This window comes from Peribacillus sp. TH16 (assembly GCF_016651095.1).
Taxonomy (GTDB): Bacteria; Bacillota; Bacilli; order Bacillales; family DSM-1321; genus Peribacillus; species Peribacillus butanolivorans.
On sequence record NZ_JAEKEM010000009.1, the window covers coordinates 2306860 to 2537545 of the forward strand.

Here is a 230686-nt window from a genome sequence, read left to right on the forward strand (position 1 = left end):
CTGCTAAGCTCAAAAATTCATTGGCTAAAATTTCAATTTTCTCAACTTCACTTACAGTCATTTCAAGATAGTCCTTTTTATCAGGGCTTTCTCTCAATAGTTGTAAAAATCCTTTAACCGTTGTTAACGGATTCCTTATTTCATGTGCAATACCCGCAGCCATCTGCCCCACCGCAGATAGCATGTTAGATTTACAAAGTATTTCTTCTGTTTTCTTACGCTCGGTAATATCTCTGCAAAACACCTGTATGGCTGGACGGTCCTTATAAATAATCGGAAGTCCAAGTGTTTCTCCATAAAATTCTTGTCCATCAAGTCTAATGAACCTTTGCTCCAATAAATCAACTGCTTTATAATCGTCTCTCATTATCTTGATTCGTTTTTTTACAGTTTCTAGAGAATCAGGGTGAACGAACTGAAAAACGGACATGCCAATAATATCATCTACACTATCCATACCTAGCATTTTTGCCCCCATAGGATTCATATACTCAATGACCCCATTACGATGCACAAAAATCGCTTCAGGTGATACTTCCACTAAACTGCGATACCTTTCTTCACTTTCCTTCAAGGCAGCTTCAGCAAGCTTTTGATCCGTGATATCCCGATAAACGAAGGACAATGCACTCGGCTCATTTTTATTGTCTCGGATAGTAAAAAGGGAGATGCTCACATTGATTAACTGGCCATCTTTTCTTTGTCTAACCGTTTCAAAGCCTTTCTTTTGTTCCCCTTCCCTAACCTGGCTATGCAATTCATTTACTGACTCCTTCAAGAATTCAGGAATAATCGGAAACGGCTTACCTATTATTTCATCATTTTTCCAACCAAAAAAATCTTCAAAAGCAGAATTAACTTGAAGGGTTTTTCCTTCCAGATCAACGATAGAAATGGCGTCCGCATTATTCTCCATGAAAGACTTAAGTTGCTCTGTGATTTCCTCCGACTGTTCTCCCATTTGCCTTTGCCCATAATTAACAAGCCTTTTACTCATCAATTTTTTTATTCCTTTCTTATCCGGAAATTTACTGTCTCAATTTTACAGTATCAGTAAATCATTTGCTAGTTTTATCATATGATATTTTGATTACATACTTGACACACAAAGAGGCCAAACCTCCATATAAGGTTCAGCCTCTTTCCTAAAATGTATTATAAATATTCTCACATTCTTCAGCTGTGGGTTCATAAAAACAATGAAGCTTAAAACGCCCTACTAAAGGCTGGTTATACCAGGTTGCCGGACAATCTCCCGGTGGCCTGAAGTACCATAGGCTAAATTTTGAAGGCCATATCCTTTCACCATTTACACTACGACGCGCAAGTCTTTTTTCTCTCTCTCTTGCTCGTTGATAAAAATATCCTTTTTGAACAGCCTCGAAGGCATGTTCCTGATAGATCATATCCGGAATCGTCCTTAATCCTTTAAAATCGGAACAATTCGACCTTATCCGATTGACCCCTACATTACCGATCATCAGCATGCCTTGATCACCTTCACCCTCGCCTTCTGCTCTAAGCAATCTCGCCAGTAAGGCTAGATCGGCGTCAGTGTGCTTTACAACGGCCATCCTATCACCTCCACTTTTTTTATCCTATGCCTAGTAGGTAGAAAAATGACTTCTTGATTTAACAAAACCTACATACACACTACATGTCCTATCAACAATGCGGCACTATACTTATGTAAGGGTGGATAGCACGCGTGGCTATCATGGTATTTGGCGAAGGCGGGGCCAGTACTTTTCATACATATAAAAAAGACGACACCTAATGTGCCGTCTTTTCCATTTCCCCATCAATCCTGCGGATCAAAAGCTGCTTCGAACGCTAAGGATACCTTTTCGAACTCCTCGTCCGTTTCGATATCAATCAGCTCTCCTTCACCTTCGACTCTGAAAAAGAAAATATCGATATCTTCCTCTGTATCTTCTTCTATGTCTTCAAGCAAGCCCACAGCTACATATTCCGTTCCTTCTACATCTAATGATCCCAGAACTTCAACTTCATGGCCCTCGTCATTGTCATCAGTAAGGGTGAAAACTTCACCTTCTCGAATTTTTCCCATAATATCTCTCCTCTCATATCCATTAATAATGGCGTTGTTCCCATAGTATATCTACTATTTCATATAGAAACAAATTTTTGCTTACAAAAAGATAAATTCTTTTCTTTCTTTGAAATATGTCACTATAGCCTCAATATATTTTTCGTATTCCCCTGTCCTTAACAAATGACTTCTCCACTATACATGTGTAGACAATACTTTTTCTTCATTAAGTATTGTCTATTGATTTATCGATCACTTTTCACGATTTACCAGTCCATTCTTCCTTCATTAATCATTTTTTTAATAATCAGACAAACACTGCCTCAAATTGTAATTTTATTACGAATAATGTTATATATACTAGTATTAGCATATTGCACCTAAACAGAAGGAGGAAGTTCCTTGGCTATAAAAAGAGTCGATCATATTGGAGTTGTTGTTAGAGATCTTGAAAAATCCATAATCTTTTATCAGGATGTTTTAGATTTAAAATTGAAATCGCGGGTGCCACATACAGATGGGGTAATCCAACTAGCATTCCTTGGATACAATGATTCAAACGAAACAGAAATTGAATTAATTCAAGGTTATAGCGACACGCTGCCATCCGAAGCAACAATTCATCATTTTGCCATCAGTGTCGATGATATAGAAGAAGAATATGCTCGGATTCAAGGCTTTGAAAACGTCGAGCTAATTGATCAGGAAATTGTTACCCTGCCCAATGGTTATCGCTATTTCTACATATATGGACCAGAAAAAGAATGGATTGAATTTTTCCAAAGATAATTATTAATAAAAAAGCAGAGTTGCTAAAACTTCTGCTTTCTTTGCGTTGCATCATAAAACACCTCTCTTTTACAACAATGCTGAAATATATGGCTATATCATACCTACTAAAGGAATCCCCCTTCTCTTTAACCAAAATAAAAAGAACCTTACAGGTTCTTTCAGACTGTAGACAAACTCGATGAAAATCGAGTTTGTCTACAGTTTTTTTGAGGGGGTGTAAAAATTCGAACGTTGATTGGAACGTAGGGCACTCGCTTTCCGCGGGCGGTCAGGGAGCCTCCTCGGCGCCTTTGCGCCTGTGGGGTCTCCCTTGGACACGCTTTTCCCGCAGGAGTCTCGCACCTTCCGTTCCAATCAACTTTGTTTTAACAATTAGAAATAAACACTTTTTCCTACAGTCTTTTTTGTTTTAATATAGGAGTATTAAAACTTGAGGTGATGACGATGCTTTCGAAACATAATTCTATTCAGCGTTGAAATGATTACTTTGGATCAACTGGTGCCAGCGAACCATTTGGTTCGTAAAATTGAGGGGGCCATTGACTTCACTTTCATTTATGACTTGGTGAAAGAGATGTATTCAGAGATAGGCCGCCCAAGTATTGATCCAGTTATTTTAGTTAAATTGACATTCATTCAATATACCTTCGGTATTCGTTCGATGCGTAAAACGATTGAAGAAGTTGAAACGAATATGGCTTACCGTTGGTTTTTAGGTTACGGTTTCCATGATAAAGTACCTCACTTCTCAACGTTCGGGAAAAATTATGAGCGTCGCTTTAAAGATACAGACCTGTTTGAACAGATTTTTTATCGTATCTTAATGACAGCCTCAGAAAGAAAGTTAATTAGTGCAGAGCACGTATTCGTTGATTCAACACATGTGAAAGCCAGTGCGAATAAGCGGAAATTCGAAAAGAAAATCGTTCGTAAGGAAACACGAGCATATCAAGGACGCCTTCAAGAAGAAATAAATCAAGATCGTGAAAACAATGGAAAGAAGCCTTTTCCACCGGATAAATTTGATAAAGAAGAAACCAAAGAAATTAAAGAAAGTTCAACTGACCCTGAGAGTGGCTACTATGTAAAAGATGAACGAACAAAACAGTTTGCCTATTCATTTCATGCGGCTGCAGACCGCAACGGTTTTGTGCTGGGGACGATTGTAACACCAGGAAATACGCATGATAGTCATATCTTAGAGCCTCTTGTTGAACAAGTGATTGAGAAAGTTGGAAAACCTGAAGCTGTTGCCGCAGATGCAGCTTACAAAACACCAGCCATTACAAGCTACCTTTTTGGGAAAGAAATCACACCAGCTTTACCCTATACACGTCCACGAACAAAAGAAGGGTTCTTTCGCAAGCATGACTATGTTTACGATGAACATTTTAATTGTTATCTCTGCCCATCGGGCGAGATTTTAAAGTACTCAACAACAAATAAAGAGGGCTATCGCGAGTACAAATCACCCAAACACACTTGTGCGACATGCTCATTTTTATCACAGTGTACAGTAAGCAAAGACCATCAAAAAGTGGTGACACGCCATATCTGGCAAAATTATATGGAAGAAGCAGATCATCTGCGTCACCACAAGGATGTAAAACCTATATATGCGAAACGCAAAGAAACAATAGAGCGTGTATTCGCAGATGCAAAAGAAAAGCATGGTATGCGTTGGACTACTTTAAGGGGACTTAAAAAATTGTCGATGCAGGCGATGCTTACATTCGCTGCCATGAATTTAAAGAAGATTGCCAATTGGACATGGCAAGGTCCAATAATGGCTTAATAAAGTGGGCTCGTAGAGGCCCAATCTCTTAATCTTGATCAAAATTCAAAGGGAATTTCAAAAGGGGTCCAGAATTAAAACATTCTGGACCCCTTTTGTCTACAAACTGGAAAGAACCTTACAGGTTCTTTTTTGGTTTAGTTGTTAGAATGCATATTTGAATAACCCATAATATAACGGTCCAAGACAGACGACTAATGTGATTGCAGTCAATAATTTACTAATAGAATCAGGTAATTCTTCTGCTTTCTTATCACTATTGTAGTCTTTGCTCATAAAGCTGAAAATAATATCCCATAGCAAAGAACCAACAAATACGCATTTCCATACCAGAGGTGTAAGGATAGAGGTTTTCGTTATGTACCCAAATAACCCTACCCAAGTGATAATCGAAATGACAAAATCCATTTTTGCAAGAGAGGTTTTATAAGCACCTTTAATGAGAAAACCAATCGCGGCCGTTCCTAATATTCCTAAATAAATCATCCAAAATATATGTCCCATTTCTCATTCCTTCTTCCCTATGATTCTTCAATTATATGAAGAACCAAAGGAAAAGGAAATCTCTTAATAATTGAAGCCATTGTCCAAACGATGTAAGCAGAAGTTTTGCGTACAAGAACCACTACATCCACGAACATTCGATACAGGATTCAATGAAATAAAAAAGGAAGTGGTGTGAGGACTATTACGAATAAAGATGATTCAAGGGACCCTACCCCTGAATCACCTTTGCTTTTATCCCCGTTATTACCAGCTTGCCTTTTTGACACCAGGTAAATGTCCTTTATGAGCGAGGTCTCGAAAAACAATACGTGACATGTTAAATTTGCGCATATACCCACGCGGTCTTCCTGTTACTCCACAACGATTGTGAACACGTGTTGGTGAAGAGTCTCGTGGGAGTTTGGCCAATGCATCAAAGTCCCATTTCTCTTTCAATTCCCTACGGATTTCTGCATATTTTTCTACCATCGCCAACTGTTTTTGTGCTTTTACTACTTTAGATTTTTTGGCCATTTGAATCTCTCCTTTATTAAAATATAGAGAATATTTAGGTTATATAATTCTATAAACTGTTCACGATTCGTTCCGCTACCTATCTTTCTCTATAAAACGTAATCATCACGATTTAATATTCAAAATTACTTCGTTTCACGGTGAAGCGTGTGTTTCTTTAAACGCGGGCAGTACTTTTTCAATTCAATTCGATCCGGGTTATTCCGCTTGTTTTTCGTTGTGATATAATTTCGGTCCCCTGTTTCTGTGCATGCTAAAGTGATGTTTACTCTCATCTTTGTTTCCTCCTATTTAGTTTTTTAATGAACTATTTCCGTAAAAGCAGGTAATGGATCTTCATACTGAGACCAATCCTGCTGCAACTCTATTTCCGTCAATAAGCATTGATCTAATTCATTTTCGATTTCCTGTTGATTCATTTGAATGCCAATCATCACCAGTTCCGTCATCCGGTCTCCGTAAAGTTCATCCCAGCTTTTCAACAATTCAGGTTCATCCTGCAATATCTGCTGTTGTTCATCTTTAGGATAAGCTGCAATCCATTTACCTGCTCCCTGGATCATTAATGACGGTCCAGCCTGTGATAGCAGGCCTGCTGTATCGTTTCTCGATGCCAACCAAAGGAAGCCCTTTGCCCTCACCACTTCCACCGGCCAACTTTCTAACCACGTCATCAGCCGCGATGGATGAAATGGCTTTTTCCTTCTGTAAACGAAGGAGGCTATCCCAAATTCTTCGGTTTCTGGAATATGCTCTTCATTTAATTCCTTTATCCAGCCTGCTCCTTGGCTCGCCTTTTCAAAATCGAACAGATGGGTGTTCATGACTTCTTTTAGAGGCACCTGGGAATGACTCGTTTCAATGATCCGCGCATCAGGATTTATTTTTTGAAGAACCGCGTTCAATTCCGCAACTTCTTCTGCTTTCATTAAATCGATTTTATTTAAAAGAATCACATTAGCGAACTCTATTTGGTCAATCAATAGATCAACCACTTCCCTCTGATCGGCCTCATCGGTTGCCTGCATTCGATCAATAAGAGTTTCCCCTGAAGCGTAATCCTGCCAAAAGTTCTTCGCATCAACAACGGTAACCATCGTATCGAGCCGACAAAATTTTGATAAATCAATTCCCACGTTTTCATCAACATACGTGAAGGTTTGAGCGACTGGAACGGGTTCACTGATACCAGTCGATTCAATCACAATATAGTCGATATTACCTTTTGTGGACAGCTTTTCAACTTCAATCATTAAATCCTCACGAAGTGTACAGCATATGCAACCGTTCTGCATTTCCACCAACTTTTCATCTGTCCGAGTAAACCCTCCCTGTTTGACAAGGGACGCATCAATATTGACCTCGCTCATATCATTGACGATGACCGCAACCTTCAGATTCTCTCGATTTTCAAGGATATGATTCAGCAGCGTCGTCTTTCCCGCACCAAGGTATCCACTTAAAACCGTAACGGGGATTTTCTTATTTCTCATTCACAAACACTCCTTAAACATATCTGCATTTTAAATCCATTCACAAATCGAAATCATTACGATTTATAGCATAGGATTACTTTCTGTTTAAATCCACCCCCCTTATAATAAAACGTAATCATTACTATTTGCAAGTTTTTTTCGAAATTTTTATTGATTTCATTTTTCCTTCTATTACACCTTTTTTAATAGTATAAGAATCATAAAAATAAAAACAAAAATAAATGGAGGACCAATCACACATAACAGCATGTGTAAAGAACCTCCAGTGTTATTGTCATATTAACATTAAGCTACATCACCAATTTTAACCTTATTCCACCATTTCCAACTCTGAAGATTTTACTGTCTCTTGTTCAAAAGATTCAATCTCTCGTTGTTTCGCCAGTTTAGAAGCTTGTGACACGGACCACGTTAAATTCCCAAAGGCAATCACTGTCCCTACCGAGATAACTAACACCTTTTTACAAAGTATTTTCTTCAATAGCAACCTCCTGAAAATGTATTGGAATACTTCAAATATAAACCAACAATGTTAACCTAACATCAAGAAACTGTAAATGTACGGACTTATTTTTGTACTTTAGATGTAACAAAAAAAGCTGATTGCATAGGCAGTCAGCTTTTCATAGTTGATTCTTATTATTTATAAAACACTTTGTCGATATTGTATTTTGCATGAAGTTTGTTGATCATGTACGTTTCATAGATTTCACGTTCCATTGCGTCTTCTACAACAAGAATGTCAATTTTTTTGACTTCATTACGGTGTAACTTAATCGGAGAAACATTATCCTCGAAATGTTTTTTGACTCTTTGTCTTAATTTACGTGCTTTTCCGACAAAAATCAGCTCATCATTTTCGTTATAAAACATGATGATGCCGCCTTTATCACGGGGAATTAAATGAAAATCAATGAACCCGTAAATTTCTGGGATGATCGCTTCGTCTCCCTCTATTACTTGTTTCCTTTGTTTAATGCTTATATCCGCTGCAGGGATTTCAATATTTATCATTAAAAATCACGTCCTCTATTTGTGTAAGGTAAAACTTCCAACATTGGGCCTGTTTACCCTTTGATGGTTAATATGCACAAAACCAAAATTGCTGCGCCCTGTGTCAACGCCTGGCAACTTACGGCCCGGCCCGGCTCTGCTTTATTCCTAAAGGTAAATGTTATCATAATTATGAAGGAAAAGCCATGCATGCCTATTTGAGCGTTTATAAGCGATATAGATTGTAATCATGGAAATCAGTGAAAGAACACATATATTAAAAACCTATATCACGGTCCTATGTATATTTTACCCCAACATATAAAGAAGAAGACCCGTTAAGAGTCTCCTTCTTTATCAGAAATATCCGTTACCACTTGTGAGCCTTTGCATTACTTTTTAGTTTAATGTTTGTTTGCGATTCTTGCGTATGGCCATTTACTTGAGACTTGGAACGCTTAGGTCTTGTCCAGTTATGGTGAAACTTTTGAGAATGTGGATCTAATTGATCTTTATAACTCATTCTGTATCACCTCATCAATAGGATTTGGATATTCTGTACACGTGATAGGTCATCCCTATCACATGTCCTAGTATTTGATTTTTGCAAGGCATTCATACACCACTATTATTAAAAAGTAAATTCCATGGATTTACCTTTTGAAAGGACCTTCCCTTGACTATCAATCGCATCACTTGTCATAAAGGAAATTCCCTTCACATCTTTAGCACTTAGAATGAAACCAATGTTCCCCTGCTTTGAGCCATTTCCTTCTATTTCCCCGTTCAGCTCTTCTAAGTAGATGTCATCTTCCCATGTCATATGTTTCCCACTGTCAGTTTCCAGAAAAGCAACCGGGGAGAACATAACGTTTTTCTCTGAAGTATTTTTGATTTCAACATTCACTTTTACGATATCGAATTCGTCATCATGTGTGTATCCATGAAAGAAATCAATCATACTGTAATCCGGGAAGGCATGCATCACCTTTATATCTTTGATTACTACCTCAATCGGACCGACCTTCAGAGACTCATTTGCCTTATTATAGGCCTTTAATGTTAGTTCACCTTTTGCATCGGAGACCGTTTGGCCAATTTGTTTCAGGTTAATATCATCAGGAAGTTGTGGATTCGGAACATAGACATCCTTTTTCACCAATGGTTGTGCAACTTCCTCCGTTTTTTCTTTCCCTTTCTGTTCGTCAAAAGCTGGTTGAGTGTTTAGAGCACCAAATGTGGTTAATAAAAGGGCACCAATAATTAGTTTGTTCACGGAATCCCTCCCAGAATTCATTACCTTTTCTTTAATAGATCAAAGATGATCTTAGCCTGGTCCGTATTATCAACCTGGCCAGCAAAGCGCTCTTTATATGGACCGTATGCATAGACCGGTACATCTTCACCTGTATGACCGCCGGTTGTCCACGCGGTATTAGTCCGATTATCAAATATTGCTTCTATAGCATTATCGATGTTCGTCACATTTTTTGTTTTAGCTGCATCTGAAACCGTTTTGATTTCATCTTTAGTCAGCTTGACTTTATTTTGATCAATATATTGTTTTAAAGTCTTTTCTACATCCGCGCCTTTCACGATCGCATCAGCCATAAAGTCAGGTGTACGTTTTGCAGCCTTAATCGGTTCACCGAACCAGTTATAAATACCCTTTGCTCCAATTGAGAATCCTCCAGTAGAATGGTCAGCAGTCGCCACTACCAAGGTATGCTTGTCTTTCTTTGCAAATTCAATGGCCGCTTTGTATGCTTTTTCAAAGTCCTCCATTTCACTCATCGCACCTACAATGTCATTATCATGTCCAGCCCAATCGACTTGGCTTCCTTCAACCATCAAGAAGAACCCATCTTTATCTTTGTTCAAACGCTGAATGGCTGAATTTGTCATGTCTTTCAAAGAAGGAGTTTCGTTTGGACGATCAATCATTTTCGGTAGTCCTTCTGAAGCAAACAAACCAAGAACCTGTTTATTTTTATCCTTTAACATTTGATTTTTATCGGTTACATAACTATAGCCATCTTTTTTGAAGGCTTTCGTCAAATCAATATCCGGTCGGACAAAATTGGATTTCCCACCACCTAGCAGGACGTCAATCTTATGTTTGCCATTAATTAATTCCTTATAATAATCATCCGCAATAGCATTCATGTTTTTCCGGCTTTCATCATGTGCACCAAAGGAAGCTGGTGTAGCATGAGTGATTTCCGAAGTCGCAACAAGTCCAGTCGCTTTTCCTCTTTCCTTTGCGGCTTCCAACACCGTTTTGACATTAGATTTATCATTATCAACAGCGATTGCAGCGTTATAGGTTTTCACACCTGCAGACATCGCCGTTGCCGCTGAAGCTGAATCCGTTATGTTTTGTGCAGAATCCTCTGGGTATGTCATCTGCTGACCAACCAAGTATTTATCAAACTCTGTCCTTTCTGCCACTGAAGTAGCAGGATTATCTTTTAAATACCGGTAAGCGGAGGTATAGGAAACACCCATGCCGTCACCTATCAAGAAAATGACGTTTCTAATTTCTGGTGATTTTTGTGATTTTTCCTTTGCCAACGCATCTTCATTAGTTGTGGACCATGTTAAACTTCCAATTGCTAAGGCAGAAACGAGGGTAATAGGCAAAAATCTTTTACTCAATTTACTCTTCAAAAAAATGACCTCCCATAAATTAGTTCATATATTTAATTAAACTATAAGGGAAGAAGATGAACCTAGTGTCAAGGAAATGTAAAAATGCAGCGGTTTAATTGTTAAGACAGAGTAAATACAAATTAGGAAAAGACGGAGTCATCGTAATATAGTTCGAGGTGGACTGCTTCAACAAACGGATGCCAGTTCTGCTACTTCAGATGAGGTTTTCCAGATGATAATAGAAAGTACTCCACTCCAAAAAGTGACTGCCCCTGAAGAGGCAGCCGATGCTGTGTTATTCTTCACATCCCCCTGGAGCAGGGCTGTAACTAGTCGAACTTAGTTGTGGATTTTATGGATTAACCATGGAGATGGACAATCATGTCTAAAGTAAAAAAAGCGCTCTATTCCAGAGCGCTTTTTAATATTACTTCTCTACCTTCAAACATTCCAAAGCACGGGCTGCATTCACTCGCGCAATTTCGACTGAATCGGCGGAAGATAAAGCAACAGCTACCCTTCTACCAACCTTCGTGACCGGTTTTCCAAAGACGCGCACTTGTGTATTCGGCAAAGCCAAGGCTTGTTCAACACCAACTATAGAATATTCCGATAACTCAACTGGCGCTTTTAACGGACGGCTGGCTCCTGGAGTAATCAGCGTGATTTCTGGAATTGGAAACCCTAGAATTGCTCTTACATGCAGGGCAAACTCCGATAAATTTTGGGTAGCTAATGTCACTAGCCCTGTATCATGCGGGCGTGGAGAAACTTCACTGAAATAGACTTTATCTCCAGATAGGAAAAGTTCTACCCCAAATAATCCGTATCCTCCAAGTTCATCTGTAATGGCTTGGGCAATTCTTTTCGCCTCTACGATTTGTGCTTCTGTCATATTATGAGGTTGCCAAGATTCAATATAGTCCCCACCCTGCTGAATATGACCGATTGGAGCACAAAACATCGTTCCATTTACTGCACGAACAGTAAGGAGCGTGATTTCAGAATCAAAACGAATAAATTCTTCAATTATCACTCGTCCATTTTGAACCCGGCCGCCTTCCATCGCAATTTGCCAACATTCTTCAAGATCATCTTCCGTACGGCAGACACTTTGCCCTTTCCCTGAAGAACTCATTAGCGGTTTTACGACATTAGGAAACCCAATCTCTTTGGCAGCTAGGACAAATTCTTCATATGTATCAGCAAATTTGTAAGCAGCAGTTGGAAGCTCTAGTGTTTCAGAAGCCAACCTTCTAATTCCTTCACGATCCATTGTTAACTTAGCCGCTCTTGCTGTTGGAATGACATGAAAGCCCTCATCCTCTAATTTGATTAATTCAGATGTGGCAATAGCCTCAATTTCCGGCACAATTAAATCGGGTTGTTCTTTTTCAACAATTTCCCTAAGCTGATTCGCATCCAGCATATCGATGACATAACTTCGATGAGCAACTTGCATTGCAGGTGCCTGTTCATAGCGGTCTACGGCAACGGTCTCTACACCAAGACGCTGTGCTTCAAGAATGACCTCTTTACCTAATTCACCCGAACCTAATAATAAAATCTTTTTCGATTTATACATCCAGTCTCTCCCCCTCCATGTCTTCAAAACCATTATATACGAACTATAAATGAATAAACACAAAATTTTATTCGTCTTTTCATTTATTTTTCTCTATTAATAGCAAGTGAACGTAATAAATACAGGTTTTTTAACAAATAAAACGCTTAACACAAAAACCAATATTTAATTCACACTTGACAACTAAGATTAATATGTTTTATGCTGGTTTTATGTAATAAAATATATCGGCTGACTAGTTCACTAGAGGCTCTCTATTCAACAACATGAATAGGGGGCCTTTTCGTTATTATCAAATGAGGGAGGAATTTACTTTGCAAAAAGAATTACTAAGGCCTATGTTCCCTATTATGAAGGAGAAAAAAAATACCCGCTTAGAAGAGATGGAGTACCTACATCTGCCTGATAGAAAATTTTTTCAATGGTGCCAGCAGCAATATTCGCTGAATAAAGGAGTTTACAATACGATTGATAATTGGTTTTATGAATATGGTATCATCCATATCCTTAACCGTCGGATCAACCTTTTAGCCTTCTTGGAATTTGCTACTTCTCCAGAACAGGCAGCTGGAAAGACAAAGTTCATTAAATTTGGCAATGGCGGCCTAACAAAAAAACTTCAGGAATTCATCGCTCGTTAACATGGTTAACACTAAAGAATCCCACCTCAGTGAGAAGTCAAATTCCCTTCACTAAGGTGGGTATACAGGAGTAGATGTCGAAATTTGTTCTACGATTTTTTTGTAAATGTAAGCGCTTTCTATTATAATAAACTTAGGTTGGATGGCATGCGTGGCCGTCAATGTATCTGGCGTAGGTGGGGCCGATACTAGCGCTAAAGGAGTCAAGCTTCTTTACCGTAAAACTATTAGTATACCTTTTAGGTAAGGGCTGCAATTTAAGTAATACGAATGCTGGAGAAAAATCGTTACTTTTAGGCTTAAAAACGAGTTAATCATGCAATCAATAAGGAAATTCAAACTTTACCTTATTATTGAAGCAGCCCTCATCGTTTCCGGTCTAATAGTTTATAAGACTAAAAGCTCTTCCCCTAAAGACCCGGAGTTGAGCTTTTTCACATGGACAAATTCACATATACAAACCAGCTAAAAAAATCCCCAGCGTTTTCTGATAAATCTCATCAAATTGTGTTAAAGGAAGCGGGTTTTTTCCTTTGCCGAGTTCAACGGTAAACCCCGGCCTCCGCCAATCCTGAATAAACCAATCCTTATATCCTGCATAACTATTAGCGGATTTGACGGGCTCATAACCGCTGACCCTCGCAAATTCATTGACGATCGTTTTAGACTCGGGTGGTTCCAAATCTTCAAATCCCCAATAAATGACCTCCCCTTGGGTATGAAAAGCAAGCACTCTGTCAAAATCCCGTTTTCTTGTCAAATCAGCCATCGCAATTGCCTCTGGCTGCGTTAGCGGACCTTTTCCAGAATAATTTGCTGGTCCTGGCTTCGTTACCATATTGCGAGCTTGTTCTAGCTCCCATTTGGCGGGAAACTGATCATTCAGATCGACTCCATTGATATTAGCTTTCCAGCCGGAAAAATCCTCGCTATTATTATTCCATTCCACGAGCTGTGATTTCAATGAGGCATCAGCAGGTGGTCCTTTTAGAACCAGCTCCACTCCATCAGGATTCACCATCGGAACGAGAGATAGCATCGTCTGCTGATAATAAGGGAACAGAGATAGACTGCGGATCCCAGTTTGATTCGTGATTGCCATTAAATAATCATTTAAAAAAGTCATAATCACAGGGGTCGTAATCCACTCATTTGCATGAAATGAACCATCATAGTGCACTCGTTTGTCACCATTCCCAATCAGCACTTCAGGGATCTCCCTCCCGAGAACCGAATCTCCAATCGAGGATGTTTTAATAAAAGGATAAATGCTTTTCAGTCGTTTTACATCATTCATCATCATTTGATAATCATATTCCTGATTTCCTTGAACAAGCCTCCAAGTAATCCTTAATGGTACAGAAATCGTCTGGCCAATTTTCAAGGCATTCGCATTGAGACTAGGATTAACCAAAAATAGTGCATCCAATGGAAGATTGCGTGATTTGGCAATCGCCCATAAGGAATCCCCTTTCTTAATATGATGACCAGTCGTCGTAAAGCCCGGAATTTTGATCTTCTGTCCTATCTTGAGGGCAAGAGGATCAATCCCGCTATTGGAATCAATTATCAGTTGATAATTCACATTGAATAATTGGCTATAATGCCACAAGGAATCATTCTGCCGCACAAAAACGTCCATACTGCACCTCCACTTATCCAAATGTATGCTGGTTTGACCAAATTATTGCCAATTTTCATCCCAATAATGGGTTGTGCCAATACACAAATACAAACCGCTTTGGTTGGCATCACTGTCACATTGGTCAAATAGCCCAGCTCAATTTTCTCCACATCAAGCCGTTTAACCTTCAAATAAATACAGGCATCCATTTATAAATGGATGCCTGTTTGCTTTTAATTAAGATTAAGAATTCATTATTTTATGCTTCTTGCTTCTTCTGGTACTGCTAAGCCTAGACCTTCAGCAATGCGTGTTCCGTATTCTGGATCAGCTTTGTAGAAATGGCCAATTTGGCGAAGTTTGATTTCTTCTAATTCGACTGGTTTCATTGCTCCCACAATAGTCTCTACAAGTCTAGTTTTTTCTTCTTCACTCAATAGGCGGTATAAGTCACCTGCTTGAGTGTAGTGGTCATCACTGTTATGTCCTACTTGTGCAACTTGCCCAGTCACTTCAAATGGAGTGGTTTTATTTTCAGCTGTTTCAGCAGGGCCATCAAAACTATTAGGTTCATAATAAACTGAACCCTTGCCATTGTCATCCGCACGCATGAAGCCATCACGTTGATAGTTGTTTGCTTCCACTTTCGGACGGTTAACCGGAAGTTGGTTGTGGTTAGAACCAACACGGTAACGGTGTGCATCACCATATGCAAATAGACGTCCTTGAAGCATTTTGTCTGGAGAAGCTTCAATTCCTGGTACGAATGTTCCTGGTGAGAACGTAGCTTGCTCTACTTCTGCAAAATAGTTTTCAGGATTCCTATTCAATTCCATCCGGCCAAGTTCGATTAACGGGTAATCTTTTTGAGACCATACTTTTGTTACATCAAATGGATCGAAACGGTAGGTATCTGCATCTTCCAAAGGCATGATTTGTACGTATAATTTCCATGCAGGGAAGTCGCCTTTTTCAATTGCATTGAAAAGATCTTCCGTATGGTAATCAGGGTTTTCACCCGCAAGTTTTGCAGCAAGATTCACATCAAGATTTTTGATGCCTTGTTCTGTCTTAAAGTGATATTTCACCCAAACGCCTTGTCCTTCATCATTCACCCATTTAAATGTATGGCTTCCAAAACCATGTGTATGACGAAGTGTAGCCGGAATGCCTCGGTCAGACATTAGAATCGTTACTTGGTGTAAAGATTCTGGAGAATGTGACCAAAAATCCCAGACCGCAGTCGGGTTTTTCAAATGTGTTCTTGGATCTCTCTTTTGTGTATGGATGAAATCGGGGAATTTGATCGCATCGCGGATAAAGAATACAGGCGTATTGTTACCAACGATATCGTAGTTTCCTTCTTCCGTGTAGAATTTAACAGCAAATCCGCGTGGATCACGAACTGTATCAGCTGAGCCTAATTCGCCAGCTACTGTAGAAAAACGGATAAATAAATCTGTCTTCTTGCCAACACCATTGAAAAGCTTAGCTTTCGTATACTTAGAAAGGTCGTTCGTTACTTCGAAAGTACCGAATGCACCGGCACCTTTTGCATGAACTACACGTTCAGGCACACGCTCACGGTTAAAGTGCGCTAATTTTTCTAATAAGTGTACATCTTGAATGAGTACAGGGCCACGTTGTCCCGCAGTGATTGAATTTTGGTTATCTCCAACTGGTGCACCCCAGCTAGTTGTAAGGTTTTTCTTATTAGTCATAATTGAACCACCTTTTCATTATTATTTATGTATATAATGATAAGCCTTATCAGAAAAAAATCAATACTTATTTATAATAATTTTAATATAATAATTAATTCATTAAGGTTATAATTGTTTATACTTTTATTTTAAATCCAGTAAAAGGAAATATCAAATTTTACAAATCGCTTTACTACAAGTTTCTTCGATTTTTTCATCCCTTTTACTGGTATTTCACTTCAATGTCACTTTTCCTTCATACTGCATGATTTTATCATTTCTATATCTAATAAGTTATTAATCGAGAATGAAGAAAAGTCTAAATATTTTCCATGTTTTTCTTAAAAATTGGATAAATCTAGCTCACTCTCTCATTTTATAACAAAGCATAAGATTCGCATGTGACAATGTTCACTTCTATTTTCTTTTTTAAAATCACAAGCAAAAGAGCTGCCATCCTTATATAAGGAATGGCAGCTCTTTTTTTATGAACTAATACTTTTATTGCTTTTGTGTGATTCCGGTATCTGATCAAACACACTTTATGAAGGACCTAAAAAAACGCCACACCTAATCGATGGTAGCGCCACATTCGCTAAAGCTTAGTTTAGGAAAGCTATGAATCCACCTGTTATAAAGGTCGCTATCCACCCTATACAGCCGCCGTTTTATTGATGTTGAACTCTATTACTTTTTCTTCTATTAAACTTATCTTTCATTTTCCCTGACACCACTCCCTTCCCTGGAATTAAGCAATAAAACAATTGTGAAAATACTGGTTTGTGTTCGTATAGAAAATAAGATACTATTACGTTAAAATGACCGTCCAATAAGAGTAAGGGTGATTTATATGAATGAACGGAAACAACTTGTAGTTAAGTATGCACACCAGTTATTTATTGAAAAGGGTTATCAAGCAACATCTATTCAGGATATTTTGGACTATAGCGGTATTTCAAAAGGGACATTTTATAACTACTTTTCTTCTAAAAGTGAACTGCTTAAAGCTGTCTTTATCTCGACCCAAGAAAAATTCGAACATGAAAGTAATGAACTATTAATCGGTCAAAATGTTGCGGATATTGAAATATTCATCAAACAATCTGAATTACAAATACACTCCAATAGAAGTAATAAACTATTTTCCTTATTTGAAGAAATAATGATTTCAAATGATACCGAACTTAAAAACTTTATAACACATGCAAAATTCAAACATATACATTGGCTATCAAAACGGTTTCTAGAAATATTCGGCGAAGAGAAAAAACCTTATATATTAGATTGTGCCATACTTTATTCAGGGATGATGCACCAAACCATTCATTTTAATGCGTTAGCTAAAGAGCCTGATTTCAACCCTACTGAAATAATTCGTTATTGTGTTGATAGGCTTAAAACTCTTTTCGATGATGTGAGCCAATCAGGAGTACAGCTTCTCGATCCTGATTATATAAAGCAATGGTTGCCAGAATGTTTCGATACGAAACAGGATTTTCACACTGCTCTCCTTCACTCTACAGCCGAACTTAAAAAAGTCATCTTAAAACTTTTCCAAGATGAAGCAGAACGGGTAAAACACTTAAAATTAGTTCACTTTATCCAAGAAGAATTTCTGCAAAAAGGTGAGCCGCGCCACTTTCTCATCGAAAGTGCTCTGCTATCTTTAAACACAAATTTAAAGCTTAAAAACTCAAAAGAATTGAGTGATTTCGAAAAGATTATCGCTAGTAACTAAACTGGTTAAAGCCCCAATTATGGGGCTTTTTATTATCTGCAAGAAAACGTATCGAATCGTTATTTTTTTGTGACAATTCAGCAAACATATAACTGAAATTCATAAAATTTTAGTATAATGATTAGTGTAGAAAAGTGTCTTCAGGAGGAGTTTTTCATGAATATAATAATGCGATTTCTTATCAACGGGTTGATTTTACTCGTTATTGACTGGCTTCTCGACTCCATCACGATAAAATCTTATGGTACAGCTCTACTGGCGGTTTTTATATTATCAATCATGAACATGCTAGTTAAACCAATTCTTCAACTTATCGCTTTGCCGATCACTATCCTAACCTTCGGCTTGTTTTCGTTCATTATCAATGCCTTCACGTTCCAAATTACATCCTATGTTGTCAGTGGCTTTGAAATAGAATCTTTTTGGGGAGCCCTAATCGGTTCATTGTTATTAAGTTTCATCCAAAGTCTTATTATAAAAAAAGAGTAGAAAAACCGTCAGTAGAATGCTGACGGTTTTTCGTTTCCATGACTATTTCCATAACACCCTTCGATATTTCCCGGGCTATTCCCCTAAATTCCCCTATTATGTAATAGCTTTATTCGCTCATTTTTGACACCGGTTATGGTGACTTATTTTGCTTTTTATAATATCGACTATAGGAATCTGCTAAATTTTCCACCGATTTCTGTAAGGCAATACTGTCTACTTCTTTCAGGAAAGAATACTCTTTCTTTAAAGCCCGGAGTTCTTTGATTGTTGCGTATTTATCCAGAAAAGAACCTTTCCATTCATTAGAGAGTAATTGGCCGTTCTGCTTCATTTCTTCACAAATATACCAGTAGGCATCTTTCTCCTTTTGTTTGCCTAAAAAGAAGAGAAGTTAGAGACAAAACGGGAGCAGCCAATCGTTGTATTGATTAGAACTAGTTGTTCTTTAGTTGGATAGATTCGAAATTTATAAGCTTTGTTTACGACCATTGGTTTCACCCCCTTATAGTTATTATTAACTATCGAACGTATGTTTGTCAAAAAACTTTGGCTTATGCCAACCGCCATTCATCTCGCCCTTCACACGCTTGAAGAGGGAGTCTTCTGGCGGGAAATGATAAATAGATTCACTCCCATTTCCATCGAAATCGGTATGTACGGTTATACTTATGGGTAAAAGGCTCTTCTTCCTTGTTACTGAGTGGATATTTCACCCATCCCGGCTTAAAGGATGTATCTGCCATGGATTCAGTGGGTGACAGAACCGGGGTTGGCTCCTACCATGACTATGAAAATCAGGGTCTTCGCTAAAGAACACCCTGCACGAAATCATCGATGACCCTACAGAAATATCGAAAGGACTACTACAGTACGACCTTCGATAAGAGCTTAATTCACTATGTAGATTCACTTTTTTCGTGTTACTTTTTCCGCATCTTCAAATTACTTATCGGTGAAAACGGTAAATTTTACATTTACAAATCTATAAAAATAGATATAATGATTTATATGGAACCTACATTAATTTATAAAGCTTTATCAAACGATACACGTCGTCAAATTTTGCAATGGCTAAAAAATCCAGAGAAGTGCTTTAATGAAAAGCCTTATTTTCAACAAGGTTTAAATTTTAAAGTTGGTGTATGTGTGGGAGATATTCAGGTTAAATCAGGGCTTGCACAATCTGTCATCTCTAGTTATTTGTTAACAATGCAAAAAGCTGGGCTGTTGGAATCTGAGCGAATCGGAAAGTGGACCTATTATCGTCGGAATGAAAAAACAATACATGAATTTTCCGAGTACATTCAAAAAGAACTATAAAATAAACGTAAAGGAGGTCATTCTTTTTTTGTTTTTACATATCTAGATATACAGATATTTAATTTTATAAAAGATTTATATCTTTATATAAATTAAGAAATATACAATAGGAATGGAGATTTGTATTAATGAAAAAAGTTAACCCTTTGCTTATTATTATGTTGGCTCTAGGCGTATTCGGCATTATTACAACTGAAATGGGGATTGTGGGAGTTCTACCCCAGATAACTCAAAAATTTAATATAACAACTTCACAAGCCGGATTACTTGTAAGTATATTTGCTTTAATCGTTGCCATTTCAGGTCCATTCTTGACATTACTCACTTCTGGAATTAATCGTAAAATAATTCTATTAACCTCAGTGTTTATGTTCACGATTTCAAATATTATTTATGCATGTACAACGAAATTTGATATCATGCTAGTTTTCCGTATTCTACCTGCTATTTTTCATCCTCTCTTTTTTTCAATAGCTCTTGTGACTGCTGCCAAACTTGTTCCTCCGGAAAAAAGTAACCAAGCAGTTACAAAGGTTTTTGCCGGAATTACTTTCGGATTTGCATTTGGCGTACCTTTAACTTCTTATTTCGCGGAACAGTTTTCGTTAGAAACTGCTTTCCTATTTGGGGCTGTTGTAAATGCGATTGCTTTTGTAGGAATATTAATGTGGCTTCCTTCCATGCCTAATGAGGAAAAAATGTCTTATGGAAAGCAGCTTGGAATATTACGTAAACCGGGATTATGGTTAAACATCGCAGCCGTTATGTTTATCTTTGCAGCGATGTTTTCTGTGTACAGCTACTTTGCCGAATATTTCGGACAATTAACACATATGAATGGTTCTTTGATTAGTGTAATGTTGATGGCGTTTGGTCTAATCATGATTTTTGGGAACTTTTTGTTTGGTGGATTCTTGCAAAAAAGCATAACTAAGACCTTAATAATGTTTCCCCTTCTATATATAGTAATCTATTTATTCGCTTATTATTTGGGCTCTTATTTAATTCCGATGATTCTAATGGTTTTCATTTGGGGAATAGTGCATTCTGGTGGTCTAATTGTCAGTCAAACATGGTTGACAACTGAAGCGAAAGAAGCACCTGAATTCGGCAACAGCTTGTTTGTCTCATTTTCCAATCTTGGAATTACTTTGGGGGCATCTATTGGTGGTTGGTTTATTTCTCACTTGGGAATACATCAACTCATCTGGAGCGGAATTGTGTTTGCATTGCTAGCTTTCTTATTGATTATGATAAAAATTAATATTTTCAGTTCAAACGTAGAAGGAGTTAACGTAGCGTAGGTTCGTGAATTGAATGAACAGCGAAATTGCCCGAATACTGTTTTATATGGCCGTTCATTACGGTGATAGTGGTGAAATTAATTTAGATCTAAATAATCAAGTGAACAACCGCACCAATCCTTATCATAGAAAGTTGGAGGTCCTGCCGGAATGGAACGAACTGGCCCCAGTAGATACCTTTGAACGTAATCGAAATGCAACCATTTATAATAAATATCAGCATAATCGCAACCCATTCATTGATCATCAGGAGTGGGCCTCATCCATCTGGCAGTAAGAGGAAAGAGCTGTCCTGTTTTTCAGGGCAGCTCTTTCCTCTTGTAAAGTCTAAATTTTTAGAAAAATCACATAATTATACTTTCTTCAAATAGCAATCTATTTAAACATTATAAAAATTTAAACTTTTTTTATATAGCTAATACCTTTTATAGTAAGCGTTTTCATTTTTTTGCTTTACAAATTTTCTATTAAAATATATTATTTAGTTGTAATATTATGTGAAAAATCAATAAATAATATTGATTAGCCTCTACTAGTGATAAAATGCTAGAAAGACTAGAAAGAGAAAATTACACTCCAACAAAGAAAAGGGGAAAATTATGCAAAACTCCAAAGATTCTCAACTGCACAGAGGATTGGAAGAAAGACACATCGCATTAATGTCTCTTGGCGCAGCCATTGGAGTCGGTTTATTTCTCGGCTCGGCATCTGCGATTAAATTAGCCGGCCCAGCTATTATTATTTCGTATGCAATTGGCGGGCTTATGATCTATCTTATCATGCGGGCACTAGGGGAAATGGCGATAAAAAATCCAGTCGCAGGCTCTTTTAGTCGCTATGCAAGCGAATATGTCGGCCCTCTTGCCGGATATATAACCGGTTGGAATTACTGGTTCGTTTGGATTGCCACCTGTATGGCTGAAATTACAGCAGTCGGAATTTATATGCAGTTTTGGTTTCCAGGGACCCCACAATGGGCTTGGGCATTAGCGGCTCTTGCCATTATGACGACGATTAACTTTCTTGCTGTAAAGGCTTATGGTGAATTGGAGTTTTGGTTTGCCTTAATTAAAATTGTTACGATAATTCTAATGATTGTTCTTGGGTTTGGAATGATTCTCTTTGGACTCGGAAACGGTGGAATCGCAGTAGGATTCGGCAACCTTGTAGAAAATGGCGGTTTTTTCCCTAATGGAATTTCCGGTGTCATCCTCTCTTTCCAAATGGTCATGTTCGCTTATTTGGGAATTGAAATGCTCGGAGTAACCGCAGGTGAAGTCAAAAATCCTGAAAAATCTTTAAAAAGAGCAATCGATACAGTCTTTTATCGAATTTTACTTTTTTACGTTTTAGCTCTAACTGTTATTTTATCGATTACTCCATGGGATCAAATGAATGGAAAAGACAGCCCATTCGTTATGATGTTTGATAAAATCGGTATACCAGGTGCAGCAGGAATCATTCAGTTTGTCGTACTGACAGCCGCCCTTTCATCTTGTAACAGCGGAATCTTTAGTACAGGCAGAATGTTGTTTAACCTAGCACAGCAAGGGGAATCACCAAAAAGCTTCCAACGTACAACAAAGACAGGCGTTCCAGGTGTTGCCATTATTGTTTCGGCTGTCGTGCTTCTATTCGGTGTTTACCTTAACTATATGGAAGCGGATAAGGTCTTCGGTTACGTAACAAGTGTTGCTACATTCGGTGCCCTCTGGACATGGGGAACCATTCTTGTCACACAGATTATCTCAAGAAAGAAAATGAGTCCGGGAGAAAAACAAGGCTTAACGTATAAGATGCCGTTATTCCCACTCACTTCTTATTTCGCTCTTGCTTTTCTAGTATTTGTAATGGTCATACTCGGCTTTTCAGCAGATACCAGAATCGCCTTGATCGTCGGTCCGATTTGGATCATATTGCTTGTAGTCTTGTATTATGTATCCGGTTTGCATAAGAGAAAATAATAAATAGATACAGGGTGTCCTATCAACTTGGACACCCTTTTTTTATGATTTATATTTATCCTTTTCTCCTTCTTTTTAGCGTCCAATAAATTACAGCACCCACTACGCCTAAAATAATGAGGACCGGCAAGTTTCCTATAATAAAAACAATCAGTCCTGAAACTGCTTTAAGTAAAAAATTCGCACTCGTTGCGAATTGCTTCTTCGTTCTCTCCCATGTATTCAATTTTTTATTATCAATACCTGGCACAATAATATGGTCTTGCGATAAAGATATTGTTACCGTTGAAAACGAGGTTTGGTTTTCAAGATACTTTATTTGGCCAACTAGCTGCTCTATCTCCTCTTGGACAGTGTCAAGATCGGATGATATTTTCAGCAAATCTTCCGTTTTCTTAGCATCTTTCATGAATGCAAGTAACCTCTCTTCCACAGCCCGCTTTGATTTCAGTCTTGCCTTTAAATCTACATACTGCTCTGTTACATCCTGGCCTGTCACATTTCTTTCGACCACTTCTGAAGCCTGCCCCTCGGTATCAACGAGAAAATCCTGAAAACGAGCTTCCGGAATCCGTACTGTAATCGAACCTTCTACCATCTCTTCATCTTCCCTGTATACATTCGACTCTACAACATAGCCCCCGTATTCGTTCGCCTTTCTTTCAATCTTCATTTGTGTTTTTTCAAGATTTTTCACTTTCAACTGAAGCTGTGCTTGATGGATGACCATTCTTTCATTTGTTGCCGCTTCTTTTTCCGCCTGCTTATCAGAAGCCTGTTCTCCAGATAAGGAGGCGTCCATTTTACTTTCCACTTTTCCTTCCTGTGACTTCGATAAGGATTCTTCTTTATCATTACTACTGCATGCCCCCAATAAAAGAAACAAGCTGAAAATAAGTATCACTTTTTTTCGATTCATCGGTATTCCTCCTTTTCTTAACATTACCGACGAATAATTTGGAAGAAAGTTACACTTCAATGATAAAAGGTACTGGTATAAAAACATCTAAATTATGTATAAAGATGGTGGATAGTATATTGACTATAGAAAATTAGCTAAAAGTGTATTAGTTCCGATTTTCAGAGGCTCATTTGTGGGGGTATTAGCCACAAGAAATTCTAAAGAAATTTGAAAGCGTTGGTATATCAAAGCTTTCTATAAAGCAAGAGTTTATTCTAACAATACAAAGGTAACAATAGGAATATAATCAGCGATGGGAAGTCGGGATATAGTGGAAAATTTCAAAATTAGTGCTCGACAATTTGCAATTTTAGTTATTTTATTTTCTATAGGTACGACCATCTTGGTGATTCCTGGAGTTATGGCTCAAGAGGTAAAACAAGATGCTTGGATTGCAGCTGTAATCGGTACAGGCATAGGTTTATTGCTGGTGGCTTTATATATCGCTGTAGGCAGGATGTTCCCCACTAAGACGCTTGTTGAAATCAATGAGACACTTTTTGGCAAATGGTTAGGTAAGGCGGTCTCACTTACGTTTATTTTATTTACACTTTACTCCACGGTACAACTATTGTTTTATGTTGGGAGTTTCTTAACTACACAGATTATGCCTGATACACCAATTGAAGCGATCAATATTCTTTTCGCATGCATCCTAATAATGGGAGTTCGCCTTGGTCTTGAACCGTTGGCTCGTTCTGCAGAATTGTTATTTCCTATCTTTGTTTTTTTATTCCTAGTTCTAGTGGGCTCAATATTTTTACCTCCTGTTCAATTTAAGTTTGAAAATATACAACCCGTATTTGAAACAGGAATAAAACCGATGATTCATGCTGTTTTTCTTTTTTCAAGTATCTTTTCTTTGCCATTGATTGTTTTATTAATGATTTTTCCTGTTTCAGTGAATCAACCAAAAGCAGCGGAAAAAAATTTTTTTATCGGAATACTAATCGGCGGAACCTGTTTAATCATCATTATCACTTTAACTATTCTTGTTTTAGGCGCAGATAGTAGTGCCAGACAAACGTATCCAAGTTATCTTTTGGCCAGAAAACTAAACGTTGGCGATTTTCTTCAAAGGATTGAAGCAATAATGGCTATCATGTGGATTATCACGATTTATTTTAAAATGGCTTTTTACTTTTACGCTACAGTTATAGGTCTTGCACAAACATTGAATATGAAGGATTATCGGCCACTTACGGTACCTTTTGGGATGATCGTAGTTTCGCTTTCCATACTTATACATCCCAATGTGGTCCATTCAACCACATTTGATAAAGAAATTTGGCCCCTATACGCTTCGACGTACGGACTTGTACTTCCTATTCTCTTATTAGCAATCAATGTATTTCGAAAAAAAATACATCAAAAATAAAAAACGTTTCTTTGAATACTCCAGATTTTCAGAGTATAGATAATTTACATAAAATCTACTCTAAGAAAATTTATGTAAATGTCTTTTTATAGGATTTTGAATAGGAAGGGTTTAGGGACTAAAAGCATTCATTTTAGCCATCAATTTCGAACAATATGTCCCCCCAATGGTCGTTTATGGAACACCCTGATCAAATATACCAACGATTGGTAAACTGTATCGCTATGACCCATTTTTAAACGTATCTCGGCTGAACCCCTATAAATAAATAGTGCGAAAGGAGTCTCGTCTATGAAACGGAGCTACACCATGTTTATCATACTAATCGTATTCCTGTTATTCACTACTGGTTGCTGGAACCGTCGTGAATTAAATGAACTGGCTATTACGCTGGCCATAGGGCTAGATCGTACAAAGGATGGTCAATATCTTGTAACCGCCCAAGTGGTAAACCCAGGAGAATTAGCTACAGGACAAGGCGGTGGAGGTTCCGACGGATCACCGACAATCATCTATCAGGCGAAAGGGGAAACTGTTTTTGAGGCTATCCGAAAAATGACCAAGGAATCCCCAAGAAAAATATATCCCTCACATCTTCGAGTCCTCGTGATTGGTGAGTCATTAGCAAAAAAAGGAATTGGGAAACCGTTAGATCTTCTCTCAAGGGACTGGGAACTCCGATCCGATTTTTATATCGTCGTAGCTAAGGGAATGAAAGCAGAAGAGATCCTGAAGGTACCTACGACTTTAGAAAAAATACCTGCAAATCAAATATTTGATACCCTGAAAGTCTCAGCAACTGCATGGTCAGCGACAAGTTTCGAGAGTTTAGACGAACTGATTGCGGATATTGTAAGTGAAGGAAAACAACCGGTGTTAACAGGAATCCAAGCAGATATAAAAGGTGATGAAGAAACTTCTTTAAGCAAACAGAATGGAGAAATGATTGATCCCCCTGCTCGTTTGAGGTTTAAAGGACTAGCGGTATTTAATGATGATAAATTAGTTGGCTGGTTAAATGAGAAACAAAGCAAAACGTATACTGTCATTAAAAATAAGGAGAAAAGTACAGTTGTGAATATATCGTGTCCTAAAGGCGGAAAAGCTGCGTATGAAGTGAAAAAGTCAAACACGAAAATAAAGGGTAAGATAAAGAATGGAAAACCTGAGATAGATCTAAATATTCGTGTGGAAGGCAATTTAGGCGAAGTAGAATGCCATATCGATTTGACAAAACCAGAAACGATTGAAAAATTAGAGAAAATTTATGAAAAAGAAGCGAAGAAATTTTTCATGAATTCCATAAAACAGGTACAGAAAAATGAGAAAGTAGACATTTTTGGATTTGGTGAGGCGATTCATCGAGCTGATCCTGAAGCCTGGAAAAAACTCAAAAAAGATTGGGATAAAAATTTTGAGAACTTGCCTGTAAATATAGAGGTACAAGGAGAAATCCGAAACGTAGGTACAGTTGGTAATTCCTTTTTAGAAAAGATAAAGTAATTAGTTTGTTTTATCAAGAATCAAGAAATGGGGTTAGGCTGTGTTTCATGATATCCTTTTATTAAAACATGGCCCTCATTGCTGTACCCCTAATAAGGGATACCCGCACAATAACGAGTACTCTTTTAAATCTAATCAGATTTTCCAGTCATCATATTAGTAGATTTATTTCAAAAAGAAAAGAAACTGTCGCCAGCTCCTGATGTGAATGAAGGCCTCACTGCTGGCACACAACTAATTAACTTCTTTTAGCCATTCGTTATTAAATTGCCTCTCTTTTAATTCATGTCTTCGCTATGAGCGACATGAGAATCATTTTCCGCCAATGAGTGCGCTTCTTCAAATTTTACTGCAATATAGATAACTAAACCGCCTAAACTATCCGCGATAAGTCTGCTTTCAAAAACTTTCCCTTTTTGATCACGTTCGTCTAAATACTCGATATGAAGTGAACACACTTCCTTATTTTTCAACTATCAACCATATGTAAAAAATGCCCGTTTTAAGCATCCCTTCATATTCCATTTTCACTTTAATACTTTCTCAATCATGTCGGAAAGCGGTTTATAAATAGCTGTAATCCAGTCTAGTGGATTGGGAATCTTGATATTCAGTGCTTGGGCAATGCTTAACGCAGTTCCGAATAGTAGAAGAATGGAAAATATCCATAATTCCTTTTTTAATTTTTTCCTCAACAGACTAGGAGCCTCAATAGCGATAATCACAGCGACAATGACAAGGATTCCTGCAACAGCCAACAATTTCTACTACTCCTTTCTCTATTTGCTTTATAACAGAATGGGATACTGTACCGTCAAATCTTTGTATCTACCCAGACAAGTCAAAGTTGTTTATTCCAATCCTTCTTATACCTTTTTGGTATCTTAGAATCGCCATGATAAATGGCTTTATCCAACTAAATAGAAGCGTTTTTTGTGTATTTTGATACCATTTTGATAACTTTGTTGTCAATCTCACACTTTATCCCGCGGCGGTTTCGGTGCCGAGGTCTGCTCGCGTTTATTGTTTTTCTGGCTGATTAAACGGGGGCGAGCAAACATCCCCCATCTCGGTACCCGAATAAGCGTATCCTTCATGTCTTTACCGATAAAAGGAGCAAAAGGACTCATATAGGGAACCCCATAGGAACGCAAGCTGCACAAGTGAAGAACAAGTGCAATGACCCCAACGATTATCCCGAATAAGCCAAAAGTAGCGGCAAGCGCCATCATCGGGAAACGGAGCATTCTAATCGACATAGAAATGGTAAACGATGGAAGAACAAAACTTGAAATAGCCGTGATTGCAACAACGATTACCATGGCGGCCGATACGATTCCAGCCTCTACTGCCGCTGTTCCAATCACCAGTGTCCCTACAATAGATATAGCTTGTCCTATAGCTTTTGGCATTCGTAAACTAGCTTCCCGTAATATTTCAAACGCAACTTCCATCATAAGAGCTTCAAAGAATGCAGGAAAGGGAACCCCTTCACGTTGAGCAGCTAGACTGATCAGAAGTCTAGTTGGTAACATTTCCTGATGAAACGTGGTGATAGCGATATATAGGGATGGTCCTAGTAGAGCAATAAAAATAGTAAAAAAACGAAGCAAACGAATAAGGGTGGCAATGTCTGCACGCTGATAATAATCTTCCGCGGATTGTATAAAGGAGACGAACAGTGCCGGGACGACTAGAACAATCGGCGTTCCGTCCACTAGTATGGCGACTTTCCCTTCCAACAGCTCGGCGGCAATCACATCAGGGCGTTCAGAATAATACATAGTCGGAAAAGGGGTGTGCGTTTCATCTTGAATCAATTCCTCAATATAACCACTTTCTAGGATTCCATCGATATCGATTCGATCCAGACGATTATGCACTTCTTCGACGACTTTGTCATTCACAATTCCATCGATATACATGATCGCTACATCGGTTTTGGTCAAATTTCCAATTTTTTTCGTTTCTAACCAAAGTCGGGGGGTTTTTATTTTTCTGCGAATTAGCGCCGTATTTGTACGCAAGTTCTCCGTAAAACCTTCCTTTGGTCCCCGAACGACGGTTTCCGTGGTGGATTCCATTACACCACGGTCTTTTCCACCACGCATACCGATTGTAAAACCTTGTGCATATCCATCCAATAAAAGAATAACATCCCCTGATAACAGGGAAGTAAATAAAGAACTGAATTCCGTAACATCCTGTATGTCTCCAACCGCAAGGATGCGGCCTTTCAATACTTGTAAAACATTTTGTTGATACGATATCATTTGCTCCTGATCGGGATCGATATCTAACATAAGTGATTCCATGATAAAGTTCTGAATGGAACTAGTGTCCACCAACCCATCCGTATAAAAAATACAGGCTTTAAAGATTCCCTCTTTGCCAATTTGTATTTCTCTAATCACGATATCTCCGCTATTTCCAAGCTGCTGCTTTACATGTTGAATGTTTCCTTGGAGGCTTGTTTTTAACAAGTCTTTGTTCGTTTCCTTATTTTGATCGTCTTGTTTGAATGAGGAGAGGTTAATGCTGTTTTTTCTTTGTTTTTTAAATAAACTCATACATTTTATCCCCCTCTCAGTCTTTTTCTTTTTCAGAAGGTAGAGTTATTAGATTTCTTCCAAAATTCTTGAGAAAAGATTTGATAAGTTAACTTGGTTTTTAAAGCACTTGTCATTTCATATTTTATTCTCTACTATGTATTTGCTAATTCATTATGGTCAATTGCTTGTGAAGGTTGTATATATATAATTGGCCTAGTGACTGAGAATCCCCGATTTCAATGTTATTAATGCCACTCATAGGTCTTTCTAAAATAAAACTGCAAATGAGGTCTTTATTAGCTAACCCATTTATCTAAATAATCTGGACTGTTTTCAAATACAGGGTTTTCTCCCTTTTTTTTATTATCCGGTTGCATGAATTGGTCACTTTCTTTTAACACTCCAAGTTTATAGTGTTACCTAATGAAGTGTTCGATGTCTTAGCTATTATCATGCCTATTTTCCAATTTTTAATACTTTTAGAGAATAAATACTTTTCATGATACCCTGCACGGAACAACTTTACTGACACTCATTACTTTAATTGCTTTCGAGATGCGACCGTATAGCAGGAATAGTAATATTCCCGAACTTTTGTATGTTCAGAAAAATTAATAGAAAAGAGAGCGTTCCTTTGTATTACGGAACGCTCTCTTTTTTATATTTTTACGAGTAAATCCTGCAAATTCACGAGTAAATACATAAAACTTACGAGTAAACACACAAAATTCACGAGTAAGCTTTAATTTGACTGGTAATCTTCAATTAATTATTGATATTCGTAATTCTGCCTTCTAAACCTGCCGTGATCTTTCCACCTTTAAAGGTATCTTTCACATAGTTAACGAAAGCTTCTAGATCAGCATGTCCAAACACACGCTCTTTTCCTATTAAAACGGTATAATTATCGCCACCGCTTGCCATGAAGTCATTGACGGTCACTGTGTAAGTTTCTGTATCCTCAATTGGCGTTCCATCCGCTTTCTTCAATAAAGTGACACGTTCCGTTACAGGTTTACTGAAATCGGCCGTATAGCTCAATCCTGAAATTTGTAACGTTTTCGGAGAGCCTTCAACAATCCATTGCTGTTGAAGCAATGTTTTCACTTCAGCCCCAGTTAGTTCAAGTCGGACCAACACATTTCCGAACGGCTGGATTTTCGCTAAATCAGAAAAGGTAACTTCTCCTTTTGGAATATCTGCGCGAATTCCACCTGGATTCATGAAGGCAAAATCAGATTTCAAATCGGCCTTCATGGAGTCCGCAATTAAATTCCCAAGACCAGTTTCTTGTGTATAGGCATTGGTTTTTAAAATTTTCTCATCCGTTGTCCCTAGTGGGGTTTTCAATTCAGGGAACATGTCTAGATAACCGTTAATAAATTTAGTCGTCCCAGCATCTGGTGTGATGCCATCTTGTGTAACTGTAATAATTTCGGCTGACTTTTTAACAATATCCTTTGTGTTTGGATCGATTTCCAAATCAACATCTTCAAAAGCCGTTCCATAAGAATAAGCTTGTACAATCAATTTATTATCTACATAGTTATTGACCCTTGCATGATTATCTCCAGCTAAAATTACATCGACTTCATCATCTACCGCTTTGGCAAGATCAGCTACTTCACCAGTAATGACACCGTCTTTTTCAGTACCTGGGTCATGTGAGATGACGACAATTGATTTTACACCTTTTTTCTTCAACTCATTAACCGCCTTATTTACGGCAGGTGCCTGTTCTATAAATTCCACATTCTTAATGCCATCCGGACTGACTTTTTGAGGTGTGGCATTCGTGACTACACCTATGAAACCAATATCAACGCCGCCGACCTTTTTTATGACGTAAGGGTCCAAAATAGGTTTTTTCGTGTCTTTATATACGACATTGGCAACCACATACGGAAAGTTCAATTTATCAAATACTACATCCGATGTAGGCGACTTTCCGCCATTGATTTGAGCCATCAGGGTTTCTACCCCTTTATCGAACTCATGGTTCCCGACAGTTCCTACATCAAATTTCATATTATTTAAAAACTGAAGCGTCGGTTTGTCCTGGACCAAAGAGGAAACAGGAGCACTTGCCCCTACTGCATCCCCAGCTGATAGTAAAAGTGTATTTTCAGGGTTTTCAGCTTTACGCTGCTTTAAGTGCGCCGCTAAATAATCAGCGCGTCCTTGTTTGACCCCACTAAATTCAGAAGTAGTGTCCAACTGGCCATGAAGATCATTGATTCCGAGCAATTGCACTTTAATGTTTTCTTTCCCCAGATTGAATTTGTAAATACCAAAGCCTTTATCATCTTTTTTACCTGTATAAGAAATCGGGCTATCTTCATTTAAATATTCCGCACCCTTTGGTGATGAGGTGAACGTAACATTCACCTTGCCTGAAATCGGGGCAATCGACCAGTTATTATCAGCGGTTGGATTGATCTCCTTCTCTTGTGTAATGTAATCCATCAAGATCTGGCGATTTTCATCCGCAGAGTCAACTACGTATTCGCTTCCCTTGACTCCTGGGAAGTTTCCACCGCCCGAAGCACGGTAATTATTCGTCACGACGATGAAATCCTGATTAGGATTGACTACTTCACCATTATATTCTAAATCGGTAATCCTGCTTGAATCTGACACTTTTATTCCTTTTTCATCATAACGCGGAGCCTTAGTGACATCGATTTGATACGTAACACCGTCAATCACATCAAAATTATAGACGGCAAACTTCCCATTAAGCAATTCCTGTTCCTCAGTCTTAGCCGGATCAATTGTATTATATTTCCCCGCAGACATTTCAAGCCATTCTTTTACTACGGAACCTTTGATTTTGATCGCTTTCAAGGTATTATCGTATAAATATAAGTCGCCGGCGCTGCGAATTGTCAAACCACCTTTTTTTATTTCGGTGAATTCTTCGACTCCATTTCGTCCTGCTTTGAAAGGAGCTCCTACAGAGAGAATAGGCAAGTCTTTGTATTCAGGTCGGTTGCTTTGGATGTATTTTTCTACATACCATTTCTGTGCGCTTGTCACGACTTGTACAGAAGGATCATCTTGCACAAGGGCGAAGTAACTATGAATTGGAGCTGTAGTCGTTCCAATTGGTGTGTTAACATACTTGATCGTTCCTTCGTGCTCCTTTTTAACGGCTTTGACGACAGATGCATCTTCAGCTGCTTTTTTCCCTGTTATTTTGTCGTTGATTGCTCGTGTTGATGAATCTGAGTTAACGACTTTCCATTTCCCCTTGATATTCTGGATTTCAAGATCGATAATCCCTAGATTACTACCGCCATATCCTGCTTGAACGGCCGGTACACCATTGATTGTACCCTTTTTATTATCCACACCTTTAAGAACTTTTCCTTGGCTATCTTTAAATAAGCTGTCTAAAGAAGCTTCATCTTGTGCCGGAAAGACTTTATGTGTATGGGAGAACGTGATAGCATCGATATCAGACACTTTACTTAATGAATAGATGACATCCTCGGTGTTCTTTGTGTCGCCATTAAAACCAGAATGTGTAAGCGCCACGATGACATCTGCGCCCTTTTTCTTCATTTCAGGTACATATTTTTTTGCTGTTGTGACGATTTCTTTTGTAACGACCTTACCATCAAGGTTCGTTTTATCCCAATCCATGATTTGTGGCGGAGCAAATCCTATGTAGCCTACTTTTACGGATTTTTCAGCTCCATTAATATCTTTTACTTTCTTGGTGACAATTTTATAAGGGGTATATTTATTTTTGTCGTTTTTTGGATTTTTATCTTTATCCTTTTTATAAATATTTGCATTTACATAAGAGAAGTTCGCATCGTTGATGGCTTCATCTAAATAGGACAACCCATAGTTGAATTCGTGATTGCCAAATGTAGCTACATCATAATTAAGCAAATTCATTGCTTTATAGACAGGGTGGACTTCACCTTTCTTCAGTGGAACTACCTTCGCTTTGTATGTACCAAGCGGTGTACCTTGAATAAGGTCCCCATTATCTACTAAAACACTATTTTTCACTTCTTTTCTCGCCTGCTTGATTAAAGTTGCTGTGCGTGAAAAGCCGACTGAATCTGATACAGCATCTTTATAATAATCATAGCTTACTAGATTTGTGTGTATATCTGTCGTTTCCATAATCCTTAGTTCAAACGGGGCATCGGAAACGGAGGTTGCTAGGCTGGTGCCAAAATTGCTCGTATTGCCGTTATACTTGGAGACTACGGATATCTTAATCCAATAACCTGATTTGTACGAGTTGAAGTATGCGGAAAATTTCTGGGCTGATTTAATATCAGTCTCAACAGCTGACTGTGAAACAACCTTCTTTCCATTCATTAGCTGGAAGACAACAGTTTCCTTCCCCGTATTTCCTTTTTTCGGTGTGACCGTTACTGTAGCTTTTGCCCCATTTGTATAATTAACAGTAGGAGATGAGATGACAAACGGTTTAGTCGTGACAGGTTTCTTGGCAGCCTCTTTGGCGGATGCCTCCATCGGTACGGTAAATGAAGTCGTAATTAAACTCACAGCAAGAACCGGGGCTAGTATTTTTTTTACATTGGACTTAAACGACATACTTCACAACCCTTCTATATTTTTTGTAAAATTCTAGAATAATATAACATGATTTTGTCGAAAAAGTGTCACAATTTACCTCAATTTTAAGAAACTATAATAAAAAGTACTATTTTAGCTAATTCATTTTAAAACCTGTGACGCTATTGACTTTCAAATATATGTAATTATTAATAAATTTTACCGAATCATAGTAGGTAATCTCCCTTTAATACATGCAAAGAGGCATATGAGCCAGCCTACTAATTATAGATTAACTTGTAGTTTCTTCTTTCTCTGCAGCTCTTTTTCTAATTGGAACGGTTTTATGTGACAGTGTGTAATCCTTTTGAAGCGTCTTATAGAATGAAAGCATGATCAACAGATGCAGACTGCAATCCGGATAATCCGCTTACTAAAAGCAGGACTGATGTGTTTAAGAAAAATAAGTTTATTCCCTACTTTTCAATCCTTAATCCTCCATTATGAAAAAACGATAGGAATTAAATATCTAAAAAGCCGGTAAAGCAGGTTCCCTTACCGGTTTCTTTCATGCTTAAATAAGAACTTACAAAACTCGATCAATCACACTGGCAGATACCGGTTTGATTCCGATTTCCCTCGACCAGATAGACAGCTGGCCAATATGATGAATTTCATGGGCAATCAGATGGCGTAATATCCTGCCTATTTCATATGTCCCCTCCATCCAAGAAGGCTCAACTATCTCATTCTCCCAATCAGGTGAATACGAGTACAAAAAAACTTTCACTTCAGAATGATAACGTTCCGATAAGCCTTTTACCTTCTCGATTGTATTGTAAGAATCCATATCAATCTCTCTATCTGGCTTCCCTTGAATCGTCCGAATCCAACTGTATTCAACATCAATAATATGAACGAGTGTTTTTAAGATAGTGCCCATCCCACCACTCCGCTGCCGTAAAAGTTCAGCACTCGATACAGTCTGGCACCACTCAAACCACTCTCTTCTCACCTGCCAGTTATAGGTGAATAACGTTAGCATCCTATTCCCCCCTTATGTACCTTCACCCAAGCATCATCTTGCGAATTCCTCAATGCTTTTTGTTTCTATTTATTTACTCAGTCAGATATCTCACTTAGTTTTAACTGACATACCGTTTTTAAGTTGGACCATTGAATCCATTCATACAATTATGTCATTCAGCCTTCTAACTTTTTATACTGATAATAATCCTGGCGTTGAACGGTTTTGAATCCGCAAGATTCATAAAGTCTTAAAGCATGATCATTGGTTGCTTCTACTTCAAGAAAAATATCATACCCAAGTTGCCGTTGTTCGGCTACAATCCTTTTCAGCACCTTTCTGCCAAGCCCTTTTCCCTGGTATTCCGGAAAAATTGCAAATCCATAAATCCATGCTTCTCCGCCCGAATGATCAACACGGATTTTACCGACCGCTCGACCATCTTTTTCAATCATCATTGTTTTCAAAGTATCCTCGATTTGAACACGTTGATAATAATCTCGCGCTTCTTTTTCCGAAAACTTAAAACAATGAACATCCAGCTGAATTTCCGTTTCCGCATCATCTCTGTTTGAAGGACGAACGACCACATCCTCATAATTATCCAGCTCCATGTTTGACCATTTCATTTGATACTCAGAAAAGGAAAACTCACATGGCAGTTGCTTCATAAACCCCTGCCCTGAATGAGATTGGGCAGGGGTATTCAGGATAATTAGCTTATAGTCCCGCTGCAAAGCAGTCCTTAAAGCTTCGTCCATTAAATCTGTAAAAATCCCTTGCCTCCGGAAGTCTGGATGAACCATCCCACACATCTCTACTTTATTCCCGAAATCATAAAGACCAAGAAAACCGACAAGTTTGACTCCCACGTAATGAAAGAAATCATTCTTCATTACACCATTTCGGCTGCGAAGCGTCTCCCAATTTAGCTTTAAAGTAAAATCTTCCTGTTCACATCTCTGTTGCAGACTTTCGATATCATCGAGCTGTTTTTTGTTCAAAATTGTCACCCCTTTTCCATAATATCAGTTTATTACCAAAAAAATAAGAAAAGCAGCACCCTTTATTGGGATGCTGCAAGCTTTCTATAAGTTTATTTATTAAAGTTGTTTTTTTAAAAGTATTTTCACTTTAACCTATAAAACTAAAATCGTATGAGAGGAGGATTTCCTACCTAATTCTATTGTCGGATGAATTATAGTAGTAAAATGATTCAATTTGACGATTATTTATCACCCATTTTATGGTATATTCCAAATAATGGAGTATCATTATCCCTATCCGACTCAAAAGGAGGAATTTAATGGACTCACTTTCCATCGTCCCGAATTCTTTATACCCGAATTTCGGATCCTCTTTTGTATAGAATCCGAAATTCGGTTTTCACTACCTAGCGACGTAACGTCCTGAGGTTATCGTTTCGTTTTATGAGCGGACTTTTTTAAGTTCTCGACGTCCGTTGTCAGTTCTTTTAATTTTTTACCGAAGCGGAAGAGCAAAAACATAGAAACGACGAATGGATAGCCAAAATCGCTAACTAATGACACCCACATAGTAGCATCCTCAATCATCATCCTCTTCACCCCTTTTCTTGTATCTGATATCTAAAGTGAAACTTGTTTCAGAAAATCAATCTAGCACTATTGATTTATGGTAAAAAGAACGAATGTTCGTATATAATTGATTTATTCCCCTTGTCTATCACTTTAATAATTAAAGGAGGGATAGCAATGAACAAGTTAACTTCTCATTTCTTTTCTCATTCATTAGAATTTTTACAACAGCATTATTCGTCATTCTTCGAACAGCCAATCATTCAATTATTTTTACAGAATCCAGAGCATTTAAAAATTTTCACTGATACTTTAGATTCCCCTTCTACACACAACATTGGTCATCTCAACGAGACCTTTAAAATTTTCTATTATCGGGCAAGAGTATACAAATACATGTGCTCTTTAATTTACTTCTTCTCAGTTGATTTTGATAAAAGAGCACGAAAACAACGGGAACGCTATCGAATGGTACTTGATGCGACACCAAAGGATACCGGAAGAATGATTGACCGAATTGGCAACTTGGATGGACGACTTGAAAAGATGGGGGAAACCGATGAACTATCCTCCCACATAAGTGATGAAAAATTGATAGAAGCCTTGAAAAATTTAACAACCAAGCAAAACCTGGTACTAACCATGGCCTTTACCTATGGACTATCCAACAAAGAAATTGCGGCTTATTTTCATGAGTCACCTCAGAATATTTCAAGCATCCGTAAACAAGCTCTCAAAAAACTGCAAAAGTACTATATGAATGATGTTTATGATAGGAAGGAGAAAAGGTATTGTGGATAAAAAACTCTCAAAAGAAGAATTAATTGACCTAATTGATTCTTTGAATCCTAAAATAAAAAAATCATTAAAAAACACACATTATCAAGACAGAAATGACCTAGAGCAAGAGATCAAACTCAAAATCATTGAATCATACGAAAAAATAGCCGCTATCGAAGCACCAAATTTCGAAGAGTTCCTTGCAGAATTCTTAACTAAACAAAAACGTTAAAAGAGTACCAAGTTCAGCTCATGCTGGACTTGGCACTCTTTTTTACCGCTGCCATGTATTGTGTCAATTAAGCACTTAATCGCATCACTCCAGTATCATAAAAAGCCTTACTTCTATCAAAGCAAGTAAGGTTACGCTAATTCTTATGGGTTTAATATCAGTTTATCGCCTTTTGGATGATCTAATACGGTTTTATGATAGGTTCCGTCAGTCCAATCATCAAGCTGATCGTGGTACCATTTGCTTTTAACGTTACCTGATTGACCCGGACCAACGAGATGGTAGCCTTGATTCATATCAGATAAATCGATGACAAAGCGCCATGAGCCTCCATGATTGACGGTTCCATCATCTAGAAATGCTGCTGCCTGTACGGTGACACTGCTGCCGCCGACTGGAATTCCACCTTCGTTGTTAAACAAATAATTCAACGGAGCAACACTCGATAGAGGATGGTTAAAGCGGACTTGGTGATAATCCCCCCACTCCCAATCAGCTATGTCGTTACCCTGTGATTTCTCCAGATCCTTCAATGTCTGTTGTAATGACTTTGCGAGTACTTGCTCAAGTCCGCCAGCTTCTTCTATCCAAGGACCTGGCTTCCCGTCCAGTGCCCGCCGCAGCAGTTCATCAATGGCGGATCGCCTTCCATTAAAGAGGTTGAGAGTTTCCTCAGGTATTTCATCCATTAGCAGAACTTCCCCTATCTTTTTCATCCAGACATTAAAAATCATCGGCGCTGCTGCATCTATAGAATCAATGTTATTCCATTTCTTCAGAATTCTTAAAGCTTGGTCTTCCTGTTTACCAGATGAGCCTTTCAACACCTCTAAAAATTGAGGGACAAACTCCTTAGCCTGTAGGTTTAACTGATCCATCTGCAGACTTTGCATATCCTCTGTGGTGAGCTTTTTATTAGCATGTAAAAACTCCTGGATCCTCATCTGACGGTATGGCTGCGCCCAGTTATTGCTGATATGGTAAGGATAATCATCGGATATAACCTTATTATTTGCTGTCGAAATAAATCCTGATTCTGGATTGATCGTTTTTGGGAGTTCATCGAACGGGATATAGCCTTTCCATTCATATTCATCGGTCCAACCAGGGACAGGTAACATACTATCCCCTTTTTTCCGAATTGGGATTTTCCCGTTCGCCTTATAAGCAATAGTCCCATCGACCGAAGCAAAGACAAAATTCTGTGCCGGCGTTTCAAATTTCAAGAGGGCTTTTTCGAATTCTTTCCAGTCTTTCGCTTTATTCATATTCAATACCGCTTCCAGCTCGGCAGATGGATCAAGTGCTGTCCACCTTAACGCAAGGACAGTATCTTTTCCACTTTTACCAGCAAACTCAGAGACAACCGGCCCATGGCGGGTAACCGTCACTTTATAATCGAGCGTCTTACCGTCCTTCACCTTGATCGGTTCGTCCAAGATATCAGCTTTTTCCCAATCATCTTTGTAAGCAAACTCATTCTCGTTTGCTGGATTTCTCTTTTCGATATACAGGTCCTGAACATCCGGCCCCGTATTGGTCACACCCCAGGCAACCTTTTCATTATGACCGAGAATGATTCCCGGAATCCCGGCAAAAATAACACCGCTCACATTGACAGTCGGAGCCTCCAGGTGCATTTGATACCAAACAGACGGGGTGGCTAAGCCTAGATGGGGATCATCCGCCAAAAGCGGCTGACCTGAATCTGTTTTCTTCCCCGAAACGACCCAATTATTGCTGCCGTTGAATTCATAAGGAATAACTGCCCCAGCAAAGCTTTTTTCAATATCAAGTTCGTCCTTGCTGATAATATAAGGAGCATCCTCTGGATAATTCGGGAATAAATCATACGCTTTTTCCTTTGAAAAAGTTTGCAGCAAATACTGTCTAAACGCTTGGTCTTCCCAATTCCCGCCCAAATCAAAGGCCATATATTTTCCTATAGTGAGAGAATCAACAGGTGTCCAGGGTTCTGGCTCATAGCCAAGTAAAGTGAACTCTACCGGCCAATTTCCGTTCTCCTTCAATTCATCGATATAGAGATTTACCCCTTCGGCAAACACATCCAAGGCTTCTTTCCCTTCACTTGTATACTCTGCATAGGAGGATTCAGCAGCCCGCCTCAACCCCAGCGTTCGAAAATATTTATCATTTTTAACTGTCTTCTCACCAATCACTTCACTTAATCTACCTGAAGCCTGGCGCCTGCTTAAATCCATTTGAAATAAACGATCTTGGGCCTGAATATACCCTTGCGCTAAATATAAATCATGATTATTTTCTGCCTTGATATGCGGTACCCCACTGGAATCCCTCACTACTGTAACCGGTTGCAAAAGACCGGATAGCAATATTTCACCCTTGGTTTCCGGCAGTGAGCGCGATAGAAATACGTTTGCTACAATCAAGATAGACAGCAAAAGTAAAATCAGAATTCCTAAACTCCATAGGACGCGTTTTCTCCACTTCCGTTTTGGTTTTTGCTGAGGTACGACAGCTTCCATTGCTACATCTCCCTTTCCCTTTAAAGCTCTCTTTCTTTCTACTTTAGTTATTCGCGTTTCTATCCATCTTTCCTACTACCTTCCTGATTTTCTCTATTTTTCCTGTTATCTATCAAATATGAAAAGGAATCAAGCATCATGTCAATTGGTATCACGATTTTTTAATGAGGAAAAGGAAATTCTTTTTCACAGTGTCGAAAAAGTCGCCCTGGGAATAAACAATAAAAAAACACACCGAAACAGAGTATCGGCGTGTTCAACATTATTTTGTAAGATATTCAATCGCATTGTCTACATCATCCGTGTAATAAAGGGCCTTGTCAAAGTCGTGGGCCGCTTTTGTCTCTGCAACCATGTATTCAATCGGGGATAGAAGACCAAAAAGCCTCTTCCATTTATGGTTTTTCTCCAGAAGCTTCCTTTCTCTTTTTATATCCACTGATTTGAATTCATTAATAATAAAACAAGGATCAGAAAATGTCGGGTACCGAAATCGTTCGTTCAAGGTTTGCAGTTTTTCTTCATCCCACTCTACCCTGACCAAATCCGATATGATAACTACATTTTCGACCGAATCGTGAATGCGTTTTATTAAAGCATCATATTCTTCATCTTGTAGCCCATGATCCGTCATGATTCCTATACTGTACCATTTTTTATTTGGATCCAGTTCATCCCTTTTCTTAAAAAGCACTATTTATCCACCGTCCCTTTATTTTACAGGCAGCTCTTGTTTTTGCGCTTTACTTTATCCAATTTTTATTTTAACTCTTGCGCCCTGCTGCACTTCCAGTAGTACCCAACTCTCTTTGAATGTCCAATTATAAGGAAGAGAAGCAAGCACATGTAATCCGGCCATTTCATCTGGTCGATAAACTTCTATCCCCTTTGATCATTTACTAAATTCGTTTCATTTTTTACTATAACATGTTGAAATATTGCCATGATGATAAAAAAATTCATTTTCACTTCAATCAACACAGGTAAAGTAAACCTAATTAATGATGCAGCATACAGGAACGGTAAGCAAAGTCTGTCAGTTCTATACCTCTGTTTATGGAACTTTTTTAAGCAGTACCATAAAAAAGATACCCTCATTTTAAAAGGATACCTTCATTTCACCGGTTGAAGTGCCAGCCCTCTTTGCTTAAAGATATAATCCAGAGCCTGTCCGAATGATAGGAAGGATTTTACCTGATTAGCAAAATCAAGTTGGACAATTTGCCGAACCACATCCGGAGTAAAACCGACAAACATCGTTTCCGTTCCCATCAGCGACAGTGCTCCTACCAATTGATCAAGCAGCAAGAACATATTATTTTCCTTCGTAAAGGTAATGCCAGAGAAATCCAAGATCAAAACTTCTGCATGTAAATCTGCACATTTTTGGAGAACTGTCGATTGCATGGACTCCATTCTCCAATCATCCATACGGCCGATTAACGGTACGAGAAGCACGTCTTTGAAAATGGTCTGGACAATTGGTGTTGCCAATTCTTCCATAACTTCTTGATTTTCTTTAATTTTCTGCAATGATTCATTCGCCGCTGTCGCTATTTCTTTATAATAATTCACATAACTTATACTCACGCAATGAATGAACTGATCCAAGATTGCATCAATTATAGAACTTGCCTTTAATAAAATTTCAATGGAATAGTAGCGATTGCTTACTTCTTCTTCAATAAAACTCCAGAAAAGATTACGAACCAGCTGTATTTCCTCAATATGTTTATCCAAAGGAATACCCATATCCACGATTTGCTTTCCAATCTCCATACCCGTTTTTTTCATACTTTCCATTGCTTGAGCTTTTCCATGAATTAACGCATCTGCATGAATTTGAATAAGCTGAGCCCGTACCTCTTTACTGATTTCCAAATTATAAGGAGATTCCTCTTCTTCAAACAACTCAATATGTTCTGCTAAAATATATTTGAATTTTTCTATTTTCTCACCAATCAATTTTAGTTCTTCCATGTAGGCCTCCCACACAGGGCTTTTTTCACATTTTATCAAATTATAATTAAAAAAGAAATAAGATCCTAAAATTACCAATATGATAAAAGACGTTTACCTGAGTCTTCAAAAGGGTATTACGATATATGACATGGAGGGAATCCGATGAAAAAAAATCAACAAGACTATGAATCTGAGAACATGAGTGATTTAGTCGAACTCATAAATAGTAAAAACAACAAGCGTAGAATCTTAGATATACTTCAGCGCAATAAAAAGGACAAAAGTAAAAGTAAGAAAAAAAAATAAAAAACCCAGTCCATTATGGTCTGGGTTTTTAAATGGATTGGATAAAAAGCCAAACTTTAAACGTATGAATGATTGCATCTCATCCATTTCACCTTCTAATGTGCGTGGATGTTCAGCAAAAGCACTAATCTCTTCAATGGCCGCCGATTGTTCCCCTGTAGCAGTATAAGCGTTTCGCGTCGCTGCTTCTTCCCGAAATTGGTTCGAAAATCATCAAAGTAAAAAAAGCTGATTTTGTTATTTAAACAAAATCAGCTTTACCGTTATTTTATGTATTCTGTGTGATTGACGAGCACTACCTTTTTCTTCGAATTTCCTTTACTTGTTTCCCATCAGAAGTAATATAGACTGTTTCATCAATTTTGTATGTTAAATAACGGTCACAATCAATTTCCAACGTTTTCCCATTGTTGAATTTCATTGCGCAATTGGATCCCTCTTCGGTTTCCGTCACATCAATGACTTCGTTCGTCTTAAAACCGACCGCCTTGCCATCGGAAAAATGTGGGTAGTATTTTTCTACAATCTCTACCTTTTCCAAACGACTTGGACTTGTTAAGTATACAACGAATAATATAATTAAAACGGCTACTAAGCCAATGAGAATTACAACTTTTTGTTTCACTCTATCCACTAACCTCTTCTCTTATCAATCTATTATTCTTTATCCGTTTTCACTAGATTATATTCAGAAATTCGGCAAATATGATAGAAAAGATACTTTTATTGAGCGATTTTCACCTTTTCAACCATCATGGCACACACGGCAGCGAGAATGATTAAGATGGATACTGCTGAAATGACCCCGCTCCAGCCGAACTTCATCAGAAATAGGCCACCCGATGCCCCTACGACACTAGACCCTGCATAGTAAAACAAAAGGTATAAAGAGGAGGCTTGTGCCTTCTCACTTTTTTTAGCTAACCTTCCGACCCAACTGCTCGCAATTGAATGAGCTCCAAAAAAACCAAATGTAAAAAGTGCCAGACCCATTATTTTTAATAAAAGTGGTCCTAATAAGGTTAAAAGGGCACCCATTAGCATGATGGCTATTCCGGAAAGTAGAACGAGCCTTCGACTAAATTGATCCGCCAGCTTTCCCATCCACGTTGAACTAAATGTCCCAACGAGATAGATAATAAAAATGAAACCAATCAATGTCTGTGATAAATGATACGGCGGTCCCATTAATGGTATACCTACAAAGTTATAAACAGTCACAAACGAGCCCATTAATAAGAATGCCATGCCGAATAAGAGTACTAGTCTAGTATTCCTTAAGTTGTTAATAAGTGAATTTTTAATTCTCGACAACGATATTTTATTGCGAACAGCATGCTGTGAAGGAGGAAGCATCCACCAAAAGGCTAGACTAATAATCAAACTCAAAGCCCCAAGACTACCTATCGCTATATTCCATGAGAAATGATCAGTCAGCACTCCTACAATGAGCCTGCCCGCCAGTCCGCCGATACTCGAACCGCTCACGTAGATTCCCATCACATAGCCCAGACTTTTCGGATGAAATTCTTCACTGATATAGGCCATTGCTATCGCGGGGAAACCTGCAAGCACCGCTCCTTGAACCGCTCTGATTGCGATCAAGATGTATAGGTCGTCTTGAATAAAGCTGACACATATAGATAACAATGCAGACAATGTGAGCGCTGTACCCATTATCTTTTTCCTATCGATATTTTCAGAGAAAAAGGAAACAAGCAATAAACAAATGGCAAGCGTCCCTGTAGCGAAAGATAGTGTCAGGCTTGCCACCGCTGGAGAGACTCCGAATTGTTTTGCGAATACCGGAATGACTGGTTGAGTACTATATAAATCGGCAAATGTTACAAAGCTTCCAAGAAATAAAGCCAAGATTGTCTTTCTGAATGATTTACCAGCAGGCTCAATATAATTCACTGTTGTTCAAACCTTTCAAAATTAAACTTTCTCTTATGTTAATACTATCTGCCTGAGTTGTCTATTTCGCCATAAGTTGTTGAACGGAAAGATTTTAGATTCATAAGAAAAACCCTTCACCGCAAAAGCGAAGGGTTTTCTTAAATCATTAATTTGATTGCTTCTCATTCCGCTCATTTTTTGTAAGCAACCAGTATACCGGCATACCCACGATCACAATAATTACCGAGTAAAGAGCATCTAACGGTGTATCAATTAATGTGCTCACAACAATATAAACTGCACCAGCAATCGCTATAATAGGAACTAGCGGATAAAAAGGTACTTTATACGTTTTTGCATCCGGGTCTTTTTTGCGTAAGATGAAGACCGCAAAGAAGGCAAGCCCATAAAAACTAAAGACAGAGAATATTGCCATATTGGTAAGTTTGTCGGGATTTGTTACAACCATCAAGATAATCGCTATGACCACTTGTAAAATGGTTGCATTAATAGGTGTTTTAAACTTGGGAGATATTTTACTGATTTGTTTATGACCAGGCATCATTTTATTATCCGCCATTGCTAGTGTTATACGCGGAAAGGTTAGAAGTTTCCCGTTCAAACAACCGAAAATTGAAACCAATATTCCGATCGCTATTAATTTCCCACCCAATTCTCCAAAAAGAAGTGTGGCCGCAACGTTTGCTGCATTTGTTCCATTAGCTATAATTCCCTCTGCACCCAATACATGAAGCATAGCAAGGTTTACAGCTAAGTAAGCAACCATGACCACAAGAATTCCCGTAATAATCGCTCGTGGCAAATTTTTCTGTGGATTTTTCATTTCGCCTGCCATGAAGCCGACATTCATCCAGCCGTCATATGCCCAAAGTGTAGCCAAAATGGCACCGGCCATACTGATTTTCATTGAACTTTCACTATCTATATTGAATACAGGCATCTCACCTTGTGCAATTCCGAATACTGCAATGAAAATAATCGGAATCAATTTACCAACCGTTGATAATGCTTGTATCATACCGCCGTATTTCGTCCCTAGCAGATTCATACCGGCTAAAAATACAATCGTTAGAATTCCTATAAACAATGTATAATCCGTAGAGATATTAAATAGACCTACCACTAACAACCCAAAATATAAACTGAGTGCGCCCATAACTGCAGGACCATATACTAATGTTTGAACCCAGCCGCACAGAAATCCCCATACTTTTCCGTACACTTCCTCTAAATAGACATATAAACCACCCGTTTTAGGAATGCGTGTACTTACTTCAGCAATTGTCAATCCGCTAGCTAGTGTAATTAAACCACCAATCAACCAAGCTAATAAAGCCATTGTTGAATTACCACTTAACTCAAGCACGTCACCAGGCTTCATGAAAATACCAGAGCCGATAACTGTACCAACTACAATAGATGTTCCAACCCAAAAGCCAATCGTTTTCTTCAATTGGTCATTCCCCATGATGTCCTCCCGACGTGTACACATGTACTTATTTTATATTAAAATTATATCATAAAAATTATTTGGGAATAGTTTATGCAATAGTTTGAATATTACATCATCGTCTGAAACTGTTGGTATTCCTGCACTGAGAGCGTTTTATTAAAATTTATTTATTTTTTTCTAATTCTGAATTAGACACCTTAAAACCGAATATTTTTTTAACATTTAGGAATTAAACGATTATTTATCGACTAATTGCGAATTAAAAATTATTTTATTATAAAATCGTTCGCTATATTTAAGGAAAACTTTCTGCATTATTTTTAAAAAAATACAAAAAAACCACCCCTTATAAAAGGGATGGATGTGATATTCCTTAAGCATTAAGTTCGTATTACCAAAAAATAAACATAAGCACAACTGCCACGACAATCCGATAGATGGCAAAAGGAGTCAATTTAACTTTATTAATTAAAACCAAGAAAAAGCGGATACAGAATAACGCAAAAATAAATGCGCTGATAAAGCCTGCGATAAAAAATGGCAGAACTTCAGGTGTGAAAATATCCCAATATTTTATAATTTTCAACAAACTGGCACCAGCCATGATTGGAACTGCCATGATAAAAGTGAAATCAGAAGCCGCCCGGTAGCTCATACCTAATAGCACACCGCCTGATATCGTTGAACCTGAGCGGGAAAATCCCGGCCATAGGGACAAACATTGAATTAACCCGACCCCAAGGGCTTGTTTATAAGTAATTTGATCAACCGTTTCAGCAGTCACCTTCGGACGGAATTTATCCGCAGCAATCATCAAAAATGCGCCCAAGATTAATCCAACGATAACCGTCTTCATTGTAAATAAATTTTCATCAATATAATCTTCAAACAATAAACCTAATACGGCAGCAGGTAACAAACCGACGATTATCTGCAATAGGTTGAGCTTTTGCCCCCCTGGAGCAGATGGGTTTTTCATTTTCCTTAAACCAAGCAAGTCCATGAATCGACCCCAGAAGAGAACGACTACAGCAAGAATCGATCCAAGCTGGATTACAACTTTAAATGCATTGGCCACTTCACTTCCAAAAAGCTCGTTCGATTTCAGCCATATGTCATCAACAATAATCATATGCCCTGTAGATGATACAGGAGCAAATTCAGTTAATCCTTCTACTAGTCCAAGGATAACCGCTACAAAGATTTCCCACATATTCATTATTTTCACCTCATAATTCGCACACCTATTTATGGAAATACCATTAGTATTGTACTAGTTGTTTAATATATTGTCTATTAAACATTGCTGAAAGAAATTTGGGGTACATGTATGATAGGTATTAAGATAAATTCTAAAAGGAGTGATGAACTTGAAAAACATCCAAATTTTCGCCCATAGAGGGTCCAAAGGAACACATCCTGAAAATACTATGGCCGCTTTTAAAGAGGCAGCACGAATCGGGGCTGAGGGAATTGAGTTTGACGTCCATCTTAGTTCAGATGGAGAAATGATCGTTATCCATGACGAAACACTTGACCGAACTACTTCTCTTTTAGGTTATGTAAAAGATTGTTCAGCACAAAAATTGAAAACAGCAGATGCCGGGAGCAAATTTTCTGAGGAATTCCAAGGAGAACCGATTCCTTTTTTAAAAGAAATTTTCGACTGGGCTATAGATAATACAATGTTGATGAATATCGAAATCAAAACGGATAAGCTCCCATATGAAGGAATTGAACAGAAAATTGTTGATTTAATTCGTCAGTATCGATTGGAAAATCGGGTAATTCTATCCTCCTTCAATCATCAATCAATTGAAAAGGTGAAGAAGCTGGCTCCTGAAATCGAGCGGGCCTTATTGTTTGAGGGACTGCCTGAGAACATCGAAGAAATCTTAAGCGCAAAAAAAGAAGCTGGGTTCCACCCTGATAGAAACAGCCTGACTGAAACTATTAATCACTATGCGAAGAAACTTGGATACAAAGTCCGGCCATGGGTCGCTAATAATAAAGCTGACATTATCAGGCTCGCTGAAATGGATGTCGATGTGATAATGACGGACTTTCCTGAAAAGGCAATCAAGATCTTAAAAGCTTGGCAAACGAGCGACTAATATAATGCGAAAGAGAAGGAGGACGATGCTCCTTCTCTTCCTAATCCATTTTTATTCAGTTAATTAACGAGAATATCCGCCTAATTGTTGCTCAGCCATTTGCACTAAACGTTTTGTAATTTCTCCACCAACAGATCCGTTAGCACGAGCAGTAGTGTCGGCACCTAAGTTTACGCCAAATTCACTAGCGATTTCATTCTTCATTTGTTGTAGAGCTTGCTCTGCACCAGCTACTACTAGTTGATTGCTGCTATTGTTGTTTGCCATGTGTTTTTCACCTCCTACTAATATTAATTAGCATTTTAAGCTTAAATTATTATTGCCAATTTATTGAATTATTTTATCTTTACGTTCCCTTCAATCCAAAGCTCTTTATCATGAATTTCTTTTTAGGCTCATAAACTGTTAGGAAACTTTCAGTAGGAGGGAAAAGAATTGCAAATTCATGTGGTTAGGCCTGGCCAGACGTTATTTGGCATCGCCCAGACGTATAGCGTAAGCGTTGACCGGCTCGTGGAAACAAATAAGATCCCTAACCCAAATAATCTTGTTACGGGGCAGGCCCTTGTCATTCCAATTGTCGGCAGTTATTATTTCGTGCAATCCGGCGATAGTTTATCTTCGATATCTAAAAAAGTTGGTGTCCCTGTTCAAGAATTGGCAAATATAAATGGTATTTCCGAAAATCAATCTTTATCCGTTGGATACCGTCTCTACATTCCTGCACAAAAGAAAAGGACAGCTGAATTTAATGGCTATGTCGAGCCGCGGGGCACGACCGTCGCACCTGCCCTTGAGACAGCTGCAAGGGAAGCTGCGCCCTATTTAACCTATTTAGCTCCTTTCAGCTTTCAGGCGCTTCGTGACGGCTCCTTAAAGGAGCCATTGCTCAACAACTTTCCTACCATTGCCAAAGAAAATAAAAATGTATTAATGATGGTAATCACAAATCAGGAAAATGACCAATTCAGCGATGAGCTCGGGCAAATCATCTTAACGAATACTTCCGTTCAGAATAAGTTCCTGAACAACATCGTTGCAACTGCGAAGAAATATGGTTTCCGGGATATCCACTTTGACTTTGAGTTTTTACGGCCGTCTGATAAAGAAGCCTATAATCAATTTCTCCGAAAAGCCAAGGAACGTTTCAAAAAAGAAGGATGGTTCATATCAACTGCGCTAGCCCCGAAAACAAGTGCAGAGCAAAAAGGACGCTGGTATGAAGCGCATGACTATAAAGCACATGGTGAAATTGTCGACTTTGTTATCATCATGACATATGAATGGGGATATAGCGGCGGGCCCGCAATGGCTGTATCACCAATAGGCCCTGTCCGCGATGTTCTCGAATATGCCATCACGGATATTCCAGCCAACAAAATCCTGATGGGGCAAAATCTATATGGCTATGATTGGACATTGCCCTTTGTGCAGGGTTCCATTGCCAAGGCCATCAGTCCACAGCAGGCCATCCAGATTGCAGCAACCAATAACGTATCAATCGAGTATGATGAAAAAGCGCAGGCTCCTCATTTTAGATATACAGACGTTGAGGATAAACAGCATGAGGTCTGGTTTGAAGATGCACGATCTATTCAGGCAAAGTTTGATTTAATCAAAGAATTGAATCTAAGAGGTATGAGTTATTGGAAGCTCGGTCTAGCCTTCCCTCAAAACTGGCTTCTTATAAGCGATAACTTTAACGTACGAAGAAGGGTTTGAATCGCCAATCGTAAAACTTTCAGGAATATCGCGGAAAGTGTTGCATATAATCTAACATCGAGCATAAAGTCCAGTTCCAGGATACGTGACTCATCTATAAAAGCCTTCCGTCGTTTAACGGAAGGCTTTTATCATTTTTCCTCCTTAATCGCCTGCTGAAGCTTAGGCTTTTAACCTTTTTGATATCAGTCTCGACAAAATCAAGGAATCCATCAAGAAATTTTTCAGTTTGAATTATGAACCCTTGATCTAGAAGGTACTTTGGATCCGATGTCGACATATATAAATTAATTGGATACCTGTTCCATCCACATACACAATCGAATCATCCAGCTGTTACCTATCCATTAACCCTTTTTATTTACTATTATCAAAAAACTTCATAGTACCCAGGTTTTCACCCTCAGATTCTTCTATACTCCTTGTTACTATAATGACAAATTTTTTTCATGAGAGGGACTCATTCAAAATTTGTCCAGCCAAGCCTTATGAGCAAAACCTTTTTTGTCCATACTAAAAAGGACAGCTAGGGGGTGTGAAAAAACATGATTCGAATCAAACCATTCAATACCGTCTTTCCAAGGATTCCCCGTTTTATTAGATTGCTTTCTATCATCGCGCTATTTTTACTCTCATTTGGTATACTGATTCATCTAGTTGAGCCACGGAATTTCCCTACCCTACTTGATGGTATCTATTGGGCAATCGTAACTATGTCAACGGTAGGGTATGGAGATTACACTCCAATGACGGATATTGGAAAGATCATTGGAATATTCCTCATTTTGTCAGGTGCCGGCCTGGTCACTTCTTATTTTGCTCAAATTGCTAAAATGTCTATCTCCAATGAAAGGCAATATCTAACAGGAAAAAAGGAGTTCTCTAGTGGAGGACATATTATCATCGTTGGCTGGAATGGTCGTTCTAAAAGAATCATCAGTGACATTCATGATAGTAAGCACCATCAAGCTATTGTCCTGATAGATGATACGTTACAAAAGCACCCGCTTCCCAGAACAAATATCCACTTTATACAAGGAAAAGCAACCTTAGATTCCGTTTTGAAACAAGCTAATATAAAACAAGCCATACGAGTTCTTATCACTGCTGATCTAAAGCAAAATGAACTTCAAACCGACATGTTCTCGATTTTAACGTTACTAGCGGTCAAAGGACTAAATCCGAATGTGTATTGTCTAGTAGAAATTTTAACGCAGGAACAAAAGGAAAATGCTTTACGAGCTGGGGCAGACGGTATCGTAGAAACAAATAAGTTTGCAAGTGAATATATGCAGGATTGTTTATGGAAAGGGATGGCAGGAGAGTTTGAAGAGAAAATAGAAAAGTGGAGTTTGAACATTAAACAGCTGCCCACTCATATCGAATGGACAGGTTTGTCGTTCAAAGAATTGAGCGTTAAGTTATTTGATAAAAACATTTTATTAGTCGGTATCATTTCAGGAGGCGAGACAATTATCAAACCCCCTGCAGATATAATCATTCATCATAATGACACCCTACTAATCATTGAAGATTAATGTATTAAAAGCTTTTCCAAATCATGGACTAGTGATTTTCCGTATGAGATATAGTTCTCCGGAAACTCCGCATCTGGATTTTCCGGTTCAGCAAACTGATTGAAGGAGGCTGCAATGTTACCTATATTTCCTTCATCGTCAGTACCATCCTCGTACTTATGAGATAACAAAAACGGTTGTAAAAGTTCTACCATCACCCCATCCGTATCAAGAGACCCATCAACAGCCTTGAAAGGAATTCTTAAAAATTGATAACCATCACTGTCATCCATTTTATAATCAAAAGATCCATGGTCATAGTCCCAGCCTCCGCCTATCACATAGCCTTCTGGTTTTAACTTCGTCTCCAGATCAAATAAACCGAATGTTTTCCCTTCCAACTCAGAAGATATTTTAATCATTGTAAAAACCTCTTTCGCTAATTTTTTATTAGCATAACCAAAAAGGCTTTAAAAAAACCTGAGGATTACTACTATTCCTCCCTCGTTTGAGCATAGAGGAGATTAGCTTTGTCACTGATTTCCAAGCTATCCCCACTCTTTTTCGTAGTCTCTTCACCTTTATTGCTTCTTTTGTCTCGTCCATTTGCAATAGATGTATTTGTCTCAATTTGCTGCTTTTCTTGTTGCAGCTGCTGGACCTTCTGCTGCATTGCTTCAGCCATTTCATCCGATAGGTAAGCTTCCTGAATATCACCCTAGAGCTCACTCCTCTGTTTCTCAAGCACTTTGATGGCACTGAGAAGCTACCCATTGCAGAACTTGTAGAACCTAATATGTCGTCGATGATACTTGCATCATAATCCCTCACTTCTATTTTAATATTGTGATTACCATTATCAGGGATGTATTTTAACTTCCCCTTGATTTACATTTACTAAAATTAGATAAAAACAAAAAAGGTATCAAGCTTGGACAGTGTAATCCAGCTTGATACCTTTTTTAATAAATGCTTATAGGCGCTGTTCGAGCTCCTCTTTTTTCTTTTCATAACCTGGTTTACCTAGAAGGGCAAACATGTTCACCTTATACGCTTCCACTCCAGGCTGATCAAATGGATTGACCCCTAGTAGGTAACCGCTCATCGCACAAGCTTTCTCGAAGAAATATACGAGATAGCCAAATGTATACGCATCCAGCTGCGGCACCGATAAAATCAGATTTGGAACACCACCGTCTGTATGAGCTAACAGCGTACCTTCGAAAGCTTTATTATTGACAAATTGCACCGTTTCTCCCGCCAAATAATTCAAACCATCCAAGTCATTGTCCGCTTCCTCAATTAAAATTTCATGACGAGCTTTTTCCACTTTGATGACCGTTTCAAAAAGATCGCGGCGTCCTTCCTGAACATACTGTCCTAATGAATGCAGGTCAGTTGAAAAGTTGGCGGATGCAGGGAAAATTCCTTTTTGGTCTTTCCCTTCACTCTCTCCGAATAACTGCTTCCACCACTCGGAAAAGTACTGAAGTCCAGGCTCATAGTTTATCAGCATTTCAATAGTCTTACCTTTATTGTATAGAACGTTGCGGACCACTGCATACTGGTATGCCTGATTATCAGCTAGCTCAGAAGAACTGAAGTCCACTCTTGCATGTTCGGCACCCTCCATGATTTGGTCGATATCTGCACCGCTCACTGCAATTGGAAGCAACCCTACTGCTGTTAATACTGAATAACGGCCACCAACATCGTCAGGAATAACGAAGGTTTGGAAGCCCTCTTCAGTTGCTACCGTTTTTAAAGCGCCCTTTTCTTTATCAGTGGTCGCATAAATCCGGCCTTTCGCTTCTTCGACACCATATTTTTGTTCGAGCAGTTTCCGGAAAATTCGGAACGCAAGAGCAGGTTCAGTTGTCGTGCCCGATTTTGAAATTACATTGATGGAGAAATCCTTATCCGCCAATAAATCCATAACATCTTGCATATATGTAGAGCTGATATTGTTACCGACAAATATAATTTGTGGTGTATTTCTTTTGTCCGAAGGCAAAAGATTATAAAAACTATGTTGAAGCATCTCAATGGCAGCACGTGCCCCTAAGTAGGATCCGCCAATTCCGATAACCAATAACACATCTGAATCATCTTTTATTTTAGCGGCTGCTTTTTTAATCCTTGAGAATTCTTCCTTATCATAATTAGCAGGTAAATCAATCCAGCCAAGATACTCATTGCCTGCCCCTGTCTGTTCATGCAGAGAATGGTGTGCCACTTTTACAGCATCCTGTAAATAAGTCATTTCATGCTTTCCAAAAAACGGTAGAGCCTTTGAATAATCGAAATGTAAATGGGCCAAGCCAATTCCTCCTCTAATTTTAAGATTCTCTTTCACTTTATCTGATGTATTAATCATAATCAAGGAATCGATAAAGTAAACATCAGATTATACCCTTCGTTTAAGAATTTCTCCCAACATTTGTGATGGGAGAACTCAGCTTTATAACTCGAATTATAACGAAGCCCGTAAAATGGCAAGAACATCTTCGCGATTCAACACTTTAAATTGGCCAAAATCTCCTCTGCTCATGGCTTTATCGGCCATGATCTCTAACTGCGAGTCGTCGATACCATAATCCGCAAGACGTGTCGGCGCCCCTAAGCTGCTCCAAAATGTACGAAGTCGTTCAATGCCCTCAAGCGCAGCTTCCTCATCCGTTTTACCATTCGGATCTACATTAAATACGCGGACTGCAACCTGCTTGAAACGGTTGACATTTTCATGGAGCACATGTTTCATCCAATTTGGAAATAGGATAGCCAATCCTCCAGCATGGGGGATATCATATACCGCCGAAACTGCATGTTCAATATTATGTGTAGCCCAATCGCCGTTGTAACCAACCCCTAGAGATCCGTTTAAGGCAAGTGTTCCCGCATATAATACCGTAGACCGGTGCTCATAATTCTCCAGGTCTTCCAATAGCTTTGGAGCCGTTTCGATGACCGTCAACAAGAGAGATTCACAAAAGCGGTCCTGAAGAGGTGCATGGGTTTCTGGATGAAAATATGATTCAAACACATGTGACATCATATCAACCATTCCGTAGACCGTTTGATTTCTTGGAACCGAAAAAGTATTTACGGGATCTAAAATGGAGAATTGCGGATAAACTAAAGGACTTCCCCATCCGTATTTCTCTTTCGTTTCCCAATTTGTTATGACAGAACCTGGATTTGCTTCAGAACCAGTTGCGGCTATAGTCAGCACTGTGCCAAACGGAAGGGCTTCATTCACTGGTGCCTTTTTAATTACGAGATCCCATGGGTCTCCCTTATATTTCGCACCTGCAACAATGGCCTTTGTAGCGTCAATAACGCTTCCTCCGCCAACTGCAAGTACAAAGTCGATTTGATGCTCCTTACAAAGCTCCACACCTTTACGGACTGTAGAAATGCGTGGATTCGGTTCAACTCCGGCAAGTTCATGTACTTCCGCATTAATCTCCCTTAATGCTGTGATTACCTTATCATACAGACCATTTTTCTTTATACTTCCACCGCCGTATACAAGTAACACTTTATCACCAAAGGGTGGAATTTCTGTTTTTAGACTTTCAAGCTGATTTTTCCCAAAAATTAATTTAGTAGGATTTTTATAAGTAAAATTCTCCAATACATTCTCTCCTTTTATGACACATTGTCCTCTTTTTCAGGCCACAATATCCACCTCTTGGGCAATGGTGAGTTTTTGCTTTTCTTCATTATGCCGAAAGTTCCATATAAATACAAAGTATCCGTTCGGAAGTTTTGTCCGGATGTATATTTGCATGGTGAAAAAGCATGATAAATAAAGAACTACTTATTAAAAAAGGAGGCTGTACAATGAGTGGAATACAAAGAACTGCACTTGTTTTTACAATTATCGGTGCTGTGAATTGGGGATTAATCGGGTTTTTCCAATTCGATTTAGTTGCTTCTATCTTCGGCGGACAAGATGCTGCATTGGCTCGTATCGTTTATGGAATAGTAGGAATTGCCGGTCTTATTAACCTTGGTCTTCTCTTCAAACCAAGTCCTGAAGTTTCAAGAGAGCCTGAAGCTAAACCAACTCGTTGAAAGTCTTAGGTCTATAGATAATTTGTTTGTCCTATAAATAAAGCCGGTCCATGATAACCTCATGCCCCGGCTTTATTTTAATTAATACTTTTTTTCAATGCGTTCAAAGTCCTAATCAATTTCTGGCTTATCAATTACATCGGAGGTACAAATCGAATGATGTTTTCGCATTTTCTTACAGCTTTACAGAGTTTATATATCCGACTTCAATTCTTCTTCAATCACAAGCAAACATTTTCCACCTGACTTAATTTATCAGTAATAAAAACCAGTGGAATTCATCTCTATATTTCGTATTGGAGAGCGGCATGGCTGTCGTCGTCCGACCATGAAAGTTCCCGATAGAAGCAATTATTTTCACCGTTCAAACAGAGATAACCCGCACTTTGGCGAGTTGATGGTTTGAATATGAAGGGTCGAAATGCTATATGAAAATGCTAATAAGCACAAAAAAACCGACTGATCAAAGGATCTGTCGGTTAAAAAAATTATTTTTTGATTAGGTCTTCGCGTTGAGATTGCTCAATCCAAGCTTGAAGTTTGTCTTTCAAAGAGTTGAAGCCTTCAGTAGATTCGATGTGAGATGTTGCTTTAACAGATGCTTGGCGTTTTTTCGGAGCTTTTTTCGGAGCTTCAGTACGCTCAGGAGCTTCTTCTGTTGCGCGGATCGATAAGCCAATTTTTCCAGCAGCTGAATCGATAGAAAGCACTTTAACTTTTACTTCATCGCCCACTTTTAAATGTTCGTTAATATCTTTTACGAATCCGTGAGTAATTTCAGAAATATGAACTAAACCTTGAGTTGAATCATCTAGAGCAACAAATGCACCGTATGGTTGAATACCAGTTACTTTGCCAGTAACTACCGCACCAATTTCGAATTTTTCAGACATGGTAACACTCCTATTTTATATATATTTTTTCGTCTTTTCACGCAATAAAAAATTATATCACATAATTGGAAAATAATCAAAGTTAAGTATATCATACTTTTTAGGTTTTTACTCAATAAAAATGTTTGTTTTTTGGAAATACTTATTATTATAAGATTGTTATTTATAACTTAACCTAAAAATATGCAATTAAACATGATTTCCTTTAACATATTCACTTATTTTTCTAAAGATTGTAATTTTAAAACACTACCTAATGTTGAAGAGTTTGGTATTTCTTGATTCGCTCCATCGTACCAATCATGATTATCCCCGTGTTTCTCAAGTAGATAAATCTAATGTAACATCCCAAATACGCCGCTTCGATATTTTCTCGATGTGGCATTTTTTCACAAAACATACATATTCATTCACTTTACTTATACTATAATATGGTAAAATAATCATATAAAGAATATTTCCTGATAAAGGAGTGCTTGACAATGTCAAATATCGCGAAGAACATCCGTCAGTACCGAGAAGATCATAACCTCACTCAACAGGAACTGGCTTTAAAATTACGTATTGGCACCAAGAAAATTGAAATGTATGAATCAGGTGAGTCAGTCCCTGATACACAAACCATTTTGCGGCTTTCTACCGTTCTTGATATTCCAGCTTCAGAATTTTTAAAAGTTAGTCCAACAGTGAATGCCGCTGGTGTTGACGAGGAAATCGAAAAGCTAATTGAGGAGATTGGAACCGAAAAGGCAATACTTATCCTAAGAACAGCTAAAGATTTTAGTGAAGAGCAAATTCTGAATGTTATGAATAAATTATATAACACACAAACTTAATTAAAATAATGCTGGTTGTACATGTATTTTTTCCAAATTATCGGATATACTATGATTAACACTTTCTATGTTAATCCATTAGATTAACTCTTTTTTCTAATTCCCCCTATGGAAAAGGGATCCGTCGTAAGTAACGACAGGATCCCTATTTTTTTGCTTTTATTCAACAATGATTCTTCATGAAACGTTCCATTCTTTTCAGTGCTTCTTGAAGATGCTCCATGGAAGAAGCGTAAGAACAACGGATATGCCCTTCACCGCTTTCTCCAAATACATCTCCCGGCACAACAGCAACTAGTTCTTCCTTCAGAAGTCTTTCTGCAAATTCCATCGAAGTCATCCCTGTTTTTTCGATAGATGGAAAAGCATAAAAGGCCCCTCCTGGTTTATGACAGTCCAGACCGATGTCATTGAACGATTTCACTATATAATTCCTTCTTCTTCGATAACTCCTTCGCATCTCTTCCACATCTTGCATCCCGTGCTTTAATGCTTCCAATGCTGCATGCTGCGCCATAGTTGGGGCACACATCATCGCATATTGGTGAAGCTTCAGCATTGCTTCAGAAATTTCTTTAGGCGCACATACAAATCCTAGACGCCATCCAGTCATCGCAAAACCTTTAGAAAATCCATTGATTACGATTGTACGTTCCATCATGCCATCAATAGCTGCAAAAGAAGTGAATACCTCATCATAAGCAAGCTCCGCATAGATTTCATCGGAAATAACTAGTAAATCATGTTTTTTAACGATATCAGCAAGCATCACTAATTCTGCCTGCTCAAGTTGAGTACCTGTAGGGTTATTCGGCGAACAGATTAAAACGGCCTTCGTTTTAGGAGTAATCGCCGCTTCAAGTTGTTCGGGTGTTAACTTAAAGTCATCATCCTTAGAGGTTTGAACCGTGACTGGAATCCCCCCTGCCATGGTCACTAGGGGTGCATAGGCGACAAAACAAGGTTCGACGACGATAACTTCTTCACCTGGATTCAAAATAGTTCTCAGCGTAATATCGAGCGCCTGGCTTGCTCCAACCGTTACAATAATTTGATCCTCAGGTCTATACGAAACATGGAACTGCTTCTCCATATATTTGCTGATCTCTGACCTTAATTCAAATAATCCGGCATTAGCTGTATATGAGGTATATCCTTCCTCCAATGAGTTGATAGCTGCTTCCCTTACTGCCCATGATGTAACGAAATCTGGTTCACCTACACCAAGTGAGACGACACCCTCCAAATTGGCAGCCAAGTCGAAGAAGCGGCGAATTCCTGATGGTTTTAGCTCTGCAATTGTCCTTGAAACATAACTCGTTTTAATCATGGTGACACCACTATCCGCTTATCTTCTTCAGTTTGATCAAATATAGTGCCGTCATGCTTGTATTTTTTCATAATAAAGTGAGTCGTAGTAGATATAACAGAATCAAGTGTCGAAAGTTTTTCTGATACAAAGCTTGCCACTTCATTCATCGAACGTCCCTCGACGATGACGGAAAGATCATAGGCTCCAGACATTAAATAGACGGACTCTACTTCTTTAAACCGGTAAATTCGTTTTGCGACCTCATCGAAACCAACACCGCGTTTTGGTGTAACTTTTACATCAATCATCGCAGTGACACCATGGTATTCATCCACTTTTGCCCAGTTAATAACTGTTAAATAACGGACAATCACACGCATGTCTTCTAATTTTTTTAATGTTACTTCAATGTCCGCTTCTGATAACTCGGTCATTTTCGCCAAATCCTTCAGATCAATCCGGCTGTTATTTTCAATGATTCTCAAGACTTCCAATTCCTCTTCATTCAAGTGCATTGGAAAACCCCCCTTTTGGAATTCACTAATTTAGACGTGATGTTTGGCTGGCAGATAGTCTGATGAATTACCTTATTAGACTTTTATAGAATCAAGTACGACAATATAAATTAATAAGTCCTATTCTGTCAGGATAAACTTACACTATTATATCAAAATTGATTGAAAACCTGTTATAGTAATTGTCTTTTTTCATGGTTATTATTACAATTACTGTTATGCAACAGCGTTAAAGGACAGAATTTTTGGATTTTCAGGGAAAATCTGTGATTGAGACAATATCTCTTTTTATTTAGATGAGAAATAATAATAGAGAAGGAGCTTTATATGGAAGGTCACACAATTAAAGGCATCGAACAGGTGGGAAATATTGATATCTATTTTGAATATGATCAAATTAATGATTCCTTTCCGACCCTTGTATTACTGCATGGGTTTTTATCATCCAGCTTCAGCTTCCGTAAATTAGTACCTTATTTAATCCAAGATTTCAATGTAATCTCGATAGATCTTCCTCCATTCGGTCAAAGCGGGAAAGCTTATCGATATACATATTCTTTCCAGAATATCGTCAAATCCGTTGTCCAGTTTTTAGAAGGCAAAAACATCAGGAAATTTAGTATCATCGGGCACTCTATGGGTGGCCAGGTTTCCTTGCAACTCATTAAATCACATCCGGACCTGGTCGAACATGCCATTCTCCTTGCCGGTTCAGGCTATCAGCCTAGCTATTCAGAAAAAATGAAGATGATTAGCTATCTGCCTTTCTTTTCGTTCGGAATAAAACGGTATCTACAAAAGTCGGGGATAGAAAAGAACTTGAAAAACGTTGTTCATAATCAAGCCATGATTGATGATGAAATGCGGCAAGGCTATCTAGAACCATTCATTAAGAAGCATGATATATTTCGTGCGCTAGGAAGGATGCTACGCGATAAGGAAGTCGATTTATTAGAGGAGGACCTTTATTCGATTCAAACGCCTTGTCTGCTTGTTTGGGGTCGGCATGATAAAGTAGTACCCCTGAAGATTGGTGAAAGGTTACATAAAGACCTTCCTAATTCAAAACTTGCCGTCTTAGAAAATTCAGGACATCTGCTTCCAGAGGAGAATCCCGAAGAAGTGTATCACTTAATTAAGGAATTTTTAAGGACACCGACTATCCAAACATAAAAGAGGATGACCCTTATTTCGGGTCATCCTTCACAGTCTTTAGATCGAGCAGCTGGCATCATTCTTTATGATTAGCAGCTTCTTTGCAACATCCAGACATTTTTCCATCATAACGGGCGCATCAAATGCGAACTCATAGATAGATTTTATTTTTATCGCCAGTTCCTGTGGGTTATCTATATCTCGGATTGCAACAACTGTATCCGCAATTTCGGGCTCATATAGTTCCCCGCCAATCTGAAAAGGGTCCCATTCTTGCAAAATAGCAACCAACGCTAAATTCATTTGCTGTGTATCCATATAATCATCACCTGCTCAATATATTCAGAGAACATGATATCATAGTATCATAACAACACGCTTTTCGCGAAGACGACAAATTTTTAAATCGGTGGTGGATATTTTGAAAGAGTCAATTTTTGAAGAACACATTAACAGGGAAAATACCGGATCAGTAAAATGGGATAAAAACTCGCTTAAATCATTGTATGGAAGAGAAGATGTACTGCCAATGTGGGTTGCCGATATGGATTTCCCTTCTCCTGAGGGCATTCAAAAAGCGTTAATTGAACGCCTGAATCATCCGATTTTCGGTTATACCGTCCCTTCCGAAACGGTTTTCACCGAAATTCAAAGCTGGCTTAGAGACCAGCACTCCTGGCCCATCACAAAGGAATGGATCTCATTTAGCTCTGGCGTCGTTTCAGCCATCGGTACAACGATCCAAGCATTCACGAACCCGGGTGATAAAATATTGGTACAATCACCGGTCTATACACCATTTTTTGATATGGTCAAAAATAATGACCGGGAAGTGGTCAACAGTCCGCTTATCATAGAAGACGATCGCTTTAAGATTGATTTTACGGATTTTGAAGACAAGCTGAAAAGTGGAGTGAAACTATTCCTGTTTTGCAGTCCACATAATCCCGGCGGACGCGTTTGGACAAAAGACGAACTCCTGCGGATTGGCGAGCTCTGTGTAAAATATGATGTAATCATAGTCAGTGATGAGATTCACGCTGACTTATTCCATTCAACATCCAGACATTATCCCATCGCCTCACTTTCAGAACAATTATCGGATATAACAGTTACGTTAATGGCACCAAGTAAAACATTCAATATAGCCGGCATTCAGGCTTCATTCCTGATCACCAGTAATGAAAAACTGCAGAAGCAATTGCAAAAGGCTCAAACGAAACTGGCCTTTCATGGACTGAACATCCTAGCTTTAACAGCTATGGAAGCCGCGTATCGAGAGGGCTTACCCTGGCTGAAAGACATGATTGCTTACATCGAGGAGAATATAAAAGTGGCAGAGGAATTCATTGCTGCTGAAATTCCTGCACTGCACGTCATGCATCCGGATGCCTCTTACCTTTTATGGATTGACTGCCGTGATCTAGGATTGAACGACAAGGAAATTAAGGAACGACTGATCAATCAAGGGAAGCTCGCATTAGAGCCTGGTTCAAAATATGGCCCAGGCGGAGAAGGTTTCGTCCGGATGAATATTGGTTGTTCACGCAGTGTGCTGTTGGATGGGCTTAATCGATTAAAAGTGGCTTTTTCATAAGAAATAACAAAGAACCAGGTTTGAAGCCTGGTTCTTTGCTTTTTTCTATTAGTCCTTCTCTTCTTCTACATATGGATCATGCTCATAACGAGGCAGATCCCCAATCGATGTTTGTATATTTTCTTCAATAAGTGTTTCCTTCAATTCTTGATACTGGGAGTTAGGATAGACCGTTATCTCCTTACCGTATATATCCACGCCAACAAAATTTTCATAATCTTCAACATACCCAATATTTTCTTCAGACTCGACATACATATCTTCATAATCGTTAGGAGGATAAGCAAAATCAGAAGGCGTTTCAGATGTTCCATAGCTAGCAACTTCCTGCCATGAATCCTCCGCATCGAATGCAACCGATTCGTCCCGCCCATCATAATCAAACCTTCCAAATGGAGGTCCCAACACTTCCTCTTCTACCGGCCGATTGTCAGAAGTTTCTTGAGATGGCGAATGTTCAACACAAAAGGTAGTCGTCGGGATAATGCTCAAACGGTCAAGAGGAATTTCTTTTGAACAAACTTCACATTTCCCATACTCTCCTGCATCAATTGCTTGAAGGGCTCGATTAATATCCCTAATTTCATCTCGGACATGCTCACCCAGCGCCAAATCTTTTTCACGCTCATATAATTCTGTTCCTTGATCACCAGGATGATTATCATAGCTCGATAACTCACCAGTCGAATCATCTTGACTTCTTCTTAAACCAAAGTCACCCGAGTCATTTAATTGCTTTTCCAACTCCTGCTTTGTGTGCTGCAATTGCTGTTGAAAGCTTTTTATTTGCTGATTAGATAGCATGTGCAACATCCTTTCATAATCGTTTCTTCTCTCTAGTATTTCTATCTTTACTTCATTCCATAAAGGTACTTTTTACCTCAAGAATAAATCGGAAGAGAGAACAAAAACTAATAAAATTCAAAAAGATGGGCTTTTCGTGTGTTTTTCCAAAGAGGATTAATTAACATAATCGTTCCAGACAATTCGGTAAGATGCAGATGATGATGCAATATTCGTATCAAAGCGTAAACTTTCGTGTAAGTCTAAACAATAGGGGATCGCGGGGGATTATTAGATGCGACTTAAATAAAATAAGGCGGACACATCATTCTGTGTTCGCCTCTTTTTTAATTATTGATATATTTTTCAAAAACATAACCGAAATCTTTAATATGATACTTTTTCCGGCTGTCCATCAACCATTCAAAAGCAGCGGAATTAATATCCTTAAAACTCGCGGCCATTTGACTTCCTTCAGTCCGAACCTGGTTCAATGTGGAAGAAGCAAGGTTTACACTTTGCTGGGCATATTGAAGGGCATACTCATTTTCATGACAAATTTCCGATATTTTAACAAGTGATTTGAACAAGTCCTTTAATTCTTCGATGAATTTTTTATGAACATCAATGGAAAAAGTTTTTGCCCCAATCGAAAATTTAATTTCTGCATCCAAATCCACGGTGCCTGCCGTTTCAAGGGTCACGTTGGAAATATTATGCTGGCTATAGCTATACCTTGTAAGTGTACGCTTTTTACTAATGGCACTTGTACCATCCAAATGGATAAACGCCTGATTCGTAAAACAGTATTCATCGGTTTTCGATTTAATCAGGAAATAAATTTTTTCCTCATCTTCGTGCATGATGTAATCATCTGCATCCACCTTGTCATAGTCGGCAGGCTTAATCACACTTCCAATATCACTGAGACCAAGTGCATCAGCCGCAATTTTCTTAAACAAATTCCATTCCTCCTCTATTCATACTCAGTTAAATTCTACCATATTATAAATATTTCTCTAGTATTATCTCATCTCGTACCGGAATTCCATCAAAGCTGTAAAATGGGATTTCAGGCTTGATTTTTCTTGATTCTTCGACTGCATTTTTCACAATTTCTGAAATGACATAGCCACGCTTTTGGAAAAACTTCAATGCCTGTAAATTATCATTGGTTGTAATCGCTTTAATAGTATGGCAATTTTTTTCCTTTGCAATATTTTCTATCACATAAAGCAACGATGAGCCCACACCTTGCTTCTCATGCTCACTATTCAAAGAAATGATCTGACATACCTGATTGGCCATCTTGTATGTCCCTAATCCAGTAATTTTTTCATTCTCATCCATCACCCCAAATCCCTCAAGTTCTGCATAATGAAACAAGCCTCTAGAAAAAACGACTTGAGTCGTTTCCCAATGCTGCATGAAAAAACTCTTAACCGTATCTGCCGCAATCATTCTTTTAGCTACGATTTGCATAACAATTTACGCCCCCAAAAATTCTATCTATATCCTTATAGTATAAAATGCTTATGCTGATAAAGGAACAGTTTATTATGTATACAGGGACTTTACGACCTATTATCAAAATCGAATCCCATTCATAACAGGATAATTAATGTTCAAATTACCAATAGAATATAATAAAAAACTGCAATCTCTCATGAATGAGCTCGCAGCTTTTTTAGTTTAAGAAAGAGAATCATCCTTTATACGTTGATTTCTTTTAGTGACTTCATCTTCAAATTGTTTTGTTTTCATTTCTTCTTTTTTTGAATATTTTATGATGGCTCGCATCGTAAAAACAGCTGCAATTAAAAAGATGAAACATGTTATACCTGCCGAGATATATTCAGTCTTGTCTTCTGGAAAGTAAAGAAACAAACCTAATAAAGTATGATTAAGAAAGTCCATCCGATACATCCTTCCTGATAGAAAATAACTTCTTTATCTCATTATAACAATTACCAGAACAATCCACTAGTGGGCCAAATCCACTAAAACTTTATAAAACGAGAGGTATCAAACCCCTCGCTTACCTTTGACGATTATTAAAGGGTAATACCCTTGATGAATACGTCTACAGCTGGTGTATCTCCAGCCACTGTCTCAACGTTAGCGATCATGTCGACAAAATCCATTAAGTAAGGTGAAATAGAAGGATATTTTGACGTGGTTTGAGGAAGGGTAGAAGGAAAAAGTTCACTAATATTTGTGTATAAATCGTGAAAACCATTACTGTTAGAGAGTTAAAAATGCCTTGACTTATAAAATGTTATTTTGATATATTTAAAAATAGACCGGTTGGTATGGAGGGTGTTTATTATGGATACGAAATCGCGGATAATCGACATCGCGACAAGTCTTTTCCAGCAAAAAGGATATTTGGGAGTAGGATTAAACGAAATTTTAAAAGCATGTAACATTTCAAAAGGTTCGCTTTATCATCACTTTCCAAACGGAAAAGAAGAATTACTCATCGCTTGTCTTCATTCATTAAATGAAGCAATTACAACGCATATGGAAGAAATTTTTCAAAATTATCCATCTACTCAAGCAGCTACACAAGCAATGATTGATGAATTGATCGTTCAATATGATCGAGATGGGATGATTACTGGTTATACATTTAGCAGCATCGTTAGCGAAATGGGATTACTAAGTGAACCAGTCAGGAATGCCTGTGATCAATCCTTCACAAATATTCAAGAGATTTATTCGAACAAGTTAGTAGCAGATGGTTTTTCGAAAGAAACAACTGATTCAATTTCTCTAATGATGACAGCTTCTATTGAAGGTGCTATTATGCTTTGTTTAACAAAAAAAACAAGTGATCCACTAAAAATGATTTCACAGGTATTACCAAATTTATTAAATTCGTATTAATAAGTGAATAAACAAAACTAAACAGGGTCTATTATGGCTCTCTTTTAGTAACTGACTTGTTGGACTTTTTAGTGAATCCGTATTAAATATTGCCTTAGCATTTGTGATGCAAATGCTTTTAAAGCACTAAATCATGTATTGATACTATCTGAAATACTTTTTTTGAAAGGAAGAAAAACATGAAACTAGAAACAAGATTACCTAGAAACGGTAAAGAAGGAGCGTTATATGGCGGTATCATTTGTACGCTGACTGTTTTGTTGATGACGACGCTAAGTATCATTCTAATTTCAGAAAAATTAGATGGGAAATTTACAGAACCAGCAGATAGCTTTAATGCAAAGATTTTATTTAGGATCTTATTCACTGTATTGGGAATGTCAGCGTGTATGACGCTTATTGGGGATATCGTAGGAAACGGTATTAGTTCAGAAATATTTAGTAGATTTTTAACGAATTGGCCAAGAAATTTCTTGATCGTACTTATAGCTGAGAGTTTAGTGATTCAACCAATTGCAAGATTTGCGATGGTAAAATTACATGCTTATCAAGATAAAAAAAATTATGCATCGATGATGACAAAATAACATTGTTTAACGAAAGAAATTAATTTAATGAGCTATCATAGGAATGGATTTGTATTCAGGTAGAAACAATTATTTCGACCGCATCAGCTATCTTTGGAGTGAAAATAGGATTTGCAGCAGCTTTTTTAGCTCCAGCCATTGAAATTATTTTTATAATTATGCGGGTGTGGCCAACGCTAAGATTGGAACGCTAGTAAAAACGAGAGGCATCAAGCCCCTCGTTTCTTTTTGACGCTTATAAAATGGTAATACCCTTAATGACTACGTCAACAGCTGGTTTGTCTCCGGCAACTGTCTCTACGTTAGCAATCGTATCAACAACATCCATGCCTTCGATAACTTGTCCAAAGACAGAGTGTTTATGGTCAAGCCATGGTGTGCCGCCTTGTTCCATATAAGCGTTAATGATTTCTTCCGGATAACCGGCTTGCTTCATTTGTTCACCCATTCTGCTGTCTACGTGCTGTGCTTGAACAACGAAGAATTGGCTACCATTTGTTCCTGGTCCTGCATTCGCCATGGAAAGAGCTCCTCGCAGATTGAATAATTGCATAGAGAACTCGTCTTCAAATGGAGCACCCCAAATACTTTCACCACCCATTCCAGTTCCTGTAGGATCTCCGCCTTGAAGCATGAAATCTTTGATGACACGATGGAATATAATCCCTTCATAGTAACCGTTTTCAGCATGTGTTAAGAAGTTTTCTACTGTTTTTGGAGCCAGTTCGGGAAACAGTTTAATTTTAATATCGCCTTGCGTTGTTTGCATAATGACCGCTTTTTCATTTTCCAATACTTCGTTTGTTAATTGTGGAAAGTTTGTCATAGTTCATAACCTCTTTCTTTTTTAAATAAAATGGCTTGCATCTCCATTTTCAACCTACATTTGTACACTTTACACGATTTTTATAAAAAAAGCATCTTTGCGAAATTAAACAAATTCGCTGTGAAAAATCGTTGTTCTTATGTATCATGAAGGAAGCTAAAAGAAAGGTGGATGAAAAATGTCCGAACAGGAATTTAACATTGGCGACAAGGTTACTGCCATATATAAAACAGGGAAATACATCGGCGAAATCAATGATATCAGGCCTACTTCATATCTTGTAAAAGTGTTGGCAGTTGTGAAGCATCCAATGCAGGGAGATCTTCATAACCCGAAGCAAACAGAAGTTTCCATGTTTCATCAACGTCGTGCACTTGCATTCCGCGAGAGAACCAATGTACCGAAGAATATGGTCAGGGTCTTTGAAGAGGAAATTCCTGAGTATAAGGAATCATTAAGAGAAGCTGTTGAGAATATGGCACGAACTTTAAGCGAAGTCCACACAGAATGGAATAATAAAAGCTTACAGTTGCTTGAAGAGTTAGCAGCGGATTATTTCAAATAAAGCATGATAAAAGCCAAATCAGTAGTAATTGATTTGGCTTTTATAACGCTAAATGATTCAATACCTTCGATAAATCAATGCGATCGCCAATTGTCGTCGGTTCATGATTTTGCATATAACTCTTATCTTTCTCGACTAACTTAAAGATGTTATAGGTCGTAATCGCATCATCAAGGGCTCTGTGGTGCTTGCCTGTCCCTTCTTTACCATAGGCCTGTACAGCCTTCCATAATCCGGTTTGATTTTGATCTCCGAAAAAGCGTTTGTATTCCAAGCAAAGATCCACTTGTTTACCAGAAAAAGGAAACTTTAATCCTGATTTCTGACAGTTCTGCCGTAGTACCTTCATGTCCATATTTCCCCAAGTCACAATTGTCGATGGAGCTTGCTCATCTATTTTCTTCAATAAAGAAACCAACTCTTCAAATGAAATCCCCCGGTCCACCTGATTTTGGGTGATATTCAAGAATTTCTTACATCTTCCCGTTAAGACTGGAAATTTCAACGGGTTAACAAAGGAAGAGAACTGTTCTTGGATTGTCTCATTTATAACTGAGACTAAACCGACCTCAATAATTTCCGGATAAAACCCTACTGGATTCGCTTTTCCTTCAGGCATCGTAAATTCAAAATCAATGAATATATATTGCTGTTGTTCCTCCATTTTTATGACCCCCTTCTTATTCCTGACATCTTCATATCAACCAAAATTTGGTTTTCAATATTCTCATGAGAATATTATAACAGAAGATTTAGAAAAATTTTTATTGGATTTTACTCCCTAGATATTCAGTGTCATTGCGACTGACGATTCCCAATTTCTTTTAAAACTCTTTATTGTCTTCCTTAATTGGATTGTGATGGATTCATAAATCGAAAGTACCATTCTTTATTCCCAATACTTTTCCAGAAATATACTAAAAATATATTAGTTAGGAAGTTGAACTATGCGCACGTATCTTGGTTATATCACGATTTTCTTCTTGTTTCCTGTTTTATCCATTCTTATTTTTCTTTCCTATAAAGAGTGGTCTAAAACCCAATCTCCCAATCATGTTCTCGACGAGAGAATTCCCATTGAAACTATCGAACTGGCTCGGACAAGTTATATGACGGCCGCAAATGGAAAAGTAATAAGTGAAATTTCCAATGGTGAAAAACGAACTTACCTGAAACTTGAAGATATACCTTTGTTCCTAGAAGACTTGTTCATTGTTACAGAAGATCAAAATTTTTATGAACATGCAGGTGTTGACATAACCGGTATCAGCAGGGCGCTTTTAGTCAATTCACAAAACAATGATTTAGAAGCTTAGTGAACTCTTTTATGCCTATCAGTTAGAACGAAAAATATTGAAATCAGAAATCATTGAGTTATATATGAACGCTATTTATTTCCATAATGAAGATTACGGAATTGAAGCTGCTTCCCAGTTTTATTTCAGTAAACCAAATGCGGAGTTATCAAAAGCAGAATTGTCATTCCTAGCAGCGATTCCTAATAATCCCGAAATCTATAACCCTCTTAAACATTTTGATAAAACGAAAAAGCGTCAGGAACGGATTCTAAAGCAAATGGTCGCAGAAGGTAAATTAAAACAGAACGAGTATGAAAAGCTTGTCAAAGAAACAATTAAATTAGACTTGTCCACCACGATCGACTTATATCCCGATTATGTGACATATGTTCATCAAGAGTTGAAAAACCTGGAAGCATCCTCTGAAGGTCTCACAAAGTCTTTGCAAAGTTCTAATGAAGCTACACGTCAGCAGGCGGAAGTCGAGCTGAATAAAAGGGTCGAAAAGCTTTTGAATTCCGGTGTAACCATCCATACCGCACTAGATACTAAGCTGCAAACCCAGTCTAAGACTGCTGTGCAATCAAAATCGGCGTCAATGATATCGAGGGAGCTACAGTGGTTATACAGCATCATACGCACGAGCTTGTCTCTTTGATTGGGGGAAAAGATTATAAAAAAAATTCTTTCAATTGAGCTTACCAAAGCTATAGGCAGCCAGGATCAGCCATTAAACCACTTCTTGATTATGCACCCTATATCGAAGAAACAAATGCGGATATTACTCAACTTGTAAGCGGGGCCAGCTATTGCAGCAATAGCTATTGTCCGAAAAATTACAGCGGTGACAACTACGGGATTATGCATGATATTATTCAATTCGACAATGGATGGCATTTATTATTCCATTAAAATCACTTATAAATAAATTTTTTAGGTCGATTTTCTCTCCTTTTCTACCTATATATAAATCTTTATTTCGGCATGCCACCCCTGCTCCTAAAGCCATGCAAACCCTGAAAAATTACGTTATACTTTTAAGCAAGACAAACATTTATTAATAAAAAACACATTCAACGAAGATATCCTAACGTCTAGGATTGCTGAAAAAATGCATAATAAGACGAGTAACTTCGTTTAAAAGGGGGGGAGTTTATGTCTTTGCTTCATTGGGCGGTACTATCACCGTTTCTATTAGCAATTATAGTACCGTTCTTATACAAACTATTTCGACAAATACATACGGGATGGTTTGTATTAATTTTACCTGTTCTACTTTTCACCTATTTTTCACGATTCATTTCATTGACCAAACAAGGAGAAGTAATTACGGAAAGAGCTACATGGATTCCTTCTCTCGGAATTCATGTTGATTTCTATCTAGATGGACTTGGACTTTTATTTGCACTGCTCATTACAGGAATTGGTTCACTCGTAATTTTGTATTCGATTTTTTATTTATCAAAAGTGAAAGAAAAGCTGAATCAGTTTTACGTCTTCCTCTTGCTTTTCATGGGTGCGATGCTTGGTGTTGTACTTTCTGATAACTTAATCGTCCTTTATTCCTTTTGGGAATTTACGAGTTTATCATCCTTTTTATTGATTGGATATTGGAACGAAAGGGAGCGCTCACGTTATGGAGCACAAAAATCCCTGCTTATCACCGTGTTCGGGGGCTTAAGCCTGCTTGGAGGAATCATCCTCCTTTCCATTATGGGGAACACATTCAGCATACGTGAATTGATTTCACAAAGCGGAGAGTTGATGGACCACCCGCTCTTCACTCCCGCACTTTTGCTCGTGTTACTTGGTGCCTTCACTAAATCCGCACAGTTTCCATTCCATATCTGGCTTCCTGATGCGATGGAAGCTCCGACACCGGTCAGCGCTTACCTTCATTCCGCCACAATGGTCAAAGCGGGAATTTATCTGGTTGCCCGTTTAAGCCCAGTTTTCGCAGAATCTGGCGTTTGGTTCTGGTGCGTTTCGATTGCCGGCTTGATTACCCTATTCTGGGGTTCGTTCTCTGCAGTCAAGCAAACCGATTTAAAGGGGATTCTGGCATTCTCCACCATCAGTCAGCTCGGCTTGATCATGTCTCTATTGGGACTTGGAGCAGCCGCACTCCACTATGACACATTGGGTGAAAATATTTATTTGGCAGCCACAGTGGCAGCTGTTTTCCACTTAATCAATCATGCGACTTTTAAAGGCAGTCTATTCATGGTTGCTGGTATTATTGATCACGAAACTGGCACCCGGGATATCCGGAAGCTCGGCGGATTGATGCAGCTGATGCCAATCACATTTACCGTGGCCGTCATCGGTGCTTTTTCAATGGCAGGCCTTCCACCCTTCAATGGTTTCTTAAGTAAAGAAATGTTCTTGGCCAGTATGGTAAATGTATTAGAACTAGATATTTTTAATATGGAGACATGGGGAGTATTGTTCCCCGTTCTAGCTTGGGTTGCCAGCGTGTTCACATTTATTTACAGCATGATTGTCGTGCTCAAGCCCTTTACTGGCAAGCTTCAGCTCCATCTATTAGAAAAGAAGCCGCACGAGGCACCAATCGGCATGTTAATTTCTCCGATTATCCTTGCTACCTTGGTCATTGTTTTTGGGATTTTTCCAAATCTGCTGTCTTCGTCAATTATTAAACCGGCGGTAGCCAGCATACAGCCACACTTGGTAGATTCGGATTTCCAAGTTCATATCGCTTTCTGGCATGGATTCTCACCAGAATTATGGATGACGATTGGCATCATTGTAATAGGGATAATTTTATACAAAACGTTTCCGAAATGGAAAAGGATTTATCAGTGGTTGCCTGAACGTTTTTCCTTGAACGCTCTGTATGATAATGGACTAAAAGTGCTCGAGCGCTCAGCTTCCTCTGTCATGAAGTTTCTAATGACAGGCTCTATTCGGACCTATTTATTATCGATTTTCCTTTTCTTTATTCTATCATTGGGCTTTGCCCTCTATTGGAAGGATGCATTTAAATTAGATACAGGGAATTTTGCCCCGATTGGTTTATATGAAATGGTTTTAGCGGCGATTATCGTGATTGGCTCAATTTCCATTCTGTTTGCAAAATCCCGTTTAACATCCATTATCATCTTAGGAGCTGTCGGTTATACGATTTCACTATTTTTCGTCTTGTTCCGGGCACCGGATTTAGCATTAACGCAACTAGTCATCGAAACGATTTCAGTCGCGCTGTTTTTGCTCTGTTTCTTCCACTTACCATTACTGGCAAGCAGAAAGGAAGAGCGGATGACCTTCAGGTTGAATAACGCTTTGATTTCTATTGGCGTAGGCGTCGTCGTCACAATGATTGCTTTATCAGCTCATAGCAATAAACTATTTGATTCTATATCAAGTTATTACCTTGAAAATGCTTACAAGGAAGCAGGCGGGAAAAACGTAGTAAATGTCATTCTAGTTGACTTCCGCGGACTTGATACGATGTTCGAAATCAGTGTTCTTTCTATTGCCGCGCTCGGGATCTTCGCGATGATTAAATTGCGGCTGACAGGGAGGAAGAATTCATGAAACAAAATGACCTGATTCTTCAAACGGTGACGAAGGTAGCCGCCTTTGTTATCTTGCTTTTTGCGGTAGCCATCTTTTTAGGCGGCCATTATTCGCCAGGGGGAGGGTTTGTCGGCGGCTTAATGACTTCAGCAGCAATTGTCCTGCTTCTGCTCGCTTATGACATTAAAACCGTCACCAAGATCTTGCCGATTGACTATAAATTAATGATTGGTTCAGGCTTGTTCATCTCAAGTCTGACTGTTGCTGGCGGGTTAGTGTTCGGGGTTCCGCTCATGACCCATGCGTACCGATATATCGACCTACCTATTCTTGGGCACATCTCGCTTCATACGGCAGTACTTTTTGATTTAGGTGTTTATCTTGTGGTTGTTGGTGTAACGATGACCATTATTCAAACGATTGGGGAGAGTGAATAATGGAACTTTTAATGGCCATTGTCATTGGAATTTTATTTATGAGTGCGACCTATTTGATGCTTTCAAAAAGCATTTTACGAATCATAATAGGAACTGGTTTGCTCAGTCACGGTGCCCATCTTTTAATTTTGACGATGGGCGGTTTAAAAGGTGGCTCGGTTCCATTGCTTAGCGATAAAGTGGCATCCTATGTTGACCCGCTTCCGCAAGCACTTATCTTAACTGCGATTGTCATCAGTTTCGGTGTCACCTCATTTTTACTGGTGCTTGCTTACCGAACCTATCAGGAGCTTGGAACTGATGATATGGAAGAAATGAGAGGTACGGAAGCAAATGAATAATCTAACTTTTATGCCTGTTTTATGGCCGCTTTTTACAGGCATTATCCTCATCTTCTTTGCAAAAAAAATCAAGCTCCAACGAGGGATTTCTCTATTTTCCTCCCTAATTGGAATCGTAATATCCCTTTATTTAGTCCTTTCCGTTTATAATCAAGGAATTTTGACACTCGGGGTCGGTAGCTGGGATGCTCCATTTGGGATTGTGATTGTCGCTGACATGCTTTCCTCGCTGCTAGTTCTAACCACGAATATCATTGGATTAGCTATATTGATTTACTCGTTTTATTCCATTGGTAAAGAACGTGAAACACACTATTATTATCCTGTATTTCAATTTTTACTGATTGGTGTTAACGGAGCATTCCTCACGGGAGATCTCTTTAATTTATTCGTCTTCTTTGAAGTCATGCTGATGGCTTCTTACGTGCTTCTCGTTCTTGGAGGAACGAAAATCCAGCTGAGAGAATCATTGAAGTATATTATCGTCAATGTACTATCATCTGCCTTTTTCGTCATCATGGTCGCATACCTGTATTCAGTTCTCGGCACCTTGAACATGGCACACCTCAGCCAGCGGATATCAGAGGTTAACCAGCCTGGGATCATCTCGGTGATCGCCATTGGTTTCTTAATCGTATTCGGTTTGAAGGGAGCTATTTTCCCGTTATTCCAATGGCTCCCTGGGTCCTATTATGCCCCACCTATCCCAGTGATGGCTCTATTTGGAGCGTTGCTGACCAAGGTCGGGATTTACGCTATTTTCAGGACCTATACACTGATGTTTTATCATGACCAAAATTTCACCCATACTTTTTTAGCGGTACTTGGTATCTTAACCATCATCATCGGTGTCATTGGTGCGATCGCCTATTGGGATGTTAAAAAAATTATCATTTACAATATCATCATTGCAGTTGGGGTTATCATTTTCGGAATCTCCTTGATGAATGAACAGGCCTTATCTGGTTCCATTCTTTACATCATTCATGACATGCTGATTAAGGCAGCACTCTTTCTGTTGGTTGGTATCATGATTAAAATCAGTGGATCAGATAATTTACGGAATATGGGTGGACTGATCAAGCAATACCCTGCCCTTGCCTGGACCTTTTTTATTGCAGCCATATCATTGGCAGGGATTCCTCCCTTCAGCGGATTCGCTGGCAAGCTGCTGATTCTTCAGGGAGCTGCAGAAAAAGAGGCCTACTTTGGAATGGCTGCAGTCTTAATATCAAGCTTAATGGTTTTATACTCGGTGATGAAGATTTTCATAAATGGCTTCTGGGGTACTCCAAAAGCAGATTATACCCTAGCTAAAAATACGGTTAATAAGATGCTTGTTCCTGCTGTTCTCCTTGTTGTCCTTTCCGTTTTATACGGAGTTGGAACAGAATCAATTTATCCTTTTATTTCACAAGCTGTTGACACATTAATGAATCCCGATATTTATATCGATGCGGTTTTAAAGGAGTAGTGCCTGATGTCCTTTCAAATTTTACTGAATGTGTTCCTGGCGGTTATCTGGATGTTTTTTAAAAATGAATTTAACGGGAGCACCTTTATAATCGGCTATGTATTAGGGCTCGGTATCATGTTTGTCTTCCGTCATTTTTTCACTGAGCGTTTTTACCTGAATCGGGTGAAAGCTGTCATTCAATTAACCCTGATTTTCGCCAGGGAGCTCATATTATCAAACGTTAGCGTCCTTAAGGTCGTGCTTAAGCCCAAACTGGATATGAGGCCTGGCATATTTGCATTCCAGACCGTGCTTACAAAAGATTGGGAAATTACGATACTATCAAATTTAATTACACTGACCCCCGGAACACTTGTCGTTGAAGTTTCAGAAGATAATCGAATTCTTTATATTCATGCGATGGATATCGCCGACAAAGAAGAAGCCGTAGACAGCATTAAAAATACATTTGAAAAAGCGATTATGGAGGTGAGCAAATAATGTTTGATCTTTTACTTAAAATCGCGTTGCTCGGTGTCTCCCTTTCCATGATTGGTTTTTTATATCGTTTAATTAAAGGACCATCCGTGCCGGACCGGGTCGTTGCACTTGATGCGATGGGTATAAACCTTATTGCAATCGTAGCGCTTGCCTCCATCGTTATGGATACAAGCGCTTATCTTGAAGCCATTCTGCTGCTCGGAATCCTATCATTTATCGGAACGGTCGCTTTCGCTAAATTCCTTGAGAAAGGGGAGATTATCGAAAATGATCGAAATCGTTGAAATCCTATCAGCTGGATTCATTTTAATTGGGGTATTTCTCTTTTTAGTCTCAGCTTTCGGTGTCATTCGACTGCCTGATGTCTATACAAGAAATCATGCTGCATCCAAAAGTTCAACACTCGGAATCATGTTCATCCTAATCGGCACATTGTTATATTTTTATTATAAGCATAGCCACTTCGATTTCCGTGTCGTGCTTGCAATTTTCTTTATCTTCATGACAAGCCCCGTAGCCGGACATTTAATCAACCGCTCCGCTTACCATTCCGGTGTTAAAATGTGGGATAAAAGTGTCCAGGATGATTTGAAGAAAAGCCGATGATTCGTTATATCCAAACCAAAAGAGCTGCCCTGTTGAAAGGGGCAGCTCTTTTGTATGTCTTAATCCTTTAAAAATACTTGATCTCCCAAACTGATTTCACCAGTTCGAATTACCGAGGCATACACGCCAAAATGATTTTTTCTTTCTTTGACTACTGTTTTTAAAAGAGATGGATCTCTTTTTGAATCGGTTGGATCGACTGTTATAATCATACAGCGCTCACAATGCCTTTTAATTTCCAATTCAACACGATCTCCGATTTGAAGTCTCTTTCCGAACCACTTCTCTTCTAGAAAGGGTTTTTTGTTCATTAGTGACAGCACCAAATTGTGCCTAAATCTCCTGCCATCTACTTCTTTTCCCCAAAGCTCTGTCAATTTGGCAATCGAGGCGTCGCTCACAAGTAAGATGCTCTCTTCTTCAATTGCTCCCAATGGAATATGTGCCGGTGAATACTCAACGAATGATGCCTCCTGTTTTAACAGCTGATCCATTTCTTCTTGAAAGGCTGTATCTCCCCAGGTTAACACGTTTCCTGAAGGAGTCTTCACTTGAATTTCCGGATAATGGTCCAGAGCTTCCTCTCCAGAAAAAACGGCTTGATAACGGACCATTTCAGGAACTTGAGTAATCGTTAAAAACTTTCCATTCTTATCTTTAAAGGCATGGCTGCGATCTCCATATAATCCATATCCCATAACCTTAGTTTTTTGTACCTGTTCCCCTGTAAACGATTTTACCGGGTGACGGGTTATCTCTTGTACATGACCAACCAGCATAAGAGAAAACTCCTTTCTAAACAATAAAGGTCTACAACATTACTATACTTAACCCAAGAAATGTAGAATCAAGAAAAGGAACTAAATTACAAAAACACTGCGTTATTTCTAAAATCAATTTCATTCATTTTACTCACTTTTTGGTAAATCAATTATAGCTAATGTACAGCGTGAGATGCAGATAAGTTGATCTTTGTTATCCCTGATTTTCACATCCCATACCATTGTTGACTTCCCTCGATGGATTATGTTCCCTTCTGCGATAACATGACCAGAACGCACGCCTCTTACATGATTGGCATTGATTTCAAGACCAACTACCGCTTGTTTCGTACTATCAACAAGCTGTATTCCACCAACGCTTGCGACTGTTTCCGCAAGGGCTACAGATGCTCCTCCATGCAATAAACCAAGCGGCTGCCTTGTTCGTTCATCAACTGGCATCGTCGCAACGACTTTCCCATCACTTATTTCTTTCATTTCAATTCCAAGCGTACCGATCAGTGACTTTTCGATATTAATCTCCATCTCTATACCCCCACATTTTGTTTTTTTACTATCTAGATAATTTTACCTTTTCATTAAGTAATACAACAGGAAATTATTATATATAAAAAGGATGACTCAGTTTAATCAAGTCATCCTTCATCCTATACTGATAGTGCGTTACTTTGAAAGAATCTCTTTCAGTTCCAACCAACTTGTCAATCTTGGAATATCCATTTCTCTGTTATAGGAGTTGTCCATAGCATATACTTTCGTTGGAATATCCAATAATGTTTCCAAAACTGCCGGTTTATCATCAAAGTAATAATCCAATTCCAATTCGCGAATCGTTTCAATTTTTTCATGATCCTTCATACCGCAGTAAAAATGTTCGTCCTTAACTGGAAAGCCGTTTTCAATCAACCATTTTTTCGTCCGTTCACCATGCTCCGATTTTCTGGCGGTAATGTAGTATATTTCATGTCCTTCGCTTTCAAGCTCCTGTAACGTCTCTACTGCGCCCTCAAAGGCTGGACAGGATGAATAATAGACTTCTTCCGCAAGGCTGTTCCACATCTTTCCTCCTGCCTCTTTATCCAACCCGAAAGCTTCATGGATCTCTAGCGTTTTTAATGCCCTGAATTCCGTTAACTCTACATTCTTATTAAGCTTTTTATTATAGAGATGGAACGCAAACTCCCTCAAATTAATAAGAGTATCGTCTATATCAAAACCAAATTTCATATCCTTCACTCCTCATTCAAACATAAACGGCAAACTGTGATGCGAATGAAATTTCCTTGTCCACCTGAACGGCCTGTAATTTTTCAATCTCGGCTTTTCTTTTCGGCTCAGCCATTTTCAGACCAAAAAAGCTGGTATCCTGCTGCATGATGCATTCTTGAATAAGATCAGCTAATATATCTGCATCCTTCATTGCACAATTAAGGCCAAACGCGCCTGTAGGTGTCATCGTATGGGCCGCATCGCCCAATAAAGCAACCCCATCTTTTGTCCACGTTTCACAATAGCTACTGTGAACATCCAATAAAATAAAATCCTGCCAGGAATGAATATTTTCTCGCACCACACTCTTTAACTCTGGGAAGGCTAATATCAATTTTTCAATAAATGGCTCAAAGGGTTGTTTTCGCAGATGAGGATACGAACCATGTTCAATATTCCACCCAATTTGTATGAAACCTCCTGCCTGAGTGAAGAGAGCAAGCTGGGAATCATTGACCAAAGCCATCTTGATGGAAGGTTTCCATCCCTGTGGAGCAGGAATCTTAGCCCACAGCAAATCATAGCCATGGTTTTTAATAACCACAGGAATTTTCGCTTTCTTTCTAACAGTTGAAAATCTGCCGTCCGCCCCAATAATCAATGAGCTTTCCACTCTAATGTTGTTTTCTTCTTTTCGAGCTTCCACACCGGTAAATTGGCCCATTTCGTTCTGAATTAAGTCAGTCACCCTTGTGTTCATCATCAATTGAAAAGAATCGAGCTTTTCAGCTTCATTCAATATAGCCGAAAGCAGGTGATTCTGAGGGACATGGATGCCAAGGTTATCTTTAGTAACTTCGGGAAAAATCCGCTTAAATACTTGGCCGTCCTGCCAATATTCAATTTGCTCCATTCTAAGCAAGCCAAGCTCTTCCACATCCTCGAATAAGCCGTGCTTTTTAAGAATGCTTTCTCCTTCATCGTTTAAAAACTCACCCCGAAACTCTCTTGCTACTTCTGAATGCCTCTCAAGTAGGATGACTGATATGCCTTGTTTGGCCAATAGGTAGCCTAATAGCGCTCCTCCTGGTCCTGATCCGACAATACATACATCTGTTTTAACCACCATGCTTTTTCACCTGTTGTCTATTTTTTATTTAGGATAAGCAATGATACAGATATCCTCTCCAGACATGTCCACACTAGAGATGGAAACATCCATTGCTTCATCCATTGTATCTACATTGATTCCGCTAAATGGTGTAAGCGAGTTTCTCCCGCCTAATAGTTTAGGTGCGACATAGATCAAGTACTTATCGATGAGTCCTGCCCTTAGGAATGAGGCGTTTACTTCACTTCCGCCCTCAAGTAAGACATCCGTTATTCCTTTTTTATATAGTTCTTCCATCAGAATTCTCAAATCCAAACCTGCATCTGTTTTTGGAACAATAATGAATTCAATTCCTTTTTCACTTAAGGCAGCAATTTTATCTACAGATGCATTTTCCTGCGTCACAATCACGGTTTTAGCATCCGATACCTGAACAACATTGGCATCTAATGGAACACGGAGTTCACTGTCTAAAATAATTCGTATCGGGTTCTTCCCTCCGCCTTCTGGAAGCCGAGTCGTTAAGGATGGGTTATCAGCCAATACAGTCCCAATACCGATGAGAATAGCATCGACTTCATCACGAAGAAGATGAACGGAATGGCGAGACTCTTCTCCTGTAATCCACTTAGAATGGCCTGTATGGGTCGCAAGCTTGCCATCGAGTGTCATCGCATATTTAGAAATGACAAATGGACGATTTGTTATCATATTGTGAATAAAACGCTCATTCAATCTTTGGGCTTCCTTTTCCAAAACTCCGACTTCCACTTCAATTCCTGCATCCCGAAGAATTGAAATTCCTCTTCCTGCAACTTCAGGGTTTGGGTCTTGTGTAGCCACTACAACTCGACGTACACCTGATTCTTTTACTAAATTAGCACACGGAGGTGTCTTTCCATAATGAGAACATGGCTCAAGAGTGACGTAAAGAGTCGCATCTTTCGCATAATCCCCCGCCATTTTAAACGCATGAACCTCTGCATGCGGCTCACCCGCTTTACGATGGATCCCCGTTCCAGCGATGACACCGTCTTTAACTATAACTGCCCCAACTACTGGATTAGGATTCGTCTTTCCTTTAGCACTGGCCGCTAAATCAAGCGCCAATTTCATGTAATATTGATCATTATTCATAGCCACATTCTCCTTACACAATCAAAGTAGGCTTCTTTTGCGGAATATGCCCGGATTTCTTAACCTTTGTATTCAGATAGAAACTATTATCGTCTGTCAAACCGCCCCAAAGTGGGATATGGTCTTTAGCCGCAAGTCCATGCTTTTTAAGAGCGTTCAACTTTTTCGGGTTATTCGTAATCAAAGTTACTGGATTCTCACGCAGTTCTCTCAATACCCGAATGGCACCCTCATACGACCGTGTGTCGTCTTCAAATCCTAAAGCTTGATTCGCTTCAACAGTGTCATAACCTTCTTGTTGAAGCAAATATGCCAAGGATTTCGAGAACAAGCCTATCCCTCTTCCTTCATGGTCTGCAAGGTAAAAAATAGCGCCGCAACCATGCTCGGCTATCATCTTCATTGATTGGTGAAGCTGGTATCCGCAATCACAGCGTTTACTGCCAAAGATATCCCCTGTGTGACAGATGCTATGCATACGGACTAGTGCATCCTCCGACTTCTGGAAATCACCGTACACCAATACAGAAGATTGCTGACCAAAAGCCAGGTTGGCTTCTGAAAGCGACTCAAGTACTGTTTCCTTGTCGTTCTCAGTGCCATCTAACTGGAGCCATGTATACCATTGAAAAACAGTAGAGAAATCCCCTTGTTCAACTGGAAGATTCACCGGCCCCACAAGGCATAGATCATCTTTCCCTGGAGTTTTAATGATGTTCATTTTATCTATTAAAAGGTCTTTTGTTTGCTTGGTTATATTCATAATAACATCACCTATTTTATAATTTATAGTGAGCCTGCCCCTTACTTTAGGTAAGTAAGTATATTACTATACACTATACCTGTCAATGAATGAGTTTACAAATAATAGTGTGTGTTTGTTTCTAATATTCAAGTGGGTTTTTCTCAAACCGCTATCATATCGGCTATCTATAATACATATTTTAACGTATAAAGAAAACGTGTCTATAGATAGACTCAGGAAAGGAAGGCAAGATTTTGGAGGATTTCCCTTATTTTTTATACGACCCTGACCTTTTTCCGATTTGTGACAAGGCAGAGAATATGTATCGAAAATCCGAAGGACCAATGTTCCGCCCCTTCTCGGCCGCTAATCCAGATATGTTAGTTAAATCAGCAAAGTCTTCGCAATCTTTACTACTCGATGTAAAAAAAGTCGTGGATACTTTAGCCACATCCATGCCCTTCTCCACCAGGTTAATGACTGCTGCTCAAGAATCAAAAAAGACTGTCGTGATTGATATGATTCGAAAGACAGGCGTCAAAACCGTACCTGACATCATGTATAGCCCTGATGGAATACGCTTTGATTTCCATCAAATAACAGGTGATGAAACGCGTATCATCGTCAGCTTGAAATGGAGGGATATGTAGGTAATGACCAATCTTTTCAAAAAACCGAAGCCCTTTTTTCGGCTTCGGTTCATTAAGTTCATTTGTTTACGATTCGAAAGTTTCAACTAACAATGCGAGCGTACGTGCCATGACTCCAGTAGCCCCCGCTGTGCATAATTCGGAACTAATCGAGGTCGTGGATGTTCCGGCAATATCCAGATGCACCCATGGAGTTGCTTCGGCAAATTCACCTATAAAGGCACCGCCCATGATTGCATGTCCAGCTCCACCTGGTGAATTATTCAAATCCGCTATTTTACTGTTGCGCACCCGTTCTTTGTCTTTTTCGGTAATTGGCAGACGCCACATCGGCTCTCCCGCTTCCTCTGAGGCTTTAAGGACTTGCTCATAGAATTTCACGTTATTGGTCATTGCACCCGTCATATCCATACCTAGGGCCGTTATAACACCACCAGTTAAGGTTGCAACGTCAACAAGATATTCTGCACCATGATGTTTAGCGTACGTTATAGCATCCGCCAAAACAAGCCGTCCTTCCGCATCAGTATTCAATACCTCAATCGTTTTGCCGCTCATGGCAGTAATCACATCATCCGGCTTAAAGGCATCGCCGCTGATCATGTTATCAGTAGAAGGAATGACAGCTACGACATTTTGATCCGGTCCTAATTCACCTATAATTTCCATTGCACCTAAAACCGCTGCCGCTCCTCCCATATCCGTCTTCATTCCGACGATTCCAGCCTTCGTTTTCAATGAGTAGCCACCAGTATCAAAAGTGATACCTTTTCCCACCAACCCGATAACATCTGTCCATTCTTCTTTGCCTTGATACTTAAGGACAATCATTTTCGGAGGTTCGACCGACCCTTGATTAACTGCAAGAAGAGCACCCATACCTAGCTTGAGCATGTCTTCTTTCTCAAGGATTTCTACTTCAAAACCATAACGTTCACCTAAAGTAGATGAATAGTCAGCTAGATCCTTTGATGTCAACAAATTCCCTGGTGTGTTAACCAATGTTCTGGCTGAATTCGTTGCTCTTCCAAAAATACGGCCAACATGAAGGGCAGCTCCAACTTCTTCGTTATCAAATTCACTATAGACCGTAATTGATTCAATATTTTTTTCAGCCTGATTCGATTTTTGTTTGTAGCCCGCAAACTTATAGGAAGCCAGCTCGAAAGCCTCAGAAAAGGCGTGGGCAGCATCTAGTGCATCCAAGTTTTCAGTCGTAAATGTATCCAATGCTATCGAAAGCGTCGTAAGTTTTGATTTTGCAATTGTTTTACACGATTTACCCAGAGCTTCACGCAACGTTTCAAGGGTAAGCTCTTTATCCTTGCCCAACCCTACAAAGATCAATCTCTTTACACCTAATTTTCCTAATGTATGTATTTTTACAACTGATTTTTTCTTGAAAGAGATTTCACCTGCCTTCACTAATTCAGTAAGTTGACCGGATAATTTCTCATCGGCTTCTTTTCCTATACCGGCAAATTTTATGGGCCGGTCAAAAACGCCTATAATCAGGCATTCTTCGATTACATCTATATTCAAGGAATTTTTTACTGTAAACATTCTGATACCTCCTCCGTTCGATTATCTTTATTATAACGAAATCTTCCGAAATTTTCGAATAAGGACCAATGTTAATAATAATAAGAGATATAGTTTAGAATACCCACCTTTAGAGAAATAGTATAAGAAAGATCATATTTACTCTTACAAGCAGGTAATCGACAGGATTTGATGGAAAGTATAATAAGGGCCAAATCGTCCGATGAAAGAAGCAAGATTACTTATTCACCTTTATATAGATTTCAACGTTATTTTATAATCAGAAAGAAGGCTGATACTTTTGGAATTATTTTTTAACTTCCCTTTAATCGCAGCATTAATTGCCATTTTCTTTGCTCAATTCATTAAAGTACCCATTCATTTTATCGCTTTTCGTAAAGTTAACTGGTCACTTCTTAACTCGACTGGCGGTATGCCAAGCTCTCACTCAGCGGCCGTGTCCGCTCTTACCGTAGCCGTGGGGATAGAAACCGGAATGGACTCCCCGGTCTTTGCCGTTGCTACCATATTCGCCGTCATCACGATGTTTGATGCGACTGGAGTAAGACGGCAGGCAGGAGAACAGGCGGCTGTCTTAAATCAACTCGTAACAGACTTTAATACGTTTGTCGAGCAAGCAAAGAATTGGCAGAAAAAAGCGGAGAAACAGAAACAGCAACAATTAAAGGAACTGCTAGGCCATAAACCTATTGAGGTCTTTTTCGGTGCCTTAACAGGAGTATTCATTGCACTTATTCTTCACTTTTTTATCTTTCAAGGGTAGGTGGTTAACATGAAAATAATCTCTCTTTGCCCAAGCAATACAGAGCTTTGCACATATTTGGGTATTGAAGAACAGCTGATTGCAATTGATGACTATTCAGATTGGCCTGAATCCATTCAGCATCTGCCAAAAGTCGGTCCGGATTTGTCGATAAATATCGAACTCGTAGAATCATTAAAGCCTGATTTGGTGCTGGCTTCACTGAGTGTACCTGGCATGGAAAAAAATATTGAAGGACTAAAGGAAAGAAATCTCCCTTATATTATTTTCAACCCGCAATCGCTTGAAGATATCGCCCAGGACTTGCTGACACTTGGCAAGGCCATTCACGCTAAGGATATAGCAGAGGAACAGGCTGCCAAATTCCGGGCGACTATCTTGCAATATAAAACGATTGCCGACAAAATCGAAACAAAGCCATCCCTATATTGGGAATGGTGGCCTAATCCCCTATTCAGCCCTGGGGGGGTTAACTGGTTAACGGAGATCAGCCGACTGGCCGGTGGGTATAATCTTTTTGAAGAGATAGATATGGCAAGTATTCAGGTTCCTTCCGAAGAGGTCCAAACAAAGAATCCTGATCATATTTGTTTAGCCTGGGTCGGTGTTCCTTTACGAAAAGTAAAACCTGAGCTGGTCAAGAAACGGAAAGGGTGGGCAGAGATAAAGGCTGTCCGAGATAATAACATTCATATTATGGAGGAACCTTTATTCTGCAGGCCTTCTCCTCGTTTACTAGATGGATTGTCAAAGCTGGCTATGACTCTTCACCCTGAGGCCTACAGCGGCATTAGGTAAGTCAATAAAGCATCTGCTATAACAAAAATTACATCAAAAAAGGCTGACTCCCAAGTTGAGTCAACCTTTTTTTAAACTCCTGATTTCCGTCGATTGGAATTTTAATAGTCATCTAGTTAGCTTTTAAAAGGCAAAGGAAGAAACCTTTTTGTTTAATGCCTTTTCGGCAATTTTATGCTTAAAAACCTGCCTAACTTTGGTTTCATTCAACTTGTTTAATTGTGCTTCTGATAAATTTCCATTCCCTTTTTGCACAATATATACTTCTAGGGTTTTCTTTCCCCAGTTTTCATACACATCTTGTACCGTTTCGTAGTATAGATCGAGGTGATTTCCTTTAATCGCTCCACCCTTATCTGCTACTACTCCAAACCCATAACCAGGTATCCAAAGGATGGTGCCTAGCGGAAAAACAGTAAGATCAGCAGCAATGGTGGAAAACAAATCCCTCTTCACCTTCACCCCTGAATATGTAATCCCATAAGATGGGCTTTCCGGATACTTTCCTGTCGACTCATACCCTGCTGTATATCCTGTTGCCAAAACCTCATGCTTAGGATATTTAGAGAGCTCGATTGCCTCTTCAATAGTTGCTGGACTATTGCTCATTGAAGCGGAGGCCGCTAGTGTTGTGACATGGCTCCCTCTATGTACGGCTTTATATTCGAGACCAATCATTCGATTTTGTCTCATAGCATCCTCTAAAGGGTGAACTTCTGACGATGCTCCAAAAACATGATTTAAGGTTGATTCAATAGCTAAGATAAATAATATGATGATAGCAACCCTCAAAAATAATGTCTTTAAAATCTTCATGTATATTTGTTTCACTCCTCTCACAAGGATATTTGTTCCCTTTCCCTAGTGAAAGTATTCATAAAACATAAAAACAATTTTTTATTTTATATACAAAACATAAAAAAAGACTGCCGATAAATGACAGTCCTTCATATTTAAAACATTTGATATCCTTTATTTCTTAAAGTCTTAATAACGACTCCAGCTAAAACCGCTCCAAGTAATCCACTTGATAAAATTATAATATCCGCAGTATGCAAGGAAGTAAGGTTCGTCCCAAGCTGCGAAAAAGATATCCCCGGATTTCTGAAATATTCGATTAGCTTAGTTTCATTAACTATGATGATGAAAACGATTGGAAATAAGATGACCATGATCCATGAAGAACGAAAGAGCATATTAAGCAAAAAGCCTATACCAAAAAATAATATAAAAAATAAGAGTATTGAGATAATTAAAACAGGCAATGGCATGTTATTCTAGACCCTCCTTTAAAGCAACACTTTTAGTTTACTGAAAACATAATTGGTACGTCAACGACTTAATACCAAATAATACCGAACAAACGATAATTAACCAAATCACATAAATAATTTATACGATGTATATCCAAATTGATTTCCCGGGTTTAACCCGTCCAGCATAGTCTGCATTCTTTCCTTTTTAAAGGCTAATAGTTGTTCTAATAATAAAGATTGCTTGCCTTCCTGTATGAGTAAATCAGGATCATAAAATTTAGCTTCATACAATTCATCCAATTGAGCGGTCACTTCAAAACTAAGCGGCTTAAGTAAAAACACTAACATATTATCACTTATTTCCCCTTTAATGACCCCGCTTCTTACACCTACCATGCCTTCGATTTCTGTATGAATGCCTGTCTCCTCTAACACTTCTCTTATGACAGCTTCATCAACTGTTTCATCATTTTTGACAAAACCGGCAGGAAGAGACCACTGCCCCTTCAACCCGCCGTAACGTTTGTTGACGACCAGCCATTCACCCGTATCGGATATCACAAGACCAGACACAGCCAGCCAAACATTTTTGCAGCGTTCCACCAAATCCCACTTCCCTCTATTTAATTTCCACTATTAGTAGTGTAAACCCATTTTTCCCATAAAACCACAGAGAACGTACAATAGTGAGACAGATACTATCCGTTCATTCAAGGGTTTGACTTAATCAATTTATTAGCATCTATTTGGGATGAATTCAATAATATGTCTGTAACGTACAAAACTTTATCAATCTAATCTTATACCAATACTTATTTTTCATTGTGTTCCACATCTGAATGGCACATACTCCTCATCTCTCACAGAGTGAGTATCATTATTTCAAGAACACATACTTGCTAAAGATTGAGATGTTTCCATATAATAAAAAAAAAGCCATTCAGGAAAAATCCCCAAACGGCTTTCGGAATATATTTTAAAATTAAAGGACGTTGAATTTACCCTTTTTAGCAACTAGGGAGGCTCCACCAATCATTAATAACGCTCTATTATCAACCATTTTCTTCATAAATGAAGCGGTTTTCCCTGTAACTTTCTTGCCGAATACAACGCCAATCGCATTGTCATCACCAAGTGAACATACAGTTCCTTTGTTTTCGAATGTGAAAGTCTCAAGGTCACTTTGGTTACGTACTAATTTAGTGAGGTTTTTCGCAATAACTTCACCTTGTTGCATAGCGATCTGTGCAGTAGGAGGATATGGACGATTAATTTCTTCGTTGATGATTAATGCACAGTCACCTACAATGAAGATATCGTCATGACCTGGTGCACGCATATCAAGGTTTACTTTAATACGTCCGCGCATTGCTTCAAAGCCAGAAGCTTCAATAACTGAGCTACCACGTACGCCAGCTGCCCATACTACAGTTCCTGCTTTGATTTCTTCTACTTCATCTTCGCCTTTTGCAACGATAATACCTTCAGGAGTAGCACCTTTAATCGGAGTACCGATTTTGAATTCCACACCTTTTTTCTCAAGGTAAGACACAGCATAGTCCACTAATTCTGGATCGAAACCCGGAAGAACAGCTGGTGCTGCTTCTACACAGTACATACGAACTTTTTGGAAATCGATATCGTATTCTTTACAAAGTTCAGGGACACGGTTAGCTAATTCTCCAAGGAATTCGATACCCGTAAATCCTGCTCCACCAACAACGATTGTTAAGCGATCTTCATTTTTCTCAACTTCTGAGCTGTAAGTAGCAAATTGCAATTGAATATGATCACGGATTTCACGTGCAGTGTTTACGTTAGAGATAGAGAAAGCATATTCTTTTAACCCTTGAATTCCGAAAGTTTCAGATTCTGGTCCAAGTCCTACCACAAGGAAATCATAAGAAACTTCGCCGTTTTCAAGAATAACTTTTTTATCTTCTGTTTTAACTTCTAAAACAGAGTCTTGGATGAATTTAACTTTACTGCTGTTGATTACACTTTTGATTGGGTAACGCACACGATCGTGGTGAAGAGTTCCAGCGGATGCTTCATGTAGCCAGGTTGTTTCATAGTGGTAATCATTTTTGTTAACTAATACGATTTCTGCTTCATTTTGACCTAATGCTTTTTGTAAACGAGTAACGGTCATTAATCCACCATAACCTGCTCCTAAAACAACGATAGTTGGCTTTTTCAAAAGTATTCGTCCACCTTTACGATATTTTCTTGTGATGCTTCCCATAACTAAAATCTATTGACTATCCTATAATTTCCATTATAAAAAGCACTCTTATACATTTGTGACTTATTTCACGTACTATTTCAAAATTGTCATAAAAAGTTCATAAAAATTTTACAAAATGATGTCTAAGTAAATATTAGTCGTTTTCCTATCCTTTTTCAAGTAACAATCTGAATTTTTTCTTAATTAAAATACAGATAAAAAATGACACTAATTACTTAGTGGTTATGCAGTATTTTACTACTCTTTTTATAGCAGAAAGAGCACTTTTACCTACTTGACATAGGATAGCGAAGTACATTCTCATTCTATTTATTTAGCATGCCTCTCTTATTGTCGAAACTTTCTTACTTTTTGAATCTTTCTCCGTTTTTTAAAACTTTATCTATGGTAAAATAAGAGAATAAATTTTAGCAAACCTAGTATATCGGAGGGATAACGTTGGAAGTTAATGAAAAAGTTTATGATATTACCATCATTGGCGGAGGCCCAGTCGGACTATTTACTGCATTTTATGGTGGCATGAGACAAGCATCCGTGAAAATCATTGAGAGTCTCCCACAATTAGGCGGGCAATTATCAGCCCTTTATCCTGAGAAATACATTTATGATATCGCAGGTTTCCCTAAAGTACGCGCTCAGGAATTAGTCAATAATTTGAAAGAGCAAATGGCAAAATTTGAACAAACTGTAGTCTTAGAACAATCCGTTAAAGAAGTAGAAAAGCAAGCCGATGGCGTATTCAAGCTAACGACTGATAAAGAAATTCATTATTCTAAAACCATTATTATTACAGCTGGGAATGGAGCATTCCAACCGCGCCGCATCGAAATTGAAGATGCAAAAAAATACGAGAGCAACAACCTGCACTATTTCATCGATGACCTTAATCATTTTGAAGGCAAAAAAGTGGTGGTCTTCGGAGGCGGGGATTCAGCAGTCGACTGGGCACTAATGCTTGAGCCTATCGCTGAGAAGGTAAGTATCGTTCACAGAAGAGATAAGTTCCGTGCCCACGAACATAGTGTAGAAAATCTTAAAAATTCAAAAGTTGAAATAAAAACCCCTTACATACCTGCAGAATTGATTGGTATTGAAAATCAAATCCATACAGTGGTCCTTAAGGATACAAATGGTGAAGATACAGAAACTTTAGAAGTAGATGCAGTTATTGTCAACTACGGTTTCGTTTCTTCTCTGGGTCCCATTAAAGAATGGGGACTTGATATTCAGAAAAATAGCATCTTAGTGAACTCCAGAATGGAAACAAACATCCCCGGAATCTATGCTGCAGGAGATATTGCAACCTATGACGGCAAAGTCAAATTAATTGCAAGTGGTTTTGGCGAGGCTCCAACCGCTGTTAATCACGCTAAGCAATATATTGATCCAAAAGCAAAAGTCCAGCCTATGCACAGCTCCTCTATGTTTTAATAAACAAACTTTCAATACAACGCATGAACCGGCATAATCAAAGCCGGTTTTTTTATTGTCCCCATTTTCCTACTGTGGATAACTATTTTTTTTATGAATTATCCACAGTATTAACCATGTTTTATAACGGGTAGAGAATATTAGTAAAACAGAAAAAAAGAATGCACATATGAATATTTTAATTGCAGGAGCTGATGGAACAACTGGAAAGCATATATTATTGAAGAATTATTGAAGAATTTTCAAAAAATCCACAACTTACAGTGTATGGCATGATCCGGAAAGAAGAACAAGCTCGGACACCCTATACTTGCAGATTTAGGGGGTAATGTGGATAAAACAGTGGATAACATGAAAGCGATCATATTTTCAGCCGGACCCGGACCAAAAACAGGACCCGTTAAAACGACAGCTGTGGATAAGAATAGAGCAATTAAACTAATTGATGCTGCTAAGATGAACGGTATCGATCGTTTTGTAATGATAAGCTCTGATGGTTCTGATAATCCACAACAAGCTCAAGAAACACTTCGCCACTATCTCGAAGCAAAACATGATGCGGATGAACATTTAAAAGCAAGTGGAATGACTTACACCATTGTCCGTCAGTAGCATTGACCAATGACAAAGCTGTGGGCAAAATCACAGCTGAGGAAAAAGTCGACCATCCCCACAAATCAATTCCAAGAGCCGACGTTGCTACAGTTCTTGCTCATTCTGTCACATAGGAAAAAACATTTAATAACACATTTGAGATTTCCAGCGGCAGCCTTCCAATCAAGGAAGCTCTGCACAATATATAAAGTATCGCTTAATTAATAAGCATTAAAAAGGTGAGCACTTTAAAAAGTGCTCACCTTTTTTTCAACAATCAAGATTTTTTAGCAATTCTCCGGTGTACCAGCGTTCTTTGCTGTTTTGAAAGAAGACCCACAACCGCATGACGCGATAGCATTTGGGTTTTCAATTGTAAACCCTCCACCCATCATCGTTTGTTTATAATCAATCACTGTTCCATTCAATATATCTGCATCCTCGTTATCCACAAGGATCTTAATTTCAAACTGTTCCAGCTGGTCATCTTTCTCTCCGGGCTCTTGTTCGAAGCCCATTCCGTAGGATAATCCACTGCAGCCTCCGCCTTTAACAGCCACTCTTAAAAAGGAACCTTCTTCACCATTTTGCTTCATCATTTCTTTTATCTGAAAAGCAGCAGCTTCCGTTATTTGAACAACTTCACTCACAATAAATCCCTCCTTCTTCTGATATGTGAGATAGACTATTTCTCCTTATATTATATACCAAAGAATTTCACCCGCTCAATTTTCCAGCTCGAAAAAATTAATCTTCCATCTCCTATTGTACCAACATTTTATAAAAATTAGGTTATATTAAGGTGTATAGATATAATGAACCAAGCAAATAGTCTTACTCTTAAAAAGGGGGAATCTTTATCGAAGATTTAAGGCCTCTATATGACAAAAGCATGGAATGTCTTCTGTACCTATTTTATAACAAGCAAAAAGACTACCCCAAAAGGAACAGCCTTTTTGATTGTTATTGATGATTAAAACATTTGATACTCATCAATAAACTTATATATTTTTTCTACCAGTTCATCCGTTGTATCCCCAAAAATTACTTCACCATTTACAAGTGCGTATAAGTTACTGGAACATCTACCACAATGACCCAGACAACCATATTCAATAATATCTAAATTAGGATCGCGTTCTAATCTTTCCAAAGCCTCTTGAGCACCACTGGCTAGATTGCTTACACAAAATTCAATAATCGGATACATTGTTTCACCTCATCGTTATTAACAATACATCTTATTACATCTTCCATATACAGTCAATATTTACGCACAAAAAATAAGCCGATTTTAAGATACCAGTTGTGATTTCCCTTTATATTCGTTATACTTTTGTCGGGGTATGTAAAACAAGAAAATCATTTATTTATTTTTATTCTTATTAAATTGGGGCATATATATTTAATTAAATTTTAAAGGGATTCATTTGGGGGAATCCTATAGTAGGTCATTTACTTTTACAAGTGAAATAATTAACAAATTTTTCAAGAGATCAAATAAAGGGGAAAAAAACATATGAAGAATTTAGTCATACTTGGTGGTGGCTATGGTGGTATGCGCATGTTGCAAAGATTGCTGCCTAATCAGCTTCCTGAAAATGTGAGCATCACGCTTATCGACCGTAATCCTTATCACTGCTTAAAAACGGAATATTATGCTTTAGCAGCAGGTACCATTCCTGATCAGCACATCCGTGTTGCATTTCCAGAACATCCTCGCTTGAAGAACGTATACGGAGAAGTACTTTCCATCGATATGGAAAATAAACAAGTTATTTTAGAAAATCAAGAGCCTGTTGTTTATGATGATTTAGTTATTGGCCTTGGCTGCGAAGATAAATACCACAATATTCCTGGTGCAGACACACATACTTATAGTATCCAAACCATTGATAAATCACGTCGCACATATTCAGCATTGAATAATTTAGGTGCTGGTGCAACTGTATCAATAATTGGTGGAGGACTTAGCGGTGTTGAGTTAGCCAGCGAATTGATTGAGAGTCGTTCTGATTTAAATGTTAAGCTATTTGACCGTGGACCACATATTCTATCTGCATTCCCAGAAAGACTAAGTACCTTTGTCGAATCTTGGTTTGATAAACATACAATTGAAATTATTCATCATTCTAATATAACCAAAGTTGAACCAAACCTTCTTTATAATGGCGATGAAGCCGTTCAAAGTGACGTCATCGTCTGGACAGCTGGCATTCAGCCAAGTAAAATAATCCGCGATATGGATATTGAAAAAGACGGTCAAGGTAGAGCAGTACTGACGCCTCAGCATTTCCTTCCATCTAATGATAGCATCTTTGTAGTCGGCGACTGTGCTAGCCTGCCGCATGCACCAAGTGCCCAATTAGCGGAATCACAAGCTGAACAAATCGTCCAAGTCCTTGTAAAAAAATGGGCAAATGAACCACTTCCAGAAAGCTTCCCTACCATGAAATTAAAAGGGACATTGGGCTCTCTTGGGAAGAAACAAGGTTTCGGTCTTGTTGCAAATCGTCCTATTACTGGAAGAGTAGCACGCCTGATGAAATCAGGAATTCTATGGATGTATAAATACCATAACGGTTGATTCAAGATTTCATAAACTGACCCAAGAAGTTGCGACAAGCTTCCAAACGGGTCAGTTTTTTTATTTTCCTTCCATTATATATCACTTAAACTTTATATCCGTATTTCCCCATCACTTCCACCACTTTTTTAAGACGCACATTTCCTTCTGCAACGATTTCATCCTCAATGATGACAAGCGGATAAAATAAATCTTCTTCAATCATCTTTGCTGCAAAGCTTTTTTGCTTAATATTTTCTGGAGGATTAAACATATCGATATACGAAATTTTAAAGTTCTGCTCAGGAAACTTTCTCGTTAAAGCAGCTTCTAGCCACTCACACGTATCTTTCGAAGAGGGAAGATTTACACAACTTGCACAAATCTGTTCCGCCCCATATACTTCTATCTCAATTTCTTTCTTTACCATACTCTTCCTCCTTTATTTTAGTTTTTTAGCTTCATTTCGATAACTTTTTAAAACCATTCACCTGTTCCTAGCTTACTTGAATAAGATAGATTATTTTTCCGCAAGCTACAGTTGGATTTTTTACTATCTTCGCATTATAATATGATTAGGAAAGGAGTCGATTGCAATGTCTGACCAAACAATGGAAGCCCAAGTTCAAGATGTTCTAGATAAGCTTCGTCCGTTTCTTCTTCGTGATGGCGGTGACTGTGAACTAGTTGACGTAGAAGATGGAATTGTAAAATTACGATTACTAGGAGCTTGCGGAAGCTGTCCAAGTTCGACCATTACGCTAAAAGCTGGGATTGAGCGTGCTCTTCTTGAAGAAGTTCCCGGTGTAGTGGAAGTAGAACAAGTTTTCTAATAGCCTTTATAATAACGTATAACGTATATTAGCTAGAGTATCACTTCAGCTAATATACGTTCAACCATTTTAGATACACACAGCCAAGAACCTTTTTTGCCTGTTATAGAAATAAAGCTGACTCCTCTTTCGGTCCTATCAATTGAATTGATACGGCTTTTGAAGGGGTCAGCTTTTTTTATAATTAAAGAGTAAGTATATGAAGCAGATATGGCTCACGATTTAATAAAGTTCAATTCCTTCTTTTCTTCCTCTGATAAGATCGCTATATGGCTGCCATCGTTATCAATTTGCAACTCTTTCACTTGAAAGTCCGGAAAGATCTCTGTCAAACTTGAAATCACACTGCCTGCTTTTTCGGCAGATACCAAGCATAGAACAGTGGGACCTGCACCACTTAGTGCAGTACCATACGCACCTTCATTAAGGACAACCTCTTCTATTTGTGCTAAATGAGGCACTAGTCCAGCCCTATATGGTTGATGAAAACGATCATTTTGCATCATTTTACCGACAAGATTCCAATCATTCGACAAGATTCCAGCAAGCAAAACATTGGCTGCCGCACTTCCGTTTATCGCTTCTTTATAGGGAAGCGAATTTGGAAGGACATTTCTTGAATCCTCTGTAAGCAATTCAAAATTAGGAATGACTGCAATTACCTTAACGCCCTCAATTGGAAACGAAAGGACATCTGTACTCTCCTCTGTATGCAATCCTACAACCAATCCACCGTAAACAGAGGCCCCTGCATTATCAGGGTGCCCTTCAAAGAGAGAGGCATGTCTATTCTTTTCCTCATCGGATAAATGGAGTTCACCTACCAGGTTTGCTAATTCAATACCTGCTACAATGGCAGATGCACTGCTCCCGAGGCCCCTGGCAAGTGGGATTTCACTTGAAACATAAAGGCGACATGGGGAAAGTTCTTTTCCATAAGAAGCTGCCGTTTTCTTGGCAATTTGAACAATATAATTACTATCATCCCCAGGGAAAACAGACATTTCCTCAGACAGCGGGATGACTTCCCAATGGTCTGATAAAGATCCGTGTACTTCTAAGTAAAGTCCTAGGGCCAGGCCAATTGAATCGAACCCTGGTCCTAAATTGGCCGTACTCGCCGGTACACGGATCAAGAACATCTCAGAATCTGCACTCATGCCTGTTTCACACCTTGCAGATGTTCTAAAATAATCTCTTCATCCATTGGCAGCAACGTTGGTTGAATGGTACTTGTATCAACTGCCACATTCGGATCTTTCAAGCCATTCCCTGTTAGCACCGCTACAATCTTGCTTCCCTTTTTAATTTCACCGCTTTTTAATTGTTTATAAATACCTGCAATAGATGCACATGATGCTGGTTCAGCAAATACTCCTTCTTTTTTCGCAAGGAAATGATAAGCTTCCAGTATTTCTTCGTCGGTCACCTCATCAATTTTACCGTTAGATTCGCTTGCTGCTTCCACAGCGAATTTCCAGCTTGCAGGGTTACCAATACGGATAGCTGTTGCAATTGTTTCAGGATTTTCAATGATAGTGTCCCGAACAATCGCAGCGGCGCCTTCCGCCTCGAACCCTCTCATTTCAGGGAGACCCGTTTGTTTCGTCTCATTATATTCTTTAAACCCTTTCCAGTAAGCAGTAATATTCCCTGCATTTCCAACTGGAAGCGCCAAAATATCAGGTGCCGTGCCTAGGGCGTCACAGATTTCGAACGCGGCCGTCTTCTGGCCTTCAATCCTAAATGGGTTTACCGAGTTCACAAGAGTAATTGGTGAACTCTCACTAAGTGAACGAACGATATTTAATGCTTGGTCAAAATTCCCTTCAATTGAGATAATCTCAGCTCCGTACATAACAGCTTGAGCAAGCTTACCCATTGCAATTTTCCCCTCTGGAATAACGACGATACAGCGTAGGTTAGCACGCGCTGCATAAGCTGCTGCAGCTGCTGATGTATTTCCAGTAGACGCACAGATGATTGTGTCACTGCCCGCCTCGATTGCTTTGGCAACAGCCATGACCATTCCGCGGTCTTTAAACGAACCCGTCGGATTCGCTCCTTCATATTTTACATGCAGGTCGATTCCCCACTCTTCAGATAAACGGTTTAGTTTAATTAAAGGTGTGTTTCCTTCTAATAGGGAAAGTGCAGGTGTATTTTCATTTACAGGTAAAAATTCTTTATATTCACTAATTAGTCCTTGCCAGCTCATTTGATGTTCTCTCCTTCAACTCGGTATGTGCTTTTGACTTCTCTTACCATATTGTAATCATGTAATTTCTGCTTTATTTGTTCAAATGCTGCCAAAGAAGCTGTATGTGTAACCAGTACGATTTCGGAAGATTCTTTTTCATCCAGCGGCAGTTGAAGGATTTTGTCGAATCCAACCCCATGCTCAGCAAATAAATTCGTGATTCTAGCTAAAACGCCCACTTCATCCTGTACATGCAACCGGATAAAGAACTTAGCAAAAATCTCAGTAGCATCTTTTAATTGTTTCGGGTACTGCGGTGAAACAGCACTTCGCCCATTTACACCTAGTCTCATATTCTTGATGACCGTTACCATATCTGAAACAACAGCAGTCGCGGTCGGCAGGCTACCAGCCCCTGGTCCGTAAAACATCGTTTCTCCTACAGCTTCCCCATAAACATATACCGCATTATATTCATTATTTACCGATGCTAATGGATGTGCTTCCGGAAGCAAGGCTGGTTGGACGCTTACTTCAACCCTATCTCCAGCTCTAGAAGCCACTCCAATCAATTTCATTGTATAGCCCAGCTTTTTACTGTATCTCAAATCCTCTTCAGAAATCTCAGTAATCCCCTGTACCTCAACATCATGTAAGCCAATATTCATTGAGAAACCAAGAGTCGATAGAATCGCCATTTTTCGGGCCGCATCCAATCCCCCTACATCAGCTGTTGGATCAGATTCTGCAAATCCTAGCTCTTGTGCTTCCTTTAATACGTCTTCATAGGCTCTGCCTTCTTTGCTCATTTTCGTTAAAATGAAGTTCGTCGTTCCATTGACAATTCCCATCATTTTTGTGATTCGGTCAGAAGATAATCCATCAACAAGACCTCGCAAAATCGGTATTCCCCCTGCAACACTTGCTTCATAGAACAAATCACACTGATTCTCAGTGGCCAATTCCAGCAGTTCCGGACCATATAAGGCCATCAGATCTTTATTAGCCGTTACGATATGCTTTTTATTGTTCAACGCTTCTATTAAATAGCTGCGTGTTTCTTCAATTCCGCCCATAACTTCAATAACTACATCAATCTCAGGATTCGAAAGAATATCCTCTGGATTGGAAGTTAACATACTTTTATCAATATCAACAAGGCGCTCCTTCGTCGTATCCTTGACAAGTATCTTATTAATTGATATTGAACAACCTACTTGATGCATAAGCTTGTCCTGATGACTTTCGATAATTTGTACGACTCCTGATCCGACTGTACCTAACCCCAATAATCCGATCGAGATGGTTTTCATATTTGGTTCCCCCTTAAGAACTGTTTACCTGAAGAAAACATTTGTATTTGTATAGTAGACATTATATGTTTTTTTTATTTAATTATCAATAGTTAGAAAATACAGTCTTCAAGATTTTTTTCTTCTATCCCTTGAAAGAGTAAGATCGAATACCCCTAAATTTTTTATGGGAGAACCATTTTGATGGATATTACTTAACGGATTTCAAGGATTCATTCGTCCCCATAATTATATGTGGGTTTTGCTCGGGATCCATCCATTTCAACAAACTTAGTACATTCTTTTCAGCAGTAGCCGTGCATCCCGCTGTCGGCTTAGTTTCTCCTCTCCATATATGAAGAAAGATTGCACTGCCTTTTCCTTTTTTGATGGGATTCATATTATAATTGATGACCGCTCCATATTTATAGAGTTCATGGTTCATCCTTTCAAAAGACTTCCATTTATCAGCAGGATTTCCCGTGTAAGTCCTCCACTTGTTATAATCCTTCGAGGTCTGATCATCAATCCAGTAATCATTTTTGGTTGTTTTCTTATATTTCATTTTCATATTTGCCGGCTTCGTTTCACTTCCAAAAGCCGTACCAAATGAATATATTCCAATAGGTGATTTTCCGTCGCCCTCTTTTTTACTCTTAGTAAAGCCGTTCTTCCCAATGACGCCCTCCATCTTCTTTAACGCACGTCGCCATTCGCCTTTTTTCTTCTCATATGTTTGAATTGTCACCTTGGTATCACTCATAGATTTTCCTGTGACAGCTACAACTTGGTTAACATTCTTTCTCGTATCAAATTTCTTCAGAATGGCTTTTTCACTGGAACTGAATACCTCTTTGGCATCTGTCATACTGATATATGCGGTCTTTTTTGAATAGCAAACCTTATACCAGTTTCCAGTTCTCCCACTGACTGATAACTCTTTATTTTTCTTATATGTTTTTAAGGTTTTACTGCCAGCCGACGCCTTTTCTTTCAAATCAGTTGTGCTCTTAATGACAATCTTGAATTGCGTTGCTTCACAACTTGTTTTCGTTTCAGCCTTGGCAGGTATCGATGCTTGGAAGACTAGTAGGAATAAAAGGGTAGCCATCATAATTCTTTTCATGGATTCATCCTTCCTCATCTTGAAGTAAAGTAAATAAATATCAAACTATTCTAAAAAATCTTGTTTTTATCATAACATAGTAAGCAAGGATGAATCATATTTCTTTCCAGTTTTTATCTAAATCCAGTCAATTTGAGGCAAATTATATTGCTTGACCGGGACTTCCGCCAATTCATAAAAATGTTTGAGGAAAGACTCATATTGTTGGGATGATTTCGTAATTGAAGATATCTTATCTTCCAGTTCATTGGATCTTGATTCCGTTGTTTTGGAAAAATACTCTTCGACTGTTTCAAAATAATGAATCGGAAACAGCATTCTCGAATATAACAACCGAGCAGAGAAACTCGAAAACTGCTCTACATTCTGATATTCATGAAAAAAATGCGCAATGCCTCGCTGATAAGTATGTTTGTTTTGAAAATAGTGTTCCCTCACCCATTCTGCCACATCCCTTGTTCCATGGTCGAATACCCAATCAAACGGATTTTTCATCCAATTATTGCTTTTCCAGGTATCATGTAAAAATCGTTCATAGCATACCGTTCCACTGTCGACAAGTTGTGGGGTATCATCAATTTCCGTGTCGACTAAATATTGAATCGCATTTTCACCTAATACCATATAATAGGGAAAGGTTTCTACAAATAATTTTTCAAACTGGTTATCCGGATGGGCGTTCAGCTTATCCTTCCAGATCATTTCTAATTGATCAATCCTTTGTTCCCAGAGCTCTTTCCATTTACCAATTCTTGAACATGTTCGAATCGTTTCATTAATATCTCTCCCACGCTGATGAAATCTCGCTAAACGCCGGCCCGGGTTGAAATTTTTCGGACCTTCCAATGCCTCATTAGCAAGGAGGATAAATAATTGCTCATCCGCTTCCGAAACATAACTGCCATGATTTGCAAGGACAAAGGCTGAAACATGACGATCTCCCTGTGAAATCAGATGCTGAGACATTTTATGACGTTCCACTAATTCCTCTTGTTCCACATTTTCTATTGGAACAATGCTGTAAAACATATTTCCAGAACGAAAGCTAGGAAACCGGCTATTGGCTTCCTCTCGCTCTACTTGTATACCGTAATTATTAAAAATGATTTCTTCTATCATAAAATTGCCCCTTTCATCAAATGGATAAAAATAGAAATATTTGGACATTATATACTTATATATATGTGGAATAACCCGTTTTCTGAATGATTATCGAAACCTTATTAGGAAATAAAAGCATGTTTCAGGATTTTCATTTTTACCACAGTACTACTAGCGTTAGAACTATCCCTTAAAATATAGAGAAATGGGTGAAGACCATGGCTAATATTGAACAATCAATATCTGAACAAACGGCTCGAAGATGGCTAAGTGAACGGGGAGTGAAACTAGAGGATATTGCAGAGCTTGTCATGTATCTGCAAAAAAGCTACCATGAAAATCTTCAAATGTCTGATTGCCTTCACAATGTCGAACGGGTAATCTCTAAACGCGAGGTCCAAAATGCTATCTTAACCGGCATACAGTTGGATATTTTAGCTGAGAAAAAATTGCTTGAAGAGCCTCTACAAAGCATCATTGAAATAGATGAAGGACTATATGGAGTCGATGAGATATTAGCCTTATCGATTGTAAATGTGTATGGATCTATCGGTTTTACGAATTATGGATTTATCGACAAGCAAAAACCCGGTATCTTGAAATATTTAAACGATAAAAGCACAGGTAAGGTCCATACTTTTTTAGACGATATCGTCGGTGCTATTGCTGCTGCCGCATCAAGCCGACTTGCCCATCGAACTAAAAATGTTGAATAGTGGACACCACCTTTAAACAATCGGAGATAAATTTTTTCATCTCCACAAATCCCCCTTAATTTTGAATATATGCTGAAATTTTATGATACATCTAAATTCCAGTTCCATAAAAAAAATCCAGGGCTGCTTTCGCAGGCCTGGATTTTTTTATTCGAAGTGCCATAGGTCGAGCGTGTCCACCACATATGTAGGCTGCTTCTCATATTGCTCTAAGCGTTCTTTTGTTGTTACACCTGTATGTACAAGTAATGTATCGATACCTGCGTTAAGGCCAGCCAAAATATCCGTATCATAATTGTCGCCGACCATGATTGTTTCTTCTTTTGGTACACCCAATACTCTTAGCGCCTGCTCTACTATGACGGATTCAGGTTTTCCAATGAATATCGGCTGTACCTGAGTAGAAACAGATACAACGGACGTCAACGCGCCATTTCCCGGTAATAGACCCTGTTCAGTAGGGATGGCAATATCACCATTAGTTGAAATGAAAATGGCGCCATTTCTCACTGCAAGACAGGCTTTTGACAGTTTTTCGTAATTAACGCCACGGTCGATACCCATCACAAGAAAGTCAGGAGATTCATCAACAAGATTCATTCCCTTTTCCTTAAGAGCCTCGATTATGCCTTCTTCACCAACTACATAAACGGATGCATCTTCTTTTTGTTCAGCAATGTAATTCGCTGTAGCCATACTTGTCGTGAATACCTGGTCATCTTCAGTTGAAATACCAATGCTTCTTAATTTATCCGCTACCTGTGCCGGAGTCCGGGAAGAGTTATTGGTTACGAATAAATAAGGGATATCTCTTTTTCTTAGTTCATTAATAAAACCTGCTGCTTCTGCAATTTGTTCGGTTCCACGGTACATCGTGCCATCTAAATCAATTAAATATCCTTTGTACGATTTCATTTGAATTCCTAATTCCCCCTTACCTAACCAAACTAATTTTTAAAAGCTGAAACAGGACCCAATTCGTTTGTTAAATAGTTTCTTACCAAATCAGGGAATTGTTTAAATGCCTCTATGTTTTCCTCGAATACGGAAAGTAGTTCTTGATGGTTCACTTCAATGAAATCCTGAACTAGCATTTTTCTTAGCGGCAGCACCTTTTTAAATTGTATGGCGATAACTTCGGAAATGACTTTTTCATCATGAAGGATATCAATAATATCTTCGTAACTGCCTGGATCACGCATAATAAAACCATCAATTACTGCATTCCCTACATCCAACACAGAATCGATGGAAGTGTGTATGAGCCTTTCGACGATAAGCTCCGAAAGGTCTCCATCCCAATTATCTTGCCCTTCAAAAAGCCCAAGCTGTTTTTCAAGAAATCCTAAAATCTGTTCAATTTTTTGTCGGTCTACAAAGTACATTCTTTCCAGATCCTTTCTGATCTAAGATGACACATGAATTTTATCTACAGTTGAAGGTCTAGCCTAGTAATAGCCCAGTACCAAATCAACCTTATACCTTGATAATACCATAGCTTCTCCAATACTCTCAATTCCTTGGGCTACAACTACTGACCCATTCTCTTTGGCAATCATGTAATTTGGTCATTTCATCAGAAATTTCATACTAAATACTCTCTCTAAAAAAGTAGTACCTCCATAGTACTCCAAAAATGTCTGTTCCCCTATTGCAGTCACTTTGTTATGATGGAACTACCAAAATGCAGATATGAAGGGGATGATAATGTGGAAGAACGTTTTTATTTATACAATGACGTGGTTGACTCCAAAACCCGGTTTATAAGTTTTATGGGTGAGGAATCAAGATTTGATTTGGCCATTACGACTACCGACCGCTTTTATGGCAAGAAGCTTGTATTAAACATGCAGAGTAACCGTTTCGCGATTATTGGACCGGATGATTTAGAAGAGGAAGGCTATCTTGAACATGCATTTCAGTTAACAGAAGCGGAAGCAGAGGAACTAAGTCACTTTTTAATGGAAATCGTATAAATGCTAAAGTTTTTTTCTTTAACGGGAAAACCTACTGAATGTACGATTACATGAGGAGGGTTTACCTTGGAAAAAGAAGAGGAAACATACCACGATTTCTCCAATGTTGAAAAGCAGCGGGATTTTTTACTTCCTGAAGAATTTCCCGAAGGACCTTTTGGATCCACAATAGCACAAGATGCCCCTGTCGAGAATAAAAGTACACCATGGCAGGAAGGACAACGATCTCAAAGTGCCTTTAATTTTGAAAATAAATCATTGCACGAAGACTTACCGCGCAAATATCCTGGTGCTCATCCGACACATGATGATCCGGAAAAGCATGAACAGCCTCCTTATGAAGGATATGGAAGCTCTTAAAGTTAAAGGCCAGAATGCATTCTGGCCTTTTTTATTTCTTTATTTTTTTCACAACAAAATATGGACAGCCAAAATTGCAGTACTCATATAAATATTCGCTGAGCGTACTTATTTTTGTATCGAAGGTTGCTTTCTGATTAGAATCATCAAAAAATCCGCGCAGTCTCAATTGACCGTAACCCCAATCCCCTACGATAAAATCATACTTCGTTAAAATCTCACTATATCTGGCTTTAAACGCTTCTTCGTTATAACCTTCTCTTTCATCTTCGATTATTTCATAGGTCAGGTTATTGATGTTAATCATTCATTTCACCTCTCAAAAATACATTCCTTCTTTAAATTATAACTGATTCCCCATCAATTACTAAGCGAAAATTAGAGAAATATGTTCATCCTAAGGTTACAGGGGGTGTTTTTTAATGAAAAAAACAATAATAGCAGTAGGTTTAAGTTCAATTATTGCACTAACCGGCTGTGCTACCAATAAAGATAAAGATCAAGGTATGGGTCCCAACAATAATGCCGATAATCCTACAAATGTAAATAATCCAACTCAATATTATGACGAGGATTATCGTAATCATGACAACAAAAGTGATGATTTTGGTTTTACCCGCACCAACAAAACGACCATTAAGGGCCGTAACATTTCTAATAAAACAGCTACCGTTGACCGTGAACAATTGGCCGATATTATTTCAACACTAAGCGTTCAGCTTCCAAATGTCAATGATGCCGCTACCCTCGTAACTGATGAGGAAGTTCTTGTCGTATATGATACAAATACCAAGAATCGAACCGACACCGCGGACCAAGTGAAGCGTACGGCAATGTCTATCGTCCCTCGCTACTATCATGTTTATGTCAGTGATGATCCAACACTTGCCCAAAATGTCGAAAACTTCGCAACACTGCAGTCCGACAGCAAAGGTGTCGACTATACTATCGAAGAGACCATTAAACGCATGCTAAAGTCACCTCAAGGACACAAAATGAGTGATGTGGAAAACGAGAACGGTGAAATGGTTAACGATAAAGGGGATCATCATGATAACATCCAACAAAAAACGGACAATTTTTAATTATCTAATTTACTGATTAAGCAAATGATAAAATGAAAGGACCGAATATTTTCGGTCCTTATTTCTTTCTATTTCAATAATTCTTCACCTTTAATTTGCTTATGTTTTGCTGCGGCATTAACCTGTTCATCTGCATGATAAGAAGAACGGACAAGCGGACCGGATTCACAATGACTGAAGCCTTTTTCCAGTGCCCTCTCTTTCAATTCATTGAACTCTTCTGGTGTGTAGTATTTCAACACCTTTAAATGTTTTTTAGTCGGTTGTAGATACTGGCCGATCGTCATGATATCCACATTATTCGCCCTTAGGTCATCCATTGTTTCAAGGATTTCCTCCCTCGTTTCACCTAAGCCGACCATTAAACTCGACTTCGTTGGAATCTCAGGATACATCTCCTTGGCTCTTCTTAAAAGCTCCAAAGAACGTTCATATTTAGCTTGCGCTCGCACTCGGTCGGAAAGGCTTCTGACTGTCTCTATATTGTGGTTCAGAATGTCAGGTTTAGCATCCATCAATATCTTGATATTATCATACACTCCGCCCATATCTGATGGTAATACCTCAATCGATGTAAATGGATTTTTGCGTCGGATAGCACGAACCGTTTCAGCGAAAACTTCAGCGCCACCATCCTTTAAATCATCACGGGCAACAGCCGTAATTACAACATGTTTTAAATTCATCAATACAACGGAATCTGCAACGCGTTCAGGTTCAGCCCAATCTAATTCGTTTGGACGTCCAGTTGTAACAGCACAAAAGCGGCACGCTCTTGTACAGATTTCACCTAAAATCATAAATGTGGCTGTTCGTCTAACTGCCCAGCATTCATGAATATTCGGACATTTTGCTTCTTCACAAACAGTATGCAGATTTTTCTCCCGCATCATATTTTTTAAACCAATGTAATTTTCATTGGTATTAAGCTTTATTTTTAACCAATCTGGTTTACGAAGAATTTCTTTATTTGTAGCAGACATGAAAATGTCACTCCATTCTATAGAAATTAACACACCCTACTTTAACAATAATAATACATTTAGACAAGTTATAGTGAGTTTCCCATCATTTATTTTTCATGTTTAAAGCTAAATCAGTAAAACTTATAAAAGATAGACAAACTGATGTCTTTATAAATACGGATAGCAATATGAAAGGAGCCTGCCCCGTTGAAAAAAGTATTCCTTTTTACCTTAGCTTGTTTGTGTTTTTTGAATACTCAAAGCCTAGTTGCAAATGCTGCTGACACCCCTGATCCTTATCCAGGGAGAATGGAGCTTTATAAAAACATGGAAACAACTCTCCAAATTCCTTGGTATTATCTAGCAGCAGCTGATCAATATGAGCATAGCCTGAGACTTGCCCGCAGGGACCTAGAGCCGGCAAAGGGCCTAATAGGGATTAATATTGAACCTTCTAAGTGGAGAGGGGCTCTTAATCCCAACTTAAATGATGTTAATCCGCTTACAATCACATTTTTTGATGGCTTAGGTCAAGATGGGAATGGTGACGGGAAAGCTGATATTACCAATGATACCGATCGTTTATATGCCTTTGCAAAGCATCTTCTTAATTACGGAACTGACGAAGATAATATCCGGATCGGCCTCTGGAATTATTATAAACGAGATAAAACAGTTAGCATAATTATCGGCAACTCCATGATTTATAAAAAATATGACCGGCTGGATTTGCAGGAGAAAGCTTTCCCTGTTCCAGTAAGGACTCATTATACGTATTTAAATACATGGGGAAGTGCTCGTGGGTGGGGCGGCAGGAGAATCCATGAGGGAACTGATATTTTTGCAGACTATAGCCTTCCTGTACGGTCAACAAGCTATGGAATTGTTGAAATGAAAGGCTGGAATAAATTCGGAGGGTGGCGAATTGGTATTCGTGATTTAAATAATACGTATCATTACTTTGCCCATTTAAGTGGTTTTTCTGATGGATTAAAAGTCGGCCAAATCGTTGAGCCTGGCCAAATAATCGGTGGTGTCGGCAGTACGGGTTATGGTCCTCCAGGTACATCCGGTAAATTCCCCCCACATCTTCATTACGGAATGTACAAAGACAACGGAATAACAGAGTGGAGCTTCGACCCATACCCTTATTTAAAGATGTGGGAAAGGAAAGATTTAGCGAAAAAGCAAAAGTGAGCAGCGGGAAATTTTCCGCTGCTTTTTTTTGAAACGAACATAAACCCCTGAACTTTACGCATAAGTATTAGTAAAGGGGGCTAAAGCGTGTTCCGAAAAAGATTTCGCCCAAAAAAATTCCGAAAAAAGGGACCTCTTCCTACCCGAAAAGTATTTCTCTATTCTTTTATCCTTTTTATCATATCGAGCATCTCTACACTCTGGTATGTTGATAAAGCAATCGAACCCGTTATCATGAGCGTGGCTGAAAAAGAAATCACGCGTATTGCTACAGAAACGATTCATGAAGCTGTTGATGAGAATATATCAAAGGTTGATATGAAAGAAATGATCACTACCAGCAAAGGCGGTGAGGGGGCCCCTTCTTCTTACAGCTTCAATCCAACGATTTATAGTGAATTGAGATCCAACATTACTAAGGATATTCAAAATAAATTAGGAATCAAAAAAGGAAACCCTTTTACTGATACCAGCAAAGCGAAACTCAATGATGAACAATATAAAAGCGTTGTGTACTATATACCTCTTGGTGTAGTTACCGGAAATAACCTTCTTTCAAATTACGGACCTGAGATTCCTGTGAAAATGTCTGTCATTGGAAACGTTGAATCAGATTTAAAGACCAAACTGACCAACGCTGGTATCAATAACATTTATTATGAATTAACCGTTGATTTTAATGTCAATATTCAAATTGTCATCCCCTCACTATCTGAGGAAACTAAGGTGAGTCAGGAAGTAAAGGTTGGAGATATACTGATTAATGGTGACGTACCTAGTTATTACAGCAACGGAAGCGGCTCAGTCCCTCCGGCCATTATGAAGGATAGCAAGGAGTAAAAAAACAGCTTAACCAGTAACAGGTTAGGCTGTTTCTTGTATGTTTAGGCATTTCCTAATCAGCAAGTGCAGGTTTTTCTTCAAATTCACTTCATAGGGCTCTACTATCTGTTCACCATTTTCCTCAAGGATTCGTATCATGGGACGGTCTCCTATTCCCTCATTTTGAGCAGTCACGACCCCTTTTCTCCCATCATTCAATTCAATAAATAGTCCATTTGGGTATATAGCAACCGCCCGGCGGAAAGCCTCAATGATCGTATTATCAAACTTCTTTCCTGCTCCCGCATAAAGAATTTCCAAGCCCTCATGCGGCATCATAGCCTTGCGGTAAACCCGGTTAGACGTAACGGCATCAAACACATCAGCCACGGCAATAATCTTACCGAAATAATGGATTTCATCCCCTTTGATACCACGGGGATAACCAGATCCATCTAATCTTTCGTGATGCTGATAAGCACAATTCGCAACTAGGAGTGATACAGTGTGTACATTTTTTATAAGTTGGAACCCATACTCGGCGTGCTTCTTGATTTGCTCAAACTCTTCTTCTGTTAACTTACCGGTTTTTCGTAAAGTATCCACAGGGACAAGTATTTTCCCGACATCATGCAAGATCGCTCCAAGCCCAAGAGCTTCTAGATTCTTTTTATTTATCTTCAATTCCATCCCAATTGCCAGTGTATATAAGGTCACATTAAAGGAATGAGTAAAAATATAATCATCATATGTATAAACATCAGCCAATAGAGTCAGTAACTCTTTATTCCTGTTCAACTCTTCCATGATGTTTCGAACTATTTGAGTGAACTTAACGTTGGCCTTCTCTATCGTAAACGAACCATCCAGCTTCATATTTTTTTTCAAGTCCAGAAAAGTGCTTTCTATCGTTAGAATAGCGTCTCGCCTTAATCCCCCAGCGATTGTAGGCGCAGGAATAATGTCATCCGTCCTTGAGTCTTGAATGTAGACAAAGGGAATATTAAGGAAAATCAGTCGATTAATCATGTTCTGCGTTAATGTTAGGCCCTCAGCCAATAGGATATTACCCCGCTCATTATAGATGCTTTTACCGAGCTTGGCTCCTGGGGTGAGAGACTCTGTAATAGATAGCCTCATAATTATACTCCGTTTCCCCATTCAAGATTTGTAAATCCACGTTCATATTCCTTTATAAGGATTATCGGACAATATCTAGAAAAATCAATCTGTTATTGTACATATTTACAAAAAAAATATTGATTTATCTAGGTGAATTAAAAACAAGGCTCCCTCTAGATAAAGGAAAGCCCTCCTGATTAAATCATTTTCATCAATGCCTTTTTTCCAATCATCCCTGGATGAATGCCCTTTTCCGCGGCCTCCCAGGTAACCGATTCAAGTGGTGCATCTAAAAGCTCTTCAATCGACTTAACACCGGTTGCCCTTCCTGCAAGGATTTTACGATTTTTCAATTTATCATTTAGTAGTCCGATATCTAGAGCACCGCACATTATATACCCTTTCTCGGACGCGACAGCAATCAAATTGGTTTTGGGCAGTTGGACAGAAATAGCTAGGAATGTATGATTTTCAAGTATTATTGGCATCATGTTAATCAATTGGTTTCGCCCCTTTCTTCCCCATACTTTATGAAAAAAAGGGAGAAACCGTGTTTATAGCCTATTCATTCGGATATACTTTTTTCAACTTCCATAATAGGATATCCCGTAAAAATTCCGGCAATAAGTAATCTTTTCGATTAGAGCGCTGGATACTTGGAAAGAAGTGCCCAAACGTGAACATATCCGGTATCGCAAGTTTATAGGACTTATGAGGCTGAAGCTTTTCCCCATTTATAAGAATCTCTTTTACTATTCCATTTGTAACTTCTTTAAATTCTATTTGATCATAATGCATGACTCCCATGATTTTCCCACGGAAACCGAACCCCTTTATCTGAATATGAGGCCACTCCTCATTTCTCGATTGCATTAAGATTTCCTTTAATTCATTACCGTTAACCTCAACGATGCATGGATTAATCGGGTGTGGACAGATTCGGTGAATATCCCCTTTTGTGACAGGTCCCTTTGGCAAACCATCAAGTAGAAGGCCTGCATTCAAAAAGGTACAATCTGCCTCACTCCACTCCCTTAAAGCCTCCCCAAGGATTTCAGTAAGCGGACTAACTTTAAACCATTCATTTTCCAAAGACTCGGGTAAGTTTACTGCGACTTGTTGAAGAGTCTCTCCTCCGGCCTGGTACATCTCTTCAATCCAAGATCGTTCATCCTCTAATTCTGGAAGATCGTTTGTATCATAGAGAATAGCCCTCTTTTTACAGACTTTCATTTCTTCATTGACGGACATTTCTACCTGTCCAATAAAAAAGCCATATTTCCCAGCACCACAAAGAAGCGTATTATTGACTAATTTGCCTTGATGAAGTATGTGATGGGTATGTGCACCAAGAATTACATCAATCTCGGGAAAGTCCTCTGCCATTCTTTCGTCATCATGAATGCCTAGGTGGGAAAGTATAATGATTGCATCTGCTTCACCTTTAATCTTATGTAGCTGTGTCTTTAATTCCGTAAATGGTTCGGTTAGTTCCCAACCCATTGCTGAATAAAACTTTTGAAAATAAGCAGTCAATCCTATCATGGCAATCTTTGTACCTTTTGCCGTCGTATGTATCCAATAAGGCAGCGCCCATTCCGGTCTTTCATTATTCTGGTTATAGATATTGGCTGCCAGCACTTGGAACTTTGCATTCTCATATAAGGAGTCTAACGCTTCATGCGGCAAAGTGATTCCTTCATTATTGCCGATTGTTACATATTGATAACCCGCTTCATTCAGCAGTTCAATATTTCCTTTCCCTAAAGTACCTTCTGTATATGGGTGCCAGCGATCAACATGATCTCCTATATCTAGTATGATCGCTTCTTCTCCCGTTTCTTGATGAAGTTGTCTTCTTTCTTTAAGAAACTTATCAATACGAGGCCAGTTTTCAAAATGACTATGAAGATCATTGGTGTGATATATATGAATGATTTCTGACATTTTTTCCTCCTCGTTATCCTGTAATACCTTGGTATATAAGACGTAGACCAATGATTATCAGCACAATTTTCAACATATTTTCGAGCGATGTACTTTTTAAGCGTGTATTAATAAATGCACCCAATTTTGCGCCAAACCAGGCTCCGGGAATAAGGGCAAAAGCATATGGCCAATTTACATTACCAAGCGAAATATGTGCAATCGAATTAGTAATGGAAGACAGAAACACCATGAACATCGACGTCGCTACAGCCATATGCGGCGGGAAGAAGAACATCAGTATCATTACTGGAACCATTAAGGAACCTCCGCCAATCCCAAATAAACCGGAACTGAATCCAACGACGAAAGCAATTAATATCGCTACCAGAGGGTAATATCCATAAGAAGATACTTGTCCATTTTTATTTTTATACGTTTTTACGACCTTCCCTGTTCCAGGTTTGAATACCATAGGCTTCAGGCGGCCTTTTACTAATAAAACCAAAGCCATTAATACCATGAAGATTCCAAAGTACAACGAAAAGGCTTCCACATCAAGTTTTTTATTAACATAGGCTCCAATTATTCCTCCAGGAGCACTGCCTATAAAGAAAATTAAGCCCGCCTTATAATCGACTACTTTATGCTTCATATAGGATAAAGTAGAAGATAACCCGGTAAAAATCATAATAACAGTTGAAACACCGACGGCGACTTGAGGTGTTAGTTCATCGATAATATCTGTCGATGTACCTAGAAACAAAAGGGAAGGTACTATGATTATGCCGCCACCCAGGCCAACGAGAGAGCCGATTGAGCCTGCTAATAACCCGATACCCACTAATACTAACCATACCATGAAGAAATCCGCCTTTATCTGTTTGTGGGCCTCGCGATCCCTTACTAGTTTGTCACATCAGCTAATTTATTAATTATATAATGACGCTTAAAACAAACCAAGCTGCTTAGGGGCTAGCCCTTCATATTCTATACCAAGCATCTCAATCATCTGCTTCGCATTATCTGCGGCATCTCCTCCTGAGTTATTATTGAAAAGGACATATATATCCTTACTCTGTTTTTCTAATTTCCTGATTTTCTCCACCCATTCGGTCAATTCCAGATGATTGTATCGGTATAAATAACGAACTTCCCGCCAATTATCCCCCGAAGAAGGTTTTTGCCAACCATGGATATTGCGGCCATGAAGGCGAACTAAGGTTTTATCTGGATGTATAGACTCGAGCACAATAGGAATGGACCCTTCTCCTGCCTGCGGCTCATCACATACAGTATGAATCCAACCTTCCTTTTGGACAAACTCCAGGGTTTGCTGATACATGTTGGGTCTGTACCAGCTTTGATTCCGGAACTCAATAGCTACTGGAGTATCCCCCATCTCTGCTTTGCACCACCGTAAATAGTTTACATTCTCCCGCTTACAATCAAACCATGGTGGAAATTGAAACAGCACCATTGCTAGCTTGCCGGCTTTTTGATAGGCTTCAAGAGAGTCACGGAAAGCTTTAAACATTTCTTTTTTATTTTCAAAAGGAATTTCTCCACGCTGATGCCCTGTCATCCCTTGATAGGCTTTTACAACAAATTGAAAAGGAACCGGTGTCTCGGATACCCACTTTTCACTGTTCCTCTTAGGCTGGACCGCATAAAACGAAGCGTCCACCTCCACAACAGGAAAATGAGCCCCATACTCTTTCAGCTTATCACGTTGGGACACCCCGTCACGATACAAACTATCATGATCCCCCCAACCAGTCACCCCAACATAAATCATCTGCACCACTCCTTTTAGGGGTCAGACCCCATTTCCCGAATTATATCCCAAAAGAAAAAGCCTGCCGGATCTACCTGGCAGGCTTTTTATATGAATCGGTTATTCTAAAATGCACTACAGGCAAGTTAGTCGGTTATTATCCGATTGAGCCTTCCATTTCGAACTTGATCAGACGGTTCATTTCAACCGCATATTCCATTGGAAGTTCTTTTGTAAATGGTTCGATGAAGCCCATAACGATCATTTCTGTTGCTTCTTGCTCGGAGATTCCGCGACTCATCAGGTAGAACAATTGCTCTTCTGATACTTTGGATACCTTCGCTTCATGTTCAAGAGAAATGTTGTCATTCAGGATTTCATTGTAAGGGATTGTATCAGATGTAGACTGATTATCCATGATTAATGTATCACACTCAATGTTAGAACGAGCTCCATCCGCTTTACGTCCAAAGTGAACGATACCACGGTAGGTTACTTTTCCGCCTTGTTTTGAAATTGATTTTGATACAATAGTTGAAGATGTATTTGGCGCAAGATGAATCATTTTTGCTCCAGCATCTTGGTGTTGGCCTTTTCCAGCAATAGCAATAGATAATGTCATACCACGAGCACCTTCACCTTTTAAGATGACAGCAGGATATTTCATTGTCAATTTAGAACCGATGTTTCCATCAATCCATTCCATTGTTGCATTTGCATCACAGACCGCACGTTTCGTAACCAGGTTAAACACGTTATTTGCCCAGTTTTGAATCGTTGTGTAACGGCAGTAAGCATCTTTTTTAATGACGATTTCAACAACCGCACTATGAAGAGAGTTAGTTGTATAAACAGGTGCTGTACAACCTTCTACATAGTGAACAGATGCTCCTTCATCCACAATGATTAGCGTACGTTCGAATTGACCCATGTTTTCAGAGTTGATTCGGAAATAAGCTTGAAGCGGAGTATCTACTTTAACACCTTTTGGTACATAGATGAAAGATCCGCCTGACCATACAGCTGAATTCAATGCCGAAAACTTATTATCAGTAGGCGGGATTGTTTTACCGAAATGCTCACGGAAGATATCTTCATTTTCACGAAGTGCAGAGTCCGTATCTTTAAACACGATACCCAAATCTTCTAATTCTACTTTCATGCTGTGGTAAACTACTTCGGATTCATATTGAGCAGAAACACCTGCTAAATATTTTTGTTCTGCCTCAGGAATTCCTAATTTATCAAAAGTTTGTTTGATTTCATCAGGGACTTCATCCCAAGATTTCTCTGATTTCTCTGATGGTTTAACATAGTATGTGATTTCATCAAAGTTCAAGCTTTGCATGTCGCCGCCCCATTGAGGCATTGGCATATTGTAAAAATGCTCCAATGATTTCAAACGGAAATCAAGCATCCATTGCGGTTCATTCTTCATTCGAGAAATTTCTTCCACGATTTCTTTTGTCAGACCACGCTTTGAACGGAAGATGGAAACATCTTTATCCGCAAAGCCATATTTATAATCGCCGATTTCAGGCATTTTCTTAGCCATAGCTCGTATTCCTCCATTTCAAATGGCTGAATCTACAACAGCTCATTTTAATTTATTTATTCCTTTAATCCCTTTTCCATGGCTTTCCAAGCTAGAGTTGCACACTTGATACGGGCAGGAAATTTAGAAACTCCTTGAAGGGCTTCAATATCCCCAAGGTCGATCTCATCATCATACTCTTTCCCCTGTATCATTAAGGAAAATGTCTGGGACATTGCTAGAGCAGTATCAACGTCTTTGCCCTTAATGGCTTGAGTCATCATAGAAGCTGAACTCATGGATATTGAACAACCATCACCATCGAATTTAACATCGCTGACTTTGCCATCTTCAATCTTCATCGTTAAACGAATCCGATCGCCGCAAGTTGGATTATTCATATCGATTGTCATGCTACCATCTTCTAGCATACCCTTATTACGTGGTTTCTTATAATGATCCATAATGACTTGACGGTAAAGTGTATCTAAGTTATCAAAAGACATTACTAAAATACTCCTTCGTTTTAACAAGCCCGGACACAAGCTTATCAATATCTTCTTCCGTGTTGTAGAGATAGAAACTTGCTCTTGCTGTCGATGATACGTCAAGCCATTTCATTAATGGCTGTGCGCAGTGATGACCGGCACGGACAGCAATTCCATCTGCATCAAGAACGGTAGCGACGTCATGTGGATGAACGTCATTAATATTAAAGGTTATTACACCCGCACGCTTTTCTGCATCTTTAGGACCGTAAATCGTCAGCCCTTCAACTGCAGACATTTTCTCCATTGCATAAGCTGCAAGTTTATGTTCATGCCGTTCAATATTATCCAAGCCGATTTCTTCTAAGAAATCAATTGCAGCCCCAAGGCCAACGGCGCCGGCAATGATTGGGGTACCGCCTTCGAATTTCCACGGGAGTTCTTTCCATGTAGACTCATACAAACCTACAAAATCAATCATCTCTCCGCCAAATTCAATCGGCTCCATTTTTTCAAGAAGTTCTTTTTTACCATATAATACGCCGATACCTGTTGGACCGACCATTTTATGACCTGAGAAGGCAAAGAAATCACAATCCAAATCACGAACATCCACTTTTAGATGCGGCGTGCTTTGTGCCCCATCCACAACCATGACAGCATGGTGTTCATGGGCAATTTTTGCGATTTCCTTCACAGGGTTGATAACACCAAGCACATTGGAAACCTGCATAATGGAAACGATTTTCGTTGCATCTGTAATTGTAGCTCTCACATCATCAAGGGAAATCGTTCCATCCTCTTGAAGCGGAATATATTTCAGTACAGCACCTTTTTCTTTAGCCAACTGCTGCCACGGAATAATATTACTGTGATGCTCCATGTAAGAGATAACAATTTCGTCGCCCTCTTTTACATTTGCTCCACCGTAACTTCTTGCTACAGTATTTAAAGAAGTTGTTGTTCCTCTTGTAAAAATGATTTCTTCTGTAGAAGAAGCATTAATGAATTTACGCACCTTTTCACGTGCACCTTCATACGCATCCGTAGCTTTTGTTCCAAGTGTATGCACCCCGCGGTGAACATTCGAGTTGTATCCGCGGTAATATTGCTCAATCGCTTCAATCACTGCAGCCGGTTTTTGAGAGGTTGCAGCACTATCTAAATAAACTAATGGCTGACCATTGACTTCTTGATCTAATATCGGAAAAAGCTTACGAATTTCGTATGGGTTCATTACTGTACTTTCCTTTCAATGACCGCTACTAATTGTTTTTTAACTCCTTCAATTGGAAGCTGGTTAACAACAGGGGCCAAGAATCCGTGAATGACAAGTCTTTCTGCTTCTTTTTTAGTAATACCACGACTCATTAAATAATAAAGTTGAAGCGGGTCAACACGTCCGACAGAAGCGGCATGCCCAGCCGTTACATCATCTTCATCAATTAAAAGGATTGGATTGGCGTCTCCGCGTGCTTTTTCACTTAACATCAGTACGCGTGACTCTTGTTCAGCATTGGCCTTTGTAGCACCATACTCAATTTTCCCAATTCCATTAAAAATGGAGGATGCGCCGTCTTTCATAACACCGTGCTTAAGGATATAGCCCTCAGAGCGTTTGCCAAAATGAATAATGGCTGTCGTAAAGTTTTGTTTTTGTTCCCCGCGGCCGACTACAACGGTTTTAGTATCACCGTGAGAGCCATCGCCCATTAGATATGTTGTGTTATCTGAAATCGTATTTCCATCGTTCATTAGGCCAAGTGCCCACTCAATACGAGCGTCACGTGCTGCAACTCCACGGCGGTTAACATATGTCGTAAAACCTTTCGAAAGGGTATCAACAGCTCCATATTCCACTTTGGCATTCGCATTTGCAAATACTTCAGTTACGATATTAGCAATACCTTCGTTAGACTCAACGCTTGAGAAGTAGTTCTCTACATATGTTACAGAGCTATTATCTTCTGCCACGATTAAAACGTGGTTGAAAAGTGTAGTTTCAGGGTTATCCAACAAAAATACTGCTTGAATTGGATCTTTGATCTCTACATTTTTTGGAACATAAAGGAATGCACCACCGTTAACTAATGCAGCATGTAATGCTGTTAAACGGTGCTCATCTATTTTAACTCCGTCCTTCATGAAATATTTTTGTACGAGCTCAGCATGGTCACGAGCCGCTGTAAAAATATCAGTGAAAATAACGCCTTGTTCTTTTATTTTTGCTGACAAATTAATATGTGCCGGCGTATTATTGCGTTGAATGTATAAGTTTTCATTTCCTTCAATGATGGATTTAATTTCTTCCGGAACCTCATCTAAAGAGGCAAAAGTTTCACTTTCAACTGTATGAGTCTTGAAAGAAGTAAAATTCCATTTATCGATTTTTGTTTTATCCGGCTTTGGCATTGGGAGCTTTTCTAATTCAGAAAACGCTTGAATTCGAAGCTCAGATAGCCAAGCTGGCTCATTATTTTTAGTTGAATAAGAGCTTATGTCCTCTTGTTCAAACGGTAATTTCGTTTCTGTAGTCATTGCAAATCCTCCTACTTACGCTTCTTCGCCAACAGTTTCGTCTTCAATGCCCAATTCTTGTTTGATCCAATCATAACCTTCTGCTTCTAAACGTGCAGCTAGTTCAGGCCCGCCTGATTTTACAACACGGCCTTGCATCATTACATGTACGTAATCAGGAGTGATGTAATTTAATAGACGTTGGTAGTGAGTGATGATTAAACATCCAAAGTCTTCTCCGCGCATTTCGTTGATTCCTTTTGAAACGACTTTAAGAGCATCGATATCTAGCCCAGAGTCAATTTCATCTAAAATAGCGATTTTTGGCTGAATCATCATTAATTGAAGAATTTCGTTACGTTTTTTCTCTCCGCCTGAGAATCCTTCATTTAAATAACGTTGCGCCATATCTTCATCCATTTCAAGGAATGCCATTTTTTCGTCCATTTTACGGATGAATTTCATCAATGAAATTTCATCGCCTTCTTCACGACGTGCATTGATAGAAGAACGTAAGAAGTCAGCATTTGTAACACCACTGATTTCGCTTGGATATTGCATAGCAAGGAAAAGACCAACACGAGCGCGCTCGTCAACTTCCATTTCCAATACGTCTTCACCATCGAATGTGATGCTGCCGCTTGTTACTTCATATTTAGGGTGACCCATAATTGCTGAAGATAAAGTGGATTTACCAGTTCCATTTGGTCCCATGATTGCATGGATTTCTCCGCCTTTTACTTCAAGGTTAACCCCTTTTAAAATCTCTTTACCCTCAATTGATACGTGAAGATCTTTAACCGTTAATGTAGAAGCTGACATAATAATACCTCCGTGAACTAATTCCTATTTTATTACCAGAAAGTAAAAACTACTTTCTTTACTATTTATTTTTCATAAAAGCATTCTCACTTTATTCTCATTCCAATTTTATAACAAATCCAATTTGGAATCAACTAATATAGATAGGGGTTTCCACTTCTTTCATGATGAAAACCTGTCCTATTGTTACAAACCCTACTGTTATAGGCTATTTACAGCAAATAGAGCCTTATTTTAGCTTTTCTTATTTAAAACTTATTATTCAACAAACCTTCGTTCTTATTAATATATGTCTAAAAAATCTTAATTGGAAGGTACGTATTACCTTTGTTAAAGAAAAAAAGGTCTGCTAGGTGCTATGTAAGTTAATCTAATAAGGAAACCCTTATTTTCTAGACCACTTATCATTTTACCTCTACAGACCGATCTTTTAAAGACTCTTTTATATGCTTAACCGTGAATTTTACGTTGTAGGTCAATGACCATTTTGTTGCACTTTTCATGTTCCTTATCTCGTTCTTTCTCAACCTCGATACGGAGGTCTAAATTTCTGCTGTACTCATTATAGCCAATCCCATGTGATAACTGCATCGCTTTTTCCATTTCGCTTGTTACATTTAAATCTAAAGTATTGATAGTGAACCATCCTTTCAAATTTGTGAATCACTTTATTACTCTATTAACTCTATACCCTGTGTTTTCATCTTTAAACATAAAAAAACGACCTGAAGATTTCCAGGTCGTTCCTTACCATAAATTATTTAGTTGGTACGACTGCACCTTTGTATTCCTTTAGAATAAAATCTTGAATTTCTTTAGAATGTAATACTTCTACTAGCGTTTTGATTTCTTCTTTATTTTCATCACCTTTGTTAACAGCAATAACGTTCACATATGGTGATTCAGAGTCTTCAATAGCAATTGAATCTTTAAGCGGATTCAATCCAGCGTCAATCGCATAGTTAGAGTTGATTAGAACGGCATCCCCTTCGCCACTCTCATAAATTTTCGGAAGTAAAGCTGCTTCATAATTCGCATCAAATTTAAGTTTTTTCTTATTTTCAACAATGTCTTTTGTTGTAGCTGTCGTTTTATCGATGCCTTCTTTTAATGTAATCAGGCCATTTTTTTCTAATAGAGATAACGCACGTCCGTGGTCAGCAACAGAGCTGCTCATAATAATTGTTGCGCCTTCCGGAAGTTTATCAATGCTTTTATATTTTTGTGAATATAGAGCAATCGGCTCGATATGAATTCCACCAGCATTAACGAAGTCATATCCATTTTCTTTAATTTGCCCCTCTAAATATGGAATGTGTTGAAAGTAGTTAGCATCCAATTCTTTATCGTTTAAAGCCTTATTCGGTAAAACATAATCTTGGAACCGTTTAATTTCCAACTCAATTCCTTTTTCTTCAAGAAGAGGTTTAGCTTTTTCAAGAATCTCAGCATGCGGAACATTGGATGCACCTACAACTAATTTTTTCGTTTCCTTTTCTGTATCGCTGCCGCTGTTGTCCTTATCGGTTCCACAAGCAGCAAGAGCAATCGATAAAACAAGTAATAATGCAAATCCTAAAAACTTTTTCATCCTATTCATCTCCCTTTATCTTTTGTCTAATTTAGATGTAATCACATCTCCAATAATTTGAATAATGAAGACGATAATTAGTATAACAATCGTCGCTACAAGTGTAACGTCATTGTGAGTCCTTTGATAGCCGTCTAGATAGGCCAGATTACCAAGCCCGCCTGCACCGATAACCCCTGCCATTGCGGTATATCCAACCAATGCAATCGATGTTACCGTAATCCCTGAAATTAATGCTGGCATCGATTCTGGAAGAAGTACCTTCCAAATGATCGTGCTCGTTTTCGCTCCCATTGATTTAGCCGCTTCAATTACACCTTTATCGATTTCACGGAGGCCGATTTCAACCATACGTGCATAAAATGGTGCCGCCCCGATAATAAGGGCTGGTAAAGCAGCATCCTCACCGATCATAGAACCGACAAGCAATTTTGTGAAAGGTATGAGCAACACAATTAAAATAAGGAATGGAATGGAACGGAAAATATTAACGATAGCACTCATGGTCGTGTTAATTACCCGATTTTCCCACAAGTTACCTTTCCCTGTTAAAAACAGGACTAGCCCTAATAGTATGCCTATAAAAAAGGTTGCTAGTACTGAGATACTAGTCATATAAAGTGTTTCTTTTGTTGCTTCAATAATGTCTTCCCAATATACATTCGGTAATAATTCTTCAAGCATGAGTAATCACCTCCACGCCTACATGCTGTGCTTTAATGAATTCGATTGCGCGGAGCATTTCATCCTCATTGCCATCAAGGTGGATAAATAACGTTCCATATGAACCACTTCTAGTTTGAGATATTTTTCCTTGAACGATATTGACATCCAACTCAAAGTTACGTACCAGCCTAGTAATTAACGGACTCTCTGCATGATCTCCTACGAACGTCAATTGAATTACTTTTCCTGCTGGATAGCGTTCCAGCAAGTGTTCCATTGTTTCTTTTGTTTCTTCAGGCTCTGTTACCTGTTGAACGAAACGCTTCGTCATTTGTTCTTTCGGATTCTTGAAGACTTCCAGGACAGGTCCTTGTTCAACGACTTGACCACTTTCCATTACTGCAACGCGGTGACAAATTTTACGGATGACGTGCATTTCATGTGTAATCAAAACAATCGTTAGACCAAGACGCTTATTGATGTCCACAAGCAATTCAAGTATTGAATCGGTTGTCTGCGGGTCTAAAGCAGACGTCGCTTCATCGCACAGTAGCACTTTAGGATTGTTAGCAAGAGCCCTAGCAATCCCGACCCTTTGTTTTTGCCCTCCGCTTAATTGCGAAGGATATGCCTTTTCTCTTCCTTCAAGCCCAACTAACTTAATTAATTCATTCACACGCTTGATACGCTCATTTTTCGAAACCCCTGCAATTTCTAGAGGAAACGATATATTCTCCTGAACGGTTCTAGACCATAATAAATTAAAATGTTGAAAGATCATGCTGATTTCTTGTCGAGCTTTACGTAGCTTAGCACCTTTGATTTTGGAAATTTCTTTATCAGCCACCACAACGGATCCTTCTGTTGGTGTTTCCAATCCATTAAGCATCCTGATCAAAGTACTTTTCCCTGCTCCGCTGTAGCCAATAATACCGAAAATCTCGCCTTTATTTATTTCAACATTAACATTATTTACAGCCTTAATCGTGTCACTGCTTCCTTTTCCTGTTCGGAATAGCTTACTAACTTTTGTCAATGTAATCATTAATACTCACCTCTTTTATCCAATAAAACCTATGAACTTAGTTGATTTATCTTCATTATCAGCCTGTAAATATGATTTAAAACCGTTTTTCAATATTGCTATACATGTAAAGGTTTTCCCAAACTAAATAGAAAAAACCTTTCTGCATGAGCAGAAAGGCAGGTGAAAAAGCAGGCCTTTCTCTCATCTTCCAAAGCGATTAAACTTTGTGTGAATTGGCACCTTTCCAAGGAAATTTCCTTGTCGGTTGCCGGGTTTCATCGGGCACATCCCTCCACCTCTCTTGATAAGAGCTAATATATAGAATATTTGTACATCATTAAGTTCTTTAGTATGGAGAAATTTTATCATAGATAAAAAAGGAGCGCAATGTATAATATTTCTAGGAAAGAATGAACAGGTCTTTTTTATTAAACAGTTTTAGAAGTTAAGGAGACAATATTCGTCGCTTTTTCAATTGCCTGCTCTAAATCTTCTATTAAATCCTCTATGTTTTCAATACCAATCGATATGCGCACTTGATCAGCACTTACACCCGCTTTTGCTAAACCTACATCATTTAATTGTTGATGGGTCGTACTAGCAGGGTGGATAATTAAACTTTTAGCATCCCCTACGTTGGCTACATGCGACCATAACTCTACCGAATTGATAAGTTTTGCTCCAGCTTCGCGTCCACCTTGAATTCCAAAAGTCACAACAGATCCTGCTCCCTTAGGCAAATATTTATCCGCCAGCGCTTTATCAGGGTGACTTCCATTACTAGGGTGCGAAACCCAGTTCACAGCAGGATGATTTTCCAAATATTGAATAACAGACTTAGTATTCGAAAGATGCTCTTTCATTCTCACATGCAACGTTTCTAGCCCCAGCGTAAACTGGAACGCGCTTTGAGCACTTAACGTCGGCCCTAAATCACGAAGTAATTGCACACGAGCTTTTGTGATAAAGGCAGCAGGGCCGACTGCTTCAGAGTATACAATCCCATCGTAGCTTGGATCCGGTTCCGTAAAGCCAGGGTAGTTTGGTGAGTTCCAGTCGAATTTGCCCCCATCCACGATGATGCCTCCTAAGGTGGTTCCATTTCCCAAGAGCCATTTTGTAGCAGAGTGGATGACAATATCCGCTCCAAAATCAATTGGCCGGCAAAGGTATGGGGTAGCAAAGGTATTATCGATAATGAGTGGTATGCCCGCATTGTGAGCAATGTCCGCTACAGCCTCAATATCAAGAATCCTTAGACTTGGATTTCCAATTGTTTCCGCAAATATAGCCTTCGTTCTAGGCGTGATGGCTTTTTTGAAATTTTCAGGGTCATCAGGAGAGACGAACTTCACTTTTATCCCATATTTAGGAAGAGTATTTTCAAAAAGATTATACGTACCGCCATATAATGTAGAAGCGGACACTATTTCATCTCCTGCACCAGCAATATTTAGGATTGACAGTGTAATGGCAGCCATCCCACTTGCGGTTGCCAGTCCGCCGATACCACCTTCCAACAAGGCCATTCTTTCTTCGAAAACACTGACCGTAGGATTATGAAGTCGTGTATAAATATAGCCATTTTCCTTTAAGCCAAATAAATTTGCTGCATGGTCAGTATCTTTGAACAAGTATGCATTGCTTTGATAAATAGGCACTGCACGTGCACCCGTTTCATCTACTTGCAGACCCCCGTGAACACTCAATGTTTCGAAACGCAACTTTTTCTCTGCCATAAGATTTCTCCCCTTTTTCTATGGATTTAGTTGGATTTAAGAATCAGGCCTTCCTCTTTTAACAAGCAAAAAAACCACTTCATAAGAAGAGGCTTATATACTCTCCTCATCTTCCAGAGCCAATACTCTGTTGGAATTAGCACCGTATATAAATTTATACCGGTTGCCGGGCTTCGTCGGGCCAATCCCTCCGCCACTCTTGATAAGAACTATTAAATTTAGCAGTTACTTTCTTAATTCAAAATATAGCACTTTAGAATTATCCAGTCAATCAATTATTTGAATATTCTTATTTCAATTCCCCATCAACTATATCGTTTATTCACTACTTTTCTACAGCTAAAAAGCCAACCCATATTGGATTGGCTTTTTAGCTTATTTCCTTAAGCACTCCGTACAAATAAGGAACAGACTGAAAGGCATAAATTTTTTTCCGCAGCTGCCCTTCTTTAAATAGTAATAAACAAGGTACACTCTCAATTTCATATGATTCGGCGATTGTTTGGACATAGTTCATATTCATCTTTCCTGCCTTCAAGTCTGGAAAAAGCTCCAATGATATCGTAAGCATCCTAGAAGCCACCTGACAGGTCCCACACAAAGGTGTATATAAATATAAGCAAAAGGTTTCCCCTTCTTCAACAGCAAGCCTACAATCTTCTTCTTTCAATTCTTGCATCAATTAGTCGTTCACCCTTTGACTTAAAAATTTCATTTTCACATTCATATTGGCAGATAGGAGCACTGTAGCGATATGATGTTCGGGGGCACTTTCCACTTCTTTGTACATTTTATTGATATACAAGTGGCTTGCTTCTGGCATTTCCCTTCGGAATTGCTTCCGTAGCTTTTCTCCTGAATCATCTGCGTCAAAAAGGAGATAAACATCACGGTCCATCATTTCATCTACTAACTCATCCAGCTTAGTTAATGAAATGGTCCCATTTGTACATCTTATTTCCACATCTTCATTCAAAACGGAGGCAACTTTTCTTCTATCGGAACTGCCTTCTACAATGATAACTTTATCAAATTCGCCCCACTCCATGTCATCACTCCATCTCACGAATTGTGTGCATGCTGCCTTTTTATAAAGTGAAAAAGAGAGCAGGCCTATTTAGACCCTCTCTCCTTCATTTTAACCGTTTATCAGGCTATCATATTCTTCAGCGCTCATCAGGTTTTCAACGTCACTGATATTTGATGGTTCAATCACGATCATCCATGCTTTTTCAAAAGGAGATTCATTTACGAATTCAGGATTGTCATTCAACTCTTCATTTACTTCAACAACTTTACCACTGATAGGAGCATACAGCTCAGATACAGTTTTAACAGATTCAACACTGCCAAATGGCTCGTTCGATTTCAATTCAGCGCCAATCTCTGGAAGCTCAACAAAAACGATGTCCCCAAGTTCGGACTGAGCAAATGCTGTAATTCCGATGCGTACTGTTCCATCTTCTGTTTTGACCCATTCATGTTCCTTTGTGTAACGAAGTTCTTTTGGTGTTGTCATCATTAATTCCCTCCATAGTACATCTTATTTTATCTATTACATTATAAGGTAGATTTTTTTAAAAGTAAGGAATTAACCAAATATTTCGTATTATTTTAGTTCCAAGTCTGTTCGAATTGTTCTTCTTTGAAACCAACTGTCACTTTTGTGCCGTCCGTAACAATCGGCCTTTTAAGAAGCATACCATCAGTAGACAATATATCTAGCATTTCTGCTTCAGAAGCTTCTTTCAGTTTGTCCTTTAAACCCAGCTCCCGGTATTTTTGCCCACTAGTATTAAAAAACTTCTTCAGCTCTAATCCGCTGGTATTATATAGTTGTTCGATTTCTGTTCGAGAAGGCGGATTTTCTACTATATGAATCGCTTCATATTGCAGTTCATGACTATCCAGCCACTTCTTCGCATTACGGCATGTGCCGCATTTTGGGTACCAATATAATGTTAAGCCCATTGTTTCACCACCTATCAATAGAATACCCGTTTTTTCTGTGCAATACAACGAATTCTCCTTGTCTTTCCATCGTGAAAATTTCACACGTAATAAAGGGAATACCCGATTACGGGAATTCCCTTTATTACGTGTGAAATTTGATTATAGTGCGTATTTTTCAGTTTCGATTACCTTAACAGAAGCTTCGCGTTTTTTCGCAATGACATTGATTGGGTTGTGTCTAGTCAACTTGCGAAGTGAAGAAAGCATAATGCGAAGAGTATCGCCTGTTTCAACGGCAATTAACGTTTCTTTTGCATGCTGTTCTATTTCATTGAACGCTTCTTGAACGAAAATTTCAGTGTACAATACCTTTTGTTTATTCTTTTCTAAACCTGTAGTCGCAATTGCTTTTTCTGTACGTAAAACCACAGATTCAGCAGCGTATGCAAGGGATGCGATATCAGCAATGTTAGATAAGATTTCTTGTTCTTGATCAAGTTTCTTGCCGTATTTCTGTGCTGCAAGACCTGCTGCCAAAATACCGATTTTCTTAGCATTTCTAACCAGCATTTTTTCTTGTGCCAATGGCTCATCGCTAGGCTCTTCAGGCATCATCATCATTAATTCCTCTTGCAGTCCCTGTGCTTTTTGTAGAAGAGGAAGTTCTCCTTTAAGTGCTTTTTTCAGGAATGTTCCCGGAACAAGCAAACGGTTGATTTCATTTGTGCCTTCGAAAATCCGGTTAATACGAGAGTCACGGTACGCTTTTTCAATTTCATATTCCTGCATGAAACCATAACCACCATGAAGCTGTACGCCTTCATCTGTTACGTAATCCAATACTTCAGAAGCGAAGAATTTATTCAAAGAACACTCAATTGCATATTCAGCGATCGCTGCTGCCATTGATTTTCCATCTTTCACTTGCTCATCAGTCAGCTTGCTTTGTCTTTGATCATAAAGACCGACGGTACGGTATACAGAGCTTTCTGCTGCATAAATTTTAGAAGCCATCGTTGCAAGTTTTTCTTTCGTCAGGTTAAAGTCAGAAATTTTCGTTTTGAACTGCTGACGTTGATTTGTATAAGCAGCAGTAATTTCAAGAGCGCGTTTAGATCCGCCGACTGCGCCAACACCCAATTTATATCGGCCAATATTCAAGATATTGAAAGCAATAACATGCCCTTTTCCAGCTACGCCAAGAAGGTTTTCAACTGGAACATGTACGTCTTCCAGGATTAAAGTACGTGTAGATGAGCTTTTTATACCCATTTTCTTTTCTTCAGCGCCCGTAGATACACCTTGATATTCACGCTCTACAATAAAGGCAGAGAATTGTTCGCCGTCGATTTTAGCATATACACAGAACACATCCGCAAAACCTGCATTGGTAATCCATTGTTTTTCACCGTTTAAAACGTAGTGAGTACCTTCTGCATTTAATTTCGCTGTCGTTTTTGCACCCAATGCATCAGATCCTGAGCTAGGTTCAGTTAAAGCATAAGCAGCAATTTTTTCGCCCGTTGCTAGCAATGGAAGGTATTTTTTCTTTTGTTCTTCATTTCCAAATAATACGATTGGCAAAGATCCAATCCCTACGTGTGCACCGTGAGTGATTCCGAACCCACCTGCAAGCGCCATTTTTTCTGTAATTATTGCCGAGCTAATTTTATCAAGACCAAGCCCGTTATATTCTTCAGGAACGTCAGCACCAAGTAAACCGATATCCCCTGCATGCTTCAGTAATTTTACAGAACGGTCGAATTCATGATTCTCTAAATGCTCAACTTGCGGAAGAACTTCATTCACTACGAAATCTTCAGAAGTTTTGGCAATCATTTTATGCTCATCAGAATAATCTTCTGGTGTAAACACTTGATTATACGTAATATCTTCTACTAAAAAGGCGCCGCCTTTTATGAGGTTATCTGTTGTTTGTTTGGACATGTTATTTCCTCCTAAATGATTAATGATGATTAATTATCTTAAGCCCGCCGGAATTGTTGATAAACTTTCGATCGAGATGGAATTACGCTAATAATTCAAATACTCCAGCAGCACCCATACCGCCACCGATACACATTGTAACGACTCCGAATTGTTGGTTTCTGCGCTTCATTTCATGAAGTAGGCTTAATGTTAATTTAGTACCGGAACATCCTAGTGGATGGCCTAGGGCAATAGCTCCACCATTGACATTGACAATCTCTTCATTCAATCCCAGCTCACGAATGATTTGAATGGATTGAGAAGCAAAGGCTTCATTCAATTCAAATAAACCAATATCAGAAAGCTCAAGACCTGCTAGTTTCAAAGCTTTTGGAATCGCAGCGATCGGACCAATTCCCATAATTTCCGGTGGTACCCCTGCTACGGCAAAGGAACGGAACTTACCAAGTGGCTTCATCCCTATTGAAGAAGCTTTTTCTCCATCCATGACCATAACTGCAGCAGCTCCATCACTCGTTTGTGATGAATTTCCTGCTGTAACGGATCCTGTCACAGAGAATGCTGGTCTTAATTTCTTAAGCACTTCAAATGTTGTGCCTTCACGAACGCCTTCATCTTGTGCAAACTGGAATGACTTTTCCTGTAATTTAAGATCCGGACCTACTGAGCGAATGGTTACATCAACCGGAACGATTTCATCTGAAAACTTTCCTTCAGCAATGGCCTTAGCAGCCCTTTGATGACTGCGCACAGCAAATGCATCCTGTTCTTCACGCGAAATACCGTATTTTTTTGCAACGGCTTCAGCTGTGTGACCCATCCCCATATAGTATTCTGGTGCTGTTTCCGCAAGTTGTGCGTTCGGACGGGTTACATGTCCCATCATTGGCAAAAGACTCATGGACTCTGCTCCACCTGCAATGACCGTATCACTTTGGCCGAGCATGATTCTTTCCGCTCCATAAGCAATACTTTGTAATCCGCTTGAACAGTAACGATTAATTGTTATAGCTGGTACTGTGTAAGACAATCCTGCTAACGCACCAATATTTCTCGCCATATTCAGCCCTTGCTCCGCCTCAGGCATTGCGCAACCGATAATTAAATCATCAATAGAACCTTCATAATTTCCAGCACGCTTTAACGTTTCTTTTACAACAAGAGCCCCTAAATCATCTGGTCGAACGTTAGCAAGAGAACCCTTTTTTGCTCTTCCTACCGGAGTCCTTGCTCCAGCTACTATTACCGCTTCTTTCATGAGGATCCCCCTTACTTCATTTTTAAGCTATCAATCTATTAACCTTCATTTGCAATCTAACCGTATTTTCACTTATCCATTAGTTTCGAAGTGGTTTCCCTTTTGCAAGCATATGCTGCATTCTTTGCTGAGATTTCGGAGTAGAAATTAGTTTTAGGAAAGCTTGTTTCTCTAGGTTCAAGATATACTGCTCATCTACTTCTGTACCGTATGGAAGTTTTCCTCCGGCCAGGACGTATGCAAGCTCTTTAGCTATGACAAGGTCATGATCAGATAGGAAGCCGGAAAGGCGCATGGATTCTGCCCCTAAAAGAAGTGTGGCATAACCTGTTTCACCGACCACAGGAATTTTTGTACGAACTGGAGCTGTATACCCTTGGTTATACATGGAGATGACTGCCTGCTTCGCATCATATAATTGATGATCTGCGTTCACACTTATTCCATCAGAAGAATTAAGGAAGTTATTCCCGCGTGCTTCTTCAGCAGAAGTCGAAACTTTTGCCATCGCGACTGTTTCAAATACTTGATTAGCCACTTTCTGCAAATCAAAGGCGACGCCCTTTGGCATATTCTTCAGCGTTTTTACATAAAGTTCTTTTGTTCCGCCACCGCCTGGAATCAATCCAACACCAGCTTCTACAAGACCCATATATGTTTCTGTCGTTGCTTGGATACGTGCAGCAGGAAGAGATACTTCCGCACCGCCGCCAAGTGTCATATTAAATGGCGCTACAACAACAGGTACAGCACTGTACTTAATCTTAAGCATTGCCTTTTGGAATTGGCTGATAACCATATCCAATTCCAAAATATTGTCATCTTGTGCTTCCATCAACATCATGGCAATATTAGCACCTACACAGAAGTTTTTGCCTTGGTTTCCGATCACCAGACCTTTATAATTAGCTTCTGCTTCATCGACTGCGGCATTGATCATTTGCATGATATCAAGACCTATTGCATTATTTGGTGAAGTGAATTCAAGAAGAGCCACTCCATCACCAATATCAATCAGACTTGCACCGCTGTTTTTCTTGATTACGCCTTTTTGCTTCTTGATTGCTTTAAGGTTAATCACCTTAGGGTTTTCAAGAAGTTCTTTATATTCTCCATTATCATAGTAGAAAACTATGCCATTTTCTTCTTTGTAAAAAGAAGTGATACCTTTTTCCAGCATATCCTTCACCCATTGAGGAACAGTAACTCCTTCTTGTTCTAAACGTGCTACTGATTTTTCAACACCAATCGCATCCCACGTTTCGAAAGGTCCCATAGACCAGCCGAAGCCCCATTTCATTGCTTGATCGATTGCCACAATATCATCGGCAATATTCCCAAGCAGTTGTGCAGAATACACAAGAGCTGGATTTAACACATTCCAAAGTAATTCACCAGCACGGTCATCGCTATAAACAAGCGCTTTCATTTTGTTGGCTAGACCCTTGGCCTGTTTAGCCATTTCAATAGAAGGAGTCTTTAATTTTTTACGGGCTTCATATTCAAGAGTTTCAGGATTCAGCTCAAAGATCTCCTTACCCTTTTTCACAAAAAATCCTTGTCCGGACTTGCTTCCAAGCCAGCCGTTTTCAAGCATCCTATTCATGAAACCCGGTATTTGGAAAACTGCTTTTTCTTCCCCTTCCACCTGGTCATATACATTTTTAGCAACATGTGCAAAAGTATCCAATCCAACTACATCAAGCGTCCGGAATGTCGCGCTTGTCGCTCTTCCGATTAATGGACCAGTTACCGAGTCCACTTCACCAACGCTGTATCCGCCTTTTTGCATTTCACGAAGGGTAACTAGCAAACCATAAGTACCGATGCGGTTTGCAATAAAGTTTGGTGTATCCTTTGCTTCGACAACACCTTTACCCAGTACATCTTCGCCGAATTGTTTCATGTACTCGAGCACTTCTGGAGATGTTTCTTTAGTGGGAATGATTTCTAACAATTTAAGATAGCGCGGCGGATTGAAAAAGTGAGTTCCTAAGAAGTGCTTTTGGAAATCCTCTGAGCGGCCCTCTGCCATAGCTTCAATTGAAATTCCAGATGTATTGGAAGAAATGATGCTTCCAGGTTTACGATGTTGATCAACCTGGGCAAATACACTTTGCTTCACTTCAAGTCTCTCAACGACTACTTCAATAACCCAATCGACGTCTTTTAAACGACTTATATCATCTTCCAGGTTCCCGGCTTCAATTAACGCAAGATTTCCTTTAGCTGAAAGCGGAGCTGGTTTTTGCTTTAAAAGTTTAGTAATCGCAGTTTGGCTGATGCGGTTACGTACTTGTTTATTTTCTAATGTAAGACCTTTTTTCTTTTCATCCTCTGTGAGTTCACGAGGTACAATGTCCAATAATAAAGTCGGAATGCCGATGTTAGCAAGGTGTGCAGCAATCCCTGATCCCATAACTCCTGACCCTAGAACAGCAGCCTTTCGTATTTGTCGAACCAAGTTTATATCCCCCTTACACAATATATTGAATGAATGCTCATTCATTTTTATTTCAAAAAAATTTTGAATATTTTTTCTTATTACTAATATAGAATATAATTGGAAATTCCGCAATGATAAAACTGGAAAAAAATAAATTTTTTTATCATATTACCTTTGATTAATTCTCCTCCTTTTAGTAGACAATAACGACCAGGAGGTGACTTATACAATGAAGCGTAAAAATAATCCTTCTAATAGAGCTGTGAGTGCCGCAAGCGTTAAAGGCAATGCCGGCCCTGGTCGTGAGCGTCAGCAAGGGATAAATAAAGTAAACAGCCAGAACAATCAGTACAAAAAATAAAGTCGTTATTAGAGCAGCCGTCCCTTATCCGGGCCGGCTCTCGATTTAGCTATTTTTTAAATAGTCCCTTTAAAACGAAAGCAATATTGGCCGGCCTCTCTGCAAGGCGGCGCATGAAATATCCGTACCAATCCGTACCATATGGAACATACACTCTTACCTTATATCCTTCTTTTACGAGTTCAAGCTGCTTTTCATTACGTATGCCGAATAACATTTGAAATTCAAATTGATCAAGAGAGATCCCTTGCTCTTTGACTAAGCTCTTCGTATAATCAATAATTTTATCGTCATGGGTGGCAACAGCTGTGTAATTTCCATTCAGCAGATGCTTCTTAATGATCTTTTTAAAATTACCATCGACATCAATTTTCTCTGGAAAAGCTATTTCCCGAGGCTCTTTGTAAGCTCCTTTAACAAGTCGTAGATTCGGGTTGTATGCATTCAACTCCTCAATGTCTTTCTCTGTCCGATAAAGATAAGCTTGTATGACCGTCCCCAGTTCATTATATTCAGCCTTTAAGTTTTTGAATACATCCAAAGTTGGCTGACAGCGCGGAAAATCTTCCATATCAAGTGTTACGAACACCCTATGGGTTTTGGCTTCTTCTAATATTCTTCTCATATTATTCATTACGACTTGTTCTGATATATCCATGCCCATCGACGTCAATTTCAAAGATAACTGTGAATCCAGATTTTTTCTGGAAATCATTCGAATGGCCTTTATACACTGATCTGCCATCTCATTTGCTTCTTGTTCATTATCAATGAATTCACCTAAATAATCGATGGTTACAGACAGCCCTTTTCGGTTTAAATCTGCGATAGCTGCAGCTGCCATATCCAACGATTCTCCAGCCACAAAGCGGGATGCCCCAAACCGCAATCCATATTTTTTCGCTGCCTTTGTCATATTTTTGTTCTTTGATAGAAAAAGAAATAGATTTCTTAATATTTGTTCCATCTGCATTCCCTCCGTATCTTTTCTTCGGAAAATAGATGTATTTCATAAGAATATTTTACCATTTAATTCAAATTCCAGATATCCAAACATCAAGAATAAAAAAATTGTTAATGGGAAAATTAAAGTCGTTTAGATAACACTTAAGGAGGTAGACTGATGGAACAACAAAATTCATTTAACAGCCAACAACAGTCCACCGGCTTCATGAAACAACCGCCGGAAATGGTTTCTGTAAAAGACAGTTTATACTTATCTGATATGCTTGCATGGAACCTGATTGCGATTAAAAAGGCACATTTTTTTGCGGCTCAATGTAAAGATCCACAAATTATTGATGCGTTAAACCGCTGTGGACTAATGCATCAGCGCCATTACGATACCATTCTGAATCATTTAAATCCAAACCAATATCAGAGTCAACAACAATTCCAGTAAGGAGGGTTCTTGATGCCCAACCAAAACAAAGTCCAAAATCCAGAGTCTCCTGTGGCAAAGACACCACAAATGAATGATCGGGATTTTATTAATGATATGCTTGCAACGGAGAAGTACTTCTGTAACTCTTTATCTGTTGCCCTACATGAAATGAGTAACCATGCGTTATTCCAAGACATTTTCTCAGTTTCGAAAGAAAATCAGGAGATGCAACGTGAGCTTTATAACCTTATGTTCGAAAAAGGCTGGTATAGTTTAGAAAAGGCTCAATCCAATAGCTTAAGCCAAACCTATCAACAGTTTTCGGGCTATAAAAACCAATTCCCATATGGATCAAACATTCAATAAGGACATATATATGAGCTGAGATGCACTATAATTCAGTTCCTTTTGTTTGTTTTCTCAATAGCTGTGGCAACAACCTCATTTAAAAGAGCCGGCCCACAGCGAAGCGTGGACCGGCTCTATATATTTAGATATCCGTTGAAAACATATACTTTTTATAGTGATACCTGATGCTGAATATTAGGCCCATGGCCATCATATTCCCCATTAGCGAGCTTCCTCCATAACTGATAAATGGAAGTGGAATCCCCGTAATCGGTAAAAGGCCTACCGTCATTCCGATGTTCTGAAAAACATGAAACGTTAACATGCTGATAACACCAACACAAATATATGTATAGAAGTTATTTCTCGTTTCCATTCCCGTTTTTGTTATATGGTAGATCAAAAGGAAGAACAAGGAGATGATGATACTTGATCCGATAAAACCAAATTCTTCTCCGATTATACTGAAGATGAAATCCGAATGACTCTCAGGTAAATACACTTCTCTCGACCCAATTCCCTTTCCTGTGGTCTGACCAGAGCCTATAGCTAACAGAGACTTGGTCAAGTGATAACCTTCAGCGCTCGCATAATTATAAGGATCCAGCCAGGAATAGATGCGGCCGAATTGATAGGATTTTACTCCCAAGTATTTTTCCAGAAGTTCTGGCTTCCAAAGTACAAAATATAGAATCGTAGAAGCGACAACAATTCCTCCTGAGACTATCGGAAGCAATATTTTCCATGAAACCCCTGAAATAAAAACCATTCCAAGCATAATCGACAGTATGACAAGCGCGGTTCCTAAATCCGGCTGTTGCATGATTAACAAAAGCGGAGCACCCGTCACAAGACCGATTTTAACAAGCAACCATAGATCCGTTTGAATCGTTTTCAGCGTGCTTTTGAGATGATGGTTTGATATAACATTTGCTAAAGCCAGGATCAGGAAAACCTTCATGAATTCCGATGGCTGAATCGAACCGACTCCCGGAATTTTGAACCAGCTTCTTGCACCATTTAATTTAGGTACGATGCTTTCCGGCATAAGGATCAGCAACAAAAGCAAAAACAATCCGAATCCATAGGCATACCAAGAAATTTTTTTCAACTGATCTGAATCTAGAGTAATAAACCCTAATACGATTCCAATTCCTACTATATACCAAAAAATTTGTTTAATTAAGAAGTTTTCAGCGTACTGTCCAGTCGTTTGGGCACTATAGATTGCTAAGCAACTTCCAACGCATAACAACAGCAATATTGTGACCAAAGAAAAATCTATTCGTGATGAAAATTTATTTTGTTCTTCCATACTTAACTCTCCCTTAAAAAGGCTCCTGCGATACATCTTTTAATACACTTATTCATTATACTTTAAACAAATAAAATCACAACTATATCGCAGAATAGATTACAGGCTGCATGGAGTTATAAGCATGCAGCCTGTTAGTTGGAGATACTAAGAATGTGATTCCATTGCGCTTCTGCGTTTCAAAAATCTACTGACTAATCCATGGCTTGGAGAAAAAAGAAATGCCAATCCGAATAACAGAGCGGCTGCACCTACCATGCATCCCGATATCGAGGCATCTAAAACGGTAGCTGAAAAGTAACCGATAATAGAACTGAGTATTCCAACCCCGATACTGACCAAAATCATCCGACTTAAACGGTCTGACAGCAAATAGGCTGTTGCCGCTGGTATAATGAGCATCCCGACTACCAAAATTGAACCTACACTATCAAAGGCGGCTACCGTCGTTAGCGAAATAAGGCTCATCAGTAAATAATGAAATAACAAAACCGGAATTCCCATCGCAGCCGCAAGTGATGGATCAAAGGAAACAAGCTTAAACTGTTTGAAGAAAAGAAAAATCAGAATAAGATTGAGAATAAAACAACTGCCAACAATCCAAACAGCTTTTGGTCCCGCCTCGAATCCGCTAATTGTCATCGTATTCCATGGAGTATAGGCAATTTCTCCATACAGGACATGCTCCAGGTCAAAATCGATTTGTTGCGTATACAAACTCACTAGTACAATCCCTGTTGCAAAAAGAGAGGTAAACACAATGCCGATTGCTGCGTCAGACTGAACGCCTGAAGATTGAAAAAGCTGGATTAAGAATACTGTAAGTAACCCTAGTGCCGCTGCCCCGATCAGCATTGGAACCGAGTCACGTGTCCCGGTTATTAAAAATGCCAATACGATTCCAGGTAAAACGGAATGACTGATTGCATCTCCAATCAATGTCATTTTTCTGACTATCAAAAAGCAACCTAATACACTGCAAGAACCCGCAACTAGTGCCCCGACTAAGATAATCCAAAAATCATTCATAATGGATGGCTCCCTTTCCTTTTATCCTGTTCGAGAGAATATTTCTTTTTCGTTGATAGCCTTCTCCATACAGTTGAAAGAACCCCACGTTTAGGAGCAAAAAGCATGGAAAAGAAAAACCATACCGTCGCGGACAAGACAATTAATGGACCTGTCGGCAAATTATTGACCGATGTACTGATTAACGTACCTGATACACCGCTCAGCATACCGAATATTCCAGACAGGATAACCATGATATGCAGCCGCTCTGTCCAGTACCTAGCAGAAACAGCCGGAGTAATGAGTAAAGATGCCATCAATACAACTCCTACTGCTTGAATACCGATGACCACGGCCGCCACGATCAGCATCATAATGAAATAGTCTAGAAAAACAACCGGTAAACCTATTCCCTTAGCAAATCCCGGGTCGAAGGACAGTAATTTAAATTCCTTAAAAAACACGGTACAAGTGAAGATGAGTATAAAGGAAACAGTCATCATCATATAGACATCCGACATGACCATTGATGCAGTCTGCCCAAATAGAAATGTATCCAATCCACTCTGGTTTCCATATTCACTCTGCTGGATTTGCGTAAGTAACACAATTCCAAAACCAAAAAATGAAGATAACACAATTCCGAGTGCAGCATCTTGCTTGATCTTACTGTACCTCGTAAGTACGCTGATTAGGAAAACTGCCACTAAACCAGCCAAGGCTGCTCCTATTAGAAAGAAGGAAGTAGATTTCACCCCAGTTAATATAAAAGCAACGCAAATTCCTGGCAATGCCGCATGTGCGAGCGTGTCACCAAGCAAAGACTGCTTTCTGAGGTAGGCAAAACTGCCGATGACTCCACTGCTTAATCCGAGGAACATCGTGCCAAGCAGAATCCACCGTGTATTCGGATCATTAATAATATCCAGTAAATTCATCATGTACACCTCATTTTAATAATAGACCGGACTGTGCATCTGATAATATCGCTAAGCGGCCCCCGTATGTTTCCTGTAAGTATTCGGGGATAAATACCTCTTTTGTCGGTCCAATTTTCATAACCTTTTTATTCAACAGCATCGTCCAATCAAAATATTCCTTTACTGTTGATAAATCATGGTGCACAACAAGAACTGTCTTGCCTTTTTCCTTCAATTCCATCAGCAATTGAATGATCGCTTTCTCTGTTGCTGCATCTACCCCTACAAATGGTTCATCCATAAAATAAATATCCGCTTCTTGTGCTAAAGCACGAGCTAGAAAAATCCGTTGCTGCTGCCCGCCTGAGAGCTGGCTTATCTGGCGGTTAGCGTATTCAACCATCCCCACTTTATCCAAGCATTCCATTGCCTTATGTCTTTCAGCCTTTCCTGGTCGCTTTAACCAGCCGAGGTGACCATACCTGCCCATCATCACGACATCGAGCGCATTGGTTGGGAAATCCCAATCTACTGACTCCCTCTGTGGTACATAGCCTATACTCTTCCTCATCGATTTATAGGAAGATCCACTGATTGTGACTTCCCCGGATAGTTTAGGAATCAGTTCGAGTATCCCCTTTATTAATGTGGATTTCCCCGCTCCATTTGGACCTATGATACCGATTAGATTCCCTTCCGGCACCTCAAATGAGACATCTTCGACAACCGGTTTTTTATGATAAGCTATCGTTAAATTTTCTACCTTCAGAGCTGCCTGATACATTCTTTCTCCCCCTTATTTCAAAGCATTAACAATGGTATCGGTATTATGACGGACCATACCGATATATGTTCCTTCTTCAGTGCCTTTTTCCCCCATCGCATCCGAGAATAGTTCACCACCGATTTTCACTTTGTGACCTTGCTTTTCAGCTCCTTGAATAACCGCCTCAATAGCCTTCCTTGGCACGCTAGACTCTATGAATATTGCTTTAATTTTATTCTTCACAAGATAATTCCGCATATCAGTCACATCTTTTGACCCATATTCCGATAGCGTATTAACCCCCTGTAGCCCTCTTACTTCCAATCCATATGACTTGCCGTAATATCCAAATGCATCATGTGCCGTAACGAGCACTCGCTGATCTTCTGGTATTTTATTTATTTCACCCTGTACATATTTATCAAGTTCCTTTAACTGCAGAACATAAGCTTCATAATTTTCTAGATAACTTGCTTCATGGTCAGGATCATTGGCAATTAACTCTTTCTTTACCGCTTCCGCTGCAACCATCCAGAGCTTTACATCAAACCAAACATGCGGATCATGTTCCGTTGCACTTACTTTACGAAGTTGTTCCTCCTTGAAATCCTCCGTTACCGCAATCGTCGGTTTATCCTTGCTCATCATTTCAAAGATATCCGTCATTTTCCCTTCAAGGTGCACGCCGTTATTAAAAATCATGTCAGCTGAATCCAGTGTCTTCACATCACCCTGTGTTGCCTTATAAAGATGGGGATCGACTCCCGGTCCCATTAAACTAGTGACCTCCACATGTTTACCGCCAATATTCTCAACCAAGTCCCCAATCATCCCCGTTGTTGCGACGACATTTAACTTGCTATTGCCTTTATCTTGTTCAGTCGTATCATTTCCGCACCCCGCTAAAATGATCACAGCAGCAAGTACGCCACCAATAGTTTTTAAAAACCCCATCCTTATTCCCTCCCTTTTTCATCTTCCTAAAAATGTTTACCAAGCGCAAAATTTAGCTCAAAATTTTTTTCTGTCTATCACATTGTCGTAAATGCTAAAAAGTTTCCCGTACACAACTTATTTTATACTATACACAAATGTACTAAAAAAGTGCAACATTTTTATCTTTGACCACTATTCTTTATCATAGGATTTTGTCGAATGAAAATTATTTACACATTTTCAATTTGTAAAGTATACTTTACGTAAAGCTAGCTTTACATTTCTGAAAGGAGTTTAAGAATTTGAAAAATAACATTCGGGAACTACGCAAAGCGCATCAACTTACACAAGAAAAGCTGTCCGAACTTACAGGCGTGTCCCGACAGACGATTATTTCTATAGAAACAGGAAGATTCGACCCTTCCATCAAGCTTGCTTACAAGCTAGCGAAAGTGTTTCAACTGGCCATTGAAGATATATTTATATTTGAGGAGGAGTTATGATGGAGGATTTTAACTGGGGGGCCTTTTTAGGAATCACGCTTGGGATTATTTGCGGACTGACTGGATTATGGTGGGGACGCCGTGCCGCCGCCAAGCAACGGGGATTAGATGAACGATTTGACCTCATCCGAACTAGAGCACGGGCATCCAGTTGGTTTTTCCCAATTATTGGGACGTGCTTTTTTTTCTTGTTATTGCTTTTTGGAGTGAAGCTCTCTGTTGCAGCTGTCCTTGGCATTCTATTGTTCATTCATCTGGGCTCATGGGCGATCTTCGTTCTTTATTATCAAGCGAAGTTATAAGCCGTCAACATTCCATTCATTTTTCCGACTTCAAATATACTGCGAAGTAAGCTAATCCCAATTCGATACCGCATAGTACGATCAGACAGAGTAAAGTTTGGACCATCCTAATCTCCTCCTCTAAGACTTTTTTCAATCTTAAAGGATGAAACCCATACCAGAACAAGACCCTGAATAAAGAAATCTTTAGTTCTCTTATTCTCGCCTCTTGCTCTGAAATGGGTTTCATACGATACAATAAAAAAAAGAAAAAACGGTGATCCTATGACAAATATTAAAGAAATTGCTCAATATGCAGGTGTGTCCGTCTCCACAGTGTCTCGTGTAATGAATAATCACCCATATGTTAGTCCTGAAAAAAGAAAGAGTGTTTTACAGGCCATTGACCAATTAAACTATTCGAGAAATATCAACGCCATTCATCTTTCAAAAGGCAAAACGAATCTAATCGGCGTCATCATTCCCTTCACCAATCACCCCTATTACGGAGCAATCGTGCAAGGAATTACAAAACAAGCCAATGCTATCGGCTATCATATAGTCATCTTTCAAACACAATATGAAAGAGAAAAAGAAATTCAGGCATTGAATATGTTACAAATGAAGCAACTCGATGGCATTATCGTTTGTTCAAGAATTTCAGAAATGAAAGTCCTCTTGGACTATCAAAAATATGGACCAATTATCTTATGTGAAGATACAGCCCAGGCTGAATTATCGTCCATAAGCATTGATCACTATGCCGCTTTTTCCTCTGCACTTGAATACGTGGTTGCTAAAGGATATAAGAAAATTGGATACAGCCTCGGGCGAAAAAAGAGCAGAAACAGCTCCCTTCGTACAAAGGCGTTTAACGATATTATGAATAAGTATCATCTTTTAAATAAAAAAGAATGGCTGTTTGAAGGCAGTTATCACATCAAAGATGGTGAAAAATTGTTCCAAGATTGGAATTCTATGATAGATAAACCAGAGGCTATCATCATTACTAATGATGACAGCGCGTCCGGATTCATTCTTACTGCCAACAAATTCGGAATGAAAGTACCAGAAGACGTGGCCATTCTAGGTTTTAATAATGATAGCCTCAGTGAGATGCTCGATATCACAACCGTTTCCTTACCGCTTGATTGGATTGGCAAAATGGCTGTTGATCTATTTGAAAATCCTGAAGTTATCAGACATGTAAAATTAGATTATACTCTTATGAAACGAAAAACTATTTGAATTATCTTAATTATCCAAATAAAAGATGTTTAAATGACAAACATTTAAACACCAAATTCAAGTGATACATTTAAAAACTAGGAAAAAATAACCTTGAAAAATAATCATTGCGCTATCTATAAGATTATTTTATAATTTTAATATAGTAAAGTTTACTCAATGACCTGCTGACATAGAAGTAATTGTTTGAACTTTATATTGAAATCGTATAGGTTGACTAGAAGTTGACGCAACGATTTATATATTTAGTATAAGAAAATTGAATACTTCCTCATTTACCGATGAGTTAGAGGCTGCGGCTTATAAAAGTAGTACGGACGAGATTCAGGAAAATTGACGACTCCGTTTGAAAGGATAAGTTGCCGAAGTTTAGATATGGTCCTTGTATATCTAGGCTGGCGGTGTTACCGAATAGGAACACCACTGTCACGTTTTATTAACGTGGGGAGCTATCTTCGGAAGGATAAACGGGTTTATTATAAACAGCCGTCGATCTTTTTCGACTGCTGTTTTTTTATATATCGTTCCCTTCCAATAAAAAGGAGTGTAACATCAATTGTCAAATTCACAAACAACATCAAATCCCACTGAGTTGAAAAGGAGCCTGAAAGCACGTCACTTAATGATGATTTCATTAGGTGGAACGATTGGAACAGGTTTATTTTTAGCAAGTGGCGGTGCCATCCATACCGCTGGGCCTGGAGGTGCTTTGGCAGCATACGCAGCCATTGGCTTCATGGTTTATTACTTAATGACAAGTCTTGCAGAAATGGCAGCATTCATGCCAGTAGCCGGTTCGTTCCGTGTCTACGCATCCAAATTCGTCGACCCATCTTTCGGCTTCGCGATTGGCTGGAACTATTGGTATAACTGGGCCATCACAATTGCAGCTGAACTGGCTGCCGTTGTCCTAATTATGAAATTCTGGTTCCCGGACAGCTCGTCCATTATCTGGAGTGCCGTTGCGTTAATTATTATGTTTCTTTTTAACTATATGTCTGTTAAAGGATTTGGCGAAGCTGAATTCTGGTTTGCTTTAATCAAGATCGTGACCGTTATCATCTTCTTAATCACTGGATTTCTAATGATTTTCGGAATCCTGGGGGGAAATGACCCAATTGGTTTTTCTAATTTCACCATGGGAGAAGGTCCATTTAATGGAGGCTTCTTCACAATTCTAGGAGTATTCATGGCAGCAGGTTTCTCTTTCCAAGGAACAGAATTACTTGGAGTTACAGCCGGCGAAAGTGAGAATCCGGAGAAAAATATCCCTAAAGCGATCAAGTCCGTTTTTTGGCGCATCCTTTTATTCTATATCCTTGCGATTTTTGTAATTGGAATGATTATTCCGTTCACAGATGCACGTTTATTAAGCGAAGATGTTGCCGTCAGTCCATTTACACTTGTATTTGAACGCGCAGGTCTTGCGTTTGCGGCATCGGTCATGAACGCAGTTATATTGTCATCTGTGCTCTCTGCTGGTAACTCCGGCATGTATGCTTCAACTCGTATGCTATGGGATTTGGCCCGCGACGGAAAAGCTCCGAAATTCCTTGGCAAGCTCGATAAAAGAGGGGTACCAGTGAATGCTCTTATCGCGACTTCTTTAGTTGGTTGCCTCGCTTTCTTAGCTTCATTTTTCGGTGACGGTGTAGTTTATATTTGGTTATTAAATGCTTCAGGTATGGCTGGATTTGTCACATGGGTTGGAATTGCGATTGCTCACTATCGATTCCGCAAAGCCTATGTAGCTCAAGGTCTTGATTTGAATGCTTTACCATACCTTGCTAAAGGATTCCCAACTGGACCGATCTTCGCGCTCGTCCTATGTATTTTCATTATCATTGGACAAGGCTACCAAGCTTTCAGCAGCAGCGGGATTGATTGGAATTCCATGTTTGTTTCTTACATTGGCCTGATCTTATTCTTCGCCCTATGGTTCGGCTATAAAATTAAGTATAAAACTAAAATCATCCCACTTGAGGAATGTGATTTTAAAGTAAAATAAGCGTTTTAAAAGGACCTGATTTCTTCTTCAAGAGGAATCAGGTCCTTTTTTTATCATTTCCCACCAGAAGACTCCCTCTTCAAGCGTGTGAAGGGCGAGAGCCCAACGGTAAGGAGAGATGAATGGCGGTTGGCATAAGCCAAAGTAATCTTTTGGCAAACATACGTTCTGTGGTTAATAATAACTATAAGGGGGTGAAACCAATGGTCGTAAACAAAGCTTATAAATTTCGAATCTATCCAACTAAAGAACAACTAGCTCTAATCAATAAAACGATCGGCTGCTCCCGTTTTGTCTATAACTTCTTTCTAGGCAAACAAAAGGAGAAAGATGCCTACTGGTATATTTGTGAAGAAATGAAGCAGAACAGCCAATTATCCTCTAATGAATGGAAAGGTTCTTTTCTGAATAAATACGCAACAATCAAAGAACTTCCAGCTTAAAGAAAGAGTATTCTTTCCTGAAAGAAGTAGACAGTATTACCTTACAGAAATCGGTGGAAAATTTAGCAGATTCCTATAGTCGATATTATAAAAAGCAAAACAAGTCACCACGATCGAGATATTAACGCAGGACTCAATCTAATGAATGAAGCCATAAGGCTTCTAACCGTAGGAACTACGGGAATAGCCTAATTAAAAATTGGCCGATAGGCTAATGTTCTTAGGAATCCCCCACTTCAATCAGACCGTAAGGTCGATAAGTGGGGGGGAGTTCAATTCAAATGATAAACACGGCATTCAAACGGTCGCAGAGGTTTAACGGAAATTTCCTCAATCGGCAGTTGTTCATAATTGCCGATTAACAGTGTAGCAGACATTGTATCTAACCCTTCAGGTATGGAATAGGAAGCTTCATAGTCTTTGAAATTACATAACACCAGCAGCTTTTCTTCATCAAGTGTTCTCGTATAAGCAAATATTTGTTCATCATTAGGCCATAGTAGTTCGTAACGGCCATAAACGACGATTTCATGTTTTTTACGTAATTGAATAAGCTTTTTATAAAAATGAAAGATGGAATTCGGATCGTTATAGGCTTTTTCTGCATTGATCTCCGGATAATTAGAATTGACACCGATCCAAGGAGTTCCCGCTGTAAACCCCGCGTTTCTTGAGTCATTCCACTGAACAGGTGTCCTCGCATTATCTCGACTGCGCGCGTAAATGGCCTCTAGCATCCGCTCTTCTGTCCATCCACACGAATTCACAAGTTCCTCATAAGAATTCAGCGTTTCAATATCGCGGTATTCATCTATTCTTTCAAAGCAAACGTTGGTCATACCCAGTTCTTCGCCTTGATAAATATAGGGCGTTCCCTGAAGCATATGCAGACAAACAGCAAGCATTTTTGCGCTTTCTACCCGATACTTCCCATCATCTCCGAACCTTGAAACAATTCTCGGTTGATCATGGTTATTCCAGTATAAACTGTTCCAACCATCCTCCTCTAAACCAATCTGCCACTTGGAAAGAATCCGCTTTAAGTCACTCAATTCCCACTTTTTGTTACTCCATTTCCCTTCTGGTCCTCCCCCCAAATCCATATGTTCAAATTGAAAGACCATATGTAGCTCACCACGTTCTTTCCCTGTGAACAATTGAGCTTCATCAGGTGATACACCAGGCATTTCACCAACCGTTATCAAGTTATAACCAGAAAGCACTCGCTGATTAATTTCCTGCAAAAACTCATGAATGCGCGGACCATTCATGAAAAATGGACTTCCATCACCATGCTGCTTCCCATACCGGACATCCCCGTCCAAATATCGCTGATCTTTCGAAAGGAAGTTAATAACATCCATTCGGAAGCCATCGACTCCCTTATCCAGCCACCATTTCATCATGCTATAAATTTCTTCACGAAGCTCAGGATGTTCCCAATTTAAATCCGGCTGTTTTTTACTGAATAAATGCAAATAATATTCATCCGTTGCCTCATCATATTTCCACGCCGAACCTTTGAATATGGATTCCCAGTTATTTGGCTCCTTTCCATTCTTCCCAGGTCTCCAAATATAGTAATCCCTCTTCGGATTATCTTTAGAAGACCGGGATTCCTTGAACCATGAATGTTCATCTGACGTATGATTGACCACAAGATCCATCATGATTTTCATTCCACGTTCATGAACTGCCTTCAATAATCGGTCAAAATCACTCATTGTCCCAAACTCAGTCATAATCGAACGATAATCACTAATATCATAACCGTTATCATCATTGGGAGATTGGTAAACCGGAGAAAGCCATATCACATCTACACCCAGCTCCTGTAAATAATCAAGTCTCATCAATATTCCTTTCAGGTCCCCTATCCCGTCTCCATCGCTATCCATAAAACTCCTGGGATACACCTGATACACAACCGCCTCTTTCCACCATGTTTTGTCCATTTCCTCCACACCCTTCATTAAGCAAATTGACATAAATGTTTACATCAATACACCTATTATAAAGAGCGAAACTTCAGAATATTCTTGATTAACGAATCTATTTAAGGAATTTTTATATTATGGATTTTTTTCCTTATTCTGCGATTCCCGTTTGAATCATTTCAATATCTACAGCCAAATCAATTGGAATATGAGGATATACTTCCTCCCAATGTTTTCGATTAAAATTTCTTGTTTTACTTCTAGCGATATCACCCATCGCAATTGGATCTATATTATTTTCCTGAAACATAGTTAACATCTTATTTAGTTTTTTTTCAATGGCCTGCTCAGCTTTATTCTCAATATTTTTCACGTCGAGTGGTTTGCCCAAGTCATACCCTTGTACCTCAAGTATACTTGCCTTTATTTTCACTTCAATCCTGACCTTGGGCTCTTGGTTTGCATGTAAGATATCATAATGGACATGTGATTGAACGTTATTAATATCAATAAAGTCATTATCCTTCAATTTTATTTCATAACTCCCCAGTTTGAAGTTTTCGCTAAGTACTTTGAATAAGAAACCGTCCTCATAAGAAATATACTTACCAATGTACCTGTCCTTTTTAAACAGAGCTATCCCTTTCACCCGTACACGCTCGCCTGCTGTTTCCAATAATGGCATAACCGGATCAATTCCTTTACCATGACTGGCATATAAATAGTGGTGCAAATCGACATTAGGTAAATTCGTTCTGATGTTTTGTTCAATTAGCTCTTTTACTTGAACCCCTGGAGTTTTGGATAACTTCGGCTCTATTTTAACTACATCATCAGCTCTGCCATGAACAACAGCTAAATATAGATTTCTTCCTACCATTGGGTCACGCCTATATGTATCGACATAATCATTGAGGCCTTTTCCAGCTAATTCTTCACTATAGAGAATTACTGATAATCTACCACCAACAATTGGAAATGTGGTTTTAGAGTTTTCTTGCTGACGAGTAGCTTTTACGTCATGAGAAATAGCTTCATAAACTTCCTTACCTAGGTTTGCTTCCTCTCCAAGTTGAGGAACATTGACAACAACTGTTCCCTTAATCTTATGGTCACCAGCATCATCATAGCCAACGACTTCGGCAATTAAGATATCTTCTAAAATTTGCTTCTCCACTCCGCACGCTGTCATTAATACGCAACCTAATGTAATCAATAGTAGTTTGGTTTTCATGGTTTATGATCCCTCACTTTGTAAACAATCAACTGCCATAAAAATAAAAAGGGAAGGTACAGATACATCATATAAAAACCCATACGGGAAATGTACGTATTTAACAAATCGATTTTATTGCGATTATCCAAAAAAATACAAGACACTAAAATAACCATCAGAATAATAACTAACATTTTTTTCTGTCGGAACCCAAATACCCGTTTCGCACATCTGCTTGCAGCCCAGACTCCCAGGCATGCATTCGGTATCACCATAAAAAGCCACATAGAAATTCCTATGTATTCAAATCTTTCAATAAAGGGTAGGTCTACAATTTTCCATAACGTCAAAGTTGCCCAAATAACATCTTTCAGCTGATCCTGGTGATAGTATGCTAATGAGACAAGAATTGAGATGAGATATAGAAAAGTTGTATAAAGTGCCCCGAGATGGGCCCACTTTTGAGACCGTTCACGCTTTTTTATAAATGGATAATAGACCAAGAGCAGTTCAAAACCGAGATAATTCAGCGTCATCGACTTACATGCTTTCATAATATCTAGAAAGGAATGATCCAGGACAGGTGTCAAATTATAGAAATGAGCTTGTTTTAATGGGAAATACTTCAAAAGCATTAAGGGCAATCCAATCATCAGCCCGATCATACAAAAACCGGTGATAACTCTAAACCCTCCCGTAACAAAACTATAAACAAGAATCAGGATGATGGTTAATAACAGCGGGATATTAACACTAGGGAACATCCAAACCTGAATAACCTCTAAATAAGTCCTAATAATAATGATGGAAATCAATATAAAGTAGAGGATAAATACTATATTGAAAGCATTTCCTGCCCATTTGCCAAACAAATCTTGATGGACAGCAACCAAATCAAGTGTTTGTGGACCGCGTCCTAAAATTTTGTAGCACATCCAAAGAAGAATATTTATGATTAATCCTGAAATCAGGACTGATATCCAAGCATCTTGGCCTGCCTCTTTTGCTATGATCCGTTCAAATCCCAATACCCCTACTCCAATTTGCATACCTGGTATGAGGAAAGAGACAAAGAATGGAGAAATCTGTTTAGTCACATTTGTTTGAGCTTCCATGCTTTCTCACCGCTTTCTACACCTTATTCATCAATATCATTTTGGGATTTTTGGGTTTGAGTTTTCTTTCTTATTCTTACTGGATTTTCAGTCCGCAAAAAATGCGGACGTTTTTTCTGTTTTGAAAAGTGAAGTCGAATAAAACTATCTTTAAAATCCTTAATTCTTAGCGGATAAAGCGGTTCTAAATATGGACTGCCAAGTGACGTCAGTTTTAATAAATGACTTAAAATAAATGCACTACATAATGCTATTCCAAACAATCCGTATAACTGGGCGCCCAATAAAAAAGGAAAGCGGATGAGACGAATCGTATTACTAATCTGGTAAATAGGTACCGTAAAAGAAGCAAGGGCAGCCAAAGCGACAAGCATTAATAAAACATTACTAACAAACCCCGCTTCTACAGCGGCTGTACCGATAACAATACCGCCAACAATACCGATGGTAGAGCCGACCTTTGCCGGGAGCCTTACCGCAGCCTCCCTCAGCAATTCAATCGTTCCTTCAAGCACTATTGCTTCTAAAATCGGCGGAAAAGGGATGACCCCCCGTGAGGAGATTAGGATTGGCAATAAATCCGTTGGAATAACCTGATAATGATATGTTAAAACTGCAACATAAAGAGGCGAAGATAAAACAGAAAATAAAACTGCGAAAAGGCGAATCAAACGAAACGAAGTACCGATATTCCAAGTTAGAAAATAATCTTCAAATGACGAAAAAAAACTAATGATGGTGTTGGGACCTATCAATACATGAGGTGATCCATCCAGCATTATCCCTATTTTCCCTTCTGTTAATACACTGGCCAAATGGTCAGGCCGTTCTGTATCAATCAGCTGGGGGAACATCGAATTCCGATTATCTGTTATCAGCTGGCTAACAAAAGAAATATCCACGACCGTATCATAATCGATGTCATTTATTCTCTGCATAATCGTATTAATATTTTGTTGATTAGTAATCCCCTCTATATAGAGAACTACTAACCTGGTTTGTGAGATACTCCCTACCTGAAATTCTTTTGCCTGCAATTCGGGAATTGGGAGACGATTACGGATTAAATTTAAATTCGTATCAATCGATTCTACAAAGGCCTCTTTAGGACCCAGGACAGTATACTCCGACTCTGGAGTAGAAATTTGCCTTTTAACACTGTTGACACATGGAATTAACAAACAATTTTTATCATCTTTTTTGTATTGAATCATGATTGATCCTGTCAGCATCAACTCTTTAATTTCGTTTAAGTCCGTCGTTTCTTTTATATCTCCGACTGGAAAATCACTTTTTAATTGGTGGATATCTTTCTTTGGTTGATTCGAGATAACAGGTAGCAATTGTTCATGGACCTGTTGTGAACTAACTAGTGATTTAAAATAGGAAATGATATAGCCTTCTTCATTTGGGAATAGGTAAGTAAGAAAATCAGATGACTCTTCAAACTTTTTAAACAGTTCCTGAAAATCCTCAGAAGAATGCTGAAAAGCTATTACCTCAGATTTCTTTTTTCCATTAAAAAACCTCACTTTCCCGCCCCCTAACACCGTTCTAAGTGTACCCAATTATTGTAACCAGACTCCCCAAAGTTAGTCATAAAATCCCATTACCTCAGAACCTGACACAGTAGCTGAATACTCTAGCCTAGTGGTTTATCTCTTCATTAAACATAAAAGACCTATCCGTATCATTTTCAAGCTCTTATAAAGCTGAAAATAAACGAATAAGTCTTAATGCGGAAGGGATTTCACCCCTTATTAATCACTCTGAGCTTGGAAAAATACGTGTTACAAGATCACGGAATTCATCAACAAATCCTTTAACAGGCTTTCCATTATTTATATCGGTTACATAATCATTCATTCTTTGAACAAAATCAGGGTTCGTAGACACATACACTTTTTCTACGGATGAATCGGCTCCTCTTACAGAGTCGGCGATTCTATCTTTCAATTCATTTGTAAGATCCTTATCCGCCCCGTCATTTAGCTCAGCCCCAACATACGCATGATGATCAGTTACAATAACCCAGGCATTTTTTACTTCCTTCAAGGCCTCAACACGATTTGAGATATCTTCAGAAACCCTCAAATCGTTTGTACCATTATCATTTATATTATCATTTAGATTATTATCATTTAGATTATTATCATTTTGCCTTGTGTCACTTACCCTCATAGGTGTATCATAATTATCCTGATTGTTCCGATTAAGTCCAAGATTTTCATTTGCTCCTTGTTTATCATTAGACGTACAGCCTGAAATCAATAATGCCATCATGGCACTTGATACTACCGCTTTATAATTCATTTTCCTCACTCCTTACAAATTGTTTAATGCTACTATTTGCAAGGAAGCAATTAATTATTCAGAAGAGGTGACCTTTAATCCAATAATGCCAATCAAAATGCAACCAACAAAAACTAAGCGCATCGCATCTTTTGGCTCGTTAAAGACAATAATGCCAACAAGGACGGCACCGATTGCCCCTATTCCGGTCCAGATTGCATATGCTGTCCCCATCGGCAATGTTTTTATCGACGATGATAAAAAATAAAAACTAATAACCATACCGACAATCGTTATGATAGAAGGAATTAATTTTGTAAAACCCTCCGTGTATTTCAAACTCGTTGCCCATATTACTTCGAATAATCCTGCAATAACTAAGTATAACCAAGCCATCTTTTCCCCTCCAATACAGAAAAAAACCCAGTAGGTTATAAATATAACCTCCCGGGCTTTTTTCCCTCCGTGTACGCAAAAAAATCCTGCGGGCTTCTCTCGGACCAGCCTGCAATTAAACCGCGGAACCCTAGAAACTTTTTATCCCTATACTATATCACGCAATATCAAAAGTGGTCAAATACATCCTCAACCGTTTCGTCTGCTTCTAAGGTTTCATTTTTCACCCTTGATTGTAAGCCAAATATTTTTAAATGGTTCCGGCGTTTGTTTAGCTGCATCAACTGTATATTGAACGGCCTCTTTTTTATATTGAACATCTTCTGTGATTTCCTGCTGTCTCAATGCTAGCTGATCCGTCTCTGATTTAATTTGATCCGTTTTTGCCTGAATCCGTGCAACGGTTTCCGTCACGTTCTCAATTGCAGGTTTAGTATCCTTATATGTTTTGAGTGCAAAAAAGACTAAGTAAATAATGGCTCCAATGAAGAGGGCAAGACTAATATATACAATTAACATCTATAATTCCTCCTTCTTCTTTTATCTCTAATATACCCATAATACTGGGCAGAAAACGACTGGCTATGTATTTTATTTTATTCCTGGACATATTATTGAAGAGAAAAGGAGGAATGAAAAATGAATCACACACCTCTCATTAAGGCTTGTCTTAAAGCTGGGTTACACTTTATTAGACATATGACCATTCAGCAGGCTGCCACAATTGCAGGAATCGTTTTTCTTATCATTCATCCAGAAATATTTAGCCCTATTTGGCTAACCCTGGCAACCTCTGTCTTAATATTACTCTTTCTTTGACATGAAGATACCCCTCTATAAAAAAAGTTTTACCGCAGGCGTTTCACTAACAGCTTTTAAAAGTTCAACCCCAAACATCAAATTATTTGAGTTCTGTGCAGTCATTTTTGTAAACATTTCTTTTACCTTCGATACACTTATGATTTGTCCTTGCTCACTTTCTCTACTCATTGAAAATATTTGCACATACAATCTTTAATTAGTATTAAATATCTTCCTGGAAGTTTCCCTCTACAAGCCACAAGACTACATTGAGGTACATACTGAACAAGAAGGCAACAGGCCACCGCGTAAAGTATACTCGATTAATGAAAAGGGCAAACAATATTTTACGAACTATTCATTCCTAACCTCTCATCAGCTGAATCTACCGTTGGAGAGAACCATCCCTGTGCGGAAAAGCAGACTTTCTGAGAGTATGAATTTCATAAATATGTTTGATCAAGCATCGATACATGGGACATGCCTTGGGGTTGATCTTGCAATAGAGCATAAAATCGCTATGTGCTAAGGCAGAAACTTAATTCATAAAAAAACCGTCCCTATCCTTAAAGTGTAACAGGAAAAGGGATGAACTTGGCTCTTAAAAGATTACCCTTTCAGGAAACAAAAATAACCAATTTCCCAAAATGGACCTTGGGGGGGATTAAATGAATGTTAAACCCCTATTTAATTAAAAAGAAAAAAACTGTAGATTCCCTATTTGGTAACTATATAAACTCCCCCCTTCCTACTACAGGATGGGGGTTTGTCGATTAGAGACATATTCCTTTATCCATTTAGAATTGTAAAACATCGGCTAAAAGTTATAAAGATTGATAACCTATACCTATTATCCGAAAATTATAAAAATTGTTATAATTAGGATATATTCCAATAATCCTAAGGAGGACTTATTTTCATGGATACTCTCATTCAACAGTTTAAAGCTTTACCTACCACGGCCATTTCTGATGCAATGGATGGATTGAACAATCTAGACTCAACAATTAAACCCCTAAAAGATGAATATCATTTTGCCGGACGTGCATTAACTGTCCAGGTACCAGTCGGTGATAATTCAGCCGTTTTAAAGGCAATCGGTGAGGCCCAGGCAGGGGACATATTAGTTGTTGACTGCAAAGGGGATACATACCGAGCTATCGCTGGTGACTTTGTTGTGGGCATGATGCAAACAATGGAAATTGAAGCTCTCGTCGTCGATGGAGTTATTCGTGATCTAGCAGCCATTAAAGATTTAAATTTCCCTGTATTCAGTAAAGGGACCACTGTTGCCTCAAGCGGAAAGGCTGGTGTGGGTGAAACCAATATCCCAATTTCCTGTGGTGGTGTCACTGTATATCCAGGCGACATTATAATAGGGGATGTAGATGGAGTCGTGGTCGTCCCTCAAGCTATTTGTGAAGAAATATTAAAAAAAGCAAAAGATAAAATCGTAAAGGATGAACAGCGTGCAGAAAAGTATGCAGGAAAGCCTGATGAAATCAGGAAGTATATTGCCATGATGACTGCAAAATCCTAAAGAACTGCCTTATTAAAATTATCCCTTAAACTATAAAAAAACAGGCAGGAAGCTATTGCCTCCTGCCTGTTTTTTTATTAACCACTTATTTATCAGACTCAGCTTTTGAATCAACTTCTTTTGAATCTTCTTCATTGTATGTGTAATCATAATCCTTCGGATCAATCGGTTTAAAACCATTTGGAGTATAGAATCGGAGTAAGTCTCCGTTTACGACTTGGTCGGATAAATTAAGCATCTTTTCAGCTCTCGTTTTATAATTGAGAATGTCTTCATTCTCCTCGACCAATTCTCCAGTATTAGTATCATAGTACTTTCCTTTAATGGAAGTAACATCTGGCGTTACAAAGTCTCCATTCCTGAAAGGTACTACTTCATTATGATCTTTTGACAATAAATCTGAACCGAATTGTACATAATCATTTGATTTAATCCCTAACAAATGTAGTAAAGTTGGGAGAAGATCTATCTGTCCACCGTATTGATGCATTTCCCCGCCTTCAACGCCTGGAACATGAATCAATAATGGTACACGTTGTAATTGGGCATTCTCAAACGTGCCTACTTCTTTGTCCAGTACTTTTGACATCGCTTCTTTATGGTTTTCAGAAATACCATAGTGATCGCCATACATAACGATTACCGAGTTATCATATAGGCCTGATTCTTTCAGATAATCGAAAAATTCTTTAAGCGCTTCGTCGGCATAGCGTGCAGTTTGGAAGTAACTATCAACCGATGCATCACCCGTTGTTTGTTTACCAATTGTTGCTTTTTCCTGATCCATAGCATATGGGAAATGGTGAGATACTGTTATGAATTTTGTATAGAAAGGCTGCTTAAGTGTTTCTAACATAGGAATGGATTCTTTAAAGAAAGGCTTATCCATTAATCCATAACTTAGTACTTCTTCTTTATTTTCCATATTATAATGGTTTGCATCGAAGAACTGATTAAAGCCAAGAGACTTATACATATTATCCCGGTTCCAGAAAGATTTATAATTACCATGGAACACAGCAGATGTGTATCCTTTTTGTCCTAAAATCGCTGGTGCCGCTTGATACGTATTTTGAGATCGATTTGTGAATGCTGCCCCCTGTGGTAAACCAAACAGAGAATTTTCGAGCATGAATTCAGCATCCGCTGTTTTACCCTGACCAACTTGATGGAAGAAATTATCAAAATACATGAAATCAGATTTATCATGTGCAAGTGAGTTTAAAAATGGAGTTACTTCTTCTCCATTCAACTTATAGTCAATCAAGAAATTCTGCATGGATTCCAAATGCAAGTATATAACATTCTTCCCTTCAGCTGCACCGAAGTATTTAGGATTAGGCTCAGCGCTTGTCGCTTTTGTATAGTTGACGACTTCTGCGATATCCGTGCTATTAGCTGTTGCACGCTGAGCATAGGTTTTAGTATTTTGAACCGCATCATAGACAGTATAGTTATACATACCTAGATATTTGACAATATAGTTCCTGTCAAACGTTCTCGATAATAATTGCGGACGATCCTTTTCAGCAAGTCCCAAATTGATAGCGAAAATTGCAAGTCCTGCAAGGTATACCATTCCAACAGTACGACGTTTAATTTTGATGTCTTCCACTTTAAAGTCTTTGAATTTATATAAAACAATTAAAAGAACCGTATCAAGGAAATAAAATACATCATGGCCTTTAAATAATTCTAAAATACTCGGTCCCAAATCCCCGGCATTTTGCACTTGTGTCAAGGTTGGTAATGTAATGAAATCGGTAAATGAACGGTAGTATACAATATTGAAGAATAGCCATAAGGACATCAATAAGTTCAACCGAATAATCCATTTAAACGATTTTTTACCTTTTGCCAGTAATGCCAACCCAAAGAATAAAATAGCTGAACTAATCGGGTTTATGAATAGCAAAAACTGTTGTAGTCCATTTTCAATACCTAAGTTAAATTCAACTCGATATCCAATATAAGTTTTAATCTGAAACATTACTACGGCAATAAAGAAAAAGCCTAGTACATTATTTGCAAATAAATGCTGGCTCTTTTTAAGAAAATTATTCATGCTTTCACCTCTATTAATCTAGTGGTTTATATATATAAATTTTTACATACTTACAGAAGACGGAAAATCGCAAACCTTATGATAGCATTCTTTCCCTTAGATAGTCAAGATTGCGCAAAACCACTTTTTGTCACAATATTTACTATTGCATAAAGAACGCTTCTTTAGCTTATGAACAAGCCTTTGAAAAAATAACAGAGTTTCGCCCCGCCTTTGAAGTATGATTTCCTATAATAAATATATAGGAACTCCAAATCTTATTCCAATAAATATCACCATAAATTCCTGGTAAATGTGGATGACAAGTTATATTTATTTTCACTTCCCTTAGGCTTTTACCATTATAAACGACTCCTTATAAAAACACCAGTACATTACAAAAACTGTAAAAAAAAATTCTTTAAACATCGAAAGCTATTAGATTTATCCTAGATTTTTTTCCCGATAATTCGACAGTATAAAAATGATCTGCTTTTTTTTCATTTTATTTATGTCCAGGAATTACTCCCTGAAAACTTTTTAACTTCGAACATCTACCTGCAGGGCTTCTCTTTCAATATCTCCGACCTCATACGCGAGTCGGATACCTACTAATAACTCAAAGCATTTATCCTACATTTACTTGTATTCCTGACTGTAAAAGATGCCTTTTCTTATGCTCAATTCGAGTATTATCGACAACATCGCCTTCCAAATTTCCCATAATTCGATCATTTGTATATTCTTTTTTTTCAATATTATTAGGCTTCTTTTGATTAACACCGCAATTATTTATTAAATAATTGTCTATGTTAAATAAGTGTTGATTCACTAACAAATTGTAAAAATATCTCAAAGAACATATGGAAAGCGAGTATTCTTTTTCTCTATCTAGATATTTTTCATCTGCTCCATTTTTTCGTGCGGCAACCAAAAGAAATAAAGAATTACAGGCTGAAAATGATTACAAATGGAATAACTGAAGTGAAAAATGTCACCCAGCCACTTGTCTTTTTCCGAGGATCAACAGTGATGATGCCTTTATCTAACTTTTCTACGGCATCACCAGATACGTACGTTACTAAGTTCTTGTTTTCATCATACCCCTTATGCTTCCCTGTGATTTTATATTTACTGCTTTCGGACTGCATCGTAAGTGATGTTACTTCCCCACTCTCCAAAAAAATAGAACTCATCGTCATTTTCTCTGTTTGTTCATTGATATTATTCAAGACTCATACAAATCCAATGATGACCAGCCAAAGTTCACTGAGATTTTTGACTTTAATATACCCCTGACTCATAAATAGCAGCAAGATAAATAGCATTGCTATACAAACGACATATAATAGGAAGAAAGTATATTTATTCTCTTCTGGTTTTTGTTTTTTTTGGTTCCCTGCTTTAAGCTCCTAGGAGTCCAATTCCAGCTTTTGATCTCCTTGGCTGCTATCAAATCCATAGCTGGGATTGCATTCACTGTGGTGCTCAACTACAAGGCTTGGTTAACGGTCGTTGAGCATAAGCCCTCGTTATTTAAAGGTGGGGATTTTCAATAGGTGCAGTCATCTTTCATTATGGTATGTTCTCTTAGCCTATTTGTTATATGAGCAAATCTGCTTTATATATAAAACAAAAAAAGCCTGCTTTCACTTTACGTGAGAGCAGGCCTTGCTTTACATCTTTATTATTTAATACCCTTAGAGATTTCTTTAACCATAGAATCAACAGACTCTAAACCGCCGCCTGATAAGTACCAGTAGTTAGGATCAAGATAAATGATGTTGCCTTCTTTATAAGCTTTTGTATTTTTTACAATATCATTTTCAACTGTTTCTTTCGCTGCAGCTCCATCACCAGCAACTGCATCTCTATCAACTACGAAAAGGTAATCAGGGTCTTTTTCAGCAATGTATTCAAAAGAAATACTTTGACCATGTGTAGATACTTCTAATTTATCATCAACTGCAGGAACGCCGAATACATCATGGATAATACCAAATCTTGAATCAGGACCGTATGCACTTACTTTTCCACCGCTAGCAAGAATGATTAAACCTTTTTTATCTGTTGGTGCTTTTTCTTTCAAAGCAGTGATGTTTTCTTCAACACTTGCAAATTCTTTAGCAGCTTCTTTTTCTTTACCAAAGATTTTACCAAGAAGTGTTACGTTTTCTTCAAATGATTCCATATATTTTGTAGTATCCACACCTACATAAACTGTAGGAGCAATTTTACTTAATTCTTCATATGCATCAGATTGACGACCTGAAATAAGGATTAAGTCAGGAGCAATCTCGTTAATTTTTTCGAAGTCAGGTTCTTTTAATCCACCAGCATTTTCAGTTGTACCTTCATATTTAGAAAGGTATTCAGGAAGGCCATCATGAGGAACAGCAGCCACTTCTACACCCAATTTATCAAGTGTATCAAGAGTTCCCATATCGAATACGACAACTTTTTCAGGGTTTGTTTTTACTTTCGTTTCTCCTAGTTGGTGCTTAACTGTTATTTCTTCGCTTTTAGCCGATTCTTTTTTCGGACTTGATTCTTCTTTTTCATTATTTGATCCACAAGCTACAGCCACTACAGCCAGCATTGCTATTAATAGCAGTAAAGATAATTTCTTAATCATTAAAATGTCACCTCAAAAAGTATTTTTTATTATTTAAAATTACATGTTGAATCCGTAACTTGTTAGAACCCATCGTTTTTCCCTCTTTTTCCTTATATTTAAACAGGAGGCGGCTAATTCTTGGGCGCCCGCCAACTCTTAACAGCCTAAAGAGTGTTCTTAATGTTTCCTAGTTTAGTTACGAATACCTGAAGTAATTTAAAACCAAATGGCATAGTTCCTAAGTAAAGTACACGCAGATCTTATTATCATTGATATTTTGAATCTCAATATCCATATCATAGATTTCCTTTAATACATTGGAATTAATGACTTGTTCGGTAGGTCCATTTTGGACAACCTTTCCATCCTTCAATGCAACAATATAGTCGGAATAACAGGATGCAAAATTAATATCATGAATGACGATAATGACTGTTTTCCCTAATTCATCAGCCAACCTTCTTAATACCTTCATGATTTGGACAGAATGCTTCATGTCCAAATTGTTCAAAGGTTCGTCAAGAAGTACATACTCTGTATTTTGTGCAATTACCATTGCAATGAAGGCCCGTTGTTGTTGGCCCCCGCTAAGCTGGTCAAGAAACTTATCCTGCATATTCTCAAGTTCCATATATTCAATCGCTTCATCGACATATTTCCAATCCTCTTTAGTCAATTTCCCCTGTGAATAAGGGAATCGACCAAAGGCGACGAGTTCACGAATCGTCAATCGGATATTAATGTGGTTAGCTTGCTTTAAAATGGCGATTTTTTTCGCAAGCTCATTGCTGTTGAATTTCCCCATGTCTTTACCATCAATCAGGACTTCCCCTGAATCTTTAGTAATGAGTCGGCTGATCATCGAAAGAACCGTACTTTTCCCCGCACCATTAGGGCCGATGAAAGAAGTGATTTTTCCTTTGGTAATTTCAATGGATACATCTTCGACAACCGTTTTATTATTATATTTTTTGAATAAACTTTTCACTTCTACCATGACTTATTCTCCTTTAATAGAAGATAGATGAAATAGACACCGCCAACAAAGTTGATAATGACACTCAAAGTTGTAGAGAAGGTGAAGATTCTCTCAACTATGAATTGGCCGCCGACCAAGGCAATCACACTAATCAGCATCGCACCTGGAAGGATATGTTTGTGCTGATAAGACTTAATAAATTGATACGCCACATTGGCAACAAGTAAGCCTAGGAATGTGATAGGACCTATCAGGGCTGTTGAAATGGAGATTAAAATCGTGACAACGATTAATACCCGTTTCGTTACAAAATCATAATCCACACCTAAGTTGATGGCTTGGTCTCTCCCTAAGGACATGACATCTAAATACTTCAAAAATCTCATAAAATATACGATTACTGCTATCATAAGGACAATAGCTAACGTCAATAAGTCCGTATTGACATTGTTAAAACTCGCAAACATTTTATTTTGAATGATTTGAAATTCATTCGGGTCAATCAATACCTGCATAAATGATGACATACTGCCGAATAATGTTCCGAATATGATGCCTATCAGCAAGAGAAAATATATATTTCGATTTTGCTTGAACATGAACTTGAACAGCAGACTGGAGAAAATAAGCATAGCTGTCAAAGTAACCAGAAAATTTAGATTTTTATTTAAAATCATGACATGTGTTGAACCGAACAGGAAGATGACTCCTGTTTGAATCAGCATATACATAGAATCTAATCCTAAAATGCTTGGTGTTAAAATTTTATTATTTGTTACTGTCTGGAAAACTACTGTTGCGAAGGCAATCGCACAACCAACTACAATGATGGCGATAATTTTGATAACCCTTCTTGGAAGTGCATAATCCCAATTAGGGCCAAGATCCCAAAAGATATAACCTGCCGTTAAAACAGTTGCAACAACAGCTAGTAAAATGATTTTTCCTTTATTATTCATATGCCTTTCTCCTCATTATCAGATAGATAAATACGGCGCTTCCTATTACACCAACTACGAGACCTATCGGAATTTCAAATGGATAAATGATAATCCGACCCAGAATATCGCAGATCAATAGGAACACAGCCCCTAGCAATGCTGTATGAGAAAGACTCTTCTTCAAATTATCACCAAGGTAAAGTGAAACAATATTAGGTACAATCAGTCCTATAAAAGGAATTGTTCCCACCGTTAACAAGACGACGGTAGAGGATAATGCTACGATTACCAATCCAAAATTGACTACAAATTTATAATTGAGTCCAAGATTGATAGCAAACTCCTCACCCATCCCTGCCACAGTGAATTTATTAGCAAAGAAGTATGCGAGAATGACCAAAGGGATACTTATGTATATTAGTTCATATCTTCCCGACATAATCATCGAGAAATCACCATTCATCCATGTGTTGAGACTTTGAATCAAATCATATTTATAAGCAAAGAAAGTTGAAATAGATCCGACGATATTACCAAACATCAAACCAACCAATGGAATGAAAATCGTATCCTTGTATTTAACTTGATCAAGAATTTTCATGAACAAGAAAGTGCCTGCCAAAGCGAATATGAATGCGAATGCCATTTTCTCAATAAGTGCTGCTGATGGAAAAATGATAATAGCAAGAAGAAGACCCAACCTTGCAGAATCCATCGTACCGGCAGTTGTTGGTGATACAAATTTATTTCTACTCAATTGCTGCATGATTAAGCCACTGATGCTCATAACCACCCCAGCAATTACAATAGTTACCATTCTAGGAAAACGGCTTTGCAGCATAATTTGCACTTTATCATCGCTTAAATCTAATAAATCGAGTGGCGTAATATCTTTTACTCCAATGAATAATGAGGTAAATGATAAAACAATTAACGCCATGACTAAATATCTTATCTTCATCTTCATTTCCTACTCTTCCTATATCAGTAAAAACACAGTGATAATATTCTTAATTAAAAATGTTTGAATAAAGACTATTATTAAGTTTTTATCTATCTTTAATAAAAATAAGACCCATGAGCTACAATAACTGCACGTGTTTTCCTTTTTTTGATAATGAGATTCATTATCAATATCGTATTCATTTCTATTCTACCATTCCTTTGACATGTGTCAACATATACAAGCGAATTACTTTGATAAATTGGAAATTGTATCCGTTCTTGTTCACACAATCTATATAAAGTTCTTGTGTATTAAATTCTTTCAAACCATGCATTTCGCAACATTAAGTGATAAAATCAAAATAACATATATTTACTCTTCCAATGAAAGTAGCGATATGATGAAAACCTTTCTTTCTAAAATGTTCACCAAAAAAGAGAAAATCCAGATTGAATTTTGTCAAAATAATCTTGACCGTTTCCTTAATGAACAAACACTCGCTGTGTTTGGAAAGTTCTTGACGAACCCCCGAATTCAATATAAAGAATATGAATGTTTAAGTGAATGTAAACTTTGTAATAAGACACCCTATGCTAAAGTAAACGGGCAGATTATGAGTGGGGAAAATACACAAGATCTTTTAAACCAGTTACAAAACATATTAAAATAAATACGGGCCAAGCAACTTCAAATTGCTTTGGTCCTTATTTTATTGTTAACTATATCCCTAAAATTATAATGAAGAAAACCGTGTATAAAAAAACCTCTATAACTCCTATTCCTTCTATATTATAGGAGTGCATAAAAGGATTAGCTGTATCAGCCATTGCAGTCGGGATGAAACAAGATCCTGCTCTACTGTTTCACGGCTGGAGCTCTCTTATTGTTGTTTCGTCTTCATTTCTTTGATTTAGGTTTTACATTGTCATTTATGAGGAGTAGCAGAATACATAACTACTTCTGGGCACCTAGCCATAGAACGCTCTTTATCAACCTAGTAGATACTTCCTGTTTTTTACTATTTTCAAAGTTTATGCTATTTTTCTAGTATTATATGTGATAATTTATGGAAAAAAGATTAATTAGGAGGATGTCTGTGAAAAAGATCATACCAACGATTGTTTCTGTTGTCTCTCTTAGTCTTATCACTGGATTGCCCGGCCTAAGCTCCACGGCTCAGGCAGATGAATTTACCCCTTATTATGGCAAGGGTCCTAGCTACATTCAGCCAGAAAATCTCTCCTACCTTTTCCCAGACCCTAAAGTTACCTTCAATACTCCTGCCTTTCAACATGACAAGATTGCCTTTACAAGCCAAGAAGAAATGATAGCTTATATCAAAAAACTATCCCACAAAAGTAAAAACATCCAAATTAAGACGATTGGTCAATCTACAGAAGGACGCGATATCCCGATGCTCCTTTTCAGCAAGGATTCAAAAAAGCTGAAAAAGGATACTAAGAAACCGTTGATTTGGATTCAAGGTCAGATTCATGGCAATGAACCCGCCTCTGGTGAATCTACATTAGTTATTGCCCAATGGCTTGCTGAAGGAAAACTTGGTGATGTCCTCGATAAAGTGAACATTGCCATCGTTCCACGTGTAAATCCAGATGGCTCCTATTATTTTAAACGGTTTACCTCTAATGACATGGATGCGAATCGAGACTATTTAAAAGTGGAGTATCCTGAGGTACAGACTATTCATCAAACCATCAATGATTATGAGCCTGAAGTCATTCTTGATGTACATGAATATACAGTGAACCCTGCTCCCCTTAAGAAGGTTGGCACAAATGGATCCATCGCTTCCTATGATCTGCTCATTTCTTCAGCAAAAAATTTAAATATTCCGGAACAGCTTCGAAAAGCATCCGACGAACTACTTTTGCCTAATGTTTTTAAAACATTGGAAAAAGAAAAGCTTTCCTATCATGATTACTATACACTTGATACTTCTGATGCTGGAATTCTTACCGCTACTGAAGGAAGCACAGAGGCCCGCATCGGTCGCAACGCTCTCGGATTGAAAAATACGATGACCTATTTAATTGAAACAAGGGGTATCAATATCGGTCGTACTGACTTCAAACGTCGTGTTTATGCACAAGCTACAGCTCAGGCAGCCTTCATTAAAACGACAGCTGATCAAGCCAGTACAGTAAAAAAGGTGGTCAAGCAGGCCGAAAATGAAGTGGTGAAAAAAGGGAGAAAGGCAAATGATCATGATAAAATTGTCATCACCAGCGAAAATAAATTGATAAAAAATCAAAAGTTAACAGTAGTTGATTTAGCAAAGGCCAAAAAGGTCGATACGCCTATCGATTGGCTGGATTCTACCGATGCCTACCCTACCCTTGTTAGAGATCGACCAACAGCTTATATCCTCCCACCTGAATATGAAGATATTGCAAAAAAACTTCAGTTATTGGGAGTGCAGGTGAAAAAACTAAAAAAACCTGTGAAATTATCTGTTGAAAGTTACAAAGTAAAGGATTTGAAAGTGTCCACTACACTTGAAAGCGGACATACAACCAAAGAAGTGACGACCAATGTATCAGCGAAAAAACAGGAATTCCCGAGAGGAAGCTATGTATTTAACATGGACCAGCCTGATGCTAACTTCATTTCCCTCGCACTCGAACCTGAGGGCATAGACAGCTATGTGACATTCAATTTCATTCCCGCTGTTAAGGGCGGAGAACTTCCGATTTACCGCTACATGCAACAATCAGCATTACCAGTTAAATAATAAATCTCCACTACTATCTAAAAAACGCTTTGGCAGCTTTCCTTGCCGAAGCGTTTTATTTTTTATTCCATCTTTAAGCATTAGCAGAATTTCTGACACCATTCAGTCGTCTTTCTTGAATGCAGCAAAAACTTTTGAATATATATATAAACGGACAATGTGTTTAGGAGGGGGGAACACCTTTGAACCACCAACATGTACAATTGGAAATTAACCGACTTGTTTATCACTTAAAGCAAGACCAATCAGCAGATGGATCTTGGAACTATCCCTTTGACACTGGGATAACAGCTGATGCCTATATGATTATTTTACTAAAAATTTTAGACATAGAAGATGCTCCTCTTATAGAGGCTTTAGTAAAAAGGATTGAAAGCAGACAAACAGAAAACGGTTCTTGGAAACTTTTCCATGATGAAAAGGAAGGCAATCTCTCGGTCACTATTGAAGCTTACTATGGTCTTCTATATAGCGGCCTACGGAAAAAACAAGATTTCCATATGAGAAAGGCCAAACAATTCATTCTTTCTAACGGCGGAATCAAACAGGCCAATACGCTAACTAAAATGATGCTCACCGTCACTGGCCAATATAAATGGCCGCCTCTATTCCCAATCCCGCTCGAGGTTATATTACTGCCGCCAACCTTTTTCATCAACATTTATGACCTTTCCGTATATGCGAGAGTTAACTTGATACCCCTGCTTCTGCTTGGACATAAAAAGTATCAGATTAAGTCCTCGAACGCACCTAGTTTAAAAGATTTATATCAAACGCGGGAGGAACGTACTGAAGAATATGTGTGGGAGGAATATCGAACGGACGAATACCGCTCTTTCTTTTCCAAACTTCAAACAGGTGTCAAAACCTTAATTGGTTATCCAGATTATTTGCATTCCTTGGCCCTAGAGTCAACGAAAAGATATATGCTCGACCGGCTAGAGCCCGACGGAACACTTTACAATTATTTTGTTTCTACCTTTTTCATGATCTTTGCACTTCTCTCAACCGGCTATTCGAAAAAAGATCCCGTGATCCTAAAAGCAGTTGCCGGTCTGAAGGGGATGGCCTGTTCAGTTGATGGGTACACTCATATCCAATTTACAACAGCCCATGTTTGGAATACCTCCTTAATCAGCTATGCTTTGCAAGAAGCAGGATTGCCTTCCAAAGATCAAACTGTTAAAGCCGCAAATCAGTATTTACTTTCCCGTCAGCATTATATGTATGGTGATTGGTTGGTTCATAACCCTAACGCGGTTCCAGGTGGCTGGGGTTTCTCAGATTTGAACACAATGAATCCAGATGTAGATGATACGACTGCTTCACTACGGGCGCTTGCCGGTCAATTGCAAACAAACCCAGATAATCAGAACAGCTGGCAGCGTGGTGTCGCCTTCACGATATCCATGCAAAATGATGATGGCGGATTTCCTGCATTCGAAAGAAATAACGATCATAAATGGTTACACCTTACCCCTTTCGAAGGAGCTAAATATTTCCTAACTGACCCATCGACCGCTGATTTAACAGGAAGAACACTTGAATTTTTAGGGAACTATACAAATTTGAAGAAACCTGAGAAAGTCAGCAAAAAAGCCGTAGATTGGCTCTTGAAAGACCAGGAGCGCGACGGATCTTGGTACGGACGCTGGGGAATTTGCTACCTATATGGCACATGGTCTGCACTGACTGGCCTTAAGGCAGCTGGGCAATCCTCTGAACACCCAGTTATCCAAAAAGCTTTGGCCTGGTTAAAGAAAGTTCAAAATAAAGATGGAGGCTGGGGAGAATCTTGTTACAGTGACATCAAGCAACATTATATGCCTCTCGGGACCAGCACCCTGACCCATACAGCTTGGGCTGTGGATGCGTTGATTTCAGCATCCGAAAAACCGACACCTGAAATCGAAAAAGGCATCACCTATCTCATTCGTGAAGCCCAAAAAGAAAGCTGGACCAATGACTATCCTGTAGGTCAGGCACTGGCAAATTTATCGTATATCCATTATCACAGCTATCGCTATATTTATCCGCTTTTGGCCTTAAGTCACTACAGAAATAAGTTCATGAATGTTTAAGCGCTGTGTGTGTCGGCGCTTTTTTCGTCATAAAAAGATGAATATGTGGATTACTTGTGGAAAAGGGTGGCACATAAAAGTACAGTTATCCACATTTTAAGGTTATCCACATATAATTATCCAATAAATTGACCCGAAGCATTATATAAACAAATTATTATCCACAATTGCTGTGAGTAACATTCATTCTTATGTATTTTGCCAATTTATTTGTCCGAAAGTATGCACACAAGCTCTGGATTACTTGTCTTCTTAAGGTTTTGTGGATAATTTGGGGATGAATCCTCACTGTTTTATTATTTTTCACTTCCAAACTGTATCAAGTTTATCGCTATAGAATTCTATTGCCTTTGCATATGACTGGATTGCATGATCCTTAGAAGTTTCCGCAATAATTTTCAGTAAAGATTCCATTGCCAAATTATGATGTCCTAAATTATAGAATGCCATTGCTCTAAATACTATTAAAGCCTTGTCCTCAGGAAACTTGCTCAGCCCTGTTTCTAATGTTCGTTTTGATTTTTCATATTCTCCAATGGTACGATATGTACTCCCCAACCCTAAATATGCACCTTTAGCATCCTCCTCTAATAAACCCAATGTGAGTGCTGTTTCATAATAGGGCACAGCCTGTGACTCAAGCCCAAGAATATCCAAACTCCAGGCACATTGATACTGAATTACAGCATCCTCGGGATTTTTCTTTGCGAGTTCCATTAAAAGTTGATTTGATTTCTCAAACTCTTTCTTACACCGTAACGATAGCGCCGCTTCTAAATTCTTCACTCTCATTCCCCCCTATTGGATAAAGATCTTTATGTCCCTTATTCTGGAGGAACCCTTTAATTCCTTCTTAATTTCGAAACGGATATTGCCATTGTTCATTTATAAGAAAAAAACTAATATGACTGACCAGATACTGTATCAACTATTCTTTTAATGGATTTTGTAAGTATTTAGATTACTAACAAAAAAAAGGATCTGCCCCATGGCAAATCCTTTTTAGTCTTTGATAATCATTTCAGCAAGGTTATTAACAATAAATGTTACGTAACCGAAACAACTTTTGGTCTTGATATTCGATTAATCATCCAATTCGGTTTTTAATACTTTCCCCGTAGTAGCATCAACTACTACGTCATATTCCTTTTGTCCTTGGTTTATCTCCAGTTCGTATACAAGGATGCCATTCTCAGAATCCAGCTCTACATCCGTAATTTGGCCATCCACCTTTTTCAAAGCAATCTTTTCAGCTTGATCCATACTGATTTTTGCAGTTTCCACCGATTTTTGAGTGTTCATATCCTCATCATCATCGTCTTCCATCTCCTGAGAAAGAATCTCTCCTTTTTCAGCATCCACATCTACGTCTTGATAGCCTTCTTCCGTTTTAACGGTCATCTCATAGGTCATCGGCTGGTCCCAATCTTTTTCAAATTGAGTAACTTCCCCACCTAGTTTTTCTGAAATCATTTTGACAGCCTCGTCTTCAGATAGCGCACCCTTATTGACTGCATATACGGCCGTTCCGGCAGCACCACCGAAAAGCAATACGGAGGCTATGGACACCGTCATTATTACCTTTTTCCTTTGGATGATACCTTGTTTTATCGTGCTCCACTGCTTTTTCATGATTGAATTCCTCCTTTAATTTGTTACCTTAAGAATAACAATCCTTCATGAAACGAACATGAACGCTAAATTAGAATTTGATGAGAAAGAATAATCGTCACCGACGTTCCTTCTCCCACTTCACTTTGAATTTCCAATTTGCCGCCGAATGACTCAACAATTGATCGAGCAATGGAAAGACCGAGTCCATTGCCTCCCGTTTTCCTTGCTCTCGATGAATCCACACGATAGAAACGTTCAAATACATGTAACAGATGTTCTGGTGATATGCCTACACCTTGATCTTTCACTCCAATAAAAACTTCATTTCCCTGCTGATTAATCAAGATCTTTATACCCGATTCACTGTATTTCATGGCATTGTCCAATAGGATGACCAACACCTGTTCAAGCTTACTGGAAATGATCATTGCATATATTTCCTTAAACTCGGATTGTATATTTATTTCACGATTCCCAGTCCGTCTAAACGTTTGGGCAATCTGTTCACAAAATGAAATAAGTTCGATTTTTTCCTCCATATCGACTGAAGGTTCCGATTGGGAAGCCGCCTGTAGAAGATGTTCCGTCAACTTTTTCATCCGGATGGCTTCATGATGGATCGCTTCCACTGCCTCTTCCTGAATCGCTGCATCCTTCATTCCCCAGCGTTTCAATAGTGAGGAATAGCTTTCAATAACCGTAATCGGTGTTTTCAACTCATGTGAAGCGTCTGAAAGGAATTGCTGCTGTTGGTTATAATTCCGTTCTAGCCTTTCTATCATCCTGTTGAATGAAACTCCCATTACCTGTAGTTCGTCCTTTGATTGATCCGATAGCGGAATCCGTTTGAATTCTCCACTTTCCTCAATATCCATCATTGTCCCGCTCATGATGGATATTGGTTTAAGAATTAGATTTGCCAACCACTTGCCAGCAAAAATGGATAAAAGAATGACAAAAAGGGATGAACCAGCAAGCACAAGTGCAAGTGTTGATAAATTATCAAGAAGGCTGTCCTGTGCCTGGGTGACCTCAATCATTCCAAGCGGCTTACCTTCTTCCGGATAAGGATAGCGGTAGGTTAACACATACTCTCCGTCGACTTTGGTAAAATCATATCCCTTCTCGTTAACGGATTTTATTATAAGCCCCTGGAGGTCCTCTTCATCAGTAAATATGTTGACCAAGCGTCTTTCGGTGTTAAATACCCGTACCATTCCATCGTCTGGGGTATATGGCTCTACCAAGCTAGAATTGCCGGAGAATAGATCCTTCGCCTGGACATTTTCTTCGATTAACGAAGCCTGATTTTCAAGCATATCCTGTTCCCTCTCAACGGAAATCCAAAGAAAGGCGGTTAAAACGATGATACTCAGCACTACCAGCATGAGGATTAAAAAAAGACTAGAATACCATTGGATTTTCGTCCGGATCTTCATACTGGCTCCTTCAAGCTATATCCTACCCCTCGATAGGTATGTATGAGCTGCAAATCAAAAGGATAATCAATTTTTTTACGTAAATAACGAATATACACATCAACCACATTCGTATCCCCTACAAAATCATACCCCCATACATGGGTCAGAATTTGGTCTCTCGACAGTACTTGATTTTTATTTTGCAAAAGATAAACTAGCAAGTCGAACTCGCGGGAAGTCAGCTCGATCCTTTTACCTTGCCTTAGAATGTCCCTTGTACCAAGGTTCAATTGCAGATCATGGACCTTAAGGTCATCCGCTTTTTCTTCTGATTGGCTCCCCCGTACATTCATCCGAAAACAAGCACGAATCCGGGCAAGTAGTTCTTCTATTTCAAATGGTTTTGTTACATAATCATTCGCACCATGGTCCAGGCCGTTCACCTTATCAGGTATTGCATCCCTGGCTGTTAAGAGGATGACTGGTGTGTGACCATTCTTTTTTCTAAAACGCCTAAGTACTTCTATGCCATTCAACTCGGGTAGCATCACATCTAATAAGATTAAATCCCACTCTTCAGCTTCAGCCCTTTCCAGACCTGTTTTTCCGGTAAAAGCCGATTCAGTTTGATAACCCTCATGGTTCAGTTCCAGCTGTATGACCCTCGCGATTTTTTCTTCATCTTCTATAATTAAAATTCTTTTAATCATTATTTAACACCACCTACCCCTTAGTGTACTGAAGAAAAATGAAAATATCATGAGAAATTGAACCCTTCTCGTTAAATCGTATGACAAAAACAATTCTATAGAGAAAAAAAAGCCCTGCTTCTATCTTTACAGATTAAAGAGAGGTGACTTCCCTGTTTTATGTTCCTTAACTATCGATACTGTAGAACTTTAATTAATAGGGGCGGATTCCCAGCAATCCACTGCCTTATGCTCTATGTCATTTTTTCGCGCCAACTGTCCCATATACTACCGATAAAGAAGAATCTTTAGAAATTCTGTTGGATCGCCCTTATTAACAACGAATATACTTACATGAAGAAAGAGTCAAAATTGAAAAAAGAACCGGATGTGAAAACACATCCGGTTCTTTTGTTCTTTTATTTACCAATCCAATGTTGATCAATGAATACATCGCGTCCTGATTTCGCACGGTCCGCTTTGTACTCATCTTTGTTTTTCTTATGATAGCCTTGATGATATTCTTCAGCCGGATAAAAGGTTTGGGCCTGCAGGATTTCCGTTACTATAGGTTTCTTGAACTTACCGCTAGCTGCTACCTGTTCCTTAGTTTCAATAGCTAATTGTTTTTGAGTTTCATTATGATAGAAGATAGCCGTGCGATACTGGCTTCCTCTGTCATGGAATTGACCGCCATCATCGGTTGGGTCAATCTGCTGCCAATACAATTCCAGCAGTCTTTCATAAGGAAATAACATAGGATCGAAAGTAATTTCAACGACTTCATAATGGCCCGAAGTTCCCGTCTTCACTTCCTCGTAAGTTGGGTTTTCAACTTGTCCACCTGTATAACCGGATACGATTCCTCCAATGCCAGGTTGTTCTTCAAATGGTGTCACCATGCACCAAAAACAGCCTCCAGCAAATGTAGCTTTTTGCATAATGGTCATCTCCCTCCAATACTTATGAATAAAAATTAATATATCATATCCTAACCCCAACCATATGTTTTTTTGATTCTTTATAATTTGCGGAACCGCCATGTCATCGTGCCAAAAAGGATCTGCCTCTTTGGCAAACCCTAAATCAATCTTTTGACCAACCCTTTTCCTTGAATCTTACTATCGCTTCAACGCGATTGCTTACATCCAATTTATCGAGAATGACCGAAATATAATTACGAACCGTTCCATTAGTTAGATAAAGTTGGCTGGCAATTTCCTTAGTATTCTTACCATCTGCAATCAATTTGAGCACTTGACTCTCTCGTTCAGTCAACGGGTTTTCTTCGTCAAAAGCCATATCCACCAGCTCCGGAGCATATATGCGCCGACCATCCATGATGACTCTAATTGAGTTTGCCAATTCCTCACTTGGACTATCCTTCAGTAGATATCCACCTACTTCTGCCTTTCTGGCTCTTTCAAAATATCCAGGACGTGCAAAAGTTGTTAAAATGATGACTTTGCATTGATGGCCCTGACTCTTAATCTCTTCTGCTACATCGAGGCCTGTTTTAACGGGCATTTCAATATCCGTAATGCAGATATCCGGCTTTAAACGATTTACGAGATTCATTGCTTCTTCCCCATTGCTTGCTTTTCCGACAACTTCCATATCCTCTTCTAAATCAAGGATAGAACCTAGCGCACCAAGCAGCATCCGCTGGTCTTCAGCAATAACGATTCGAATCAAAGTTAATCCCACCTATTCATTATTTTTTATAGCATTCGGAACCCTAATGTAAAGTGTAGTTCCTTCAGTTGATTTAATATCTAGGCTGCCGTTAACGAATTCAAGCCTTTCTTTCATTCCTTGAAGTCCATTGCCTTTAAAAAACTCTGATTTGTGTGAAAGCCCCACTCCATTATCTTGGACTTTGATCGTCACTCCTGTCTTTAATTCTTCTATAACGATATTACAGCAGTCGGCACAGCTATGTTTGACTATATTGGTCACAGCTTCTTTCAAGCACATGCTTAAAACCGTTTCAACAAGCAATGGGGTATCTTGCAATTCCGTGGTTCCTTCCAATTTGAATTCTATCTCTGCCGCTTTCAAAATTTGCTTGACCCGGATTATTTCATCGCTTAGCTTAGCCCCACGCATTTCCGACACCATTTCCCGTACTTCTTTGAGTGCCGTCCTCGCCGTTTGGCGGATATCCTTGATTTCCTTCTTAGCCGAATCCGGGTTTAAATCAATCAATTTCCCAGCAAGGTCACTTTTCAAGCCAATCAAAGAAAGTTTTTGTCCAAGAGTATCATGTAAATCACGAGCAATCCGCTGACGTTCTTCCATTTTGCCAAGTTCGGATATTCTTTTATGCGCATCTTCCAGTTGTTCTTCCAGCCTATCCCGTTTATTCCGATTATATGTGTTGAATGGGAGAAGAATCACGCCTACTACACAAATGAGCATAAAGGGAAATTGCGAAAAGAAGGTAGGATCTTTCATGATGAACCCAATATTGACGGACACGATGGTAGCTAATAACTGAATCGAATATAATACGAAAAAACCAACCTTATTTTGAACATTCCCAATAAAGAATGCTAAAAAAAGTGAAAAGTAAATGTAGCTGAAAAATATGGTCATGGATATGGATATGACTATTTGTATCGCAGTCCAAACGTATACGGGCCATCCCTTTGAAACGAATGAAAGGCCATATGAAATGAAAAACAAAATGATCATGACGATTCCAAAAACAATCTCCAACATAGATGAAGATTTGAAAATGAAATAAAAAGGGAGGATACAAAAAATGATCCAGACATAAGGGCTTAGCCCTGTGTTCTTCGGAAAGATATGATACCAACTTTGCATGGCGCTGCCTCTTTTTCTTTTACTCCTAGTATATACTAAGGAGTTTTATCAAAAAACCATCCAATGGAAATTGAATGGTTTTTTAATAAACTATTTATTTTTCTTGAAGACTTGGACGTTTATTATTGATTCCTACCTTTGATTTTGTATCGCTTAGACGGTGCTTAATCTCTTTAAAACTTACAAACGTTTTGTTTTCGCTATCATAAAGGCGGAAGCGAAGCGATTTTAAGCTTGAACCAAGAGTGATTGTTGTTGCCTGTTGCAAAGGAAGGGTGGAATCATGGACTTTTTCCAGATTATAGTTTGGCACTCTTGGACTAAGATGATGCACGTGGTGGAAACCGATATTTCCAGTTACCCATTGTAAAATCTTTGGAAGCTTATAATAAGAACTTCCATCAATGGCAGCCTTCACGTAATCCCATTCTGATTCCTCTTCGAAATAAGAATCTTCAAACTGATGCTGTACATAGAACAGCCAGATGCCCAGTGATCCCGTTACAAAAAGAAGCGGTACTTGGATCATCAAGAATGCCTGCCATCCGATAGCCAAGCATAAAAGACCATAAATCGCCAAAATAGAAGCATTTGTCAAATACGTATTCATACGTTCTTTCTTTCTAGCGCCTTTTGTATTCAAACGATTCGACACAAGGAATAGATAAAATGGTCCTAAACCAAACATGACGATCGGATTTCTATATAAACGGTAAGCTAGACGTCCCCAGAATGAAGCGGCTACATATTCATCAACGGTCATGACCCAAATATCGCCAGTACCGCGTTTGTTTAAATTACTGCTGGTTGCATGATGTATGGAATGACTATGCTTCCATTGTTCATACGGAAATAATGTGACGATTCCACTGATTGTACCCAGGATATTATTCGCTTTCCTACTTTTGAAAAACGATTGATGACAACAATCATGAAAAATAATGAAAATCCTGACCACAAACCCTGAAGCCAGAACGCTAAATGCAAGGGTCAGCCAATATGAGATCGATAAGCTCTGATAGGCTAAGAACCATAATAGAAAAAAGGGTGGAAATGTATTTAAAAGTTGTTTCACACTTGATTTAGTATTGGACATTTCAAAAGGGGCAATATCTTTTCTCAATTGTTTTTGATTATGGTTACTCATAACTTCCTCCTAATAAATATTATATAGAAACGTGGAGTGTTTAAATGGATTGGTAAGCTTACATTTTAAAGCAACTATAATTTACGCCTTGGCCCGTTAAATTTAACGAACTATCTTTCTCTTCTTAAGTATAGGAATAATCACCGATCATCTGAAGTCATAAACGTCAATTGGCTGGCATGACAAACGTCATATACTTGTCTATCCTTTCACTTTTCACACGTATTTTTTCCTCATTTATCATTTTTACCCCTCAAAAATTGATAAATCCACTCAAATGGGGGAAAACAATTAACTATTTTCAACCCAATCGAAACATACTTCCCTTATATGTAAAGCAAGTCTATGTATTGCTCAAACACAAAAACAGATTCACCACAAGGCGAATCCATTTATATCTTAATGGCATAAACCCTTTCAGGCCGTCCTACCGTGCCGTATGTTAAATCCGCTTCAATTTTTTCCTCAGACATCAAGTGTTCAAGATAACGCCTTGCCGTAGTCCTACTCACTCCGATTTCCTTCGCCACTATTTCGGCAGTTAACCCAGGGGATGTGTTTCCCAACACTACCATCACCTTCTCCAAAGTCATCCTATCAATCCCTTTTGGCAATGAAGTCTGTTCTCTTTCCTTGTCATTCATTTCCTTTCTCAAAAGCTTATCCACTTGTTGCTGTGTCACAGGAAAATTGCCCTTTCCTAATTCAGATAATTTAATGTAATATTCTTGATATCGGAGTAAGGACTGTTTGAACCGTTCAAATACGACAGGCTTGATAATATAATCAAATATGCCGATTTTAATGGCTTCCTGGACTTTTTCAATCTCTTTTGTTGCCGTAATCATAATGACATCCATTTGTTTGCTTTGCTGCTTGATTTCTTTCAGGATATCGAGCCCATTCATATCCGGAAAATACATATCGAGCAGCAATAGGTCCGGCTGCATGATTTCAATGAAGCTTTTAGCTTCGACATAACTTGACGCTATCCCAATGGTTTGAAACCCTTCAATTTTTTCGATGAACAGCTTCTGTATTTCAGCAATCCGTAAGTCATCTTCTACGATTAAAACTTCTATTTCGCTAATAGCCTTCATTTAATCACCCCTCTGTTTTTTGGTATGGCTACTGTAAAGATCGTATATTCCCCTTCCTTTGATGAAAAAGTGATATATCCTCCTAAACCATTAATTGCTTCCTTAACAAGACTCAGACCAATCCCTGAATTAGTTTGATGGTTTTTCGTGGTAAAACCTTTCTGAAAAATTTGTTCGGTAACACCTGAATTCATCCCTTTTCCGTTATCTTCAACTTCGATAATCAGTTCTTTACCCAAATCAGTTACGAACAACGAAACCTTTTTTTCCTCCCTTTGGTTTTCCCGTACCGCTTCAAAAGCATTATTGATAAGGTTACCGATAATCGTCACTAACACATCCCGGTCTATTTCGGACGGAATATCTTTAAAACTGCTCTCTCTATCAATAGTAAAATGAATTTTCAGCTCGCTTGCTAAACTTACTTTCCCTAAGATGAACCCAGCAATAATCGGATCAGGTACTTCCTTCATTAAAAAGTGAATGAACCCTTGTGTGACATCTACTTCCTTCGATATAAAATCTATCGCTTCTTTATAGGACCCCAGTTGAATCAAACCAAGAAGAGTATAAAGCCGATTGGAATATTCATGTGTCTGTGCCCTTAGCCCCTCTGCATAGGCCTTCACATGGGAAAGCTCTTGAAGAAGGTTCGATAGTTCGGACTTATTTCTTAAACTCGCAACAGCACCGATAACTTCTCCGTGTTTATTTAATATTGGAATGCGACTTGCCAAAAAAATTTCACCGTCTATCATAAATTCCTGATCATATTCGGCCTGTGCTGTACTGACTACATCAAGCAGATGTGTATTTGTAATGACCTCTTCAATTTTTCTCCCGCGTAGCACAACGTCTTTAGGAATATGAAGGAATTTATGCGCCGTTTCATTGACAACAGTGATTTTCCCATAGACATCAATGGCTATAATTCCTTCATGAATGGATTCCAAAATGGCATGTTTCTCTTGAAACATCCAGGCAATCTCCTTGGGCTCAAGTCCTAATATGGCCTTTTTTATATTTAATGAAATAAAGAAGGCAATTAGTAAACCACCTATTAAGATAAAAGAGATGGTCCATACTATCTTTCTTTGTATTCTAGACACTTCATTTTCAATATCGTTCTGCATGTAACCAACAGAGACTACACCAATGACTTTTCCCTCATCCTCTATTGGAGCTTTCCCCCTTATGGAAGGGCCCAATGTCCCGGTTGATTCCGTGATGATTGATTTCCCATTCCAAACCTCGGCGTTATCTCCCCCTACCATTTTCTTCCCAATCAATTTGGGATTAGGGTGAGACAGGCGTGTTTCATTCTCATCTCCTATTACAATGAATTCCGCATCGATCTGTCTGCGAATTTTTTCCGCAATAGGCTGGATGATCACGGAAGGGCTATCCGTTTGAAAGGCTTGTTTAATTTCAGGCAGCAGTGAAATAGTCTGGGCAACTGATAATGCTTTTTCCCCTGTTTCCTGTTTCAGGTTAATTTCTAAGATATTTATAAAAATAACTTCAAAGATTCCACCTATTAAGATGATTAACGTGCAGATGCCCAGCATCAACTTAGTATGTAAACGCATTCAATCACCTCTTCTTACATCATATAAAAAAAAACCCCTTTAAAAAAGGAGTTTTTTTGCAACATTCAGAAAATATTTATTAACCTTCTATATTGATGACGACATCTTTCCCTCTCTTCTTAAGTAAAACCGGAATGAGCAGCCATAATGCCGTTACAATCAAAAAGGTAAGTGAAAGTGGCCTAGTGAAAAACAAGCTGTAATCACCATCGGATATGGTCAAGGCTCTGCGCATATTATTTTCTATCATCGGCCCTAATACCAACCCTAGTACCAATGGAGCGATTGGATAATCATTTTTACTTAAGAAATACCCCAAGACCCCGCACCCTAATAATAGCAATAAATCATAAGTGGATACTTGAACCGCATAAACACCAAAAATGGAAATCGCGATAATGATCGGAATCAAGTACTTCTTAGGCGTTTCAATGATTTTTGCAAAAACCTTAACGAGCGGAAGATTAAGGATGAGAAGCATCAGATTCCCAATGAACATACTGGCGATAAGTCCCCAAGCTACCTGAGGATGATCTTCGAATAATAATGGTCCAGGTTGAACATTGTACATCATGAGTGCTCCCATTAAGATAGCTGTTGTACCGGAACCTGGAATCCCCAGAGTCAATAATGGAATCATCGCTCCACCAGAAGCTGCGTTATTAGCTGTCTCAGGCCCTGCTACTCCTGCAATTGCTCCAGTACCAAATTTCTCAGGTTTTTTTGAAATCCGTTTTTCCATAAGATAAGAGAAGAAAGAAGCAAGAGTTGCCCCTGCACCTGGTAGGATTCCTACAAAGAAACCTAAGAGCGATCCCCTGGCAATGGGACCCGCGGATTCTTTGAATTCTTCTTTGGAAGGAATCAAATTACTAATCTTAGCGATTTCCCCGTCATCCTCTTCTTTTTCCAATATCGTCTTGAACACTTCTCCAAGGGCGAATAACCCAACTGCGATTGTCAGGAATTCAACCCCTTGATATAGCCAGGGAACGTCGAAGGTAAAACGAGCAATCCCTGATACATTATCAATGCCTATCGTCCCAATCAGCAAGCCGCAAACAGTCATAATTAACGCCTTCGTTACTGACTTTCCCGCCAAACCACTAACAGCTGCCAGTCCTAGAAGCATAAGTGAAAAATACTCAGCTGGACCAAATTTTATGGCAATCGTCGATAATGGTTGAGCTAAGGCAATCATAGCGATAAGGGTGACAATCCCTCCAACAAAGGAACCGATGGCAGAAATAGACAAAGCACTTCCAGCCCTGCCCTTCTTCGCCATTTGATAGCCATCCAATGTTGTAACAACAGAAGAAGATTCCCCAGGTGTATTTAATAGTATAGAAGTTGTCGAGCCTCCATACATCGCTCCATAATAGACACCTGCAAGTAAAATGATGGCGCTTGTTGCCGCTTGCTCTGGGGGAAGTCCTCCCGTAATTGAAGCCGTTACCGGAATTAAAAGGGCCACACCGCTCATCGGTCCAATCCCTGGCAAAACACCGACTGCCGTTCCAATCAATACTCCAACAAAAGCAAAAAGCAAATTATACCAAGTAAGTGCTGTTTCAAACCCTTGTAATAAATAATCAAAAGTGCCCATTACTCATCCTCCTTTCCTTTATGAAAACCAGATTGGCCAACCAGGCAGTGTTCCTTTTAAGACATTTACGAATAAAAAATAGACGATTCCGGAAAACCCTGCAGATATAATGAGTGATGTTACCCACTTGCTCCGTTCCATAGTTTGAAAGCAAACAAACAAAAAGAGAAAGGTTGTAATGACATACCCAAATGTTTCTAATGTCAAAATATAAATCAATGTTGAGAGTAAAATAATGATAAAAGGCTTATACTCCAGCTTTTCCTTACTCGATTCTTGTCTCTTACTCTGATATGCCTCATAAAATAGGCGAATACTCAATGCAGCAAGAACAAGTCCCAAAACAAATGGAAAAATATCTGGCCCCACTGAACTTCCATAAGAAGAACTGGATAAATTCCTGCTCCCTATCATAAACAACACACCGACAGCCAGAAAGGCTACAGCTGCAAAGCGGTCAAATTTCATGTCCACCCTTATCCCCCCAATTCAGAAAATAAGAAGAAGGAGAAGTACCTCCTTCTTCCCCCATTATTTTTCCATTCCTAAAGCTTCTAATAATTGCTGCACTTGTTTCTCTTGTTCTTCTAAAAACTTGCCAAACTCTTCACTGTTTTTATATTCTTGCTCCCATCCTTGTGCCTCGACTTCCTTTTTCCATTCAGAGGTTTCAACTAACTTTGCAATAGATTCGTTCCAAAATGTTTTAGCTTCATCAGACATTTCCTGAGGACCAAAAACTCCCCTCCAAATGGTAAACTCAGCATCTACTCCCTGTTCCTTAGCCGTTGGTATATCTTTAAGATCTCCACCAAGGCGTTCAGTCGATGTTACGGCCAGAACTCTAATCTTCCCTGCTTTTAAAAACTCTCTTACACTAGAGGCATCCGTTCCAATTACATCTGCATTGCCTCCAAGCAATGCCGTTATCGCTTCCCCGCCACCGTCGTACGATACATATTTAAGTTCAGTAGGATTTAAACCATATTCATAGGCTGGAAGAATGGAAATCAAGTGATCCATGGAACCAGGAGCTGATCCTCCTGCAAAAGTTAGCTTGCGCGGATCTTTTTTTACTACTTCCAACACTGATTTTAAATCTTTAAATTCTGAATCCGCTTTGACTACGATAGCTCCATAATCTTTTGTCAGCTGCGCCAAAGGAGTCGTATTTTTATATCCATAAGGACTGTTGCCCTCTTTTTTAAGATTATTAATAATGACAGGGGGCGAGTTCACAAACAGCATGTCGTTATTATCAACTTGCTGTGTTGCATATTCCGCCATAAAAACAGCACCACCACCACCGGGTTTGTTTTCAACGGTTAACGGCTGGCTTACCAGTTTTGTCTCACTTAAGACCTTTGTAAATGAACGAGCTGTTAAATCCCATCCGCCACCTGCACCCGACGGAGCAACAATCGTTATGGCTTTTTTCGGATATCCAGTACTTTCTTTCTTTTCGCCTGATGTATCCGAACTACTGCATGCACCTAAGCTTAGGGCTAACGAACTTGCCAATATAACCGCAGAAATCTTTTTACGAGAAAACATATGAATCCCCCTTTTGAAAGCGTTTTCTTAATTTTACAAAAATTTATACCTTTTCTTTAATTATTCACCTAAAAAACATAAATTCCATAATATCCATATTGTTCATAAAGTTTTATAGCAGGAAAAGGGGGAAAAGACTGCTCCTTCAGAGCAGTCCCAGTTTGTAGACAAAAGGGGGTCTATCTAAATTAAACAAAGTGATTGGAATGGAAGGTGCGAGACTCCTGCGGGGAAAGCGAGTGCCTTACGTTCCAATCACGGTTCGAATTTTACAAACACTTTAAAAAAACTGTAGACTGCCCATTAAGAGCAGTCCAACTAGAATAGAATTTTTGATAGATATACGACCAACGTTACCGTTATACTGCTGAATAAAGTGGACATCAAGACGGCCTGTGCCGCATACTCCGGATGGTTACCATATTCCAAAGCAAATAAAGCACTGTTTCTTGATGTTGGAAATGAGCTTGCTATAAATAATCCTTGAGCAACCGTCCCTTCCAGCCCAAGCATGAGAATGATTAGGAAGGCAATAGATGGGGAGAGTATTAAACGGCCAATCAAGCTAAGAATTAGCGGAAGCGGGAAGTGAGTTATTTTTAAGTACGCACTCTGTGCACCCAGTGTAATCAAGGCAATCGCTATGAACGCACTTGCGATATTATCAATCGGAGTCCATAAAAACAAAGGAATATTGATTGAAGTCGCCTGTAAAACGAAACCAAGTAAGAGAGCGTAGATAACAGGGTTCTTCAAGAACTCACTGATCGCTCCCTTTGCACTTTTTGTATGAACGGAAACGGAATTCATCAATCCATATGTATAGGTTAGTAGATTTTGAAAGATGATAACGATGACTTGAATTGATAGCCCAAGAGGATTATTATGAAACACCAACTGGCTGACTGGCATCCCAAAATTGGCTGAGTTATTTAAGACCACACTATTTTTAAAAGTTGCAGAGAGACTTTGATCAAACTTAGCGAGTTTAGCAATCAATGTACTTACTATGATGAGACTTACAGCTTGAAGAGCAAGGAAGCCAAATATTTGTACAATCATCCCCCCTCCCATCTTGCTTTGATAAATATTAACAAAGCTAATGGCCGGCATAAGTAGGAAATTGTTCAATTTAGACAACGTGTTCATATCCAGATGGAATTTACGATGAAGAAATGCCCCCGCTCCTATTAGAAAAAAGACAGGTACAATGACATTCAATAAAATTAGAAACAAAACACTCATATTACTACCTCTCCATTTCAAAAGGAAATATCCTGTAGATTCACTTCTCTCATAACATCATAATGTGGATGAACCCATAATTAAAATACGAATAAATTATCGTTGGCTATTCAAAAAAGGAATGATAAAAAAAGCACAGAAGTTTCTGTGCTTTATCTAAATATCTCTCATAAAATCGACACTCTTAACAAATTGGACAAACTCATTGACCAGCTTTAATTCTAGCGTCTTTTCATGATATAACATCCAAGTATCTCTAATAAGTATATCTCCTTGTTCATCCTTCAAATTAATCTGATATAGATTTTGGTCTTTCTCCAGTAAGACGCTTGGAAGAATCCCATATCCTAGCCCATTCCTGACCATTTCTTTGCATGTATCACCCTTATCCACTTCCATTCCAACCAAAGGGGGTCTGGAGAAATTCCTTCTCCACCAATTATCAATCATCGATTTTAAAAGAGCGTCGGTCCCATAATCAATCCTCGGCAAAGATGGCAGGTCCTGGATATCAATTTTTTCCTTTGAAGCGATACAAATCGTTTCCTCAAAAAGATGATGCCTTGATTCCGACCATTGATAGTCCCCACGTACAATCCCAACATGGACTTCTTCGTTGTAAATGAGGTTTAGTATTTCCTTACTCCAACCCGTTGTCACATTAAAATCAACCTTAGGAAATTGTTCACGAAAAATTTTCAACAGGCCCGGCAACTTATGAAGCGTAATATAGTTGGAAACTCCCAATCGCAACGTTCCACTAATCTCCTGTCCCATGTTAAACGCAGTCTCTTTTATCTGACGGAGCCTAATCAGCATCTCATCAGCACAGTTTGCCAAGTACTCCCCTTGAGGGGTAAACTGGACACCTCTTGTTCCCCGCTCCACAATCTTCAAATTAAATTCTTTCTCGATTTGTTGAATTCGTTTTGTTAAAGAAGGTTGCGAGATATATAAACTTTGCGCGGTTTTAGTAATATTCTTTTTTTGATATAAAACCTTTAAAATATGCCAATCCCTTTCATCCATTGACTTTCCTCCGATATAACTTTCCAGTAATTGTTTTACCCAAACTGTACCACAAAAGGCTTGAAGGATATATTATTTAACAAAGTCAAAAAAAGGTCCGAGCCATGCCGGCAAGGACCTTTTTACCTTTAAGCAAATTCTCCACCCTTTTCCCTAGTGGGGGGTGGCAACATTCAAGAGGAATACGCTCATTTATTCATTTAATTGAATTCTTTCAGGACATGTATAGATATTCATGGAATCATTACGAATAAATCCGACCGTCGTAATTCCTAATCCTTCAGCTAACTCCAAAGCTAGTTCTGTTGGAGCAGATTTTGAGAGTATAAGTTCACAACCAATCTTCGCCACTTTCAATAAAATTTCCGATGAAATTCGGCCACTGAACACGATAGCCTTTCCTTCTATCGAAATACCATTTTTCAAGCAATATCCATATATTTTGTCCAGAGCATTATGTCGTCCAATATCCATCCGACTTAATACGAGGCCATCGACATCACATAACGCAGCATTGTGAACTCCACCCGTATTTTGAAACGTGACAGCAGAATTTTGCAGATCCTTCATCAAGCGGAAGCAATCATCAGGTGTAAGTTTTACTGAAATATTATCCATTTTCTTAGCAGTCAGTGCATCGTTTACAAAGACAAATCCTTGCCTGCTCATCCCACAGCAAGACGTAATATACCGCTTATTTTGAAAGTCCTGGTAGTATGGGTTCACCTTATCCGTTTTCACATGAACAAAACCTTCTTTTTCTTGCACCCAAATTTCCTTTATTTCTTCATATTTTTTGATAATTCCTTCAGAAGCCAAGTAACCAATGACCATATCTTCAATGTATTCAGGTGTACAAACCATGGTAACAAATTCTTGTCCATTTATTTTCACAGTAACAGGAAACTCCGTCACGACCGTATCTTCTATTCTCTCAATTTCTCCATTAGCTATACGGATAATGTCCCGCTTCATTTCAATTGCTTTCATGTCCCCACTCCTTTTAATGTCTAGGAGCTAATTGACCTAATATGTTAGGAACCTATATCTTCTAGAGGTTGGTCAATGCCCGTTTAGTTTTTCCGCTATTTCCTTATCAAAGACAAATACGGAAATCGCTATATTTTCTTTTACTTTTATATCTGAAAACAAATGGACTAGTTTAGCTCCAACCAGTTTCTCCATTCCTTCCGGAGGATTCACCGAGTATACATCCTGAATCATTTTAGTTCTGGCTGAATGGACCATCTCTTTTCCTTCCTCTGTGCTTGATATGAACATTTCCGTCGGAGTTAAATTACCGTATAACGTTGAGACGGCCATATTTTCAACGAAAACTGTGTGGATACGCTCCGGGCCTTTCCCAAATAGTTCCTTACGAAGCTTACGAATCATATCATTGAATTCATGAATTACTTTTGACATATTACCCTCACTCCAATTCACGGAATTACACTTCTCAATTTTCTTATCATAAATCAACAAGAAAAAAAACGAAAGGAATTTGGAAATGGTAGCTCCTTTACAGGATTGTTTCTTTTTGAAATTAAAGGTATAATATCAATAATAAAAGTTGGGTACGCAATAGTGTACTGTTGTGTTTCTATCTTTTCTCAATACCCATACATAATGGTATGATTGGTATATTGGCAAGTTTTGCTATTAAACTATTCCACCATGACTTACACCACCGTTCAGAGCCGGAGGTGTAATCATGGTGGTTTTTTTCGTGTTTTCGGCTATAAAAGGGGGAAATATTATGAGCGATTCAAATATTACTATAAAAATTAATGGTTTGGACTATACAGCAAAAACCGGATCAACAATACTGGAAGTTATCAATCAAAATGAGATAGCTCATCCACAAATTTGTTATGTTCCTGAAGTAGATCCGATCCAAACATGTGATACATGTATCGTAGAAGTAAATGGGAAACTCGTCCGATCCTGCTCGACAGCGGCAGTGAGCGGCATGGATATTGCCTTAGACTCAAGCAAGGCAAAAGAAGCCCAAACCGAAGCTATGGACCGGATCCTGGAAAATCATTCTTTATACTGTACAGTATGTGATAATAATAATGGAAATTGTAAACTTCATAACACCGCAGAATTAATGGAAATTGAACATCAAAAATATCCTTACACACCGAAAGTGAAATTGGGTGACGTCGATATGTCCCATCCTTTTTACCGCTATGATGCTAATCAATGTATTGCATGCGGACAATGCGTAGAAGTCTGCCAAAACCTTCAGGTCAATGAAACGCTATCCATTGACTGGGAAGCAGATCGCCCTCGGGTAATATGGGATGAAGGAACAGATATTAACAACTCATCTTGTGTCGGTTGCGGACAGTGTGTAACCATTTGTCCTTGTAATGCATTAATGGAGAAATCAATGCTTGGTGAAGCTGGTTTCATGTCAGGTTTGAAAAACGACATGCTTGAGCCAATGATTGATCTTGTTAAAGAAGTAGAACCTGGCTACAGTGGTATTTTTGCCATTTCAGAAATTGAAGCAGCAATGCGAGACACTCGGACGAAGAAGACAAAAACAGTCTGTACGTTCTGTGGGGTAGGCTGCTCATTCGAAGTTTGGACAAAAGGCCGAAAAATCCTTAAAGTCCAACCAACTCATGAAGGCCCTGTTAATGCGATTTCCACTTGTGTTAAAGGGAAATTCGGTTGGGACTTCGTAAACTCTGAAAAACGGTTAACTAAGCCCCTAATTCGTAAAAATGGACAATTTGTTGAATCAAGCTGGGATGAAGCACTTGATTTAATTTCATCTAGATTAGGTTCAATCAAACAACAGCACGGAGGTAATTCTGTAGGTTTCATTTCTTCATCTAAGATTACGAATGAAGAAAACTATGTAATTCAAAAACTAGCACGTCAAGTTTTCGAAACGAATAACGTCGACAATTGCTCCCGTTACTGTCAATCTCCAGCAACAGATGGATTGTTCCGTACAGTCGGCATGGGTGGAGATGCTGGAACCATTAAAGATATCGCCGCTGCAGGTCTTGTCATTATCGTTGGGGCAAACCCGGCTGAAGGCCATCCTGTACTAGCAACACGCGTTAAGCGGGCACATAAGCTTCATGGTCAAAAACTGATTGTTTCAGATCTTCGTAAAAATGAAATGGCAGAGCGTTCTGATATCTTTATGAGACCAAAGCAAGGTACGGACCAAGTATGGCTAATGGCCGTTACAAAATATATGATCGATCAAGGTTGGCATGATCAAGAATTCATCAGTGAAAATGTGAACTTCTTCGACGATTATAAAGAGATACTTAAAAAATATACCTTAGAATATGCAGAACTAAACACAGGGATTTCAAAAGAAACACTAATTCAAGTAGCCGAAATGATTCGTGATGCTGACGGGGCTTGTATTCTTTGGGGAATGGGTGTAACACAAAACACTGGAGGTTCCGATACTTCCGCTGCGATTTCCAACCTTTTACTAGCTACAGGAAACTACCGTCGTCCAGGGGCTGGAGCTTATCCGCTTCGCGGTCATAACAATGTACAAGGTGCTTGCGATATGGGTACTCTTCCAACATGGCTTCCAGGATATCAGCATATTTCTGATGATGTAGCACGTGCTAAATTCGAAAAAGCATATGGAGTAAAAATTGATGGAAAACCAGGTATGAACAATATCGAAATGCTTCACGCTATTGAAAAAGGCGATATGAAAGCAATGTACCTTGTCGGTGAAGATATGGCACTTGTCGATTCCGATGCCAACCACGTCCATAAAGTGTTATCAAGCTTAGATTTCTTTGTTGTTCAAGATATTTTCCTTTCTAGAACAGCTCAATATGCAGACGTCGTATTACCAGGAGTACCATCTCTTGAAAAAGACGGAACGTTCACTAATACAGAACGTCGCGTACAGCGTTTATACCAAGCACTGCCTACTTTAGGAGAAGCTAAAGCAGACTGGTGGATCACCCAAGAAATTGCTAAACGTTTAGGAGCGGATTGGAACTTCAATCATCCAAGTGAAATTTATGCGGAAATGGCGAGCCTGTCTCCAATATTCAGCGGAGCGAATTATGAAGTCCTTGAAGGCTGGAACAGCTTCCTATGGGGAAGCCATGATGGAACTAGCACACCGCTTCTTTATGTGGATGGCTTCAACTTCCCTGATAAGAAAGCCCGTTTTGCTCTATCTGATTGGGTGGAGCCTGCTCAGTTCCCAGAGGAATATGATCTTCATATCAACAATGGACGTATGCTTGAACATTTCCATGAAGGAAATATGACGAATAAATCCAATGGAATTCAATCTAAAGTTCCTGATATATTCGTTGAGGTTTCTCCTGAGCTTGCAAAAGAACGTAAAGTCAATGACGGCGGACTCGTACGCTTAGTGTCACCGTTCGGAGCCGTTAAATTAAAGGTTCTTATCACAGACCGAGTACAAGCAAATGAGCTTTTTCTACCGATGAACTCAGTTGACAAAGATTCAGCCATTAATTTCCTGACAGGTCCTGTGTATGATAACCGTACAAGCACGCCTGCTTATAAACAAACGATGGTTCGCATGGAAGTATTAAGTAAAAGCGGAGACACTCCATTACCGGGATCTAATCCACGGAATAAAAAACGTCATCCTCAAAATGGTGTTGAGGTAGAACGTAAGTGGGCTCGTCCAGGGTATGTTCACTTAACGGATAAATAATTAAAGGAGGGTGAAGCTCATGGCAGCTCCAATTACGGAAATCCATAACCCTATAACAGAGGAAGAAATAAAGCTACAAAAACTCGAAGAACTAAAAACGCTTGTCACCAACAATGAGGATGTGTTGAACAATATGTTTAAAATCCTCGGTGAACTTAATGAATCAGGTGTCCTTGAAGCTGCGAATTCCATGCTTCAAGGAAAAGAACAAATTGCAAAAATCGCTCTTCAACAAGTCACAAGACAACCTGTAACCAATTTAATCAATACCCTTATGGGAGCAACAGGAGCTTTGATGAACGCTGATGCCGCACAATCTACAAAACTACTTAACAGTGCACTAGCAGGAGTCGATGAAGCCAACAAATTCCTACAGACCGATAAGAAAATTGGTGTAATGAATTTAATGAAAACATTAAATGACCCAGATATAAATCGAGCAATCGGTTTTGGCATCCATTTCCTAAAAGGAATGGGTAAGGAACTAAAAGAATAGAACCTTTTTTACAAGTGACTATCCCTAAAAGTCAGCTTTCTCTCAACAAATAGATTAAGACTTAAAAGAAGTTCATCCTTCTTTTGAGTCTTTTTTCTATCATGCACGACGATATTGAAAACAAAAGGATGGATGAAATGCTAACACATGAAAAAGTCATGGATGCTTTGAAACATGTCGAAGATCCGGAATTGCATAAAAGTATTGTAGAGTTGAATATGGTTAGAAATATCAAAATCGACGGAACCCATATCCAGTTAGAAGTAGTCTTAACCATTCAAGGTTGTCCTTTAAAAGCGAAAATTCAGGAAGATATTGAAAACTCGCTAAAAGCCATCGGTGCTTCAACTGTGTCTTTACAATTTGGCTCGATGACTAAAGAAGAACGAGAAGCCTTGACAAAATTACTAAAAAGCAATGCAACCACTGAAACGGGTATGCCTAATATGCTTCGCCCTGATTCAGGTGTGACCTTCATTGCCGTTACAAGCGGGAAAGGAGGCGTTGGAAAATCAACTGTTACGATTAATCTCGCAGTCTCTTTAGCACGAATGGGCAAACGTGTGGGCATTTTAGATGCTGATATATATGGCTTCAGTGTCCCTGCAATGATGGCAATTACCCAAAAACCAACAATGATTGACCAAACCGTCATTCCCGTTGTCAGTCATGGTGTGAAGGTCATGTCCATGGGATTTTTTGCAGCAGATGATAATCCTGTTATGTGGCGGGGACCTATGCTTAATAAATGGATAAAAAACTTCCTTGTGAACACGCATTGGGGAGAACTGGATTACCTGCTGCTTGATTTACCTCCTGGAACTGGAGACGTAGCCATCGACGTAGCAGCAATGATCCCTCAAGCTAAGGAAATCGTTGTAACCACTCCACATAACGTCGCCTCTTTTGTCGCTTCAAGAGCAGGTGCAATGGCCAAACATACTAAACATGAAATCTTGGGTGTCATCGAAAACATGGCATATTTTGAAGAACAGGACGGATCGAGGAATTACCTGTTTGGAAAAGGTGGCGGGGCCATTTTGGCACAACGACTTGAAACTGAAGTAATTTCTACCATCCCATTCTCAAACCGCAAAGAAAATAACGACGCCTCTGTCTTTGATGAAGAATCGTACGTTGGAGAAACCTTCACATCTTTAGCAGAAGATATTATCAATCAAGCATAATTGAACAGAGGTTGACTCTTAAGAGTCGTCCTCTTTTTTTACTCATTAAAAGACAAGCTGTATACTCTCCCCTTATTCGCCCCCCTACTTGTTAGATTCAATGATTGCAATATTCTCGTAGCACTAGCAGAAGATGAAACAAGTAAAAACTCCCTCAATTGACGATTGATTTATAGTCGAGAGTTATAGCGGATACACTTCCGGAACTTGTTAATGGAATGAATAAGACGAGAATTTACTCAATTTTGCCGATATAGAGCGGCAAACCCTTGCGAAGGGGGCAGGTCCTCTCCTTTGTCTATTAAACCTTGCACAGGAGCAGGAGCACCTGGAAGAATTCGGAATAAAACTTTCCAAATACTTTGCCTGTAAAATCCGGTTTCTGTTCTAACCCCGATTGTAAGAATGAGGAATTATCAACTTTACGCTATTTCTCTAGAGTGTATTTTTAATAATGGACCCTTTATTTGCGTTACCGTTTGTTCAAAAGAAGTAATTATCTTATAAAAATTCGACCTATATGGAATTTAATTCGATAGTTATTCCTTTTTATATCACATATAATAAAACGAAAAAGAGCAATTAGCTCATATTTGCTCTTTCCATACAAAAATAGCCATATATAGTCAGTAAGGAGATAAAAATATGAATGTTGTACATATTTGTTTTGGTGATTCTGCTTATGGGAGTTTAAAAAACATTTTTCAAAAAAGTAATGAACACCAAAACCAACAAATTATTTGTATTAGTGAAGATTTTTCAATAGGTCCTATTTATAAATTAGAATCTATTGAAGGGCTACACGAAAGAAAACAATGGCTGAAAGAAGTGTTAACAAAAACAGGACCAACCTCAGATACAGACTACTTAGATTGGATTGAAACAATCCTTAAAAGTAATTCACGAATCGCAATTGAAGTTCCGAGTAATAGCAGAGTAATCTTATGGCATGGTGACAATACTTCTGATGAAATCGGTTTAAGATTTGTATTATTTTTACTTCAAAATAAACATATTCAATTTGAAGAGGTCGATGTTACAGAGTACAGCCACCATATAGAATACAAAGTACGTGACTTACAGGACAAAGAAATTTCATATGTGATAAGAAGTTTAGGTGAAATGCCTCCAAAACTGATTTCAGATGCTCTACAAATGAAAAAAAGCATGTCTCATATAAAAATTAAAGATTTAATAAGTGACTGGAAAAAATGGTCTCAAACGAAAGACGTATTAAGAATATTATTAGATGGAAAACTAGTAGCTGTATCTGAAGATTATTATGATGGATCTATCTTAAAAAATATTTCAAATGAATATCAAAGTGCAGCCCGAGTTGTTGGAGAAGTAATGGGGGAAAGTGACCAATGTATTGGTGATACGTATTTAGCTTTCCGAATATACCAATTGATTCAGCAACAAAAATTAAGTTACCAAGGAAATCTGGGATCTTTAGGAAAATTGAAGATTCGATTATCTTAAATAGTAGAACTTAAAGAAGATGACCCCTGTTAAATACAGGAAATCATCTTCTTTGTGCTGCATGCTTATAGATTGTTGTTATTCGTTCTGGCTTCGATTAACATTCTAGTAAAGCATTAGGCGGTATGTGTTTAATATTGCTGAAAAAACTAAGTTCAAGATAAGAATCTTTTGTTAATTTGTATTTGTCCCTCCGCCATTCAATCCTTCTTTAATCAGCTCGTTGACTTTACTGTTCCAGAGCATTCCCACGTGGTCTACACCGCTAATTTGAACGTTTTTCGCTCCCTGAAGTATTGAAAGCGAAGTGGGTACAACATAGTCGTTGGTACTGTAAATCGAAGTATAACGGATTTTACGGGTAGGATCTGTACCTACGGGAGCTTTCGATGTTACAAATTTGTTTGGAGAACCCAACGTTACCACATCGTTTACCTTGCTTCCGCCGCCATTGAGGAGAATATAAGTCAGGGTATTGATGCCTCCCGCGCTGTGTCCAATAATATCAACCTTACTCTTTCCTGTTTTTTTTAACACTTCATCTACATAAGGAGCTAGCTGTCTTGCATTATTCAAGCTATTACCCGATTTATCCACCATTTCGATGGCATACAGTTCATTATCGGACCAGCCTTGTGCTTTCAGGTAGTTCTTAATGCTGTTAAAGTTTCCGCTATTACCGCCGGCTCCGTGAATGAAGATAACTGGATCATGGCTGTTTGTCTGTGCTTTGGAATCAGAAGGCTGAATAGTAACAACAGAAAAAATAATGGCCATGCATGCAATTATTGAAAGTAGCAATCTCTTATTTTTCATTATTTCCCTCCTATGTGTTTGTCTGCTTTTTTGTTACGTTAATTGTCATACATTTTGGAGGGTGAAACAACCGGCAACTTTTTGTAACACTGGTTACTGCTGGTATTTAACTGGTAAATAAGAGAAAAACTACTTCGCCTATGGCCCTGTAAAATACAGAAATCATCTTTTTTGTGCCGCCTAGTCCTTTTTTCAAATAACCTTTACAAAGGGGACACTTCATTTAAATTTATCCTTTATACTTTTGAACAAATGGTAATCTTTTCTATTATTATTTATATGCAAATAAGGGTAACAGCCCTAATTGACCATTGTTTTCTTTCTTCTTGTAGCGTCAGGAAAATGCGGATTTACAACGTTAAGGAAATGCCAATATAAAAAGCCCAATTTCTAAGCATTAAAATTGAGGAATTGGGCTTTTTTCGTTACTTGTTCCTACTTTACACTCTTACTTGTAAGAGAATAACTTTAATGGTCCTTTTAATTTTCATCATTTACGGATTCCAATGTTTATTAATAATATGGATGAATGATTTAGAATCATTGCACTTTGTACATTAAATAAATTTGATTTGCAATATAATCTGAACTAAAATGAAGCCCCTTCGTTATCCACCACATGATGATGCCTACCAATGAAGCTGTTTTAATATCAACCGCGACATAGTCAGCAGTAAATCCTTTTTGGTATTCTTTCTTCTTGTTTCTACTAGTTGCTTTAAAAATAAAAACAATTGCTCCTCAAATTGATTCATTTTAAATATAATAAGTAAATAATTTCGATGGATATATAAATAATCAAGAAATTGTGTTAGCTTTTGTTTTTCTGATAAATCTTTTGCATGTATTAAATCAACAATTTTATTAGAAAGCTCATTTGAAATCTCGTTGGTGATTTGCGTTAGTAAATCTTGAATATCTTGATAATGTAAGTAAAATGTTGTCCGATTTAATTCTGCTTTGGCTGCGACTTTCTGAACCGTTAAGTTTGAAATGGCGGGGTCCTCACATAAAAGAGAAAAGACGGCATTTTTAAACATTTCTCTTGAACGAATTGTACGAGGATCTTCTTTTTTAGGTGTAGACATTTTTAACCCCCTTATAGATTTTCCTTTTACTTTCTCAACATCATATATGTTTTATGTCGAGTAGTGAACATTTTAAAAAAAACTGTTCATGGTCAAAGAATATATATCTTGTTACTATTGATTTTATCGACACGGTGTCGATAATTCAAGTCTAGAATAAAGGAGTTTATGAATGCAGAAGAAAATAGCGGAAAAAAATAAAAAAATCTTATTAATGGTCCTGATTGCTGGCTGTTTTTTATCAACATTAAATCAAACACTATTAAATGTAGCAATGAGTAATTTTATGGAGGTATTTCATGTTACGGCTGCAACTGTACAATGGCTATCAACAGGCTTTATGCTCGTAAACGGTATTTTAGTGCCGATTACTGCGTTTTTAATGAAACGTTTTACAACAAGGCAGCTGTTTATTAGCTCGATGTTCTTTTTGTTCATGGGGACTGTGCTATGTGCCTGTGCCATGAACTTTAGCATTCTGTTAACAGGAAGAATGATTCAAGCAATTGGGGCAGGAATTATTATGCCACTAATGATGACGGTTATTTTGTATTTATACCCTAGTGAAAAGCGTGGAAGTATTATGGGAACTATCGGCTTTGCCATAATTTTTGCCCCAGCCATCGCTCCAACAATATCTGGCTTTATCATTGAATATGTATCATGGAGATGGCTATTTATTGGATTAGCTCCAATAGTATTAATCGTCATTATTCTGGCTTTTAAATATTTAATGAATGTTGCAGACACAACAAAAGCAAAATTAGATATTGTAAGTGTCATTTTATCAACGATTGGCTTTGGTTGTATTTTATTTGGATTTAGTAGTGCAGGAAGCAAAGGATGGGCACATCCAGTTGTTATTACAACAATCATCATCGGAATAATCGTTACAACTCTATTCTGTTTACGTCAAATAAAGTCTAACGATCCATTATTAAATTTATCCGTATTTAAGTATAAAATTTTCACTCTTACATCAGTCATTAACATACTCATTACGATGATTATGTATGCCGATCTAATTCTTTTACCAATTTACTTGCAAAATGGACGAGGTTTTACCGCATTTGAATCAGGTCTACTTCTATTACCTGGAGCCGTGATTAATGCCTTCTTATCACCTATCACAGGTAAAATGTATGATAAATACGGGGCGAAGCCACTCTTTATTACAGGTTTAGTATTTATCATTATTTCGATGTGGGGTGCAATTGATTTGACCGAATCCACAGCTTATATGTATTTAATGGTTCGTACCATTATTTTACGAATTGGATTAAGTTTCATTTCGATGCCTTTAAATACAGCAGGGTTGAATGCTTTACCCAGAGAATTGGGTTCACATGGTTCAGCAGTAAATAATACCATTCGCCAATTAGCAGGTGCTATAGGAACAGCAGTTATCATCACAGTGTATACAATTCAAGCAACTTCGCATGCTTCTCAGTTATCCATTGAAAATGGAGACATTTCAGCTATACAACTAGCGAAATTATCTTCTATCTTCAGCTCAAGTGACGCCTATGTATTTATGTTATTCGTATCTTTTGTAGCATTAATTTTTGCATGTTTAATGCCTAAAAAAGTAGCCATTCAAAAATACGAAAGTGAATCACATAACTAAAACAGTCAACATTATTATTTAGTGTATTTAAAATGAAAGCATATCTGAGAAATCTCAGATATGCTTTGTTATTTTTTAGATATTACAATTCCATATAATTCATCTTGGAGTAGGTAATTTTAATGTTGACTTTTTACATCATATATCTACTTTAGGATGGGATCATATTAATTTACGGGATTAATTCAGAGAAAATGATCACCCTAGATTCTTTAAAGACCATTAAAACTTTCTTAACGTTGAAAATCCGCATTTTCCTGACGCTATCCTAATAAATGTTGCTTTATTATAAATGATCAATCTTTATTTTAAATAATCTAACTTTGTTTTAAATGATCAATCTTTTTTATAAAACCACAATAAGTGAGTTAACGTTAACTTTGTGGAAGCATATTATTGCACAACAAAAAAGGAAGCATAACCCTGCATTTTATGAAAAGTTACGCTTCCTGTTATATAAAAATAAAAAACCACCAATATATGTATTGGTGGAGACGGTGGGAGTCGAACCCACGTCCAGACATAACGGCACTTAAGCTTCTACGAGTGTAGTCGATATATTCGCATTTCGCGAACTCATTAGCCTATCGACAGGCGGCAGAGCAGCTAGTCTGATTGGTCTCTTCCTTCATCCTCAGACGGTGGATTCCGGCGTATCCCACTTAGAGTGAGTCCCTTACCCTACCACGTGGGCCATGGAGGGAGGAACAGCTATCGACTGTTGTTACGCAGCGAAAGCTAGGTTGTTGTTTTGTTTGCCAGTTATAGGCGTTGACGTTTTAACGAGGCCGATCCCCTCGACTCGCAACTTAAGCTCGAACTATCCCTGTCGAATCCGTAACGTCCCCATGATTAAAATGGAGCGTACGAGAAAAGAATAGTCAGCAAGTTGTGCTGATATTCAGTTGTCATCGGTACAGGATTAATTATAACAGATTCATTTAAAAAATCAATTGTAAGGTCTTGGCAGTTCTACATCTTCTGTCTGTCGCGGAAAGCACGTTCAATATCACGTTTCGCTTCCTTCTTCTTCAGGTCTTCACGCTTGTCATATTGTTTCTTCCCTTTACCCAGCCCAATTAAAACCTTGGCAAAGCCATTTTTCAAATACATTTTCAAGGGTACAATTGTGTATCCTGTTTCTTTCGTTTCCCCAATAAGCTTATTAATTTCCTTTTTGTGCAGGAGAAGTTTTCGTGTCCGTAATGGATCATGATTATAACGGTTTCCTTGCTCATAAGGACTGACATGCATATTATGTAGATACAATTCGCCGTTTTCAATTTTGGCAAAGGAATCCTTTAAATTGGCTTTTCCGGCCCGAATCGATTTGATTTCTGTCCCTTGCAAAACAATTCCTGCTTCAAAGGTATCTTCAATAAAGAAATCATGAAATGCTTTTTTATTTTGTGCTAATTGCTTCCCTGAGCCTTTTGGCATCTAACTCTCCCCTTTATCATCCAATCAGGGAGAGGATGACTGGATCATCCTCTCTCCTCAATCTTATCTCTTTTTAGGTTTTCTTTTGCGCTTAGCAGCTGGCGCATTTTCAAAGAATTTTTTCTTCTTTTTCGGTTTTCTTTCTGAAGAAGACGAATCACTATTGCGATTGCCTCCACGGCTTCCGCCTTTGCTTTCGTTATTGCCCGAATTACCACCGCGGCCTCGTTTACGCTCACCTGAATTAGCCTTGAATATTTTCTTCTCCCCAGAAGGACGAGGACGGCTAACCTTCATGCCGATGATTTCAAAATCAATGGCCCGTTCCTCTTTATTCACGTTGGAAACACGTATGTCTATCTCATCGCCAATCCGGAATACCTTACCCGTTCGTTCCCCGATCATCGCAAGCTGACGCTCATCAAAGCGGTAATAATCATCCGTCATAAAGCTGACATGAACAAGCCCCTCAATGGTATTCGGCAGCTCAACAAACATCCCGAAGTTCGTAACAGATCCAATGATACCGGTGTATTCTTCACCAATTTTATCAAGCATGTACTCTGCTTTCTTCAAATCATCGGTTTCCCGCTCAGCATCGACTGAGCGACGTTCGCGCTTCGACGTATGATCGGCAATCTCAGGTAAAATGGCATTCCACTTTTCCTTGGTAGCTTGATCTAGTTTACCCTCCACCAAATAGGTCCGAATTAAACGATGCACAATTAAATCCGGGTAACGGCGTATCGGTGATGTGAAATGGGTATAAAACTCAGCTGATAAGCCAAAGTGACCCAAACTCTCCGGATCATATTTAGCCTGTTGCATTGAACGAAGCATTACCGTTGAAATAACCGTTTCTTCCGGTTTTCCAGCAACAGCCTCAATAATTTCCTGTAAAGCCTTTGGATGAACATCATTGGCCGATCCTCGAACAATATATCCGAAGTTAGTAATGAATTCAAAGAAACGCTGCAGTTTTTCAGGTTTCGGATCCTCGTGAATACGGTAAATGAAAGGTACATCAAGACGATGGAAATGCTCTGCAACAGCTTCGTTAGCTGCAAGCATGAACTCTTCAATCAGCTTTTCCGCAACTGATCTTTCACGTAATACAACTTCAGTCGGATGTCCTTCTTCATCCACAATGACTCTCGCTTCATTAAAATCAAAGTCGATCGCACCGCGGTTCATCCGCTTTTTACGAAGAATGGCCGCTAACTTCTCCATGTCCTGGAACATAGGTACCAGCGCTTCATAGCGTTCGAGTTGTTCTTCATCTTTGTCCACAAGAATTTTGTTCACATTGCCATAAGTCATTCGTTCCGTCGTTTTAATAACACTTTCAAAAATTTCATGATTGACGACATCGCCATTTTGCGTGATTTCCATTTCACACGATAGTGTAAAACGATCAACTTGGGGGTTCAAAGAACAAATACCATTCGATAAGCGATGCGGAATCATAGGAATAACCCTGTCCACCAAATAAACGCTCGTACCTCTTTCAAGAGCTTCCTTATCGATCGGTGAACCTTCCTTCACATAATGGCTTACGTCAGCAATATGTACACCCAACTTGTAATTGCCATTTTCAAGTTTAGAAACCGTAACAGCATCATCCAAGTCCTTGGCATCCGCTCCATCTATCGTTACTAATACATCATTACGCAAATCCCTGCGGTTGCCAATTTCACTTTCTTCAATGGTATCCGAAACGGCATTAGCTTGCTCCATGACTTCTTCAGGGAACTCCATTGGCAAACCATATTTATGAATTACTGACAGAATATCCACGCCAGGGTCATTCTTATGTCCAAGAATTTCAATGACTTCTCCTTCTGCACTTACACGTCCTTCAGGATAAGAAGTCAGCTTAACTACAACCTTATGACCCTCTACCGCTCCATGAGAAGCATGCTGTGGAATGAAAATATCATTCGCAATTTTTTTATCATCTGGGATGACAAAACCAAAACTTTTACTCTCGGAGTATGTACCGACTACTTGTGTAATTCCGCGTTCAAGTATTCTAATAACTGTACCTTCTTGTCTTGAGCCGGATGTTTCTGAAGAAACACGGACCATGACGATATCTCCATGCATTGCTGTACCTGTTTCATTTGGCGGAATGAAAATATCATCCATTCCTGGATTATCTTCAGGTGTAACAAATGCGAAGCCCTTAGCATGTCCTGTTAATTTACCGCGAAATAAGTTCATTTTTTGCGGCAGACCGTAACGATTGCTTCTCGTTCTGACTACCAATCCCTTTTCTTCCATCTTAACTAGCGCCTTCACGAAATTCTTGAAGTCTGCTGAGTCTTCGATTTTTAGAGCCTCTTCAAGTTCTTGTACTGTTAATGGCTTATACGCTTCGTCTGTCATATACGTCAGAAGCTTATTTATGTGTTCTTGAATGTTATCTTCCATAAAACCCCTCCTATTCAGGGTATGATAAATTTGTTATTCGGACCAATCCAGACTTTCTAAAAATTCAAATACATCTTCATGCAACTGGTTACGTTCTTTATCAAGGGTTATGACATGACCGGATTCTTCATACCACTTGATTTGTTTAACAGGTGATTCGATAGCTTCATAAATAATATCGGCACTTTTCGGATTGATTACATCATCATGCCGACCCTGCACGACAAATGTCGGCGTGTAGATATGATCGACGTGCTCTCGTACATCAGTTATCAATTCCTGAAGAGCTTTCAATGTATTCATAGGTTTGTCAGCAAAGCGGTCCATTTCCTGCTCTATTTGTTCTTGTGTTTTCCCTTCGTACTTCTTAAATTCTCTGGCGTACTCCAATACTCCTTTATACATCATTTCTTCACTTTTAATATACATAGGCGCACACATTGATACGATACCCTTTATAGGTACAGTGTAACCTAATTTCAGAGAAAATACGCCTCCTAATGAGAGTCCAGCAACAGCAATTTCTTCATGGCCTTTGCTTTTTAAAAAATCATAGGCCATCATGACATCTTTCCACCAATCAGCAGGACCCGTTTTTACCAATTCCTCTGGTGGCACACCATGTCCTTTATAGTGTGGAGCATGACAGGTGTATCCCTGTTTCTCCAAGTATCGGCCAAGCATACGTACATCTGCAGAATTTCCCGTAAATCCGTGTAAAAGTAAGACAGCTCTTTTTCCGCCTTCAAAAGTAAAGGGCTGTTGCAGCTTGATTTTCATGATTATAAGCTCCTTTATTTGTAAATAGCATCCAAAAAAATTTCTGTATTTTATCATTAAGTGCTAAAATTACTATATCTATACATACAACTATAGTGCAAAGAAAAAAGCCTAGCTATTTAGCTAGACTCATTTTTGATCCATTACACATCAAAGAATGCAACAAGTAAAGTTAAAGCAAAGAATAAAACAGCTAATACTATCGTTGCCCGATGTAAAATTAGGTCTAAGCCGCGTGCTTTTTGTTTTCCGAATAACTGCTCAGCACCACCGGCAATCGCACCTGATAAACCTGCACTTTTTCCTGATTGAAGCAATACCGTCACAATAAGAGCGATACTAACAATCACTAAAAGCGTTATGAGAATTGCATGCATGCAATTACACCTCCTGAAGGACCAATACAATTAATTTAACTTTACCACACCCAATAAATATCTACAATCTTTGTTATGATTTTATGGTAAGAACTTCTAAACATTTATAGTCATTGATTTCTTTTTGAATCAAAGTTTGAGATAATTTACATAAAGAGAAGAAAGAGGTGTCACCATGTTTAAGTCCATACTTCGGATTCTTGATCTCCTGACCATCCTATTCTCGGCGGTTGCCGGTTATTCTTTATGGACAGGCGGTAGCAACCTTATGAGTGTCCTGTTAATCATCCTATCACCGCTTTTATTGCTGCTTGCCAAGTATCACGGAAACCGTTACTTATTATTTGCTGCATATATCACGACAACTATTTATTTTACTGCTATTATTTATAATGGACTTTCCAATAGCAGTGTCGACTTTTTCCAATCAAGCTTTCATGTACTTCTAATTGGGGCAGCAGCTGTTTTACTGAGTATCGTAGCCGCAGTTATTGGGTTTGGAACTAATACCCTTACGATTCTCTGGCTATCGCTACACGCCCTAGTCACATTTGAGACAATCAGAATGTCATCTGGTTTCCTTTCGCACTTTTGGTCTACACCAGTCGTGGAAGCCGCAGTCCGTAATGATTATCCTTTTTTGTTGATGGTAGTCTGGATTGGATTATTTCTGGATAAATATCAGAGTGAATTAACAAGGGACTATTTATCCCGGTAATATTGTAAAAACTTTATCTTTGGAAATCTTATTTTAAAAGCAAGGGGCCTTTCATATGTTAAAACCTATATTTGCAGCAACTGCTCTTTCAACTTTTATTCTATTAGCTGGATGTTCATTCGACCTATCCAACGATGATAAAAAAGAGCAAAAAGAAGAACAGCCGATCTCCCAAGATACGGAGACAGAAACTAATGAGAAAAGTGATTCAAATGAATCGGCCCAACGCCAGGTAGAAGTCGATACGACTGTTAAACCCGCACAGAAAGGGCTTCAGACATTGGCCGAACCGGAAAGCATACCTGTCCTTGTCAATAAACAATACAGTCTGCCGGAAGATTACAAACCTGACGATCTTTTCTATCCAAAAGTAGATTTCATCTTTCAAGATAAAATTGAAAAAAGAATGATGCGAAAAGAAGCAGGAGAAGCTCTTGAAAAAATGTTCCAAGCTGCTGAAAAAGAAAACATGCATTTAGCTGGCGTCTCTGCCTACCGCTCACACCAAACACAAATCTCTATCTTTAATAACTATGTGAAAAGAGATGGGGAAGAAAAAGCTAAAACCTACAGTGCTCTGCCCGGAACAAGCGAGCATGAAACAGGTCTAGCTATTGATGTTACGACCCATGATGGTGCATGCGCTGCTCAAGACTGCTTCGGCGACACAAATGAAGCTACCTGGCTGGCCGAACATGCCCATGAATACGGATATATTATCCGCTATCCAAAAGGCAAGGAAAGCATCACAGGCTATAAATACGAACCATGGCACATCCGCTATGTTGGTGTTGATACCGCTGCTGAAATTTTTGAAACTAATAGTACATTAGAAGAATTCTATAATGCAGTTCCCGTACAAGCTGTAACGGATAATTAAAAAAAGGTGCCCAGATGCGGCACCTTTTTTTGGATGAATTCGATTTAATCAAACGTTTGATTAAATCTATTTATCAGGCTTGACCCCAATGTTATTAAGGTTTTCATTAAAAAGCTGGCTCAGTATTATCGTCTTTCAACGAATTTTAGAGTCAGCCTTTTTTAGAAGATTACTTCTTCAAGTTATAGAAAGATTTCAAGCCGCAAGATCACCAAGCTAGTCTTCAATGCGAAGAAGTTGGTCGATTGCATGTGATTTCATGAAATCCACCTAGTTCCCTTTGCCAAATCTATTAAGGTCAATTGAAATAAAAAAGAAGAAGATTTTCATCTCCTACTTTATTAAGTAATCATCATTATACAAAAACTATATACGCGTCTCTTTTTCCATTTAACAAAGTCAAAATGTATTTAAAAACTTCATCAGGTTTAATATCTTTAATAGAAACATATATTAATGTGTCACCAAATTCTTTTTCCACTAGATAATATTCTTTCCAGTTATTTATTTCTATCATGAACTCCTTCAAAAATCCTTTATAAACAAAAAAAACCTCCTATTTAAATGTGGATTACCACATTTAAATAGGAGGTCAAAAGCATTAATCTGTACTAATTAAATCTGCTTCTCGTCAGAAGCGGACTTCAAAATGATTACTTCTTCAAGTTATAGAAAGATTTCAAGCCACCATATACAGCCAAGTCACCAAGCTGGTCTTCGATGCGAAGAAGTTGGTTGTATTTAGCGATACGGTCTGTACGAGACATAGATCCGGTTTTGATTTGCCCTGCGTTTGTTGCAACAGCGATGTCAGCGATTGTAGCATCTTCTGTTTCACCTGAACGGTGGGAAACGACTGCAGTGTAACCAGCGCGTTTTGCCATTTCGATCGCATCAAACGTTTCAGTTAGTGTACCAATTTGGTTCACTTTGATCAGGATGGAGTTGCCGATGCCTTTTTCGATGCCTTCAGCCAATTTTTTCGTGTTAGTTACAAATAAATCGTCACCCACTAATTGAACTTTTGAACCTATGCGTTCAGTTAGAAGTTTGTGTCCATCCCAGTCATTTTCATCCAAGCCGTCTTCAATAGAAAGAATCGGGAATTCATTCACTAGCTCTTCATAGAAAGCAACCATTTCTTCGGATGTTACTCCATTGCGGCCTTCGCCTGCAAGATCGTATTTGCCTGTTTCTTTGTTATAGAATTCAGATGAAGCTACGTCCATACCAAGGTAGATATCTTCGCCAGCTTTGTAGCCTGCTTTTTCAATTGCCTCGATAATGACTTGTAACGCTTCACGGTTTGAACCAAGGTTTGGCGCAAATCCTCCTTCATCACCAACAGCCGTGTTCAGGCCTTTAGCAGAAAGAACAGATTTTAAGGCATGGAATACTTCAGCACCCATACGAACTGCTTCTTTGAAGCTAGGAGCACCGACAGGAAGAATCATAAATTCCTGGAAGTCGACATTGTTATCGGCATGTGATCCACCGTTAATGATGTTCATCATTGGAGTTGGAAGTTGTTTCGCATTGAACCCTCCAAGGTAACGATACAATGGTAAACCGGAAAATTCCGCAGCAGCATGGGCTGCAGCCATTGATACACCAAGGATTGCATTTGCTCCCAAGTTTCCTTTGTTTTCTGTACCATCTAGTTCAATCATGGTAAGGTCAAGGCCTGCTTGGTTTGTTACATCCAAACCGATGACAGCTTCAGCAATGATCTCATTTACATTATCAACTGCTTTTTGTACCCCTTTACCCAGGTAACGAGATTTATCTCCGTCACGAAGCTCAACTGCTTCGTGTTCTCCTGTGGAAGCACCTGATGGTACAATTGCTCGTCCGAAGTATCCGGACTCTGTTTGGATTTCTACTTCTACTGTTGGATTACCACGAGAATCTAGCACTTCGCGTGCATATACATGTTCGATGTACGGCATTATAAATCTCTCCTTTTCCAATTCACAATTTTATTTAGATAATAGGGATTTCCCTGTCATTTCAACAGGTTTTTCGACTCCAAGCAAATCAAGCATCGTTGGAGCTAAATCACCTAGGATACCACCTGTTCTTAATGTTACCTGATTTTTAGTGATAATGACAGGCACAGGATTTGTTGTATGGGCTGTCATGGGGTTGCCTTCAAGCGTTACAACTTCATCAGCATTCCCATGGTCAGCGGTTATGATTACTGTTCCGCCTTTTGAGACGATTAGATCGACAATTTTACCTAGGCACTCATCCACGGTTTCAATCGCTTTAATAGTCGGCTCCAGCATCCCTGAATGGCCGACCATATCCGGGTTGGCAAAATTCAAAAGAATAGCATCAAAGCGGTCCGCCTCAATTTGTTCCAACAACGCATCCGTCACTTCATAAGCACTCATTTCTGGCTTTAAATCATATGTAGCAACTTTCGGAGAATTAATTAAAATTCTCTCTTCTCCAGGAAACTTCTCTTCACGTCCGCCGCTCATGAAAAATGTCACATGAGGATACTTTTCAGTTTCAGCAATGCGAAGCTGGGTTAGTTGATTTTGAGAAAGTACTTCCCCTAATGTATTATCAAGATTTGTTGGCTTAAAAGCAACATATCCGTCAACTGTTTCTGAAAAATGTGTCAAGCAGACAAAATGCAGGTTATTCGGATGACCAGGACCACGGTCAAATGATCGAAAATCCTTATTCGTAAACGTATTTGAAATCTGAATTGCCCGGTCTGGACGGAAGTTATAAAAAATAACCGCATCATCATCTTTTATTGTCGCTACCGGTTTCCCATCTTCCGCTGTAATGACTGAAGGTATCACGAACTCATCAAAAATACCATGTTCGTAAGAGTCTTCTACACATTCCATCGCAGAAGGGTAAGCAGGTCCATCACCGTACACCATTGAACGATAGGATTTTTCCACACGCTCCCAGCGTTTATCACGGTCCATGGAATAATATCGTCCGGATATGGTCGCGAACTGACCAACACCAATTTCCTTCATTTTCGCTTCCGCATCCTTAATATAACCTTGTGCCGTTTTCGGTCCAACATCCCGTCCATCTAAAAATGCATGAACATATACGTTTTTAACTCCTTCTTTAGCCGCCAATTTCAGCAGGGCATACATATGTTCAATATGACTGTGCACACCGCCATCTGAAAGGAGACCAAAAAGATGAAGGTCTGTACCTTTTTTCTTGGTATGGTTCATGGCATCAAGAAAAGTTTGGTTTTCTGCAAACTCTCCTTCACGAATTGCTAGGTTCACACGGGTCAGACTTTGATAAACGATCCGTCCGGCCCCTATATTCAAGTGACCCACTTCAGAGTTCCCCATTTGACCAGCAGGCAAGCCGACAGCTTCCCCGCTTGCAGTTAAATGGGAATGCGGATACTGGTCCCAATAACGATCAAAGTTCGGTTTTTTTGCATGAAAAACAGCATTTCCTTCTTCTTCATTTCGGCAACCAAAACCGTCTAAGATGATAAGTGCCACAGGCGACTTACTCATAGTGACCAGCCTCCAGCAATTGTAAAAAGGAATCGGTTTTCAAGCTTGCCCCGCCTACCAATGCACCGTCAATATCAGGCTGTGCCATGTACTCTTTGATATTCTCAGGCTTCACACTGCCGCCGTACTGAATGCGGATGGCTGCCGCTGCTTCGTTAGAAAACTTATCAGCAACAACTGAGCGGATATGTGCACAAACTTCATTTGCATCCTGAGCAGATGAAGATTTCCCTGTTCCAATCGCCCAAATCGGCTCATAAGCAATAACGGCTTGTTTCAATTGGTCATCAGATAGCCCCGCAAGGCCTTTTTCAATCTGGCTACCAACGAAATCATTCGTTTCTCCAGCTTCCCTCTGCTCTAGTGTTTCACCACAACAAATGATAGGCGTTAACTGATTTGCAAAAGCAGCATGAGCTTTTTTATTTACGGCTTCATCCGTTTCATTGAACATTTCCCGGCGTTCAGAATGACCAAGAATGACATATGATACACCAAGATCAGCCAAAGCAATTGGACTGATTTCTCCTGTGAAGGCACCACTCTCTTCAAAGTGCATGTTTTGCGCCCCGATTTTCACATCGGTTCCTTTTGCTGCTTGAACAAGTTGATCCAAAAATAAAGCTGGAGCACATACAACTGAATCGATTAAATCTTGCTTCGGAATCAAATTGCTCACTTCTTCTAAAAAGGCAGTCGCTTCAGATAGTGTTTTATTCATTTTCCAGTTTCCTGCAATAATCGGTTTTCGCATTTGGTTTCTCATCCCTTCTAAAGTTGATATTTTTAACGGTTCACTCTTATTTATCGTTCAAGGCTACTACTCCAGGAAGCTCTTTGCCTTCCATGAACTCAAGAGAAGCACCGCCACCAGTTGATATATGGGACATCTTTTCTGCTAAGCCAAACTTTTCAGCAGCTGCAGCAGAATCCCCTCCGCCTACAATGCTGTAAGTATCTTTTGCTTCCGCCAATGCTTCAGCAACAGTTCTCGTTCCATTCGCAAATTTATCGAATTCAAATACACCCATTGGTCCATTCCAAATTACTAGCTTAGAGCCCTTGATTACATCTGCAAATAATTCACTTGTTTTAGGTCCAATATCAAGCGCCATTTTATCATTTGGGATAGCATCAATATCGACATTCTGGGCTTGTGCATCAGGTGAAAATTCTGCTGCTACAACAGCATCAATTGGCAAATGCAGTTGTACGCCTTTTTCTTTCGCACTCTCAATGAAAGATTTAGCCAGCTCGATTTTGTCTTCTTCTAATAAAGAATTACCGATTTCATGACCTTGTGCTTTAATAAATGTATAACCTAATCCACCACCAATAATCAAGTGATCGACATTTTCCAACAGGTTCTCGATAACACCTATTTTATCCTTTACCTTTGCTCCCCCAATTATAGCTGTAAAAGGACGTTCTGGATTGGATAGAGCTTTTCCTAATACCGCAAGCTCTTTTTCCATTAACAATCCAGCAACAGCAGGAAGATGATGGGCTATCCCTTCCGTTGAAGCATGTGCACGGTGCGCAGCTCCGAATGCATCATTTACATAAACATCAGCCAATGCAGCAAATGACTTCGCTAATTCAGGATCGTTCTTCTCCTCACCAGGATAGAAACGAACGTTTTCCAATAATAGAATCTCGCCATTTCCCATGTTATCAATGATTGATTGAACTGACTCCCCGTAAGCTTCTTCAGCCTTTTGTACATCTTTGCCACTAAGTTCACTTAGTCTTTCCGCAACAGGAGCTAGGCGTAATTCTTCAACAACTTGTCCCTTTGGACGACCAAGGTGGCTGGCTAAAATAACTTTAGCACCTTGTTCTGTCAGATAGGAAATCGTCGGCAGTGCAGCTTTGATTCTCGTATCATCCGAAATCTTTCCGTCCTGCATCGGAACGTTGAAATCAACACGGCAAAATACGCGTTTCCCCTTTAATTCAATATCTCTAATCGACTTTTTATTCATAATCCAAGAACCCCCTTAGATATTGTTAACATATTTTTGATTCTTTTAGTCAAAAAGGGAGAGGGTAAATATCCCAACTCCCCTTTTCTCTTTTTCATTATAGTCGGTTTCCAGGAAATTATCCAAAAACAAGAAATGTAAACGCTTGACTGTTTAATGACTTACTAATAATATCATCTTCTGCCAAGTTTTTTTAGAGGTGTTATTAAAAAAACCTCACCTTGGTGAGGTTTTTTTAATATTCTAATTACAATCCTTTTTTAGCCAAATAGTCGATTAAATCTACAACACGGCTAGAATATCCTGTTTCATTATCATACCAAGATAATACTTTTACCATGTTTCCTTCCATTACCATCGTGGAAAGAGCATCAATTGTAGAAGATGATGCGTTACCGTTATAGTCTCCTGATACTAGAGGAAGTTCGCTGTAATCAAGAATTCCTTTTAGTTCTCCTTCTGATGCCTTTTTAAATGCTGCATTTACTTCTTCAGCTGTTACATCTTTTTCAAGCTCTGCAACAAGGTCGACTACAGATACGTTCGGAGTAGGTACACGCATTGCCATACCATTCAATTTCCCTTTAAGTTCAGGAAGAACAAGTGCAACAGCTTTTGCTGCCCCAGTTGTTGTAGGAATGATATTTTCAGCCGCTGCACGTGCTCGACGATAATCTTTATGAGGCAAATCAAGGATTTGCTGATCATTTGTATAAGAGTGAACTGTAGTCATCATACCGCGTTTAATTCCGAATTGTTCATGAAGCACTTTAGCAAATGGAGCTAAACAGTTCGTCGTACAAGAAGCATTTGAAATAACGTGGTGGTTTTCTGCATCATATTTGTCTTCGTTTACACCCATAACGATCGTGATATCTTCATCAGATGCAGGAGCTGAAATAATAACTTTTTTCGCGCCAGCTTCTAAATGTTTAGCAGCATCGGAACGTTTTGTAAAACGTCCTGTAGATTCTACAACTACTTCTACTCCTAGTTCTCCCCATGCTAACTGTGCAGGATCACGTTCAGCCAATACTTTAACTTTATGGCCATCAACAACTAAGTAATCCCCATCCACTGTTACTTTTTCATTAAGAGAGCCATGAATTGAATCATATTGCAGAAGGTGCGCTAACATATTAGCATCTGTTAAGTCGTTAATAGCTACAATATCTACCTCAGGATTACTCAATGCTGCCCGAAATACATTACGTCCAATACGTCCAAAACCATTAATTCCAACTTTTACTGTCATGAAAAATTCCTCCTTTTAAGTTCGCAAATATATTAAGGGGTATAATTCCCCTGAATTAACTCTTGTGCTGCCGCTTCATCCGTGATTAAAACCGTCGATGAAGGTGCACCTTTCATATATGAACGGATTGCTTTTGCTTTAGTTTTCCCACCTGCTACAGTAATCACTCGCTTTTCAGGGCTAAGATCATCTAATTGAATGCCGACAGTCAAAACTTTATGAACAACTTTTCCGTTTTCATCGTAATAATAACCGAATGCTTCTCCTACAGCATTTCCATCAATCAGCTTCTTTAGCATTTCTGGTGTAGAATTTCTTCTTTTAGCCATTGCCAAAGCATCACCAATTCCATGGATAATCATATCGGCTGACTTGATTTGGGAAATAACTTCTTTAATTGCAGGTTCTTTCATAAAGGAAGCATATACCTCACCGCTTAATTGATCAGGTACATATAACACTCGGTACGAGGCATGCGTCTTATGTGCCATTTTCTCTACAATGGTATTAGCTTGATTCTGTACAGCTTCACCAATTCCGCCGCGAGCAGGGACAAATGTCAATTTCCTTGACGCTGCATCAGGTGACAAAGAATTAGCTACTTCGGCCATTGTTGATCCACCTGTAACAGCAATGGTATTCTTTGATTCCCACTCTTGTTTCATACGGTTTGCACATGCTTTGCCCAATTCTTTTTTTACCCATGGAATTTCATCACAATTACCAGAGACTATGATGACTTCATCAACTTGTAATATGTCCTGCAACTTCCGTTCCATTATGTCTATACCCATTACTTCACGCATTATTCCTTCTAACTTATCCAGGATCTCCATCCCTTCATCAGTGAGAGTCATTCCAGAACTGAATATATTTATCAGGTTCTGACTTTTCAGAAAATCAACCTCACCTCTTAGCGTCCGCTCCGTCAAATTAAGGCTAACTGCCAGACTTCGCCTTCCAACTGGCTGCATCATTTTGATATAACGCAGGATATCATATCTTTTTTGCATAACCATAAGGAAATCAGGTAATAATTTTCTTTGTACCTCGAGTAATGTACGCATGTTTAAAACTCCTAAAAGTTAAAGTTGGACACTTTATGTCCCGCATAGTCATTTAATGTCCCACTTAAAACAAAAAAATATTCCTGCTACATATTTTATTCTAGCAGGAACGGAATGTTTCTTCAAATGATTTGAAAAATTATTTTTCCACAAGCCTATTTAAAGCTGATTTATCAACATTTCCGAATTGAATTATATTACCTTTCCATTCTATAACAGGAATCATAAGCCCGAACTTTTCAAGTAAAGCATCATCAGAATAGATATCAATTTCCGTATATACTATACCTGATTCAAATTTAATCTCTTCAAGAATTTGTTTGGCCTTTTCACATAATGGACATTTTTCCCTGCTGTATAAAACAAACACATTTGATTCCAAATTACTCATCCTTTTCAATCATATCTTTTTCGTTTAGATGAAGAAGGAATCCCTAATTGTTCCCGGTATTTGGCGACAGTTCGACGTGCCAGAATAATTCCATTCTCCTCTTTTAATCGTTCAGCCAAGTCCTGGTCAGAAAGCGGCTTTTGTTTATTTTCACAATTGATCGCTGCCTGGAGGCTTTTTTTTGCTTGCATGCCCGACATATCTTCATCAAGGCCGACAGATTGTAAAGAAGTAGTGAAAAATATCCGCATCTCTATCGTACCAAATGGTGTCTGCACGTATTTCCCTTTAACAGCCCGGCTTACTGTGGACTCATGTATGCCAAGCTCGTCGGCGATTTCTTTCATGGTCATCGGCTTTAAATAATTTAAACCGTGATGAAAGCAAGCTGGCTGTTTTTCGACTATACACTGAATAACCTTCAATATAGTCTCTTTTCTCTGTTGAATCCCTCTTGAGATCCATTGGTATTCTTGCCACTTATCCTGGATAAAACGTTGCACTCCCTGGTCCTTATGACTCTTCATTCTGTTTAAATACCCTTTATCCACATTAAGATTAGGTGTGTTACCATCATAATTCCCGACAAGCAGGATTCCGTCACGAACTTCCACGACTACATCCGGCACAATATAGGATGGTTTTTCCTGAAAAAAGAGTGAAGCAGGACGCGGATTCAATGTCTGGACATAATCAAAAACTTCTTGAATCTCCTTCATTGTAGCGCCAATTTTTTTACTTAAGTCTTTCCACCGCTTTTCAGCAAAATCGAGGAAATGGTTCTCTATGATCGATTCTGCCAGCAGATTCACACCTTCTGCTTTTACCTGAAGTAAAAGACATTCTTGAAGATTCCTCGCTGCAAGCCCATGCGGCTCGAGTTGCTGTAAAAGTCGTAGGCTCTCTTCTAAAACGACTGAAGATATCCCCGGAACACATATATCTTCCAGCTGGATTCGCAAGTAACCGTTTTCATCAAGGTTATGAATTAAGAGCAACATCGCCTTCTGCTGCTCACCAGAAAGTTGCTGGTGATTCACTTGCGACATGACATGCTGTTCAAGTGAAAGGGTATCTTCACTGATTTGTTCAATCCAATAATTAGCATCATACGTATTTTTAAGAGTTCGTTTACCCTTTTTCCGGTCAAGGGTTGGCTGAAACAAAGCAGATGTTGGCTGATCTAGGGACAGTAATGGATTTTCCACCATTTTATTTTCTAAAAAAGCGGAAAGCTCTTGTGCGGAGTACTGCAACAATGTAATAGCTTGCATCAGCTCCTGGGTCATTGCCATTTTTAATGTTTGCTGTTGAAAAAGTCCTGCTTTCATATTCATACTCATCGATTCATCCCTCCCCTATTTCATTTTACATTATCAGGAGAAAATTCTACACAAAAACCCATGAAAACGCTTACGTTTTTTTCTGAATAGTGTATTTGTTTTAAATACTATATGTCAGGAATGCGATTTTCACAACTACTTTTATTGAGAAATCAACATTTTCCAAGGGTAATGACTATTTTTTTCCAAAATAGGGTGATATTACAGGATTTGATGGAAATTTACGGAAATCGATTAAATTCATCAAAAATCGCTAGGAGCCGTCGGATGCCTTCACTTAAAAATAACAAATAAAAAATCCCCTACTTAATTAAGCAGGAGATTGGTAATGCCCTCGGCAGGAATCGAACCTGCATTTCAAGCTTCGGAGGCTTGCGTTCTATCCGTTGCACTACGAGGGCGAAATAGAAGATCATTTACTATATTTTTTCGACAGACTTCATTATATGATAGAATGCCTTCCTTTGCAAGGGTTATCAGGTTTAAAACTTCGGCTTTTGGGTATTATGGGTAATGTGGAAATTCATCCCTGTGCGGCATAATTATAAATAAATTTAATTAGGAAGGAGACTTAGCTAGAAAATTGTCGAACAAATTATCAATTATAGGGTTTGTTTTGTTTGACCTAAATTGACCAAAAAGTGTATCATACATACATAAAGAATTTAAATGATTCTCTTAATCGAAGGAGGAAATGAACATGAATTTAATTCCTACAGTTATCGAACAAACAAGTCGTGGGGAGCGTGCCTACGATATTTATTCCCGTTTATTAAAAGACCGGATCATTATGCTTGGAAGCGCAATTGATGACAATGTTTCCAATTCTATTGTTGCTCAATTACTATTTTTAGAAGCAGAAAATCCTGAAAAAGATATTACTTTATATATCAACAGCCCAGGTGGAAGCATCACATCTGGTATGGCTATCTACGATACAATGCAATATATTAAACCAAATGTATCAACTGTTTGTATTGGTATGGCTGCTTCTATGGGTGCATTCCTATTGGCTGCTGGTGAAAAAGGCAAACGTTATGCCCTGCCAAACAGTGAAGTCATGATTCACCAACCACTTGGAGGAGCTCAAGGTCAAGCAACGGAAATTGAAATTGCAGCACGCCGTATCCTTCACTTGAAAGACAAATTAAACCAAATCCTAGCAGAACGTACTGGACAACCTATAGAAGTCCTTCAAAGAGATACAGAACGCGATAACTTCATGACCTCTGAAAGAGCTCTTGAATATGGCTTGATTGACAAAGTCATCACTCGTAGCAATCTTGAAGATAAAAAAGACAAATAATAAAACTAAAGGACTCGAAAGTAGCATAAAGCGACTTTTGAGTCCTTTTTCTTTTATGTGAAAACTTTAAGAGGATGCTTGTCGGCACCCTCTTATTTTATCCTTCTTGCTGTACGAATTCTTCTAATGCCTCTATTGCTTCTTTTTCATCACGGCCTTCAACAATAAGCTTGACGGACACGCCAGAGCTAATGGCAAGACTCATTAATCCCATAATACTTTTTGCATTCACTTTTTTTCCTTCTTTTTCAAGGAAAACATCTGAATGAAAGCGGTTAGCTTCTTGAACAAAAAGAGCAGCCGGTCGTGCTTGTAAACCTGTTTTTAGTCGTACTTCTACTTGTTTTTCCACCATCTTGATCTCCCCTGTTAGCTTTATTTTTTCGCAGCAATAGCTTCTCCTCCACGGAGTCTATCAGCTATTTCATCAATTTTTCGCAACCGATGATTAATCCCCGACTTACTGATGTTTCCTCCTGATACCATTTCTCCAAGTTCCTTTAATGTTATATCCTGAAATGCTATCCTTAGCTCCGCAATTTCCCGAAGCTTATCTGGTAAAATATTTAATCCTACCGTATCCTCAATGTAATGGATATTTTCAACCTGACGCAATGAGGCCCCAATCGTTTTGTTCAAATTAGCTGTTTCACAATTCACAAGGCGATTTACGGAATTACGCATATCACGGACAATTCTTACATCCTCAAACCTTAATAAAGCTGAATGAGCTCCCACAATACTTAAAAACTCTGCAATTTTTTCGGCTTCTTTTAAATAAATGATATACCCTTTTTTACGTTCTAGCGTCTTAGCCTTTAAACCAAACTTATTCATTAGCTCACAAAGCGCATCATTGTGCTCTTTATAAAGTGAGAAAATCTCAAGATGATAGGAAGACGTTTCCGGATTATTGACCGAACCTCCCGCAAGAAATGCACCTCTTAGATATGAACGCTTACAACATTTTTTCCCAACAATAGTATCGGATATAGCATGGAGAATTTCAAAGCCCTCGCCTAAAATTTCTAAATCGGTTAAAATCCGCTGCCCTCCAGATGACATCCTGACAATATAAACATTATTCTTTTTAAGCTTCATCTTTTTACGAACCAGCAGCTCGACCTGGACCTCATAACTTTTTTTCAACAGCGTGTAAATCCGTCTGGCAATCGCTGCATTTTCAGTTTGAATATCCACAACAAGCTTCCGATTAGAAAATGAAAGGGATCCATTCATCCGGATAAGTGCACACAATTCTGCTTTTCCGCAACAATCCTTTCCTTCCAATGTAGTAAGCTCTTTTTTTGTTTCTGAAGCAAAAGACATCCATTTCACCCCCAATCGAACGCAGGTAATCTCTTTTTATTAGTCAAAAAGCAGTATCCACTTATATCTACGGAACTATATGACTTTTCGTTTCATTTACCAGCATATTATAAAGCAAATCTGCCACTTTTTTTGTGTCATGGCGTATTACATTACCTTCATAGCTAAAAATGCGTTCTTGTATGATTTCAAGACCCATTCTTTTTAAACTTTCCACATCGTACACAACCGGTTTGGCATATTCAGCTTTATAACGTTCCTGAATTTCAGACGGTATTTCCTCATTATTAACAAGTATCCTGTCAATATATGCATTTCCCATATGATCATATATAGCTTTTATATGATCGCTTGCGCTATAATCCAGCGTCTCGCCTGCTTGTGTCATTAAATTGCAAATGTACACTTTCTTCGCCTTAGAGCGGCCTACTTCTTCACCAAGACCTGGAACAAGTAGATTAGGCAGAATGCTAGTATATAAGCTTCCTGGACCGATGACGATAAGATCTGCCTGCTTGATTTCTTGGAGAGTTTCACTTAGCGGCTTTATATGTTGGGGCGACAGAAATACTTTTTTTATTTTCTTTCCTGAAAAGGGGATTTTGGATTCTCCAGTAACAATCGATCCATCATCCATTTCCGCTTGGAGAACCACACTTTGGTTGGCAGCTGGCAGTACTTTACCCCGGACATTCAAGAATTTACTCATTTCCTGGATTGCATGGACGAAATCTCCCGTTAATGAGGTCATAGCAGCGAGAATCAGATTCCCCAACGAATGCCCGGACAACTCATTTTTACTCTGAAAGCGATGCTGAAACATTTGCTCAACAAGAGGCTCTACATCTGACAATGCAGCAAGAACGTTACGAATATCACCAGGTGCGGGGATATCCATGTCCTCACGAAGGCGCCCTGAACTTCCACCATCATCAGCTACCGTAACGATTGCTGTTATATCCACTGGATGCTTCTTTAATCCTCTTAATAAAACCGGAAGGCCAGTTCCCCCTCCAATGATCACAACTTTAGGCCGGTTCTTTTTATTTAACATCTTTTACTTTCCCCTTACTTTTTTCGATATCTCGATGAGACACCTGAACCCTGTAATCCTTTTGGAAGTAGTTCGAAATATACTCAGTCAATGCTACAGAACGGTGCTGACCTCCTGTACACCCAATCGCAATAACAAGTTGCGCTTTCCCTTCACGCTTATAATATGGAAGCATAAAGGTAAGCAGATCTGTTACCTTTTCTAAAAACTTTTGTGTCTCACTCCATTTTAAAACGTAGCTAGATACTTCTTGCTCCAACCCCGTCTTTGGCCTCATGTGGTCAATATAGTACGGATTGGGTAGAAAACGTACATCAAACACAAGGTCTGCATCTATAGGTAGACCATGCTTGAACCCAAAGGACATGACATTGACTGTAAATCCTACACTTTTATCCGTTGAAAATTCTGAAGCAATTTTTTCCCTTAGTTCACGTGGCTTCAGCTGTGAAGTATTAAAAATCAACTGAGCCCTTCCTTTTAGTTCATCCAAGAGTTCCCGTTCCATTTTAATACCTTCTAATGGCCGGCCTAATGGAGCTAATGGATGGGTCCTTCTCGTTTCCTTATATCGACAGACCAAGGAATCATCATCAGCTTCAAGAAAAAGAATTCTTGGTGAAACCGATGATGTTTCTGTTAATTTGTCCAAAGCAAGAAATAAGGAATCAAAAAATTCTCTCCCCCGTAAATCCATAACAAGTGCTACTTTATTCATCTTATTCCCAGAGTCCTTCATTAACTCCAAAAACTTTGGCAATAAAGTGGGCGGCAAATTATCGACGCAAAAAAAGCCGAGGTCTTCAAAACTTTGAACCGCCACCGTCTTTCCTGCTCCTGACATTCCAGTTATGATGACCAATTGCGTTTCATTCATCTGCCCTGTACTCATTTTTCTCCGCCCCCATGTATAGCAATCTTTTTTATACGTAAATATTAACCTGGATCTAACCGATAAGAAAGCAACTTAAATTCAGGTGTATAGGTAAACGTTCCGTAAATAATTCCACTTCCATGAACCATATAGTCCAGAATGTGAAAATCCCCTTCAGCCATTTTCAGCTTTTTAACATCTTCAATAGGGTGCCAGAAAAGCTCCCCTTCTTCACATACATCTACATTGACACCATCAGAGTCCGTAGCAAAGAAAGTAAACATCATCCATTCTGACAACACCTTATCCCCATCCTTCATAATGAAGGTGAAAATGCCTTTGATGGTAGGGTTTTTTAAATAAACACCTGTTTCTTCGCGAAATTCTCTTATACAGGCATCACGTATAGATTCTCCGGGCTCCATCTTGCCACCAGGAGCTACCCACCATCCGCGTCTTGGTTTTTTTAATAATAAGATTTGATTATCCTTAATCAATACACAGTTTGTGACACGTTGCACGTTCTTCACCTCAAATTGGCCTCTGCTCGACTATAGAAACCTTCACTCTTGTGTTCCAGAGATTCAGTTTATATCTTTAAACCGCCGCTAGACATCCATTTGGCGATTTACAAATGCTTATAGTTCAAACAAGCTGTATTTTAAATCTTACCCTTATGAATGATATATGTTTAGTATATCTTATCATTATACTATTTTTGAAATAAGCTAACAATAAAGTAACCTTCCTGCATTGGGGGAATATTCATCTCGTGGAATTACCGAGTAAATTTCTTCTCTAGCTTACCTCCTATTCTTCTCCACTTTCATTCCCTAAATGCAGATGGCTATCTTACTTTCTATTACAACATATTGATTCTTCCTAGAAAATGGTAGGGGAGATATAGTCTTAAAGCAGGAAACGAAAAAAAGACACAGATTCTTAATCTGTGTCCTCAACGTTTTATAATAAAAGGGGGTCAACTTCTACTCTTACTATACCCAATCATTATTTCACTGGTGTTACAACATAATTAAAACAGAATTACGATGTGTAAATTTTTGTATATAAATTATAATACTTAAGCCTTCGGTTGCAACTTTTCTTGAAGTTCTTCCACATAATGCTGAACAGATTGAGCAGCAATACTTCCATCACCTGTTGCTGTAACAATTTGGCGCAAAGTTTTTTCACGAACATCTCCAGCAGCAAAAATACCTGGGACCCGTGTTTCCATCCGATCATTCGTTTCGATGTAGCCTGTAGAATTCAAGATGCCTAATTTTTCAAATGGCTTAGTTAGTGGCAACATTCCGATATAGATGAATACACCGTCTGCGTCCATTACTTTCTCTTCTCCATTTACTGTGGAAACAAGAGTGACACCACCAACTTTACCGCCTTCTTCATTAATTTGCTTCAAAGTATGATTCCAGATGAAGTTAATTTTTTCATTGGCAAACGCACGATCCTGAAGGATTTTCTGTGCACGAAGCTCTTCACGTCTGTGAACGATCGTTACTTTCGAAGCAAAACGAGTTAAGTACACACCCTCTTCAACTGCAGAGTCTCCTCCGCCGATAACGAACAGTTCTTTTTCTTTGAAGAATGCTCCATCACAAACAGCACAATACGATACACCACGTCCGCCTAATTCTTTTTCGCCAGGAACGCCGATTTTCTTGTATTCGGCACCTGAAGAAATAATGATCGAACGAGCTTTAAATTCTTTAGAACCGGCAACAATTGTTTTATACTCTTCCCCGTCGATGATTTCCTTAACATCACCATAGGCATACTCCGCACCAAATTTCTTGGCATGGTCAAACATTTTTGTTGAAAGTTCAGGTCCGAGGATAGTGTCGAATCCTGGATAGTTTTCAACTTCCTCTGTGTTCGCCATTTGGCCGCCTGGTACTCCGCGTTCTAACATCAATGTTGAAAGGTTCGCACGTGATGTATAGACAGCAGCCGTCATCCCAGCAGGACCAGCTCCGATAATAACAACGTCATAAATTTTTTCAGACATGTTCTCACTCCTCCATATTCCATAACAAATGGAACCTTCACTAAGGTTAGTGTTCCCTACCTATTATCCTATATAACAAATAATTTTTCGTCCAAATATCTGCTCACTCTAGGAGCGTTTGAACCAATTTTACATACTTCGATAAGGTCGACACCGATATGAAATGTTTGTCTGCTATTGCCTGCTTGCTCATCTTTTCATTTTTAAGCTGATTCCATACGTATTCGACTGCAGATGCCCAGCCTGCTGGATTATTAAGCTTTTGCTCTGATTTAACCGCTTCGATGAAGACAGAAAACCACATTAAATAGAGCCCAGCTTCATCTAATTGAATCGGTTGAAAATGCTGATATAATAATTCAGCCGTTCGATCGGCAAAATCAATGGGTGTCAGTTGACGATTTTTTGCAGGAGCTTGCACCAGGTCTGCATAATCCCTTTCCAAGTCAGTGAAGTTCTGATTCAGGTTGAGTACCTGGTTTTTCAATAGCTTTTGCTTATGAACCGAATGTTTCAAAAGGAAAATAGCAAACAGTCTTTCTTCAATAAATTCGCTTTCAAGCCGTTTTATAATGGAAGGAAAATGATGTTCAAAACCATCAGAAGTTGCATTCATATCTCCCCAAGGCTCCATGCCTTCTTTTTCCGGATTCATTTCTACAACCCTTTTCCAAGCTTTTCTAGCTGCCTGTTCATGTCCTAAATGGAAGGCCGATATGGTAAGCCAATAGTAGAAGGTCCCATCTCCTTCAAACCCTTGTTTCTGCAATATTTTTAGCCATTTATATGCGGATGCATAGTTCCCGATTAACGCGAAAGTCGCACCAAGCTTGAAGCGATGTTCAGATAACATCGGCCGAATTTTTTCGAGCATTTGTATAAGCTCTTCCACCTTATCCTCATCCTGTTGATAATGATGGAAAACCACCAGGTTACAAAGCGCATGTAAGTTTCCTGGACTTTTTTCAAGTACCTCATCCAACGTTTCAAAAGCTTCATCTACCTGACCAAGGTAAAAATAAGCAAGTGCTAGATTATTATAAGCCGACCAATAATCCTGGTATTCGGCAATCGTTTCTTTTAGTACTTCAATTGCCTTAGGGAAATTCCCCGATTCTAAATACTCACGAGCCTTTTCCTGCTTGGAAATAAGTCCATCATGCTTAAAGAGATTTTCTTCGGATTCATCCGACTCGAAGGTAATGAGTTCAAGAAGATCCTCTGCATCATCGCTGAACTCTCCGTCTTCTTCTTTATCCAGGTATGCACTCGCGTGGCGGTAAGCCTCCTTGAACATGCCTAAATGAGCATAATTATTCGCCAGGAAGTAATGGCATTCCGACATATATGGATCCATCACATCCAAGATATTTTCCAGGAGGTTATTTGAATAATTATATTCGCCGATCTCTGAGCAGGTGATTGCCAATTGACAGGCTATCATCGGTTCTGACGGTTCAAGTTCCAGCGCACGTTCCAAGTATTTTTTTGATTTAGGTAGTTCTCGTCTATGATATGCTTTTAGACCCTTGGTGAAATAATACTCACCTGTCGGGTGAAAGGTTAGAATTTTTGCCTGTTGGCCAAATTTAGAGTCTTTACTCATGTAATCCTCCATCTACAAGTTGATTAACCATAGTATTATAACATATTGAAGAATTTTTGCCGAATAATTCAAGAAAATGGAAAACGGATTTATGATACTTTTATTTAGAAATTATCAGGCAAAATACACGGGTTTTGAATCATCATTTTCTCATAAATGTTTTCCTTCACAGGTGTAAAAAAGAGCCAAGATTATGAAGTGAACCCAAAAAGTTAGACACTTTATTTAATTAGGCAGCCTTGAGGGCATGAACCCGGTAATCTTCCGGGCTCATGACTTTTAAATTTTACCTTGATTCGTTGATGATTGTCGTCGTAAACACTCAGAACAAAACCTTTATAAGGAAAAATACCCTCCGGATTTGGGAGGGTATTTGACTATTTATTTATTCATTTTCTTTAGGTTCGTCTTTATCAGAATGTCTGGCCTTCAGTACATCAAGCACTGCTTGGAAAGGCAATTCTTGTTCTTGAAGAAGAACAAATAAGTGATAGAGAAGGTCTGCACTTTCCATAGAAAGCTCTTCAGCATCGCGGTTTTTAGCAGCAATGATCACTTCAGCAGCTTCTTCCCCTACTTTTTTCAAGATTTTATCAACGCCCTTATCGAATAGGTAGGTTGTATAAGATCCTTCAGGCATTTCCGTTTTTCTTTTTCCAATCAATTTCTCTAATTCCGTCAAGAAAGTCACATTTGTCTGTACCGCTTGTTGCGCTTCTTTATTTTGATAAATCGTTTCGCTGAAACAGCTTGTTGCACCTGTATGGCATGCCGGCCCTGCAGGAACAACACGAACGACTATTGCATCCTGATCGCAGTCATACTTCATTTCTGTGATTTTTTGCGTATTTCCACTCGTTTCTCCCTTATGCCATAACTCATTGCGTGAACGGCTGAAGAACACGGTTTCTCCTTTTTCTATGGATAATTGCAAGGATTCTTTATTCATATAAGCAAGTGTCAGCACTTCGCCAGTTCCTGCATCTTGGACAATCGCCGGAACCAGACCTTTTTCGTCATATCTAATAGTTTCGAGATTCATCGTACAACCACTCCTTGTTGTTTGAGAAACGTTTTGACTTCTTTAACAGATGTTTCTTTATAATGAAAAATTGAGGCTGCTAACCCTGCGTCCGCTTTTCCTTCTTCAAATGCTTCCTGGAAATGCTCCGCGTTACCTGCACCGCCAGAAGCAATAACAGGAACCGAAACTGCTTCCGATACCGCTTTTGTTAATGCGATATTAAAGCCCTGTTTTTCTCCGTCACAATCCATGCTTGTCAATAAAATTTCACCAGCACCACGTGTGACCGCTTCCTTCGCCCAATCAATTACTTCCCATTCAGTCGGTTTTCGACCGCCATGGGTATAAACGCGCCATGAACCAAGCTCTTCATCATATCGCGCATCAATAGCAATTACGATACATTGAGCACCAAAATAATCGGAACCTTCATTAATTAAGTCAGGTCGTAAAACAGCTGCTGTATTTAAAGATACTTTATCTGCACCAGCACGTAGAATCTTCTTCATATCAGCTAGCGAATTAATACCGCCGCCAACTGTAAACGGGATTGCTAGACTGCCTGCAACCGCTTGAACGACGTCTACAATCGTTTCCCTACCTTCGTGTGAAGCAGAAATATCAAGAAAGACAAGCTCATCAGCACCTTCTTGGTCGTAAAAGGCAGCTAGCTCGACTGGATCCCCGGCATCCCTTAAGGAAACAAATTGTATCCCCTTAACCACACGTCCGTCTTTTACATCCAGACAAGGAATAATTCTTTTGGTCAGCATTTAACCACGCACCTTTTCTACCGCTTCTTTTACAGTAAAGCGATTAGTATAAAGCGCCTTGCCAATAATCGCCCCTGCAACACCTTGAGCTTCATACTCCTTGAGGGTGATTAGATCTTCGAGTGAACTAATGCCGCCAGAAGCAATTACATTTTTGCCAGTTGCCTTCGCCATTGCCACAATCCCGTGCACATTTGGTCCTGAAAGCATGCCGTCTGTTGCGATATCGGTCACGATAAATGTCTCTGCGCCAGCATCAGCTAGTAGTTTCCCAAGCTCTATGGCCTTTGTTTCTGACGTTTGAAGCCAGCCATGAGTGGCAACCTTACCATCCTTCGCATCAATGCCAATCGCGATATGGTTTCCATATTTTCTGATCATATCTTTAGTAAATTCCGGGTCTGAAACGGCCGAGCTGCCTAGAATTACACGCTCTACACCATTATCAAGATAATGAGCAATGTCCTGCTCCGTTCGAATGCCTCCGCCAATTTGGACGCGGGCACCTAACTCTTTGGCTGCTTTAATAACGTAGGAATCGTTGATACGAACGCCTTCTTTAGCTCCATCCAGATCAACCATATGTATCCAATCCGCTCCTTGGTCCGCAAAACTTTTAGCCATATCAAAGGGGGAATCGCCATAAACCGTTTCCTGATTGTAGTCTCCCTGGATTAAGCGAACGCATTTGCCTCCACGCATATCAATCGCTGGGTAAATCGTAAAGTTGCTCAAGCTTTTCCCTTCCCTTCTACTAATGTCAAATAATTTTTTAAGAGTGACATGCCCATCTGGCCGCTTTTTTCCGGATGAAACTGCATCCCAAATACATTTCCTTTGCCAACAATCGCCGGTACTTCCACATCATAAGTTGCTGAAGCGGTAATGTATGACTCATCAGTATCAGCGTAATAAGAATGGACGAAATAAACGTGTTCCTCTTCAAGGCCTTCGATCACTGGCGATACATGTTTAAATTCAAGACGATTCCAGCCCATGTGCGGCACCTTATAAGTCATCTCATTGGCATCCATCCCCGTAAAACGAACGACTTTACCTGGGATGAGAGATAATCCTTTTGCTGGTCCATTTTCCTCGCTTTCATCAAAGAGAAGCTGCATACCCAAGCATATGCCTAATAAATAACCTCCACCGGCTACGTATTTTTTCAGGAATTCATCAAGCTTTTGTTTTTCCAAAAGACTCATAGCATCTCTGAAAGAACCGACACCGGGAAGAATAATGCCTGTCGCTTTAGAAAGTTCTTCTGGATCATCGGAAATGAATGAGTCAGCTCCAAGTCGTTCCAGCCCTTTACTGACAGAGAATAAATTCCCCATTCCGTAATCGACGATTCCTATCATTTACAACATTCCTTTCGTTGAAGGAATACCTTTAACACGAGGATCAATGGTAGTAGCTTCGTCCAATGCACGCCCAAGCGCTTTAAATATCGCCTCAATCATATGATGCGTGTTGTGACCGTAATGAACGACAACATGAAGGTTCATCCGGGCTTCAAGCGCGAACTTCCAAAGGAACTCGTGCACTAATTCAGTATCGAATGTACCAACCTTTTGTGAAGGAAACTCTGCACGAAACTCAAGATGCGGCCGATTACTTAAATCGATGACAACCTGCGCAAGTGCTTCATCCATAGGTACGAAAGCATTTCCGTAACGCTTTATACCACGCTTGTCTCCAAGAGCTTCCAATAATGTTTGACCTAAGCAAATACCAATATCTTCAGTTGTATGATGATCATCGACTTCTGTATCACCCTTCGCATCAACGGTCAAATCAAACTTCCCGTGCTTCGTGAACAAATCAAGCATATGCGTCATAAACGGAACACCCGTCATAATTGAGGAATTCCCTTCCCCATCCACACCAAACTTCAAGCTAATATCAGTCTCATTCGTCTTCCGCTCCACACTAGCAAAACGCTCCATTACAACTCCTCCTCATTGGGGTCGGACCCCATTTCCCAGATGCAAAAATGCATTACAAATACTTTTATATCAATGTTTTCCGTATTATTTTCAGGGGTCAGGCCCTATTTCCCAAGTTTATTCGCACCGCGAGATTCGATTGCACGGGCATGGGCTTCGAGGCCTTCCATGCGGGCAAAGGCAGCGATTTTCTCCGCATTTTGACGGAAGGCGGTTTCGCTGTACATGATGATGCTGGACTTCTTTTGGAAATCATCCACATTCAGCGGGCTGGAAAAGCGGGCCGTCCCATTAGTAGGCAACACATGGTTTGGGCCTGCAAAATAATCACCGACTGGCTCCGAACTAAAGCGACCAATAAAGATGGCCCCTGCATGGCGAATTTTAGCCATTACTTCGAGTGAATTATATGTCACAATTTCTAAATGCTCTGGTGCCAGTTCATTGATGGCCCCAACAGCTTCCACCATATTTTCGCATACAACAATCCGTCCATAATCGTTAATGGATGCAGCTGCAATATCACGGCGTGGAAGTAACGCTACCTGCTTGTTCACTTCCGCTGACACTTCTTCAGCCAGCTCCATTGAAGTCGTCACCAGAACACTGCAAGCACGGGCATCATGCTCTGCCTGTGATAGCAAGTCCGCTGCCACTTCTGAAGCAATTGCGGAATCGTCAGCTAACACGGCTATTTCGCTAGGCCCGGCAATCATATCGATGGCAACGTCCCCGAATACTTCCCGCTTTGCTAACGCCACATAAATATTTCCTGGACCTACTATTTTATCAACTTTCACAATTGTTTCTGTCCCATAAGCAAGAGCCGCTATAGCCTGAGCGCCTCCAACCTTATAGATTTCTGTCACTCCTGCAATTTTCGCTGCAGCTAAAACCGCTGGCGTTAATTTTCCATCTTTTCCTGGAGGAGATACCATAACGATTCGTTCCACCCCTGCAGCTTTAGCCGGCATTGTGTTCATCAGTACAGATGAAGGGTATGCTGCTGTGCCACCTGGGACATACACTCCAACCGCATCAAGAGGTGTTAATTTTTGTCCAAGCATTGTTCCCGTATCATCAGTGGTAATCCATGAATTGCGAATTTGTTTCTCGTGAAACAATCGAATATTATCTGCCGCTTCTTGGATTATTGCAAGCTGCTCTACTGTTAATGCTGCTGTTGCTTCTTCAATTTCCTGTTCGGAAACGAGTAATTCCTCAAGACTTACACCATCAAAACGCTCAGTATAATTATGTAAAGCGACGTTTCCGCTTTTTCTTACATCATAAATAATATCCTGAACCGCTTTTCGTTGATCAGCCGTACCTGCATCAACAGAGCGCTTCAGTGAAATTCCTTCTGCTAACCGTTCAATTTTCATACGCTCACCTCATTAGCGATTCTTTTACTATTCTATAATTTCTGCTAAGCGATCCACAATTTCAGTAATCCTTGCTTCTTTTATCCTGTAGCTGACAGGGTTTGCCACCAACCTTGAAGTCACATCAGCAATTTTCGCATATTCAACAAGACCGTTTTCCTTCAACGTCTGTCCCGTTGAAACGATATCCACAATTCGTTCAGCTAAGCCAATTAAAGGAGCTAACTCAATAGATCCGTTCAATTTAATAATTTCGACTTGCTCTCCCTGTTCACGGAAATAACTAGAGGCTACATTTGGATATTTACTGGCTATTTTGGGCGCGATATCGCTAATTTTCGTACCAGGAAGACCAGCAACAGCTAAGTAGCAGGCACTGATTTTCAAATCAAGTAACTCATATACATCTCGTTCTTCCTCTAACATAACATCCTTACCTGCAATTCCAATGTCCGCTACACCGTGTTCCACATAGGTTACAACATCCATCGGTTTAGCTAAAATGAAACGTAGATTCTCCTCTTCTACTTCAAGAATTAATTTCCGGGAATCATCAAACTCAGGAGGTAGACGGAAACCGGCCTTTCTTAATAGCTCTGCCGCTTCTTCAAAGATTCTCCCTTTAGGCATCGCAATTGTTAAAAAGCTATTATTCATCTTTTCCATTCCCTCCATTCCCCACAAATAAATGCACTTCCGAAAATGTTCTTGTAAACGCATCAACATTTTGAACGACCGTGATATCTTGAATCGTCACCCGTTTTCCTTCAGATCGTTTTGATTTTGCAAAATCAAGTGCTTCCATTCTGCGTTCGGGAGTGAATAAAATACATTCCGGCGCAACAGGCTGCATAGGTTCCCCAAGTGCTTCAGCAAGACGATCCACACGGATGGCAAAACCCGTAGCAGAAGCATTCCAGCCGAATTTTTCAAGCAGGTTATCGTAGCGGCCACCATTACCGATTGGTGAACCTACTTGATCTGCATACACCTCAAATAAAGTTCCTGTGTAATAGCTCATATGGCTGACTAATGTTAAATCAAAGCTCACATATTGAGCCACGCCAAATTCTTTCAACTGCGCAGATAATTCCTTCAGTTCACCTAAAGAATCTTGTCCTTTGTTGTTTTCAACTAAATCCAAAGCTTTTGTCAGCGTGTCTTCACTACCTCTTAATGAAATAAACTCGATGAGCCTTTGTTTATCAATAGATGAAAGCGGCAGTGATTTTACATGCTCCCTAAAACCTACATAATTCTTCTCATATAAAAACTTCCTTAATACAGAGGCTCTTTCTTCCGTACCTAGAATGCTCACGAAAAATTCCTGTAAAAATCCGATATGACCAATGGAAATCTTAAATTCCTGAAGTCCGGATGCCTTTAAAACATCTGCCAGTAACGCAATCATTTCAGCGTCGGCACAGATGGACTTATTTCCGATACATTCAATACCTATCTGTTCGAATTCTGCTGGTCGGCCGCCTTCACGCTGCTGAGCGCGGTACACATTTGCTGAATAGGCAAGGCGAAGCGGTATTTGCTGTTTTAGCAGTTTGGATGCCGCAACTCGTGCAATAGGGGCTGTCATATCCGGTCGAAGTACAAGCGTATGGCCCTGAGAATCAAGCAGTTTAAACAACTGCTGATCCAAAATAGCTGAAGCTTCACCAATTGTTTCATAATATTCCAAAGTAGGCGTTTCAATAAATTGATAACCCCACTTCTTGATTTCATCACTCATTTTATTTCGGACCGAGGCTTTCGTTTCATACAGCACCGGCAGTGTATCTCTCATGCCTAACGGTTTCTCAAACATAAATGGCTTAGTCACGACTGCACATCCTTTTGAATAATGGTTACTTTATATATATTTCCAATCGGTCCGCCTTTAAGCAAAAACCAATGTCATTACAAGTACTCATTTTTGTATATACAATTATCTTTCCAAGATAAAACTCTTAAAACCCACTGGGCTAACATATAAAATAGTATCAAAAAAAATAACATAATCATATAAATACTCGAAATTATCTATTAAATCACTTTAGTTCGCTAATATGGTAACAAGATGAAGTTATTAATAGTTTACTCCTGCCCCTATCTCCCGTCAAGAAAAAGGTGCCTGACCCTATTTCCCATAATAAATAACGGTTACTGATACTTACAGCAGCAAGGTTTTGGAATAAAAAGCAAAGGGTCAGATCCTATTTCCCAGACCCATATACCTATCTTCAGTCAATCTTTGTTATTGATGTATACCTTTTGTTCAGGCTGTCTTATACTTTTTAGGAGATTGGTATTATTTTATTTTAGGGGGAAATGAGATTGAAGAGAATTTTTTCGTTTTTTGTTGCATGTGTCGTTCTTTTTTCGCTTGGTTTTAGCGGAACAAAGAGCTTTGCCGCAACTATGATTAACCAGGATGAGCTTAAAGCATATCTGACTGAAATAAGAATGACACAAGTTGAACTGGAAGATTATTTAGCATACTACGACTTGACATTAGATGAGTTAGAATCGGTAGCAGAGCTGCGTGATACGTTGGGACCGACTGTCACTCCAGAGACTTTACAGAATCTGCTTAATGAATATGAAATGACCGAAGAAGAACTTACGGACTTATTAATTGAATACGGCGAACTTGAAGAAGGAGAATCCATTATCGATACCTTCCACTTCATTTATGACATTGAAGATCTAATTAATTTAGAAATGGATTATGATGAGGAAGACATGGAATATGATGAGGAAGAGATGCTCGATTTAATGGATGGACTCTTTACTGAGATCGGTCTTACAGACGAAGAGCTTGAAAGATTCATGAACCACCTTTTACCCATCGTCGAGGACCCAGCTTTTGAAGATCGTCTAATGGCGATTTCCGATAGGATGGACCAATTCGAATATTTTGAAACAATTGATGAATTGTCTGCGGAACAAGTAGCGGAATTGCTTTCTATTTATAATGATTTGCAAAACTTGCTACAAATTCAATTCAAATTTGCCTTAATACAGGACGGTGTCACCACAAACCTATCCCTTGAAGCATTATTCAAGCTTGATGAATTGACGAATGCTAGTTTACTAGTTTCAATCTATGATTTAAGCGGCAACCTTTTACTAGATTTTAAATTGACAGGTGAAATGATTGGTTCCAATTTAGTAAAAGAAACCGGTAATGACCTAAAACAGTCTACTGAGGTCATATCTAAAGTGGTGGATGTAAAATCTAAAGTGGTGAATGTAAAAAAAATAAAGAAGAAACCCACACATAAAACTGTAAAAGGCGGAGTGATGCCTAAAACAGCTGGCAATTACCTATTCGGTTCATTAATCGGTTTAATCATGATAGCCTTTGCATTTGGATTATTTAGAAAAGCGAGACTCGTTAAGTAAAATGAGCGAAAATAGGCATTCTAAGCACAAAAAAAGATGGTTGATTGCCACTGCGGCCTGCTTTTTGATCGTGGGTTTTTATTTTACAACGACGAACGCTTATACACTGTTAAAAGGATATGCCATATATAAATGGAATAAGTCTGAAACAACTGAGGCAACAGCTAAACACCCAGAAACAAAGGCTGATACTCCGGACGAGGATGAACTATATGATACACGACCGGAAACAGGTGATTTAATAGGTGAGCTTTATATTCCAAAGCTTGAGGCAACACTTCCGATCTACCATGGAACGAATGAAGATGAACTTGAAAAGGGTGTCGGTCATTTCGCTGAGTCGGTCCTACCAGGTGAGATGGATAATTCCGTTTTATCTGGACATCGAGATACCATTTTCAGAAAGCTTGGTGAAGTTGGAAAAGGTGACTTGCTTATTACCAAAACAGAAGCTGGCACGTTTACCTATAAAGTGAGGAAGGTCCGTATCGTTGATGCTGATGACCGTACGGTGATTGTTCCCAAGCCTAAATCCACACTTACTGTAACAACCTGCTACCCATTCTCATATATTGGTAATGCACCTGAAAGGTATGTACTGATCGCTGATTTACTTAAATCGGAAATAGACAATTAAAAATGAGGGCTGCATGCTTTTGCAGCCCTCTCTCCATAAAAAAAGGGTAGGAGGACAAATTCAAAATGGATAAAAAAGCTCAGGATAAGTTTTTTCAAATATTAAAAAATACGTATGATACTACAACTAACGAAGAGAATATATCGATTGACGAATTCATCGGCCAAATAAAGAATGAATTGACTTCACTATACCCCAAATTACATTAAAAAGGACTTGCCACATAGAATGGTAAGTCCTTATTTTCATAAAGAATTTTGCTGTTCCCGATTCAGCATTTCCTCTTTTGTATAAATGATTTTCATTGGATTTCCTCCGACAAAAGCTCCCTCGGGAACATCTTTATGGACTAGTGTACCAGCAGAGACAATCGATCCATTTCCAATTGTAAGTCCTGGGAGAATAGTTGAGTTGGCTCCAATCAATACTTCGTCTCCAATCACGACTTCTCCTAACCGATATTCATTAATTAAATATTCATGAGCAAGAATCGTCGTATTATAGCCGATGACAGTATTTTTCCCCACAGATATTTTTTCTGGAAACATCACATCCGGCATGACCATCAAGGCGAATGAAGTATGCTTTCCAACTTTCATATGTAAAAAAGTCCTGTAAAGCCAATTCTTCATGCCTAAAAACGGTGTATAACGCGCTAACTGAATCACCACAAAGTTCTTCACGACTTTCCAGAATGGTACGGTCTTATACACATGCCAAAGTGAATTAGCCCCTTCTACCGGATAGCGGGTCGTGCGTCTCATTTTCTAACCTCTGTATGCTTTTCAATCTCTATGATATTCAGTAAGTCAGCCATTTGCTCTAGCATATAGTCAGGATGATAGCTTTCTAAAAATTCACGTCCTCTAATCGACCACGCGACCCCCGCTGTTTTGGTACCAGTATTTTTCCCGCCAAGAATATCATGATAACTGTCTCCAACCATGATTGCCTCTTCAGGAACCGAACCGAGTTGGTTTAACGCTTTTACCAGCGGCTCTGGATCCGGCTTGGCTTTTTCCACATCATCCAGAGTGACCACGACTTCAAAGAATTGGTCAAGTTTGCTTAAACGCAGACCTTTTTCGACGACATCACGTCTCTTCGTCGTAACGACCGCCAATTTATAGCCACTCTGCATCAAAGTTTGAATTGTTTCAAACACACCGTCATACTGTGTCACAAGTAAATCATGATTCTTCCAATTGTGCTCCCGATAGAAAGCGATCATTTCATCTATACGTTCCGGATCTATAGACGAAAACGTATCAACCAAAGTCGGGCCGATAAATGGAATAATATCCTCCCGCTTGAACTGTCCCGGACAATAATGATCTAAAGTTTTTGTAAAAGAGTCGATAATCAATTCAATAGTATTGATTAACGTTCCATCAAGGTCAAATAATAATGTAGTTATGTTACTGTTCATATACGGCTTCCTTCCTCTGCACACTGTCAGTCCGATTCCAAATATAAGCGACCACCATAGTAAGCACAATAGCGGTGATTAATCTGATAAGTAATAACGGCAAAACCGGAATCCCCAGTGGAATAAAAATTAGTGTATCCTCTATAACAGCATGACAAGCAACTAAAAAGATAAATGCAATCGTCATATCCTTCTTCGAGACATTATCTTCTTTCGCTGCTTGAATCATTACACCTGCCCCATATGCAAGACCAAGCGTCAACCCTGTTACAAATGGCATAGAGGCATTTGGCTTCATCCCTAAAACTCTCATAAAAGGAGCAAGAGCTTTTGAGAAAGCTTCTAGCCATTTTAAATCTTTCATGATTTGAACGGCGACCATAAGCGGGATGACGATAACCGCCAGTTGGGCTATTCCGGAAAGAGCTTGCATAACCCCATGTAAAAGGATGGCACCAACCCCTGTAATCTCGGCTGTCTCCCGGATAGCAATTCCTTGTGCCATTTCCGATCCGCCCTGCCAAACGAGATTGATGACAACCGCAGACAAAAGCGCCAGTCCAATCCGTACAGTTAAAATGATCCACAACTTGACACCAGTTTTCATCGCCACACCTGATTCAATTAATAAATTATGTGAAAAAGATAACATCATTGCGATAATAAATACCTCTTTCACAGTCAGGTCTAGCGTTAATATGCCTGCAATCGCTGCATATAAGTTCAAAAAATTCCCTAGAACAAGCGGGATTGCTGCGTCACCAGGAAGGCCGATGAGATTCATCAATGGTGCTATCAAGTTAATGATCCATGGCAATACAGGTGTATATTGAAGCACGGTAACAATCAACGCAACTGGAAAAATCACTTTTCCCAATGACCAAGTTGTATTCAAGCCAGAAAGGAGCCCCTTTTTAACTGAATCTACTATCACTATGCCCTCTCCCTTTACACATATTCTCTAAGCATCTAAATATCTTTTCTCGGCATATCCACGGACCCTTCTAAAGATCACTAATGCAATAGCAACAGCGATTAACACAATGGAAATCACTTGTGCGATACGTAGTGACTCCGTTAACATCAAGCTATCTGTCCGTAGTCCTTCAATGTAAAAACGGCCAATAGAATACCAGAATACATACGTTAAAAATAGCTCGCCCCTACGCAGGTTCACTTTACGTAAACTTAGAAGAATAATTACACCGATAATATTCCAAAGCGATTCGTACAAAAAGGTTGGATGATAATACGTTCCATTTATGTACATTTGGTTAATAATGAATTCAGGCAGATGCATATTTTCCAAGAACGATCTTGTTATTTCTCCTCCATGCGCTTCCTGATTCATAAAATTACCCCAACGGCCAATTGCTTGACCTAACAATAAACTCGGTGCAGCGATATCAGCCAACTTCCAGAACGAGACTTTCTTCACCTTAGCAAAGACTATCGCGGTCAGTACCGAACCGATTAACGCACCGTGGATTGCAATTCCACCATTCCATATCTTAATGATATCCCCAGGATTTTGTGAATAGTACTCCCACTGGAAGATGACATAATAAATACGTGCACTAATAATCGCAATTGGAACAGCAAACAATATCATATCTGTAAATATTTCTTTATCAAGACCTCTGCGCTCAGATTCCCTTAAAGCAATAATAAGACCTAGTAACACTCCGAAACCGATAATTAGACCATACCAATGTATCTGGATTGGCCCGAGATCAATTGCAATCGGATTCAGCGGCTGTATAGCTTGTTCCATTTCGTCCCCTCTTTTCCTATATACCTATTCATTAAAATTCATCATGATCCGGTTCTGCAATTGCATGATTCAAACGATCTGAAAATTGTTCTGCAGCATTTACTCCCATCCGTTTTAGACGATAGTTCATGGCTGCCACTTCAATAATAACAGCTAAATTTCGTCCGGGGCGGACAGGTACAGTTATTTTCGTAACTTCCGTATCAATTATTTTCATTTTTTCTTCATCAAGACCAACTCGGTCATATTGCTTATTTTTTTCCCATAGTTCAAGATTAATGACTATCGAGATTTTTTTATTGCTCCGGACAGCACCAGCCCCAAATAGCGTCATTACATTAATGATTCCTAACCCTCGGATTTCAAGAAGATGTTCAATTAAATCAGGAGCATTCCCGACTAACGTATCCTGATCTTCCTGACGGATTTCTACACAGTCATCTGCAACAAGTCGATGGCCCCGTTTCACTAATTCAAGCGCTGTCTCACTTTTACCGACCCCGCTTTTTCCAGTAATCAATACACCTAAGCCATAGATATCTACTAATACACCATGAACGGCTGTAGTTGGTGCTAGTCTACTTTCAAGGAAGTTGGTCAGACGGCTGTACAACCTTGTAGTCTTCATATTAGATCTCATCACAGGAACGGACTCCCGCTCAGATGCTTCAATCAACTCTATTGGCACTTCCTGACCACGCGTAATGATAATGCCTGGTGTAAAGTCCCTACATAGTTCTTCCATCCTCTGTATTCGATCCGGCTCATTCAGTCGATTAAAAAACGACATCTCCGTCATACCTAAGAGCTGTACTCGATCCGCAGGATAATAATCAAAAAAACCAGCTATTTCAAGTCCTGGACGAGATAAGTCACTAGTGACAATTGGGCGATTAATTCCTTCTTCTCCGCTGATAAGTTCTAGACCGAATGCTTCAACTATATCTTTTGTACGGACTTTTGCCATATATCTTTCCTCCTTTTGGAGCGATACTATTTTTAGCGATACTTTTTCTATTTTAGCATTTTTCTGTTAATAACCAAACAAAGCATTATCGATTTATTCTTTTTTTCTGATGAACATGCTACTTTTTATTCCACTCGTTTGATTATAATAATGGATAAAGTATTTTTGGAAAGGAAAGAATTACATGAAAATCATTATTGATGCAGGGCATGGGTATAATACTCCCGGCAAACAATCTCCTGAGGGTATGAAGGAATATGAATTCAATAGGGAAACGGCTGAATTTACGAAGTTCTATTTAGAAAAATCAAAAGCAGTCACCGTTCATTTTGTTCATGAAGACGGGCGAGATGTTCCACTTAAGGAACGTATAAACAGAGCCATTTCACTCGGAGCTGACTTATATATCTCCATTCATGCAAACGCCTTTGGTTCTGGAAGTTGGCATGAGGCAAATGGAATTGAAACGTTCATTTATCTCTCGAGACCGAAAGAGTCACTTTCCATAGCTGAAAAGGTCCAAAGCGAACTTGTTAAAGCTACTCAGTTAAAAAATAGAGGGGTAAAAACCGCCAATTTCCAGGTTTTACGCGAAACAAGATGTCCGGCCATTTTAGTCGAATGCGGGTTTATGACCAATCAAAAAGAAGCATCTCTTTTAAAAACTACGGCGTACCGGAAAAAATGCGGAGAATCTATTGCTAAAAGCATCCTCGCCTACTATAACCTCCAAGCTGATGTAAACCCCATTATGTATAAAGTTCAAATAGGTGCCTTTACAGAAAAGAAAAATGCAGAGGCTCTTGTCAAAAGGTTAGCCAAAGATGGTTACAAAGCAATCATTAGCGTACAAAAATAAATGAAAGCCCCCCAATTTGAACTGGTGGGCTTTCATTTTCACTAGGAAACTGTTATCGCTGCAGTCTTGGTTTCTGCAAATACATGAAGCACAGGAACTTCCTCTTTAGCAGTCTTAAACTTAAGGACCTTTTGAACCACATCACTCTTTTCTTCGATGATGGTCATCCCTTCCAAGCTTACGTTAAAACCTCCTAAATTAGATTTCAACTCTCCCTCGATTGCCTTTCCTGGCGGCAGGATCAGCTGGACTTTTCCGGTAATCGATTTAGCATGTATAGAGTCGCAATCTAGCTCGGAGTTTTTGCAGACAATTTCACCATTAAAAGTTTGCACATCTATTTTTTTGAAATAACCATCCGCATTAATAGCACCGTTTAAGGTTTCAGCTTCCAAGTCATTATAATTTGTATCTGAAATGGTGATCGTTCCATTACCTGTTTCGAGCTCGCACGACTCACCATTACCCTGTAAAATATGAATCGCACCATTGGCTGTTTTTGCTTTGAGTTTATTGGATTCCAATGATTCGGCGGTTATAGCACCGTTAAACAACCTTACCTGAATGTCCTCATATTCCTTCCGAGGAATGTACAAAACTGCATCGACTTTAATGGATTTTTCGAAAACCTTAAACCTCATTTTCCCTTCTTCAATCGAGAAGTGAACATCCTCTAAAAAGTTTTTTCTCGCTTCTTCGATATCCTCCACCCTGTATACCTTTGCCTGACATTCAACCCGTACATCCTTATGATCCCAAGTAGCAATTTTTATTTTCCCATTGGCTATATCTATATCGACTCCATTCAGAACCTCATAATCATGCTGGAAAATATGACTGACATCAACTGATTTTCCAAAGTTGAAATCAAGATCGGTTTCTTTAATCTTCTTAAAAGCACTTTCAACAAAATCAATAATCTTTTCCTTTGATGACTGAATATTCTTCTTGAACGTGTCCTGAGTATTGTCCTCGCTTTTCTTATCCACGACTACGGTTGATAATTCATTTTGTAGTTTCTGCTCTTTCGCTTCACTTTCCTGACTAGCTTTTTCTAAGTCTTCCAAAAGACTCATTGCTTCTACCGCAGTCAACTTTCCATCTTGAATCATCTCTAAAATTTTCTTTCTTTCTTCCTGCATGAACATTCCTCGCTTTCTTAAATCATTTTATTCATACATACGCCTAGAAATCTAAAAAGTTTCATAAATACACTAATTCCCATTTCTCGACAAGGTGCTGCGACAATTTTCGAAAAGAGCAAAGTGGAATTTCCCCGGAAATATCTAGCTTTCATGGGTTTTAATCAAATGATTAATTAAATTGACGCTGTCATATTTCCACATAAAAAAACAAGCCAACTGGCTTGTTTTTTTATGCATGTTCATGCTCTTGTTCTTTTTCTTCAATCAATTTTTCCATTCTAATTTGGTCACGGGTCAGAACAGGCTTTAAGTATTTCCCTGTGTATGATTCGGAAACTTCACATATTTCTTCAGGCGTACCGTAAGTGACAATCGTTCCGCCCTTATCCCCGCCTTCTGGACCTAGGTCAATAATATGGTCCGCAGCTTTGATGACATCAAGATTATGTTCTATTACTAAAACAGTATCCCCATTGTCTACCAGCCGTTGCAAGACTTCGAGCAACCTCGCTATATCATGGACATGAAGTCCGGTAGTTGGTTCATCCAAGATATAAAAAGAGCGGCCAGTTGAACGGCGATGCAATTCAGAAGCGAGTTTCACCCTTTGCGCTTCACCGCCCGATAAAGTGGTTGCCGGCTGTCCAAGCTTGATATAGCTCAGACCAACATCATAAATCGTTTGTAGCTTCCGCTTGATTTTCGGGATGTTTTCAAAGAAACTAACCCCTTCCTCAACAGTCATATCGAGAATGTCGGAAATGTTTTTACCTTTATATTTCACTTCAAGCGTTTCCCGGTTATAACGTTTACCATGACAGATTTCACACGGAACGTAGACATCAGGAAGAAAATGCATTTCAATCTTGATAATTCCGTCACCACGGCAGGCTTCACAACGACCGCCCTTCACATTGAAACTGAATCGTCCTTTTTTATAGCCACGGATTTTCGCTTCATTCGTTGAAGCAAAAACGTCACGAATATCATCAAATACACCTGTATAGGTTGCTGGGTTAGAGCGTGGCGTTCTACCAATAGGTGATTGGTCAATATCAATGACCTTATCTAAATGCTCGATTCCTTTAATTTCACGAAACTCCCCTGGTCTAGCTTTGGCGCGGTTTAGCTTTTGAGCTAATGACTTATGAAGAATCTCATTCACTAATGTACTTTTCCCCGAACCTGAGACTCCTGTGACAGCTGTAAAAACTCCAAGCGGGAATTTAACATTAACGTTTTTTAGGTTATTTTGTTTGGCCCCTTTAATTTCAATAACACGGCCGTCATTTTTCCGGCGTTCCAATGGCAGCGGGATAAATTTCCTCCCTGATAAATATTGGCCGGTTAAAGATTTAGGGTTATTCATGACCTCTTCCGGGGTTCCAGCAGCCACGATTTCTCCACCATGAGCGCCTGCACCTGGTCCGACATCAATCAAATAATCCGCCGCAAGCATCGTATCTTCATCATGCTCAACAACAATCAGCGTGTTTCCAATTTCGCGCATATTCTTTAATGTTTCAATTAATCGATCATTATCTCGCTGATGCAATCCTATAGACGGTTCATCTAAAATGTAAAGAACACCAGTCAAACGGGAACCAATCTGTGTTGCCAATCGAATACGCTGGGCTTCACCGCCTGATAATGTTCCGGCTGCTCGGCTTAACGTTAAATATTCCAAACCGACATTGGCTAGGAAACCGAGCCGCTCCCGGATTTCACGTAAAATCAATCTCGCAATTGCAGCTTCCTTTTCGGTCAAATCAAGCTCGTCAAAAAATACTAAAGC

The 230686-nt window shown here is 38.9% G+C and carries 239 protein-coding genes, 1 tRNA gene, 1 other RNA gene, 3 pseudogenes and 4 riboswitches (2 of these 248 running past the window's edge); of the genes and pseudogenes, 73 read left to right on the top strand and 171 right to left on the bottom strand.

The annotated features are described in order from the left end of the window. The 3 genes from JFV29_RS25180 to JFV29_RS25190 form a co-directional block, all read right to left on the bottom strand. A protein-coding gene (locus tag JFV29_RS25180) for a PAS domain S-box protein (RefSeq protein ID WP_201187094.1) crosses the window boundary here: on the bottom strand, nucleotides 1-997 show its 5' portion. Its footprint begins 470 nt before the window's first position; the window shows 997 of its 1467 coding nt (coding positions 1-997); the start codon lies at nucleotides 995-997; the stop codon falls past the left edge of the window. 148 nt (nucleotides 998-1145) lie between these two features. Then, nucleotides 1146-1574: a cell wall hydrolase gene (locus JFV29_RS25185; RefSeq protein ID WP_201187096.1), complete on the bottom strand. Its 429-nt coding sequence runs from the start codon at nucleotides 1572-1574 to the stop codon at nucleotides 1146-1148. 227 nt (nucleotides 1575-1801) lie between these two features. After that, nucleotides 1802-2071 (bottom strand): DUF1292 domain-containing protein, encoded by a 270-nt coding sequence (locus tag JFV29_RS25190; RefSeq protein WP_056523102.1) that lies wholly within the window; start codon nucleotides 2069-2071, stop codon nucleotides 1802-1804. A 384-nt stretch (nucleotides 2072-2455) separates the two neighbouring features. Between JFV29_RS25190 and JFV29_RS25195 the strand changes: the two genes are divergently transcribed. Both JFV29_RS25195 and JFV29_RS25200 read left to right on the top strand, forming a co-directional pair. Next, complete coding sequence (locus JFV29_RS25195) at nucleotides 2456-2842, top strand: VOC family protein (protein ID WP_201187098.1); 387 nt, start codon at nucleotides 2456-2458, stop codon at nucleotides 2840-2842. A 481-nt stretch (nucleotides 2843-3323) separates the two neighbouring features. Continuing rightward, nucleotides 3324-4640 carry an IS1182 family transposase gene (locus JFV29_RS25200; protein WP_201187100.1) on the top strand — a complete coding sequence of 439 codons (1317 nt, stop codon included), beginning with the start codon at nucleotides 3324-3326 and terminating at the stop codon, nucleotides 4638-4640. 144 nt (nucleotides 4641-4784) lie between these two features. Here the strand turns inward: JFV29_RS25200 and JFV29_RS25205 are convergent, their stop codons facing one another. From JFV29_RS25205 to JFV29_RS25245, 9 genes are all read right to left on the bottom strand, one after another. Next, nucleotides 4785-5144, bottom strand: coding sequence for a hypothetical protein (locus JFV29_RS25205; protein WP_242486941.1), 360 nt, complete (start codon nucleotides 5142-5144; stop codon nucleotides 4785-4787). A 246-nt stretch (nucleotides 5145-5390) separates the two neighbouring features. Further along, on the bottom strand, nucleotides 5391-5660 hold the full coding sequence (gene rpsN, locus JFV29_RS25210) for a 30S ribosomal protein S14 (RefSeq protein ID WP_201187101.1): 270 nt from the start codon (nucleotides 5658-5660) through the stop codon (nucleotides 5391-5393). Between the two features lie 125 nt (nucleotides 5661-5785). Further along, the gene (gene rpmG / locus JFV29_RS25215; protein ID WP_053348792.1) at nucleotides 5786-5935 is read right to left on the bottom strand and encodes a 50S ribosomal protein L33; all 150 of its coding nucleotides are present in this window, start codon (nucleotides 5933-5935) and stop codon (nucleotides 5786-5788) included. A 24-nt stretch (nucleotides 5936-5959) separates the two neighbouring features. Further along, nucleotides 5960-7153 carry a GTP-binding protein gene (locus JFV29_RS25220; RefSeq protein WP_201187103.1) on the bottom strand — a complete coding sequence of 398 codons (1194 nt, stop codon included), beginning with the start codon at nucleotides 7151-7153 and terminating at the stop codon, nucleotides 5960-5962. 313 nt (nucleotides 7154-7466) lie between these two features. Further along, a complete protein-coding gene (locus JFV29_RS25225; RefSeq protein WP_201187105.1) occupies nucleotides 7467-7637 on the bottom strand; it encodes a hypothetical protein in 171 nt (56 codons plus the stop codon). Nucleotides 7638-7795: 158 nt separating this feature from the next. Further along, nucleotides 7796-8170: a nucleotide excision repair endonuclease gene (locus tag JFV29_RS25230; RefSeq protein ID WP_053348790.1), complete on the bottom strand. Its 375-nt coding sequence runs from the start codon at nucleotides 8168-8170 to the stop codon at nucleotides 7796-7798. A 349-nt stretch (nucleotides 8171-8519) separates the two neighbouring features. Beyond that, a complete protein-coding gene (locus tag JFV29_RS25235) occupies nucleotides 8520-8672 on the bottom strand; it encodes a YpzG family protein (protein WP_201187107.1) in 153 nt (50 codons plus the stop codon). 108 nt (nucleotides 8673-8780) lie between these two features. Next, complete coding sequence (locus JFV29_RS25240; RefSeq protein WP_201187109.1) at nucleotides 8781-9425, bottom strand: DUF4352 domain-containing protein; 645 nt, start codon at nucleotides 9423-9425, stop codon at nucleotides 8781-8783. A gap of 20 nt (nucleotides 9426-9445) precedes the next feature. Then, the gene (locus JFV29_RS25245; RefSeq protein WP_274607084.1) at nucleotides 9446-10819 is read right to left on the bottom strand and encodes an alkaline phosphatase; all 1374 of its coding nucleotides are present in this window, start codon (nucleotides 10817-10819) and stop codon (nucleotides 9446-9448) included. Nucleotides 10820-10982: 163 nt separating this feature from the next. Between JFV29_RS25245 and JFV29_RS25250 the strand changes: the two genes are divergently transcribed. Next, the gene (locus JFV29_RS25250) at nucleotides 10983-11144 is read left to right on the top strand and encodes a hypothetical protein (RefSeq protein WP_242485482.1); all 162 of its coding nucleotides are present in this window, start codon (nucleotides 10983-10985) and stop codon (nucleotides 11142-11144) included. An 84-nt stretch (nucleotides 11145-11228) separates the two neighbouring features. On the opposite strand, the gene purT is transcribed toward JFV29_RS25250, so the two are convergent. After that, nucleotides 11229-12386: a phosphoribosylglycinamide formyltransferase 2 gene (gene purT / locus JFV29_RS25255; RefSeq protein WP_201187111.1), complete on the bottom strand. Its 1158-nt coding sequence runs from the start codon at nucleotides 12384-12386 to the stop codon at nucleotides 11229-11231. 314 nt (nucleotides 12387-12700) lie between these two features. On the opposite strand from purT, the gene JFV29_RS25260 reads away from it, so the two are divergent. Then, nucleotides 12701-13027 (top strand): hypothetical protein, encoded by a 327-nt coding sequence (locus JFV29_RS25260; protein WP_242485367.1) that lies wholly within the window; start codon nucleotides 12701-12703, stop codon nucleotides 13025-13027. 448 nt (nucleotides 13028-13475) lie between these two features. Here JFV29_RS25260 and JFV29_RS25265 read toward each other — a convergent pair whose 3' ends face one another. Genes JFV29_RS25265 through katA form a run of 3 tightly spaced genes read right to left on the bottom strand, consistent with a single transcriptional unit; the run spans nucleotide 13476 to nucleotide 16372 of the window. After that, nucleotides 13476-14669: a M14 family metallopeptidase gene (locus JFV29_RS25265; protein WP_201187113.1), complete on the bottom strand. Its 1194-nt coding sequence runs from the start codon at nucleotides 14667-14669 to the stop codon at nucleotides 13476-13478. Further along, on the bottom strand, nucleotides 14609-14860 hold the full coding sequence (locus JFV29_RS25270) for a hypothetical protein (protein WP_201187115.1): 252 nt from the start codon (nucleotides 14858-14860) through the stop codon (nucleotides 14609-14611). Before JFV29_RS25270 ends, JFV29_RS25265 begins: the two co-directional genes overlap by 61 nt. 45 nt (nucleotides 14861-14905) lie before the next feature. Then, on the bottom strand, nucleotides 14906-16372 hold the full coding sequence (gene katA / locus JFV29_RS25275) for a catalase KatA (RefSeq protein ID WP_201187117.1): 1467 nt from the start codon (nucleotides 16370-16372) through the stop codon (nucleotides 14906-14908). An 832-nt stretch (nucleotides 16373-17204) separates the two neighbouring features. On the opposite strand from katA, the gene JFV29_RS25280 reads away from it, so the two are divergent. Together JFV29_RS25280 and JFV29_RS25285 are read left to right on the top strand one after the other, a co-directional pair. Further along, nucleotides 17205-18092, top strand: a complete 888-nt coding sequence (locus JFV29_RS25280) for a TetR/AcrR family transcriptional regulator (protein WP_053348784.1) — start codon at nucleotides 17205-17207, stop codon at nucleotides 18090-18092. Nucleotides 18093-18248: 156 nt separating this feature from the next. Beyond that, the gene (locus JFV29_RS25285; RefSeq protein ID WP_053348783.1) at nucleotides 18249-18581 is read left to right on the top strand and encodes a phage holin family protein; all 333 of its coding nucleotides are present in this window, start codon (nucleotides 18249-18251) and stop codon (nucleotides 18579-18581) included. A 133-nt stretch (nucleotides 18582-18714) separates the two neighbouring features. On the opposite strand, the gene JFV29_RS30770 is transcribed toward JFV29_RS25285, so the two are convergent. Both JFV29_RS30770 and JFV29_RS30775 read right to left on the bottom strand, forming a co-directional pair. After that, nucleotides 18715-18915, bottom strand: coding sequence for a hypothetical protein (locus tag JFV29_RS30770; protein ID WP_242486942.1), 201 nt, complete (start codon nucleotides 18913-18915; stop codon nucleotides 18715-18717). 44 nt (nucleotides 18916-18959) lie between these two features. After that, on the bottom strand, nucleotides 18960-19073 hold the full coding sequence (locus tag JFV29_RS30775; protein ID WP_242486943.1) for a helix-turn-helix domain-containing protein: 114 nt from the start codon (nucleotides 19071-19073) through the stop codon (nucleotides 18960-18962). 519 nt (nucleotides 19074-19592) lie between these two features. Here JFV29_RS30775 and JFV29_RS25295 point away from each other — a divergent pair. From JFV29_RS25295 to JFV29_RS25310, 4 genes and pseudogenes are all read left to right on the top strand, one after another. Further along, complete coding sequence (locus JFV29_RS25295; RefSeq protein ID WP_201187119.1) at nucleotides 19593-19904, top strand: ArsR/SmtB family transcription factor; 312 nt, start codon at nucleotides 19593-19595, stop codon at nucleotides 19902-19904. A 128-nt stretch (nucleotides 19905-20032) separates the two neighbouring features. Then, nucleotides 20033-21208, top strand: coding sequence for an MFS transporter (locus JFV29_RS25300; RefSeq protein WP_201187121.1), 1176 nt, complete (start codon nucleotides 20033-20035; stop codon nucleotides 21206-21208). A gap of 13 nt (nucleotides 21209-21221) precedes the next feature. Next, nucleotides 21222-21485: pseudogene (locus JFV29_RS25305) on the top strand (endonuclease); the annotation flags it as partial. Nucleotides 21486-21807: 322 nt separating this feature from the next. Next, on the top strand, nucleotides 21808-23172 hold the full coding sequence (locus JFV29_RS25310; RefSeq protein ID WP_053348780.1) for an amino acid permease: 1365 nt from the start codon (nucleotides 21808-21810) through the stop codon (nucleotides 23170-23172). A gap of 55 nt (nucleotides 23173-23227) precedes the next feature. On the opposite strand, the gene JFV29_RS25315 is transcribed toward JFV29_RS25310, so the two are convergent. Then, nucleotides 23228-24091: a DUF4349 domain-containing protein gene (locus tag JFV29_RS25315; protein WP_201187125.1), complete on the bottom strand. Its 864-nt coding sequence runs from the start codon at nucleotides 24089-24091 to the stop codon at nucleotides 23228-23230. Nucleotides 24092-24404: 313 nt separating this feature from the next. On the opposite strand from JFV29_RS25315, the gene JFV29_RS25320 reads away from it, so the two are divergent. Both JFV29_RS25320 and JFV29_RS25325 read left to right on the top strand, forming a co-directional pair. Then, the gene (locus tag JFV29_RS25320; RefSeq protein ID WP_342366587.1) at nucleotides 24405-25511 is read left to right on the top strand and encodes a GerAB/ArcD/ProY family transporter; all 1107 of its coding nucleotides are present in this window, start codon (nucleotides 24405-24407) and stop codon (nucleotides 25509-25511) included. Between the two features lie 291 nt (nucleotides 25512-25802). Beyond that, the gene (locus JFV29_RS25325; RefSeq protein WP_201187129.1) at nucleotides 25803-27014 is read left to right on the top strand and encodes a Ger(x)C family spore germination protein; all 1212 of its coding nucleotides are present in this window, start codon (nucleotides 25803-25805) and stop codon (nucleotides 27012-27014) included. A gap of 278 nt (nucleotides 27015-27292) precedes the next feature. Here JFV29_RS25325 and JFV29_RS25330 read toward each other — a convergent pair whose 3' ends face one another. The 7 genes from JFV29_RS25330 to JFV29_RS25360 all read right to left on the bottom strand — a co-directional run bounded on the left by JFV29_RS25330 (nucleotide 27293) and on the right by JFV29_RS25360 (nucleotide 36715). Further along, entirely contained in the window at nucleotides 27293-27487 is a 195-nt protein-coding gene (locus JFV29_RS25330) for a hypothetical protein (protein ID WP_242486944.1), read from the bottom strand. Nucleotides 27488-27541: 54 nt separating this feature from the next. Further along, a complete protein-coding gene (locus JFV29_RS25335; RefSeq protein ID WP_201187131.1) occupies nucleotides 27542-27775 on the bottom strand; it encodes a hypothetical protein in 234 nt (77 codons plus the stop codon). A 213-nt stretch (nucleotides 27776-27988) separates the two neighbouring features. Beyond that, nucleotides 27989-29584: a spore germination protein gene (locus JFV29_RS25340; RefSeq protein WP_201187133.1), complete on the bottom strand. Its 1596-nt coding sequence runs from the start codon at nucleotides 29582-29584 to the stop codon at nucleotides 27989-27991. A 747-nt stretch (nucleotides 29585-30331) separates the two neighbouring features. Beyond that, nucleotides 30332-34150, bottom strand: a complete 3819-nt coding sequence (locus JFV29_RS25345; protein ID WP_242486945.1) for a bifunctional 2',3'-cyclic-nucleotide 2'-phosphodiesterase/3'-nucleotidase — start codon at nucleotides 34148-34150, stop codon at nucleotides 30332-30334. Between the two features lie 547 nt (nucleotides 34151-34697). Then, on the bottom strand, nucleotides 34698-35156 hold the full coding sequence (locus JFV29_RS25350) for a DinB family protein (protein ID WP_201187134.1): 459 nt from the start codon (nucleotides 35154-35156) through the stop codon (nucleotides 34698-34700). A gap of 158 nt (nucleotides 35157-35314) precedes the next feature. Continuing rightward, nucleotides 35315-36151 carry a GNAT family N-acetyltransferase gene (locus JFV29_RS25355; RefSeq protein ID WP_309558246.1) on the bottom strand — a complete coding sequence of 279 codons (837 nt, stop codon included), beginning with the start codon at nucleotides 36149-36151 and terminating at the stop codon, nucleotides 35315-35317. 402 nt (nucleotides 36152-36553) lie between these two features. Further along, on the bottom strand, nucleotides 36554-36715 hold the full coding sequence (locus tag JFV29_RS25360) for a YvrJ family protein (protein ID WP_082527571.1): 162 nt from the start codon (nucleotides 36713-36715) through the stop codon (nucleotides 36554-36556). A 156-nt stretch (nucleotides 36716-36871) separates the two neighbouring features. Here JFV29_RS25360 and JFV29_RS25365 point away from each other — a divergent pair, with 156 nt between their 5' ends. After that, nucleotides 36872-37495 (top strand): sigma-70 family RNA polymerase sigma factor, encoded by a 624-nt coding sequence (locus JFV29_RS25365; RefSeq protein ID WP_056525642.1) that lies wholly within the window; start codon nucleotides 36872-36874, stop codon nucleotides 37493-37495. Further along, on the top strand, nucleotides 37488-37706 hold the full coding sequence (locus JFV29_RS25370; RefSeq protein WP_053348771.1) for a hypothetical protein: 219 nt from the start codon (nucleotides 37488-37490) through the stop codon (nucleotides 37704-37706). The genes JFV29_RS25365 and JFV29_RS25370 overlap by 8 nt, the downstream gene beginning before the upstream one ends. A gap of 143 nt (nucleotides 37707-37849) precedes the next feature. On the opposite strand, the gene JFV29_RS25375 is transcribed toward JFV29_RS25370, so the two are convergent. From JFV29_RS25375 to JFV29_RS25385, 3 genes are all read right to left on the bottom strand, one after another. After that, nucleotides 37850-40213, bottom strand: coding sequence for a penicillin acylase family protein (locus JFV29_RS25375; RefSeq protein WP_201187135.1), 2364 nt, complete (start codon nucleotides 40211-40213; stop codon nucleotides 37850-37852). A gap of 262 nt (nucleotides 40214-40475) precedes the next feature. Further along, a complete protein-coding gene (locus tag JFV29_RS25380) occupies nucleotides 40476-40907 on the bottom strand; it encodes a hypothetical protein (protein ID WP_056525647.1) in 432 nt (143 codons plus the stop codon). A gap of 419 nt (nucleotides 40908-41326) precedes the next feature. Continuing rightward, on the bottom strand, nucleotides 41327-42193 hold the full coding sequence (locus JFV29_RS25385; RefSeq protein ID WP_201187136.1) for an STAS domain-containing protein: 867 nt from the start codon (nucleotides 42191-42193) through the stop codon (nucleotides 41327-41329). A gap of 144 nt (nucleotides 42194-42337) precedes the next feature. Here JFV29_RS25385 and JFV29_RS25390 point away from each other — a divergent pair, with 144 nt between their 5' ends. Then, nucleotides 42338-42481 carry a hypothetical protein gene (locus JFV29_RS25390; protein ID WP_201187137.1) on the top strand — a complete coding sequence of 48 codons (144 nt, stop codon included), beginning with the start codon at nucleotides 42338-42340 and terminating at the stop codon, nucleotides 42479-42481. Nucleotides 42482-42776: 295 nt separating this feature from the next. On the opposite strand, the gene JFV29_RS25395 is transcribed toward JFV29_RS25390, so the two are convergent. The 4 genes from JFV29_RS25395 to JFV29_RS25410 form a co-directional block, all read right to left on the bottom strand. After that, nucleotides 42777-43115 (bottom strand): hypothetical protein, encoded by a 339-nt coding sequence (locus tag JFV29_RS25395; protein ID WP_201187138.1) that lies wholly within the window; start codon nucleotides 43113-43115, stop codon nucleotides 42777-42779. An 89-nt stretch (nucleotides 43116-43204) separates the two neighbouring features. Continuing rightward, nucleotides 43205-44398 (bottom strand): MFS transporter, encoded by a 1194-nt coding sequence (locus JFV29_RS25400; protein WP_201187139.1) that lies wholly within the window; start codon nucleotides 44396-44398, stop codon nucleotides 43205-43207. 148 nt (nucleotides 44399-44546) lie between these two features. Beyond that, entirely contained in the window at nucleotides 44547-45869 is a 1323-nt protein-coding gene (locus JFV29_RS25405; RefSeq protein WP_201187141.1) for an APC family permease, read from the bottom strand. Between the two features lie 376 nt (nucleotides 45870-46245). Continuing rightward, nucleotides 46246-47073, bottom strand: coding sequence for an undecaprenyl-diphosphate phosphatase (locus tag JFV29_RS25410; protein ID WP_053348764.1), 828 nt, complete (start codon nucleotides 47071-47073; stop codon nucleotides 46246-46248). 151 nt (nucleotides 47074-47224) lie between these two features. Between JFV29_RS25410 and JFV29_RS25415 the strand changes: the two genes are divergently transcribed. Beyond that, the gene (locus tag JFV29_RS25415) at nucleotides 47225-47968 is read left to right on the top strand and encodes a glycerophosphodiester phosphodiesterase (protein WP_201187143.1); all 744 of its coding nucleotides are present in this window, start codon (nucleotides 47225-47227) and stop codon (nucleotides 47966-47968) included. Between the two features lie 63 nt (nucleotides 47969-48031). On the opposite strand, the gene JFV29_RS25420 is transcribed toward JFV29_RS25415, so the two are convergent. After that, nucleotides 48032-48235 (bottom strand): alpha/beta-type small acid-soluble spore protein, encoded by a 204-nt coding sequence (locus tag JFV29_RS25420; protein WP_053348762.1) that lies wholly within the window; start codon nucleotides 48233-48235, stop codon nucleotides 48032-48034. A 168-nt stretch (nucleotides 48236-48403) separates the two neighbouring features. Here JFV29_RS25420 and JFV29_RS25425 point away from each other — a divergent pair, with 168 nt between their 5' ends. After that, entirely contained in the window at nucleotides 48404-49690 is a 1287-nt protein-coding gene (locus JFV29_RS25425; protein WP_201187145.1) for a glycosyl hydrolase family 18 protein, read from the top strand. Between the two features lie 545 nt (nucleotides 49691-50235). Then, nucleotides 50236-51228 carry a potassium channel family protein gene (locus JFV29_RS25430; RefSeq protein WP_201187147.1) on the top strand — a complete coding sequence of 331 codons (993 nt, stop codon included), beginning with the start codon at nucleotides 50236-50238 and terminating at the stop codon, nucleotides 51226-51228. Here the strand turns inward: JFV29_RS25430 and JFV29_RS25435 are convergent. The 4 genes from JFV29_RS25435 to JFV29_RS25450 form a co-directional block, all read right to left on the bottom strand. Beyond that, nucleotides 51225-51629: a YugN-like family protein gene (locus JFV29_RS25435; protein ID WP_056525664.1), complete on the bottom strand. Its 405-nt coding sequence runs from the start codon at nucleotides 51627-51629 to the stop codon at nucleotides 51225-51227. The genes JFV29_RS25430 and JFV29_RS25435 overlap by 4 nt on opposite strands. Before the next feature lie 71 nt (nucleotides 51630-51700). Then, entirely contained in the window at nucleotides 51701-51892 is a 192-nt protein-coding gene (locus JFV29_RS25440) for a hypothetical protein (RefSeq protein WP_201187149.1), read from the bottom strand. Between the two features lie 288 nt (nucleotides 51893-52180). Further along, the gene (locus JFV29_RS25445; RefSeq protein ID WP_053348759.1) at nucleotides 52181-53527 is read right to left on the bottom strand and encodes a glucose-6-phosphate isomerase; all 1347 of its coding nucleotides are present in this window, start codon (nucleotides 53525-53527) and stop codon (nucleotides 52181-52183) included. A gap of 153 nt (nucleotides 53528-53680) precedes the next feature. Further along, a complete protein-coding gene (locus tag JFV29_RS25450) occupies nucleotides 53681-54844 on the bottom strand; it encodes an iron-containing alcohol dehydrogenase (RefSeq protein WP_201187151.1) in 1164 nt (387 codons plus the stop codon). 209 nt (nucleotides 54845-55053) lie between these two features. Here JFV29_RS25450 and JFV29_RS25455 point away from each other — a divergent pair, with 209 nt between their 5' ends. Next, entirely contained in the window at nucleotides 55054-55287 is a 234-nt protein-coding gene (locus tag JFV29_RS25455; protein ID WP_056525676.1) for a DUF378 domain-containing protein, read from the top strand. A gap of 488 nt (nucleotides 55288-55775) precedes the next feature. Here the strand turns inward: JFV29_RS25455 and yugI are convergent, their stop codons facing one another. Further along, nucleotides 55776-56180 carry a S1 domain-containing post-transcriptional regulator GSP13 gene (yugI, locus tag JFV29_RS25460; RefSeq protein WP_201187152.1) on the bottom strand — a complete coding sequence of 135 codons (405 nt, stop codon included), beginning with the start codon at nucleotides 56178-56180 and terminating at the stop codon, nucleotides 55776-55778. 482 nt (nucleotides 56181-56662) lie between these two features. Between yugI and JFV29_RS25465 the strand changes: the two genes are divergently transcribed. Continuing rightward, nucleotides 56663-57016: a helix-turn-helix domain-containing protein gene (locus JFV29_RS25465; RefSeq protein ID WP_053348755.1), complete on the top strand. Its 354-nt coding sequence runs from the start codon at nucleotides 56663-56665 to the stop codon at nucleotides 57014-57016. A gap of 163 nt (nucleotides 57017-57179) precedes the next feature. On the opposite strand, the gene JFV29_RS25470 is transcribed toward JFV29_RS25465, so the two are convergent. Both JFV29_RS25470 and JFV29_RS25475 read right to left on the bottom strand, forming a co-directional pair. Continuing rightward, the gene (locus tag JFV29_RS25470; RefSeq protein WP_056525678.1) at nucleotides 57180-58346 is read right to left on the bottom strand and encodes an aminotransferase; all 1167 of its coding nucleotides are present in this window, start codon (nucleotides 58344-58346) and stop codon (nucleotides 57180-57182) included. Then, nucleotides 58343-58843: an Lrp/AsnC family transcriptional regulator gene (locus JFV29_RS25475; protein WP_053348753.1), complete on the bottom strand. Its 501-nt coding sequence runs from the start codon at nucleotides 58841-58843 to the stop codon at nucleotides 58343-58345. The genes JFV29_RS25470 and JFV29_RS25475 overlap by 4 nt, the downstream gene beginning before the upstream one ends. 327 nt (nucleotides 58844-59170) lie before the next feature. Here JFV29_RS25475 and JFV29_RS25480 point away from each other — a divergent pair, with 327 nt between their 5' ends. Continuing rightward, entirely contained in the window at nucleotides 59171-60016 is an 846-nt protein-coding gene (locus JFV29_RS25480; RefSeq protein WP_201187154.1) for an alpha/beta fold hydrolase, read from the top strand. A gap of 39 nt (nucleotides 60017-60055) precedes the next feature. Here the strand turns inward: JFV29_RS25480 and JFV29_RS25485 are convergent, their stop codons facing one another. Further along, complete coding sequence (locus tag JFV29_RS25485) at nucleotides 60056-60316, bottom strand: DUF1871 family protein (RefSeq protein ID WP_201187156.1); 261 nt, start codon at nucleotides 60314-60316, stop codon at nucleotides 60056-60058. 94 nt (nucleotides 60317-60410) lie between these two features. On the opposite strand from JFV29_RS25485, the gene JFV29_RS25490 reads away from it, so the two are divergent. After that, nucleotides 60411-61595: a MalY/PatB family protein gene (locus JFV29_RS25490; RefSeq protein WP_342366602.1), complete on the top strand. Its 1185-nt coding sequence runs from the start codon at nucleotides 60411-60413 to the stop codon at nucleotides 61593-61595. Between the two features lie 48 nt (nucleotides 61596-61643). On the opposite strand, the gene JFV29_RS25495 is transcribed toward JFV29_RS25490, so the two are convergent. The 4 genes from JFV29_RS25495 to JFV29_RS25510 all read right to left on the bottom strand — a co-directional run bounded on the left by JFV29_RS25495 (nucleotide 61644) and on the right by JFV29_RS25510 (nucleotide 64295). Then, a complete protein-coding gene (locus JFV29_RS25495) occupies nucleotides 61644-62399 on the bottom strand; it encodes a TraR/DksA C4-type zinc finger protein (RefSeq protein ID WP_053348749.1) in 756 nt (251 codons plus the stop codon). Between the two features lie 326 nt (nucleotides 62400-62725). Next, nucleotides 62726-63340: a PH domain-containing protein gene (locus JFV29_RS25500; protein ID WP_053348748.1), complete on the bottom strand. Its 615-nt coding sequence runs from the start codon at nucleotides 63338-63340 to the stop codon at nucleotides 62726-62728. Between the two features lie 43 nt (nucleotides 63341-63383). Next, nucleotides 63384-63860: a GNAT family N-acetyltransferase gene (locus JFV29_RS25505; RefSeq protein ID WP_056525694.1), complete on the bottom strand. Its 477-nt coding sequence runs from the start codon at nucleotides 63858-63860 to the stop codon at nucleotides 63384-63386. Between the two features lie 210 nt (nucleotides 63861-64070). After that, entirely contained in the window at nucleotides 64071-64295 is a 225-nt protein-coding gene (locus tag JFV29_RS25510; RefSeq protein WP_053348746.1) for a hypothetical protein, read from the bottom strand. Between the two features lie 411 nt (nucleotides 64296-64706). On the opposite strand from JFV29_RS25510, the gene JFV29_RS25515 reads away from it, so the two are divergent. Beyond that, the gene (locus tag JFV29_RS25515) at nucleotides 64707-65267 is read left to right on the top strand and encodes a TetR/AcrR family transcriptional regulator (protein WP_201187160.1); all 561 of its coding nucleotides are present in this window, start codon (nucleotides 64707-64709) and stop codon (nucleotides 65265-65267) included. A gap of 179 nt (nucleotides 65268-65446) precedes the next feature. Continuing rightward, nucleotides 65447-65854: a DUF2798 domain-containing protein gene (locus JFV29_RS25520; protein WP_201187162.1), complete on the top strand. Its 408-nt coding sequence runs from the start codon at nucleotides 65447-65449 to the stop codon at nucleotides 65852-65854. A 235-nt stretch (nucleotides 65855-66089) separates the two neighbouring features. On the opposite strand, the gene JFV29_RS25525 is transcribed toward JFV29_RS25520, so the two are convergent. Further along, nucleotides 66090-66680, bottom strand: a complete 591-nt coding sequence (locus tag JFV29_RS25525; protein WP_201187165.1) for a peptidylprolyl isomerase — start codon at nucleotides 66678-66680, stop codon at nucleotides 66090-66092. Nucleotides 66681-66858: 178 nt separating this feature from the next. Here JFV29_RS25525 and JFV29_RS25530 point away from each other — a divergent pair, with 178 nt between their 5' ends. Then, entirely contained in the window at nucleotides 66859-67245 is a 387-nt protein-coding gene (locus tag JFV29_RS25530) for a kinase-associated lipoprotein B (RefSeq protein WP_053348743.1), read from the top strand. Between the two features lie 40 nt (nucleotides 67246-67285). Here the strand turns inward: JFV29_RS25530 and kapD are convergent, their stop codons facing one another. Beyond that, entirely contained in the window at nucleotides 67286-67909 is a 624-nt protein-coding gene (kapD, locus tag JFV29_RS25535; protein WP_098176233.1) for a 3'-5' exonuclease KapD, read from the bottom strand. 283 nt (nucleotides 67910-68192) lie between these two features. Between kapD and JFV29_RS31285 the strand changes: the two genes are divergently transcribed. From JFV29_RS31285 to mnhG, 9 genes are all read left to right on the top strand, one after another. After that, entirely contained in the window at nucleotides 68193-68561 is a 369-nt protein-coding gene (locus JFV29_RS31285; protein WP_201187167.1) for a transglycosylase domain-containing protein, read from the top strand. Between the two features lie 37 nt (nucleotides 68562-68598). Further along, a complete protein-coding gene (locus JFV29_RS25545; protein ID WP_201187169.1) occupies nucleotides 68599-69201 on the top strand; it encodes a transglycosylase domain-containing protein in 603 nt (200 codons plus the stop codon). 497 nt (nucleotides 69202-69698) lie between these two features. After that, on the top strand, nucleotides 69699-72101 hold the full coding sequence (locus tag JFV29_RS25550; RefSeq protein ID WP_201187171.1) for a Na+/H+ antiporter subunit A: 2403 nt from the start codon (nucleotides 69699-69701) through the stop codon (nucleotides 72099-72101). Then, a complete protein-coding gene (locus JFV29_RS25555; protein WP_057215261.1) occupies nucleotides 72098-72520 on the top strand; it encodes a Na(+)/H(+) antiporter subunit B in 423 nt (140 codons plus the stop codon). The genes JFV29_RS25550 and JFV29_RS25555 overlap by 4 nt, the downstream gene beginning before the upstream one ends. Continuing rightward, nucleotides 72520-72861 (top strand): Na(+)/H(+) antiporter subunit C, encoded by a 342-nt coding sequence (locus JFV29_RS25560; RefSeq protein ID WP_056525719.1) that lies wholly within the window; start codon nucleotides 72520-72522, stop codon nucleotides 72859-72861. Before JFV29_RS25555 ends, JFV29_RS25560 begins: the two co-directional genes overlap by 1 nt. Then, nucleotides 72854-74335 (top strand): Na+/H+ antiporter subunit D, encoded by a 1482-nt coding sequence (locus JFV29_RS25565; protein ID WP_201187173.1) that lies wholly within the window; start codon nucleotides 72854-72856, stop codon nucleotides 74333-74335. The genes JFV29_RS25560 and JFV29_RS25565 overlap by 8 nt, the downstream gene beginning before the upstream one ends. Nucleotides 74336-74341: 6 nt before the next feature. Next, on the top strand, nucleotides 74342-74818 hold the full coding sequence (locus tag JFV29_RS25570; RefSeq protein ID WP_201187175.1) for a Na+/H+ antiporter subunit E: 477 nt from the start codon (nucleotides 74342-74344) through the stop codon (nucleotides 74816-74818). A 47-nt stretch (nucleotides 74819-74865) separates the two neighbouring features. Further along, a complete protein-coding gene (locus tag JFV29_RS25575; protein WP_376110396.1) occupies nucleotides 74866-75102 on the top strand; it encodes a Na(+)/H(+) antiporter subunit F1 in 237 nt (78 codons plus the stop codon). Next, the gene (mnhG, locus tag JFV29_RS25580) at nucleotides 75086-75424 is read left to right on the top strand and encodes a monovalent cation/H(+) antiporter subunit G (RefSeq protein WP_057215271.1); all 339 of its coding nucleotides are present in this window, start codon (nucleotides 75086-75088) and stop codon (nucleotides 75422-75424) included. The genes JFV29_RS25575 and mnhG overlap by 17 nt, the downstream gene beginning before the upstream one ends. A gap of 59 nt (nucleotides 75425-75483) precedes the next feature. On the opposite strand, the gene JFV29_RS25585 is transcribed toward mnhG, so the two are convergent. The 6 genes from JFV29_RS25585 to JFV29_RS25610 form a co-directional block, all read right to left on the bottom strand. Then, entirely contained in the window at nucleotides 75484-76203 is a 720-nt protein-coding gene (locus tag JFV29_RS25585; protein WP_201187177.1) for an MOSC domain-containing protein, read from the bottom strand. Nucleotides 76204-76332: 129 nt separating this feature from the next. Next, on the bottom strand, nucleotides 76333-76731 hold the full coding sequence (locus tag JFV29_RS25590; protein ID WP_201187179.1) for a hotdog fold thioesterase: 399 nt from the start codon (nucleotides 76729-76731) through the stop codon (nucleotides 76333-76335). A 138-nt stretch (nucleotides 76732-76869) separates the two neighbouring features. Beyond that, nucleotides 76870-77433 (bottom strand): 5' nucleotidase, NT5C type, encoded by a 564-nt coding sequence (locus JFV29_RS25595; protein ID WP_201187181.1) that lies wholly within the window; start codon nucleotides 77431-77433, stop codon nucleotides 76870-76872. Between the two features lie 16 nt (nucleotides 77434-77449). Then, the gene (locus JFV29_RS25600; protein ID WP_201187184.1) at nucleotides 77450-78544 is read right to left on the bottom strand and encodes an FAD-dependent monooxygenase; all 1095 of its coding nucleotides are present in this window, start codon (nucleotides 78542-78544) and stop codon (nucleotides 77450-77452) included. A 24-nt stretch (nucleotides 78545-78568) separates the two neighbouring features. Beyond that, nucleotides 78569-79663, bottom strand: a complete 1095-nt coding sequence (ribD, locus tag JFV29_RS25605) for a bifunctional diaminohydroxyphosphoribosylaminopyrimidine deaminase/5-amino-6-(5-phosphoribosylamino)uracil reductase RibD (RefSeq protein WP_056524761.1) — start codon at nucleotides 79661-79663, stop codon at nucleotides 78569-78571. 13 nt (nucleotides 79664-79676) lie between these two features. Continuing rightward, nucleotides 79677-80426, bottom strand: coding sequence for a GTP cyclohydrolase II (locus JFV29_RS25610; protein WP_201187186.1), 750 nt, complete (start codon nucleotides 80424-80426; stop codon nucleotides 79677-79679). A gap of 236 nt (nucleotides 80427-80662) precedes the next feature. On the opposite strand from JFV29_RS25610, the gene JFV29_RS25615 reads away from it, so the two are divergent. Beyond that, on the top strand, nucleotides 80663-81058 hold the full coding sequence (locus JFV29_RS25615; RefSeq protein WP_201187188.1) for a hypothetical protein: 396 nt from the start codon (nucleotides 80663-80665) through the stop codon (nucleotides 81056-81058). 66 nt (nucleotides 81059-81124) lie between these two features. Here JFV29_RS25615 and JFV29_RS25620 read toward each other — a convergent pair whose 3' ends face one another. After that, on the bottom strand, nucleotides 81125-82621 hold the full coding sequence (locus JFV29_RS25620; protein ID WP_201187190.1) for a leucyl aminopeptidase: 1497 nt from the start codon (nucleotides 82619-82621) through the stop codon (nucleotides 81125-81127). A gap of 280 nt (nucleotides 82622-82901) precedes the next feature. Here JFV29_RS25620 and JFV29_RS25625 point away from each other — a divergent pair, with 280 nt between their 5' ends. Beyond that, nucleotides 82902-83384 carry a divergent PAP2 family protein gene (locus JFV29_RS25625; protein WP_201187192.1) on the top strand — a complete coding sequence of 161 codons (483 nt, stop codon included), beginning with the start codon at nucleotides 82902-82904 and terminating at the stop codon, nucleotides 83382-83384. 9 nt (nucleotides 83385-83393) lie between these two features. Continuing rightward, the gene (locus tag JFV29_RS25630; RefSeq protein WP_053348722.1) at nucleotides 83394-84182 is read left to right on the top strand and encodes a cobalamin-binding protein; all 789 of its coding nucleotides are present in this window, start codon (nucleotides 83394-83396) and stop codon (nucleotides 84180-84182) included. Between the two features lie 123 nt (nucleotides 84183-84305). On the opposite strand, the gene JFV29_RS25635 is transcribed toward JFV29_RS25630, so the two are convergent. The 4 genes from JFV29_RS25635 to JFV29_RS25650 all read right to left on the bottom strand — a co-directional run bounded on the left by JFV29_RS25635 (nucleotide 84306) and on the right by JFV29_RS25650 (nucleotide 87638). Next, on the bottom strand, nucleotides 84306-84998 hold the full coding sequence (locus JFV29_RS25635) for a 3D domain-containing protein (protein WP_201187194.1): 693 nt from the start codon (nucleotides 84996-84998) through the stop codon (nucleotides 84306-84308). 137 nt (nucleotides 84999-85135) lie between these two features. After that, nucleotides 85136-85453 (bottom strand): YuiB family protein, encoded by a 318-nt coding sequence (locus JFV29_RS25640; RefSeq protein WP_056524740.1) that lies wholly within the window; start codon nucleotides 85451-85453, stop codon nucleotides 85136-85138. A 108-nt stretch (nucleotides 85454-85561) separates the two neighbouring features. Further along, on the bottom strand, nucleotides 85562-86041 hold the full coding sequence (locus JFV29_RS25645; protein ID WP_176527503.1) for an NUDIX domain-containing protein: 480 nt from the start codon (nucleotides 86039-86041) through the stop codon (nucleotides 85562-85564). 379 nt (nucleotides 86042-86420) lie between these two features. Then, on the bottom strand, nucleotides 86421-87638 hold the full coding sequence (locus JFV29_RS25650; RefSeq protein ID WP_201187196.1) for an NAD(P)/FAD-dependent oxidoreductase: 1218 nt from the start codon (nucleotides 87636-87638) through the stop codon (nucleotides 86421-86423). 486 nt (nucleotides 87639-88124) lie between these two features. Here JFV29_RS25650 and JFV29_RS25655 point away from each other — a divergent pair, with 486 nt between their 5' ends. The 3 genes from JFV29_RS25655 (at nucleotide 88125) to JFV29_RS30780 (ending at nucleotide 89845) form a co-directional block, all read left to right on the top strand. Further along, nucleotides 88125-89117 (top strand): NAD(P)/FAD-dependent oxidoreductase, encoded by a 993-nt coding sequence (locus JFV29_RS25655; RefSeq protein ID WP_201187198.1) that lies wholly within the window; start codon nucleotides 88125-88127, stop codon nucleotides 89115-89117. Between the two features lie 330 nt (nucleotides 89118-89447). Continuing rightward, nucleotides 89448-89729 (top strand): NAD(P)H-binding protein, encoded by a 282-nt coding sequence (locus JFV29_RS25660; RefSeq protein WP_201187200.1) that lies wholly within the window; start codon nucleotides 89448-89450, stop codon nucleotides 89727-89729. A gap of 2 nt (nucleotides 89730-89731) precedes the next feature. Further along, on the top strand, nucleotides 89732-89845 hold the full coding sequence (locus tag JFV29_RS30780) for an SDR family oxidoreductase (RefSeq protein ID WP_242486073.1): 114 nt from the start codon (nucleotides 89732-89734) through the stop codon (nucleotides 89843-89845). Between the two features lie 153 nt (nucleotides 89846-89998). Here JFV29_RS30780 and JFV29_RS25665 read toward each other — a convergent pair whose 3' ends face one another. Then, on the bottom strand, nucleotides 89999-90361 hold the full coding sequence (locus JFV29_RS25665; protein WP_056524722.1) for a HesB/IscA family protein: 363 nt from the start codon (nucleotides 90359-90361) through the stop codon (nucleotides 89999-90001). Between the two features lie 323 nt (nucleotides 90362-90684). Continuing rightward, nucleotides 90685-90921 carry a YuzB family protein gene (locus JFV29_RS25670; protein ID WP_053348713.1) on the bottom strand — a complete coding sequence of 79 codons (237 nt, stop codon included), beginning with the start codon at nucleotides 90919-90921 and terminating at the stop codon, nucleotides 90685-90687. A gap of 309 nt (nucleotides 90922-91230) precedes the next feature. On the opposite strand from JFV29_RS25670, the gene JFV29_RS25675 reads away from it, so the two are divergent. Further along, the gene (locus JFV29_RS25675; RefSeq protein WP_053348712.1) at nucleotides 91231-92298 is read left to right on the top strand and encodes an NAD(P)/FAD-dependent oxidoreductase; all 1068 of its coding nucleotides are present in this window, start codon (nucleotides 91231-91233) and stop codon (nucleotides 92296-92298) included. An 85-nt stretch (nucleotides 92299-92383) separates the two neighbouring features. On the opposite strand, the gene JFV29_RS25680 is transcribed toward JFV29_RS25675, so the two are convergent. Next, nucleotides 92384-92707 carry a YuzD family protein gene (locus tag JFV29_RS25680; protein ID WP_201187203.1) on the bottom strand — a complete coding sequence of 108 codons (324 nt, stop codon included), beginning with the start codon at nucleotides 92705-92707 and terminating at the stop codon, nucleotides 92384-92386. Nucleotides 92708-92873: 166 nt separating this feature from the next. Between JFV29_RS25680 and JFV29_RS25685 the strand changes: the two genes are divergently transcribed. Continuing rightward, nucleotides 92874-93110, top strand: coding sequence for a NifU family protein (locus JFV29_RS25685; protein ID WP_053348710.1), 237 nt, complete (start codon nucleotides 92874-92876; stop codon nucleotides 93108-93110). Nucleotides 93111-93325: 215 nt separating this feature from the next. On the opposite strand, the gene thrB is transcribed toward JFV29_RS25685, so the two are convergent. The 5 genes from thrB to yutH all read right to left on the bottom strand — a co-directional run bounded on the left by thrB (nucleotide 93326) and on the right by yutH (nucleotide 98847). Next, nucleotides 93326-94270 (bottom strand): homoserine kinase, encoded by a 945-nt coding sequence (gene thrB, locus JFV29_RS25690; protein ID WP_201187204.1) that lies wholly within the window; start codon nucleotides 94268-94270, stop codon nucleotides 93326-93328. Beyond that, nucleotides 94267-95328, bottom strand: coding sequence for a threonine synthase (gene thrC / locus JFV29_RS25695; protein ID WP_056524710.1), 1062 nt, complete (start codon nucleotides 95326-95328; stop codon nucleotides 94267-94269). Before thrC ends, thrB begins: the two co-directional genes overlap by 4 nt. Continuing rightward, the gene (locus JFV29_RS25700) at nucleotides 95325-96623 is read right to left on the bottom strand and encodes a homoserine dehydrogenase (protein WP_057215288.1); all 1299 of its coding nucleotides are present in this window, start codon (nucleotides 96621-96623) and stop codon (nucleotides 95325-95327) included. The genes thrC and JFV29_RS25700 overlap by 4 nt, the downstream gene beginning before the upstream one ends. Before the next feature lie 190 nt (nucleotides 96624-96813). After that, nucleotides 96814-97728, bottom strand: a complete 915-nt coding sequence (locus tag JFV29_RS30785; RefSeq protein ID WP_242485362.1) for a L,D-transpeptidase family protein — start codon at nucleotides 97726-97728, stop codon at nucleotides 96814-96816. 117 nt (nucleotides 97729-97845) lie between these two features. Further along, a complete protein-coding gene (gene yutH / locus JFV29_RS25710) occupies nucleotides 97846-98847 on the bottom strand; it encodes a spore coat putative kinase YutH (RefSeq protein ID WP_056524703.1) in 1002 nt (333 codons plus the stop codon). A 200-nt stretch (nucleotides 98848-99047) separates the two neighbouring features. Here yutH and JFV29_RS25715 point away from each other — a divergent pair, with 200 nt between their 5' ends. Further along, nucleotides 99048-99545 carry a phosphatidylglycerophosphatase A family protein gene (locus JFV29_RS25715; RefSeq protein WP_201187205.1) on the top strand — a complete coding sequence of 166 codons (498 nt, stop codon included), beginning with the start codon at nucleotides 99048-99050 and terminating at the stop codon, nucleotides 99543-99545. A 147-nt stretch (nucleotides 99546-99692) separates the two neighbouring features. Here JFV29_RS25715 and JFV29_RS25720 read toward each other — a convergent pair whose 3' ends face one another. The 3 genes from JFV29_RS25720 to JFV29_RS30790 form a co-directional block, all read right to left on the bottom strand. Beyond that, nucleotides 99693-100460, bottom strand: a complete 768-nt coding sequence (locus JFV29_RS25720; protein ID WP_201187206.1) for a TIGR01457 family HAD-type hydrolase — start codon at nucleotides 100458-100460, stop codon at nucleotides 99693-99695. A gap of 32 nt (nucleotides 100461-100492) precedes the next feature. Continuing rightward, nucleotides 100493-100930, bottom strand: a complete 438-nt coding sequence (locus JFV29_RS25725) for a DUF86 domain-containing protein (RefSeq protein ID WP_201187207.1) — start codon at nucleotides 100928-100930, stop codon at nucleotides 100493-100495. Nucleotides 100931-100993: 63 nt separating this feature from the next. Continuing rightward, complete coding sequence (locus JFV29_RS30790; protein ID WP_242486946.1) at nucleotides 100994-101104, bottom strand: EAL domain-containing protein; 111 nt, start codon at nucleotides 101102-101104, stop codon at nucleotides 100994-100996. 150 nt (nucleotides 101105-101254) lie between these two features. Between JFV29_RS30790 and JFV29_RS25730 the strand changes: the two genes are divergently transcribed. Both JFV29_RS25730 and JFV29_RS25735 read left to right on the top strand, forming a co-directional pair. Beyond that, nucleotides 101255-101521: a DUF3055 domain-containing protein gene (locus JFV29_RS25730; RefSeq protein ID WP_053348702.1), complete on the top strand. Its 267-nt coding sequence runs from the start codon at nucleotides 101255-101257 to the stop codon at nucleotides 101519-101521. A gap of 66 nt (nucleotides 101522-101587) precedes the next feature. After that, on the top strand, nucleotides 101588-101881 hold the full coding sequence (locus JFV29_RS25735; RefSeq protein ID WP_201187208.1) for a cytosolic protein: 294 nt from the start codon (nucleotides 101588-101590) through the stop codon (nucleotides 101879-101881). Nucleotides 101882-101912: 31 nt separating this feature from the next. Here JFV29_RS25735 and JFV29_RS25740 read toward each other — a convergent pair whose 3' ends face one another. Next, the gene (locus tag JFV29_RS25740) at nucleotides 101913-102188 is read right to left on the bottom strand and encodes a YutD family protein (RefSeq protein ID WP_053348700.1); all 276 of its coding nucleotides are present in this window, start codon (nucleotides 102186-102188) and stop codon (nucleotides 101913-101915) included. Between the two features lie 115 nt (nucleotides 102189-102303). Here JFV29_RS25740 and JFV29_RS25745 point away from each other — a divergent pair, with 115 nt between their 5' ends. After that, nucleotides 102304-102966 carry a YhcN/YlaJ family sporulation lipoprotein gene (locus tag JFV29_RS25745; RefSeq protein ID WP_201187210.1) on the top strand — a complete coding sequence of 221 codons (663 nt, stop codon included), beginning with the start codon at nucleotides 102304-102306 and terminating at the stop codon, nucleotides 102964-102966. 68 nt (nucleotides 102967-103034) lie between these two features. Here JFV29_RS25745 and lipA read toward each other — a convergent pair whose 3' ends face one another. After that, nucleotides 103035-103949 carry a lipoyl synthase gene (gene lipA / locus JFV29_RS25750; RefSeq protein WP_053348698.1) on the bottom strand — a complete coding sequence of 305 codons (915 nt, stop codon included), beginning with the start codon at nucleotides 103947-103949 and terminating at the stop codon, nucleotides 103035-103037. A 189-nt stretch (nucleotides 103950-104138) separates the two neighbouring features. On the opposite strand from lipA, the gene JFV29_RS25755 reads away from it, so the two are divergent. Beyond that, nucleotides 104139-105128 carry a M23 family metallopeptidase gene (locus JFV29_RS25755; RefSeq protein WP_056524686.1) on the top strand — a complete coding sequence of 330 codons (990 nt, stop codon included), beginning with the start codon at nucleotides 104139-104141 and terminating at the stop codon, nucleotides 105126-105128. A gap of 87 nt (nucleotides 105129-105215) precedes the next feature. Next, entirely contained in the window at nucleotides 105216-105968 is a 753-nt protein-coding gene (yunB, locus tag JFV29_RS25760; RefSeq protein ID WP_201187212.1) for a sporulation protein YunB, read from the top strand. 24 nt (nucleotides 105969-105992) lie between these two features. On the opposite strand, the gene JFV29_RS25765 is transcribed toward yunB, so the two are convergent. The 22 genes from JFV29_RS25765 to JFV29_RS25870 form a co-directional block, all read right to left on the bottom strand. Next, entirely contained in the window at nucleotides 105993-107090 is a 1098-nt protein-coding gene (locus tag JFV29_RS25765) for an HD-GYP domain-containing protein (protein WP_201187215.1), read from the bottom strand. 179 nt (nucleotides 107091-107269) lie between these two features. Further along, nucleotides 107270-107572, bottom strand: a complete 303-nt coding sequence (locus JFV29_RS25770) for a YunC family protein (protein ID WP_201187217.1) — start codon at nucleotides 107570-107572, stop codon at nucleotides 107270-107272. 61 nt (nucleotides 107573-107633) lie between these two features. Then, on the bottom strand, nucleotides 107634-109019 hold the full coding sequence (locus tag JFV29_RS25775; RefSeq protein WP_201187219.1) for a bifunctional metallophosphatase/5'-nucleotidase: 1386 nt from the start codon (nucleotides 109017-109019) through the stop codon (nucleotides 107634-107636). Between the two features lie 13 nt (nucleotides 109020-109032). Further along, entirely contained in the window at nucleotides 109033-109860 is an 828-nt protein-coding gene (locus tag JFV29_RS25780) for a sulfite exporter TauE/SafE family protein (protein ID WP_201187221.1), read from the bottom strand. A gap of 87 nt (nucleotides 109861-109947) precedes the next feature. After that, nucleotides 109948-110796, bottom strand: coding sequence for a DUF72 domain-containing protein (locus tag JFV29_RS25785; protein WP_201187222.1), 849 nt, complete (start codon nucleotides 110794-110796; stop codon nucleotides 109948-109950). Between the two features lie 136 nt (nucleotides 110797-110932). After that, nucleotides 110933-112330: a Fe-S cluster assembly protein SufB gene (gene sufB / locus JFV29_RS25790; protein WP_056524668.1), complete on the bottom strand. Its 1398-nt coding sequence runs from the start codon at nucleotides 112328-112330 to the stop codon at nucleotides 110933-110935. A gap of 56 nt (nucleotides 112331-112386) precedes the next feature. Beyond that, nucleotides 112387-112815 carry a Fe-S cluster assembly sulfur transfer protein SufU gene (sufU, locus tag JFV29_RS25795; protein WP_053348689.1) on the bottom strand — a complete coding sequence of 143 codons (429 nt, stop codon included), beginning with the start codon at nucleotides 112813-112815 and terminating at the stop codon, nucleotides 112387-112389. Then, nucleotides 112805-114034, bottom strand: coding sequence for a cysteine desulfurase (locus JFV29_RS25800; RefSeq protein ID WP_098176260.1), 1230 nt, complete (start codon nucleotides 114032-114034; stop codon nucleotides 112805-112807). Before JFV29_RS25800 ends, sufU begins: the two co-directional genes overlap by 11 nt. Then, nucleotides 114034-115335 (bottom strand): Fe-S cluster assembly protein SufD, encoded by a 1302-nt coding sequence (sufD, locus tag JFV29_RS25805; protein ID WP_201187223.1) that lies wholly within the window; start codon nucleotides 115333-115335, stop codon nucleotides 114034-114036. Before sufD ends, JFV29_RS25800 begins: the two co-directional genes overlap by 1 nt. Before the next feature lie 15 nt (nucleotides 115336-115350). Further along, nucleotides 115351-116136, bottom strand: a complete 786-nt coding sequence (sufC, locus tag JFV29_RS25810; RefSeq protein WP_053348686.1) for a Fe-S cluster assembly ATPase SufC — start codon at nucleotides 116134-116136, stop codon at nucleotides 115351-115353. Between the two features lie 450 nt (nucleotides 116137-116586). Then, entirely contained in the window at nucleotides 116587-116790 is a 204-nt protein-coding gene (locus JFV29_RS25815; protein ID WP_053348684.1) for a hypothetical protein, read from the bottom strand. 103 nt (nucleotides 116791-116893) lie between these two features. Next, nucleotides 116894-117727 (bottom strand): MetQ/NlpA family ABC transporter substrate-binding protein, encoded by an 834-nt coding sequence (locus JFV29_RS25820; protein ID WP_201187224.1) that lies wholly within the window; start codon nucleotides 117725-117727, stop codon nucleotides 116894-116896. A gap of 15 nt (nucleotides 117728-117742) precedes the next feature. Further along, nucleotides 117743-118411: a methionine ABC transporter permease gene (locus tag JFV29_RS25825; RefSeq protein WP_201187225.1), complete on the bottom strand. Its 669-nt coding sequence runs from the start codon at nucleotides 118409-118411 to the stop codon at nucleotides 117743-117745. Next, entirely contained in the window at nucleotides 118404-119438 is a 1035-nt protein-coding gene (locus tag JFV29_RS25830; protein WP_201187226.1) for a methionine ABC transporter ATP-binding protein, read from the bottom strand. Before JFV29_RS25830 ends, JFV29_RS25825 begins: the two co-directional genes overlap by 8 nt. A gap of 180 nt (nucleotides 119439-119618) precedes the next feature. Continuing rightward, nucleotides 119619-119731: riboswitch (SAM riboswitch) on the bottom strand. A 117-nt stretch (nucleotides 119732-119848) separates the two neighbouring features. Further along, the gene (locus JFV29_RS25835) at nucleotides 119849-121159 is read right to left on the bottom strand and encodes an O-acetylhomoserine aminocarboxypropyltransferase/cysteine synthase family protein (RefSeq protein ID WP_201187227.1); all 1311 of its coding nucleotides are present in this window, start codon (nucleotides 121157-121159) and stop codon (nucleotides 119849-119851) included. Between the two features lie 103 nt (nucleotides 121160-121262). Beyond that, nucleotides 121263-121368, bottom strand: a riboswitch (SAM riboswitch). Between the two features lie 161 nt (nucleotides 121369-121529). Next, nucleotides 121530-121838 carry a thioredoxin family protein gene (locus tag JFV29_RS25840; protein WP_056525383.1) on the bottom strand — a complete coding sequence of 103 codons (309 nt, stop codon included), beginning with the start codon at nucleotides 121836-121838 and terminating at the stop codon, nucleotides 121530-121532. A gap of 3 nt (nucleotides 121839-121841) precedes the next feature. Further along, the gene (locus tag JFV29_RS25845; protein WP_053348680.1) at nucleotides 121842-122207 is read right to left on the bottom strand and encodes a toprim domain-containing protein; all 366 of its coding nucleotides are present in this window, start codon (nucleotides 122205-122207) and stop codon (nucleotides 121842-121844) included. A 90-nt stretch (nucleotides 122208-122297) separates the two neighbouring features. Next, nucleotides 122298-122678, bottom strand: a complete 381-nt coding sequence (gcvH, locus tag JFV29_RS25850; RefSeq protein WP_201187229.1) for a glycine cleavage system protein GcvH — start codon at nucleotides 122676-122678, stop codon at nucleotides 122298-122300. A gap of 95 nt (nucleotides 122679-122773) precedes the next feature. After that, nucleotides 122774-123130 (bottom strand): arsenate reductase family protein, encoded by a 357-nt coding sequence (locus JFV29_RS25855; RefSeq protein WP_201188106.1) that lies wholly within the window; start codon nucleotides 123128-123130, stop codon nucleotides 122774-122776. A 141-nt stretch (nucleotides 123131-123271) separates the two neighbouring features. Continuing rightward, a complete protein-coding gene (locus JFV29_RS25860; protein WP_201187231.1) occupies nucleotides 123272-125059 on the bottom strand; it encodes an acyl-CoA dehydrogenase family protein in 1788 nt (595 codons plus the stop codon). A gap of 82 nt (nucleotides 125060-125141) precedes the next feature. Further along, nucleotides 125142-126320 (bottom strand): acetyl-CoA C-acetyltransferase, encoded by a 1179-nt coding sequence (locus JFV29_RS25865; protein WP_201187233.1) that lies wholly within the window; start codon nucleotides 126318-126320, stop codon nucleotides 125142-125144. Between the two features lie 79 nt (nucleotides 126321-126399). Continuing rightward, nucleotides 126400-128784: a 3-hydroxyacyl-CoA dehydrogenase/enoyl-CoA hydratase family protein gene (locus tag JFV29_RS25870; RefSeq protein WP_201187235.1), complete on the bottom strand. Its 2385-nt coding sequence runs from the start codon at nucleotides 128782-128784 to the stop codon at nucleotides 126400-126402. A 211-nt stretch (nucleotides 128785-128995) separates the two neighbouring features. On the opposite strand from JFV29_RS25870, the gene JFV29_RS25875 reads away from it, so the two are divergent. Further along, nucleotides 128996-129127: a YuzL family protein gene (locus JFV29_RS25875; protein WP_082612715.1), complete on the top strand. Its 132-nt coding sequence runs from the start codon at nucleotides 128996-128998 to the stop codon at nucleotides 129125-129127. Nucleotides 129128-129176: 49 nt separating this feature from the next. On the opposite strand, the gene JFV29_RS25880 is transcribed toward JFV29_RS25875, so the two are convergent. Next, nucleotides 129177-130094, bottom strand: a complete 918-nt coding sequence (locus tag JFV29_RS25880) for a proline dehydrogenase family protein (RefSeq protein WP_201187237.1) — start codon at nucleotides 130092-130094, stop codon at nucleotides 129177-129179. A 156-nt stretch (nucleotides 130095-130250) separates the two neighbouring features. Between JFV29_RS25880 and JFV29_RS25885 the strand changes: the two genes are divergently transcribed. Together JFV29_RS25885 and JFV29_RS25890 are read left to right on the top strand one after the other, a co-directional pair. After that, nucleotides 130251-130529, top strand: a complete 279-nt coding sequence (locus tag JFV29_RS25885) for a hypothetical protein (protein ID WP_162878703.1) — start codon at nucleotides 130251-130253, stop codon at nucleotides 130527-130529. Between the two features lie 12 nt (nucleotides 130530-130541). After that, complete coding sequence (locus JFV29_RS25890; protein ID WP_201187239.1) at nucleotides 130542-130877, top strand: spore coat protein; 336 nt, start codon at nucleotides 130542-130544, stop codon at nucleotides 130875-130877. A 124-nt stretch (nucleotides 130878-131001) separates the two neighbouring features. Here JFV29_RS25890 and rodA read toward each other — a convergent pair whose 3' ends face one another. From rodA to JFV29_RS25915, 5 genes are all read right to left on the bottom strand, one after another. Next, complete coding sequence (gene rodA, locus JFV29_RS25895; RefSeq protein WP_201187241.1) at nucleotides 131002-132174, bottom strand: rod shape-determining protein RodA; 1173 nt, start codon at nucleotides 132172-132174, stop codon at nucleotides 131002-131004. 147 nt (nucleotides 132175-132321) lie between these two features. Continuing rightward, nucleotides 132322-133203 carry a metal ABC transporter permease gene (locus tag JFV29_RS25900; RefSeq protein WP_207205178.1) on the bottom strand — a complete coding sequence of 294 codons (882 nt, stop codon included), beginning with the start codon at nucleotides 133201-133203 and terminating at the stop codon, nucleotides 132322-132324. Then, nucleotides 133200-134126: a metal ABC transporter permease gene (locus tag JFV29_RS25905; protein WP_053348671.1), complete on the bottom strand. Its 927-nt coding sequence runs from the start codon at nucleotides 134124-134126 to the stop codon at nucleotides 133200-133202. Before JFV29_RS25905 ends, JFV29_RS25900 begins: the two co-directional genes overlap by 4 nt. Before the next feature lie 7 nt (nucleotides 134127-134133). Then, nucleotides 134134-134889 carry a metal ABC transporter ATP-binding protein gene (locus JFV29_RS25910; protein ID WP_056524634.1) on the bottom strand — a complete coding sequence of 252 codons (756 nt, stop codon included), beginning with the start codon at nucleotides 134887-134889 and terminating at the stop codon, nucleotides 134134-134136. Between the two features lie 12 nt (nucleotides 134890-134901). Then, entirely contained in the window at nucleotides 134902-135825 is a 924-nt protein-coding gene (locus tag JFV29_RS25915) for a metal ABC transporter solute-binding protein, Zn/Mn family (protein WP_201187242.1), read from the bottom strand. Between the two features lie 284 nt (nucleotides 135826-136109). On the opposite strand from JFV29_RS25915, the gene JFV29_RS25920 reads away from it, so the two are divergent. The 5 genes and pseudogenes from JFV29_RS25920 to JFV29_RS25940 form a co-directional block, all read left to right on the top strand. After that, nucleotides 136110-136310 (top strand): helix-turn-helix transcriptional regulator, encoded by a 201-nt coding sequence (locus JFV29_RS25920; protein ID WP_056524628.1) that lies wholly within the window; start codon nucleotides 136110-136112, stop codon nucleotides 136308-136310. Then, entirely contained in the window at nucleotides 136310-136612 is a 303-nt protein-coding gene (locus tag JFV29_RS25925) for a hypothetical protein (protein ID WP_201187243.1), read from the top strand. The genes JFV29_RS25920 and JFV29_RS25925 overlap by 1 nt, the downstream gene beginning before the upstream one ends. Before the next feature lie 264 nt (nucleotides 136613-136876). After that, nucleotides 136877-137839, top strand: coding sequence for a LacI family DNA-binding transcriptional regulator (locus JFV29_RS25930; protein WP_201187244.1), 963 nt, complete (start codon nucleotides 136877-136879; stop codon nucleotides 137837-137839). Nucleotides 137840-138118: 279 nt separating this feature from the next. Then, nucleotides 138119-138299, top strand: a riboswitch (Lysine riboswitch). A 96-nt stretch (nucleotides 138300-138395) separates the two neighbouring features. Further along, nucleotides 138396-139847, top strand: a complete 1452-nt coding sequence (locus JFV29_RS25935) for an amino acid permease (RefSeq protein WP_242485361.1) — start codon at nucleotides 138396-138398, stop codon at nucleotides 139845-139847. A gap of 203 nt (nucleotides 139848-140050) precedes the next feature. Continuing rightward, nucleotides 140051-140403, top strand: a pseudogene (locus tag JFV29_RS25940) (helix-turn-helix domain-containing protein); the annotation flags it as partial. 159 nt (nucleotides 140404-140562) lie between these two features. Here the strand turns inward: JFV29_RS25940 and JFV29_RS25945 are convergent. The 7 genes from JFV29_RS25945 to JFV29_RS25975 form a co-directional block, all read right to left on the bottom strand. After that, entirely contained in the window at nucleotides 140563-142245 is a 1683-nt protein-coding gene (locus tag JFV29_RS25945; RefSeq protein ID WP_201187245.1) for a glycoside hydrolase family 13 protein, read from the bottom strand. A gap of 133 nt (nucleotides 142246-142378) precedes the next feature. Then, nucleotides 142379-143461 carry a Ger(x)C family spore germination protein gene (locus JFV29_RS25950; protein WP_201187246.1) on the bottom strand — a complete coding sequence of 361 codons (1083 nt, stop codon included), beginning with the start codon at nucleotides 143459-143461 and terminating at the stop codon, nucleotides 142379-142381. Further along, the gene (locus JFV29_RS25955; RefSeq protein ID WP_201187247.1) at nucleotides 143458-144558 is read right to left on the bottom strand and encodes a GerAB/ArcD/ProY family transporter; all 1101 of its coding nucleotides are present in this window, start codon (nucleotides 144556-144558) and stop codon (nucleotides 143458-143460) included. Before JFV29_RS25955 ends, JFV29_RS25950 begins: the two co-directional genes overlap by 4 nt. Nucleotides 144559-144581: 23 nt before the next feature. Next, a complete protein-coding gene (locus JFV29_RS25960; protein ID WP_342366588.1) occupies nucleotides 144582-146090 on the bottom strand; it encodes a spore germination protein in 1509 nt (502 codons plus the stop codon). A gap of 232 nt (nucleotides 146091-146322) precedes the next feature. Next, nucleotides 146323-146871 (bottom strand): YhcN/YlaJ family sporulation lipoprotein, encoded by a 549-nt coding sequence (locus JFV29_RS25965; protein ID WP_201187249.1) that lies wholly within the window; start codon nucleotides 146869-146871, stop codon nucleotides 146323-146325. A 54-nt stretch (nucleotides 146872-146925) separates the two neighbouring features. Beyond that, on the bottom strand, nucleotides 146926-147246 hold the full coding sequence (gene sugE, locus JFV29_RS25970) for a quaternary ammonium compound efflux SMR transporter SugE (RefSeq protein WP_201187251.1): 321 nt from the start codon (nucleotides 147244-147246) through the stop codon (nucleotides 146926-146928). Between the two features lie 46 nt (nucleotides 147247-147292). Then, nucleotides 147293-147391: riboswitch (guanidine-I (ykkC/yxkD leader) on the bottom strand. Between the two features lie 71 nt (nucleotides 147392-147462). Beyond that, nucleotides 147463-147765, bottom strand: a complete 303-nt coding sequence (locus tag JFV29_RS25975; RefSeq protein WP_201187253.1) for a DUF948 domain-containing protein — start codon at nucleotides 147763-147765, stop codon at nucleotides 147463-147465. A 120-nt stretch (nucleotides 147766-147885) separates the two neighbouring features. On the opposite strand from JFV29_RS25975, the gene JFV29_RS25980 reads away from it, so the two are divergent. Further along, nucleotides 147886-148065, top strand: a complete 180-nt coding sequence (locus tag JFV29_RS25980; protein ID WP_053348658.1) for a hypothetical protein — start codon at nucleotides 147886-147888, stop codon at nucleotides 148063-148065. Between the two features lie 15 nt (nucleotides 148066-148080). Here JFV29_RS25980 and JFV29_RS25985 read toward each other — a convergent pair whose 3' ends face one another. Next, nucleotides 148081-148257 carry a hypothetical protein gene (locus JFV29_RS25985; RefSeq protein ID WP_201187255.1) on the bottom strand — a complete coding sequence of 59 codons (177 nt, stop codon included), beginning with the start codon at nucleotides 148255-148257 and terminating at the stop codon, nucleotides 148081-148083. Between the two features lie 709 nt (nucleotides 148258-148966). Here JFV29_RS25985 and JFV29_RS25995 point away from each other — a divergent pair. Beyond that, nucleotides 148967-149587, top strand: a complete 621-nt coding sequence (locus JFV29_RS25995) for an RraA family protein (protein WP_201187257.1) — start codon at nucleotides 148967-148969, stop codon at nucleotides 149585-149587. Between the two features lie 85 nt (nucleotides 149588-149672). On the opposite strand, the gene JFV29_RS26000 is transcribed toward JFV29_RS25995, so the two are convergent. The 7 genes from JFV29_RS26000 to JFV29_RS26030 form a co-directional block, all read right to left on the bottom strand. Then, nucleotides 149673-151652, bottom strand: a complete 1980-nt coding sequence (locus JFV29_RS26000) for an LTA synthase family protein (RefSeq protein ID WP_201187260.1) — start codon at nucleotides 151650-151652, stop codon at nucleotides 149673-149675. A 607-nt stretch (nucleotides 151653-152259) separates the two neighbouring features. Next, nucleotides 152260-152565 carry a hypothetical protein gene (locus JFV29_RS26005; RefSeq protein WP_201187262.1) on the bottom strand — a complete coding sequence of 102 codons (306 nt, stop codon included), beginning with the start codon at nucleotides 152563-152565 and terminating at the stop codon, nucleotides 152260-152262. 13 nt (nucleotides 152566-152578) lie between these two features. Next, entirely contained in the window at nucleotides 152579-152863 is a 285-nt protein-coding gene (locus JFV29_RS26010) for a hypothetical protein (protein ID WP_201187264.1), read from the bottom strand. A 455-nt stretch (nucleotides 152864-153318) separates the two neighbouring features. After that, nucleotides 153319-154263, bottom strand: a complete 945-nt coding sequence (locus tag JFV29_RS26015; RefSeq protein WP_201188116.1) for a siderophore ABC transporter substrate-binding protein — start codon at nucleotides 154261-154263, stop codon at nucleotides 153319-153321. 223 nt (nucleotides 154264-154486) lie between these two features. Then, nucleotides 154487-155245 carry an iron ABC transporter ATP-binding protein gene (locus JFV29_RS26020; RefSeq protein ID WP_201187265.1) on the bottom strand — a complete coding sequence of 253 codons (759 nt, stop codon included), beginning with the start codon at nucleotides 155243-155245 and terminating at the stop codon, nucleotides 154487-154489. Beyond that, entirely contained in the window at nucleotides 155239-156186 is a 948-nt protein-coding gene (locus JFV29_RS26025; RefSeq protein ID WP_053348652.1) for an iron chelate uptake ABC transporter family permease subunit, read from the bottom strand. The genes JFV29_RS26020 and JFV29_RS26025 overlap by 7 nt, the downstream gene beginning before the upstream one ends. Then, a complete protein-coding gene (locus JFV29_RS26030) occupies nucleotides 156179-157129 on the bottom strand; it encodes an ABC transporter permease (protein WP_053348872.1) in 951 nt (316 codons plus the stop codon). The genes JFV29_RS26025 and JFV29_RS26030 overlap by 8 nt, the downstream gene beginning before the upstream one ends. Nucleotides 157130-157535: 406 nt before the next feature. On the opposite strand from JFV29_RS26030, the gene JFV29_RS31820 reads away from it, so the two are divergent. The 3 genes from JFV29_RS31820 to shc all read left to right on the top strand — a co-directional run bounded on the left by JFV29_RS31820 (nucleotide 157536) and on the right by shc (nucleotide 161947). Further along, nucleotides 157536-157784 (top strand): DUF1450 domain-containing protein, encoded by a 249-nt coding sequence (locus tag JFV29_RS31820; RefSeq protein WP_201187266.1) that lies wholly within the window; start codon nucleotides 157536-157538, stop codon nucleotides 157782-157784. A 420-nt stretch (nucleotides 157785-158204) separates the two neighbouring features. Next, nucleotides 158205-159866 (top strand): M14 family metallopeptidase, encoded by a 1662-nt coding sequence (locus JFV29_RS26040; RefSeq protein ID WP_201187267.1) that lies wholly within the window; start codon nucleotides 158205-158207, stop codon nucleotides 159864-159866. 182 nt (nucleotides 159867-160048) lie between these two features. Continuing rightward, nucleotides 160049-161947 (top strand): squalene--hopene cyclase, encoded by a 1899-nt coding sequence (gene shc / locus JFV29_RS26045; protein WP_201187268.1) that lies wholly within the window; start codon nucleotides 160049-160051, stop codon nucleotides 161945-161947. Nucleotides 161948-162250: 303 nt separating this feature from the next. Here shc and JFV29_RS26050 read toward each other — a convergent pair whose 3' ends face one another. From JFV29_RS26050 to JFV29_RS26130, 17 genes are all read right to left on the bottom strand, one after another. Next, nucleotides 162251-162733 carry a tetratricopeptide repeat protein gene (locus JFV29_RS26050; RefSeq protein ID WP_397444146.1) on the bottom strand — a complete coding sequence of 161 codons (483 nt, stop codon included), beginning with the start codon at nucleotides 162731-162733 and terminating at the stop codon, nucleotides 162251-162253. A 297-nt stretch (nucleotides 162734-163030) separates the two neighbouring features. After that, nucleotides 163031-163579: a PepSY domain-containing protein gene (locus JFV29_RS26055; RefSeq protein WP_201187270.1), complete on the bottom strand. Its 549-nt coding sequence runs from the start codon at nucleotides 163577-163579 to the stop codon at nucleotides 163031-163033. A gap of 65 nt (nucleotides 163580-163644) precedes the next feature. Next, nucleotides 163645-164949 (bottom strand): sensor histidine kinase, encoded by a 1305-nt coding sequence (locus JFV29_RS26060; protein WP_201187272.1) that lies wholly within the window; start codon nucleotides 164947-164949, stop codon nucleotides 163645-163647. A gap of 47 nt (nucleotides 164950-164996) precedes the next feature. After that, on the bottom strand, nucleotides 164997-165692 hold the full coding sequence (locus tag JFV29_RS26065; protein WP_201187274.1) for a response regulator transcription factor: 696 nt from the start codon (nucleotides 165690-165692) through the stop codon (nucleotides 164997-164999). A gap of 398 nt (nucleotides 165693-166090) precedes the next feature. Next, the gene (gene msrA / locus JFV29_RS26070) at nucleotides 166091-166612 is read right to left on the bottom strand and encodes a peptide-methionine (S)-S-oxide reductase MsrA (RefSeq protein ID WP_201187276.1); all 522 of its coding nucleotides are present in this window, start codon (nucleotides 166610-166612) and stop codon (nucleotides 166091-166093) included. Between the two features lie 145 nt (nucleotides 166613-166757). After that, nucleotides 166758-167366: a response regulator transcription factor gene (locus JFV29_RS26075; RefSeq protein ID WP_201187278.1), complete on the bottom strand. Its 609-nt coding sequence runs from the start codon at nucleotides 167364-167366 to the stop codon at nucleotides 166758-166760. A 12-nt stretch (nucleotides 167367-167378) separates the two neighbouring features. Further along, nucleotides 167379-168500 carry a sensor histidine kinase gene (locus tag JFV29_RS26080; protein WP_201187280.1) on the bottom strand — a complete coding sequence of 374 codons (1122 nt, stop codon included), beginning with the start codon at nucleotides 168498-168500 and terminating at the stop codon, nucleotides 167379-167381. A 94-nt stretch (nucleotides 168501-168594) separates the two neighbouring features. Then, complete coding sequence (locus tag JFV29_RS26085) at nucleotides 168595-169647, bottom strand: fatty acid desaturase (protein ID WP_201187282.1); 1053 nt, start codon at nucleotides 169645-169647, stop codon at nucleotides 168595-168597. Nucleotides 169648-170039: 392 nt separating this feature from the next. Further along, on the bottom strand, nucleotides 170040-170747 hold the full coding sequence (locus JFV29_RS26090; RefSeq protein WP_057215817.1) for a response regulator: 708 nt from the start codon (nucleotides 170745-170747) through the stop codon (nucleotides 170040-170042). Then, the gene (locus JFV29_RS26095) at nucleotides 170744-172336 is read right to left on the bottom strand and encodes an ATP-binding protein (RefSeq protein WP_201187284.1); all 1593 of its coding nucleotides are present in this window, start codon (nucleotides 172334-172336) and stop codon (nucleotides 170744-170746) included. Before JFV29_RS26095 ends, JFV29_RS26090 begins: the two co-directional genes overlap by 4 nt. Nucleotides 172337-172415: 79 nt before the next feature. Beyond that, nucleotides 172416-173942, bottom strand: coding sequence for a tripartite tricarboxylate transporter permease (locus JFV29_RS26100; RefSeq protein ID WP_053348639.1), 1527 nt, complete (start codon nucleotides 173940-173942; stop codon nucleotides 172416-172418). 18 nt (nucleotides 173943-173960) lie between these two features. Further along, complete coding sequence (locus JFV29_RS26105; protein WP_207196452.1) at nucleotides 173961-174410, bottom strand: tripartite tricarboxylate transporter TctB family protein; 450 nt, start codon at nucleotides 174408-174410, stop codon at nucleotides 173961-173963. 63 nt (nucleotides 174411-174473) lie between these two features. Continuing rightward, nucleotides 174474-175496, bottom strand: coding sequence for a Bug family tripartite tricarboxylate transporter substrate binding protein (locus JFV29_RS26110; RefSeq protein ID WP_201187288.1), 1023 nt, complete (start codon nucleotides 175494-175496; stop codon nucleotides 174474-174476). Nucleotides 175497-175814: 318 nt separating this feature from the next. After that, nucleotides 175815-176741: an AEC family transporter gene (locus tag JFV29_RS26115; RefSeq protein WP_056524565.1), complete on the bottom strand. Its 927-nt coding sequence runs from the start codon at nucleotides 176739-176741 to the stop codon at nucleotides 175815-175817. A 156-nt stretch (nucleotides 176742-176897) separates the two neighbouring features. Continuing rightward, nucleotides 176898-177770: a LysR family transcriptional regulator gene (locus JFV29_RS26120; protein WP_201187290.1), complete on the bottom strand. Its 873-nt coding sequence runs from the start codon at nucleotides 177768-177770 to the stop codon at nucleotides 176898-176900. A 192-nt stretch (nucleotides 177771-177962) separates the two neighbouring features. Beyond that, entirely contained in the window at nucleotides 177963-178760 is a 798-nt protein-coding gene (gene fdhD, locus JFV29_RS26125) for a formate dehydrogenase accessory sulfurtransferase FdhD (RefSeq protein WP_201187292.1), read from the bottom strand. Between the two features lie 72 nt (nucleotides 178761-178832). Further along, entirely contained in the window at nucleotides 178833-179195 is a 363-nt protein-coding gene (locus JFV29_RS26130) for a DUF2294 domain-containing protein (protein WP_053348632.1), read from the bottom strand. A gap of 334 nt (nucleotides 179196-179529) precedes the next feature. Between JFV29_RS26130 and fdhF the strand changes: the two genes are divergently transcribed. The 4 genes from fdhF to JFV29_RS26150 all read left to right on the top strand — a co-directional run bounded on the left by fdhF (nucleotide 179530) and on the right by JFV29_RS26150 (nucleotide 185634). Then, nucleotides 179530-182469: a formate dehydrogenase subunit alpha gene (gene fdhF / locus JFV29_RS26135; RefSeq protein ID WP_201187294.1), complete on the top strand. Its 2940-nt coding sequence runs from the start codon at nucleotides 179530-179532 to the stop codon at nucleotides 182467-182469. Between the two features lie 19 nt (nucleotides 182470-182488). Beyond that, nucleotides 182489-182965 carry a DUF1641 domain-containing protein gene (locus JFV29_RS26140; protein ID WP_053348631.1) on the top strand — a complete coding sequence of 159 codons (477 nt, stop codon included), beginning with the start codon at nucleotides 182489-182491 and terminating at the stop codon, nucleotides 182963-182965. A gap of 137 nt (nucleotides 182966-183102) precedes the next feature. Then, nucleotides 183103-184152 carry a P-loop NTPase gene (locus tag JFV29_RS26145; protein WP_201188118.1) on the top strand — a complete coding sequence of 350 codons (1050 nt, stop codon included), beginning with the start codon at nucleotides 183103-183105 and terminating at the stop codon, nucleotides 184150-184152. A 645-nt stretch (nucleotides 184153-184797) separates the two neighbouring features. Continuing rightward, nucleotides 184798-185634, top strand: a complete 837-nt coding sequence (locus tag JFV29_RS26150) for a DUF1835 domain-containing protein (protein ID WP_201187296.1) — start codon at nucleotides 184798-184800, stop codon at nucleotides 185632-185634. A 174-nt stretch (nucleotides 185635-185808) separates the two neighbouring features. Here JFV29_RS26150 and JFV29_RS26155 read toward each other — a convergent pair whose 3' ends face one another. Further along, nucleotides 185809-186450: an esterase/lipase family protein gene (locus JFV29_RS26155; RefSeq protein ID WP_201187299.1), complete on the bottom strand. Its 642-nt coding sequence runs from the start codon at nucleotides 186448-186450 to the stop codon at nucleotides 185809-185811. A 540-nt stretch (nucleotides 186451-186990) separates the two neighbouring features. Then, nucleotides 186991-187538, bottom strand: a pseudogene (locus JFV29_RS26160) (TetR/AcrR family transcriptional regulator). Between the two features lie 172 nt (nucleotides 187539-187710). Between JFV29_RS26160 and JFV29_RS26165 the strand changes: the two are divergent. After that, nucleotides 187711-189165 carry a DHA2 family efflux MFS transporter permease subunit gene (locus tag JFV29_RS26165; RefSeq protein WP_201187301.1) on the top strand — a complete coding sequence of 485 codons (1455 nt, stop codon included), beginning with the start codon at nucleotides 187711-187713 and terminating at the stop codon, nucleotides 189163-189165. A gap of 486 nt (nucleotides 189166-189651) precedes the next feature. Here the strand turns inward: JFV29_RS26165 and ssrA are convergent. The 5 genes from ssrA to secG form a co-directional block, all read right to left on the bottom strand. After that, nucleotides 189652-190013, bottom strand: a transfer-messenger RNA (tmRNA) gene (ssrA, locus tag JFV29_RS26170). A gap of 124 nt (nucleotides 190014-190137) precedes the next feature. Continuing rightward, nucleotides 190138-190605, bottom strand: coding sequence for an SsrA-binding protein SmpB (smpB, locus tag JFV29_RS26175; protein WP_053348626.1), 468 nt, complete (start codon nucleotides 190603-190605; stop codon nucleotides 190138-190140). A 63-nt stretch (nucleotides 190606-190668) separates the two neighbouring features. Then, nucleotides 190669-193038, bottom strand: coding sequence for a ribonuclease R (gene rnr / locus JFV29_RS26180; protein ID WP_201187303.1), 2370 nt, complete (start codon nucleotides 193036-193038; stop codon nucleotides 190669-190671). Nucleotides 193039-193071: 33 nt separating this feature from the next. After that, entirely contained in the window at nucleotides 193072-193818 is a 747-nt protein-coding gene (locus JFV29_RS26185) for an alpha/beta hydrolase (protein WP_056524536.1), read from the bottom strand. 143 nt (nucleotides 193819-193961) lie between these two features. Then, the gene (secG, locus tag JFV29_RS26190) at nucleotides 193962-194195 is read right to left on the bottom strand and encodes a preprotein translocase subunit SecG (RefSeq protein ID WP_053348623.1); all 234 of its coding nucleotides are present in this window, start codon (nucleotides 194193-194195) and stop codon (nucleotides 193962-193964) included. A 175-nt stretch (nucleotides 194196-194370) separates the two neighbouring features. On the opposite strand from secG, the gene JFV29_RS26195 reads away from it, so the two are divergent. Together JFV29_RS26195 and JFV29_RS26200 are read left to right on the top strand one after the other, a co-directional pair. Then, the gene (locus JFV29_RS26195; protein ID WP_201187305.1) at nucleotides 194371-194913 is read left to right on the top strand and encodes a hypothetical protein; all 543 of its coding nucleotides are present in this window, start codon (nucleotides 194371-194373) and stop codon (nucleotides 194911-194913) included. Between the two features lie 55 nt (nucleotides 194914-194968). Beyond that, a complete protein-coding gene (locus JFV29_RS26200) occupies nucleotides 194969-195793 on the top strand; it encodes a M15 family metallopeptidase (protein ID WP_201187307.1) in 825 nt (274 codons plus the stop codon). 355 nt (nucleotides 195794-196148) lie between these two features. Here the strand turns inward: JFV29_RS26200 and JFV29_RS30045 are convergent, their stop codons facing one another. The 10 genes from JFV29_RS30045 to JFV29_RS26245 form a co-directional block, all read right to left on the bottom strand. Beyond that, on the bottom strand, nucleotides 196149-196310 hold the full coding sequence (locus tag JFV29_RS30045) for a hypothetical protein (protein ID WP_207198792.1): 162 nt from the start codon (nucleotides 196308-196310) through the stop codon (nucleotides 196149-196151). Between the two features lie 136 nt (nucleotides 196311-196446). Beyond that, on the bottom strand, nucleotides 196447-197742 hold the full coding sequence (gene eno, locus JFV29_RS26205; protein ID WP_053348619.1) for a phosphopyruvate hydratase: 1296 nt from the start codon (nucleotides 197740-197742) through the stop codon (nucleotides 196447-196449). Nucleotides 197743-197772: 30 nt separating this feature from the next. Next, nucleotides 197773-199308: a 2,3-bisphosphoglycerate-independent phosphoglycerate mutase gene (gene gpmI / locus JFV29_RS26210; protein WP_201187309.1), complete on the bottom strand. Its 1536-nt coding sequence runs from the start codon at nucleotides 199306-199308 to the stop codon at nucleotides 197773-197775. Next, on the bottom strand, nucleotides 199301-200062 hold the full coding sequence (gene tpiA, locus JFV29_RS26215) for a triose-phosphate isomerase (protein WP_201188120.1): 762 nt from the start codon (nucleotides 200060-200062) through the stop codon (nucleotides 199301-199303). The genes gpmI and tpiA overlap by 8 nt, the downstream gene beginning before the upstream one ends. Before the next feature lie 46 nt (nucleotides 200063-200108). Next, nucleotides 200109-201293 (bottom strand): phosphoglycerate kinase, encoded by a 1185-nt coding sequence (locus JFV29_RS26220; protein ID WP_201187311.1) that lies wholly within the window; start codon nucleotides 201291-201293, stop codon nucleotides 200109-200111. Between the two features lie 247 nt (nucleotides 201294-201540). Beyond that, the gene (gene gap / locus JFV29_RS26225; RefSeq protein WP_201187312.1) at nucleotides 201541-202548 is read right to left on the bottom strand and encodes a type I glyceraldehyde-3-phosphate dehydrogenase; all 1008 of its coding nucleotides are present in this window, start codon (nucleotides 202546-202548) and stop codon (nucleotides 201541-201543) included. A gap of 32 nt (nucleotides 202549-202580) precedes the next feature. Next, on the bottom strand, nucleotides 202581-203615 hold the full coding sequence (locus tag JFV29_RS26230) for a sugar-binding transcriptional regulator (RefSeq protein WP_201187315.1): 1035 nt from the start codon (nucleotides 203613-203615) through the stop codon (nucleotides 202581-202583). A gap of 139 nt (nucleotides 203616-203754) precedes the next feature. Next, complete coding sequence (locus JFV29_RS26235; protein ID WP_235566054.1) at nucleotides 203755-203997, bottom strand: glutaredoxin family protein; 243 nt, start codon at nucleotides 203995-203997, stop codon at nucleotides 203755-203757. A gap of 14 nt (nucleotides 203998-204011) precedes the next feature. Beyond that, nucleotides 204012-205349 carry an RNA polymerase factor sigma-54 gene (rpoN, locus tag JFV29_RS26240; protein WP_242486948.1) on the bottom strand — a complete coding sequence of 446 codons (1338 nt, stop codon included), beginning with the start codon at nucleotides 205347-205349 and terminating at the stop codon, nucleotides 204012-204014. 329 nt (nucleotides 205350-205678) lie between these two features. After that, nucleotides 205679-205750, bottom strand: a tRNA-Arg gene (locus JFV29_RS26245). Between the two features lie 299 nt (nucleotides 205751-206049). On the opposite strand from JFV29_RS26245, the gene clpP reads away from it, so the two are divergent. Then, the gene (gene clpP, locus JFV29_RS26250) at nucleotides 206050-206655 is read left to right on the top strand and encodes an ATP-dependent Clp endopeptidase proteolytic subunit ClpP (protein WP_053348613.1); all 606 of its coding nucleotides are present in this window, start codon (nucleotides 206050-206052) and stop codon (nucleotides 206653-206655) included. A gap of 97 nt (nucleotides 206656-206752) precedes the next feature. Here the strand turns inward: clpP and JFV29_RS26255 are convergent, their stop codons facing one another. From JFV29_RS26255 to JFV29_RS26325, 15 genes are all read right to left on the bottom strand, one after another. Next, nucleotides 206753-207010 carry an HPr family phosphocarrier protein gene (locus JFV29_RS26255; RefSeq protein ID WP_053348612.1) on the bottom strand — a complete coding sequence of 86 codons (258 nt, stop codon included), beginning with the start codon at nucleotides 207008-207010 and terminating at the stop codon, nucleotides 206753-206755. A gap of 20 nt (nucleotides 207011-207030) precedes the next feature. After that, nucleotides 207031-207984: a DNA-binding protein WhiA gene (gene whiA, locus JFV29_RS26260; protein WP_056524512.1), complete on the bottom strand. Its 954-nt coding sequence runs from the start codon at nucleotides 207982-207984 to the stop codon at nucleotides 207031-207033. Between the two features lie 67 nt (nucleotides 207985-208051). Beyond that, nucleotides 208052-209038 carry a gluconeogenesis factor YvcK family protein gene (locus JFV29_RS26265; RefSeq protein ID WP_056524509.1) on the bottom strand — a complete coding sequence of 329 codons (987 nt, stop codon included), beginning with the start codon at nucleotides 209036-209038 and terminating at the stop codon, nucleotides 208052-208054. Beyond that, nucleotides 209028-209930 (bottom strand): RNase adapter RapZ, encoded by a 903-nt coding sequence (gene rapZ, locus JFV29_RS26270; protein ID WP_098177239.1) that lies wholly within the window; start codon nucleotides 209928-209930, stop codon nucleotides 209028-209030. The genes JFV29_RS26265 and rapZ overlap by 11 nt, the downstream gene beginning before the upstream one ends. Nucleotides 209931-209974: 44 nt before the next feature. Continuing rightward, the gene (locus tag JFV29_RS26275; RefSeq protein WP_053348608.1) at nucleotides 209975-210433 is read right to left on the bottom strand and encodes an 8-oxo-dGTP diphosphatase; all 459 of its coding nucleotides are present in this window, start codon (nucleotides 210431-210433) and stop codon (nucleotides 209975-209977) included. 560 nt (nucleotides 210434-210993) lie between these two features. Next, on the bottom strand, nucleotides 210994-211941 hold the full coding sequence (gene trxB / locus JFV29_RS26280) for a thioredoxin-disulfide reductase (RefSeq protein WP_201187319.1): 948 nt from the start codon (nucleotides 211939-211941) through the stop codon (nucleotides 210994-210996). A 103-nt stretch (nucleotides 211942-212044) separates the two neighbouring features. Further along, complete coding sequence (locus JFV29_RS26285; RefSeq protein ID WP_201187322.1) at nucleotides 212045-213547, bottom strand: tetratricopeptide repeat protein; 1503 nt, start codon at nucleotides 213545-213547, stop codon at nucleotides 212045-212047. 385 nt (nucleotides 213548-213932) lie between these two features. Further along, nucleotides 213933-214589, bottom strand: a complete 657-nt coding sequence (gene hisIE, locus JFV29_RS26290; RefSeq protein ID WP_201187324.1) for a bifunctional phosphoribosyl-AMP cyclohydrolase/phosphoribosyl-ATP diphosphatase HisIE — start codon at nucleotides 214587-214589, stop codon at nucleotides 213933-213935. Beyond that, on the bottom strand, nucleotides 214586-215344 hold the full coding sequence (gene hisF, locus JFV29_RS26295) for an imidazole glycerol phosphate synthase subunit HisF (protein ID WP_053348604.1): 759 nt from the start codon (nucleotides 215342-215344) through the stop codon (nucleotides 214586-214588). The genes hisIE and hisF overlap by 4 nt, the downstream gene beginning before the upstream one ends. Next, nucleotides 215345-216079, bottom strand: coding sequence for a 1-(5-phosphoribosyl)-5-[(5-phosphoribosylamino)methylideneamino]imidazole-4-carboxamide isomerase (hisA, locus tag JFV29_RS26300; protein ID WP_201187326.1), 735 nt, complete (start codon nucleotides 216077-216079; stop codon nucleotides 215345-215347). Further along, nucleotides 216076-216708: an imidazole glycerol phosphate synthase subunit HisH gene (gene hisH, locus JFV29_RS26305; RefSeq protein ID WP_201187328.1), complete on the bottom strand. Its 633-nt coding sequence runs from the start codon at nucleotides 216706-216708 to the stop codon at nucleotides 216076-216078. The genes hisA and hisH overlap by 4 nt, the downstream gene beginning before the upstream one ends. Then, the gene (hisB, locus tag JFV29_RS26310; protein ID WP_056524495.1) at nucleotides 216709-217296 is read right to left on the bottom strand and encodes an imidazoleglycerol-phosphate dehydratase HisB; all 588 of its coding nucleotides are present in this window, start codon (nucleotides 217294-217296) and stop codon (nucleotides 216709-216711) included. A gap of 104 nt (nucleotides 217297-217400) precedes the next feature. After that, nucleotides 217401-218681 carry a histidinol dehydrogenase gene (gene hisD, locus JFV29_RS26315; RefSeq protein ID WP_201187330.1) on the bottom strand — a complete coding sequence of 427 codons (1281 nt, stop codon included), beginning with the start codon at nucleotides 218679-218681 and terminating at the stop codon, nucleotides 217401-217403. 27 nt (nucleotides 218682-218708) lie between these two features. Beyond that, nucleotides 218709-219338: an ATP phosphoribosyltransferase gene (hisG, locus tag JFV29_RS26320; RefSeq protein ID WP_053348866.1), complete on the bottom strand. Its 630-nt coding sequence runs from the start codon at nucleotides 219336-219338 to the stop codon at nucleotides 218709-218711. Next, on the bottom strand, nucleotides 219331-220515 hold the full coding sequence (locus tag JFV29_RS26325) for an ATP phosphoribosyltransferase regulatory subunit (protein ID WP_201187333.1): 1185 nt from the start codon (nucleotides 220513-220515) through the stop codon (nucleotides 219331-219333). Before JFV29_RS26325 ends, hisG begins: the two co-directional genes overlap by 8 nt. A gap of 494 nt (nucleotides 220516-221009) precedes the next feature. Between JFV29_RS26325 and JFV29_RS26330 the strand changes: the two genes are divergently transcribed. The 3 genes from JFV29_RS26330 to JFV29_RS30050 all read left to right on the top strand — a co-directional run bounded on the left by JFV29_RS26330 (nucleotide 221010) and on the right by JFV29_RS30050 (nucleotide 222926). After that, nucleotides 221010-222080, top strand: a complete 1071-nt coding sequence (locus tag JFV29_RS26330) for a processed acidic surface protein (RefSeq protein WP_201187336.1) — start codon at nucleotides 221010-221012, stop codon at nucleotides 222078-222080. A 1-nt stretch (nucleotide 222081) separates the two neighbouring features. Continuing rightward, complete coding sequence (locus tag JFV29_RS26335) at nucleotides 222082-222717, top strand: class D sortase (protein WP_056524485.1); 636 nt, start codon at nucleotides 222082-222084, stop codon at nucleotides 222715-222717. A 65-nt stretch (nucleotides 222718-222782) separates the two neighbouring features. Next, nucleotides 222783-222926 (top strand): hypothetical protein, encoded by a 144-nt coding sequence (locus tag JFV29_RS30050; protein WP_201222658.1) that lies wholly within the window; start codon nucleotides 222783-222785, stop codon nucleotides 222924-222926. 36 nt (nucleotides 222927-222962) lie between these two features. Here the strand turns inward: JFV29_RS30050 and JFV29_RS26340 are convergent, their stop codons facing one another. Genes JFV29_RS26340 through hprK form a run of 5 tightly spaced genes read right to left on the bottom strand, consistent with a single transcriptional unit; the run spans nucleotide 222963 to nucleotide 226887 of the window. Continuing rightward, the gene (locus tag JFV29_RS26340; RefSeq protein WP_201187338.1) at nucleotides 222963-223481 is read right to left on the bottom strand and encodes an acyltransferase; all 519 of its coding nucleotides are present in this window, start codon (nucleotides 223479-223481) and stop codon (nucleotides 222963-222965) included. Beyond that, nucleotides 223478-224146, bottom strand: a complete 669-nt coding sequence (gene ppaX / locus JFV29_RS26345; RefSeq protein ID WP_201187341.1) for a pyrophosphatase PpaX — start codon at nucleotides 224144-224146, stop codon at nucleotides 223478-223480. The genes JFV29_RS26340 and ppaX overlap by 4 nt, the downstream gene beginning before the upstream one ends. Beyond that, nucleotides 224136-225080, bottom strand: a complete 945-nt coding sequence (locus JFV29_RS26350; RefSeq protein WP_201187343.1) for a nucleoside recognition domain-containing protein — start codon at nucleotides 225078-225080, stop codon at nucleotides 224136-224138. Before JFV29_RS26350 ends, ppaX begins: the two co-directional genes overlap by 11 nt. A 27-nt stretch (nucleotides 225081-225107) precedes the next feature. Next, entirely contained in the window at nucleotides 225108-225920 is an 813-nt protein-coding gene (lgt, locus tag JFV29_RS26355; RefSeq protein ID WP_201187345.1) for a prolipoprotein diacylglyceryl transferase, read from the bottom strand. Between the two features lie 31 nt (nucleotides 225921-225951). Beyond that, a complete protein-coding gene (gene hprK, locus JFV29_RS26360; protein WP_201187347.1) occupies nucleotides 225952-226887 on the bottom strand; it encodes an HPr(Ser) kinase/phosphatase in 936 nt (311 codons plus the stop codon). Between the two features lie 184 nt (nucleotides 226888-227071). Between hprK and JFV29_RS26365 the strand changes: the two genes are divergently transcribed. Further along, nucleotides 227072-227746, top strand: a complete 675-nt coding sequence (locus JFV29_RS26365) for an N-acetylmuramoyl-L-alanine amidase (protein ID WP_201187349.1) — start codon at nucleotides 227072-227074, stop codon at nucleotides 227744-227746. A gap of 41 nt (nucleotides 227747-227787) precedes the next feature. Here the strand turns inward: JFV29_RS26365 and JFV29_RS26370 are convergent, their stop codons facing one another. Both JFV29_RS26370 and uvrA read right to left on the bottom strand, forming a co-directional pair. Next, entirely contained in the window at nucleotides 227788-228888 is a 1101-nt protein-coding gene (locus JFV29_RS26370; protein ID WP_057216271.1) for a DUF4097 family beta strand repeat-containing protein, read from the bottom strand. Nucleotides 228889-229120: 232 nt separating this feature from the next. Further along, nucleotides 229121-230686: the 3' portion of an excinuclease ABC subunit UvrA gene (uvrA, locus tag JFV29_RS26375; RefSeq protein ID WP_201187352.1), read on the bottom strand. 1314 nt of this gene lie beyond the right edge of the window; only the last 1566 of its 2880 coding nucleotides appear in the window; its start codon lies beyond the right edge, outside the window — the gene reads right to left on this strand; its stop codon occupies nucleotides 229121-229123.

What these genes read in the sequence shown, in the direction of transcription:
- JFV29_RS26155 (WP_201187299.1), bottom strand. Translation starts at nt 186,450, where the DNA reads ATGAAAAATAAGAGATTGCTACTTTCAATAATTGCATGCATGGCCATT.
- JFV29_RS25310 (WP_053348780.1), top strand. Translation starts at nt 21,808, where the DNA reads ATGCAAAACTCCAAAGATTCTCAACTGCACAGAGGATTGGAAGAAAGA.
- msrA (WP_201187276.1), bottom strand. Translation starts at nt 166,612, where the DNA reads ATGCAAAAAGCTACATTTGCTGGAGGCTGTTTTTGGTGCATGGTGACA.
- JFV29_RS25550 (WP_201187171.1), top strand. Translation starts at nt 69,699, where the DNA reads ATGTCTTTGCTTCATTGGGCGGTACTATCACCGTTTCTATTAGCAATT.
- eno (WP_053348619.1), bottom strand. Translation starts at nt 197,742, where the DNA reads ATGCCGTACATCGAACATGTATATGCACGCGAAGTGCTAGATTCTCGT.
- JFV29_RS26200 (WP_201187307.1), top strand. Translation starts at nt 194,969, where the DNA reads ATGTTAAAACCTATATTTGCAGCAACTGCTCTTTCAACTTTTATTCTA.
- JFV29_RS26335 (WP_056524485.1), top strand. Translation starts at nt 222,082, where the DNA reads ATGAGCGAAAATAGGCATTCTAAGCACAAAAAAAGATGGTTGATTGCC.
- JFV29_RS26340 (WP_201187338.1), bottom strand. Translation starts at nt 223,481, where the DNA reads ATGAGACGCACGACCCGCTATCCGGTAGAAGGGGCTAATTCACTTTGG.
- JFV29_RS25715 (WP_201187205.1), top strand. Translation starts at nt 99,048, where the DNA reads ATGGCTAATATTGAACAATCAATATCTGAACAAACGGCTCGAAGATGG.
- JFV29_RS25420 (WP_053348762.1), bottom strand. Translation starts at nt 48,235, where the DNA reads ATGGCAAACAACAATAGCAGCAATCAACTAGTAGTAGCTGGTGCAGAG.
- ppaX (WP_201187341.1), bottom strand. Translation starts at nt 224,146, where the DNA reads ATGAACAGTAACATAACTACATTATTATTTGACCTTGATGGAACGTTA.
- JFV29_RS25930 (WP_201187244.1), top strand. Translation starts at nt 136,877, where the DNA reads ATGACAAATATTAAAGAAATTGCTCAATATGCAGGTGTGTCCGTCTCC.
- JFV29_RS25980 (WP_053348658.1), top strand. Translation starts at nt 147,886, where the DNA reads ATGAATCACACACCTCTCATTAAGGCTTGTCTTAAAGCTGGGTTACAC.
- JFV29_RS25300 (WP_201187121.1), top strand. Translation starts at nt 20,033, where the DNA reads ATGAAAAAAGTTAACCCTTTGCTTATTATTATGTTGGCTCTAGGCGTA.
- JFV29_RS25435 (WP_056525664.1), bottom strand. Translation starts at nt 51,629, where the DNA reads ATGATTAAAATATCTTCTGAGTTGGAAGGGAAAACATTCGGTTTATTT.
- JFV29_RS26195 (WP_201187305.1), top strand. Translation starts at nt 194,371, where the DNA reads ATGTTTAAGTCCATACTTCGGATTCTTGATCTCCTGACCATCCTATTC.
- JFV29_RS25560 (WP_056525719.1), top strand. Translation starts at nt 72,520, where the DNA reads ATGGAACTTTTAATGGCCATTGTCATTGGAATTTTATTTATGAGTGCG.
- thrC (WP_056524710.1), bottom strand. Translation starts at nt 95,328, where the DNA reads ATGAGCTGGCAAGGACTAATTAGTGAATATAAAGAATTTTTACCTGTA.
- tpiA (WP_201188120.1), bottom strand. Translation starts at nt 200,062, where the DNA reads ATGCGAAAACCGATTATTGCAGGAAACTGGAAAATGAATAAAACACTA.
- sugE (WP_201187251.1), bottom strand. Translation starts at nt 147,246, where the DNA reads ATGGCTTGGTTATACTTAGTTATTGCAGGATTATTCGAAGTAATATGG.
- JFV29_RS26110 (WP_201187288.1), bottom strand. Translation starts at nt 175,496, where the DNA reads ATGTTTTCTCGTAAAAAGATTTCTGCGGTTATATTGGCAAGTTCGTTA.
- JFV29_RS25410 (WP_053348764.1), bottom strand. Translation starts at nt 47,073, where the DNA reads ATGAATATGTGGGAAATCTTTGTAGCGGTTATCCTTGGACTAGTAGAA.
- rpmG (WP_053348792.1), bottom strand. Translation starts at nt 5,935, where the DNA reads ATGAGAGTAAACATCACTTTAGCATGCACAGAAACAGGGGACCGAAAT.
- JFV29_RS26220 (WP_201187311.1), bottom strand. Translation starts at nt 201,293, where the DNA reads ATGAATAAAAAGTCGATTAGAGATATTGAATTAAAGGGGAAACGCGTA.
- JFV29_RS26115 (WP_056524565.1), bottom strand. Translation starts at nt 176,741, where the DNA reads ATGAGTGTTTTGTTTCTAATTTTATTGAATGTCATTGTACCTGTCTTT.
- JFV29_RS25365 (WP_056525642.1), top strand. Translation starts at nt 36,872, where the DNA reads ATGAACAAGTTAACTTCTCATTTCTTTTCTCATTCATTAGAATTTTTA.
- JFV29_RS25510 (WP_053348746.1), bottom strand. Translation starts at nt 64,295, where the DNA reads ATGGACTTTCTTAATCATACTTTATTAGGTTTGTTTCTTTACTTTCCA.
- JFV29_RS25720 (WP_201187206.1), bottom strand. Translation starts at nt 100,460, where the DNA reads ATGAAATCGTACAAAGGATATTTAATTGATTTAGATGGCACGATGTAC.
- thrB (WP_201187204.1), bottom strand. Translation starts at nt 94,270, where the DNA reads ATGAGTGCAGATTCTGAGATGTTCTTGATCCGTGTACCGGCGAGTACG.
- JFV29_RS25280 (WP_053348784.1), top strand. Translation starts at nt 17,205, where the DNA reads ATGAATGAACGGAAACAACTTGTAGTTAAGTATGCACACCAGTTATTT.
- mnhG (WP_057215271.1), top strand. Translation starts at nt 75,086, where the DNA reads ATGATCGAAATCGTTGAAATCCTATCAGCTGGATTCATTTTAATTGGG.
- JFV29_RS25340 (WP_201187133.1), bottom strand. Translation starts at nt 29,584, where the DNA reads ATGAGTTTATTTAAAAAACAAAGAAAAAACAGCATTAACCTCTCCTCA.
- gap (WP_201187312.1), bottom strand. Translation starts at nt 202,548, where the DNA reads ATGACAGTAAAAGTTGGAATTAATGGTTTTGGACGTATTGGACGTAAT.
- ribD (WP_056524761.1), bottom strand. Translation starts at nt 79,663, where the DNA reads ATGAATAATGATCAATATTACATGAAATTGGCGCTTGATTTAGCGGCC.
- JFV29_RS25405 (WP_201187141.1), bottom strand. Translation starts at nt 45,869, where the DNA reads ATGGGGAATGACCAATTGAAGAAAACGATTGGCTTTTGGGTTGGAACA.
- clpP (WP_053348613.1), top strand. Translation starts at nt 206,050, where the DNA reads ATGAATTTAATTCCTACAGTTATCGAACAAACAAGTCGTGGGGAGCGT.
- gpmI (WP_201187309.1), bottom strand. Translation starts at nt 199,308, where the DNA reads ATGAGTAAGTCGCCTGTGGCACTTATCATCTTAGACGGTTTTGGTTGC.
- whiA (WP_056524512.1), bottom strand. Translation starts at nt 207,984, where the DNA reads ATGTCTTTTGCTTCAGAAACAAAAAAAGAGCTTACTACATTGGAAGGA.
- JFV29_RS25845 (WP_053348680.1), bottom strand. Translation starts at nt 122,207, where the DNA reads ATGGAGTGGGGCGAATTTGATAAAGTTATCATTGTAGAAGGCAGTTCC.
- JFV29_RS25585 (WP_201187177.1), bottom strand. Translation starts at nt 76,203, where the DNA reads ATGCTGGTTGGTCATGTACAAGAGATAACCCGTCACCCGGTAAAATCG.
- JFV29_RS25325 (WP_201187129.1), top strand. Translation starts at nt 25,803, where the DNA reads ATGAAACGGAGCTACACCATGTTTATCATACTAATCGTATTCCTGTTA.
- JFV29_RS26105 (WP_207196452.1), bottom strand. Translation starts at nt 174,410, where the DNA reads ATGAAATTTGACCGCTTTGCAGCTGTAGCCTTTCTGGCTGTCGGTGTG.
- JFV29_RS25230 (WP_053348790.1), bottom strand. Translation starts at nt 8,170, where the DNA reads ATGATAAATATTGAAATCCCTGCAGCGGATATAAGCATTAAACAAAGG.
- JFV29_RS25495 (WP_053348749.1), bottom strand. Translation starts at nt 62,399, where the DNA reads ATGCTATCTAATCAGCAAATAAAAAGCTTTCAACAGCAATTGCAGCAC.
- JFV29_RS30770 (WP_242486942.1), bottom strand. Translation starts at nt 18,915, where the DNA reads ATGAAGCAGAACGGCCAATTACTCTCTAATGAATGGAAAGGTTCTTTT.
- JFV29_RS26000 (WP_201187260.1), bottom strand. Translation starts at nt 151,652, where the DNA reads ATGAATAATTTTCTTAAAAAGAGCCAGCATTTATTTGCAAATAATGTA.
- JFV29_RS25265 (WP_201187113.1), bottom strand. Translation starts at nt 14,669, where the DNA reads ATGGACGTTTTTGTGCGGCAGAATGATTCCTTGTGGCATTATAGCCAA.
- JFV29_RS25780 (WP_201187221.1), bottom strand. Translation starts at nt 109,860, where the DNA reads ATGGTATGGTTAGTATTAGTGGGTATCGGGTTATTAGCAGGCTCAATC.
- JFV29_RS26085 (WP_201187282.1), bottom strand. Translation starts at nt 169,647, where the DNA reads ATGAGTAACCATAATCAAAAACAATTGAGAAAAGATATTGCCCCTTTT.
- JFV29_RS26095 (WP_201187284.1), bottom strand. Translation starts at nt 172,336, where the DNA reads ATGCGTTTACATACTAAGTTGATGCTGGGCATCTGCACGTTAATCATC.
- sufD (WP_201187223.1), bottom strand. Translation starts at nt 115,335, where the DNA reads ATGACTACAGAAACGAAATTACCGTTTGAACAAGAGGACATAAGCTCT.
- sufB (WP_056524668.1), bottom strand. Translation starts at nt 112,330, where the DNA reads ATGGCTAAGAAAATGCCTGAAATCGGCGATTATAAATATGGCTTTGCG.
- JFV29_RS25820 (WP_201187224.1), bottom strand. Translation starts at nt 117,727, where the DNA reads ATGAAAAAGTTTTTAGGATTTGCATTATTACTTGTTTTATCGATTGCT.
- JFV29_RS25345 (WP_242486945.1), bottom strand. Translation starts at nt 34,150, where the DNA reads ATGTCGTTTAAGTCCAATGTAAAAAAAATACTAGCCCCGGTTCTTGCT.
- JFV29_RS25800 (WP_098176260.1), bottom strand. Translation starts at nt 114,034, where the DNA reads ATGAACCCATACGAAATTCGTAAGCTTTTTCCGATATTAGATCAAGAA.
- JFV29_RS25595 (WP_201187181.1), bottom strand. Translation starts at nt 77,433, where the DNA reads ATGAAATTTGGTTTTGATATAGACGATACTCTTATTAATTTGAGGGAG.
- kapD (WP_098176233.1), bottom strand. Translation starts at nt 67,909, where the DNA reads ATGGAGGAACAACAGCAATATATATTCATTGATTTTGAATTTACGATG.
- JFV29_RS25375 (WP_201187135.1), bottom strand. Translation starts at nt 40,213, where the DNA reads ATGGAAGCTGTCGTACCTCAGCAAAAACCAAAACGGAAGTGGAGAAAA.
- JFV29_RS25570 (WP_201187175.1), top strand. Translation starts at nt 74,342, where the DNA reads ATGTCCTTTCAAATTTTACTGAATGTGTTCCTGGCGGTTATCTGGATG.
- rpoN (WP_242486948.1), bottom strand. Translation starts at nt 205,349, where the DNA reads ATGAGTATGAATATGAAAGCAGGACTTTTTCAACAGCAAACATTAAAA.
- JFV29_RS25860 (WP_201187231.1), bottom strand. Translation starts at nt 125,059, where the DNA reads ATGTCCAAACAAACAACAGATAACCTCATAAAAGGCGGCGCCTTTTTA.
- JFV29_RS26065 (WP_201187274.1), bottom strand. Translation starts at nt 165,692, where the DNA reads ATGATTAAAAGAATTTTAATTATAGAAGATGAAGAAAAAATCGCGAGG.
- hisG (WP_053348866.1), bottom strand. Translation starts at nt 219,338, where the DNA reads ATGAATAATAGCTTTTTAACAATTGCGATGCCTAAAGGGAGAATCTTT.
- JFV29_RS26145 (WP_201188118.1), top strand. Translation starts at nt 183,103, where the DNA reads ATGCTAACACATGAAAAAGTCATGGATGCTTTGAAACATGTCGAAGAT.
- JFV29_RS25515 (WP_201187160.1), top strand. Translation starts at nt 64,707, where the DNA reads ATGGATACGAAATCGCGGATAATCGACATCGCGACAAGTCTTTTCCAG.
- JFV29_RS30045 (WP_207198792.1), bottom strand. Translation starts at nt 196,310, where the DNA reads ATGATAGAAATAAATAACTGGAAAGAATATTATCTAGTGGAAAAAGAA.
- JFV29_RS25875 (WP_082612715.1), top strand. Translation starts at nt 128,996, where the DNA reads ATGAAGCGTAAAAATAATCCTTCTAATAGAGCTGTGAGTGCCGCAAGC.
- JFV29_RS25385 (WP_201187136.1), bottom strand. Translation starts at nt 42,193, where the DNA reads ATGGAAGAACTAAAATTGATTGGTGAGAAAATAGAAAAATTCAAATAT.
- rodA (WP_201187241.1), bottom strand. Translation starts at nt 132,174, where the DNA reads ATGGAAGAACAAAATAAATTTTCATCACGAATAGATTTTTCTTTGGTC.
- JFV29_RS25185 (WP_201187096.1), bottom strand. Translation starts at nt 1,574, where the DNA reads ATGGCCGTTGTAAAGCACACTGACGCCGATCTAGCCTTACTGGCGAGA.
- JFV29_RS25505 (WP_056525694.1), bottom strand. Translation starts at nt 63,860, where the DNA reads ATGCAAATCGTAGCTAAAAGAATGATTGCGGCAGATACGGTTAAGAGT.
- JFV29_RS25350 (WP_201187134.1), bottom strand. Translation starts at nt 35,156, where the DNA reads ATGCTAACGTTATTCACCTATAACTGGCAGGTGAGAAGAGAGTGGTTT.
- JFV29_RS26020 (WP_201187265.1), bottom strand. Translation starts at nt 155,245, where the DNA reads ATGGTAGAAGTGAAAAGTTTATTCAAAAAATATAATAATAAAACGGTT.
- JFV29_RS25455 (WP_056525676.1), top strand. Translation starts at nt 55,054, where the DNA reads ATGAGTGGAATACAAAGAACTGCACTTGTTTTTACAATTATCGGTGCT.
- JFV29_RS25865 (WP_201187233.1), bottom strand. Translation starts at nt 126,320, where the DNA reads ATGAAAGAAGCGGTAATAGTAGCTGGAGCAAGGACTCCGGTAGGAAGA.
- JFV29_RS25740 (WP_053348700.1), bottom strand. Translation starts at nt 102,188, where the DNA reads ATGATTAACATCAATAACCTGACCTATGAAATAATCGAAGATGAAAGA.
- JFV29_RS25220 (WP_201187103.1), bottom strand. Translation starts at nt 7,153, where the DNA reads ATGAGAAATAAGAAAATCCCCGTTACGGTTTTAAGTGGATACCTTGGT.
- trxB (WP_201187319.1), bottom strand. Translation starts at nt 211,941, where the DNA reads ATGTCTGAAAAAATTTATGACGTTGTTATTATCGGAGCTGGTCCTGCT.
- JFV29_RS26090 (WP_057215817.1), bottom strand. Translation starts at nt 170,747, where the DNA reads ATGAAGGCTATTAGCGAAATAGAAGTTTTAATCGTAGAAGATGACTTA.
- JFV29_RS25685 (WP_053348710.1), top strand. Translation starts at nt 92,874, where the DNA reads ATGTCTGACCAAACAATGGAAGCCCAAGTTCAAGATGTTCTAGATAAG.
- JFV29_RS25190 (WP_056523102.1), bottom strand. Translation starts at nt 2,071, where the DNA reads ATGGGAAAAATTCGAGAAGGTGAAGTTTTCACCCTTACTGATGACAAT.
- JFV29_RS26150 (WP_201187296.1), top strand. Translation starts at nt 184,798, where the DNA reads ATGAATGTTGTACATATTTGTTTTGGTGATTCTGCTTATGGGAGTTTA.
- hprK (WP_201187347.1), bottom strand. Translation starts at nt 226,887, where the DNA reads ATGGCAAAAGTCCGTACAAAAGATATAGTTGAAGCATTCGGTCTAGAA.
- JFV29_RS25785 (WP_201187222.1), bottom strand. Translation starts at nt 110,796, where the DNA reads ATGATTTATGTTGGGGTGACTGGTTGGGGGGATCATGATAGTTTGTAT.
- JFV29_RS25915 (WP_201187242.1), bottom strand. Translation starts at nt 135,825, where the DNA reads ATGGGGTTTTTAAAAACTATTGGTGGCGTACTTGCTGCTGTGATCATT.
- JFV29_RS25565 (WP_201187173.1), top strand. Translation starts at nt 72,854, where the DNA reads ATGAATAATCTAACTTTTATGCCTGTTTTATGGCCGCTTTTTACAGGC.
- JFV29_RS25965 (WP_201187249.1), bottom strand. Translation starts at nt 146,871, where the DNA reads ATGAATTATAAAGCGGTAGTATCAAGTGCCATGATGGCATTATTGATT.
- JFV29_RS26365 (WP_201187349.1), top strand. Translation starts at nt 227,072, where the DNA reads ATGAAAATCATTATTGATGCAGGGCATGGGTATAATACTCCCGGCAAA.
- JFV29_RS25600 (WP_201187184.1), bottom strand. Translation starts at nt 78,544, where the DNA reads ATGGTGGTTAAAACAGATGTATGTATTGTCGGATCAGGACCAGGAGGA.
- JFV29_RS25485 (WP_201187156.1), bottom strand. Translation starts at nt 60,316, where the DNA reads ATGGATACACAGCAAATGAATTTAGCGTTGGTTGCTATTTTGCAAGAA.
- JFV29_RS26055 (WP_201187270.1), bottom strand. Translation starts at nt 163,579, where the DNA reads ATGAAAAAGCAGTGGAGCACGATAAAACAAGGTATCATCCAAAGGAAA.
- JFV29_RS26185 (WP_056524536.1), bottom strand. Translation starts at nt 193,818, where the DNA reads ATGAAAATCAAGCTGCAACAGCCCTTTACTTTTGAAGGCGGAAAAAGA.
- JFV29_RS26025 (WP_053348652.1), bottom strand. Translation starts at nt 156,186, where the DNA reads ATGAATAATAAAGGAAAAATCATTTTACTAGCTGTTGTTGCAACTGTT.
- fdhD (WP_201187292.1), bottom strand. Translation starts at nt 178,760, where the DNA reads ATGAAAGCAATTGAAATGAAGCGGGACATTATCCGTATAGCTAATGGA.
- JFV29_RS25640 (WP_056524740.1), bottom strand. Translation starts at nt 85,453, where the DNA reads ATGCCATTGCCTGTTTTAATTATCTCAATACTCTTATTTTTTATATTA.
- yugI (WP_201187152.1), bottom strand. Translation starts at nt 56,180, where the DNA reads ATGTCTGAAAAATTCGAAATTGGTGCGGTAGTTACTGGCAAAGTAACT.
- katA (WP_201187117.1), bottom strand. Translation starts at nt 16,372, where the DNA reads ATGACTAATAAGAAAAACCTTACAACTAGCTGGGGTGCACCAGTTGGA.
- JFV29_RS25530 (WP_053348743.1), top strand. Translation starts at nt 66,859, where the DNA reads ATGTCCGAACAGGAATTTAACATTGGCGACAAGGTTACTGCCATATAT.
- JFV29_RS25900 (WP_207205178.1), bottom strand. Translation starts at nt 133,203, where the DNA reads ATGAATGATTTTTGGATTATCTTAGTCGGGGCACTAGTTGCGGGTTCT.
- JFV29_RS25835 (WP_201187227.1), bottom strand. Translation starts at nt 121,159, where the DNA reads ATGGCAGAGAAAAAGTTGCGTTTCGAAACATTGAGTGTTCACGGGGGT.
- JFV29_RS25745 (WP_201187210.1), top strand. Translation starts at nt 102,304, where the DNA reads ATGAAAAAAACAATAATAGCAGTAGGTTTAAGTTCAATTATTGCACTA.
- JFV29_RS25830 (WP_201187226.1), bottom strand. Translation starts at nt 119,438, where the DNA reads ATGATTACATTGACAAAAGTTAGTAAGCTATTCCGAACAGGAAAAGGA.
- secG (WP_053348623.1), bottom strand. Translation starts at nt 194,195, where the DNA reads ATGCATGCAATTCTCATAACGCTTTTAGTGATTGTTAGTATCGCTCTT.
- JFV29_RS25975 (WP_201187253.1), bottom strand. Translation starts at nt 147,765, where the DNA reads ATGTTAATTGTATATATTAGTCTTGCCCTCTTCATTGGAGCCATTATT.
- JFV29_RS25555 (WP_057215261.1), top strand. Translation starts at nt 72,098, where the DNA reads ATGAAACAAAATGACCTGATTCTTCAAACGGTGACGAAGGTAGCCGCC.
- JFV29_RS26255 (WP_053348612.1), bottom strand. Translation starts at nt 207,010, where the DNA reads ATGGTGGAAAAACAAGTAGAAGTACGACTAAAAACAGGTTTACAAGCA.
- JFV29_RS25430 (WP_201187147.1), top strand. Translation starts at nt 50,236, where the DNA reads ATGATTCGAATCAAACCATTCAATACCGTCTTTCCAAGGATTCCCCGT.
- JFV29_RS26230 (WP_201187315.1), bottom strand. Translation starts at nt 203,615, where the DNA reads ATGCGTACATTACTCGAGGTACAAAGAAAATTATTACCTGATTTCCTT.
- lipA (WP_053348698.1), bottom strand. Translation starts at nt 103,949, where the DNA reads ATGTCTGCTACAAATAAAGAAATTCTTCGTAAACCAGATTGGTTAAAA.
- JFV29_RS26120 (WP_201187290.1), bottom strand. Translation starts at nt 177,770, where the DNA reads ATGGATGAAAGGGATTGGCATATTTTAAAGGTTTTATATCAAAAAAAG.
- smpB (WP_053348626.1), bottom strand. Translation starts at nt 190,605, where the DNA reads ATGCCAAAAGGCTCAGGGAAGCAATTAGCACAAAATAAAAAAGCATTT.
- JFV29_RS25610 (WP_201187186.1), bottom strand. Translation starts at nt 80,426, where the DNA reads ATGAATATAACCAAGCAAACAAAAGACCTTTTAATAGATAAAATGAAC.
- JFV29_RS25700 (WP_057215288.1), bottom strand. Translation starts at nt 96,623, where the DNA reads ATGAAAACCATCTCGATCGGATTATTGGGGTTAGGTACAGTCGGATCA.
- JFV29_RS25525 (WP_201187165.1), bottom strand. Translation starts at nt 66,680, where the DNA reads ATGACAAACTTTCCACAATTAACAAACGAAGTATTGGAAAATGAAAAA.
- JFV29_RS30790 (WP_242486946.1), bottom strand. Translation starts at nt 101,104, where the DNA reads ATGATTGCCAAAGAGAATGGGTCAGTAGTTGTAGCCCAAGGAATTGAG.
- JFV29_RS26080 (WP_201187280.1), bottom strand. Translation starts at nt 168,500, where the DNA reads ATGCAAAGTTGGTATCATATCTTTCCGAAGAACACAGGGCTAAGCCCT.
- JFV29_RS25315 (WP_201187125.1), bottom strand. Translation starts at nt 24,091, where the DNA reads ATGAATCGAAAAAAAGTGATACTTATTTTCAGCTTGTTTCTTTTATTG.
- lgt (WP_201187345.1), bottom strand. Translation starts at nt 225,920, where the DNA reads ATGGAACAAGCTATACAGCCGCTGAATCCGATTGCAATTGATCTCGGG.
- JFV29_RS25725 (WP_201187207.1), bottom strand. Translation starts at nt 100,930, where the DNA reads ATGTACTTTGTAGACCGACAAAAAATTGAACAGATTTTAGGATTTCTT.
- JFV29_RS25205 (WP_242486941.1), bottom strand. Translation starts at nt 5,144, where the DNA reads ATGGGACATATATTTTGGATGATTTATTTAGGAATATTAGGAACGGCC.
- JFV29_RS25765 (WP_201187215.1), bottom strand. Translation starts at nt 107,090, where the DNA reads ATGAGGCTATCTATTACAGAGTCTCTCACCCCAGGAGCCAAGCTCGGT.
- JFV29_RS25945 (WP_201187245.1), bottom strand. Translation starts at nt 142,245, where the DNA reads ATGGACAAAACATGGTGGAAAGAGGCGGTTGTGTATCAGGTGTATCCC.
- JFV29_RS25630 (WP_053348722.1), top strand. Translation starts at nt 83,394, where the DNA reads ATGAAAATAATCTCTCTTTGCCCAAGCAATACAGAGCTTTGCACATAT.
- JFV29_RS25855 (WP_201188106.1), bottom strand. Translation starts at nt 123,130, where the DNA reads ATGGGCTTAACATTATATTGGTACCCAAAATGCGGCACATGCCGTAAT.
- JFV29_RS25270 (WP_201187115.1), bottom strand. Translation starts at nt 14,860, where the DNA reads ATGGATGCCTGTATTTATTTGAAGGTTAAACGGCTTGATGTGGAGAAA.
- JFV29_RS26130 (WP_053348632.1), bottom strand. Translation starts at nt 179,195, where the DNA reads ATGTCAAAAGTAATTCATGAATTCAATGATATGATTCGTAAGCTTCGT.
- JFV29_RS25670 (WP_053348713.1), bottom strand. Translation starts at nt 90,921, where the DNA reads ATGTATCCGATTATTGAATTTTGTGTAAGCAATCTAGCCAGTGGTGCT.
- JFV29_RS26165 (WP_201187301.1), top strand. Translation starts at nt 187,711, where the DNA reads ATGCAGAAGAAAATAGCGGAAAAAAATAAAAAAATCTTATTAATGGTC.
- JFV29_RS25955 (WP_201187247.1), bottom strand. Translation starts at nt 144,558, where the DNA reads ATGGAAGCTCAAACAAATGTGACTAAACAGATTTCTCCATTCTTTGTC.
- sufU (WP_053348689.1), bottom strand. Translation starts at nt 112,815, where the DNA reads ATGTCTTTTGATAACTTAGATACACTTTACCGTCAAGTCATTATGGAT.
- JFV29_RS25880 (WP_201187237.1), bottom strand. Translation starts at nt 130,094, where the DNA reads ATGGAACAAATATTAAGAAATCTATTTCTTTTTCTATCAAAGAACAAA.
- JFV29_RS25840 (WP_056525383.1), bottom strand. Translation starts at nt 121,838, where the DNA reads ATGCAAGAATTGAAAGAAGAAGATTGTAGGCTTGCTGTTGAAGAAGGG.
- JFV29_RS30775 (WP_242486943.1), bottom strand. Translation starts at nt 19,073, where the DNA reads ATGGTCGTAAACAAAGCTTATAAATTTCGAATCTATCCAACTAAAGAA.
- rapZ (WP_098177239.1), bottom strand. Translation starts at nt 209,930, where the DNA reads ATGAGTACAGGGCAGATGAATGAAACGCAATTGGTCATCATAACTGGA.
- JFV29_RS25295 (WP_201187119.1), top strand. Translation starts at nt 19,593, where the DNA reads ATGGAACCTACATTAATTTATAAAGCTTTATCAAACGATACACGTCGT.
- JFV29_RS26030 (WP_053348872.1), bottom strand. Translation starts at nt 157,129, where the DNA reads ATGAAGATAAGATATTTAGTCATGGCGTTAATTGTTTTATCATTTACC.
- hisH (WP_201187328.1), bottom strand. Translation starts at nt 216,708, where the DNA reads ATGATAGGAATCGTCGATTACGGAATGGGGAATTTATTCTCTGTCAGT.
- JFV29_RS25680 (WP_201187203.1), bottom strand. Translation starts at nt 92,707, where the DNA reads ATGGTAAAGAAAGAAATTGAGATAGAAGTATATGGGGCGGAACAGATT.
- fdhF (WP_201187294.1), top strand. Translation starts at nt 179,530, where the DNA reads ATGAGCGATTCAAATATTACTATAAAAATTAATGGTTTGGACTATACA.
- JFV29_RS25200 (WP_201187100.1), top strand. Translation starts at nt 3,324, where the DNA reads ATGATTACTTTGGATCAACTGGTGCCAGCGAACCATTTGGTTCGTAAA.
- JFV29_RS25925 (WP_201187243.1), top strand. Translation starts at nt 136,310, where the DNA reads ATGGAGGATTTTAACTGGGGGGCCTTTTTAGGAATCACGCTTGGGATT.
- JFV29_RS26370 (WP_057216271.1), bottom strand. Translation starts at nt 228,888, where the DNA reads ATGCAGGAAGAAAGAAAGAAAATTTTAGAGATGATTCAAGATGGAAAG.
- JFV29_RS26100 (WP_053348639.1), bottom strand. Translation starts at nt 173,942, where the DNA reads ATGGGCACTTTTGATTATTTATTACAAGGGTTTGAAACAGCACTTACT.
- JFV29_RS25620 (WP_201187190.1), bottom strand. Translation starts at nt 82,621, where the DNA reads ATGTTTACAGTAAAAAATTCCTTGAATATAGATGTAATCGAAGAATGC.
- JFV29_RS25590 (WP_201187179.1), bottom strand. Translation starts at nt 76,731, where the DNA reads ATGGAGATTAATATCGAAAAGTCACTGATCGGTACGCTTGGAATTGAA.
- JFV29_RS30785 (WP_242485362.1), bottom strand. Translation starts at nt 97,728, where the DNA reads ATGAAAAGAATTATGATGGCTACCCTTTTATTCCTACTAGTCTTCCAA.
- JFV29_RS25995 (WP_201187257.1), top strand. Translation starts at nt 148,967, where the DNA reads ATGGATACTCTCATTCAACAGTTTAAAGCTTTACCTACCACGGCCATT.
- JFV29_RS25775 (WP_201187219.1), bottom strand. Translation starts at nt 109,019, where the DNA reads ATGTCAGAAATCATTCATATATATCACACCAATGATCTTCATAGTCAT.
- JFV29_RS25390 (WP_201187137.1), top strand. Translation starts at nt 42,338, where the DNA reads ATGAAAAAAAATCAACAAGACTATGAATCTGAGAACATGAGTGATTTA.
- JFV29_RS25905 (WP_053348671.1), bottom strand. Translation starts at nt 134,126, where the DNA reads ATGATGAATTTACTGGATATTATTAATGATCCGAATACACGGTGGATT.
- JFV29_RS31285 (WP_201187167.1), top strand. Translation starts at nt 68,193, where the DNA reads ATGCGCACGTATCTTGGTTATATCACGATTTTCTTCTTGTTTCCTGTT.
- JFV29_RS26265 (WP_056524509.1), bottom strand. Translation starts at nt 209,038, where the DNA reads ATGTTAAATAAAAAGAACCGGCCTAAAGTTGTGATCATTGGAGGGGGA.
- rpsN (WP_201187101.1), bottom strand. Translation starts at nt 5,660, where the DNA reads ATGGCCAAAAAATCTAAAGTAGTAAAAGCACAAAAACAGTTGGCGATG.
- sufC (WP_053348686.1), bottom strand. Translation starts at nt 116,136, where the DNA reads ATGTCAGCTTCTACATTAACGGTTAAAGATCTTCACGTATCAATTGAG.
- JFV29_RS25890 (WP_201187239.1), top strand. Translation starts at nt 130,542, where the DNA reads ATGCCCAACCAAAACAAAGTCCAAAATCCAGAGTCTCCTGTGGCAAAG.
- JFV29_RS25825 (WP_201187225.1), bottom strand. Translation starts at nt 118,411, where the DNA reads ATGCTTGAAGAATTATTACCGAATGTATATTGGGAAGACATTATTGAA.
- JFV29_RS25480 (WP_201187154.1), top strand. Translation starts at nt 59,171, where the DNA reads ATGGAAGGTCACACAATTAAAGGCATCGAACAGGTGGGAAATATTGAT.
- JFV29_RS25285 (WP_053348783.1), top strand. Translation starts at nt 18,249, where the DNA reads ATGAATATAATAATGCGATTTCTTATCAACGGGTTGATTTTACTCGTT.
- hisIE (WP_201187324.1), bottom strand. Translation starts at nt 214,589, where the DNA reads ATGAATCTCGAAACTATTAGATATGACGAAAAAGGTCTGGTTCCGGCG.
- hisD (WP_201187330.1), bottom strand. Translation starts at nt 218,681, where the DNA reads ATGAAAATTGAACGGTTAGCAGAAGGAATTTCACTGAAGCGCTCTGTT.
- JFV29_RS25235 (WP_201187107.1), bottom strand. Translation starts at nt 8,672, where the DNA reads ATGAGTTATAAAGATCAATTAGATCCACATTCTCAAAAGTTTCACCAT.
- JFV29_RS26285 (WP_201187322.1), bottom strand. Translation starts at nt 213,547, where the DNA reads ATGAGTAAAGACTCTAAATTTGGCCAACAGGCAAAAATTCTAACCTTT.
- JFV29_RS25520 (WP_201187162.1), top strand. Translation starts at nt 65,447, where the DNA reads ATGAAACTAGAAACAAGATTACCTAGAAACGGTAAAGAAGGAGCGTTA.
- JFV29_RS25360 (WP_082527571.1), bottom strand. Translation starts at nt 36,715, where the DNA reads ATGATGATTGAGGATGCTACTATGTGGGTGTCATTAGTTAGCGATTTT.
- JFV29_RS25440 (WP_201187149.1), bottom strand. Translation starts at nt 51,892, where the DNA reads ATGGCTGAAGCAATGCAGCAGAAGGTCCAGCAGCTGCAACAAGAAAAG.
- rnr (WP_201187303.1), bottom strand. Translation starts at nt 193,038, where the DNA reads ATGGAAGATAACATTCAAGAACACATAAATAAGCTTCTGACGTATATG.
- JFV29_RS25950 (WP_201187246.1), bottom strand. Translation starts at nt 143,461, where the DNA reads ATGAAAACCAAACTACTATTGATTACATTAGGTTGCGTATTAATGACA.
- JFV29_RS30050 (WP_201222658.1), top strand. Translation starts at nt 222,783, where the DNA reads ATGGATAAAAAAGCTCAGGATAAGTTTTTTCAAATATTAAAAAATACG.
- JFV29_RS25475 (WP_053348753.1), bottom strand. Translation starts at nt 58,843, where the DNA reads ATGCACTTGAATGAAGAGGAATTGGAAGTCTTGAGAATCATTGAAAAT.
- JFV29_RS25465 (WP_053348755.1), top strand. Translation starts at nt 56,663, where the DNA reads ATGTCAAATATCGCGAAGAACATCCGTCAGTACCGAGAAGATCATAAC.
- hisF (WP_053348604.1), bottom strand. Translation starts at nt 215,344, where the DNA reads ATGCTGACCAAAAGAATTATTCCTTGTCTGGATGTAAAAGACGGACGT.
- hisB (WP_056524495.1), bottom strand. Translation starts at nt 217,296, where the DNA reads ATGGAGCGTTTTGCTAGTGTGGAGCGGAAGACGAATGAGACTGATATT.
- JFV29_RS25575 (WP_376110396.1), top strand. Translation starts at nt 74,866, where the DNA reads ATGATTGGTTTTTTATATCGTTTAATTAAAGGACCATCCGTGCCGGAC.
- yutH (WP_056524703.1), bottom strand. Translation starts at nt 98,847, where the DNA reads ATGATAGAAGAAATCATTTTTAATAATTACGGTATACAAGTAGAGCGA.
- JFV29_RS25470 (WP_056525678.1), bottom strand. Translation starts at nt 58,346, where the DNA reads ATGATTAAAACGAGTTATGTTTCAAGGACAATTGCAGAGCTAAAACCA.
- JFV29_RS25635 (WP_201187194.1), bottom strand. Translation starts at nt 84,998, where the DNA reads ATGAAGATTTTAAAGACATTATTTTTGAGGGTTGCTATCATCATATTA.
- JFV29_RS26140 (WP_053348631.1), top strand. Translation starts at nt 182,489, where the DNA reads ATGGCAGCTCCAATTACGGAAATCCATAACCCTATAACAGAGGAAGAA.
- purT (WP_201187111.1), bottom strand. Translation starts at nt 12,386, where the DNA reads ATGTATAAATCGAAAAAGATTTTATTATTAGGTTCGGGTGAATTAGGT.
- JFV29_RS26060 (WP_201187272.1), bottom strand. Translation starts at nt 164,949, where the DNA reads ATGCTGGTAGTGCTGAGTATCATCGTTTTAACCGCCTTTCTTTGGATT.
- JFV29_RS25910 (WP_056524634.1), bottom strand. Translation starts at nt 134,889, where the DNA reads ATGTATCAGGCAGCTCTGAAGGTAGAAAATTTAACGATAGCTTATCAT.
- JFV29_RS31820 (WP_201187266.1), top strand. Translation starts at nt 157,536, where the DNA reads ATGTTCACCAAAAAAGAGAAAATCCAGATTGAATTTTGTCAAAATAAT.
- gcvH (WP_201187229.1), bottom strand. Translation starts at nt 122,678, where the DNA reads ATGACAACACCAAAAGAACTTCGTTACACAAAGGAACATGAATGGGTC.
- JFV29_RS26040 (WP_201187267.1), top strand. Translation starts at nt 158,205, where the DNA reads ATGTCTGTGAAAAAGATCATACCAACGATTGTTTCTGTTGTCTCTCTT.
- JFV29_RS25885 (WP_162878703.1), top strand. Translation starts at nt 130,251, where the DNA reads ATGGAACAACAAAATTCATTTAACAGCCAACAACAGTCCACCGGCTTC.
- JFV29_RS25675 (WP_053348712.1), top strand. Translation starts at nt 91,231, where the DNA reads ATGAAGAATTTAGTCATACTTGGTGGTGGCTATGGTGGTATGCGCATG.